This is a genomic window from Rhodanobacter sp. UC4437_H4, assembly GCF_052978425.1.
Genome location: NZ_CM129673.1, coordinates 3280010 through 3506598, shown reverse-complemented (window position 1 = coordinate 3506598; position 226589 = coordinate 3280010). Strand labels below are relative to the sequence as shown.

At 68.5% G+C, this 226589-nt stretch carries 202 protein-coding genes, 2 tRNA genes, 1 pseudogene and 1 riboswitch (2 of these 206 running past the window's edge); of the genes and pseudogenes, 77 read left to right on the top strand and 128 right to left on the bottom strand.

Annotated features, from left to right (window positions below; genetic code table 11):
- The 4 genes from ACVCL3_RS15795 to ACVCL3_RS15780 form a co-directional block, all read left to right on the top strand.
- On the top strand, window positions 1-255 hold the 3' portion of the coding sequence (locus ACVCL3_RS15795) for a hypothetical protein (protein WP_447099906.1). Its footprint begins 45 nt before the window's first position; only the last 255 of its 300 coding nucleotides appear in the window; the start codon falls outside the window, past its left edge; it ends in the stop codon at window positions 253-255.
- A 903-nt stretch (window positions 256-1158) separates the two neighbouring features.
- On the top strand, window positions 1159-2262 hold the full coding sequence (locus ACVCL3_RS15790) for a tyrosine-type recombinase/integrase (RefSeq protein WP_447099905.1): 1104 nt from the start codon (window positions 1159-1161) through the stop codon (window positions 2260-2262).
- Between the two features lie 482 nt (window positions 2263-2744).
- Window positions 2745-2966: a hypothetical protein gene (locus ACVCL3_RS15785; protein ID WP_447099904.1), complete on the top strand. Its 222-nt coding sequence runs from the start codon at window positions 2745-2747 to the stop codon at window positions 2964-2966.
- Between the two features lie 9 nt (window positions 2967-2975).
- A complete protein-coding gene (locus ACVCL3_RS15780; protein WP_447101543.1) occupies window positions 2976-4574 on the top strand; it encodes a recombinase family protein in 1599 nt (532 codons plus the stop codon).
- Here ACVCL3_RS15780 and ACVCL3_RS15775 read toward each other — a convergent pair.
- The 6 genes from ACVCL3_RS15775 to grxD all read right to left on the bottom strand — a co-directional run bounded on the left by ACVCL3_RS15775 (window position 4533) and on the right by grxD (window position 11533).
- A tRNA-Asn gene (locus ACVCL3_RS15775) sits at window positions 4533-4609 on the bottom strand. The two genes, ACVCL3_RS15780 and ACVCL3_RS15775, sit on opposite strands and share 42 nt — an antisense overlap.
- 68 nt (window positions 4610-4677) lie before the next feature.
- On the bottom strand, window positions 4678-6078 hold the full coding sequence (ppnN, locus tag ACVCL3_RS15770) for a nucleotide 5'-monophosphate nucleosidase PpnN (RefSeq protein WP_395119758.1): 1401 nt from the start codon (window positions 6076-6078) through the stop codon (window positions 4678-4680).
- A 174-nt stretch (window positions 6079-6252) separates the two neighbouring features.
- Entirely contained in the window at window positions 6253-9492 is a 3240-nt protein-coding gene (locus ACVCL3_RS15765; protein ID WP_395119759.1) for a TonB-dependent receptor, read from the bottom strand.
- Between the two features lie 270 nt (window positions 9493-9762).
- Window positions 9763-10362, bottom strand: coding sequence for a YhgN family NAAT transporter (locus ACVCL3_RS15760; RefSeq protein ID WP_395119760.1), 600 nt, complete (start codon window positions 10360-10362; stop codon window positions 9763-9765).
- Window positions 10363-10445: 83 nt separating this feature from the next.
- Window positions 10446-11213 carry an SDR family NAD(P)-dependent oxidoreductase gene (locus tag ACVCL3_RS15755; RefSeq protein ID WP_447099903.1) on the bottom strand — a complete coding sequence of 256 codons (768 nt, stop codon included), beginning with the start codon at window positions 11211-11213 and terminating at the stop codon, window positions 10446-10448.
- Entirely contained in the window at window positions 11210-11533 is a 324-nt protein-coding gene (gene grxD, locus ACVCL3_RS15750; RefSeq protein ID WP_395119762.1) for a Grx4 family monothiol glutaredoxin, read from the bottom strand. Before grxD ends, ACVCL3_RS15755 begins: the two co-directional genes overlap by 4 nt.
- A gap of 112 nt (window positions 11534-11645) precedes the next feature.
- Between grxD and sodB the strand changes: the two genes are divergently transcribed.
- Window positions 11646-12224 carry a superoxide dismutase [Fe] gene (gene sodB, locus ACVCL3_RS15745; protein WP_395119763.1) on the top strand — a complete coding sequence of 193 codons (579 nt, stop codon included), beginning with the start codon at window positions 11646-11648 and terminating at the stop codon, window positions 12222-12224.
- Window positions 12225-12357: 133 nt separating this feature from the next.
- Here the strand turns inward: sodB and ACVCL3_RS15740 are convergent, their stop codons facing one another.
- Window positions 12358-13518: a 5-(carboxyamino)imidazole ribonucleotide synthase gene (locus ACVCL3_RS15740; protein WP_447098360.1), complete on the bottom strand. Its 1161-nt coding sequence runs from the start codon at window positions 13516-13518 to the stop codon at window positions 12358-12360.
- Window positions 13515-14018 carry a 5-(carboxyamino)imidazole ribonucleotide mutase gene (gene purE / locus ACVCL3_RS15735; protein ID WP_395119765.1) on the bottom strand — a complete coding sequence of 168 codons (504 nt, stop codon included), beginning with the start codon at window positions 14016-14018 and terminating at the stop codon, window positions 13515-13517. Before purE ends, ACVCL3_RS15740 begins: the two co-directional genes overlap by 4 nt.
- A 65-nt stretch (window positions 14019-14083) precedes the next feature.
- On the opposite strand from purE, the gene ACVCL3_RS15730 reads away from it, so the two are divergent.
- From ACVCL3_RS15730 to ACVCL3_RS15715, 4 genes are all read left to right on the top strand, one after another.
- Complete coding sequence (locus tag ACVCL3_RS15730) at window positions 14084-14359, top strand: Trm112 family protein (RefSeq protein WP_447101542.1); 276 nt, start codon at window positions 14084-14086, stop codon at window positions 14357-14359.
- Window positions 14360-14475: 116 nt separating this feature from the next.
- Complete coding sequence (locus ACVCL3_RS15725; protein WP_395119766.1) at window positions 14476-16797, top strand: DUF1631 domain-containing protein; 2322 nt, start codon at window positions 14476-14478, stop codon at window positions 16795-16797.
- The gene (nadC, locus tag ACVCL3_RS15720; RefSeq protein ID WP_447099902.1) at window positions 16794-17651 is read left to right on the top strand and encodes a carboxylating nicotinate-nucleotide diphosphorylase; all 858 of its coding nucleotides are present in this window, start codon (window positions 16794-16796) and stop codon (window positions 17649-17651) included. The genes ACVCL3_RS15725 and nadC overlap by 4 nt, the downstream gene beginning before the upstream one ends.
- 42 nt (window positions 17652-17693) lie before the next feature.
- A complete protein-coding gene (locus ACVCL3_RS15715; RefSeq protein WP_395119768.1) occupies window positions 17694-18095 on the top strand; it encodes a DUF3301 domain-containing protein in 402 nt (133 codons plus the stop codon).
- A 31-nt stretch (window positions 18096-18126) separates the two neighbouring features.
- Here the strand turns inward: ACVCL3_RS15715 and ACVCL3_RS15710 are convergent, their stop codons facing one another.
- The 5 genes from ACVCL3_RS15710 to petA form a co-directional block, all read right to left on the bottom strand.
- Window positions 18127-18573 (bottom strand): ClpXP protease specificity-enhancing factor, encoded by a 447-nt coding sequence (locus tag ACVCL3_RS15710; RefSeq protein WP_395119769.1) that lies wholly within the window; start codon window positions 18571-18573, stop codon window positions 18127-18129.
- Window positions 18560-19198, bottom strand: a complete 639-nt coding sequence (locus ACVCL3_RS15705; RefSeq protein ID WP_395119770.1) for a glutathione S-transferase N-terminal domain-containing protein — start codon at window positions 19196-19198, stop codon at window positions 18560-18562. The genes ACVCL3_RS15710 and ACVCL3_RS15705 overlap by 14 nt, the downstream gene beginning before the upstream one ends.
- Window positions 19199-19266: 68 nt before the next feature.
- Window positions 19267-20034: a cytochrome c1 gene (locus tag ACVCL3_RS15700; RefSeq protein WP_447098358.1), complete on the bottom strand. Its 768-nt coding sequence runs from the start codon at window positions 20032-20034 to the stop codon at window positions 19267-19269.
- Window positions 20027-21328, bottom strand: coding sequence for a cytochrome b (locus ACVCL3_RS15695; RefSeq protein WP_447099901.1), 1302 nt, complete (start codon window positions 21326-21328; stop codon window positions 20027-20029). The genes ACVCL3_RS15700 and ACVCL3_RS15695 overlap by 8 nt, the downstream gene beginning before the upstream one ends.
- On the bottom strand, window positions 21325-21924 hold the full coding sequence (gene petA / locus ACVCL3_RS15690) for a ubiquinol-cytochrome c reductase iron-sulfur subunit (RefSeq protein ID WP_447099900.1): 600 nt from the start codon (window positions 21922-21924) through the stop codon (window positions 21325-21327). The genes ACVCL3_RS15695 and petA overlap by 4 nt, the downstream gene beginning before the upstream one ends.
- 163 nt (window positions 21925-22087) lie before the next feature.
- Between petA and ACVCL3_RS15685 the strand changes: the two genes are divergently transcribed.
- Window positions 22088-23272: a S1C family serine protease gene (locus tag ACVCL3_RS15685; protein ID WP_395119773.1), complete on the top strand. Its 1185-nt coding sequence runs from the start codon at window positions 22088-22090 to the stop codon at window positions 23270-23272.
- A 24-nt stretch (window positions 23273-23296) separates the two neighbouring features.
- Here ACVCL3_RS15685 and ACVCL3_RS15680 read toward each other — a convergent pair whose 3' ends face one another.
- Complete coding sequence (locus tag ACVCL3_RS15680) at window positions 23297-24391, bottom strand: transglycosylase SLT domain-containing protein (protein WP_447099899.1); 1095 nt, start codon at window positions 24389-24391, stop codon at window positions 23297-23299.
- A gap of 244 nt (window positions 24392-24635) precedes the next feature.
- Here ACVCL3_RS15680 and miaB point away from each other — a divergent pair, with 244 nt between their 5' ends.
- Together miaB and ACVCL3_RS15670 are read left to right on the top strand one after the other, a co-directional pair.
- Window positions 24636-25988, top strand: a complete 1353-nt coding sequence (gene miaB, locus ACVCL3_RS15675; protein WP_447099898.1) for a tRNA (N6-isopentenyl adenosine(37)-C2)-methylthiotransferase MiaB — start codon at window positions 24636-24638, stop codon at window positions 25986-25988.
- A complete protein-coding gene (locus ACVCL3_RS15670) occupies window positions 25985-26476 on the top strand; it encodes a GNAT family N-acetyltransferase (protein WP_395119776.1) in 492 nt (163 codons plus the stop codon). Before miaB ends, ACVCL3_RS15670 begins: the two co-directional genes overlap by 4 nt.
- Window positions 26477-26503: 27 nt before the next feature.
- On the opposite strand, the gene ACVCL3_RS15665 is transcribed toward ACVCL3_RS15670, so the two are convergent.
- The 4 genes from ACVCL3_RS15665 to ACVCL3_RS15650 are packed head-to-tail and all read right to left on the bottom strand — an operon-like array spanning window position 26504 to window position 30190.
- A complete protein-coding gene (locus ACVCL3_RS15665) occupies window positions 26504-27613 on the bottom strand; it encodes an ABC transporter permease (RefSeq protein ID WP_447099897.1) in 1110 nt (369 codons plus the stop codon).
- Window positions 27610-28554 carry an ATP-binding cassette domain-containing protein gene (locus tag ACVCL3_RS15660; protein ID WP_447099896.1) on the bottom strand — a complete coding sequence of 315 codons (945 nt, stop codon included), beginning with the start codon at window positions 28552-28554 and terminating at the stop codon, window positions 27610-27612. Before ACVCL3_RS15660 ends, ACVCL3_RS15665 begins: the two co-directional genes overlap by 4 nt.
- On the bottom strand, window positions 28551-29519 hold the full coding sequence (locus ACVCL3_RS15655; RefSeq protein ID WP_395119779.1) for an HlyD family secretion protein: 969 nt from the start codon (window positions 29517-29519) through the stop codon (window positions 28551-28553). The genes ACVCL3_RS15660 and ACVCL3_RS15655 overlap by 4 nt, the downstream gene beginning before the upstream one ends.
- Entirely contained in the window at window positions 29516-30190 is a 675-nt protein-coding gene (locus ACVCL3_RS15650) for a TetR/AcrR family transcriptional regulator (protein ID WP_395119780.1), read from the bottom strand. The genes ACVCL3_RS15655 and ACVCL3_RS15650 overlap by 4 nt, the downstream gene beginning before the upstream one ends.
- A 100-nt stretch (window positions 30191-30290) precedes the next feature.
- On the opposite strand from ACVCL3_RS15650, the gene ACVCL3_RS15645 reads away from it, so the two are divergent.
- The 6 genes from ACVCL3_RS15645 (at window position 30291) to ACVCL3_RS15620 (ending at window position 35674) form a co-directional block, all read left to right on the top strand.
- Window positions 30291-31295: a PhoH family protein gene (locus ACVCL3_RS15645; protein WP_447098352.1), complete on the top strand. Its 1005-nt coding sequence runs from the start codon at window positions 30291-30293 to the stop codon at window positions 31293-31295.
- 29 nt (window positions 31296-31324) lie between these two features.
- Complete coding sequence (ybeY, locus tag ACVCL3_RS15640; RefSeq protein ID WP_447098351.1) at window positions 31325-31822, top strand: rRNA maturation RNase YbeY; 498 nt, start codon at window positions 31325-31327, stop codon at window positions 31820-31822.
- A gap of 174 nt (window positions 31823-31996) precedes the next feature.
- Window positions 31997-32854, top strand: a complete 858-nt coding sequence (locus ACVCL3_RS15635; protein ID WP_395119783.1) for an HlyC/CorC family transporter — start codon at window positions 31997-31999, stop codon at window positions 32852-32854.
- A gap of 35 nt (window positions 32855-32889) precedes the next feature.
- A complete protein-coding gene (locus ACVCL3_RS15630; protein ID WP_447099895.1) occupies window positions 32890-34071 on the top strand; it encodes a lipoprotein N-acyltransferase Lnb domain-containing protein in 1182 nt (393 codons plus the stop codon).
- 45 nt (window positions 34072-34116) lie between these two features.
- Window positions 34117-35136: a magnesium and cobalt transport protein CorA gene (locus ACVCL3_RS15625; protein ID WP_395119785.1), complete on the top strand. Its 1020-nt coding sequence runs from the start codon at window positions 34117-34119 to the stop codon at window positions 35134-35136.
- Window positions 35137-35314: 178 nt separating this feature from the next.
- Window positions 35315-35674, top strand: coding sequence for a hypothetical protein (locus ACVCL3_RS15620; protein ID WP_395119786.1), 360 nt, complete (start codon window positions 35315-35317; stop codon window positions 35672-35674).
- Window positions 35675-35879: 205 nt separating this feature from the next.
- On the opposite strand, the gene ACVCL3_RS15615 is transcribed toward ACVCL3_RS15620, so the two are convergent.
- The 11 genes from ACVCL3_RS15615 to ACVCL3_RS15565 form a co-directional block, all read right to left on the bottom strand.
- Window positions 35880-36179, bottom strand: coding sequence for an STAS domain-containing protein (locus tag ACVCL3_RS15615; RefSeq protein WP_395119787.1), 300 nt, complete (start codon window positions 36177-36179; stop codon window positions 35880-35882).
- Window positions 36180-36188: 9 nt separating this feature from the next.
- Window positions 36189-37367 (bottom strand): methyl-accepting chemotaxis protein, encoded by a 1179-nt coding sequence (locus ACVCL3_RS15610; RefSeq protein ID WP_395119788.1) that lies wholly within the window; start codon window positions 37365-37367, stop codon window positions 36189-36191.
- Window positions 37368-37382: 15 nt separating this feature from the next.
- Complete coding sequence (locus tag ACVCL3_RS15605; protein ID WP_447099894.1) at window positions 37383-38474, bottom strand: protein-glutamate methylesterase/protein-glutamine glutaminase; 1092 nt, start codon at window positions 38472-38474, stop codon at window positions 37383-37385.
- A gap of 99 nt (window positions 38475-38573) precedes the next feature.
- The gene (gene cheD / locus ACVCL3_RS15600) at window positions 38574-39224 is read right to left on the bottom strand and encodes a chemoreceptor glutamine deamidase CheD (protein WP_395119790.1); all 651 of its coding nucleotides are present in this window, start codon (window positions 39222-39224) and stop codon (window positions 38574-38576) included.
- The gene (locus ACVCL3_RS15595; RefSeq protein ID WP_447099893.1) at window positions 39224-40096 is read right to left on the bottom strand and encodes a CheR family methyltransferase; all 873 of its coding nucleotides are present in this window, start codon (window positions 40094-40096) and stop codon (window positions 39224-39226) included. Before ACVCL3_RS15595 ends, cheD begins: the two co-directional genes overlap by 1 nt.
- 2 nt (window positions 40097-40098) lie before the next feature.
- Window positions 40099-41823, bottom strand: coding sequence for a methyl-accepting chemotaxis protein (locus ACVCL3_RS15590; RefSeq protein WP_395119792.1), 1725 nt, complete (start codon window positions 41821-41823; stop codon window positions 40099-40101).
- Window positions 41824-41837: 14 nt separating this feature from the next.
- Window positions 41838-42344 (bottom strand): chemotaxis protein CheW, encoded by a 507-nt coding sequence (locus ACVCL3_RS15585; protein ID WP_136257424.1) that lies wholly within the window; start codon window positions 42342-42344, stop codon window positions 41838-41840.
- Between the two features lie 190 nt (window positions 42345-42534).
- Window positions 42535-44247 (bottom strand): methyl-accepting chemotaxis protein, encoded by a 1713-nt coding sequence (locus ACVCL3_RS15580; protein ID WP_447098348.1) that lies wholly within the window; start codon window positions 44245-44247, stop codon window positions 42535-42537.
- Between the two features lie 148 nt (window positions 44248-44395).
- A complete protein-coding gene (locus ACVCL3_RS15575; RefSeq protein WP_447099892.1) occupies window positions 44396-46417 on the bottom strand; it encodes a chemotaxis protein CheA in 2022 nt (673 codons plus the stop codon).
- A gap of 10 nt (window positions 46418-46427) precedes the next feature.
- Window positions 46428-46790 carry a response regulator gene (locus ACVCL3_RS15570; protein WP_136257427.1) on the bottom strand — a complete coding sequence of 121 codons (363 nt, stop codon included), beginning with the start codon at window positions 46788-46790 and terminating at the stop codon, window positions 46428-46430.
- Window positions 46791-46804: 14 nt separating this feature from the next.
- Entirely contained in the window at window positions 46805-47413 is a 609-nt protein-coding gene (locus ACVCL3_RS15565; protein ID WP_447099891.1) for an STAS domain-containing protein, read from the bottom strand.
- On the opposite strand from ACVCL3_RS15565, the gene fliK reads away from it, so the two are divergent.
- Together fliK and ACVCL3_RS15555 are read left to right on the top strand one after the other, a co-directional pair.
- A complete protein-coding gene (fliK, locus tag ACVCL3_RS15560) occupies window positions 47406-48551 on the top strand; it encodes a flagellar hook-length control protein FliK (RefSeq protein ID WP_447099890.1) in 1146 nt (381 codons plus the stop codon). The genes ACVCL3_RS15565 and fliK overlap by 8 nt on opposite strands.
- On the top strand, window positions 48548-48799 hold the full coding sequence (locus tag ACVCL3_RS15555; RefSeq protein ID WP_447099889.1) for a flagellar biosynthesis protein: 252 nt from the start codon (window positions 48548-48550) through the stop codon (window positions 48797-48799). The genes fliK and ACVCL3_RS15555 overlap by 4 nt, the downstream gene beginning before the upstream one ends.
- Window positions 48800-49018: 219 nt before the next feature.
- On the opposite strand, the gene ACVCL3_RS15550 is transcribed toward ACVCL3_RS15555, so the two are convergent.
- From ACVCL3_RS15550 to ACVCL3_RS15335, 44 genes are all read right to left on the bottom strand, one after another.
- Window positions 49019-49372 (bottom strand): DUF2802 domain-containing protein, encoded by a 354-nt coding sequence (locus ACVCL3_RS15550; RefSeq protein WP_447098344.1) that lies wholly within the window; start codon window positions 49370-49372, stop codon window positions 49019-49021.
- On the bottom strand, window positions 49362-49838 hold the full coding sequence (locus ACVCL3_RS15545) for a chemotaxis protein CheW (RefSeq protein ID WP_447099888.1): 477 nt from the start codon (window positions 49836-49838) through the stop codon (window positions 49362-49364). The genes ACVCL3_RS15550 and ACVCL3_RS15545 overlap by 11 nt, the downstream gene beginning before the upstream one ends.
- 37 nt (window positions 49839-49875) lie before the next feature.
- Window positions 49876-50892, bottom strand: a complete 1017-nt coding sequence (gene motD, locus ACVCL3_RS15540) for a flagellar motor protein MotD (RefSeq protein WP_447099887.1) — start codon at window positions 50890-50892, stop codon at window positions 49876-49878.
- Window positions 50889-51629, bottom strand: coding sequence for a flagellar motor protein (locus tag ACVCL3_RS15535; protein ID WP_395119801.1), 741 nt, complete (start codon window positions 51627-51629; stop codon window positions 50889-50891). The genes motD and ACVCL3_RS15535 overlap by 4 nt, the downstream gene beginning before the upstream one ends.
- A 4-nt stretch (window positions 51630-51633) precedes the next feature.
- Window positions 51634-53496: a chemotaxis protein CheA gene (locus tag ACVCL3_RS15530; RefSeq protein WP_447101541.1), complete on the bottom strand. Its 1863-nt coding sequence runs from the start codon at window positions 53494-53496 to the stop codon at window positions 51634-51636.
- Window positions 53497-53509: 13 nt separating this feature from the next.
- Window positions 53510-54154, bottom strand: coding sequence for a protein phosphatase CheZ (locus tag ACVCL3_RS15525; RefSeq protein WP_395119802.1), 645 nt, complete (start codon window positions 54152-54154; stop codon window positions 53510-53512).
- The gene (cheY, locus tag ACVCL3_RS15520) at window positions 54151-54558 is read right to left on the bottom strand and encodes a chemotaxis response regulator CheY (protein WP_395119803.1); all 408 of its coding nucleotides are present in this window, start codon (window positions 54556-54558) and stop codon (window positions 54151-54153) included. Before cheY ends, ACVCL3_RS15525 begins: the two co-directional genes overlap by 4 nt.
- A 58-nt stretch (window positions 54559-54616) precedes the next feature.
- Window positions 54617-55345 carry an RNA polymerase sigma factor FliA gene (locus ACVCL3_RS15515; protein WP_395119804.1) on the bottom strand — a complete coding sequence of 243 codons (729 nt, stop codon included), beginning with the start codon at window positions 55343-55345 and terminating at the stop codon, window positions 54617-54619.
- Complete coding sequence (locus ACVCL3_RS15510) at window positions 55342-56283, bottom strand: MinD/ParA family protein (RefSeq protein ID WP_447099886.1); 942 nt, start codon at window positions 56281-56283, stop codon at window positions 55342-55344. The genes ACVCL3_RS15515 and ACVCL3_RS15510 overlap by 4 nt, the downstream gene beginning before the upstream one ends.
- Before the next feature lie 14 nt (window positions 56284-56297).
- Window positions 56298-57584, bottom strand: coding sequence for a flagellar biosynthesis protein FlhF (flhF, locus tag ACVCL3_RS15505; RefSeq protein ID WP_447098339.1), 1287 nt, complete (start codon window positions 57582-57584; stop codon window positions 56298-56300).
- Window positions 57585-57777: 193 nt separating this feature from the next.
- Window positions 57778-59871 (bottom strand): flagellar biosynthesis protein FlhA, encoded by a 2094-nt coding sequence (gene flhA, locus ACVCL3_RS15500; RefSeq protein ID WP_395119807.1) that lies wholly within the window; start codon window positions 59869-59871, stop codon window positions 57778-57780.
- 12 nt (window positions 59872-59883) lie between these two features.
- Window positions 59884-61023, bottom strand: a complete 1140-nt coding sequence (gene flhB / locus ACVCL3_RS15495; RefSeq protein WP_395119808.1) for a flagellar biosynthesis protein FlhB — start codon at window positions 61021-61023, stop codon at window positions 59884-59886.
- 4 nt (window positions 61024-61027) lie between these two features.
- Entirely contained in the window at window positions 61028-61795 is a 768-nt protein-coding gene (fliR, locus tag ACVCL3_RS15490) for a flagellar biosynthetic protein FliR (RefSeq protein WP_395119809.1), read from the bottom strand.
- On the bottom strand, window positions 61792-62061 hold the full coding sequence (gene fliQ / locus ACVCL3_RS15485) for a flagellar biosynthesis protein FliQ (RefSeq protein WP_395119810.1): 270 nt from the start codon (window positions 62059-62061) through the stop codon (window positions 61792-61794). The genes fliR and fliQ overlap by 4 nt, the downstream gene beginning before the upstream one ends.
- 967 nt (window positions 62062-63028) lie before the next feature.
- Window positions 63029-63757, bottom strand: coding sequence for a flagellar type III secretion system pore protein FliP (gene fliP / locus ACVCL3_RS15480; RefSeq protein WP_395121227.1), 729 nt, complete (start codon window positions 63755-63757; stop codon window positions 63029-63031).
- 14 nt (window positions 63758-63771) lie between these two features.
- Window positions 63772-64284: a FliO/MopB family protein gene (locus ACVCL3_RS15475; RefSeq protein WP_447107237.1), complete on the bottom strand. Its 513-nt coding sequence runs from the start codon at window positions 64282-64284 to the stop codon at window positions 63772-63774.
- 7 nt (window positions 64285-64291) lie between these two features.
- The gene (fliN, locus tag ACVCL3_RS15470) at window positions 64292-64636 is read right to left on the bottom strand and encodes a flagellar motor switch protein FliN (RefSeq protein ID WP_395119812.1); all 345 of its coding nucleotides are present in this window, start codon (window positions 64634-64636) and stop codon (window positions 64292-64294) included.
- The gene (gene fliM, locus ACVCL3_RS15465) at window positions 64633-65649 is read right to left on the bottom strand and encodes a flagellar motor switch protein FliM (RefSeq protein WP_395119813.1); all 1017 of its coding nucleotides are present in this window, start codon (window positions 65647-65649) and stop codon (window positions 64633-64635) included. The genes fliN and fliM overlap by 4 nt, the downstream gene beginning before the upstream one ends.
- A 15-nt stretch (window positions 65650-65664) precedes the next feature.
- On the bottom strand, window positions 65665-66159 hold the full coding sequence (locus ACVCL3_RS15460) for a flagellar basal body-associated FliL family protein (protein WP_395119814.1): 495 nt from the start codon (window positions 66157-66159) through the stop codon (window positions 65665-65667).
- Between the two features lie 359 nt (window positions 66160-66518).
- Window positions 66519-67679, bottom strand: a complete 1161-nt coding sequence (locus ACVCL3_RS15455; protein WP_447099885.1) for a flagellar hook-length control protein FliK — start codon at window positions 67677-67679, stop codon at window positions 66519-66521.
- An 82-nt stretch (window positions 67680-67761) separates the two neighbouring features.
- Window positions 67762-68184: a flagellar export protein FliJ gene (fliJ, locus tag ACVCL3_RS15450; protein ID WP_395119816.1), complete on the bottom strand. Its 423-nt coding sequence runs from the start codon at window positions 68182-68184 to the stop codon at window positions 67762-67764.
- A complete protein-coding gene (fliI, locus tag ACVCL3_RS15445; RefSeq protein WP_395119817.1) occupies window positions 68181-69548 on the bottom strand; it encodes a flagellar protein export ATPase FliI in 1368 nt (455 codons plus the stop codon). Before fliI ends, fliJ begins: the two co-directional genes overlap by 4 nt.
- Before the next feature lie 207 nt (window positions 69549-69755).
- The gene (locus ACVCL3_RS15440) at window positions 69756-70403 is read right to left on the bottom strand and encodes a flagellar assembly protein FliH (protein ID WP_447099884.1); all 648 of its coding nucleotides are present in this window, start codon (window positions 70401-70403) and stop codon (window positions 69756-69758) included.
- A complete protein-coding gene (fliG, locus tag ACVCL3_RS15435; RefSeq protein ID WP_447101540.1) occupies window positions 70403-71392 on the bottom strand; it encodes a flagellar motor switch protein FliG in 990 nt (329 codons plus the stop codon). The genes ACVCL3_RS15440 and fliG overlap by 1 nt, the downstream gene beginning before the upstream one ends.
- Before the next feature lie 16 nt (window positions 71393-71408).
- Window positions 71409-73115 carry a flagellar basal-body MS-ring/collar protein FliF gene (gene fliF, locus ACVCL3_RS15430; RefSeq protein WP_447099883.1) on the bottom strand — a complete coding sequence of 569 codons (1707 nt, stop codon included), beginning with the start codon at window positions 73113-73115 and terminating at the stop codon, window positions 71409-71411.
- Between the two features lie 44 nt (window positions 73116-73159).
- Entirely contained in the window at window positions 73160-73486 is a 327-nt protein-coding gene (fliE, locus tag ACVCL3_RS15425; protein WP_447099882.1) for a flagellar hook-basal body complex protein FliE, read from the bottom strand.
- Between the two features lie 172 nt (window positions 73487-73658).
- Complete coding sequence (locus ACVCL3_RS15420) at window positions 73659-75083, bottom strand: sigma-54 dependent transcriptional regulator (protein WP_447099881.1); 1425 nt, start codon at window positions 75081-75083, stop codon at window positions 73659-73661.
- Between the two features lie 387 nt (window positions 75084-75470).
- Complete coding sequence (locus ACVCL3_RS15415) at window positions 75471-76025, bottom strand: PilZ domain-containing protein (RefSeq protein WP_447099880.1); 555 nt, start codon at window positions 76023-76025, stop codon at window positions 75471-75473.
- Window positions 76026-76116: 91 nt separating this feature from the next.
- Complete coding sequence (gene fliT / locus ACVCL3_RS15410) at window positions 76117-76419, bottom strand: flagellar protein FliT (protein WP_447099879.1); 303 nt, start codon at window positions 76417-76419, stop codon at window positions 76117-76119.
- A 3-nt stretch (window positions 76420-76422) separates the two neighbouring features.
- Window positions 76423-76842, bottom strand: coding sequence for a flagellar export chaperone FliS (gene fliS / locus ACVCL3_RS15405; RefSeq protein ID WP_395119824.1), 420 nt, complete (start codon window positions 76840-76842; stop codon window positions 76423-76425).
- 15 nt (window positions 76843-76857) lie between these two features.
- Window positions 76858-78252, bottom strand: coding sequence for a flagellar filament capping protein FliD (gene fliD, locus ACVCL3_RS15400; protein ID WP_447099878.1), 1395 nt, complete (start codon window positions 78250-78252; stop codon window positions 76858-76860).
- A 65-nt stretch (window positions 78253-78317) separates the two neighbouring features.
- Window positions 78318-79754: a flagellin N-terminal helical domain-containing protein gene (locus tag ACVCL3_RS15395; RefSeq protein ID WP_447099877.1), complete on the bottom strand. Its 1437-nt coding sequence runs from the start codon at window positions 79752-79754 to the stop codon at window positions 78318-78320.
- Window positions 79755-79879: 125 nt separating this feature from the next.
- Window positions 79880-81082, bottom strand: a complete 1203-nt coding sequence (flgL, locus tag ACVCL3_RS15390; RefSeq protein WP_447099876.1) for a flagellar hook-associated protein FlgL — start codon at window positions 81080-81082, stop codon at window positions 79880-79882.
- Window positions 81083-81084: 2 nt separating this feature from the next.
- Window positions 81085-82959, bottom strand: a complete 1875-nt coding sequence (flgK, locus tag ACVCL3_RS15385; protein WP_447099875.1) for a flagellar hook-associated protein FlgK — start codon at window positions 82957-82959, stop codon at window positions 81085-81087.
- A 72-nt stretch (window positions 82960-83031) separates the two neighbouring features.
- Complete coding sequence (flgJ, locus tag ACVCL3_RS15380) at window positions 83032-84093, bottom strand: flagellar assembly peptidoglycan hydrolase FlgJ (RefSeq protein WP_447099874.1); 1062 nt, start codon at window positions 84091-84093, stop codon at window positions 83032-83034.
- A gap of 13 nt (window positions 84094-84106) precedes the next feature.
- Window positions 84107-85198 (bottom strand): flagellar basal body P-ring protein FlgI, encoded by a 1092-nt coding sequence (locus tag ACVCL3_RS15375; protein ID WP_447099873.1) that lies wholly within the window; start codon window positions 85196-85198, stop codon window positions 84107-84109.
- 143 nt (window positions 85199-85341) lie between these two features.
- Entirely contained in the window at window positions 85342-86022 is a 681-nt protein-coding gene (gene flgH, locus ACVCL3_RS15370) for a flagellar basal body L-ring protein FlgH (protein WP_447099872.1), read from the bottom strand.
- 11 nt (window positions 86023-86033) lie between these two features.
- Window positions 86034-86819 (bottom strand): flagellar basal-body rod protein FlgG, encoded by a 786-nt coding sequence (gene flgG / locus ACVCL3_RS15365; protein ID WP_447098322.1) that lies wholly within the window; start codon window positions 86817-86819, stop codon window positions 86034-86036.
- A gap of 49 nt (window positions 86820-86868) precedes the next feature.
- Window positions 86869-87609 (bottom strand): flagellar basal-body rod protein FlgF, encoded by a 741-nt coding sequence (gene flgF, locus ACVCL3_RS15360; protein ID WP_447099871.1) that lies wholly within the window; start codon window positions 87607-87609, stop codon window positions 86869-86871.
- A gap of 87 nt (window positions 87610-87696) precedes the next feature.
- Complete coding sequence (gene flgE / locus ACVCL3_RS15355) at window positions 87697-88920, bottom strand: flagellar hook protein FlgE (RefSeq protein WP_395119834.1); 1224 nt, start codon at window positions 88918-88920, stop codon at window positions 87697-87699.
- A 38-nt stretch (window positions 88921-88958) separates the two neighbouring features.
- Window positions 88959-89603: a flagellar hook assembly protein FlgD gene (locus tag ACVCL3_RS15350; RefSeq protein WP_447099870.1), complete on the bottom strand. Its 645-nt coding sequence runs from the start codon at window positions 89601-89603 to the stop codon at window positions 88959-88961.
- Window positions 89604-89649: 46 nt separating this feature from the next.
- Window positions 89650-90072, bottom strand: a complete 423-nt coding sequence (flgC, locus tag ACVCL3_RS15345) for a flagellar basal body rod protein FlgC (RefSeq protein WP_395119836.1) — start codon at window positions 90070-90072, stop codon at window positions 89650-89652.
- Window positions 90072-90473 carry a flagellar basal body rod protein FlgB gene (gene flgB, locus ACVCL3_RS15340; protein ID WP_447099869.1) on the bottom strand — a complete coding sequence of 134 codons (402 nt, stop codon included), beginning with the start codon at window positions 90471-90473 and terminating at the stop codon, window positions 90072-90074. The genes flgC and flgB overlap by 1 nt, the downstream gene beginning before the upstream one ends.
- Before the next feature lie 168 nt (window positions 90474-90641).
- Window positions 90642-91589 carry a chemotaxis protein gene (locus ACVCL3_RS15335; protein WP_395119838.1) on the bottom strand — a complete coding sequence of 316 codons (948 nt, stop codon included), beginning with the start codon at window positions 91587-91589 and terminating at the stop codon, window positions 90642-90644.
- A 208-nt stretch (window positions 91590-91797) separates the two neighbouring features.
- Here ACVCL3_RS15335 and ACVCL3_RS15330 point away from each other — a divergent pair, with 208 nt between their 5' ends.
- From ACVCL3_RS15330 to ACVCL3_RS15290, 9 genes are all read left to right on the top strand, one after another.
- A complete protein-coding gene (locus ACVCL3_RS15330) occupies window positions 91798-93102 on the top strand; it encodes a methyl-accepting chemotaxis protein (RefSeq protein WP_447099868.1) in 1305 nt (434 codons plus the stop codon).
- The gene (flgA, locus tag ACVCL3_RS15325; protein ID WP_447099867.1) at window positions 93099-93803 is read left to right on the top strand and encodes a flagellar basal body P-ring formation chaperone FlgA; all 705 of its coding nucleotides are present in this window, start codon (window positions 93099-93101) and stop codon (window positions 93801-93803) included. The genes ACVCL3_RS15330 and flgA overlap by 4 nt, the downstream gene beginning before the upstream one ends.
- A gap of 155 nt (window positions 93804-93958) precedes the next feature.
- Window positions 93959-94282 carry a flagellar biosynthesis anti-sigma factor FlgM gene (gene flgM, locus ACVCL3_RS15320; protein ID WP_395119841.1) on the top strand — a complete coding sequence of 108 codons (324 nt, stop codon included), beginning with the start codon at window positions 93959-93961 and terminating at the stop codon, window positions 94280-94282.
- Complete coding sequence (locus ACVCL3_RS15315) at window positions 94279-94725, top strand: flagella synthesis protein FlgN (protein WP_447098316.1); 447 nt, start codon at window positions 94279-94281, stop codon at window positions 94723-94725. Before flgM ends, ACVCL3_RS15315 begins: the two co-directional genes overlap by 4 nt.
- Before the next feature lie 103 nt (window positions 94726-94828).
- On the top strand, window positions 94829-96124 hold the full coding sequence (locus ACVCL3_RS15310) for an EAL and HDOD domain-containing protein (RefSeq protein WP_447099866.1): 1296 nt from the start codon (window positions 94829-94831) through the stop codon (window positions 96122-96124).
- 192 nt (window positions 96125-96316) lie between these two features.
- The gene (locus ACVCL3_RS15305; RefSeq protein ID WP_447099865.1) at window positions 96317-96595 is read left to right on the top strand and encodes an oxidative damage protection protein; all 279 of its coding nucleotides are present in this window, start codon (window positions 96317-96319) and stop codon (window positions 96593-96595) included.
- An 82-nt stretch (window positions 96596-96677) separates the two neighbouring features.
- A tRNA-Phe gene (locus tag ACVCL3_RS15300) sits at window positions 96678-96753 on the top strand.
- 365 nt (window positions 96754-97118) lie between these two features.
- Window positions 97119-97436 carry a hypothetical protein gene (locus tag ACVCL3_RS15295; protein ID WP_447099864.1) on the top strand — a complete coding sequence of 106 codons (318 nt, stop codon included), beginning with the start codon at window positions 97119-97121 and terminating at the stop codon, window positions 97434-97436.
- 65 nt (window positions 97437-97501) lie between these two features.
- Window positions 97502-97792 (top strand): 2-hydroxyacyl-CoA dehydratase, encoded by a 291-nt coding sequence (locus tag ACVCL3_RS15290; RefSeq protein ID WP_447099863.1) that lies wholly within the window; start codon window positions 97502-97504, stop codon window positions 97790-97792.
- A 253-nt stretch (window positions 97793-98045) separates the two neighbouring features.
- Here the strand turns inward: ACVCL3_RS15290 and ACVCL3_RS15285 are convergent, their stop codons facing one another.
- Window positions 98046-98762 carry a DUF3047 domain-containing protein gene (locus tag ACVCL3_RS15285; RefSeq protein WP_447099862.1) on the bottom strand — a complete coding sequence of 239 codons (717 nt, stop codon included), beginning with the start codon at window positions 98760-98762 and terminating at the stop codon, window positions 98046-98048.
- Between the two features lie 326 nt (window positions 98763-99088).
- Here ACVCL3_RS15285 and ACVCL3_RS15280 point away from each other — a divergent pair, with 326 nt between their 5' ends.
- The 3 genes from ACVCL3_RS15280 to ACVCL3_RS15270 all read left to right on the top strand — a co-directional run bounded on the left by ACVCL3_RS15280 (window position 99089) and on the right by ACVCL3_RS15270 (window position 102162).
- Window positions 99089-99481, top strand: a complete 393-nt coding sequence (locus ACVCL3_RS15280) for an HU family DNA-binding protein (protein ID WP_395119894.1) — start codon at window positions 99089-99091, stop codon at window positions 99479-99481.
- A gap of 208 nt (window positions 99482-99689) precedes the next feature.
- Complete coding sequence (locus tag ACVCL3_RS15275; protein WP_447099861.1) at window positions 99690-100124, top strand: PepSY domain-containing protein; 435 nt, start codon at window positions 99690-99692, stop codon at window positions 100122-100124.
- Between the two features lie 385 nt (window positions 100125-100509).
- Entirely contained in the window at window positions 100510-102162 is a 1653-nt protein-coding gene (locus tag ACVCL3_RS15270) for a M28 family metallopeptidase (protein ID WP_447099860.1), read from the top strand.
- A 151-nt stretch (window positions 102163-102313) separates the two neighbouring features.
- Here ACVCL3_RS15270 and ACVCL3_RS15265 read toward each other — a convergent pair whose 3' ends face one another.
- Window positions 102314-103936, bottom strand: coding sequence for an alpha-glucosidase family protein (locus tag ACVCL3_RS15265; protein WP_447099859.1), 1623 nt, complete (start codon window positions 103934-103936; stop codon window positions 102314-102316).
- A 480-nt stretch (window positions 103937-104416) separates the two neighbouring features.
- Here ACVCL3_RS15265 and ACVCL3_RS15260 point away from each other — a divergent pair, with 480 nt between their 5' ends.
- The 9 genes from ACVCL3_RS15260 to ACVCL3_RS15220 all read left to right on the top strand — a co-directional run bounded on the left by ACVCL3_RS15260 (window position 104417) and on the right by ACVCL3_RS15220 (window position 115870).
- A complete protein-coding gene (locus ACVCL3_RS15260; RefSeq protein WP_395119899.1) occupies window positions 104417-107335 on the top strand; it encodes a TonB-dependent receptor in 2919 nt (972 codons plus the stop codon).
- A 124-nt stretch (window positions 107336-107459) separates the two neighbouring features.
- On the top strand, window positions 107460-108965 hold the full coding sequence (locus ACVCL3_RS15255) for a tryptophan halogenase family protein (RefSeq protein ID WP_447099858.1): 1506 nt from the start codon (window positions 107460-107462) through the stop codon (window positions 108963-108965).
- Between the two features lie 14 nt (window positions 108966-108979).
- A complete protein-coding gene (locus ACVCL3_RS15250) occupies window positions 108980-110560 on the top strand; it encodes an alpha-amylase family glycosyl hydrolase (RefSeq protein ID WP_447099857.1) in 1581 nt (526 codons plus the stop codon).
- A 205-nt stretch (window positions 110561-110765) separates the two neighbouring features.
- Window positions 110766-113117 carry a glycoside hydrolase family 31 protein gene (locus ACVCL3_RS15245; RefSeq protein WP_447099856.1) on the top strand — a complete coding sequence of 784 codons (2352 nt, stop codon included), beginning with the start codon at window positions 110766-110768 and terminating at the stop codon, window positions 113115-113117.
- Window positions 113118-113558: 441 nt separating this feature from the next.
- Complete coding sequence (locus ACVCL3_RS15240) at window positions 113559-113807, top strand: hypothetical protein (protein ID WP_447099855.1); 249 nt, start codon at window positions 113559-113561, stop codon at window positions 113805-113807.
- Window positions 113808-113874: 67 nt separating this feature from the next.
- Window positions 113875-114219: a hypothetical protein gene (locus ACVCL3_RS15235; RefSeq protein ID WP_447099854.1), complete on the top strand. Its 345-nt coding sequence runs from the start codon at window positions 113875-113877 to the stop codon at window positions 114217-114219.
- A 67-nt stretch (window positions 114220-114286) separates the two neighbouring features.
- Window positions 114287-114667, top strand: coding sequence for a hypothetical protein (locus tag ACVCL3_RS15230; protein WP_447098299.1), 381 nt, complete (start codon window positions 114287-114289; stop codon window positions 114665-114667).
- A 54-nt stretch (window positions 114668-114721) separates the two neighbouring features.
- The gene (locus tag ACVCL3_RS15225) at window positions 114722-115234 is read left to right on the top strand and encodes a hypothetical protein (protein ID WP_447099853.1); all 513 of its coding nucleotides are present in this window, start codon (window positions 114722-114724) and stop codon (window positions 115232-115234) included.
- Window positions 115235-115525: 291 nt separating this feature from the next.
- Window positions 115526-115870, top strand: a complete 345-nt coding sequence (locus ACVCL3_RS15220) for an antibiotic biosynthesis monooxygenase (protein WP_395119908.1) — start codon at window positions 115526-115528, stop codon at window positions 115868-115870.
- 294 nt (window positions 115871-116164) lie between these two features.
- Here ACVCL3_RS15220 and ACVCL3_RS15215 read toward each other — a convergent pair whose 3' ends face one another.
- Both ACVCL3_RS15215 and ACVCL3_RS15210 read right to left on the bottom strand, forming a co-directional pair.
- Window positions 116165-117160: a hypothetical protein gene (locus tag ACVCL3_RS15215; RefSeq protein WP_447099852.1), complete on the bottom strand. Its 996-nt coding sequence runs from the start codon at window positions 117158-117160 to the stop codon at window positions 116165-116167.
- 106 nt (window positions 117161-117266) lie between these two features.
- Entirely contained in the window at window positions 117267-118502 is a 1236-nt protein-coding gene (locus tag ACVCL3_RS15210) for a S8 family serine peptidase (RefSeq protein WP_447099851.1), read from the bottom strand.
- A 127-nt stretch (window positions 118503-118629) separates the two neighbouring features.
- Here ACVCL3_RS15210 and ACVCL3_RS15205 point away from each other — a divergent pair, with 127 nt between their 5' ends.
- The 6 genes from ACVCL3_RS15205 to ACVCL3_RS15180 all read left to right on the top strand — a co-directional run bounded on the left by ACVCL3_RS15205 (window position 118630) and on the right by ACVCL3_RS15180 (window position 123408).
- Window positions 118630-119121 carry an RNA polymerase sigma factor gene (locus tag ACVCL3_RS15205; RefSeq protein ID WP_136257897.1) on the top strand — a complete coding sequence of 164 codons (492 nt, stop codon included), beginning with the start codon at window positions 118630-118632 and terminating at the stop codon, window positions 119119-119121.
- The gene (locus ACVCL3_RS15200; RefSeq protein ID WP_447099850.1) at window positions 119118-119849 is read left to right on the top strand and encodes an anti-sigma factor family protein; all 732 of its coding nucleotides are present in this window, start codon (window positions 119118-119120) and stop codon (window positions 119847-119849) included. Before ACVCL3_RS15205 ends, ACVCL3_RS15200 begins: the two co-directional genes overlap by 4 nt.
- A gap of 131 nt (window positions 119850-119980) precedes the next feature.
- Entirely contained in the window at window positions 119981-120382 is a 402-nt protein-coding gene (locus ACVCL3_RS15195) for a VOC family protein (RefSeq protein WP_136257895.1), read from the top strand.
- 155 nt (window positions 120383-120537) lie between these two features.
- Window positions 120538-121269 (top strand): ion channel, encoded by a 732-nt coding sequence (locus ACVCL3_RS15190; RefSeq protein WP_447099849.1) that lies wholly within the window; start codon window positions 120538-120540, stop codon window positions 121267-121269.
- Between the two features lie 26 nt (window positions 121270-121295).
- On the top strand, window positions 121296-121721 hold the full coding sequence (locus tag ACVCL3_RS15185; RefSeq protein ID WP_447099848.1) for a cupin domain-containing protein: 426 nt from the start codon (window positions 121296-121298) through the stop codon (window positions 121719-121721).
- 139 nt (window positions 121722-121860) lie between these two features.
- Window positions 121861-123408, top strand: a complete 1548-nt coding sequence (locus ACVCL3_RS15180; RefSeq protein ID WP_447099847.1) for a GH39 family glycosyl hydrolase — start codon at window positions 121861-121863, stop codon at window positions 123406-123408.
- A gap of 75 nt (window positions 123409-123483) precedes the next feature.
- Here ACVCL3_RS15180 and ACVCL3_RS15175 read toward each other — a convergent pair whose 3' ends face one another.
- Window positions 123484-125076, bottom strand: a complete 1593-nt coding sequence (locus ACVCL3_RS15175; RefSeq protein ID WP_447099846.1) for a tryptophan halogenase family protein — start codon at window positions 125074-125076, stop codon at window positions 123484-123486.
- Between the two features lie 141 nt (window positions 125077-125217).
- On the opposite strand from ACVCL3_RS15175, the gene ACVCL3_RS15170 reads away from it, so the two are divergent.
- Window positions 125218-127638 carry a TonB-dependent receptor gene (locus ACVCL3_RS15170; protein ID WP_447099845.1) on the top strand — a complete coding sequence of 807 codons (2421 nt, stop codon included), beginning with the start codon at window positions 125218-125220 and terminating at the stop codon, window positions 127636-127638.
- Window positions 127639-128174: 536 nt separating this feature from the next.
- Here the strand turns inward: ACVCL3_RS15170 and ACVCL3_RS15165 are convergent.
- Together ACVCL3_RS15165 and ACVCL3_RS15160 are read right to left on the bottom strand one after the other, a co-directional pair.
- Window positions 128175-130733 carry a glycoside hydrolase family 3 N-terminal domain-containing protein gene (locus ACVCL3_RS15165; protein ID WP_447099844.1) on the bottom strand — a complete coding sequence of 853 codons (2559 nt, stop codon included), beginning with the start codon at window positions 130731-130733 and terminating at the stop codon, window positions 128175-128177.
- Window positions 130734-130847: 114 nt separating this feature from the next.
- On the bottom strand, window positions 130848-131861 hold the full coding sequence (locus ACVCL3_RS15160; protein WP_395119919.1) for a LacI family DNA-binding transcriptional regulator: 1014 nt from the start codon (window positions 131859-131861) through the stop codon (window positions 130848-130850).
- A 303-nt stretch (window positions 131862-132164) separates the two neighbouring features.
- Here ACVCL3_RS15160 and ACVCL3_RS15155 point away from each other — a divergent pair, with 303 nt between their 5' ends.
- Together ACVCL3_RS15155 and ACVCL3_RS15150 are read left to right on the top strand one after the other, a co-directional pair.
- On the top strand, window positions 132165-134357 hold the full coding sequence (locus ACVCL3_RS15155; RefSeq protein ID WP_447099843.1) for a Six-hairpin glycosidase-like protein: 2193 nt from the start codon (window positions 132165-132167) through the stop codon (window positions 134355-134357).
- Entirely contained in the window at window positions 134354-135841 is a 1488-nt protein-coding gene (locus tag ACVCL3_RS15150) for an MFS transporter (protein WP_447099842.1), read from the top strand. Before ACVCL3_RS15155 ends, ACVCL3_RS15150 begins: the two co-directional genes overlap by 4 nt.
- A gap of 93 nt (window positions 135842-135934) precedes the next feature.
- On the opposite strand, the gene ribB is transcribed toward ACVCL3_RS15150, so the two are convergent.
- Together ribB and ACVCL3_RS15140 are read right to left on the bottom strand one after the other, a co-directional pair.
- A complete protein-coding gene (gene ribB / locus ACVCL3_RS15145; RefSeq protein WP_395119922.1) occupies window positions 135935-137026 on the bottom strand; it encodes a 3,4-dihydroxy-2-butanone-4-phosphate synthase in 1092 nt (363 codons plus the stop codon).
- A gap of 142 nt (window positions 137027-137168) precedes the next feature.
- On the bottom strand, window positions 137169-137810 hold the full coding sequence (locus ACVCL3_RS15140) for a riboflavin synthase (RefSeq protein WP_447099841.1): 642 nt from the start codon (window positions 137808-137810) through the stop codon (window positions 137169-137171).
- Between the two features lie 128 nt (window positions 137811-137938).
- Window positions 137939-138113, bottom strand: a riboswitch (FMN riboswitch).
- Window positions 138114-138222: 109 nt separating this feature from the next.
- Between ACVCL3_RS15140 and ACVCL3_RS15135 the strand changes: the two genes are divergently transcribed.
- Window positions 138223-139413, top strand: a complete 1191-nt coding sequence (locus tag ACVCL3_RS15135; protein ID WP_447099840.1) for a hypothetical protein — start codon at window positions 138223-138225, stop codon at window positions 139411-139413.
- Here ACVCL3_RS15135 and ACVCL3_RS15130 read toward each other — a convergent pair.
- Window positions 139400-140326: a LysR family transcriptional regulator gene (locus ACVCL3_RS15130; RefSeq protein ID WP_447099839.1), complete on the bottom strand. Its 927-nt coding sequence runs from the start codon at window positions 140324-140326 to the stop codon at window positions 139400-139402. The genes ACVCL3_RS15135 and ACVCL3_RS15130 overlap by 14 nt on opposite strands.
- 89 nt (window positions 140327-140415) lie before the next feature.
- On the opposite strand from ACVCL3_RS15130, the gene ACVCL3_RS15125 reads away from it, so the two are divergent.
- Window positions 140416-141426: a zinc-dependent alcohol dehydrogenase family protein gene (locus ACVCL3_RS15125; protein WP_447099838.1), complete on the top strand. Its 1011-nt coding sequence runs from the start codon at window positions 140416-140418 to the stop codon at window positions 141424-141426.
- A 27-nt stretch (window positions 141427-141453) separates the two neighbouring features.
- On the opposite strand, the gene ribD is transcribed toward ACVCL3_RS15125, so the two are convergent.
- From ribD to glyA, 3 genes are all read right to left on the bottom strand, one after another.
- Complete coding sequence (gene ribD, locus ACVCL3_RS15120) at window positions 141454-142545, bottom strand: bifunctional diaminohydroxyphosphoribosylaminopyrimidine deaminase/5-amino-6-(5-phosphoribosylamino)uracil reductase RibD (protein WP_447099837.1); 1092 nt, start codon at window positions 142543-142545, stop codon at window positions 141454-141456.
- A 120-nt stretch (window positions 142546-142665) separates the two neighbouring features.
- Complete coding sequence (gene nrdR / locus ACVCL3_RS15115) at window positions 142666-143175, bottom strand: transcriptional regulator NrdR (protein WP_395119928.1); 510 nt, start codon at window positions 143173-143175, stop codon at window positions 142666-142668.
- A gap of 93 nt (window positions 143176-143268) precedes the next feature.
- Window positions 143269-144522: a serine hydroxymethyltransferase gene (glyA, locus tag ACVCL3_RS15110; RefSeq protein WP_447098281.1), complete on the bottom strand. Its 1254-nt coding sequence runs from the start codon at window positions 144520-144522 to the stop codon at window positions 143269-143271.
- A gap of 169 nt (window positions 144523-144691) precedes the next feature.
- On the opposite strand from glyA, the gene ACVCL3_RS15105 reads away from it, so the two are divergent.
- From ACVCL3_RS15105 to pyrF, 5 genes are all read left to right on the top strand, one after another.
- Entirely contained in the window at window positions 144692-145687 is a 996-nt protein-coding gene (locus tag ACVCL3_RS15105; RefSeq protein ID WP_447099836.1) for an aldo/keto reductase, read from the top strand.
- 31 nt (window positions 145688-145718) lie between these two features.
- Complete coding sequence (locus ACVCL3_RS15100) at window positions 145719-146609, top strand: NmrA family NAD(P)-binding protein (RefSeq protein WP_447099835.1); 891 nt, start codon at window positions 145719-145721, stop codon at window positions 146607-146609.
- A complete protein-coding gene (locus ACVCL3_RS15095) occupies window positions 146606-147223 on the top strand; it encodes a TetR family transcriptional regulator (protein WP_447098278.1) in 618 nt (205 codons plus the stop codon). Before ACVCL3_RS15100 ends, ACVCL3_RS15095 begins: the two co-directional genes overlap by 4 nt.
- Before the next feature lie 100 nt (window positions 147224-147323).
- Window positions 147324-148991 carry an energy-dependent translational throttle protein EttA gene (ettA, locus tag ACVCL3_RS15090; protein WP_447099834.1) on the top strand — a complete coding sequence of 556 codons (1668 nt, stop codon included), beginning with the start codon at window positions 147324-147326 and terminating at the stop codon, window positions 148989-148991.
- 107 nt (window positions 148992-149098) lie between these two features.
- A complete protein-coding gene (gene pyrF, locus ACVCL3_RS15085; protein ID WP_447099833.1) occupies window positions 149099-149911 on the top strand; it encodes an orotidine-5'-phosphate decarboxylase in 813 nt (270 codons plus the stop codon).
- 68 nt (window positions 149912-149979) lie between these two features.
- On the opposite strand, the gene ACVCL3_RS15080 is transcribed toward pyrF, so the two are convergent.
- Window positions 149980-150237: a hypothetical protein gene (locus ACVCL3_RS15080; RefSeq protein ID WP_395119932.1), complete on the bottom strand. Its 258-nt coding sequence runs from the start codon at window positions 150235-150237 to the stop codon at window positions 149980-149982.
- Here ACVCL3_RS15080 and ACVCL3_RS15075 point away from each other — a divergent pair.
- On the top strand, window positions 150167-150817 hold the full coding sequence (locus ACVCL3_RS15075; protein ID WP_447099832.1) for a helix-turn-helix domain-containing protein: 651 nt from the start codon (window positions 150167-150169) through the stop codon (window positions 150815-150817). The genes ACVCL3_RS15080 and ACVCL3_RS15075 overlap by 71 nt on opposite strands.
- Here ACVCL3_RS15075 and ACVCL3_RS15070 read toward each other — a convergent pair.
- The 3 genes from ACVCL3_RS15070 to ACVCL3_RS15060 form a co-directional block, all read right to left on the bottom strand.
- A complete protein-coding gene (locus ACVCL3_RS15070) occupies window positions 150725-151093 on the bottom strand; it encodes a hypothetical protein (RefSeq protein WP_395119934.1) in 369 nt (122 codons plus the stop codon). The two genes, ACVCL3_RS15075 and ACVCL3_RS15070, sit on opposite strands and share 93 nt — an antisense overlap.
- A 138-nt stretch (window positions 151094-151231) precedes the next feature.
- Window positions 151232-151768 carry a peptide deformylase gene (gene def / locus ACVCL3_RS15065; RefSeq protein WP_395119935.1) on the bottom strand — a complete coding sequence of 179 codons (537 nt, stop codon included), beginning with the start codon at window positions 151766-151768 and terminating at the stop codon, window positions 151232-151234.
- 81 nt (window positions 151769-151849) lie between these two features.
- On the bottom strand, window positions 151850-152638 hold the full coding sequence (locus ACVCL3_RS15060; RefSeq protein WP_447099831.1) for a DUF4197 domain-containing protein: 789 nt from the start codon (window positions 152636-152638) through the stop codon (window positions 151850-151852).
- 182 nt (window positions 152639-152820) lie between these two features.
- On the opposite strand from ACVCL3_RS15060, the gene ACVCL3_RS15055 reads away from it, so the two are divergent.
- Entirely contained in the window at window positions 152821-154881 is a 2061-nt protein-coding gene (locus tag ACVCL3_RS15055; RefSeq protein WP_447099830.1) for a carbon starvation CstA family protein, read from the top strand.
- Window position 154882: 1 nt separating this feature from the next.
- Window positions 154883-155077, top strand: a complete 195-nt coding sequence (locus tag ACVCL3_RS15050) for a YbdD/YjiX family protein (protein ID WP_447099829.1) — start codon at window positions 154883-154885, stop codon at window positions 155075-155077.
- Between the two features lie 27 nt (window positions 155078-155104).
- Here ACVCL3_RS15050 and ACVCL3_RS15045 read toward each other — a convergent pair whose 3' ends face one another.
- Together ACVCL3_RS15045 and ACVCL3_RS15040 are read right to left on the bottom strand one after the other, a co-directional pair.
- Window positions 155105-155902: a class I SAM-dependent methyltransferase gene (locus tag ACVCL3_RS15045; RefSeq protein WP_447099828.1), complete on the bottom strand. Its 798-nt coding sequence runs from the start codon at window positions 155900-155902 to the stop codon at window positions 155105-155107.
- A 317-nt stretch (window positions 155903-156219) separates the two neighbouring features.
- Window positions 156220-157488: a hypothetical protein gene (locus tag ACVCL3_RS15040; RefSeq protein WP_447099827.1), complete on the bottom strand. Its 1269-nt coding sequence runs from the start codon at window positions 157486-157488 to the stop codon at window positions 156220-156222.
- 442 nt (window positions 157489-157930) lie between these two features.
- Here ACVCL3_RS15040 and ACVCL3_RS15035 point away from each other — a divergent pair, with 442 nt between their 5' ends.
- Window positions 157931-158464, top strand: a complete 534-nt coding sequence (locus ACVCL3_RS15035) for a DUF2127 domain-containing protein (protein WP_447099533.1) — start codon at window positions 157931-157933, stop codon at window positions 158462-158464.
- Here the strand turns inward: ACVCL3_RS15035 and ACVCL3_RS15030 are convergent.
- From ACVCL3_RS15030 to ACVCL3_RS15005, 6 genes are all read right to left on the bottom strand, one after another.
- Window positions 158452-159345 carry a DMT family transporter gene (locus ACVCL3_RS15030; RefSeq protein ID WP_447099826.1) on the bottom strand — a complete coding sequence of 298 codons (894 nt, stop codon included), beginning with the start codon at window positions 159343-159345 and terminating at the stop codon, window positions 158452-158454. The two genes, ACVCL3_RS15035 and ACVCL3_RS15030, sit on opposite strands and share 13 nt — an antisense overlap.
- A gap of 79 nt (window positions 159346-159424) precedes the next feature.
- Window positions 159425-160309, bottom strand: a complete 885-nt coding sequence (locus tag ACVCL3_RS15025) for a glycosyltransferase family 2 protein (protein ID WP_447099825.1) — start codon at window positions 160307-160309, stop codon at window positions 159425-159427.
- A gap of 153 nt (window positions 160310-160462) precedes the next feature.
- Entirely contained in the window at window positions 160463-161227 is a 765-nt protein-coding gene (locus ACVCL3_RS15020; protein WP_447099824.1) for a WD40 repeat domain-containing protein, read from the bottom strand.
- 28 nt (window positions 161228-161255) lie between these two features.
- Complete coding sequence (gene purL / locus ACVCL3_RS15015; RefSeq protein WP_447099823.1) at window positions 161256-165122, bottom strand: phosphoribosylformylglycinamidine synthase; 3867 nt, start codon at window positions 165120-165122, stop codon at window positions 161256-161258.
- 78 nt (window positions 165123-165200) lie between these two features.
- Window positions 165201-165974 (bottom strand): thioredoxin fold domain-containing protein, encoded by a 774-nt coding sequence (locus ACVCL3_RS15010; RefSeq protein WP_395119947.1) that lies wholly within the window; start codon window positions 165972-165974, stop codon window positions 165201-165203.
- A gap of 114 nt (window positions 165975-166088) precedes the next feature.
- A complete protein-coding gene (locus ACVCL3_RS15005; RefSeq protein ID WP_395119948.1) occupies window positions 166089-166607 on the bottom strand; it encodes an adenine phosphoribosyltransferase in 519 nt (172 codons plus the stop codon).
- A 122-nt stretch (window positions 166608-166729) separates the two neighbouring features.
- On the opposite strand from ACVCL3_RS15005, the gene ACVCL3_RS15000 reads away from it, so the two are divergent.
- Window positions 166730-167110 carry a VOC family protein gene (locus ACVCL3_RS15000; RefSeq protein WP_447099822.1) on the top strand — a complete coding sequence of 127 codons (381 nt, stop codon included), beginning with the start codon at window positions 166730-166732 and terminating at the stop codon, window positions 167108-167110.
- A 12-nt stretch (window positions 167111-167122) separates the two neighbouring features.
- Here the strand turns inward: ACVCL3_RS15000 and ACVCL3_RS14995 are convergent, their stop codons facing one another.
- From ACVCL3_RS14995 to lptF, 7 genes are all read right to left on the bottom strand, one after another.
- Complete coding sequence (locus ACVCL3_RS14995; protein WP_395119950.1) at window positions 167123-168145, bottom strand: LacI family DNA-binding transcriptional regulator; 1023 nt, start codon at window positions 168143-168145, stop codon at window positions 167123-167125.
- Between the two features lie 189 nt (window positions 168146-168334).
- A complete protein-coding gene (locus tag ACVCL3_RS14990; protein ID WP_447099821.1) occupies window positions 168335-169756 on the bottom strand; it encodes a sugar porter family MFS transporter in 1422 nt (473 codons plus the stop codon).
- A gap of 262 nt (window positions 169757-170018) precedes the next feature.
- The gene (gene recQ, locus ACVCL3_RS14985; protein WP_447099820.1) at window positions 170019-171833 is read right to left on the bottom strand and encodes a DNA helicase RecQ; all 1815 of its coding nucleotides are present in this window, start codon (window positions 171831-171833) and stop codon (window positions 170019-170021) included.
- Between the two features lie 140 nt (window positions 171834-171973).
- Complete coding sequence (locus ACVCL3_RS14980; RefSeq protein ID WP_447099819.1) at window positions 171974-173059, bottom strand: hypothetical protein; 1086 nt, start codon at window positions 173057-173059, stop codon at window positions 171974-171976.
- 41 nt (window positions 173060-173100) lie between these two features.
- Window positions 173101-174120 carry a low-specificity L-threonine aldolase gene (gene ltaE, locus ACVCL3_RS14975; RefSeq protein WP_447099818.1) on the bottom strand — a complete coding sequence of 340 codons (1020 nt, stop codon included), beginning with the start codon at window positions 174118-174120 and terminating at the stop codon, window positions 173101-173103.
- Window positions 174121-174190: 70 nt separating this feature from the next.
- Window positions 174191-175291, bottom strand: a complete 1101-nt coding sequence (lptG, locus tag ACVCL3_RS14970; protein WP_447099817.1) for an LPS export ABC transporter permease LptG — start codon at window positions 175289-175291, stop codon at window positions 174191-174193.
- Window positions 175291-176400, bottom strand: a complete 1110-nt coding sequence (gene lptF, locus ACVCL3_RS14965) for an LPS export ABC transporter permease LptF (RefSeq protein WP_395119957.1) — start codon at window positions 176398-176400, stop codon at window positions 175291-175293. The genes lptG and lptF overlap by 1 nt, the downstream gene beginning before the upstream one ends.
- A 263-nt stretch (window positions 176401-176663) precedes the next feature.
- Here lptF and ACVCL3_RS14960 point away from each other — a divergent pair, with 263 nt between their 5' ends.
- Entirely contained in the window at window positions 176664-178148 is a 1485-nt protein-coding gene (locus ACVCL3_RS14960; protein WP_447098260.1) for a leucyl aminopeptidase, read from the top strand.
- A gap of 92 nt (window positions 178149-178240) precedes the next feature.
- Window positions 178241-178663, top strand: coding sequence for a DNA polymerase III subunit chi (locus tag ACVCL3_RS14955; RefSeq protein ID WP_395119959.1), 423 nt, complete (start codon window positions 178241-178243; stop codon window positions 178661-178663).
- 106 nt (window positions 178664-178769) lie between these two features.
- Here ACVCL3_RS14955 and ACVCL3_RS14950 read toward each other — a convergent pair whose 3' ends face one another.
- The 3 genes from ACVCL3_RS14950 to ACVCL3_RS14940 form a co-directional block, all read right to left on the bottom strand.
- Window positions 178770-182318: an ATP-binding protein gene (locus ACVCL3_RS14950; protein WP_447099816.1), complete on the bottom strand. Its 3549-nt coding sequence runs from the start codon at window positions 182316-182318 to the stop codon at window positions 178770-178772.
- A gap of 139 nt (window positions 182319-182457) precedes the next feature.
- Window positions 182458-186021, bottom strand: a complete 3564-nt coding sequence (locus ACVCL3_RS14945) for a two-component regulator propeller domain-containing protein (RefSeq protein WP_447099815.1) — start codon at window positions 186019-186021, stop codon at window positions 182458-182460.
- A 95-nt stretch (window positions 186022-186116) separates the two neighbouring features.
- Window positions 186117-186668, bottom strand: coding sequence for a YdeI/OmpD-associated family protein (locus tag ACVCL3_RS14940; RefSeq protein WP_447099814.1), 552 nt, complete (start codon window positions 186666-186668; stop codon window positions 186117-186119).
- 138 nt (window positions 186669-186806) lie between these two features.
- Here ACVCL3_RS14940 and ACVCL3_RS14935 point away from each other — a divergent pair, with 138 nt between their 5' ends.
- Complete coding sequence (locus ACVCL3_RS14935) at window positions 186807-188270, top strand: GTPase (protein WP_447098256.1); 1464 nt, start codon at window positions 186807-186809, stop codon at window positions 188268-188270.
- A 109-nt stretch (window positions 188271-188379) separates the two neighbouring features.
- Here ACVCL3_RS14935 and ACVCL3_RS14930 read toward each other — a convergent pair whose 3' ends face one another.
- Window positions 188380-190182 (bottom strand): hypothetical protein, encoded by a 1803-nt coding sequence (locus ACVCL3_RS14930; protein ID WP_447099813.1) that lies wholly within the window; start codon window positions 190180-190182, stop codon window positions 188380-188382.
- Window positions 190183-190204: 22 nt separating this feature from the next.
- Complete coding sequence (locus tag ACVCL3_RS14925; RefSeq protein WP_447098254.1) at window positions 190205-191077, bottom strand: hypothetical protein; 873 nt, start codon at window positions 191075-191077, stop codon at window positions 190205-190207.
- A gap of 402 nt (window positions 191078-191479) precedes the next feature.
- Between ACVCL3_RS14925 and fusA the strand changes: the two genes are divergently transcribed.
- Window positions 191480-193522: an elongation factor G gene (fusA, locus tag ACVCL3_RS14920; RefSeq protein ID WP_447099812.1), complete on the top strand. Its 2043-nt coding sequence runs from the start codon at window positions 191480-191482 to the stop codon at window positions 193520-193522.
- Window positions 193523-193561: 39 nt separating this feature from the next.
- Window positions 193562-194455 (top strand): sel1 repeat family protein, encoded by an 894-nt coding sequence (locus ACVCL3_RS14915; protein WP_447099811.1) that lies wholly within the window; start codon window positions 193562-193564, stop codon window positions 194453-194455.
- A gap of 147 nt (window positions 194456-194602) precedes the next feature.
- On the opposite strand, the gene ACVCL3_RS14910 is transcribed toward ACVCL3_RS14915, so the two are convergent.
- The 9 genes from ACVCL3_RS14910 to ACVCL3_RS14870 all read right to left on the bottom strand — a co-directional run bounded on the left by ACVCL3_RS14910 (window position 194603) and on the right by ACVCL3_RS14870 (window position 202706).
- Window positions 194603-194980, bottom strand: a complete 378-nt coding sequence (locus ACVCL3_RS14910; RefSeq protein ID WP_447098251.1) for a hypothetical protein — start codon at window positions 194978-194980, stop codon at window positions 194603-194605.
- Window positions 194981-195046: 66 nt separating this feature from the next.
- Window positions 195047-196354 (bottom strand): DUF58 domain-containing protein, encoded by a 1308-nt coding sequence (locus ACVCL3_RS14905; RefSeq protein ID WP_447098250.1) that lies wholly within the window; start codon window positions 196352-196354, stop codon window positions 195047-195049.
- Window positions 196354-197352, bottom strand: coding sequence for an AAA family ATPase (locus ACVCL3_RS14900; protein ID WP_395119970.1), 999 nt, complete (start codon window positions 197350-197352; stop codon window positions 196354-196356). Before ACVCL3_RS14900 ends, ACVCL3_RS14905 begins: the two co-directional genes overlap by 1 nt.
- Window positions 197349-198464, bottom strand: a complete 1116-nt coding sequence (locus ACVCL3_RS14895; RefSeq protein ID WP_447099810.1) for a hypothetical protein — start codon at window positions 198462-198464, stop codon at window positions 197349-197351. Before ACVCL3_RS14895 ends, ACVCL3_RS14900 begins: the two co-directional genes overlap by 4 nt.
- Window positions 198461-199993 carry a DUF4129 domain-containing protein gene (locus tag ACVCL3_RS14890; protein WP_447099809.1) on the bottom strand — a complete coding sequence of 511 codons (1533 nt, stop codon included), beginning with the start codon at window positions 199991-199993 and terminating at the stop codon, window positions 198461-198463. Before ACVCL3_RS14890 ends, ACVCL3_RS14895 begins: the two co-directional genes overlap by 4 nt.
- Window positions 199983-200960 carry a stage II sporulation protein M gene (locus ACVCL3_RS14885; RefSeq protein ID WP_447099808.1) on the bottom strand — a complete coding sequence of 326 codons (978 nt, stop codon included), beginning with the start codon at window positions 200958-200960 and terminating at the stop codon, window positions 199983-199985. The genes ACVCL3_RS14890 and ACVCL3_RS14885 overlap by 11 nt, the downstream gene beginning before the upstream one ends.
- Complete coding sequence (locus ACVCL3_RS14880) at window positions 200957-201637, bottom strand: RDD family protein (RefSeq protein ID WP_395119974.1); 681 nt, start codon at window positions 201635-201637, stop codon at window positions 200957-200959. The genes ACVCL3_RS14885 and ACVCL3_RS14880 overlap by 4 nt, the downstream gene beginning before the upstream one ends.
- Window positions 201638-202156, bottom strand: coding sequence for an RDD family protein (locus ACVCL3_RS14875; protein WP_447099807.1), 519 nt, complete (start codon window positions 202154-202156; stop codon window positions 201638-201640).
- Window positions 202157-202238: 82 nt separating this feature from the next.
- The gene (locus ACVCL3_RS14870) at window positions 202239-202706 is read right to left on the bottom strand and encodes an SET domain-containing protein (protein ID WP_395119976.1); all 468 of its coding nucleotides are present in this window, start codon (window positions 202704-202706) and stop codon (window positions 202239-202241) included.
- Window positions 202707-202885: 179 nt separating this feature from the next.
- Here ACVCL3_RS14870 and ACVCL3_RS14865 point away from each other — a divergent pair, with 179 nt between their 5' ends.
- Both ACVCL3_RS14865 and ACVCL3_RS14860 read left to right on the top strand, forming a co-directional pair.
- Window positions 202886-203377 carry a hypothetical protein gene (locus ACVCL3_RS14865; protein ID WP_395119977.1) on the top strand — a complete coding sequence of 164 codons (492 nt, stop codon included), beginning with the start codon at window positions 202886-202888 and terminating at the stop codon, window positions 203375-203377.
- A gap of 22 nt (window positions 203378-203399) precedes the next feature.
- A complete protein-coding gene (locus ACVCL3_RS14860) occupies window positions 203400-205190 on the top strand; it encodes an acyl-CoA dehydrogenase C-terminal domain-containing protein (protein WP_447099806.1) in 1791 nt (596 codons plus the stop codon).
- Between the two features lie 152 nt (window positions 205191-205342).
- On the opposite strand, the gene ACVCL3_RS14855 is transcribed toward ACVCL3_RS14860, so the two are convergent.
- Window positions 205343-205588 (bottom strand): hypothetical protein, encoded by a 246-nt coding sequence (locus ACVCL3_RS14855; protein ID WP_395119979.1) that lies wholly within the window; start codon window positions 205586-205588, stop codon window positions 205343-205345.
- 99 nt (window positions 205589-205687) lie between these two features.
- On the opposite strand from ACVCL3_RS14855, the gene ACVCL3_RS14850 reads away from it, so the two are divergent.
- Both ACVCL3_RS14850 and ACVCL3_RS14845 read left to right on the top strand, forming a co-directional pair.
- A complete protein-coding gene (locus tag ACVCL3_RS14850; protein WP_447099805.1) occupies window positions 205688-206722 on the top strand; it encodes an Lnb N-terminal periplasmic domain-containing protein in 1035 nt (344 codons plus the stop codon).
- Window positions 206723-206944: 222 nt separating this feature from the next.
- A complete protein-coding gene (locus tag ACVCL3_RS14845) occupies window positions 206945-207544 on the top strand; it encodes an OmpA family protein (protein WP_395119981.1) in 600 nt (199 codons plus the stop codon).
- Between the two features lie 103 nt (window positions 207545-207647).
- Here ACVCL3_RS14845 and ACVCL3_RS14840 read toward each other — a convergent pair whose 3' ends face one another.
- On the bottom strand, window positions 207648-209087 hold the full coding sequence (locus tag ACVCL3_RS14840) for an RNB domain-containing ribonuclease (RefSeq protein ID WP_447099804.1): 1440 nt from the start codon (window positions 209085-209087) through the stop codon (window positions 207648-207650).
- A gap of 115 nt (window positions 209088-209202) precedes the next feature.
- On the opposite strand from ACVCL3_RS14840, the gene ACVCL3_RS14835 reads away from it, so the two are divergent.
- On the top strand, window positions 209203-209676 hold the full coding sequence (locus ACVCL3_RS14835; RefSeq protein ID WP_395119983.1) for a GNAT family N-acetyltransferase: 474 nt from the start codon (window positions 209203-209205) through the stop codon (window positions 209674-209676).
- A gap of 67 nt (window positions 209677-209743) precedes the next feature.
- On the opposite strand, the gene ACVCL3_RS14830 is transcribed toward ACVCL3_RS14835, so the two are convergent.
- On the bottom strand, window positions 209744-210517 hold the full coding sequence (locus tag ACVCL3_RS14830) for a SapC family protein (RefSeq protein ID WP_395119984.1): 774 nt from the start codon (window positions 210515-210517) through the stop codon (window positions 209744-209746).
- A gap of 230 nt (window positions 210518-210747) precedes the next feature.
- Here ACVCL3_RS14830 and ACVCL3_RS14825 point away from each other — a divergent pair, with 230 nt between their 5' ends.
- Complete coding sequence (locus ACVCL3_RS14825) at window positions 210748-211353, top strand: HNH endonuclease (RefSeq protein WP_447099803.1); 606 nt, start codon at window positions 210748-210750, stop codon at window positions 211351-211353.
- 339 nt (window positions 211354-211692) lie between these two features.
- On the opposite strand, the pseudogene ACVCL3_RS14820 reads toward ACVCL3_RS14825, so the two are convergent.
- Window positions 211693-212070 (bottom strand): annotated as a pseudogene (locus ACVCL3_RS14820) (low affinity iron permease family protein); the annotation flags it as partial.
- Window positions 212071-212210: 140 nt separating this feature from the next.
- Between ACVCL3_RS14820 and dxs the strand changes: the two are divergent.
- Together dxs and ACVCL3_RS14810 are read left to right on the top strand one after the other, a co-directional pair.
- On the top strand, window positions 212211-214100 hold the full coding sequence (dxs, locus tag ACVCL3_RS14815) for a 1-deoxy-D-xylulose-5-phosphate synthase (RefSeq protein WP_447098242.1): 1890 nt from the start codon (window positions 212211-212213) through the stop codon (window positions 214098-214100).
- A gap of 299 nt (window positions 214101-214399) precedes the next feature.
- On the top strand, window positions 214400-214900 hold the full coding sequence (locus ACVCL3_RS14810; RefSeq protein WP_447099802.1) for a hypothetical protein: 501 nt from the start codon (window positions 214400-214402) through the stop codon (window positions 214898-214900).
- A gap of 96 nt (window positions 214901-214996) precedes the next feature.
- Here ACVCL3_RS14810 and prmC read toward each other — a convergent pair whose 3' ends face one another.
- The 3 genes from prmC to ACVCL3_RS14795 form a co-directional block, all read right to left on the bottom strand.
- Window positions 214997-215827, bottom strand: a complete 831-nt coding sequence (gene prmC, locus ACVCL3_RS14805; protein ID WP_447099801.1) for a peptide chain release factor N(5)-glutamine methyltransferase — start codon at window positions 215825-215827, stop codon at window positions 214997-214999.
- Window positions 215820-219917 carry a hypothetical protein gene (locus tag ACVCL3_RS14800; protein WP_447099800.1) on the bottom strand — a complete coding sequence of 1366 codons (4098 nt, stop codon included), beginning with the start codon at window positions 219915-219917 and terminating at the stop codon, window positions 215820-215822. Before ACVCL3_RS14800 ends, prmC begins: the two co-directional genes overlap by 8 nt.
- 589 nt (window positions 219918-220506) lie before the next feature.
- Complete coding sequence (locus ACVCL3_RS14795; protein ID WP_447099799.1) at window positions 220507-223209, bottom strand: M1 family metallopeptidase; 2703 nt, start codon at window positions 223207-223209, stop codon at window positions 220507-220509.
- A 159-nt stretch (window positions 223210-223368) separates the two neighbouring features.
- Between ACVCL3_RS14795 and ACVCL3_RS14790 the strand changes: the two genes are divergently transcribed.
- Window positions 223369-224340 carry a LysR substrate-binding domain-containing protein gene (locus ACVCL3_RS14790; RefSeq protein ID WP_447099798.1) on the top strand — a complete coding sequence of 324 codons (972 nt, stop codon included), beginning with the start codon at window positions 223369-223371 and terminating at the stop codon, window positions 224338-224340.
- 184 nt (window positions 224341-224524) lie between these two features.
- The gene (locus ACVCL3_RS14785; RefSeq protein ID WP_447099797.1) at window positions 224525-225127 is read left to right on the top strand and encodes a hypothetical protein; all 603 of its coding nucleotides are present in this window, start codon (window positions 224525-224527) and stop codon (window positions 225125-225127) included.
- Between the two features lie 308 nt (window positions 225128-225435).
- On the opposite strand, the gene ACVCL3_RS14780 is transcribed toward ACVCL3_RS14785, so the two are convergent.
- Together ACVCL3_RS14780 and ACVCL3_RS14775 are read right to left on the bottom strand one after the other, a co-directional pair.
- Window positions 225436-226155: a Stf0 family sulfotransferase gene (locus ACVCL3_RS14780; protein ID WP_447101539.1), complete on the bottom strand. Its 720-nt coding sequence runs from the start codon at window positions 226153-226155 to the stop codon at window positions 225436-225438.
- Window positions 226156-226292: 137 nt separating this feature from the next.
- Window positions 226293-226589, bottom strand: the 3' end of a protein-coding gene (locus tag ACVCL3_RS14775) for a hypothetical protein (protein ID WP_447098232.1). 528 nt of this gene lie beyond the right edge of the window; only the last 297 of its 825 coding nucleotides appear in the window; the start codon falls outside the window, past its right edge; its stop codon occupies window positions 226293-226295.

Sequence of the window (226589 nt, the reverse complement as noted above, 5' to 3'; positions counted from 1 at the left end):
GGCCTGCTGGCCGCGATCGCCACGGCGGCGCTGTACTGGCGCAACCAGGGCAAGGCGGCGCAGAAGGCGGTCGACGACGCACGCCAGGCGCATGCCGACGCGCAGGCCGCGCAGCAGGTGATCCATGCCAGTGAGGTGCGCCATGAAGTCGATGCCGAGAATGCCAGGCTGCCGGATGCCCCGCCGCAACAGGTGGGCACGGCTGACCCTGCCAGCGCTGCTGGCCAGCTTCGCGATGATGGCTGGGTGCGCTGAGCGGACCGTCGTCAAGACCGACTTCTGCACGCCCTGGCGGGCGATCTACGTGGGCCGCGCGGACGTGCTGACCGATGGCACAGCCAAGGCCATTAAGGCCCACGACAAGACCGGCGTGAAGCTGGGCTGCTGGCCGGCGCCGTCGCCGGCGCCGGCGCAACCCCACGCGCCGGAGTAGGCCTGCACGTCGATGTCCACTCGCCGCCGGCATGATCCGGCGGCTTGCCATCGTCTGGCGAAGATTTGGATCTCTGAGACCCTGCGCTGCGCTTTTGTACTGCGCCATACCGAACGGCCAGGCCGCCGCCGCTGCGCCTGGCCAGACTGCCCCGCCACTCGCCTGATCTAGGCCACTGGCCGCCGTGAACGCCCCAGAACCGCACTCTCGCCGCGTTCCCCGCGCGTGGTTGGCCCTGTCTGCCCGCCGCCAACGCACCCCCGCAACCGCCGGCGCGCTAACCCTCATCGTTTCCCCCGCACCCCCAACGAGTGAAATCCGGGGCGCTCGCAGCCAAAAGGGAGGCGGGGGCAGCACCACCGGGCGTGTGATAGGCTGCGGTTATGGGTGCAAGTCATTGTTTCTCTAAGACGAACGGCTCCACGTTTTGCCTTTGGAATTACACGTTTCGTCTGTATGCTTCCACGCTTTCCCGTATTTCTTCCACAGCGACCATTCCGCGTCACACCCTCTCTTCTCTCTCTCATGTCATTGAAAAAGAAGAAGAAAGAAGGGCTGGAAGGAGTGAAGGGCGGGTCCACGGTTTGAAACATGCGTTTGAATGAGGGTTCCACGTTTTCCACGGGACCTGGACGCAAAACGTGGAATGTCGTGGAACCGTAACTGGTTGACTAAATGGATATTCGGGCACACGGTCAGCCTGGTTCCACGGAAACCGGTGTGCGATGCCCCTCCCCCCTCCCGCGCTCGATCATTTCGTCCGTCTGGTGAACGATTGGCTGGCCTGGCTGCAGCACAACAAGGGCCGCTCGCCGGCGACGGTCGACCTGTACCAGTCGGTGCTGATTCGCCTGGGGTTGTGGTGCGTCAACCCGCCCGCCGCGGAGCACCTGCGCAGCAGCACGTCGGACCCCCTGGCCGCTTCGCTCAATGACCTGGAGCGGTTCGCCGGCATGTATTGCCACAGCCTGGACATCGGCGCGCGATCGCGGCGGGTGTACGTCTCGGCATTGCGCGGCTTCTATGCCTGGGCCTATGCGCAACACCTGCTGCCGTGCAACGCCGCCGAACACCTGCCCTACCCGCGCGCCGGCCGGCCGCTGCCGCGGGCGATCACGTTGAGCAACGCCGACCTGTTGCTGCGACAGCCGGACCTGGCCACCTTCCTCGGCCTGCGCGACACCGCGATCATGGCGGTACTGATGGGCCTGGGCCTGCGCATCAGCGGCATCTGCGCGCTGAACGAATCGGCGATGGTCTGGACCGAGTACGAGGGGCGCGAAGACCTGGTGATCCGCGTGGTCGAGAAGGGTTCGAAGGAGCGCCACATGCCGGCGCCGCGCGAGGTGGCCCTACTGCTGCGCGCCTACCTTGGCCACCCGGATCTGGTCGATATCGACCGCACGCTCGAGGACGGCGATCGCGTGCTGTTCGTGACGGTGGCCAACCGCATGGTGCCGGCGTGCGATTACCGCGGCGAGGCGCGGCGCATCAGCGAGTACACCGTGCGCGACGTGCTGGCCAAGCACGGCGCCGCCGCGAAGATCCCGGCCGACCAGCTGAACCCGCATGCGCTGCGCCACCTGTACGGCACCGAGCTCGCCGAGGAAGACGCCAGCCTGTTCGCCAGCCAGGCGCTGATGGGCCACACCGACCCGAAGAGCACCGAGATCTACACCCACCTGGCCATGCGCAAGCTGCGGCGCACCGTCGACAAGTCCAACCCTCTGGGCAAGCTGCGCACTCCTGTCCTCGAGGATCTGCGCCGCATCGACGCCGCCGAGCGCCCTCCACGCGCTTCCCGCGTCCACACTGGGCCTGATAAATGAAAGACCACCGGGCAGTCCCAGACCTTACCGTGAGATATGGCGGGGCCTGCGCGATTGTTAATAACGTGTTAAGAAAACGGGCTAAGTGTTTAGGTCCGCTTAACTGCGTGGTCCCGCATAAGGCGCAGTTGGTGCGGAGGGGATCGAGTCGTATCAACGGTCACCCGTTCACCCTGTCGAACAAAGGCGCAGTTCGTCGCCCGGGATGCAGGAATGAGAACGACTCGCGACAGTCAACCGTTAAGACAAGCTGAACGGATTGCTAAGTTATGGTTAAGAATGTGTTAGGTGGGGGGTCGGCAAGGCCCTCCCGCCCCGCCAAACATGGGGGTGGGTACCAGGATGTCTGCACGAAAACCGGGGCGCGCGTTGGCGCGCCGGCGCCGCCGGCCGCGGCCGATCCGCGCCTGGCCGAGTTGCGCCGCGTAGGCCTGCCGCAGCCGTGGCCGCGCGTAGCTGCCGCGATCGGGTTTGATGCGTTCATGGCTCTATGGCAAGCGCTGGCGACAGTGGACGTTGCCGGCAGCCGCGACCGCGTGGTGATGCCGAAGCTGTCGACATACATGCGCTACCAGCGCAACCAGTTGATGCGTTCGCTGGCCGCTGAAGGCCTCGATCTGGAAGCGATCCGTCAGCACCTCACCACGATCACCAGTGACGTGCCGACCACGTCTCACATCCGCCGCATCCTCGACGAAGCCTAGACTGCCACCATGGCCGAGAAAGAAGTCACCAGCGTCAACTACGCCCGCGTCAGCGACCGCAAGCAATCGGAGCAGGACGTCTCCATCCCTACCCAGATCGAGGTCGGCGAACGCCGCGCCGCCGAGCTCGGCGCGCGCGTGCTGCGCGTGTTCACCGACGACGCGAAAAGCGCCTGGCGCGAGAAGAACCGCCCGGCCTTCGAGGCGGCGATCGACATGGCCTGCGCCATGGAAGCCACCTACTTCATCTGCTGGGACTCGGCCCGCTTCGCACGGAACAAGTACGAGGCGATGGTCAACAAGCGCCTGCTGGACGACGCCGGCGTGCAGCTGATCTACATCTCCTCACCGATCGACCGCACCAGCGACATGGGCTGGGCCATGGATGGCGTGATGGAGATCTTCAACGAGCTGCAGAGCCGCCGTATCAGCGCCGACACGCGCCGCTCGATGATGCGCAACGCGCGGCTCGGCTACTGGGTCGGTGGCCGCCCGCCGTTCGGCTACCAGTCCATCCCGGCGCCCGACAACCCGAAGCGCCGCAAGCTGGTGCCTGTGCCGGATGAGGTCGACCAGGTGCGCCAGCTGTTCGCCCTGCGCGCCAAAGGCCAGGGGGCCTTCCAGATCGCCGCCTGGCTCAATAGTCGCAGCATCCTGCGCCGCGGCAGCAAGTGGACCAAGCAGACCGTCATCAACGAGCTGCGCAACGAAGTCATGATCGGCAACATCGTGTTCGGCCGCCGCGGCAAGACCTCGCGTGGCGTGCGGGACCGGGATACCTGGATCGTGGTGCCAAGCCACGAAGCCATCATCGACCGGCCGCTATGGGACCAGGTGCAAAGCCTGATGGACGATGCCGCCGACCTCACCAAAGCCGCCGGCTCGCCGAAGTCCACGCACGCGTTCACCGGCATCCTGCGCTGCGGCAAGTGCGGATCCAGCATGCAGATCGAAACCAGCCGCGGCCGCGGCGGCAAACTGTATTTCTACTACCGCTGCCGGAAGTCGATGCAGAACCGCGAGTGCGACCCGCGGCGGATCCGCGCCGACCTGGTCGACGACTGGCTGTCGAACATCATCCTGAAGCGCGTGCTGTGCCGGCGGAACGTCGCCAGCATCGTCGAGCTGATGGAAGCCGAGGCCGGCAACTGGGCCGCTGACCACCGCAAGCGCCGCGCCGCCGTGCTGGCCAAGATCACTCGCCTGCAGGAAGCCAACAACAAGCTCTATTCCGTGCTCGAGCTGTACGGGAAGGACGCGCCAAACCTGGGCGATATGACCACCAGGCTGCGCCAGAACAACGCCCTGCAGAAGGAAGCCGAGGCCGTGCTGGCCGCCATTGACGCCGAGCAGCCGCCGGCGGCCGCGATGAGCAGCGGTGAGATCGACGAGCTGACGGGATTCCTGCGCAACCTGGTGAAGGACGATCGGAACGCTGCACGGTCCCGATCGTTCTACAACAGCTTCGTCGACAACATCACGCTGGACGGGGAAGATCTGCTGATCAGCTACAACCCGAACAGGCTGGTAAGCCCGGAGGTTGACGTGGTGCGCAGTAAGCGGAAATGGCGCCCGAAGCTGGACTCGAACCAGCGACCCCCTGATTAACAGTCAAGTGCTCTAACCAGCTGAGCTATTCGGGCGGGAGCTGCGTAGTTTGTCGACGCGGCGGCGTACTGTCAAGCCGCCGGCCGCATGATCCGCCGCCGATTCAGTGGGTGATCACGCGATAGCAAGGCACGTAGGCCGAACCGCCCGGCAACTTCATGCGGTGCTGCTGCACGAAGGCCTGCAGCAGCTGGTCCAGCGCGCGCATGATGTCGACATCGCCGTCGATGGCGAACGGCCCGTTGCGCTCGATCGCCTGCACGCCCTCTTCCTTCACGTTGCCGGCGACGATGCCGGAGAACGCCCGCCGCAAGTCGGCGGCAAGCTCGTGACGCGGGCGGCCGTGGCGGATCTGCAGCGCACCCATCGCCTCGTGCGTGGGCCGGAACGGTTGCTGGAATTCCACGGGAATCTGCAACGCCCAGTTGAAGAAGAACGCGTCCTTGGTGTCGAGCCGGTTGTGGCGCACTTTCTCCAGCCCCGTGACCATCGTGCGCGCCACTGCCTGCGGATCGTCGACGATGATCTGGTAATGCCGCGCCACCTCGTCGCCGAGGGTCAGCCGCAGGAAGCGGTCGATCTGTTCGAAATAGGCGGCCGAATGGCGCGGCCCGGTGAAGATCAGCGGGAACGGCGTGCTGGCGTTGTCCGGGTGCAGCAGGATGCCGAGCAGGTAGAGGATCTCCTCCGCCGTGCCGACGCCGCCGGGAAACACGATGATGCCGTGGCCCAGGCGCACGAACGCCTCCAGCCGCTTCTCGATGTCCGGCATGATCACCAGGTGGTTGACGATCGGGTTCGGCGACTCGGCCGCGATGATGCCCGGCTCGGTGATGCCGATGTAGCGGTTGTGCCGGCGCCGCTGCTTGGCGTGCGAGATGGTGGCGCCCTTCATCGGCCCCTTCATCGCGCCCGGGCCGCAGCCCGTGCAGATGTCCAGCCCGCGCAGGCCGAGCTGGTAGCCGACCAGCTTGGAGTAGTCGTATTCCTCGCGCGAGATCGAGTGGCCGCCCCAGCACACCACCAGGTTCGGGTCGACCTGCGGCTTCAGGATGCGGGCGTTGCGCAGGATCTCGAACACACCCTGGGTCAGGCCCGCGGAAAGATCCAGGTCGAAGCCGACCTGTTCGAGCTGGGTCGACACGTAGACGATGTCGCGCACCACCGCGACCAGCAACTCGTTGATGCCGCGGATGATCTCGCCATCGACGAACGCTTGTGCCGGTGCGTTCGAGAGCTCGATCTTCATGCCGCGGTCCTGCTGCAGCACCTGGATGTCGAAATCGGGGTATTGCTCCAGCATCGCGCGCGGATCGTCGCTGAAGTTGCCGGAAGTCAGCACCGCCAGCGCGCAGCGCCGCAGCAGCGCGTGCAGCCCCGAACCGCTGGCGCCACGCAGTCGCGCCACCTCGTGCCGCGAGAGCACGTCGAGCCCGCCGATCGGCGTGATGCGGGCGCTCACCGTGCCCGCTTTGCCGGCACGGCCGGCCTGGGAATCATTCATCCACCACTCTCCTGCCGCTGACGACGTGACTGCCTCATGCAGTGTCGTGGCGGGTTGCCAAGCATCCGCTGCGCGAATCATCGGGTCAAGACAGCACGACGCCGATGCGCTCTCCGTCGGGCGAAAAAAAACCGGCACCCTGGGGTGCCGGTTCGTTTCGGGACGATGCAGCGATCAGAACGTGTAACGCAACGTCAGCATGGCCGACCAGCGCGACACCACGCGGGTCGGGTTGGAACCGGCGTCGTAGCGGATCAGCTGCTGCGGCTGGTAATTGCCGTTCTGGTCGGTGGGCAGGTAGTAGATGTACTGGCCCTGCGCATTCACGCCGTCGTAGCCGGCCAGCGTGCGCGTGTTGAACTGGCCGTTGACGGTCTGGCCCCAGTCGCTGTCGAGCAGGTTGAGGAAGTTGTAGACGTCCAGACGCACGACGCCCTTGTTGCCCTTGAAGATGCCGGGCACTTCCTGCGAGAAGCTCATGTCGAGCTGATTCACCCAGCCGTAGTGATCGGTGTTGCGACCGGCAATCTGGCCCCGGTGACGGCTGAGGTACTTGTTGCCGGCAATGTAGTCCTGGAACTGCTGGATCAGTTCGGGCGATGCGCTGCCGTAGCTGACCTTCGCGTCGTTCACCGTCGGGATGTAGATCGGGTCCTGGTAGGTGATGCCGTCGCCGTTGGAGTCGCCGGAGAAGATCCAGCTGTACGGCAGGCCGCTGTGGCCGTTGTAGAACGCCGACACGCTGGTCTTGTAGTTGCCGAAGAACGCATGCTGCCAGGTCAGCGACGCCTTGAGCGCCTTGGGAATGTTGCGGTCGGCAGTGGCGGCCACTTCGTCGTTGACGTTTTCGCGCACCACGTACTTGTAGCCGGAGAACGCCTGCGAGCTGTTGCCCGGGTTGACCTCGGTGGCATGGCTGAAGGTGAGGCTCACGTTGCCGAACCAGCTCTCCGAGAAGGGCTTGGCCAGGGCCAGGGTCAGGCTGTCGGACTTGCCCTTGCCGGTGTTGGTGAGCAGCGTGGACTGCTGGTCGAACGCCCGGTCGCGATTGGCGGCCGCATCCTTGCTGCTGCCGCGCTCGCCCGGGGTCTTCCAGTACTGGTTGCGGCCGTCAGGCATCGTGCCGGTCGGCGCACCGATGTTGATGGCCTTGTAGAAGATCGCGTTGTCGGCCTGGATGTGCTGCAACTCCACCGAGCTGATCAGACCCCACCACGGCAGTTCGGCATCGAATGCCAGGGTGGTCTTCCACACGCTGGGCAGCTTGAAGTCGGGATCGATCGTGTCGACGACGCCCGCCGGCTGGACTTGCGTGCCGGTCGGAATGTTCTGGTGGTACGGGTCCGGGCTGAACGGCGCATCCGCCGGATCGAACGACGAATAGCTGGCCACGGTGAGGCCGTTGTTCTGGTACGGATTGGTCATCCATACCGTGGGCGGGGTGGTCTGGAACAGGCCGATGCCGCCGCGCAACTGCATCATGCGCTCGGTGTTGAAGGCGTAGTTGAACGCGAAGCGCGGCTCGACCACCTTGTTCTTGCTGCCCAGGCTGCTGTTGTTCGGGTAACCGAACGACTGCTGGAAGGCGGCGTTGTAGAACGGTGCATGGTCGGACTGCGGGATGTTCACGCGCAGGCCGTAGGTCACCGACAGGTTGTTGTTGACCTGCCAGCTGTCCTGGATGAACGGGCTGTACTGGCTGTACACCCACTGCGCCGCCACGTCGTTGAGGGTATAGCCCGGCGCGGGCTGGTACAGGAAGTACGAGTCGTAGTCGCGATTCGCGAAATTGGTCAGCCCGTAGAACGTGTAATTGCCGTGCTGGGTGCGGCCGAACAGGTTGTAGATCTGGTCGCGCTGGAAGTCGATGCCGCCCTTGATGGTGTGGTCGCCAAGGAAGTAGGTGCCGGCGATGAAGGCCGACCACTTCTTGGTGCTGATGGCATTCTCGTGGCGGTACTGATCCTCGCCGAGGTTGACCGACGGCCCCTTGTTGTCATTGCTCAGGTAGACCTTCACCTGCGGCTGGTTGATCGCGTTGCCGGCCAGCTGCTCGAACGTCTGGTAGCTGATCTTGGCTTCGGTCGAGAAGTTCTCGCTCCAGTCATCGTAGAACTGCAGCGCGGCGTTCTTGGTCAGGCTGTCCTTGCTGTACCAGTAGCTGTCCAGGCCCACTTCCTTGGAGCTGTTGCCCTGCACGATGGGCTGGTTCTCCTTGGTGTACTGGTAGGTGAAGCTGGCACGATGGTCGTTGCTGATGTTCCAGTCGATCTTGCCGAGGTAGCGCTTGTCGGTCAGGCCGACCGCACCGCCGCCCAGGCTGCCCGGCTGCAGGCCAAGCGCCTTGGCGGTGTCGATCACCTGCTGCAGGTCGCTGGGCGAGATCTTGTTGGAGGTGGACGCGCCGGTCAGCGACGGATCCAGGCCGTTGGACGAGTCCGCGCCGATACCGGTGGTCTTTTCCTGCTCGGCCGAGAAGAAGAAGAACAGCTTGTCCTTGATGATCGGGCCGCCCACGGTGACGCCGCCGGTCCAGTCGCGCTGGTAGCCGGTGTAGTCGTAACCGCGGTCGCCGTTGTCCAGCCAGCCGGCATTGCCGACCATCTTGTTGGCATTGCGATAGGCGTAATACACCGAGCCGTGAAACTCGTTGGTGCCCGACTTGGTGACCGCATTGATGTCGGCACCGACCGTGTCGGAGGTGACGTCGAAATTGGCGGTGGAGATGTTGTACTCGCCGATCGTGTCGACCGAGATCGGCGAACCCTGGTACGGCAGGCCATTGGCGTTGAGGCCGTAGGGGTCGCCCTGGGAAATGCCGTCGACGCTGATGTTGTTGAAGCGGTTCGGCAGGCCGGCCATCGAGATCGAACCGTCACCCTGGTCGGTCACGTTGATGCGCGGGTCGAGGCGCGCGATGTCGTCGATCGAACGGTTGCCCTGCGGCGTCGTCTCCAGCTCGCGCTGCGAGACGTTCATCGACAGGCCCTTGTTGTCCGCCGAGAAAATCTGGCTGAGCGCCGAGGTGGTGACCGTGACCGCGCTGAGGTCCTTGGCCTGAACCCCGGATGTGCTCATCTGCACGTTGATCGAGGATACCTGGCCCAGTTGCAGGTAGACGTTGTTCTTTTCCGCCTGCCCCATGCCCGTCTTGGACACGGTGATGTCGAACGGGCCGCCCACGCGCAGGCCCTGCGCGGTGTAGCGGCCGTCGGCGTCGGTGGTGACCGTCTTGGTGGTGCCTGACGGCTCATGCACGATCTGCACGGTGGCTCCGGCCACCGGCTGGCCGCTGGCGTCGACGATTCGTCCCGTCGCGCCGGAGGAGGTCACGTTCTGGGCGGCGGCCGGCGCGCCCGCAAGCAACGCAGCAATCGCAAACGGCAGCAATTTGGTGCGAATTCGGCTGTTCATGTCTTGTTCGTCCCTCGAGTCAACGACAAAAGAAAAGTATGTACGGAATCAAACATGCCGCGACCCGGGATGGCCCAGGCATGGTGGCGAAGCGTTTGATGGTCCTGCTTGGCTCCCGGCAGCGGTCCGCGCGGGACCGATGCGGGCGGCTGGCAGCTGTCTCCCTCTGCCAACCAATTGTTAAAAGAATTTTAACGGCATTGTATGACACTTTCATGCCAGTGGCACGTCACCCCGGCGACGGCCAACCGCCCCCGCGGGGCATGGTTTTCAGGGCATCGAACGCAGGAACGAGGCCACGCCGGACATGAACATCTGTACCGACAAGGCGATCAACAGCATGCCCATCACGCGCTCCAGCGCGGTCAGCACGCTCTCGCCCAGCCAGCGGAACAGATAGGTCGAGCTGAGCAGGATGATCGCCGTGGCCAGCCACGCCAGCAGCAGCGCGAGCACCCAATCCGCGGTGCGCCCGGGCTGGGTATTGGTGAGCAGCAGCAGCGCGGCCATCGCCGAGGGCCCGGCCACGCCCGGGATCGCCATGGGCACGATGAAGGGCTCGCCCTGCCCCGGCTTGCCGAAGATGCCGCTGCCGTCGGCCGGCGGGAACACCATGCGGATGCCGATCAGGAACAGCACGATGCCGCCGGCGACGCTGATGGAGTCGGGCTTGAGCTGCATCAGGTGCAGGAACTGCTGGCCGCCGAACAGGAACACCAGCAGCACGCCGAGCGCGATCAGCAGCTCGCGCACCATCACCCGGCGCCGGCGCCGCGGCGGCACGTCCTTGAGCAGGCTGAGGAAGATGGGAATGTTGCCCAGCGGGTCCATGATCAGGAACAACATGATGCCCGCCGACAACGTGGTCATTTGCGCTTCCATTTCGACTCCCTGCAGTCAGGTTTGCGACGTGCCCCGATCGTGGATGCGCGGCGGGAGCCTGCCCGCGAGCTCTACGAGCGAAGGTCCAGCACCGCGCCGCGTGCCGCCCGCGCCTGCGGGCCGAGCAGATAGATGGCCGCATCGGCAGTGGCGTCCGGCGTGGGCTGCTGCATGATGTCGTCGCCGAAATAGGCCAGCCGGCGCAACGCCGTGCGCATCGGCGCGGGCAGCAGCGCGTGCACGCGCAGCGAAGTCTCGTCGGTTTCCTCGTGCAGGATCGCCGCCAACCGCTCCAGCGCGGCCTTGGACACGCCGTAACCGCCCCAGTGTGCACGTCGCAGCAGGTCGGGGCTGTCCAGCACGAATACCACGGCGCTGTCGGCGGCCTCGGTCAGCAGTGGCATGCAAGCCTGGGTCAGGGCGAACGGCGCGTTGACGTTGACGTGCATCGCGCGCAGCCAGTCGTCCGGCCGCTGCATGGAAATCGGCGTGAGCCCGGCGAAACTGGCCGCGCAATGCACGATGCCGTCGAGACGGCCGAGGTCGCGCTGCAAGCCCTCGGCCAGTGCGGCGTACTCGCGCGGCGTGGCCACTTCCATGTCCAGCGGATGGATCACCGGCTCGGCCAGGCCCTCCTCGCCCATCGCGTCGTAAAGCTTCTCCAGCTGCCGCTTGCGCTTGCCGGTGATGACCACGGTGGCGCCGGCCAGCGTGGCCGCGCGCACCACCGCGCTGCCGAGCCCGCCATAGGCGCCGGTGACCAGGATCACGCGACCGGCGAGGCTGCCGGCCTCGGGCTGCCAATCGACCGGCAGGCGCGCCACGGGCAAGCCGCTCAAGAGGCGGCCCCCGCCACGTCGCTGGCCATGCGCGCGAGTTCGCCGGAGGACATCAGCTCCTCGATGATGTCGCAGCCGCCGATCAACTCGCCGTTGATGAACAGTTGAGGGAACGTCGGCCAGTTCGCGAAGTGCGGCAGCGCGGCGCGCACTTGCGGGTCGGCCAGCACGTTGACTGCGTGGAATGTCGCTCCTGCCCGAGTCAGCGCCTGCGCCGCGCGACTTGAAAAACCGCACATGGGATATTGCGGCGTGCCTTTCATGAAAAGCACGATGGGATGCTCGGCCAGCATCGCCTTGATTGGCTCGTTGATGTCCATGGTGGTGTTTCATCTTTACAATGCAGGCAAGCCGCTATTGTATCAGCCGCCCGTCGGCCGCCACCTGTTGCGCCGACATTTTCTCCCTCAGCAACATCCCAAGGAGTCGCTCATGGCCATCGAACTTCCCCCGCTTCCGTACGAAAAGAATGCATTGGAGCCGCACGTCTCCGCCGAGACGCTCGAGTACCACTACGGCAAGCACCACCAGGCCTATGTGACCAACCTCAACAAGCAGATCGAAGGCACCGAGTTCGCCGACGCGAAACTCGAGGACATCATCCGCAAGTCCTCCGGCGGCATCTTCAACAACGCCGCGCAGACCTGGAACCACACCTTCTACTGGAACTCGATGAGCCCGAACGGTGGCGGCGAACCCACCGGCAAGCTCGCCGACGCGATCAACAAGGCGTTCGGCTCGGTGGCCAAGTTCAAGGAGGAGTTCAGCAAATCCGCCGCCGGCAACTTCGGCTCCGGCTGGACCTGGCTGGTGCAGCGCCCGGATGGCTCGCTCGGCATCGTGAACACGTCCAACGCCGGTACGCCGATCACCGGCAGCGACAAGCCGCTGCTCACCGCCGACGTGTGGGAGCACGCCTACTACATCGACTACCGCAACGCGCGCCCGAAGTATCTGGAGGCGTTCTGGAACCTGGTCAACTGGGATTTCGCGGCGAAGAACCTGGCCTGATCCCACGGCTCACCGGAAAAAGGCGGCGCCAATGGCGCCGCCTTTTTCATGCCCGCTTTTGCACGAGCGCACCCTGTGCGCGATGGTTCCGGGTCACGTGACGAAAGGCTCGCGCACAGACGGGGGTGCGATCCTACCGGCCCGTCAGCGCACGCAACACGGGCGCCACCTGCGCCTCGCGCCCCAGCGCCTGCGCGACGTCGCGCAAGCGTGACGCCAGCGTGGCGGCATCGGGCGCGCACACGGTGGCATGACCGACCTTGCGCCCCTGCCGCGCCTGCTTGCCGTAGTCGTGCCAGTGGGCATCCACGCCGCGCAGCACCGGCGCGGCATCGGGCAGCTCGCCGATCCAGTTGAACATGGCCGCCATGCCGCGCACGTTGGTGTCTCCCAGCGGCAGGCCGAGCACGGCGCGCACGTGGTTCTCGAACTGGCTGGCGTGCGCTCCCTCGATCGTCCAATGGCCGGAGTTGTGCACGCGCGGGGCCATTTCGTTGCCGAGCAATTCGCCGTCGCGCACGAACAGTTCCAGCGCGAACACGCCGACGTAGCCCAGGCGTTCGGCCAGGATGCGCGCGTGCTCGCTGGCGCGCTGCTGTAGCGGGCCGAGGTCCGGCGCCGGTGCGAGGCTCATCGACAACACGCCGTCGACGTGCCAGTTGCCGGTCAGCGGCCAGGTGCGGAACTCGCCGTCGCGCCCGCGCACGGCGATCACCGACAGCTCGCGCTCGAACGGCACGAAGGCTTCCAGGATCAGCCCCAGCGTGGCCGCCTGGGCACCCAGCGCCGCCCAGGCCGCATCCGCGTCGGCCGCCGTGGCCAGCCGGAACTGGCCCTTGCCGTCGTAACCCAGGCGACGCGTCTTGAGGATGGCCGGGGCGCCGACCGCGGCCAGCGCCTGATCCAGCTGCTCGCGGGTGTCGACCGCCATGAATTCGGTGGTGGGCAGGCCGCAGGCGCGGAACAGGTTTTTCTCGGCCAGCCGGTCCTGCGCCACCGCCAGCGCCTCGGGCGCCGGGTGCACGGCGACCCGTTCGGCCAGCCAGTGCGCGGTATCGGCCGGCACGTTCTCGAAATCGAAGGTGACCACGTCCACCCGACGGGCGAACGCCTCCAGCGCGGCGCGATCGTCCCAACCGGCCACCACCAGCGGCGCCACCTGGCCGGCGCACGCATCGGCGGAGCCATCCACGACCAGGCAGTTCGCGCCCAGCGGCGCGGCGGCCACGGCCAGCATGCGGGCGAGTTGCCCGCCGCCGAGGATGCCCACCACCGGCTGCTTGCGGTCGCTCATGCCCGCGGGTCCGGCTGGGCGAGCACGGCTCGCGTCTGGCGCGCGCGCCATTGATCCAGCGCATCGGCCAGCGCGTGATCGTGCAGGGCCAGCACGGCGGCGGCCAGCAAGGCGGCATTGACCGCCCCGGCACGTCCGATCGCCAGCGTACCGACTGGAACCCCTGCCGGCATCTGCGCGATCGACAGCAGCGAGTCCATGCCGTTGAGTGCCTTCGACTGGACCGGCACGCCGAACACCGGCAGGCGGGTCTTGGCTGCCAGCATGCCCGGCAGGTGGGCGGCGCCACCGGCGCCGGCAACGACGACCTGGATGCCCCGCCCGGCCGCTTGTTCGGCGTAGCTGAACAGCAGATCCGGCGTACGGTGGGCCGAGACCACGCGAACCTCGTGTGCCACACCCAGCTCGGTCAGCACGTCGGCGGCGTGCTGCATGGTTTCCCAATCCGAATGCGAACCCATCACCACGCCCACGCGTGGTGTTTCTGTGGCTGCTGTCATGGCCGGAGTGTCCAAAAACCGTTATTGTACGGGCTTTCCCGGCCCGACACACCCGAACCCCGATGATGGACAAGCGCCTGCTCGACATCCTGTGCTGCCCCGTCAGCAAGACCCCGCTGCGATCGGTGACGCGCCCGCAACTGGAGGCGCTGAACGAGGCCATCGCCGCGGGCAAGGTCGACACGGTGGCCGGCGTGCCGGTGCGCGAGCGGGTGGCCGAGGCGCTGATCACCACCGACTGCAAGGTCATTTACCGCATCGAGGACGGCATTCCGGTGATGCTGCCGGAGGAAGGCATCGGCACCTTGCAACTGGCCGATTTCCCCACCGGCCAGGGCTAGCGCGTCGTGGCGGGCGGGAATGGGCATGACAGGCGTGCGCGAATTGGCTTATTGTCGGCCTCTGCGCAAGCCTGCAGGGTCCGGCCGTGCGTGCTACAGGTCAGGGGAACAGGGCGATGAACGAGGCCAATGAGCCAACCCGCGTAGTCAACTTGAATCAGCGCCTGGACCCGTCCAGCGAGCGCGTGGGCGAGTTGCTCAATGCCGTGCGCAGCATCGCCAACAAGCGCCTGCAGCAGTGGGTGGGCAATGCCTTCGAGCAGGTCGACGACGCCCTGTTCGACCTCGCCGAGAAGGCCGAGAACAACGCGGCGCAGATGCACTACTTCGACGGCATGCGCGAGGTGCGCAAGCGTCGCCCCGGCATCGAGCGCAACTTCCTCAACGCCATCGCGCGCAAGCTCGGCGATCTGGCGCACCCGGGCAAGGCCACCGCACCGGCGGGGCCATCCTCGCTCGGCACCGCCGAACTGACCCTCGTGGCCGAAAGCGACCTGGAAGAATCGCTGGCGATCACCAGCATGATCAGCAAGAACGACGCGCGCCTGGCGCGTGACCTGTTCGCGGTCAACCAGCGCCTGTCGGTGATCTGCGGCGGCTACAAGATCGAGGACACCAGCAACCCGGTGGCGCCGGCCACGCTGTCCCAGGCGTTCCGCGAAGCGCTGCAGGAACTCAGCGCAGACATGCGCGTCAAGCTGATCATCTACAAGCTGTTCGATCGCTACGTGCTGTCGCTGCTGGAGGAGCTGTACCAGGAGATCAACACGGAGCTGGTCCGCGCCGGCGTGTTGCCGCAGCTGCGCCACGGCCTGCTGCGCGGCGGTCAGGCCAAGGGTGGCAGCGGCACCCCGGCGGGAGCCGCGGCCACGGCGGCGGCTGCCATGGACGACGGCACCGAGATCTCCGACGACCTGCTGCATACCCTGCACGCGCTGTTCAGTGCACGCCGCGGCAACGCCGGCGGTGGCCGCATGGCCAGCGGGGGCGGCACGGCGGCGGCCGGGGGTTCGCTGCCGTCGGTCAACGAACTGCTCGGCGCACTCAGCGTGCTGCAGAGCCAGATCAGCAACAGCGGACCGGTCAACTACGACGAATCCGACGACGCCGGCGCGCTCAGCCGCGAAGTCCTGCAGCTGAAGACCCAGCTGCTGGCCCAGATCGGTGCCCTGCGCGGCGAACGACCCAGCCATGTGGCCAGCATGGACGAGGACACGATCGACCTGGTCGGCATGCTGTTCGAGTTCATCCTTGAGGACCGCAACCTGCCCGCAGCGATGCAGGTGATGCTGGCGCGGCTGCAGATTCCCTATCTCAAGGCGGCGATCCTCGACCGCAAGATGTTCTCGCACCGCCAGCACCCGGCACGCCGGTTGCTGGACAGCCTGGCCGAACAGGCCAAGAGCTGGTCGGAGGAGTCCGACCGCGACCATCGCCTGCACGAGAAGGTGAAGTCGATCGTCGACCAACTGCTGCACGATTTCGACGACGACATGGGCATCTTCGAGCGCCTGTTGACCGACCTGCAGCAGTTCCAGGACGTCAACAAGCGGCGCTCCGAGCTGGCCGAGCAGCGCGTGGCCGAATCCGCGCGTGGCCGCGAGAAGCTGGAACAGGCACGCCGCCGCGCCGCCCGCGAGATCCTCGAGCGCATCGGCAGCCAGAAGCTGCCGCCGCTGATCCACGGCGTGCTGGCGCGCGCCTGGGCCAACCACCTGGTGCTGACCCTGCTGCGCCAGGGCGAGGACTCGCCCGAGTTCAAGACCGCCTTGCGCTTCATCGACGAGTTCATCGCCAGCACCCGGCCGGCCAACGACACCACCAGTCGACAGGCCCTGCGGCAGATGCTGCCGGGTATCGAACGAGCGCTGCGCCAGGGCCTGGCCAACGTCGCTTTCCAGGAACAGGACGTCGAACGCCTGCTGGGCCAGCTGCACGCCTACTATCGCCAGCAGCTGGGCGAAACGACCGCGTCGGAAACGCCGGACGTCGCCGCCGCAGCCGAGGAGGACGTCGCGATGCTGGCGATCCCGGACAGCATCCAGCCGGTCATCGACCGCCAGACGGCACCCGCGGACATCCTGGAAGAAGAGGAAGAGCTGGCCGAGGTGCCGCCGGACAGCCCGGAGTGGTACCAGGTGCAGGCGCTGCAACCGGGCAACTGGCTGGAGTTCACGCTCGACGACGAGGCACCGGCACGCGCCAAGCTGTCGTGGATCAGCCCGATGAGCGGCCGCTACCTGTTCGTCAACCGTCGCGGCCTGAAGGTCGCCGATTACGCCCCGCGCGAGCTGGCTGGCCTGTTTGCGGACGGCAAGGCGCGCGTGCTGGCAGCCAACGCACTGTTCGATCGCGCGATGACCGCGATCGTCGGCAAGCTCAGCCAGGCCGGCGACGACACGCCCGCCAGCGGCACCGCTCCCACGGACACCGAATGACCGCCACGCCCCGTTTCGCACCGCCCGCTGCCGCCCAGATCGCCGCTGATGTCGAACGCGCCCTGACCGAGGATCTCGGCCAGGGCGATGCCACCGCCGCCCTGCTCCCGGCCGATGCGCGGGCGCAGGCCCGGCTCACCTGCCGCGACGCCGCCGTGATTGCCGGCAGCGCCTGGTTCGACGCCTGCTTCCGGCGGCTGGACCCTTCGGTGCAGATCGACTGGCGGGTAAGCGACGGCGACCAGGTCGCCCCCGGCACGCTGCTCTGCAGCCTGTCCGGACACGCCCGCTCGCTGGTTACCGCCGAACGTACGGCGCTCAACTTCCTGCAACTGCTCTCGGCCACCGCCACTACCACCGCTCGCCATGTCGCCACGGTAGCCGGCACCGCCGTGCGCGTGCTCGACACCCGCAAGACCGTGCCCGGCCTGCGCGTCGCGCAGAAATATGCCGTGCGCTGCGGCGGCGGCCACAACCAGCGCATGGGCCTGTACGACGCTATCCTGGTCAAGGAGAACCACATCATCGCCGCCGGCGGCATCGCCGCGGCGGTGTCGGCCGCGCGCCGGCTGCATCCCGACCTGCCGCTGGAAGTCGAAGTGGAGAACCTCGACGAGCTCGAACAGGCCCTGCAAGCCGGCGTGGACCGCATCATGCTCGACAACTTCGAGCTGGAGCAGATGCGCGAGGCCGTGGCGCGCACGGCCGGCCGCGTGCCGCTGGAGATTTCCGGCAACGTCGACCTGCAGACCATCGGCGACTTTGCCCGCACCGGCGTGGATTTCATCTCGGTCGGCGCACTGACCAAACACGTGCACGCGATCGACCTCTCGCTGCGCCTGCAATTGCTCTGACCCCGGCTTGCGCGGGCGCCGGTGCGCCCACACACTGGGTGCATGTCCGATTTCTCCGCCCTCGTCCTGCTGCTGGTGCTCGGCGCCGCCGTGGGGCTGTGGCTGAAGCTCAGCGTGGCGCGCGAACGCGCGGTGCGGATCGCGCGACAACAGTGCCATTTGCACGGCCTGCAATTGCTGGACGAGACGGTGGGCATGCGTGCACTGCGCCTGCGCCGGGTCAACGGCCTGCGCCGGGTCGAGCGGGGTTACGGTTTCGAAGTCAGCATCGACGGGCACGATCGCGAGCCGGGCCGGCTGTGGATGATCGGCGACGCGCTGACCGGCCTGAGCCTGCCGGTGGTCGAGCCGCTGGCAGTCGCAAGCACGCCCGAAGACGGCTTTGCAGCCTCGTCGGGGAAGGTCGTGGCATTGCGTCCGCGGCGGGCCGATCGACAGCCCTGAAACGGCAGCCGCCCGACGGGGCGGCAACGGGTTACTTCACCACGCGCAGGTGCGGCGTCGCGCGCTTGGGCTTGTCGCCCCCCTCATCGGCTGCAGGGGCGGGGCCGTCCGGCGGCGGCTCGTTCGGCGGAGTGTCGCCGCCCTCGCCTTCGGCCGGAAACATCATGCCCTGGCCGTTCTCCTGCGCATACAGAGCCAGCACGGCCTGCACCGGAATCTGGATAGCCTGGCTGACCCCGGAGAAACGCGCCTGGAAGCTGATCCATTCGTTGCCGAGGTCGAGGTTGGCCACCGCGCGGGTAGCCAGGTTGAGCACTACCTGGCCGTTCTGGATCACCTGTGGCGGCACCCGCACGCCGGCCACGCCGGCATCGACCAGCACGTAAGGGGTCAGGTTGTTGTCGGAAATCCAGTCGTAGATCGCCCGCAGCAGGTACGGGCGATTCGAGCTCATGGCGATGGCGTCATGCTTGCTCATGGACCGGCCGCATGGCCTTTTCCTCGTCGGTCATGCTGCGTGCAAAACCCTGGCTGTGGAACAGGCGCTCGCCGTAATCGACGATCGACTTGCCCTCGCGGCCCAGATCCACGCCGAGCCAGGGCAGCCGCCAGATCACCGGCGCCACCAGGCAATCGGCCAGGCTCATCTCGGGGTTGAGGAAGAACCGCGAGGCCTTGAACAGCGGCACCGTGGAGAGCAGGTGTTCGCGCAACCGCTTGCGTGCCGCATCCGCCGGACGGCCGCCTGCGCGGATCTTGTCCACCTCGGGCAACCAGTCCTTCTCGATCCGCACGGCCGCCACGCGCAGGCGCGCGCGCGATTGCGGGTCGATCGGCATCAGCGGTGGGTGCGGGTAGCGCTCGTCGATGTATTCGCACACCACCGCGGTATCGAACAACGTCAGGTCGCGGTCGATCAGGGTCGGCGTGCTGCCGTACGGGTTGAGATCGAGCAGGTCCTGCGGTGGCCGGGCGTGGTCCACCAGCACCCGTTCGTAGCTGACCCCCTTGGCGGCCAGCACCAGTCGGGCACGATGGCACTGGATGTCATCGGCCGTGGTGTACAGCGTCAATGCGTTACGCAAGCGGGGGTTTTGAACCATGCGCGATTTCCCCATCGGTGAGACAGACGCGGCGGCCCGTGGCCGCCGCGTCCGCAGTGCCTTGCGGCTCAGTGGACGTCTTTCCAGTATTCCTTCTTGAGCAGCGCCGCCAGGAAGGTGAACAGGGCCAGGAACAGCAGCACCCAGATACCGTAATGGTGGCGTTGCAGCGCCGCCGGCTCGGAGACGTATTGCAGGAAGCTGGTCAGGTCACGGGTGGCCTGCTGGAACTGCGCCGGGGTCATCTTGCCCGGGTGCGACAGCACCAGCTTCTCCACGCCCGCGGCTTCGCCATCCTTCGCCGGCTTCATCTGCGCGGTCTGCATGCCCTGCAGCTCCCACAGCGGGAACGGCATGGCGGCATTGGGCAAGGTGGTGTTGTTCCAGCCGATCGGGCTCTTCGGGTCGAGGTAGAAGGTGTTGAGGTAGGTGTAGACCCAGTCGGCGCCCTTGGCATCCACTTCCAGCGAGAGATCCGGCGGAGCCTTGCCGAACCACGTGCCGGCCAGCGCTGCCGGCATGTGCGAGACCACCGGCTCCTGGAACTTGGCGCCGGTGAAGTTGAGGTTCTTCATCACCTCGTCTTCGGTCAGGCCCAGGTCCTCGGCCATGCGCGAATAGCGCACGTACTTCAGCGAGTGGCAGCCGACGCAATAGTTGAAGAACAGCCGCGCGCCGCGTTGCAGCGAAGCCTGGTCGCGCACGTCGGCGCCGGACTTCATCAACTCGACCTTGGCGCTCTCGGCTGCGTGCGCCGGCAGCGTGCCGACGAACAGGCCGAGTGCCAGCGCGATACCGGAAAGAAAATGCTTCATCGTCGTTGGCAGCTTAGTCATGCGTGGTCACCCGATCCGGAACCGGCTTGGTCGTCTCCCAGCCGAAATAGGTATAGGCCCAGAGGAAAACGAAGAAACCGAAATACAGCAGCGTCATCAGCCGTCCGAACAGGTTCTCCCAGAACGTGAGGTCGACATTGCCGAACCACGCCGGGATGACCTCCGCCGTGACGCCTGCACCGACCGCACCGAGCCCGAAGAACGACAGCACGAAGACCGTCAGCGCCACCTTGTAGCCGGTGCCGCGGTAACGGATCGACTTGACCTTGCCGCGATCGAGCCAGGGCATCGCGAACAGCACCGCGATCGCGCTGAACATCGCCAGCACGCCCCACACGGCCGAGCCGAGGAAGGACGGAATCATGCGCACGATCGCGTAGAACGGAGTGAAGTACCACACCGGCTTGATCTCCGGCGGAGTCAGCAGGTTGTTGGCCGGGATCGCGTTGTCATGCTCCAGGAACCAGCCGCCGAACGTCGGCGCGAAGAAGATGATGAACGCGGCGATCAGCAGGAAGAAGCCCACGCCCACCAGATCCTTCACCGTGTAATACGGATGGAACGGGATGCCGTCGGCGGGCTTGAGCGCATCCCAGCGGTTGCCCTTGGGACCCTTCTTGATCTCCACGCCGTCCGGGTTGTTCGAGCCAACCTCGTGCAGCGCGGCGATGTGCAGCACCACCAGCAGCAGCAGCACCAGCGGCAGCGCGATCACGTGCAGCGCGAAGAAGCGGTTGAGCGTGGCATCGCCGGGCAGGAAGTCGCCCATGATCCACTGCTCCAGCCCCGAACCGATGTAGGGCAGCGTGCCGAACAGCGAGATGATCACCTTGGCGCCCCAGAACGACATGTTGCCCCACGGCAGCACGTAGCCCATGAAGGCCTCGGCCATCAGCACCAGGAAGATCAGCATGCCGAGCAGCCAGACCAGCTCGCGCGGCTTCTTGTACGAGCCGTACATCAGGCCGCGGAACATGTGCAGGAACACCACCACGAAGAACAGCGAGGCGCCGGTGGAGTGCATGTAGCGGATCAGCCAGCCCCACTCCACGTCACGCATGATGTACTGCACCGAGTCGAAGGCTCCCGCCGCGCTCGGGGTGTAGTTCATGGTGAGGAAGATGCCGGTGACGATCTGGTTGACCAGCACCAGCAGAGCCAGCGAACCGAAGTAGTACCAGAGGTTGAAGTTCTTCGGCGCGTAGTACTCGGTCATGTGGGCGCGGTACATCGGCATCATGCCGGGGGCGCGCTCGTTGACCCAGTCGCCGATGTTGCTGAATACCTTGCTCATGCCGCGGCCCCCTCCGGATCCACGCCGATCTGCACCGTCGTGTCGTCGACAAAATGATACGGCGGAACCTGCATGTTCTTCGGCGCCGGCACGTTCTTGTAGACGCGGCCCGCGATGTCGTAGCGCGAGTGGTGGCAGGGGCAGTAGTAGCCGCCTTTCCAGTTCGGATCGAACGGCTCGGGCTTGATCTCGCCGTAGAAGTCCGGCACGCAGCCCAGGTGGGTGCAGATGCCGACCATCACCAGCCACTCGGGCTTGATCGAGCGCGTCTCGTTCTGCGCGTACTTGGGCTGCTGCTCGACCTCGGACTTGGGATCGACCAGCAGCGGGTCTTCTTTCGGCAACTGCGCCAGCTGGGCCGGCGTGCGGTTGACGATGAAGACCGGCAGGCTGCGCCAGGCCACGATCAGCTGCTGGCCTTTCTCGATCTTCTTGAGCGACTGGGTAACCGGAGCGCCGGCGGCCTTGGCCCGCGCGCTGGGCTCCCACGACTTGATGAAGGGCACTGCCGCCGAGACGACCCCGATGCCACCCACCACTGCGGTGGTTGCGGTCAGGAATCGGCGGCGGCCGTGGTCGACGACTTCGTTCGCCATCAGGCTCTCCGGTACTTGCAAGGTCATGCCAGGACGGGGTTTCAGGCCCCGCAAAAATCGCGTTAGTGTAGCGTCAGGGGCCGCGCCGTACAATAAACCGGATGCCTGCCGGACTCTGCCCGGTGCCTCCCCCGCCACGACTCGCCGGAACGTTCTCCCCGACATGAAACATGCCGCCGGCACCCTTCTGTTCATTGCCCGCTTCGTCATCCTTGGACTGGCGCTGGCCTTCGTGATCGGCCTGTTCTGGCCCGGCAGCGGCGAGCGCCTGCGCGCGCGCCTGGGGCTCGCTCCGGCGGCGGTCGCGCCGACCCGGCACGAGCAAGCGGGCGCGGCGCCGGTATCGTACGCCGACGCCGTGGCTGCCGCGGCACCGTCGGTGGTGAACATCTATGCCAACAAGATCGTCACCGAGCAAGCGCTGCGCATGTACGACAACCCGGTGCTGCAGCAGTTGTTCGGCGGCCAGCCGACGACCTACCAGCATCGCGAGCAGACGCTGGGCTCGGGCGTGATCGTCAGCGCCCGCGGCAACGACTACGTGCTGACCAACAACCACGTGATCGCCAACGCTGCCGATATCCAGGTGCTGCTTTACGACGGCCGCATCGCCAAGGCGCGGCTGGTCGGTTCCGACCGCGAGACCGACCTGGCCGTGCTCAAGATCGACGCCAGCAACCTGCCGGTGATCCACATGGCCGACCCCAGCCAGTTGCGCCCCGGCGACGTGGTGCTGGCGATCGGCAACCCGTTCGGCCTCAACCAGACCGTGACGATGGGCATCGTCAGCGCGATCGGGCGGCAGTTGAACAGTTCCAGCGCCGAGGACTTCATCCAGACCGATGCGGCCATCAACCTGGGCAACTCCGGCGGCGCGCTGGTCAACACGCAGGGGCAGCTGGTCGGCATCAATACCCTGCTGATCGGCAAGGGTCAGGCCGCCAACGCGGAGGGCATCGGTTTCGCGATCCCGGTGGCTACCGCCACCAAGGTGCTCGATCAATTGATCACCACCGGCCACGTGGTGCGCGGCTGGCTCGGTGCCGACTACGCCTTCGTGCCGGTGGCGGCGGACAGCGGCCTGCCCGCTGCCGCGCGCGGCGCACAGGTCATCGCGGTGTACTCCGGCGGTCCGGCCGCGCAGGCGGGGATCAAGCCGCGCGACATCCTGCTGCGCATCGGCAACGACGACATCATGGGCCCGGCCGACCTGCGCCGCCGCGAGGCCACGCTCAAGCCCGGCAGCCAGGTGCAGATCTCCGGCCTGCGTGACGGCACGCCGTTCCAGGTCACGGTCACGCTGGCACAGCGCCCGCCGATGGACGGCAGTCTCTCCAGCCAGCCCTGAGCGGGTCGCCGCGACGGGCGGGCCTCAGCCCGGCCCGCGCGAAGCCAGCGGCGGATGGATCGCCGCGCCGTAACGCTTGCGCAGGGTTTCCACCCGCTCCACGTAGACCTGGGTCTCCGCATACGGCGGCACGCCCTTGTAGCGCTGCACCGCCCCCGGCCCGGCGTTGTAGGCCGCTGCGGCCAGCCGCTCGCTGCCGTCGAAATCGCGCAGCAACAGGCTCAGGTAGCGGGCGCCGCCGCGGATGTTCTGGGCGGAATTGAAGGCATCGAGCACGCCCATGTCGCTGGCGGTGCCGGGCATCAGCTGCATCAGCCCCTGGGCGCCCTTGAGCGACAGCGCACGCGGGTTGAACGCACTCTCGGCATGGATGATCGCGCGCAGAAACGCCTCGTCGACGCCGTACTCGATGCTGGCCGCGCGGATCGTGTCGGCATACGCGTCGAGGTTCAGCGCCACGCGATCCCAGCGGATCGTCGAATGCAGGTTGCAGGCCACGCAGGTGGAGATGTAGCTGAACAGCATGGTCACCGCGCGGCCCTTGCCGCCGGCGGGACGCAGGTTGGTGTATTCCACGCTGCCGTCGGCGCGCACGATGCGATAGACCGCCCCGCGCAGCACGCGGTCGCCGGCGTCGGCCACCTTGGGCGCGACCGGCGCGGCGTCGGCATGGGCTTCGCGATACTGCCACTGGCCCGGCGTGCCGGCCGCCCTGGCCGCCAGCGGCAACTTCGCCGTGCTGACCGCCGAACTGCTCACCGCGGCCAGCGACTCGCGCTCTACCCGCGCCGTCTCGCGTGTCTGTGCGGTGCTCAGCGCGCCGCCTTGCACGCGCGCCAGCGACACCGGTCGGGCGCCATCGGCCGCAAGGCTCTGCGCCGTGGTGACCACCTGGCCGCTGACCCCGGTCAACGATGCGCGCGCGACCGGCGCGGCCCGGCGCGTCGCCCTCGGGTCGGCGTAGCTGCTGATTGCGCGGCAGCCGTGATACCCCGCCCGCTCGCTGCTGTACACGGTTTCGCCGCTGCTGCCGGTGCACTGGTACAAGGTGCCGGCGCGGGCCGCCGTGGCCAACAGGCAGGCAGCCAGCAGCGCGACCCCGACAAGGATCGAACGCAAGGGGAAACCGCGAACAGGCCGATCGACGCGTCCCCCGTGACTGGCGGCACCGGACATGGGCGCAGTGTGCCGCCACGCGCGGCCAGCGCCAAGTGCGCAAGTCTCATTCCACGACCGTGGCCAGGGCGGCGCCGCAAACTCCGTGGCGGCCGCAAGTGCTTGATCTGGCAGGCACACGGGCCGCGCAGTACACTGCGCGGTTCCGCGGATCGCGCATCCGCCCTGGAATCACGGTACCCACGCGATGAGCGGCAAGCTTTTCATCAAGACCCACGGCTGCCAGATGAACGAGTACGACTCGGCCAAGATGGCCGACGTGCTGAAGGCCTCGCACGGGCTGGAGCTGACCCAGGACGAGTCAGAGGCGGACGTGATCCTGATCAACACCTGCTCGATCCGCGAAAAGGCGCAGGAAAAGGTCTTCAGCCAGCTTGGCCGCTGGAAGCAGCACAAGCAGGACGGCCGGCAGGTGGTGATTGGCGTCGGCGGCTGCGTGGCAAGTCAGGAAGGCGCGGCGATCGTCAAGCGCGCGCCGTACGTGGATCTGGTGTTCGGCCCGCAGACCCTGCACCGCCTGCCCCAGCTGATCGAGGCGCAACGCGCCACCGGCAAGCCGCAGGTGGACATCAGCTTCCCCGAGATCGAGAAGTTCGACTGCCTGCCCGAGCCGCGCGCGGAAGGCCCGACCGCCTTCGTCTCGATCATGGAAGGCTGCTCGAAATACTGCAGCTACTGCGTGGTGCCGTACACCCGCGGCACCGAGATCAGCCGTCCGTTCGACGACGTGCTGGTGGAGGTGGCCAAGCTCGCCGCCCAGGGCGTGCGCGAGGTGAACCTGCTCGGCCAGAACGTCAATGCGTACCGCGGCCCCACCTTCGACGGCGGCGTCGCCGACCTCGCCGTGCTGATCCATGCGATCGCCCAGATCGACGGCATCGGTCGCATCCGCTTCACCACCTCGCATCCGCTGGAGTTCTCCGACTCGCTGATCGAGGCCTACGCCAACGTGCCGCAGCTGGCCAACTACCTGCACCTGCCGGTGCAGGCCGGTTCCGACCGCATCCTTTCGGCGATGAAGCGCGGCTACACCGCGCTGGAGTTCAAGCAGAAGATCCGCAAGCTGCGCGCGGTGCGACCGGACATCTGCGTGTCCACCGACATCATCGTCGGCTTCCCCGGCGAGAGCGGCGAGGATTTCGAGAAGACCATGAAGCTGGTCGACGACGTCGGCTTCGACCAGAGCTTCACCTTCATCTTCTCCGCGCGCCCCGGCACGCCGGCGGCGAACCTCGCCGATGACACGCCGATGGCGGTCAAGCACGAGCGCCTCGCGCGCCTGCAGGCCGCGATCAACGCGAACGCCAGGAAGATCAACGAGGCGATGATCGGCTCCGTGCAGCGCGTGCTGGTGGAAAAGCCCAGTACCCGCAATCCGGACGAACTCAGCGGCCGCACCGAGAACATGCGCTACGTGAACTTCGCCGGCGACGCCCGCATGATCGGCCAGTTCGTCGACGTGGTGATCACCGACGCGATGAGCAATTCGCTGCGCGGGCGGGTGAAAACGGCCGACGACGCGGCCGCACTGGCGTCGTGAGCGAGCTGGTGATCCGGGAAATCGGCGCGGACGAGTTCGCTCGCGTGTGGCCGTTCTTCCAGGCGATCGCCGCTGGCGGCGAGACCTACACCTACCCGCGCGACATCAGCCTCGAACAGGCCCGCTCCATGTGGACCACGCCGCCCGCACGCTGCTTCGTGGCCGAACGCGACGGCCAGGCGCTGGGCTGTTACCGGCTGGCGCCCAACCAGATGGGGCCGGGTGACCACGTGGCCAACGGCAGCTACATGGTGGCGCCGCAAGCGCGCCGCCAGGGCGTGGCGTCAGCCTTGTGCGAGCACTCGCTGGAACAGGCGCGCCGAGCCGGCTTCCGCGCCATGCAGTTCAATGCCGTCGTCGCCAGCAATACCACCGCCGTGCGGCTGTGGCAGCGCCACGGCTTCCGCATCGTCGGCCAGGTGCCCGGTGCGTTCCGCCACGCCCAGCTCGGCCCCACCGATCTGTACGTGATGCACCGCATGCTGTGAGCGCGAGGCGGCACGCGGAGCGGCGGGTCAGTCCAGTCGCTTGCGGAAGCGCAATATCGCCAGCGCCATCATCGCCAGCGTGAACACCGCCAGCGCCAGCACGTCGAGCCACATCTCCCACAAGCCCGCGCCGCGCAGCATCACGCCACGGATCAGGCGCAGGAAATGGGTCAGCGGCAAGACTTCCGCGAGCCACTGCACCAGCTTCGGCATGCCGGCGAACGGGAACATGAAGCCCGACAGCAGGATCGACGGCAGGAACACGAAGAACGTCATCTGCATCGCCTGGAACTGCGACTGTGCACGCGTCGAGATCAGCAGGCCCAATGCAAGGTTGGCGAGGATCAGCAGGCCCGACGCCAGGTACACGTCGAGCACGCTGCCCAGGATCGGCACCGCGAACAGCCACGTGCCGAGCGCCAGGATCACGCTGGTCTGCACCAGGCCGATCGCCACGTACGGCAGCACCTTGCCGATCATGAGCTCCGAGCTGGTCAGCGGCGTGGCGATCAGCAGCTCCATGTTGCCGCGCTCGCGTTCGCGCACGATCGCGATGGCGGTGAACAGCACCATCGTCATGGTCAGGATCACGCCGATGAGCCCGGGCACGATGTTGACTGCCGAGCGCCGCTGCGGGTTGTAGAAGGCGACCATGCTGATCCGCCCGCCGACCGGCGTGCTGGTGGCCGGCGCACGCATGTCGGGTGCGGCGCTGTCGATCGGCACCTGCATCAGTTGCGCGGCGGCGGCCTGCACCGCCGTATCGCTGCCGTCGACCAGGATCTGCGCCACCGCCCGGCCGTCGATGCGGCGGCGCTCGAAATCCGGCGGCACCACGATGCCGATGCCGACCTGCCCGCGGCGGATCATCGCCATCAGCTCCTGCGGCGTGTCCGCCTGCGCCACCGGCGCCACCACGCCGGTGGCGAGCATGTCCATCACCAATGCGCGCGAACCGGCGGTGTTCGCCTGGTCGACGATGCCCGCGTCGAGTCCGCGCAGGTTGGTGTTGATCGCGTAGCCGAACAGCACCAGCTGGATCACCGGGATGCCCACCACCATCGCCAGCGTGATGCGGTCGCGGCGCAGCTGGCGCAGCTCCTTGACCACGATCGCCCACAGCCGCCGCCCGTTCATGCGGCGCGCTCCGCGTCGCGGCGCGTGGCGGCGACGAACACGTCTTCGAGATTCGGCGGCGTCGCCGTCAGCGCGGCCTGGTGCCCCGTCGTCGCCAGCGCCTTGTCCATGTCCGGCGTGGCGCCGTCGGCGTCGGTCAGCACGCGCAGGATGTTGCCGACCTGGGCCACGCCGAGCACGCCCGCCACGCCGGCGAGCGCGCGCTGGGCGGCCCGCGGGTCGTCCGTTTCGGCGGTGAAGGTGCGCCCTTCCAGTTGCGCGGTCAGCTCGCGCGGCGTGCCGTCGGCGACCAGTGCGCCGCGGTCGAGGATGGCCAACCGGTGGCAGCGCTCGGCCTCGTCCATCAGGTGGGTGGAGACCAGCAGCGTGGTGCCGGCATCGGCCAGCTCGAAGAGTTTTTCCCAGAAATCGCGGCGCGATTCCGGGTCGACCGCGCTGGTCGGCTCGTCGAGAAACAGCAATTGCGGCTCGTGCAGCACCGCACAGGCCAGCGCCAGGCGCTGCTTCTGGCCGCCACTGAGGGTGCCGGCCAGTTGCCGCTGGCGATCGCCGAAGTGGTATTGCTCGATCAGCTCGTCGACGCGGCGTTTCGTCTTCGTCTTCGGCACGCCTTGGATGGCGGCGAGGAACTCCAGGTTCTCGCGCACGCCGAGGTCCTCGAACAGCGAGAACTTCTGTGTCATGTAGCCGATGTGCGAACGCAATTCGTCGGCCTGCGCCGGAATCTTCAGGCCGAGCACCTCGATCTCGCCCTCGCTTGGCGTGAGCAAGCCGCACAGCATGCGGATGGTGGTGGACTTGCCCGAGCCGTTCGGCCCGAGGAAGCCGTAGACGCGCCGCGCCGGCACGTCGAGGTCGACGTGATCGACCGCCACCAGCTTGCCGAAGCGCCGGGTCAAACCGCGGGCGCGGATCGCCACGCCTTCGGCGCCGGCATTCATTTCGCCGGTCCGCGGAACTCGACGCGCACCGGCAGGCCGGCGGGCAGTTCCGCCGCGTCCGCACCCAGCGCGACTTCGGCGAGGTAGCTGAGCCGCGCCGCGTCGTCGCCGATCAGTGCGTAATACGGGGTGAAATCCGGTTCGCTGCGGATCATGCGCAGCTTGCCGGCATAAGGTTTTTCGCGGTCGGCCACGAACACGTCGATGGCGTCGCCGACGTGCATGCCTGCGCGCTGCTGCACCGGCACGTAGATGCGCGCGTACGGCGCGTCGCCGGCCAGCAGGATCGCCAGCGGCGCGCCGACCGGTGCCTGATCGCCCAGCCGGTACGGCAGAGCGTCGATGCGCCCGGCGCGCGGCGCCACGACGGCCAGCTTGCCCAGCAGCACCTGCTGCGCGCTCACTTGCGCCTCCGCCGCCGCGACCGCGGCTTGCGCCTGGGCGAGCTGCTCCGGACGCGTGCCGTGCAACAACTCGTCGAGCGCTGCGCGTGCGGCCGATGTCTGACCCTCGGCGTTGCCTGCCGCGGCGCGGGCGCGGTCGAGATCGGCCGCGGCCACGTAACCATTGCCTTTCAGGGACGCCAGCCGCGCGTAATAAGCCCGCGCCTCGCGTGCCTGCGCCTGCACCGCGGCCAGATTCGCGCGAGCCTTGGCGATGTCCTCGCGGCGCGGCCCGGCCTGGAGTTCGGCCAGGAGTTCGCGTTGCTGCTCCAGCTGGGCCTGGGCCGCTGCGAGCTGGGCGCGGGTATGCGCGGGGTCCAGTTGCAGCAGCGGCTGGCCCGCCCTGACCTGCTCGCCCTCGCGCACGTCGATCGCCACGATGCGCTCGGCGGCCGGCGCCGGCAGCGTGATGCGGTCGAACTCGAGCGTACCCAGCGCCTGCGGCACCCGCTTGCTGCAACCAGCGGGAACGACGAGCACCAGCGCCGCCAGCGACTGGCAGATCACGGTCGTGAACTTCATGCGGGTTCTCCACGTTTCGTCGTGCCGACGCCCTGCCCCAGCAAGGCCAGCGTGTGTTGAAGCATGGTCTCGGGGCCGAGTGACTCGGCATCGAATGCGCGTCGCCAGATCGGCGCACCGGCAGCAGGGAACAGGGTCAGGCCGACCAGCGAGACGACCAGCAGGCGTGGGTCCAGCGCCGGGTTCAGCCGTCCATTTGCCTGCGCCGCGGCGAAGCGTTGCGCCAGCAGCTGCGGCACGCCCGGCACGGCGCGGTCGAACAGTACCTCACGCAGCGCACCGCCCTCGCACAGCACTTCGCGCACCCACAGCGGCGGCAGCCAGGGATGGCTTGCCACGACGTCGCTGATCCCGCGCACGAATGCTTCGGTCAACGCGACCGGGTCACCGCCGGCGTGCTCCAGCTGCGCGCGCAGCGGCGCCAGCGCCGGCAGCAGGCGCTCGTCGATCACGGCATGCAGCAGCCGCGCCTTGTCGCCGAAGTAGTAATGCAGCATCGCCGGAGTAACGCCCGCCTCGGTGGCGATTGCCCGCAACGAGGTGGCGGCGATGCCTGTGCGCGCGAACTGCCCCAACGCCGCATCCAGCAGATGCCGGCGCAGATCCTGGTCGTCGCCGCTGGGGCGTCCGGCGCGGCGCGGCGGTTTTGCGCGTTTGCCTGAAATAGTCATGAGCCTAAATTAATTCATCGTTTAATTATTTGCAAACCCATCAGCGCCGACCGCCACCGGCATGGTCCTTCCGGCGCCTGCGCGCTACGCTCGCGCCCCTATGAGCGAACTCAACCAGCGCGACTTCACCCTCGATCCCGACGACAACGCCCGCCTCGCCAACCTGTGCGGGCCGTTCGACGAACACCTGCGCCAGATCGAGCTGCGCCTCGGCGTGGAGATCAACCACCGCGGCAGCATCTTCCAGGTGATCGGCGAGAACCCGCCGGCGCGCGCCGCCGAAAATGTGCTGCGCGCGCTGTACGCCAGCACCGCCGGCGAGGCGCTGACCGGCGCGAAGATCAACCTGCATCTGGCCGAATCGGGCATCGACGCGATCACCGAGTCGGCCGCCGAAGGCGCCCAGGAAGTGGTCATCAAGGTCAAGCGCGGCGTGATCAAGGGCCGCGGCCCGAACCAGGCGCGCTACCTGCACGCCATCGCCAGCCACGACATCAACTTCGGCGTGGGCCCGGCCGGCACCGGCAAGACCTACCTGGCCGTGGCCAGCGCGGTCGAGGCGCTGGAGGCGAACCGGGTGCAGCGGCTGATCCTGGTGCGCCCGGCGGTGGAGGCCGGCGAAAAGCTGGGCTTCCTGCCCGGCGATCTGTCACAGAAGGTCGACCCCTACCTGCGCCCGCTGTACGACGCGCTGTACGAGATGCTCGGCTTCGAGAAGGTGGCCAAGCTGATCGAGCGCAACGTGATCGAGATCGCACCGCTGGCCTACATGCGCGGACGCACCTTGAACGATTCCTACGTGATCCTCGACGAGGCGCAGAACACCACGGTCGAGCAGATGAAGATGTTCCTCACCCGGATCGGCTTCGGCACGGTGGCGGTGATCACCGGCGACGTCACCCAGGTCGACCTGCCGCGCAACACGCGCTCCGGATTGCGCCAGGCGATCGAAGTGCTGCGCGGCGTGGCCGGCATCAGCTTCACCTTCTTCACCTCGCGCGACGTGGTGCGCCATCCGCTGGTGGCCAAGATCGTGCGCGCCTACGAGGCGTTCGAGGAAGCAGGGAATGGGGAATCGGGAATAGAGAATAGGGAAAAGCACTGACTCTCAATCTCCGCTTCGGACGCCCAGACATGCCTCGCCCCGCTCTTGCCATTCCCCATTCCCTATTCCCTATTCCCACCCTTGTCCACCTCGGCTACGCCGTGCCGCGGGCCGGCCTGCCCGCACCGGCCAGCTTCCGCCGCTGGGTCGAGGCGGCCTTGCGCGGAGCCAAACGGCGCAAGCCGGCCGAGCTTTCCATCCGCATCGTCGATGCCGCAGAGGGCCGTACGCTCAACCGCGACTACCGCGGCAAGGACTACGCCACCAATGTGCTGTCGTTCCCCGCCGAGCTGCCGCCCGGCGTGGTGCTGCCGCTGATCGGGGATCTGGCGATCTGCGCGCCGGTGGTGCTGCGCGAGGCCGCCGAACAGGGCAAATTGCCGCGCGACCACTGGGCCCATCTCACGGTACACGGCGTGCTGCACCTGCTCGGCTACGACCACATCGTGGAGACCGAGGCCGAGGCCATGGAAGCGCTGGAAACACGCATCCTGGCCGGCCTCGGCATCGCCGACCCGTACACCTGAATGCTGCAGGGCGGACCCGGCCCGCCGCCATTTCGCCGTACGACGATGACGGGCCGTGCCCGCCCTGCGCGGCCCCCGGGCGATCGCGCATACCGTGCGCCCCTGCCGGGCCAGGATGGATTTTTCCGCTAGAATCAAGCTTCCGCCCGCGTCCGGGCTGATTTTCAACGAGTGATGAACGACGACCCTGGCAGTACCAGCGGCCCGGCCCACCGCACCTGGTGGGATCGACTGGGCCACCTGTTTTCCGGCGAGCCGCGCAACCGCAACGAGTTGCTTGAGGAGTTGCGCGCCGCGCAGAGCAACGGCCTGCTCTCCGTCGACACCCTCACCATGGTCGAGGGGGCGATCAAGGTCACCGAGCTGGATGTCGACGACGTCATGGTGCCGCGCGCGCAGATCGTGATGCTCGCGGCGGACTCTTCCCTGTCCGACCTGCTGGCCACCGTGGTCGAATCCGGCCACTCGCGCTTCCCCGTGCACGGCGAGGACAAGGACGAGATCCTCGGCATCCTGCTGGCCAAGGATCTGCTGAAGTACTTCGGCGCGACCGAACACTTCGACATCCGCTCGATCCTGCGCCCGGCCGTGCTGATCCCCGAGTCGATGCGGCTCAACGTGCTGCTGGAGGAGTTCCGCCTCAGCCGCAACCACATGGCGCTGGTGGTCAATGAATACGGCGGCGTCGCCGGCCTGGTGACCATCGAGGACGTGCTGGAGGAGATCGTCGGCGAGATCGACGACGAGCACGACGACGAGGAAGAACCCGAGCTGATGCACGAACAGCCCGGCGGCGACTGGCTGGTGAGCGCGCTGACCCCGATCGAGGATTTCAACGAGCAGACCGGCGCCGGCTTCCCCGACGAGGAATACGACACCGTCGGCGGCATGGTCACCGCCGAATTCGGCCACCTGCCCGAGGTCGGCGAAGAAGTCGCGATGGGCGACTACCTGTTCCACGTCACCGCGGCGGACGACCGCCGCGTGCAGCAGTTCCGCGTGGTCCGGCAACCCGGCCTGCTGGCCTCCTGATCCGGCGCATGGACCCGCTCCGCCGAATCGCCGTCATGTTGGCCCTGCTCGTGCTCGCCGCACTGGCACCGACGCACGCCGGTATCGCCGAGGCGCCCGGCACCGACCTCGAGGTGTCGCTGGTGACCTACGGCCCCGGCGACATCTACTGGGAGCGCTTCGGCCACGACGCCATCGAGATGCGCGATCGGGTCTCGGGCGAGTCGGTCAATTTCAATTACGGCGTGTTCGACTTCGAGGAAAAGAACTTTCTCCTCAACTTCGCGCGCGGCCGCATGCATTACATGATGGACGCCGAAGCCAGCGCGCCGGAGGAGGCCTACTACGCCGAAGTCGGCCGCTCGGTGACACGCCAACGGCTGGCGCTGGACGCCGACCAGGCCGCCCGCCTGCGCGACGACCTGCTGTGGAACCTGCGCCCGCAGAACGCCGTCTACGACTACGACTACTACGCCGACAACTGCACCACCCGCGTGCGCGACGCCTTCGATCGCACACTCGACGGCGCCGTGAAAAGCCAGTTGCAGGCGCGTGCGGGCGAATTCACCTATCGCCAGCAGACGGTGCGGCTGATGAGCGCGCAACCCTGGCTGATGCTGATGCTGGACCTGGGCCTGGGGCCCTACGCCGACCAGCCGTTGACGGCGTGGCAGGAGAGTTTCCTGCCCGCCGTCCTGCAAACGCAGTTGCGCCACGTGCAGATCACCGGGCCGGGCGGCGACAGCCGACCGCTGGTAAAGGACGAGCGCGTGGTGTCGCCCAACCGCCTCGTTCCGCCGCCGGCCTCGCCGCCCGACCTGCGCATGCCACTGGGCGCGGCGGGCCTGCTGCTAGGTGCGTTGCTGCTGGCCACGCGGCTGTGGTGGCCGCTCGGCCATGCCCTGCTCGGCACGCTGTTCCTGCTGCTGGCCGGTCTTGTCGGCGTGGTGTTGCTGGGCCTGTGGACGCTGACCACGCACCACTCCGCCTGGGCCAACGCCAACCTGCTGCTGTTCAATCCGCTGGCGTGGCTGCTGCTGCCCACGCTGTGGCGCACGCGTCGCGGCCTCGCCGCCTCGCGCTTCGTCGACGGCCTGATCGTGCTGCAGTTGCTGGCCATGCTCGCCGCGCTCGCGCTGCACCTGCTGCCCGGCACGGTGCAGCAGAACCAGCCGTGGCTGCTGTTCGCGCTGCCGTGCTGGCTTGCGCTGGCGTGGGGCCTGCGCCGCAACCGCTGACCCCGCGCGCGTTGCCCCGCCACGGCGGGCACGGCATCATGGGGCATGCTCCCGACCTCGCCATCGCCTGCTGCACTTGCGCCCGTTGCCGAACCGATGGTGGTCAACTGCATCGCCTACCAACGCGACGGCACGCGCCTCGGCGAAATCAGCCTGGACGCCATCAGCGACGTGCTGGCAGCGCCGGACACCTTCGTCTGGGTCGGCCTGCACGAGCCGGACGAGCCGCTGCTGGAAAAACTGCAGGAGGAGTTCTGCCTGCATGACCTGGCGATCGAGGACGCGCACACCGCCCACCAGCGCACCAAGATCGAGACCTACGGCGACTCCCTGTTCCTGGTGGTGCAGACCGCGCAGCTGATCGAGGCCGAGCTGAAGTTCGGCGAGACGCAGATCTTCCTCGGCGCGCGCTACCTGGTCACCGTGCGCCACGGTGCCTCGCTGTCGTACGCCCCGGCGCGGCGCGCCTGCGAGAACGTGCCCGAGCTGCTCGCCAACGGACCCAGCTATGGTCTCTACGGCGTGCTCGACCTGATCGTCGACAACCTGCTGCCGATCGTGCGCGACTTCCGCGAAGAGCTGGGCCTGCTCGAGCAGGACATCTTCGCCGAGACCTTCAAGCGCAGCACGGTGCACCGGCTCTACGACATGCAGCGCGACCTGATGACGCTTCGTCTGGCCGTGGCCCCGCTGCAGGACATCACCAGCCAGCTGGTGCGGCTGCACCAGGGTCTGATCCCCGACGAGCTGCGGCCCTATTTCCGCGACGTCTACGACCACGTGTTCCGCGTCAACGAATCGATCAGCGCAATGCGCGAAATGCTCACCGCCGCGATCAACGTCAACCTCTCGCTGGTCACCTTCGGCCAGAACGAGGTGATGAAGAAACTCGCCGGCTGGGCCGCCATGCTGGCCGCGCCGACCCTGCTCACCAGCTGGTACGGCATGAACTTCCAGCACATGCCCGAGCTGGGTCAGCCGTGGGCATACCCGGCGATCATCGTGGTGATGGCCGGCGTGGTGGGCGGCATCTACGCGGCCCTGAAGCGCAACAAGTGGCTGTGACGCCCGTTCGACCCCGCTGACGACCTGATCCGCGCCCGCCCGCACTGCCGCGGCGCCCCCTGCCGGGCCCTGTCCCGCCGTCCCGCTCCGGCGGCGATGGGGCGCGGGGCTAAAGATTTTCCCGCGCCGGCCGAACACGGTAGTACTCACCACAAAACCCCAGGGGATGCATCGACCCATGAAAACTCTGCTCATGACCACCGCTTTGTTGCTGGCGCCGATGGCGGTCCACGCCGAGTGCACCGTCAAGGATTTCGCCATCACCGAGTTCACCCCGTCGGCCGCCAGCGGCCTGGCCGGCAAGCTGAGCCTGCGCGGCCAACTGGTGAACAGCTGCGCCACGCCGTCGGCGGCGCAGATCCGCATCGAGCTGAAGGACGACGCGGGCAACGTCCTGCAGTCCAAGCAGGCCTGGCCGGCCGGCACCTCCAACATCACCCCGGGCCAGTCGGTGTCGTTCGACCTCGGCCGCCTGTTCCATTACGAGCGCAACATCGCCAGCTTCACCGCCAGCGTGGTGAAGGTGCGCTCCTGGTAAACCTGCCGGTTTCCATCAACAGCAAAAAAGGCTCCCTCGGGAGCCTTTTTACTGTGTGAGTCCCGTAGGAACCGGCTCGCGGGCGATGCTCTCTTGTCCGGATTGGGGATCAGCGCGGGGACTCGCAAAGGCATCGCCCGCGAGCGGGCCCCTGCGGGAAATGCCGTGGGGGGACAGGGCTCTCTTGAAGCTGATCCCTTGCCCCTCAATGCAACACAAACAGCTTGTCGAAACCCGCCACGCGCAGGGTGCCGCGCAGTTCGGTGCCGGCGTTGACGATGCGGATGTCCGCGTGGTCCGCGCCGGCGTGTTCGCGCAGCAGCAACAGCATGCCCAGCGCGGAGCTGTCCATGTGGGTGACTTCGGCCAGATCGATCAGGTAGCTGCGTGCCACGCGGCCGGCGCCGAGGCAGGCGTCGTGGAACTCGCGGTGGATGCTGAAATCGAAGCGCTCGCCCAGTTGCAGGCTGAGGCAATCGCTTTCGCTGTCGTGGTGAACAATCATGGCCAATCCTCAGAAAAGTTCGATTTCGCCGGCGTCCATGCTGCTTTGCAGGGCCGGGCCGCGCGAGCGCAGGCGCGCCTTTTCGCGTTGTACCGCGAGGCGTGAACGCACGCGTCGCGCGCGCTCGTCCAGCGCCTCGGCGTCCATCGACGCGCAGGCAAGCTCTTCGATGTCGCGGGTGCAATCGGCGGTGATTTCCTGCAGTTCCACCAGCCGCGCGCGGGTCTGCGTGATCAGCTGGCTCAGGATGTCCTCGAACTGCAGCGAGCGGATCGTGGTGGAGACGTCGCTGCCCAGGCCGCGGTTGATCTCCACCACCTGGTCGGCCACCGCGCTGGTGCGCGCGTCGCTCTCGGTGACGTGGGCCATCATCGCGTCGATGCCGCCCTTGGCCGACAGCGCCACGTTGAGATCCTGCGAGGCCATCGTGCCGACCAGGCCGCGCAGTTGCTCCATCGCTGCGCGCGCCCGTTCGACGTGGCTGCCGATCTGTTCGTTGAACTGGTTGGAGTTGCTGGCCAGGTTGCGGATCTCCCCGGCCACCACGGCAAAGCCGCGGCCGGATTCGCCCGCGCGCGCCGCCTCGATCGCGGCGTTGAGCGCCAGCAGATTGGTTTCCTCGGCGATCGTGTTGACGTTCTTCAGCAGGCCGAACACCGCATCCATCTCCTTGGCCATGCCGTCGATGCGGTAGACGATGCGCAGGCTCTCGCGCGACATCTGCACGATCATGCCGACGAAGTGCTCCAGCAGGTCGCCGGTGCGGCTGGCGAAATCCTGGATCGACACGCCGCCGTCCTGCACCTCGATGATCTGCTTGAGCAGCGACTGCTGCAGCGCGGTCTTGTTGGAGAGGCCGTCGAAGCCGCCGCCGAGTTCGGAAACGGCATCGCGCAGCAGGCCCAGGCCCTGGTGCAGTTCGCGGCTGGCGTGGCCGAGTTCGTCGACCAGCGCGCCGCGCACGTCTTCCAGCGCCTCGCGCACCGGCCCGGCATGGATGGCCGGTACCGGTTCGGCGGCCGGTTCGGCGCGGTGGCAGGTCTCCACGATCCACACCACGGTCAGCAGCACCACCAGCAGCGGCGCCAGCCAGGCCGGATGCCACAGCAGCGACAGCCCAAGCGCCAGCGCGCTGGCGGCGACGCCGGCAAGCGGGCGTCCGGCAAGAAGGGAGGGCGTGAAAGTCATGATCGAATCCCCGGATCAGGCGCGCATGGCGCCGGCTAGCGGTTGGCGCGCCAGCGCCAGCAGGCGCGGCGCGATGTGGTCCAGCGGCAGCATTTCGCCGGCGGCATCGAGTTTCCAGGCAGCACCGGGCATGCCCCACACCACCGAACTGGCCTCGTCCTGCACCAGCGTGGCGGCACCGGCCTGGCGCAGTTCCAGCAGGCCGCGGGCGCCGTCGTCGCCCATGCCGGTCAGCAGCACGGCCAGCGTGGCCGCGCCCGCGCTGGCGGCCAGCGAACGGAACAGCACGTCCACGCTGGGCTTGTGCCGGTTCACCGGCGGGCCGTCGTGCAGGCGGCAGACGTATTTCGCGCCATCCCACATCGCCAGCAGGTGGTGGCTGCCGGGGGCGATGTAGGCATGGCCGGACTGGATCGGCTGGCCATCCTGCGCCTCGCACACGCGCATCGCCGAGCAGCGATCCATGCGCGCGGCGAACGGGCCGCTGAACGCAGCCGGGATGTGCTGGGTGACCAGGATCGGCGGCGCATCCGGCGGCATCGCCTCCAGCACCACGCGCACCGCCTCGGTGCCGCCGGTGGAGGCGCCGATGGCGATGATCGGACTGCCGCCGCGGCTGCCGGCGGTCTGTGCCCGCGGCAGCACGGCGTCGGCAGACAGGCGCGGCGCCACGTCCAGCTTGCGCACCGTGGTCCGCGCGCGCGGGCGGGTGCGCGCGGCGAGCTTCACCTTGTCGCAGATCTCCTGCGCGCATTCGCCGAAGCGGCTGGCCAGGTCGTGGTCGGGCTTGGCGAAGAAATCCACCGCGCCCATTTCCAGCGCGCGCAAGGTGACGTCGGCGCCTTCCACGGTCAGCGACGACACCATCACCACCGGCATCGGCCGCAGCCGCATCAGGTTTTCCAGGAAGGTGATGCCGTCCATGCGCGGCATCTCCACGTCAAGGGTCAGCACGTCGGGGTTGAGCTGCTTGATCTTCTCGCGGGCGATCAGCGGGTCGGCGGCAGCGCCGACCACCTCGATCTCCGGATCGCAGGCAAGCATCGTCGACATCAGCTTGCGCACCAATGCGGAATCGTCGATCACCAGAACGCGCACCCTTGTCATTGCCTGCTTCTCTGCCTTGTCTTGTCGAGGGTGGTGCGAAACGAGCCGCGAGCGCGGAGGCGGAAGCAGTGCGGCCACTTCCGGCCCCCGCCGCCGCCACTAGAACAGCTCCACCTCACCCTTTATCGGATCGTTTGCCAAACGCTTGAGGTAACCGCTCTCGCCGGCCACCAGCGCCACGTCGTCGCTGCGCCGGAGCAGGCGCACGCGGGCGCGGCCGCTGTGCGGGAAGAACTGCACCTGGCGCGGGAACACGTCGCCGAGATCCGACGCCACCAGCTCCAGGTTCTCCGCCGCGATGTAGCGGCGCACGAACTCGATGTTGCGCTGGCCCACGTCGCTCATGCGCGCCAGCACGCGGCCGCCGCCGAATACCTTCACGCGCAGGTCGGCGCGCTGGCCGCCGGCCTTGAGGATCGCGTTGATCAGCTGCTCCATCGCGTCCGAGCCGTAGCGCGCCGCGCGGCCCACGGTGGAGGACCAGTTGTCGCGCTCGCCGACCGGTTCGGGCAGCATGAAATGGTTCATGCCGCCGATGCCGCGACGCACGTCGTGGATGCAGGCGGAGACGCACGAGCCCAGCACGGTGCTGAGCATTTCTTCCTGGTCGCTGACGTAGAACTCGCCGGGCAGCACCTTGACCGTCATGCAGCCCTGCGCCGGGTCCCAGAAGCGCCGCAGGTGCTCGAAGCCCGGCGGTGCCGCCGAAATCGCGGGCGCCTTGCGTCGATCGGCCAGCTGCACGTCCATCAACCGCGTTTCCGGTAGACCGTGCGGCCGATCAGTTCGAAATCCTCGCTGATGCCGTGCAGCGACTCGCTGTGGCCCAGGAACAGGTAGCCGCCGACCGGCAACAGCTCCGCGTAGCGACGGAACAGGCGCTGCTTGGTCGGCTGGTCGAAATAGATCACCACGTTGCGGCAGAAGATCGCGTCGAACGGGCCTTTCATCGGCCATTCGTGCAGCAGGTTCAACGGCTGGATGGTGACCAGCTCGCGCAGCGTCGGATGCACGCTGGCGAGGCCTTCGTACTCGCCCGAGCCGCGCAGCATCCAGCGGCGGCGATGGGCGTCGCTGATGCCGCCGAGGCGGTCCAGCGGATAGACGCCGCGGCGCGCGGTTTCCAGCGCCTGCGGCGAGAGGTCGGTGGCGAGGATCTTCGCGTCCACGCCGCTGGCGCCGTGCTGCTCGATCGCCTCGGCCAGCACCATCGCCAGCGCGTAGGGCTCCTCGCCGGTGGAGCAGCCGGCCGACCAGATGCGCAGCCGCTCGCCGCTGCGACGCTTGTCTTCCAGCCAGCGCGGCAGCAGCTCGGCAACCAGCAGGTCGTAGTGGTGCACCTCGCGGAAGAACGAGGTCACATTGGTGCTGATGACGCTGGCCAGTTCGCCCAGTTCGCTTTGCGGATCGCACTGCAGCAGCTCGCAGTAACTGCTGAAGTGCTGCAGGCCCAGCGCGCGCAGGCGGCGGAACAGCCGCCCCTGCACCAGTTGCCGCTTGTGCTCGCCCAGCGAGATGCCGCAGTGGGTGTAGACGAACTTGCGCAGGAACTCGAACTCGCTGTCGCCCAGGCGCGGACCGCCGGCGAGCTCGGCGACGGGCATGTCGACCGTCGCGTTCATGCTCAGAACTCCTTCCACGCACCAGCCGCGGCGGCGTCCGCCTCGGCCATCGCGCGTGCCGGCTGCGCCTTGCGCACGGCGGCCAATACCGCGGCAGTCTCCACCGCGGCGGCGGCCGCGACCGGCGCCTTGGCCGGCGCCGCCTGGCCGCTGTCGGCGACCTGGAAGAACGCCACCTGGCGTGCCAGTTCGTCGGCCTGCTCGTGCATCGCGCGGGCAGCGGCCGAGGCTTCCTCGACCAGCGCGGCGTTCTGCTGGGTCATCTCGTCCATCTGCATCACGGCGTTGTTGACCTGGTCGATGCCGGCAGACTGCTCATGGCTGGCCGCGGCGATCTCGGCCACGATGTCGGTGACTTTCTTCACGCTGTCGACGATCTCGGCCAGCGCCTTGCCTGACTGGTTGACCAGCTCGGAACCGGTACGCACCTTTTCCTCGCTGTCGCTGATCAGGCCCTTGATCTCCTTCGCCGCGCCGGCGCTGCGCTGGGCCAGGCTGCGCACCTCGGTGGCCACCACGGCGAAGCCGCGGCCCTGCTCGCCGGCGCGCGCCGCTTCCACCGCCGCGTTGAGCGCCAGCAGGTTGGTCTGGAAGGCGATCTCCTGGATCAGCCCCACGATGTCGCCGATCTTGCGGCTGGAGGCGTCGATCTCGGTCATCGCCGCGATCGCCTTGCCGGCCACTTCACCGCCGCGCTCGGCCTGTTCGCGCGCACCGCGGGCGAGCTGGTTGGCGTGGCTGGCGTTCTCCGCATTCTGCTTCACGGTGGAAGTCATCTCCTCCATCGACGAAGCGGTTTCCTCCAGGCTGGAGGCCTGTTCCTGCGTGCGCTGGCTGAGGTCGTCGTTGCCGCGGGCGATCTGCTGCGCGGCCGTGCTCACCGCATCCGAGCCAAGCCGCACTTCGCCCACGATCTCGCTGAGGTGCTGGTCCATGTTGCGGAAGGCGAGCAGCAGGCGACCGAACTCGTCCTTGCGGTTCACGCGTATGTCATGGCCCAGTTTGCCCTCACCGATCTGGTCGGCGATCTTCACCGCATGGTGCAAGGCACCGGTGATCGAGCGGATCAGCCGCACCGCCACGAACAGCGCCAGCAGCAGGCCGGCGATCAGCGCCGCCAGCGTGGTGGTCTGCACGAAGCGGTAGCGCTTGACCTGCGACTGGTAGATGTCACGCACTTCGTCGCTCTGCGCGGTGACCAGCTTGTCCAGTGCGTCCTGGCGCATCATCAGCAACGGGCGCAGCTGCATGTCCATCATGTCGGCGGTGCCGGTGTCGCTGGAATTGAGGCCGTCGTAGATCTCCTTCAGCGCATCGCTGTAATCCCCCGTGGTGTCGTTGTAGTCCTTGTATTTCTTGGCGACCTCCGGGCTCAGATGAATGGCGGCCAGTTGCTTGTTGACCGCCGCGATATCCTTCTGGATCTGCTCGGACTCGGCGACCTTCTGTTTCACCTGGTTGGGCTTGTCGATCGCGCCGGCGGCCTCGCCCAGCACGATGAAATTCAGCAGCGACTTGGCGCGCAGCTGGCCCATCAGGCTGGCCGGCACCATCGCCTCCTCGTAACTCGTGCGCATGCCTTCGTTCTGCCAGGACATCACGCCCAGGCCGATCGCCGCACCGGCCACCAGCATCGCGCCGAGCAGAGCGAACACGCCGATCAGGCGCGCCTTGACGGTGAGGGTGGGCACCTTGGCGAAACGTGCCAGCACTTTCTTGATCTTCATGAGCATTCCCCGATTCAGGCGGCAACTTCGACTTCGCGGACATGCGGCAACGCCGCGTCCAGGGTTTCCACGTCTTCCGGACGCATCAGCTTGTCCACGTCCAGCAGCATCACCATGCGTTCGACATGGGTGGCCAGACCTTTCAGGTAGCGGGTGTCCACGACGGCGCCCATGTCGGGCACCGGCTTGATCGCGGACGGGTCGATGTCGACCACGTCGGAAACGGCATCCACCACGATGCCGAACAACCGCTCGGCGACCGCCACGATGATCACCACCGTGCTGTCGCCATAGCTCTCGCGCTCCAGGCCGAAGCGCAGGCGCAGGTCCATGATCGGCACGATCGCGCCGCGCAGGTTGAGCACGCCGAGCAGGTGGTCGGGCGTCTGCGGGATGCGCGTCACGCGCGACCAGCCGCGGATCTCGCGCACCGACAGGATGTCGACGCCGTACTCCTCGCCCGCCAGGTTGAACGTCAGCTGCTGCACCGTCGGTGCCGCGCCATCGGTGTTCTCGTGCATGAGCCTGCTACCTCGTGATGGGCGATTGCGGTCGCCGTGCCGCCATCACCTGTGTCGGCACGGCGACAGGAAACTTGAGCGGAAAGGGGACGCGGCCGCTGCTGCCGCGCCGTGCGGAAGACGGGCGCGGTCCCGCCATCGGGCGGCCGCTGGCAGGCAAGCGCCCGTGGGAGGACCGCGAAACGGAGAATCAGAACTCGGTCCAGGCGCCGGCGGCCGCCGCGCGCCGCGGCGCCGGCTCGGCAGCACGAGCCACCGCCTTGCGCGGCAGCTCCACCACGCGTGCCGATTCCGGCGCCGCGACGGGCGCTTGCGCATCGGACGGTGCGCCGCCGAGCTGGAAGAACCTCATCTGCCGCTGCAGTTCCAGCGCCTGTTCCTGCATCGCCCGCGCGGCGGCGGCGGCTTCCTCGACCAGCGCCGCGTTCTGCTGGGTGACCTCGTCCATCTGCATCACGGCGCGGTTGACCTGGTCGATGCCGGCGGACTGCTCGTGGCTGGCCGCGGCGATCTCGGCAACGATGTCGGTGACTTTCTTGACGCTCTCCACGATGCCGGTCAGCGCCGCGCCGGACTGGTCGACCAGCGCGCTGCCGGCCTGCACCCGCTGCACGCTTTCGTTGATCAGCCCCTTGATCTCCTTCGCCGCCGCCGCGCTGCGCTGGGACAGGCTGCGCACCTCGCTGGCCACCACGGCGAAGCCGCGGCCCTGCTCGCCGGCACGCGCGGCTTCCACCGCGGCGTTGAGCGACAGCAGGTTGGTCTGGAACGCGATCTCGTCGATCAGCCCCACGATGTCGGCGATCTTGCGGCTGGAGGCATTGATCTCGTCCATCGCCGCCACCGCCTGCGCGGCCACCTCGCCGCCGCGCTCGGCCTGCTCGCGCGCGCCGCTGGCAAGCTGGTTGGCGTAGCTGGCGTTCTCGGCGTTCTGTTTCACGGTGGAGGTCATCTCCTCCATCGAGGCGGCGGTTTCCTCCAGGCTGGAGGCCTGCTCCTGCGTGCGCTGGCTGAGGTCGTCGTTGCCCTTGGCGATCTGCTGCGCTGCACTGCTCACCGCCTCCGAACCATGTTGCACTTCGCCCACGATGCCGGTCAGCCGGTCGCGCATGCGGGCCAATTCGGCCAGCAGGCTGCCGGCTGCAAACGTCTTGCCACCGTCGTCCTTGCCCAGGTCGCCGTTGGCGATGCGCGTGGCCATGGCCACCGCGAAACCCGGCTCGCCGCCGATGCTGCGACGGATGCTGCGCATCGACAGCCACACCAGCCCGATCACCAGCAATGCCAGCAATCCCGCCTTGCCCAGGTTCAGTGCGAGGGTCTGGCGGAACTGCGCATCGATGTCGTCGAAATAGGCGCCGGCGCCGAAGTGCATGCCCCACGGCTGATAGCGCTCGGAGTAGGTGACCTTGCCCACGATCTTCTTGCTGCTGGGCTTGAGCCAGTCGTAATAGGTCAGCCCGCCGCCGTCCTTCATGTCGATGGCGTGCATCGCCTGGAAGATCGGCTTGCCGTTCTGGTCGGTCATCTCGCGCACGCTGGTGCCAAGCTTGTCCAGCATCACCGGGTGCGAGGTCAACGTGTACTTGTCGTCGAATGCGAAGACGTAGCCGGCACCCTTGTTCCACTGCATGTCGTGGATCTGGGCGAGCGCGCGCTTCTGCGCCTCCGCCTCGCTGAACTCGCCCTTGCCCGCGCGCTCGTGGAACGCGGCAGCCACCGACACGGCCGACTCGATCTGGCTGCGCAACAGGCTCTGGAGCCCGTCCATCTGACCGGCGCGATTTTGCAGCGCATTCATCACGGTGAGGCCGAACAGCCCCAGCACGACCACCGACACGACCAGCACCAGCCGTGCGTTCAGGCTGAGCCGATCAAAGAAACCGCGTATCGCCGACAACATCTCGAACACCTCGAAGAGAAGGCCCGCCGGCCACCATGACCGCGCGGGGTGGCGCGCAGAGGCGCCGTAACACTCGCCGGCGAACGCATCCGGGTTCGTCGTCGCCATTCTTGAAGGACGCTTGCAGGCGCCGTCGCGGCATGCACGTTCAGGCCGCCGCCTTGCCGCGCTGCCCCAACCGCACCACGCCACACACATCCACGATCAGCGCCACCGAACCATCACTGAGGATGGTGGCGCCCGAAATGCCCTGCACGCGCTGGTAATGCGCCTCCAGCGACTTCACCACCGCCTGTTGCTGGCCGAGCAGGTCGTCCACCAGCAGGCCCACGCGGCGACCCTCTTCCTCCACCACCACCACGATGCCGCGCTCGATCTCGGTGATCGCCGCGTTGCAGCCGAACGCGCGGTGCAGGCGCATGATCGGCAGGTACTCGTTGCGGAAATGGAATACCTCGCCGCCGCCGGCGATCTTGCGCACCATCTCCGGGCGCAGCCGCAGCGACTCGACGATGGAGATCAGCGGCACGATGTAGCGCTCCTCGCCCACCGCGGTGACCAGGCCGTCGATGATGGCCAGCGTGAGCGGCAGGGCGATGGTGAACACGCTGCCCTTGCCGCTCTGGCTGCGCACGCCGACGCTGCCGCCGAGGTCGCGCACGTTGCGGCGCACGACATCCATGCCCACGCCGCGGCCGGACAGGTCGGTGGCCTGCGCGGCGGTGGAGAAGCCCGGCTGGAAGATCAGCTCGGCCACTTCGGCATCGTCCACTTCCTGGCCGGGGCGGATCAGGCCGCGCTGCTCGGCCTTGGCCACGATGGCGGCGCGGTTGAGGCCGGCGCCGTCGTCGCTGATCTGCACCACGATGTTGCCGCCTTCGTGGTAGGCGTCCAGCCGCAAGGTGCCGGTTTCGTTCTTGCCGGCGGCGCGGCGCTGCTCCGGCGATTCCAGGCCGTGGTCGATCGCATTGCGCACCAGATGCACCAGCGGATCGCCGATCTTTTCCAGCACCGTCTTGTCCAGCTCGGTGTGCTCGCCGTGCAGTTCCAGCTTCACCTGCTTGCCGAGCTTGCGCTCCAGGTCGCGCACCAGCCGCGGGAAGCGGTTGAACACCGAACCGATCGGCAGCATGCGGATGCGCATCACGCTCTCCTGCAGCTCGCGCGTGTTGCGCTCCAGCTGCAGCAGGCCCTCGCGCAGGCGTTCGAGCTGCGAGAGGTGGAAATGTTCGCCGATGTCGCTGAGCATCGACTGGGTGATCACCAGCTCGCCCATCATGTTGATCAGCGCATCGACCTTGTCGATGCCGACGCGGATCGAGCTGCCCTCGCTGCTCGCGGCCGCCGTTTCGCGAACCGGGCGCGGCGCGCTGGCGGGCGCGGGGCTGGCGACGGGAGCGGCGGGGGCGGCGACCGGTGGCGCGACGAGGGTCGGCGCGGGCGCAACAGACGCGGCGGCGATCGGCTCGATCGTCAGCTCGCAGTCGCCCTCGACCCAGTCGAACACCGCGGCCACGTCGGCGCGCGCCACGGCACCATGCAGGCGCAATTCCCAGCCCAGCCAGCACTGGCCCGGATCGAGTTCGGCCAGTTGCGTCGGCGCCGCGTCGACCACGAAGGCGCGGCACACGTCGAGCTGCCCCAGTTGCTGCAGTTCGCGGAACAGGCGCAGCGGATCGTTGCCGGTCTGCAACAGGTGCGGCAAAGCCACGAAGCGGATCGCCCAGCTGTCCACGCTCGCTGCCGCGGGGGTCGCCGCCGCCGGCGCGGGGGCCGCTTCGCCGCTGACCAGGCGCACCAGTTCGCCGCGCAGCGCCTCGCTGTCGGCGTCGGCCGCGGGCAGGCCGTGGCTGGTGTGGTCGAGCATCGCGCGCAGGCAATCCACCGAGCGCAGCAGCAGGTCGATCAGTTCGCCGTCCACGCCGCGACGTTCGCTGCGCACTTCCTCCAGCAACGATTCGGCCACGTGGGTAAACGCAGCCACCTCGGCAAAGCCGAAGGTGGCCGCGCCGCCCTTGATCGAGTGCGCGGCACGGAAGATGGTGTGCACCAGCTCATGGTCGGTCGAGCCCGAATCCAGCGCGAGCAACGCCGCTTCCATGGCGTCCAGCCCTTCCAGGCTTTCCTCGAAGAAGGTCTTGTGGAACTGGGTCAGGTCGACGGCGCCCATCGGTATTCCTTCAGCCGAGCACGCGCTTGACGGTGGCCAGCAGCTGTTCCGGGTCGAACGGCTTGACCAGCCAGCCGGTGGCGCCGGCGGCCTTGCCTTCCATTTTTTTCTCGGTGTGCGACTCGGTGGTCAGCATCAGGATCGGCACGCCCTTGTACGCATCCAGCGCGCGCAGCTGGCGCACCATCGCGATGCCATCCATCACCGGCATGTTGACGTCCGCCAGCACCAGCTCGAACGCGTTGCCGCGGGCGGCGTCCAGCGCCAGCTGGCCGTTCTCCGCTTCGGTCACCTCGTGGCCGGCGCCACGCAGGGTGAAGGCCACCATGCCCCGCATCGAGGCCGAATCGTCTACCGCGAGAATCTTTGCCATGCTGCCACCTCGTGTCAGGCCGACGTTGCCGTCGGCAGGTTCAATGACTGTTCCAGCCCGAGCAGGGCCGCGGCCTCGTGCAGGACCTCGTTGGTGCCGCGCCAGGCCAGCGCGCCGCCGTTGTGTTCCAGTTCGCGCCGGAACAGCACCAGCAACTGCAACGCCGCGGTGTCGACGCGCTCGAGCGCCTGCGCGTCGATCACGATGTCGCCGTGTTGCAGCACCTGCTGCAGTTGTTCCTTCAGCGCCATCTGCGCGGCCAGCCGGCAGTCCGCCGGCAGGCAGACCACCGCGGCCCCGTCGGCCGCCGCCGGTGGCTGCTTGTTCTTCGCTGCCCGCTTGCCGCCCATTTCGATGACTCCGTTCGCGCCGTTGTGCGCCGACGCCTGCTCTATCGGCCGCCGGGCGGTTCGCTTTAGGGAGTCTCGAATAACTGCCCTTTTGCCGTCATTTCCGCGAAAGCGGGAATGACGGCAGTCGGGGTTCTCCCGGGTTTCCCTGCCGGCGCCGGCAGGTGTCGCGCGCCCAAACGGCGCGCTCAAGTATTCCCGCAAGCGGCCGATGACCTTCGCGACCGCCGCCTTTCCCATCCGCGCCAGGCGCAGGAACTTACGCTTGAACATCCCACCGATCAGCCTTGCCGCGCTTACCTGGGCTGGTGCCGCCTCCGGCACCACCGCCCAGAGCTGGCGCATCGGCACGGTGCTGGCGGCGCGCCCGCTGGGCGTGAACCCGCAAGGCCTGCTGGTGCTGCAGATCGGCGCGCTCACGGTGGAGGCGGACGTGTCGCACAGCCAACTGCCGGCACAGTTCCAGGTGCGTGTGCTGAGCCTGGGCGCGCAGCCGCAACTGGAGGTGCTCAGCCAGGCGGCCGACCCCACTTTCCAGCGCATGCTGCGCGAACGCCTGCCGCAGCAGAACGGCTACACGCCGCTGCTTTCAACGCTCTCCGCGCTGGCCCAGCGGCCGGCGCTGCGTCAATTGCCGGCCGACGTGCGCACCGCGCTGGCGGTGCTGGAGCAGGCGCTGCGCACGCCGGCGGAAATCACCCGCGGCGACGGCCTGCGCGAGGCGATCCGGCGCAGCGGCCTGTTCTTCGAATCACGACTGCTGCAACCGCGCCCCGGCCAGCCGATGCCGCCCGCCGACGACTGGAAAGGCGCCTTGCTGCGCCTGGCCAGCCTGCTCGACCGGCGTGCGCCGGCACCGCCGCCATCGGATCGCGGCGACGCCGCGCCACCCTTGCTGCAGCGCGCACTGCAGTCGCAGCCGCGCCTGCCGCTGCCGTTGCCGGCGCTGACCGGCGATGACGACGTGGCCCAGTTGCTGCGCCGCCTGCACGGCGACGTGAAGGCCGCGCTGGCACGCATCGAAGTGGCGCAGCTCGATGCCAGCGCCCATCCCGCCTCGGCCTGGATCATCGAGGTGCCGCTGCTGGGCAAGGACGGCCACGACGTGCTGCAGATCAAGCTGGAGTTCGGCACCGACGGCGCCGAGGGCAGCAAGGGCTGGACACTGGGTTTCGCGCTGGACCTGCCCCCGCTGGGCCCGGTGCAGGGCGAGCTGCAATTGAACGAGCCGCGGCTGTCGGTGCGGCTGTGGGCCGAGCGCATCGAGACTGCGCAGAAACTGGAGCGCCAGTTCACCCCGCTGCGCCAGCGCCTGGCCGCCTGCGGCGTGCTGCTCGACCAGCTGAGCTGCCAGGTCGGCATACCCAACCCGCCGGGCAGCGGCGCCCTGCTGCTGAAGGCCACCGCATGAACGATCAGCCGCCACCGAAGCGGGTCAGCCTGCGCCTGGCCAGCGCCAGCGAGGAAACCGCGCCGATGTCGGCGCAGTCGCTGGAACTGCTGCTGGCCCGCGCCCGCGAGATGGGCGTGCCGCTGCACCACGACGCGCAGATCGCCGCCCTGCTCGCCACGCTGCGCCTGCGCGACGACATCCCCGTGCAGCTCTACGCCGCCGCCGCCTCGGTGCTGGCGACGATCTACGACGCGGCGGAAGAGTAGCCGCGTCGCCGGTCGCATGGCGGGCGGTGCCCGCCCTACGCGCGATGCTCTTCTTTGCGTGACGAAAGGTATCGCGCACGACCGAAGGAAGTCCCTTGTGGACAGGGTGCGCTCCTACAGAAACGAGGCGGATCGTAGGGCGGGCAATGCCCGCCATCGTCATATCGCGGAACGGTCGGTCGGCGGGCGGTGCCCGCCCTGCGATGTGTTCGGGCGGTGTCAGGAACCGGCCGGATGCATCTGCATTACCAGCCGCGCCTCGTCGCGCGACAAGCCGCAGCGGCTCACCAGCTGGTCGAGGTCGGCGCCTTCGCGGGCCAGTTGCTGGGCCAGCTCGTAGGACTGGCGGGTGGGCGGCGGTTGCTGCTCGGCGTGGCGGATCTGCCGTTCGACCCGGCCAAGCGCGGCAACCAGCATCGAGGTCGGCACGTCGGTGACGCCGTGGGCGGTGTCATGCACGACCTGTTCGACGCGTTGCTGCAGCTGCAACGAGTGTTGCCACAGCCGGTACAGCACGGCGCACTGGACCAGCGCCAGCACCAGCAGCACCCCCATCCCGATCTCAAGCCACATGGCCCGCTTCTCCCCCCAGTCGACACAACCGAGATACATCAAGCAGGGCCACGAATCCACCCTGCCATGACAGTACACCGGTGACCGGATCGTCGCGGCGGCTGGCGCGGCCCGGCGGCGGGGGTTCGATCTCGATGCCGTCGCTGTGCAGCAGCTCGCCGACCGCGCCCACGCGCAGGCCGACCAGGTGTTCGGCGTGGGCCAGCATCACGATGCGAACACTGGCCGGGTCGAGCGGCACATTCGCCACGCCCATGCGGCGCTGGCCATCGAGCACCGGCACGATGCGTCCGCGCAGGTGGCGCACGCCGAGCACGTCGGCGGCGGCGCCGGGCACGGGGGTGATGTCGCCGTCGCGGATCACCTCGTTCACCGCCGCCAGCGGCGCGGCATAGAGCTGCGTGCCGATGCGGAACGACAGCCAGTGCCCGGCGGCAGCGGCGGGTGCGCAGGCGGGCGCGTTCATGGGCAGGGTCCGGCAAGGTTGAACAGAGGCATGGCGCTCACCGATCCGGGCTCAGGTTGCGCGCGACCGGATGCGGCGCATCGGCCGGCACGGCGGGTGCGACCGCGGCAGGCTGCGGGTCGGCGGGATGGACGGCGATCACCGCCGGCACGACCGGCAGCAGGCCTGCCCCGCTGGCCGCAGCGGGTGCAGGCGCGGGTGCGGCAGCATTCGCGACAGGCGCCGCGGCCGGGCCGGCCAGCTCGCTCCATCGCTGCGCATCGAGCTGCTCGCGCGGCTCGCCCGTGCGCTCGTTCATCACCACCACCAGCACGCGACGGTTCTGGTTGCGGCCTTCGGCGGTGTCGTTGGTGGCCAGCGGACGCACCTCGCCCCAGCCGATGATGCCCAGCCGGTCGGGTGCCACGCCCGTCATCGCGAACAAGCGCGCCACGCTGGCCGCGCGCGCGGCGGAGAGCTCCCAGTTGGACGGATATTGCGCGGTGCTGATCGGCACGTTGTCGGTGAAGCCTTCCACGCGCAACGCGTTGGGGAAGCGGGCCAGGATGCCGGCCAGGTTCTCCAGCACGGCGTTGGCCGAGGTGGAAAGCTGTGCCACGCCGCTGGGGAACAGGATGTCGGTGCGGATCTCGATCTCCAGCCAGTTCGGCGTGTGGCGCACCACCACCAGCTTGCGGTCGATCAGCGGCTGCAGCGCCTTGCGTACCTGGTTCTCGATGTCGTGCATGCTTTGCGCGCCGCCGCGTCCCGGCGCCGGCGGGCGCAGCAGCGGCAACGGCAGCGTCACCGGGTTGCTGCGGTTGACGGAATGGCGGATCGGCACGGCCGCGGCCGGCTGGCGCTGGCCTTCCGACGCGGGCGGCGGCGCGATCACCTGGCTGTTGCCGTTGAAGGCCTGCAGCAGCGATTCGGACATCACGCGGAACTTGCCCTCGTTGACCACCGACACCGCGTACATCACCACGAAGAAGGCCAGCAGCAGGGTCATCAGATCGGCATAGGGGATCGCCCACGCCTCGTGGTTCTGGTGCTCTTCGTGGCGATGCCGCCTCACGCGACGTAACCCTGCAGGCGCGCTTCGATCTGGCGCGGGTTGTCGCCCTGGGCGATCGAGACCAGGCCTTCGACCAGGATCTCGCGCATCTGCGACTGCTTGCCCACCAGGCTCTTCAGCCTTGCGGCCATCGGCAGCATGAACAGGTTGGCCAGCGCCACGCCGTAGATCGTCGCCACGAAGGCCGCGGCGATGCCGTGGCCGAGCTTGCTCGGATCGGCCAGGTTCTGCATCACCGCCATCAGGCCCATCACCGCGCCGATGATGCCCAGCGTGGGCGAGTAGATGCCGGCGTTCTCGTAGACCTTGGCGCCGGCCAGGTCGATCGCCTCGCGCGTGTCCATGTCCACTTCCAGCACGCTGCGGATGGTATCCGGCTCACCGCCGTCGACCAGCAGTTGCAGGCCCTTGCTGACGAACGGGTCGCTCTCGGACTCGATCTGCGGCTCCAGCCCGAGCAGGCCCTGGCGGCGCGAGATTTCGCTCCAGCCCACGATGCGGCTGATCAGGTCGCGCGGCTCGTGCCGCGGCGGCCGGTAGATCAGTTTCATCATCTTGAGCGCGTGTTTCATCACCGCGCCCTGGTTCTGCACCAGCAGCGCGGCCAGCGTGCCGAAGAACACGATCACGAACGCGGCCGGGTTCCACAGCGCTTCCACGGTGGAGCCCTTGAGCACGGTGCCCATCACGATCACCACGAAGCCCAGGATGGTGCCGATGATGCTGATTCTGTCCATGCGGTCAGACTTCCTTCTGCAGCGAGGCGGAACAGCTGTCGGCCGCGGCGACCAGGCCCGCCAGGTCCATCACCAGCGCCAGCCGTCCGTCGCCGGTGACGGTGGCGCCGGCGATGCCCGAGGCGTCGGCGAACAGCGGGCCGAGCGGCTTGACGATGACGTCCTCGCGCCCGCGCACCTCGTGCACCAGGCAGCCGAGGCGCTGGTGGCCGATGTGCAGCACCACCACGTGGCGGCCGGCACCGGCATCGGTGCCCACCCAGCGCGCGAGATCGGTCAGCGGCAGCGCGCGGCCGCGGTGCTCGGCGACCAGGCGGCCATCCAGCTCGCGATCCTGGCCGTCGGCCAGTTCGAACACTTCCTGCACGTTGCCCAGCGGCAGCGCCAGCAGGCGGTCGGCCACGCGCACCATCAGCACGCGCAGCACGGCGAGGGTCAGCGGCACGGTCAGTTCCAGCTCGCTGCCGTGGCCCAGCCGCGACTGCACGCGCAAGGTGCCGCCCAGCTCGGCCACGCGGGTCTTGACCACGTCCATGCCGACGCCGCGGCCGGAGATGTCCGACACCGCCGCCGCGGTGCTGAAGCCGGGGCGGAAGATCAGTTCATAGCACTCGGCGTCGCTCAGGCGGGCGGCCTGGGCATTGTCCAGCAGGCCCTTCTCGACCGCCTTGCGGCGCAGGATGTCCGGGTCCATGCCGTGGCCGTCGTCGCTGACTGCGATGACGATGCGCTCGCCGCGCTGACTGGCGGAAAGCACGATGCGGCCCTTGCGCGGCTTGCCGTTGCGCTCGCGTTCGTCCGGCATTTCCACGCCGTGGTCCAGTGCGTTGCGCAGCAGGTGGATCAGCGGATCGGCCAGCGCTTCGACCAGGCTGCGGTCGAGGTCGGTGCCCTCGCCTTCCAGCACCAGTTCGACCTCCTTGCCGAGCTGGCGCGCGAGGTCGCGCACGATCCGCGGGAAGCGCTGGAACAGGCGTCCGACCGGCTGCATGCGCATGCCCATCGCCGCGCCCTGCAGCGCGTCGGTGACGCGATCGAGTTCGCCGGCGGTGGTGGCCAGCGATTCGTCGCCGAGGCGCGCGGCCAGGCTGAGCAGGCGGTTGCGCAGCAGCACCAGTTCGCCGGCGTGGTTGACCAGCAGGTCGAGTCGCGCGGTGTCCACCCGCACCGAGTGATCCGCCGCCGCGGCCGGACGCGCCGGGGCGGCGTTCGCCGACGGCGCGGTCGTTGCGGGCGACGGTGCAGGTGAAGGTGAAGGTGCGGCAGGCTGGCCCGGCTTGCCGTGCAGGCTGTCGAGCAGGGCCTCGAACTCGTCGTCGTCGATGCCGGCCGGCGGCGCGGCGGGAAGCGGGGCCGGCGCGACGGTACCGGGGGCGGCGGTGCCGTACAGGGTGTCCAGCAGCGCCTCGAATTCGTTGTCGTCGATGGCGCCGGCTTCGGCGGACGCCGCGGCCGGCGGCGGCGCGGCCACCGGTGCCGGCGCCGCGGCGTGCGGCGTGAGCGCCTGCAGCAGGGCCGGCGGCGGCATCGCCATCGCGCCGCCGTCGCTCACCGCGGCCATCATGTCGTTGAGCAGGTCCAGCGCCTGCAGCAGGCCGTCCATGTGGGCGGCGTCCAGCGCGACCTTGCCGTTGCGCGCCTCGTTGAGCAGATCCTCGGCGTGGTGGCACAGCACCACCATCGGCTCCAGCGCGAGGAAACCGGCGCCGCCCTTGACGGTGTGGAACGCGCGAAACACGGCGTTGAGCAGCTCGCTGTCGCGCGGCGACGTCTCCAGCGCCACCAGTTGCTCGCCGAGCCGCTGCAGCAACTCCCCGGCCTCGACCAGGAAATCCTGGCGCAGCTCGAGGTCGAATGCCGTGTCCATCGAGGCCATGTCCTCAGAATCCGAATTCGCTGAGCAGGCGGTCGGCCTCCTCCTGGCTGGAGACCTTGGCCGCGCTGGCCGGCAGGTCGCTGCCTGCCAGCGCGCCGGTCAGGCGCACCAGTTCCAGCAGGGTCGACTCGACCGAGCCGATGAAGTTGTCGACCTTCTTGATGCGTTGCCCGGTGAGGTCCTGCCACGACTGCGCCACCACCAGTTCGGCCAGCCCTTCGCGGCAGCCCTCGGCGAACATCACCGATTCGCGCGCGAGCACCGCGGAGGGCTCGTTGTCCTGCGACCACTTGAGCATTTCGGCGGCGTTGATGGTCAGCGCCTCGGCCTGCGGGCGCATGCGTTCGGCGAAGTCGATGGTGCGGTGCGCGGCGTTGGCGCTCATCTCCAGCGCGTCCTGCAGGTACTGGCGCGCGTCGGCGACGTTGCCGGGGAAACCGTCCTGCGCCAGGTCGGTGCCCAGCCGGCGCACGGCGTCGTGCAGGTCGCGCGCGAGCTGGCCCAGCGCGCGGAACATGTGCTGCTCGCGCTGGCGCACGATGGCGTCCAGCGCCTGCTCGAACTCGGCGCCGTTCGGGCTGTTCAGCAGTTCGCGCAGTTCGGTCGGCAGGTCCTTGTCCATCGCCAGGGCGGGAGCGGCGGCGTTCATGCGGCCACCCCGCCGGCGGCGATGCGCTCGAAGATCTTGGTGAGTTTTTCCTTCAGCGTGACCGCGGTGAACGGCTTGACGATGTAGCCGTTCACGCCGGCCTGGGCGGCGGCGATGATCTGGTCGCGGTTGTTCTCGGCGGTGACCATCAGCACCGGCAGGCCCTTCAGCGACGCTTCCGCGCGGATCGCCTTGAGCAGGTCGATGCCGGTCATGTTGGGCATGTTCCAGTCGGTGACCACCAGGTCGAACGGCTGGCTGCGCAGCATCGCGATCGCGTTCTCGCCGTCGTCGGCCTCCTGGATCAGCGGGTTGCTGAAACCCAGCTCCACCAGCAGGTTCCTGACGATGCGCCGCATGGTGGAGAAGTCGTCCACCACCAGGATTTTCATGTTCTTGTCCAACGCTTCTCTCCACATGGGCCGTCAGGCGGCCCCTTGGTTTTGGTCCGTCCGGCCGCGGTCAGCCGCGCCAGCCGGAAAGTCGTGCGCGCAACCGGAGCACCGCCTGCCCGTGGATCTGGCAGACGCGGGACTCGCTCACGCCGAGCACCGCGCCGATCTCCTTCAGGTTCAACTCCTGTTCGTAGTACAGCGACATCACCAGCTGCTCGCGTTCGGGCAGGCCGCTGATCGCCTCGGCCAGGTCCTCGCGCATGCCCTCGCGCTCGATGTTCTCCGACGGCCCGAGGCTGCCCTCGTCGGCCACGTCCATCACGCCGCCCTCGTCGCCGTCGTCCGACCCGGTGAGGCTGAGCAGCCGCACGCAGGCGGCATCGGCCAGCACCTGGTGGTATTCCTCGGCGCTGATGCCCAGCCGCCGCATCACCTCCTTCTCGTCCGCCTCCGCACCCGTCTCGACCTCGATCTGGCGGATCACCTCCGCCACCTCGCGGGTCTTGCGATGGACCGAGCGCGGCGCCCAGTCGGTGCGTCGCAGCTCGTCCAGCATCGCGCCACGGATGCGGATGCCCGCATACGTTTCGAAGCTCGCCCCGCGGTTCTGGGCGAAATTGCGCGACGCTTCCAGCAAACCGATCATTCCCGACTGGATCAGGTCGCCCACGTCCACGCTGGCCGGCAACCGCCCCATCAGGTGATAGGCGATCCGCCGCACCAACGGTGCATGCCGGCGTACCAGTTCGTCGGCACTTTCGCGGGAAACCTGCAGATACTCCGAAGCCACACTCATCTCGGCACCCCATCAGCCGTTGCGTTCCGGCCGCCAAAGAAGGCAATCCGGTCGAACACTGCGCGGTCCGTCTCCGCCCACTTATCGACCAGTTCCGCCAATTTCTTGAATGCCAGCGCCGAATGGCTCGACGGCCACACGTCGACGACGGCACATTGCCTGCGGATGGCCTGGCGCAGACGCTCGTCGTGCGGCACCCATCCACTGAAATCGATCACCACGTCCAGGAAGCGGTCGCTGACCCGCGCCAGCTTCTGGTGCAGCGCGCGCGCATCGCCCTCGTTGCGCACCATGTTGGCCACCATGCGGATGCGCCGCACGCCGAAATCGCGGCTGAGCACCTTGGTCAGGCCGTAGGCGTCAGTCAGCGAGGCAGGCTCGTCGCACACCACCAGGATCACGTCCGAGGCAGCGGCGGCAAACATGGTCACGTTGTCGGACAGGCCGGCGGCGGTGTCCACCAGCAGGAATTCGGGCGGGCGCGCCAGTTCGTCGAACGCGCGGATGATCGCCGCGTGCTCGCCGTTGTCGAGCTGCGCCAGCCGGCGCGCACCGGAGCCGGCCGGCACCACCTGCAGGCCGCGCGCGGCGGGCAGCAGCAGTTCCTCCAGCGTGCACTCGCCGTCGAGCAGGTGGCCGATGTGGCGCGAGGGGGTGAGCCCGAGCATCACGTCGACGTTGGCCAGGCCCATGTCGGCGTCCAGCAGCATCACCTCGCGGCCGGCGATGGACAGTGCCATCGCCAGGTTCACCGCGACCGTGCTCTTGCCCACGCCACCCTTGCCGCCGGCCACCGCGATGGTGCGGCACGGCGGGCGTGCGGGCGCGCCGTTGCCGAACAGGGTGCTGGCCTGGTGACCCGGCTGCAGCGCGGCCGGCGGGGTCGCCGGGCCGGCGGCCATGCCCAGTGTCTGTTGCAGCCCGAAGGCCTGGTCCATTGCAGGTACTCCGCTCATGCGCTGGCTACCGCCAGTCCGAACCGGTCGGCCATCAGGCTGTCGTCGGGAATGCCGGTCTTCAGCGATTGCGCCGCGCGGCACACCAGCACGCGCGCGTCGGCCACGCTGATGTCTTCCGGCACGCGCTGGCCGTCGGTGGTGTAGTCCAGTGCCAGCCGGCGCCGGATCAGCACCGACAGCGCGCCGCCCAGGTTGGGCGCTTCGTCGAGCTTGGTCAGGATGCAGGCCTGCGGCTGCAGCGGCAGGTAGGCGCGCACGGCGTCGTCCAGCGACTGTGCATGCGTGTTCGCCGCCAGCACCAGGGTGGCGCGCAGTTCATTGGCCTGGGCCAGGGTGTCCAGCTGCTGGTTGAGCCGGGGATCGTGGCTGGCCACGCCGGCGGTGTCGATCAGCACGGTGTGGCGATCGCGCAGGAGTTCCAGCACCTTGCGCAAGCTGTCGCCGTCGTAGGCCGGGTAGACGCGCACGCCGAGCAGGCGGCCGTAGTGTTCCAGCTGCGCGGCCGCGCCGATGCGGTAGTGGTCGGTGCTGACCAGGGCGACCTGGTCGGCGCCGTGGCGCATCACCGCGCGGGCGGCGAGCTTGGCGATGGTGGTGGTCTTGCCCACGCCGGTGGGACCGACCAGGGCGGTGACCATCGGCGCATCGTCGGCCAGCGCGCGGCCGCTCACCGCCAGGCGGCGGCTGAGCATGCCCAGCGGCAGGTAGCGCGCCTGCTCGGCATTGATCTGCTCGGGCAGGTCGTCGACCAGCAAACGCGCCACGTCGGGCTCGATGCCGATGCGGGTCATCTCGCGCAGCACCCGCGCGCGCAGCGGCTGGCGCCGCTCCAGGTCGTTCCAGGCGAGGCTGGACAACTGCACTTCCAGCATCTCGCGCATGCTGCCCAGCTCGTTGCGCAGGCGCGCCGTGTCCTGCGCGGCACGTTCCATCAGCGGCGCGGCCGCGGCACGCGCGGCGACCGGCGCGGCAGGCGTCGGCTCGACGCGCGGACGACGCGGCGGCGGGGGTGCCACCGCGGCACGAGGCGCGGGCGCCTCCGCGACCGGCGGCTGGCTGTTCGCCGCCGGCAACGGTGGTGGCGGTTCGGCCGGCGCGCGCGCGGCACCCTGGCGCGAAGCCTCGCGCATCAGCGCTTCGTCGTAATCCAGCGCCGCGATGATCTCGATGCCCTCGGCAATCCGCCGCGTCGACAGGATCACCGCCTCGTCGCCCTGCTCCTCGCGCACCTCGCGCATCGCCTGGCGCATGTCGGGGGCTACGTAACGTTTGATTTTCATGGGTGCTCGCTTCGCTCGCGGGAATAGGGAATGGGGAATAGGGAATCGGCAGAAGCAGCCGCGTCGCGCTCGACAGCACGCGGCCTTCGCGATTTCCCATTCCCGATTTCAGTTTCGTGTGCGCGCATTTCCTATTCCCTATTCCCTATTCCCTATTCCCTATTCCCTATTCCCTATTCCCGGCGTTGGGGCGCTAGCGCCCCAGCGCTTGTACCAATCGCACCCGACGGTTGTCGGGCACCTCGTTGTAGGCCAGTACGTGCAGGTTCTGTGCCACATGGCGGGTGAAGCGCGCGAGCCATGGCCGCAGCGGTGGCGCAACCAGCAATACCGCGGGTTCGCCGCTCATTTCCTGGCGTCGCGCGGCATCGGCCACGCTCTGCTGCAGGCGGTCCGCCAGACCCGGTTCCACCGCGGCTCCGGCCACGCCGCCGCCGCCGGAAAGCGAGCCGAGCAGGATCTGTTCGAGCTCCGGCGCCAGCGTGATCACCGGCACCTCGGTACCCAGCCCGGTGATCTCCTGCACGATCTGCCGGCCCAGCGCGACGCGCACGGCGGCGGTCAGAACGCCGGGATCCTGACTCTGCCCGGCGTGCTCCGCCAAGGATTCGACGATGCTGCGCATGTTGCGGATCGGCACCCGCTCGGCCAGCAGGTTCTGCAGCACCTTGACCACCACGCCCAGCGACAGCCGCTTGGGCACCAGGTCCTCGACCAGCTTCGGCGCGTTGGCGGCGAGCCGGTCCAGCAGTTGCTGCACGTCCTGGTGGCTGAGCAGTTCGTGCGCGTGGCCCTGCAGGATGTGCGACAGATGCGTGGCGATCACCGTGGCCGGGTCGACCACGGTATAGCCGTAGCTTTGCGCCAGCTCGCGCTGGCCGCTCTCGATCCACACCGCCTCCAGCCCGAATGCCGGGTCCTGCGTGGCGATGCCCTGCAAGGTGCCGTGCACCTGGCCCGGATTGATCGCCATCAGGCGGTCGTTGTGCACCTCGGCCTCGCCCATAGGCACGCCCATCAGGGTGATGCGGTAGGTGTTGGGGCCGAGGTCCAGGTTGTCGCGGATATGCACCGCCGGCACCAGGAAACCGAGTTCCTGCGACAGCTTGCGGCGCACCGACTTGATCCGGCCCATCAGCTCGCCGCCCTGGTGGGTGTCGACCAGCGGGATCAGCCGGTAGCCCACTTCCAGGCCCAGCGGATCGACGCTGGCCACGTCCTCCCAGCCCAGCTCCAGCCGCTCGGTCGGTGCGGCCGCCACCGGCGCCTCGGCTACCGACTCGGCCAGCCGCTCGCGCGTCTCGCGCTCGCGCTTGAACAGCAGCCAGGCGATGCCGCCGCAGATGCCGCCCAGCAGCAGGAAGGCCACGTTCGGCATGCCCGGGATCACGCCCATCACGCCCAGCACCACCGCGGCCACCGCCAGCGCGCGCGGCTGGCCGAACACCTGGCCGATCACCTGCTTGCCCATGTCCTGCGATTTGGACACGCGCGTGACGATCACCGCCGCGGCCACCGACAGCAGCAGCGCCGGCACCTGCGCCACCAGGCCATCGCCGATGGTGAGCAAGGTGTAGGTGCGCGCCGCCTCGCTGGCGGACAGGCCGTGCTGCATCACGCCGACGAAGAACCCGCCGACGATGTTGATGAACAGGATCAGGATGCCGGCGGTGGCGTCGCCGCGCACGAACTTCGAGGCGCCGTCCATCGAGCCGTAGAAGTCCGCCTCCTCGCGCACTTCCTGGCGCCGCTCGCGCGCCTGCTCCTGGGTCAACAGGCCGGCGTTGAGGTCGGCGTCGATCGCCATCTGCTTGCCGGGCATGGCGTCCAGGGTGAACCGCGCGGTCACCTCCGATACGCGGGTGGCGCCCTTGGTGATCACCACGAAGTTGATCACCACGATGATGGCGAACACCACCAGGCCCACGGCGAAATTGCCGCCGATGACGAACTCGCCGAATGCCTCGATCACCTTGCCGGCGGCGCCGGGGCCGTCGTGGCCGTGCAGCAGCACCACGCGGGTGGAGGCGATGTTGAGCGCCAGCCGCAGCAAGGTGGCCATCAGCACCACGGTGGGGAACGCGGCGAACTCCAGCGGCCGCATCACGTAGACCACCGCCAGCAAAATCACCAGCGACAAGGCGATGTTGAAGCTGAACAGGATATCCAGCAAAAACGGCGGCATCGGCAGCATCAGCATGCCCAGCATCGCCAGCACGATCACCGGCGCGCCAACACCCCGTCGCGCGAGGTGTCTGAAATTGCCCAGTACGTCTGCACCCGTCATCGTTTTGACTCGTCACGCATCGCGGTAGGGGCCCATCAGGTCAGGATCGACCTCGGGGTTGGGTGCGGCCGGCGGGCTCTCGCCCTGCGCCGCGGCTTGCTTGAGCTGGTAGACCCAGGCAAGCACCTGGGCCACCGCGACAAACAGCGAAGCGGGGATTTCGCGGCCCAGTTCAGTCGTTGCATACAAGGCGCGTGCCAACGGCGGCGCTTCCACCACCGGGATGCGGTGGCTGGCCGCCACCAGGCGGATCTGCGCGGCCAGCACGTCGACGCCCTTGGCGATCACCCGCGGCGCGCCCATGCGGCCATCGTCGTAACGCAGCGCCACCGCGAAGTGGGTGGGGTTGACCACCAGCACGTCGGCGCGGGGCAGGTCCTCCATCATGCGGCGGCGCGCCTGCGCCTGCTGCACCTGGCGGATGCGCCCCTTCATCTCGGGGTTGCCCTCGCTCTCCTTCATCTCGTCCTTGATCTCCTGCTTGGTCATGCGCAGGTTCTTGGCGTGGTCGAACTTCTGGTACAGCGCATCGATCGCACCGATCAGCGCCAGGATCACGCCGAACCACAACGCGGCACGCCCGAGCAGCCCGATCGACTGCGCGATGCCGGCCGCCACCGAGCCGCGCCCGGTGGCCTGCAGTTCGCCCTGCCAGTGCTGCAGCACCAGCGCCAGCACGCCACCGATGAACAGCAGCTTGAGTAGTGCCTTGCCCAGCTCCACCAGGCCGCGCAGCGCGAAGATCTTGCCCAGCCCCTTGATCGGGTCGAGCCGCTCGAACTTCGGTTGCAGCGCCTCGGTGCTGAAGTTCAACCCGCCCAGCAGCAGCGGCCCGGCCAGCGCGGCCAGCAAGGTGGCGATGGCCACCGGCGCGAACAGCAGCAGCGCCTCGTGCATCGCCGCGTGCAGCGCACTGCCGGCCAGCGCGTCGGTGAACAACGCATCGCGCGAGTAGCCCAGGCCCAACGCAAAGATGCGCCGCGCATGCTCCAGGCCGCTCTGCCCGCTGCCCATCAGCGCCGCCACGCCGGCCAGCACCACCAGCGCGCCGGACAGGTCGCGCGATCGCGGAACCTCGCCCTTCTCGCGCGATTCGCGAAGTTTCTTTTCTGTCGGTTGTTCGGTTTTTTCCTGGTCGCTGTCGTCGGACATGGCGTCAGCTCCCCATCAATTCGCGCATCAGCGACCAGGCATCACCCTGCAACGCCTGGAATGCGCCGGGCAGGCTGCGCAGCGACAACCACAAGGCGATGAAGCCCAGCGACACGGTGATCGGAAAGCCCACCGCAAACAGGTTCATCGACGGCGCCGCGCGGCTGATCGCGGCAAAGCCGATGTTCACCACCAGCAGCGACGTCATCGCCGGCAAGGCCACCCGCACCGCACCGGCAAACAGCTCCGTGCCGAACGCCACCACCGCATGCAACGCATTGGCGCTGACCGCCGGCGTACCCGGCGGCAAGGCATGGAAGCTGTCGGCCAGCAGCGCGATCAACTGCAAATGGCCGTCCATCACCAGGAACAGCAAGGTCACCAGCAACAGGTAGAACTGGCTCAGCACGGTGGACTGCCCGGCGCCCGGGCTGACCACCTGGGCAAAGCCCAGGCTCATGCTCTGTGCCACCAGCTCGCCGCCGAACGACACCGCCTCGAACACCAGCTTCAGCACGAAACCCACCATCGCACCGATCACCACCTGCCCCGCCAGCGTGGCCACGCCCGCGCCGCTCAATGGATCGATCGTGGTCGGCGCCAGCGGTGCCAGCACCAGCGAGAGCACCACCACCACGCCCACCCGGATGCGCGCCGGGATCACCGTGGAGCTGAACACCGGCGCCACCAGGCACAGCCCGCTGACCCGCCCCAGCGACCAGAACAGGCTGCCCAGCCACGCCGGGAGCTGCGCCAGATCCAGCGCAGTCATCTGATCGCGCCCGGCAGGCTCTCGATCAGCTGCGTGGTGAACTGCACCAGCAGGCGCAGCATCCACGGCCCCGCCACCAGCGCCACCAGCGCCATCGCGATCAGCTTGGGGATGAAGCTGAGCGTCATCTCGTTGATCTGCGTCGCCGCCTGGATCACGCCGATGAGCAGGCCCACCGCCAGCGCGGTGAGCAGCAGCGGCGCGGCCACCAGCATCGCCACGTAGAGCGCATGCTGGCCGAGTTCCATGATGGATTCGGGGGTCATGGACGGGGTCCTGCGGCGTGGTTCGCCGATGGCGCGACTCGCTTCGCCCCTGTAGGAGCGTGCTCGCGCGCGATGCTCTTGGTTCCAGCCAAGGCGAAGAGCGGCTGATCGCCTGCACCTGTAGGAGCGCACCTTGTGCGCGATGTTTTTGCCCTTGGTGGGGGTGCAATCAAAAGCAAGAGCGGTCGATCGCCTTCGGCGACCGAGTCACTTTTCTCTTGCGTGGCCAAGAGAAAAGTAACCAAAAGAGAAGGCCACCCCGCTTGGCGCTTGTTGGGCATCCTGCCCAACAAGTCCGTGAGCCGGGGCCGGGCTTTTCGACAGGGCATCCTGCCCTGGCGAAAAGGAGTCGACATCCCTGTCGACTCCCGCTGCGCGGCCTGTCGTCCCCGACTCACCGCCGCACAGGGGCCCCGGGAGAGCAGCGGGCCATCGTGGCCCGCACTCGGTGATAAAGCGGAAAAGCAAAAACCAGAGCCGGAGCCAGAGCAGATCCCAGGTTCGCCGCAGCGCTGCTCTTGATCTGGCCGTTCTGAAAAGTGCGGGCCAGGATGGCCCGCTGCTCTACCCGGGGCCCCTCTGCAGCGGCGGGCGGGCGTAGGAAAGCCCGCAGGGTGGTTCGCATGGATGCGAACCAGTTTGGCGTCAGGGCAGGATGCCCTGTCGACAAACCCCGTAGCCCGCACGCGGACCTGATGGACAGGATGTCCGTCAGGCGCGAAAGCGGGGTGGCCTTTCTCTTTGGTTACTTTCTCTTGACTCCGGGCATCCATGCCCTCCGCCCTTCGGGCCAGCTTCGCTGTTCGCGCACGCTCCTGCGTGCGCGTGGCCACGCAAAGAGAAAGTGACTCGACTGCCGCAGGCAGACGAAAGCTCTTGCCTTTGAATGCAACAAGCGCAAGAGCATCGCGCACAGGGTGCGCTCCTACAAAGTAGCCAGAGCCCACGGCGGTCGGCGAACACGCGCTCACGTGTAGAAGCTCCCCGCCAGCGTGCCCAGCAGCAGTGTCCAGCCATCCACCAGCACGAACAGCATGATCTTGAATGGCAGCGAGATGATCATCGGAGAGACCATCATCATGCCCATCGACATCAGCACGCTGGCCACCACCAGGTCGATGATGAGGAACGGGATGAACAGCAGGAAGCCCATCTGGAACGCGGTCTTCAGCTCGCTGGTGAGGAACGCCGGCATCGCCACCTTGAACGGCACGTCGGCCTTGCTGGCATAGGGTTTCTCCTTGGCCAGGCGGGTGAACAGCTGCAGGTCCGCGTCGCGGGTCTGCTCGAGCATGAAATGCTTGAACGGTGCGGAGGCCGCCGGCAGCGCCTGCTCGGCGGTGATCTGGCCATCCATGTAGGGCTTGATGCCGTCGTCGTAGGCGCGGGTGAGCACGGGCGACATCACGAACAGGGTGAGGAACAGCGCCAGCCCCAGCAGCACCTGGTTGGGCGGCGTGGACTGCGTGCCAAGCGCCTGGCGCAGGAAGCCGAGCACGATGATGATGCGGGTGAACGAGGTCATCATCAGCGCGATCGCCGGCAGCAGCGTCAGCGCCGTCATCAGCGCCAGCATCTGCAGCGACAGCGTCCAGCTCTGGCTGCCGTCGGCGGCCGGTTGCACGTTCACCAGCGGAATGCCCGGCGTGGCCGCCAGGGTGGCCAGCGGCAACAGCAGCAGCGCGCCGCCGATGATCCAGTGCCGCGCGCTCACGAGCGCACCTTCAGTCGCGCCAGCAGATCGCCGAACACGGGTTTGAGCGGCTCGTTCGATGCCGCCGGAACGATGTCGCGCGGCGCCTCGCCGTCGTAGACATGCAGGGTGCGCATGCCACCGGGGCCGGTGCCGATCAACAGCCGCTTGCCGTCGGCGTCCAGCAGCAGCAGGCGCTCGCGCGCGCCCACGGCGAACGATTCCACGCAGCGGATGCGCCGCCCGCCGCCGCCCGGCCGACGCTGCAACCGACGCGTGACCCAACCGGCGACGAGAATCATCGCGATGATCGCCACCAGGCTGACGATCACCCGCAACAGTTCGCCGCCCACGTTGATGTCGGCGGCGGGCAACGCTGCCGGCGCCAGGGCCGCGACAATCCGATTCCCGATTGACTCGCCGCATCGGCGGCTCGCCCTGCGGGCCATCGGCTGCGCCGATGTTCGCTCCGGCATCCTGCCTGCGCGATCCGGTTTCACTGTCCTGAGCCTGTCGAAGGGCGAATTCACGGCGCTGTCACCGCAACTTGCGCACGCGCTCGGCGGGGCTGATCACGTCGGTCAGGCGGATGCCGAACTTCTCGTTGATCACCACCACCTCGCCGTGCGCCACCAGGGTGCCGTTGACGAACACGTCCAGCGGCTCGCCGGCGGCGCGGTCCAGTTCCACCACCGAGCCCTGGTTGAGCTGCAGCAGGTTGCGGATGCTGATGCGGGTGCGACCGACTTCCATCGCCAGGGTCACCGGCACGTCGAGGATCATGTCGAGGTTGACGTCGCCGCCATCGGCCGCGGCCCCGTGCAGGGCATCGAATTGAACGCGCTCGCCGGCATCGGCGAAGGCATCTGCAGACTGGTTCATGAGAGGTTCTTCCGGGTGGAGGGATCGGTGGCTGCCTGTCGCTCGCGACGACCGGCCGGGACATGGAAACGCACGGCGTTGCGGCCGTTGGACTGGCCGTAGCGGCCGCGGAAAACCGGCACGTCCTCGGCATACACGGTGGTCAGCTCGGGCAGCTGCACGGGGATCACGTCGCCGGGGCGCAAGTGCAGGAACTGGCCCAGGCTCAGCTGCGCCTCCAGCAGCAGCGAGCTCACGTCGACCTCGGCGTCGAGCACTTCCTCGCGCAGCATCTCGGCGAAGCGGTCGTCGCCATCCATGCGGTCGCTCTGCACGCCGGCGTCGAGCAGGGTGCGGATCGGTTCGACCATCGCGTAGGGCATGGTCAGGTGGACTTCGCCGCCGCCGCCGTCCAGTTCGACGTGGAAGCGCGACACCACCACCGTCTCGGTGGGACTGACGATGTTGGCGAACTGCGGGTTGATCTCCGAGTTGAGGTACTCGAAGTTGAGCGCCAGCACCGGCGCCCACGCCTCGGCCATCGCGCCGAACAGTTCGGCGAGCATGATCTGGATCACGCGATTCTCGGTCGCAGTGAAGTCGCGGCCCTCGATGCGCGCGTGGAAGCGGCCGTCGCCGCCGAAGAAATTGTCGATCACGGTGAACACCAGGCGCGGCTCGAACACCACCAGCGCGTTGCCGCGCAGCGGCTTGATGCGCACCATGTTCAAGTTGCTGGGTAGCGCCAGGCCGTGCACGTACTCGGCGAACTTCACCATCTTCACGCCCAGCACCGAGACCTCGCACGTCTTGCGCAGCACGCCGAACAGCGCGGTGCGGAAGAACCGCGCGAAGCGGTCGTTGACCATCTCCAGCGTGGGCAGGCGGCCGCGCACGATGCGGTCCTGCTGGGTAAAGTCGTAGCTGATCACCGCATCCGGCGGCAGCGGTTCGTCGCTGCCGGTGGCCACCGTGCCGCCGGTGACGCCATCCATCAGCGCATCGATTTCGTCCTGGGAAAGCAGGTCGCTCATGGCCGTGGCTCCCGCCTACTGGATCACGAAGCTGGTGAAATACAGCGCGTCGATGCCCGGCCGGCCGAGCCGCTTGCCGACCACCTTGCGCACCTCGGCCAGCGCGTCGGCCTGCAGCTTCTCGCGGCCGGCGGTCTCGCTGACCGTCTCGAACTTCTGGCTGCTGAACAGCGAAACCAGCCCGTCACGCAGGATCGGGTCGACGTCCTTGGCCACCGTGATGGCCTGCTGGTCGTGCGCCATCAGGGTCACGCCCACCTGCAGGTAACGCAGCGCATCGCCATCGCGCAGGGTGACCACGAACGCCGGGTCCATCGCCAGGAAAATCTCCGGCTTGTTCGCCTCCGCCTTCGCCTGCTTGTCCGACCCGGCGCGATGCGATTGCCAGTAGTAGCCGCCGCCGGCCAGCGCGACGAGCAGCACCGCCACGATTCCGATCAGCAAGGGCGAACGCCGGCTCGGTACCAGCTCTTCGTCTTCCACTACCTCGGGTGCTTCGTCGTCGCTCATGGAGAATCTCGTGTGGGGATCGGGGCTGCCGTCGCCGGCTTGCGAGATGGAAAGCAATCCGCGTGCCATCACAAATACATGTTTTTATTCATGCATTTGCGTGGTTTTCAGGCGTGGGCGGCGCTTTCTTGACGCGTGCCGGAGCGGTGGCGCGGCGCCATCCCGACGGGGTGTCTGCGGCGCTCCTGCGAAAAATGGGCGGCGCGCCACGCTTGTTCGCGGAAGTGCAAACCGCGCGGATCGGGATTCAGGCGTAGGGCGGGCACCGCCCGCCGGCTCTCGTCGCGCCATCCCGCACCGCCATGGCGATGCGGGATGGCCAAAGCCGGCGGGCGGTGCCCGCCCTACGCGGGAGCGCTTCAGGCGAAGGCGTCGACGAGCCCGAGCTGGGTCAGCGGGACGGTCTGGCCGGGGCCGGTGACTTCGTCGATGGCGGCGATCTCGTCGCCCTGTCCGCGATGGCCGGCCTGGCCGCCGCGATCGTGCTGGCCCACGTCGGCGTGGCCGAGCGACAAGCCGTGGCGGGCGAGCATCTGGTCGAGCTGGGGCAGAGCCTGCTGCACGGCAGTGACGGCGCCGGGATGCTGGGCCTGCAACACCACGTCGACACGGTTGTGCTGCACGCTGATCTTCAGGTCGAGCGAACCCAGCTCTTCCGGATGCAGGCGGATGCGCGCCTGCTTGACGTCATGGCCGACGAACCAGGCCAGCTGCTGGCCCAGCTCCTGCGCGAAGGCGTGTGCAGGGGCCACCGGCACCGGCGCGGCAGTCGGCGCCACTGTCGCCGCGGTCTGGGTGATGACGGGCGCCGCGCCGGGGGCGGGGTCGAGTCGCACCGTTTCGCGGGTGGCGTCCGGGTCGAGCTTCAGCAGTTCGGCGGCAGGGACGGTGGTGGTCGCGGCCATGACGGCGGGGTCGACGGCAGGCGCGGCGGGCGCGGCGCTTGCTCCGGCCTGGCCGAGTGCGGCAAGCCCGGCCTGTGCGGCGGCCAGCCGTGCCGCCGTGGCGTCGACGATGCCGGTCGCGACGCTGCCGGCAGGTGCGGCGGGATGGACTGGCGCGGGAGCGATCAAGGCAAGCATCGCTTCGACCAGGGCAGTGGCGCCCGTATCGGTGTCGTCGTCCTTGCCACCGGCGGGTTCGACGGTGGCCACGTCGGCAATCGCCTTGGGCGGTGGCGGTGGCGGCGGCGCGGCGACCGGCAGCGTGGGAGCGGTGGCGTCGGCAGCCGGCGGCGGCGTGACAGCGTCGCGCGATGTATCCAGGCGAGCGGCGGCGGACGACAGCTGCGCGTCCGGCCCCTTCGGCGAGGGATCGTCGCGACGGTCGCGCCCCGGGTCCGGGCCGCGCTGCGGGCGCGCATCGTGCGCATCGCGGGCGGGGGAACCGCCCTGCCCGCGCGCGTCCTGCAGGCGCTGGTGGAACGGTGCCGTGCCCGGCGACTCCGGCGTACCCGTGTTCGCGGCCGTCTTCGCGGCGACCGTGGAAGCGGACAACGATCCGACGTGGGTGGCAGTCATGGCATGAAGGCTCCTGGCGGGACAACACGGCCGCGCGGAGACGCAGGCACGTGGCCGAGGCGGGATCGGCGGGCGCGACGCATCACGGCCGCCGGTGCTGGAAACGTTCGTCGAGCTCGGCCTGCTCGCGGCGTTCCTCGGCGCGGCGTTCGTTCTCGACGTGATGGGCGACCACGCTGTCCAGCGCGCTCTCGCGGGCGTGGCTGTGGGTCCAGTCCGCGCGCACCAGCTCCAGCTGGCGCTGCTGGCGGGCGACCTCGGCCACCTGCTGGGTGATCGCCTGGTCGATGCGCTGCACGAAGGCCTGCCGGTTGAGCATGGCGCTGACGCTGGAGGCGGCGTCGCCGCCGTTGGCGTATTCGTCGCGATAGCGATGCAGTTCGCTCAGCTGGTGTTCGGCGCGCGCCAGTTGCTGCTGCTGCGCGGCGAAACGGGCCAGCGCATCCTCGCTGCGCTGGCGGGCCTGGTCCACGGCCGGCTGCAATCGTTCGGCGCGGGAACTCATTCATGCACCTGTTCGGCCAGCGCGGCCAGGCGTTCGATGGCCTGGTCGAGGGTGATCGGTTCGTCCACTTCCTGCTGCAGGAACGCACGCAGTTGCGGCCACATCTCGATGGCCTGGTCCACCTGCGGGTCGGAGCCCTTCTGGTAGGCGCCCACCGCGATCAGGTCGCGTTGCTGGCGATAGGCGGAATAGACCTGGCGGAAGCGCTGCGCGCTGCGCATGTGCTCGCGCGTGGCGACCGCCGGCATCACGCGACTGATCGAGGCCTCGATGTCGATGGCCGGGTAATGGCCGGCTTCGGCGAGGTCGCGCGAGAGCACGATATGGCCGTCCAGGATCGCGCGCGCCGCATCGGCGATCGGGTCGTGGCGATAGTCGTCGCCCTCGGTGAGCACGGTGTAGAACGCGGTGATCGAACCCTTGCCGTCGGCATCGTTGCCGGCACGCTCGACCAGCGCCGGCATCATCGCGAACACCGACGGCGGATAACCCTTGGTCGCCGGTGGCTCGCCGATCGCCAGCGCGATCTCGCGCTGCGCCTGGGCGTAGCGGGTGAGCGAATCCATCAGCAGCAGCACGCGCTGGCCGCGGTCGCGGAACCACTCGGCGATCGCCGTGGCGTACTGCGCGCCGCGCAGGCGCTTGAGCGGCGGCGCGTCGGCGGGCGCGGCAACGATCACCGCGCGGCGGCGGCCTTCCTCGCCCAGCGTGTGTTCGACGAACTCCTTCACTTCGCGGCCGCGTTCGCCGATCAGCCCCACCACCACCACGTCGGCGTTGGTGTATTTGGTCATCATGCCGAGCAGGGTGGACTTGCCCACGCCGGAGCCGGCGAACAGGCCCAGGCGCTGGCCACGGCCGACGGTAAGCAGCGCATTGATCGCGCGCACGCCGGTGTCCAGCGGGGTGTCGATCGGCTTGCGCGCCATCGGGTTGATCGGCTCGGCCTTGAGCGCGGCCTGCTCGTCCGATTCCAGCGGACCGTGCCCGTCCAGCGGCACGCCGTCGGCGCCGATCACGCGGCCGAGCAGGCCCGCGCCCACCGGCAGGCCGCCGCTGCGCGCGCACGGGCGTACCCGCGCATTCGGCAACACGCCGTGCATGTCGCCCACCGGCATCAGCAGCAGGCGCTCGTCGGCGAAGCCGACCACTTCGGTATCCAGCGTGGCGCCGTCGGCGGTGTCGACCAGGCAACGCGCGCCCAGCGCGGCCTCGCAACCCTCGGCCTCCAGGGTGAGGCCGACCACCCGACGCAAGCTGCCCTCGACCACCAGCGTGCGCGCGGTCTCGGCGAGACTGCGCCGCCGTGCCAGCTTCTGCTGCCACGTCTGGCGGCGTGCGGCGATGGCGGATTCAGGCGTCATGGACGGGAACGAGGAGTGAGGAGTGAGTGGTGGGAAGTGAGAGGGGGTTGTCGCCATCGGATGGCGTCGGTGATCCTGCCGTCATCCCGGCGAAAGCCGGGACCCAGCGCCTTTCCGGTGCTTCGGAGACGCTGGGTTCCAGCTTTCGCTGGAACGACGAAAGGGAGTTTCCGGCGGGGTGCGGGGGGCGTTGACGGGAGACAGGACTCATGCATCGCCCTCCCCTGCTGCAACAACCTCGTCACCGGCGTCGTCGCCGAGCACGGCATCGACCACCGCGGCCAGGCGGGCATCCACCCGCGCATCCAGCCGCGAGCGCTCGCTTTCCAGGCGGCAGTCGCCGCGCGCCAGGGCGGGATCGGCGAGCAGTTGCCAGTGGCTTTCGACCGCGCCGAGGTCATGCAGCAGGGCCAGGTCGTCCGGGTGCACGTGCACGCGCAGCTCGCGGGCGGCGGCGGGCAGCGCGGTCGCGGCCTGGCGCACGGCTTGCACGATCAGCTCGGGGGAGAGTTTCAATTCGCGCACGATGACCCGGCGCGCGATCACCGTGGCCAGCCGCGCCAGTTCCTTCTCGACCTGTTCGTCGAGCGACTGCAGCGGACGGGCGACGGCGTCGCACAGCGCGGCGAGCCGGGCCAGTTGCTCGCGCACCTGCTGCTGGCCCGCGGCCAGGCCCTCGGCGTGGCCGGCGGCAAAGCCTTCGCCACGCGCCTGCTGATGCAGCGCCTCCAGCTCGCGCACGGTCGGTTGCGGGGCGGGCGGATCGGTTGCGCGACGATGCGGGTGGTCGTTGCCCACCTCCGGCAATTCCCAGCGCCGGAAATCCTGGGTCGCGCTGTGGAACACGGCGACCATCAGACGAACTCATCCCCGCCGGCGGCAAGGCTGAGCTGGCCCGCGTCGGACAGCTTGCGGGCGATGCCCAGCACTTCCTTCTGCGCCGCGTCGACTTCGCTCAATCGCACCGGCCCCTTCACCTCGAGGTCGTCGCGCATCATGTCGGCGGCGCGCTTGGACATGTTGGCGAAGATCTTTTCGCGGATCTCCGGCTCGGCGCCCTTCAACGCCGTGATCAGCGTGGCCGACGGCACTTCGCGCAGCAGCACCTGCATGCCGCGGTCGTCCAGCTCCACCAGGTCCTCGAACACGAACATCAGGTCTTCGATCTTCTCGCCCAGCGCTTCGTCCTGGCTGCGGATGGCCGACATCAGCTCGGTCTCGCGGCTGCCTTCCATCGCGTTGAGGATGTCGGCGGCAGCCTTCAGCCCGCCGACGCTGGCGGACTTGAGTTTCTTGGAGCCGCCGGAGAACTGGCGCTCCATGATTTCGTCCAGCTCGTTCAGCGCATGCGGCTGCACGCCGTCGAGCGTGGCGATGCGCATCACCGCGTCGGAACGCACGCGCGGCGGCAGGTAGCCGATCACCTCGGCGGCCTGGTCCGGTTCCAGGTGCGCCAGCACCAGCGCGATGATCTGCGGGTGCTCCTGGTTGATCATCTCGGCGATGGCGCGGCTTTCCATCCACTTGAGCGATTCCAGGCCCTTGCTGGAACGCCCGAGCAGGATGCGGTCGATCAGGCCGCCGGCCTTGGTCTCGCCCAGCGCGTTCACCAGGATCTTGCGGATGTATTCCTCGGTGCCCACGCCGAGCGAGGTCTGCCGCCCGATGTCCTCGTCTAGCTTGTCCAGCGCCTTGGTCACGTGTTCGCGGCTGACACTGGTCAGCGCGGCCATCGCGGTGCCGATGGTCTGCACGTCGCGGGCGCTGAGGTGCTTGAGCACCTCGGCGGCGTCCTGCTCGCCCAGGGTCAGCAGCAGGATCGCCGCACGCTGGGCACCGGTGATCGGCGCGTCATGTTGGTTAGTTGCCATCTTCGCTTACCCAGTTCCTCACGACCTGCGCCACTTGCCTGGAGTTTTCGCCGACCAGGCGGCGAGCCTGGCCGATGCGTTGTTCGTACTCGAGCGCGGGCGTGGCACCGGCAAGCCGCGCCGGTTGGCCATCGGCCTCCGGCTCATCGGCCACGCGTACCGAAATCTGCGGCCTCGGCGCGGGCAGCGCCTTGGCATTGGACGTGCCGCGCGTCACGCCGCGCAGCAGCGGGCGCAGCAGGCCGAACGCCACCAGCAAGGCGATCAGCACGCCGATGCCCTGCTTGATCAGATCCATCGCGCCGGGGCGCTCCCACAGCGGCGGCTCGGGCAGCGCCTCGGGCGCCACCGGCCGCTGGAACGGCTGGTTCACCACGCTGACGCTGTCGCCGCGCGCGGCGTCGAAGCCCACCGCGTTCTTGGTCAGCTCGGTGAGCCGCTCCAGTTCCTGCGCGGTGAAGGGCACGCCGGCGGAAGCCGCGGCGGCGGCGCTGCCGGCGGTGGCCGGCCCCTTGTCGGCGAGCTTGTTGTCCAGCACCACGGCCACGGTGAGCCGGGCCAGTCGTCCGGCCGGGTCGCTGATGTGGCTGATGGTGCGATCGAGTTCGAAGTTGCGCGTGGCGCTGCTGGACACGTCGCCGCTGGCCACCGTGGCGCTGGATGCGGCGGCGGACGGGTTCGCCTTGCCGGCATCGGGGTTGGCCGCGGTGGGCTGCGCCACCAGGCTGGGCGGCTGGTTGCTCAGTGCGCCGGGGATGCCGCCGCCCGCGGCACCGCCGCCGCGCCGCTCGCTGCTGGTCTGCTCGCTGCGCAGCGCCGGGTGATCGTGGCCGTAGGTTTCGGTGGCCTTTTCCGACTGGCTGAAATCGAGATCCGCATACACCTGCGCGCGCACGCGGCCGGGGCCGACCAGCGGGGTGAGCAGCTCCTCGATGCGCTGCGCGTAGGTGTTCTCGATGCGCGTGGCCATGCGCAGGCGATCGTCGCCGACGGCGGCCGGGCTGCTCGGATCGGTGGTCAGCAACTGGCCCTGCTGATCGACCACCGACACCTCCCGCGCGTCGAGCCCGGGCACGCTGGAGGCGACCAGGTGCACGATCGCGGCGACCTGGCCGGCATCGAGCTGGCGGCCGGGATAGAGCGTGACCAGCACCGAGGCGCTGGCTTCGCGGTTGTCGCGGATGAACGCCGACGGCTTGGCCATCGCCAGGTGCACGCGCGCGGCGCGCACCGACTGCAGGCCGCCGATGGTGGCGCTGAGATCGCTCTCCAGCATCTGCTGGTAGCGGGTGCGTTCGGCCAGGTCGCTCATGCCGAACGGCGAATCGGACGCCGGCATCACGCTGCTGGTGGCGCTGCCGCGCGGCAGGCCCTTGCTGGCCAGCTTCAGGCGCAGGCCGGCCAGGTCGGCGGCCGGTGCCATGATCGAGGAGCCGTCCGCACTCAACTGGAACGGCGTGTTGCCCGCCTGCAGCTCCTGCGCCACCGCGGCGGCGTCCTTCTGGTCGAGCCCGGCATACAGCAGGCCGTAGTTCGGCCCGCGCGACCACAGCACCACCGCCACGCCCAGCGCCACCGCCGCAGCGATCGCCACCAGCAGCAGCATCTGGCGCGCAGCCGGGCTGCGGGCGATCTGCTTGAAGGGGTCCGGTCGCGCCGCGTCGTTGTCGCGGGCTGCGATGGCGTTGTCGGCCATGGTGTTGCTCGTGTGGGGTAAGCGGGGTCAGCGAGGCGCCGGGATCAGACCGGCATGTTCATGATTTCCTTGTACGCATCGACCATCTTGTTGCGCACCTCGACCATCGTGCGCAGCGAGAGATCGGCCTTCTGCACCGCGATCATGGTGCGGCCCAGGTCCGCGCCCGGATCGCCGCGCTCGAAACTGGCGGCCATGCGACCGGCCTCCATCTGGCTGCGCCCCACCGCCGACACCGACTCCTTCAACACCGACGAAAAGTCCGGCTGTCCCGCCACCGGCACGGCCTTGGCCACTGCCGCCGGCGCGCGCACCTGCGCCGTCATCTGGCGCATCTGTGAAAGCAGGTTGTTGACGTCGATCGTGCTCATCGCGGTGCGTCCTCATGACGTATTCCCGACGCGTGGCGGGGTTTCGAGGTGGTGTTGCAGGAGGCGTGCCAGTGGGGGTGGGAATAGGGAATAGGGAATCGCAAGTGCAAAAGCTGCTGCGTCCGCCTTCGAGTTTTCCTATTCCCTATTCCCTATTCCCTGTTCCCTGCCCTCAGGCGGCCAGGCTGCTCTGCAGCCCGTACTTGCGCAGTTTTTCGACCAGGGTGGTGCGTTGCATGTGAAGCAGGCGGGCGGCGTGGGCGACGACGCCGCCAGTGGCGTCCAGTGCCTGGCGGATCAGGCCGACTTCGATGTCGGCCAGGTGATCCTTCAGGTCGAGGCCTTCTTCCGGCAGCAGGCGTTCGGATTCGCCGGCCGGTTGCAGCGCAATGCCGGCGATCGCGTGCTCTTCGCTCATCATCGCCAGCGCCGTGGCGCCGTGTTCGTCGCCGACCAGCGGGGCGCCGCGGTATTTCGCCGGCAGGTCGCTGCTGCGCACTTCGCCGTGCGGGAACAGGATCGCCATGCGCTCGACCAGGTTGGACAGCTCGCGCACGTTGCCCGGCCAAGCGTAGGCACGCAGCGACTGCATCGCGCCGGTGCTGAAGCGCACCACGCCCAGGCCGCGGCGCGCGCCGCGCAGGTTGAACTCGGCGATCAGGGTGGTCAGGTCGTCCAGCCGCTCGCGCAGGGACGGCAGCTCCAGCGGGAACACGCTGAGGCGGTAATAGAGATCCTCGCGGAAACGATCCTCGGCGATCGCCTGCTCCAGGTTGCGATGGGTGGCGGCGATGATCCGCACGTCGCAGTGCAGCGTCTTGTTGCCGCCGACGCGCTCGTAGGCGCGCTCCTGCAGCACGCGCAGCAGCTTCACCTGCATCGGCAGGCTCATGTCGCCGATCTCGTCGAGGAACAGGGTGCCGCCCTCGGCCATCTCGAAGCGGCCCTTGCGGGCGCTGATCGCGCCGGTGAAGGCGCCCTTCTCGTGGCCGAACAGCTCGCTTTCCAGCAGCTCGGGCGGGATCGCGCCGCAGTTGATCGCCACGAACGGCTTGCCGCGGCGCGGGGAATGTTCGTGGATCGCGCGGGCGACCATCTCCTTGCCGGTGCCCGATTCGCCCAGCACCAGCACGTTGGAGTCGAACGGCGCCACCTGGCGGATCAGCCCGTTGACCCGCACCATCGGCGCGGAGTCGCCGACGAAGCGCAGCCCGCCGGAACGCCCGCCGAGCAGACGCGCATAGACATTGCGCAGCGCCTCGGTGAGCTTCTCGTAGCTGAGCGGGAAAGCCAGCGTGGCGGTGCGGCCGGCGAACGGGGATTTCGCCGCGCCCAGCCGCTGCGCCCAGGGCGAATCTTCGGCCAGCAACACCGGAATGTGCGCGGCGCTGGCGCCGAGCAGCGCGAACTGCCGCTCGGCTTCGGCCGCGTCGTCGATGCCGCCGACGTAGACCGCGCGCCAGTCAGGGGTGGACTCGCTGGTGTCGGTGCACTGCGCGCCGTGCTGGGGGTGGTAGCCCAGGAAGTGGAGCGCCGACATCACGGCATTGACTCGCGCCGCATCGGATTCAATCACCAGGAAATCGAATTGCTGCATCTCTACTCTCCGTCTTGCATCGTTGGCGTACCCAACTTCCGGCATGGCCATTTTTTGTCACCGTCGGCAAGTCGTCGCCGGGCTGATGGACCGGTTGCAACAAGGAGGCCAGTTTCTGGCGCACGGGGCGCCGACAAAATGACGCAGATCGGCCACCCGCTCCGTGAAAATTTCCAGACCCGGTTCGAGATGTCGCATGTAAACGTTTGATGCCGAACGTTTGCGCCGGCATTCGTCTGCGATCGTGCGGGGTCGGCGGAGCTCGGCGGGGCGCAAAATCGCTGACGGCGCGTGAGGGTTTTCCTGCACGCGAGTTCTCAATAGTGTGAACTGGGTCTCGCGACGCCGACGGCGCATCCGCGCCCGCGGCGGCGGGGGTCGGCGAACTCAACCGGGAAGCTGGCGCGCTTCTGCCACTTTGCGTCGATGATGACGAAAAACGAGGCGCTCAATTGCGTCACTTTGCGCGTCGCTCAGCGAGGTGAAAGCGACGAAGGTTCGACCATCGTCGAATTGCTTTTCGCGCAGCGCCGGCAACTCCAGCGGAAGACTGCGGCAATGCTCGAAACGCAGGCCCAGCAGCACTGCGTCGCCCGGCAACGCGACGTCCGCAGCGAGCACCGCGCCACGTGCGTTGAAGCGCACCAGGCGCTGTACCGGCAGCGTGCCGGGCGGCACCAGCAGGCGGTTGACGATGTCCACCAGCGCGGTGAGCTTGGCATCCATGCGGCGCATTTCCTGCACCAGCGGATTGTCGTCGTCGGGCGTCTCGACACGGCGTTCTTCCAGCGCCGCGATCGCCGCCAGCGCATTGCCGTTGCGCTCGGCCAGCGCCAGCGCCAGCGCCTGCGGCATCGGCCAGGCCAGCGGCTCGATCGCCACGTGCAGCAGTTCCTCGACGCTGACCCGCTGCTCGAACTCGTTCCAGCTGGCGTTGTTCATCGTGCGGCTCCCGGATATCGGCTGTCGGCCTTGGCGGCAAGGCCTGCATGGCGCGGGCCATCTGCCGTGCATGATGACATCGCCGGGCGATTCAGGCCTGCGCGTAGGCTGCGATGGCCTGGGCCCGGTCACGCTCGCGCTGCCACTGGTGGGCAAGCGCATCGCGTGCCGTCACCAGCAGGGCCTGCAGTTGGCGATCGCAGGCGAGGATCTGGCCGAGCTGGGCCTGGGTGGCCGCGTCGGGGTGGTGCTGGCGATGCACCAGCGGGGCGCGCGCTTCTTCCAGCTGCAGCAGTTGCTGCCAATCTTCCGCGCGCGCGGCGGCGAGCATCGCGCGGGTAATCACCAACGCGCTGGTCAACGCCGAGTTGTCCTCGAAAGTTGACGGCGACATGGTTCAGGCGCCTGCCACGCGACCGACGGGGGCGGTTGCCGGCGACGGGCCGATCTGCACCCAGCTGTCGCGCACCTGCTGCAACAGCCGGCTGACCTCGTCGATGATGCCGGCGTCGTCGCGCAGGTTGGCCTGCAGCAGGCGCCGGCTCATGTATTCGTAGAGCGAATCGAGGCGGTCGACCAGGGTCGGATCGGCCTTGCGGTCGAGCGCATCGCGCAAGCCGCCGAGGATCTCGATGCAGCGGCTGATGGTTTCGCCCTTGGGGCCCGTCTCGCCGCGCATCATGTGCGCGCGGGCCTTGACCAGGCGCTCCAGTGCGCCATCCATCAACAACGTGATCAGGCCGTGCTTGTCGGCCGACTCCACGCCGCCGTGCGAACGAACCTGCTGGTAGGCGCCTGCGCCGTAACCGAATCCCATGATCGTCTCCTGCCCTTACTTCTTGTTGATGTTGTTCAACGCGTCGAACTGCTGCTGCAGGTAGCTGCTGGTGCTGTTGAGCTTGCTCATCAACGTGTCCAGCGCGGTGAACTGCGCCTGGTAGCGCGCGGTGAGGTCGGCCATGCGGCTGTCCAGCGTGGCTTGCTGGTCCTTCAACGCGCTCAGCTGCTGGCTGATGCTGCTGGTGCGGCCGGCCAGCGTGCCGTTGGGGCCGACCCACTGGTCGAGCTGGCCGTTCAACTGTGCGGCCAGGCCGGTATCGCCGCCGAACAGCTGGCTGGCGAGCTTGCCGCCGTCGCTCATCGCCTGGGTCAGCTTGCTGTTGTCCAGCTTCAGCGTGCCGTCCACCTGCAGCGAGATGCCCAGCGCGGCCAGCGAGGTGCCGTTGACCACACCGCCCACCAGCCGCGAGAGCGTGCTGTTGATGCCGTTGATGGTGGCGTCGCCGATCATGGCGCCGGCCGTGCCACTGGTGGCGTCGTACTTGGTGAGGTTCTGGTAGATCCCCACGAAACTGTTGTAGGTATTGACCAGGTTGCTCAGCGCGCTGCTGCCCTTGCTGGGGTCGTTGGCCACGGTCAGCGTGGTCTGGCCCGAAGCGACCAGGTTGAGGGTCAGGCCGTCGATGGCGCCGCTGACGCTGTTGCCGGCGCCGTGGCCGGCTACGCCGTCGATGCTGTACTGGGCATCCTGTGCGGCGGTGATGACGGTCAGCGCGTTGCCGCTGCCGGCGGCCGCGTCGTAGTCGAGTGCGGCCAGGCCGCCGTCGCCGCCGCTGCTGCTCACCACGAAACCGTTGGCCGCGCCGGTGCGGGTTCCGCTGAGCACCAGGTGCGCGCCGTCGGTGCCGGTGACGATGGTGGCGCTGATGCCGGGGTTGTCGCTGGCCTTGTTGATGGCGTCGCGAACCTGGGCCAGCGAGTTGTTGCTGTCGGTGAGATCCAGGCTCATCGACTGGCCATCCACCGCGAGGGTGAGCGTGCCGGTGCCCACCTTGGCGCTGCTGTCGGCGAACGCGCCGGAGGAGGCCTTGAGTGCGGTGGCCAGCTGGGTGACGTCGATCTTGTAGCTGCCGCTGACCGGGGAGCCGGAGGCCGTGGCACCGAGGACGTCGGTGTCGGCGGAGGTCACCGTGCGCGCGTTGAAGGCGCTGCCGTCGGTGATCGAGGCCAGGGCCGATTGCAGCGCGGAGAGCGCGGCGCCGATCTGGCCCAGGCTGGACAATTGGGTGTTGGCCAGGGCGGCCTGGTTGGTGATCTGGTTCTGCTGCGGCGCCTTTTTGGCGGCCACCAGCTTGTCCACCAACGTGGCGACATCCAGGCCGGAACCCACGCCCATGGAGGTAAGCAAACCCGTGGTGGGTGTGGTCGAACCTACCGTGATAGCCATGGACGTCGATTCCTGTAATGAGGGAAACGGCCGCGGGCTGTCCGCGGCCGTTCCGGGTCAAGCAGTTACTGCAGGAGCTTCAACACGCTCTGCGTAGTGGCGTTGGCCTGCGCCAGCACCGAGACGCCGGCCTGCTGCAGGATGTTGGCGCTGGACATGTTCGCGGTCTCCGCGGCGAAGTCGGCATCCTGGATCTGGCTGCGCGACGCGCTCAGGTTCTGCGAAATGGTCTGCAGGTTGGCGATGGTGGAGGTGAAGCGGTTCTGCACCGCGCCCAGGTCGCTGCGCATGGAGCTGATGGTGCCCAGCGCCGAGTCGATGCGGCTGATGGTGTCGTTGGCACCGGCCACCGACTTCACGTTGGCACTGGCCAGGTCGCCGCCAACGGCGTTCGTGGCGCTGAACCCGAGGACGCCGGTACCCTTGGCGCCGCCGACCGTGAGCGCTTCCTGCGAGGCCAGGTGCAGGACACCCGTCGTCGCGTCGGCATAGGCCGAAACACCGGCGATGCCCTTGGCGTTGATCGCGGCGGCCAGCGAAGCGGCGTCGTTGAACGTACCTTCGATGCTCACCGCCGAACCCGAACCGGCCTGCAGCGTGAATTCGTTGGCAGCCAGGGTCAGCGGGGTCGCGTCGCCGACGGCCACGGCGTCGGTACCTGCGGTGGGAGCCGCAAAGGTGGCACCGCTGGCGCCAGTGACGGTCATCGGATCGGCGCCGGCGGTCTTGGCCGTCAACTTGAACCCGTTCGCGCCGTCGGCGGCGACCGTGTACTTGTTGCTGCCACCGTCCAGAGCGGCCTGGATCGCGCTCAGCGTGGTGGTCTGGTCGGTGCTTGCGGTGACACTGACCGAATCGGAACCGATCGTGAAGGCGATCGTGCCCGTGGTCCAGTCGGCAACACCCGAGGCACTGACCGATCCGGCAGTGGCAGCGGCAGCCGCCGTCGCGACGAACACGCCCGTGGCGCTCGCGGCCGAGGCGATCTTGCCCACCTGCGACGCACCCGCGCCCTGGCTCAGGTTGACCGAAATGGTCTCGCCGACGTTGGCACCGATCTGGAACGCGGCCGAACCGAAGCTGCCGTCCAGCACGTGGCGGCCGTTGAAGGTGGTCTGCTGCGAGATACGGGTGATCTCGGCCAGGCGCTGCTGCACTTCGGCGTCGAGCGCGGCGCGGTCGGAGTCGGAGTTGGTGGCGTTGGCGGACTGCACGGCCAGCGTGCGGATGCGCTGCATGTTGTTGGTCACCTCGTTCAGCGCCGACTCGGTGGTCTGCGCCAGCGAGATGCCGTCGTTGGCATTGCTGACGGCCTGGTTCAGGCCGTTGATCTGGGTGGTGAAGCGGGTCGAGATGGCGAGGCCGGCGGCATCGTCCTTCGCGCTGTTGATGCGCATGCCCGAGGACAGGCGCTCGATCGCGGTGGCGAGTTTGCTCTGCGAGGCAGCCAGATTTTTCTGGGCATTCAGCGAGCTGATGTTGGTGTTGACGCTCATGACCATGGGAATTCTCCGAATCGAGTTGGTATGCCGACAGTGGCCGGCTCAGACAATCCGGCGGGGATTCACCATTGAATGCATCCGCCTTGTGTACTGTTTCGACTCGCCATACCAAAACTTGAGCCTTGTCAACGCAAATAATCGAAAAGTTTTGAACCCTGGATCTTGGTGAACGTCTGCTGCGCGGCCTGCAGCGCCGTGGTCTGCGCACCGAGCTGGCTGATCGCGTCGTAGTAGTTCAGATCCTGCACGTCCGACAGCGACGTCTTGTACTGCAGGGTGAGGTCGTCGTTGAGCGCGCCCTGCTGATCCAGCGCGTTCATGCGCGCGCCGACCAGGCCGCGCGTGCGCGTGATGGAGTCGAGCGCCTGGTCGAGATTGGCGAACTCGGTATTGAGCGCGTTCTGCATGTGCGCGTCGCCGCCGTTGGGCGTGCGCAGCGTCTTGATGATGTTGTCCAGCGTGGTGAATACGTCCTGCTTGCCGGAGGCACCGATGGCGAAGCTGTCGCCGACCGCGGGCGCACCGCTGAACGCGATCTGCGCACCACGGAAGGTGACGCTGCCGCCCTTGGCCGGATCGTAGCTGCCGCTGTCGAGCACGGCGCCGCCGGCATCGCGCACTTCGTACGCGTCGGCCGCGGTGAACACGATGCTGTACGCGCCACCGTCCCATGCCGACGGACTGGCCGACGGATCGCTGACGCTGCTGGCGCCGGCCACCATCGAGCCGGTGTTGGTCGCCGCGGCGCTCACCGCGAAGGTGCCGTTGCCGGTGGGGATGTCCATGAACACCGCACTGCCCGCATCGCCGGTGGCGACCTGCAGGCCGGGACCGGCGGCGACCATGCGCTGGCCGGCGTCGCCCAGGTAGCTGACCGAATCGCCGGAGACGAACGGCTGCGTGCCGGTGCGATTGCCGGCAAAGATGTACTCGCCCTGGCCGTCGGTGCTGTTGGCCTGGCCCAGCATCTGCGCGCGCAGCTGCGACAGCTCGGCGGCGATGTCGCCGCGGCTGCCGTCGGTCTGGCTGCCGTTGGCCGCCTGCAGCAGCAAGGTGCGCACGCGCTGCAGCACGTTGCCGGTGTTGGACAGGGTCTGGTCTTCCAGGCCCAGCCGCGCGTTGGCCGAGGTGATGTTGCGCTGGTACTGCGCCGAGTCGGCGATCAGGTGCGACATGTCCAACGCGCGCGCCGCGCCGACCGGATCGTCGGACGGCTGGTTGATCCGCTTGCCGGTGCTGAGCTGCGTGTTGAGATCGGACAGGTCGCTCTGCCGGCTCATCATGCTGCCGACGGACTGCTGCTGGATCCAGCTGGTGGAGACGCGCATGGTTAACTCCGCACCGCGCCGAGCAGCGCGTTGAAAATGCTGTTGGCCGTGCTGATGACCTGGGCCGAGGCCTGGTACGCCTGCTGGTAACGGACCAGGTTGGCGGCCTCCTCGTCCAGGTTCACGCCGGAGACGCTCTGCTGCGCGCCCATCGCCTGGTTGTAGACCGCGGTCTGCGTGGTCAGCTCGTCCTTGGCCAGCGCGCCGGCGCTGCCGACCTGACCGACCAGCTGGCTGTAGGCGCGACCGGTGCTGGTGACGCCGCCGTCGAGCACGCCGAGATTGGCGACCTTGCCCAGCATCAGCGCGTTGGCGTTGTCGCCCTGCGCGTTGCTGTTGGCCTTGAGGCTGAAGCTGTCGCCGGCCTGCGGCGCGCCATCGAGCTGCATGCTCCAGCCGTTGTGCACGATCGGCTGGCCGGCGGTGAAGGTCTGCGCCGGGCCGCCGTCGATGCTGTAGCTGGTGGCCGAGCTGAACACGATCGAGGAGGCGTTGAACAGCGCCGGGTCGCTGCCGTCGGCGATGCTGGCGCGTGCCGTGGCGGACTCGGTGTTGCCGGCGCCGGCGGCGACCACGAACGGCGCGGCGGCGGCGATCCGGTCGGGCTGATCGACGGTCACGGCGAAGCTGGCCGCGGCATCGCGGCTGGGCTGCACGCGGAAGCTGTCACCCGCGCTGGCGCCGCCACCGACCACCAAGCTGAGGCCCGCGGCGGTGAACGGGTCCGCACTGGTGCCGCTGCCGCCGAGCGCCACGGCATTGCCGCTGGTATCGCGCATGCTCCAGGCCGTGCCGTCGAAACTCAGCACGTATTCCTTGGCGGGCAGGGCCCCGATGTCGGTGATGCTGGCGGCGACCGTGCCGCTGCCGGTGTTGGTCGAGGCGCCCTGCACCGTCGGCCCGGCGGCGGCGAAGAACTGGCCGCCGACGTCGCCGTGCAGATCCACGCCCTGCGCATGCTGCGCGTTGAACGCGCTGGCCATCGCCTGCGCCGCGCGGCCGAGCTGGATCTGCGCCGGGTCCAGCACATTGCTGCGGAAATCCAGCAGCGCGCCCAGCGCACCGCCGCCGATGCGCCCGCTGATCACGTTGCCGCTGCCGGCGCCCACCACTTCCACGCGGGTGGCGTCGTAGACGTTGGCGGCCGTACCCAGCGCATGCGCCTCGGTGCCGGTGACCAGCGCCTGGCCGTTGCCGGCGAACACGCTGATGGTGTTGTCGTTCTGCGGCACCACGCTGATGCCCACCTCGCCGGCCAGTTTCTTGACCAACGCATCGCGCTGGTCGAGCAGGTCGGCCGGCGGCATGCCTTCGGTGGAGGAGAACGAGCGGATCTTCTCGTTGAGCTTGGCGATCGACTGCGTGTCGACATTGATCGCGTCGACGGTGTCGCCGATCTGCTGCTGGATCTGCCCGGACAGCTGGCTGAACTGCCCCGACAACGCACGGAACGTGGTCGCCAGGCCGCCGGCACGGTCCAGCAACACCTGGCGCGAGGCGGCATCCGACGGCGCATTGGCCATGTCCTGCACCGCGCCGTAGAAACCGTCCAGCGACGTCTGCAAGTTGCTGCTGCCGGCCAGCTGGTTGTTGAGCTGGGCGGTCAGGCCCGCCATCGTGCTGGCACGACCCTGGCCCGAGCTGGCCGACCACAGCGAGGCGTTGAGGAATTCGCTGTAGGCACGCTGCACCGCCACCGTATTGACGCCGGTGCCGACGTAGTAGCCCGCCTGGCCCTCGGGCAGGCGCGCGCCGAACGACACCACCTGGCGGCTGTAGCCGTCGGTGTTCACGTTGGCCACGTTGTGGCTGACCGTGCTGAGCCCGATCTGCGAGGCGAGCAGCCCGGACACGCCGGTCGAAAGCATGTCAGCCATGGAACATCCTCGACGCATGGCACACCGCCCGGATCGCGCGGTGCGTGGAAACGTTAACGGCCGGAGGGGGGATCACTTGAATGCCTCCGGCTGCTGCAGCGCCGCCAGCGCCTCGCGCATCTGCGCGCTGTTGGCGATCGCCGTGATCTTGGCCACGTATGCAGGGTCCGTCGCATACCCGCCATGCACCAACCCGCGCGCGAACGCGGCGATGTTCTCGCCCTGCCCCAGCGCCTGCTGGTAACGCGGGCTGTCGGCAATCAACTGCGCGTAGTCGGCGAACGAATCGGCCGGCGAATCGTAGGCGCGGAACGCGTCGCGCCGGCGCACCGCCACGCCGTTCTCGTACTCCAGCGTGGGCACGCTGACCTTGTCGCCATCCCAACTGCTGCCGGCCTTGATGCCGAACAGGTTGAAACTGCTGCTGCCGTCGCTGCCCTTGGGCAGGTGCTTGCCCCAGCCGGTTTCCAGCGCGGCCTGCGCCAGCAGCGCGCGCACGGAAACGCCCAGCTTCTTCGCCGCCTCGGCGGCATGCGGCGCCAGGGCGCGCACGAAGCTCACCGGGTCGCCGCCGGGAAGCCAGTGGGCGGCGGTGTCGGCCACGTCCATCGCGCCGCGGGTCATGCGGTCGACCACGTGCTGCCACGGCGAGTCGTTGTCGGCGGTCGACGGCATGCCGATCGCGCTGGCTGCGTCGTCGCCGGCAACGGGCTCGTTGCCCAGCTGCAGCAACGCGCGCACGTGCGCGTTGCGCACATCGGCGACCGGCACCGCAAAAGGCTGCCGGGGCGCCGCGGCCGCAGCCGCCTCGCCCTTGCCGCCAAGCTGGCGCACCAGCATCTTCGCGATGCCCAGGCCGTTCTTGCCGTTGGCCAGGCTCAGCGAGAGCTGCTGGTCGAACAACTGGCGATAGGAGTCGACCTGCTCGCTGCCGGCGAGGTCGCTGCCCATGCCGGCGTTCGCCTCGCGCATGGACTTGAGCATCATCTGGGTGAAGATCGCCTCGAACTGCTTCGCCACCGCCGGCAGCGCGCTCTTGCCGCCGTCGCTGCGCGCCTGCGCACGCAGTTGCTGGAAGCCGGACAGTTCGGTCCAGGTGTCCAGCGCGGGGGAAGCGGGATTCAGCGGCGTCATGGCATCACCTCGCTCAGATCACCACCAGGTCGGCATGCAGCGCGCCGGCCTGCTTCAGCGCCTGCAGGATCGAGATCAGGTCGCTGGGCGTGGCGCCGACCTGGTTCACCGCGCGCACGATGGCGTCCAGGCTCACGCCCGGACCGAACTTGAACATGTGCGCGCCTTCCTCGCTGACCTGCACGCTGCTGGACGGCACGATCGCCGTCTGGCCCTGGCTGAAGGGCGCCGGCTGGCTGACCTGCGGCTGTTCGCCGATGGTCACCTGGATCGCGCCGTGCGCCACCGCCGCGGCGGTGACGCGCACGTCCGAGCCGATGACCACGGTGCCGGTGCGCGAGTTGACGATGATCCGCGCCGGCGCATCGCCCGGCTGCACGTCGAGATTCTGGATCGCGCCCAGCCAGGCCACCTTCTGCGCCGGGTCCTGCGGGCCGCGCACCGAGACGGTGCCGCCGTCCACCGGCTGCGCGGTGCCGGCGCCATACGTGTGGTTGATCGCGGTGGCGATGCGCGTGGCGGTGGTGAAATCCGCCGTGTTGAGGTTGAGCATCAGGTCGCCGCCGCCGGCGAATGAGGAGGCCACCACGCGTTCCACCGAGGCGCCGTTGGGGATGCGTCCGCTGGCGGAAATGTTCACCTGCACGCTGGAGCCGCTCTTGCCCTGCGCGCTGATGCCGCCGACCACCACGCTGCCCTGCGCCACCGCGTAGACGTTGCCGTCGGCGCCGCGCAACGGCGCCATCAGCAGCTGGCCGCCGCGGATGCTCTTGGCGTTGCCGATCGAGGCGACTGTGACGTCGATGGTCTGGCCCGGCTTGGCGAACGGCGGCAGGTCGGCCGTCACCATCACCGCCGCGGCGTTCTTCAGCTGCGGCCGCGCATTGGCCGGCACGGTGATGCCGAACTGCTGCAGCATGTTCTCCAGGCTCTGCGTGGTGAACGGCGCCTGCGTGGTCTGGTCGCCCGAGCCGTCCAGGCCCACCACCAGGCCGTAGCCGATCAGCTGGTTGCTGCGCACACCCGCCACCTGCACCAGGTCGCGGATCTTGTCGGCGTGGACGGGGGCGACCAGTCCCAGCAAGAGCACCAGAGCGATCACCAACGAGCTCTTCACCTTTTGCGTGGCGACACCGGCGGGCAGTGCCCGCCCTACACGCTGCCCGTAGGGCGGGCACTGCCCGCCGCTTCCCGGCAGATGTGCCTCGCCAGGAGCGGAAGCGCACGACGCAATGTTCAACGCGGCCATCAGAACGGCATCCACTTGGAATTGAAGAAGCGCGACAGCCAGCCGCGCGTGTTCGCGTCGGCGAGGGTGCCGCGGCCGGTGTAGCTGATCCGTGCGTCGGCGACGCGGGTGGACGGCACCACGTTGTCCTGGCCGATGTCCTGCGGACGCACGATGCCGGCGATGCGCACCAGCTCCTGGCCCTGGTTGATGGTCAGCCACTTCTCGCCGCGCACGATCAGGTTGCCGTTGGACAGGCGCTGCGCCACGGTGACGGTGATCTGCCCGGTGAGCTGGTTGCTCTGGCTGCTCGAACCGGCGCCGTCGAAGCTGCGCTCGCCGTCCAGGCCGATGTCGGCGACCTTGCCGCCGATCGCCAGCGCATGCCCGAGCACGGTGGGCGAGGCGAGCTTGGCCTTGTCGGTCTTGCTGGTGGTGGTGGTGGCCTTCTTGCTGGCCTGGGTGCTCTCCACCAGCGCGACGGTGAGGATGTCGCCCACGCGATGCGCGCGCGGATCGGCGAACAGCTCCATGTTCTGCTGGTCGTGGTAGATCGAGCCGTCGGCGGGCGCGGCAACCATCTGCGGCGCGGGCGGCAGGGTCGGCGCCCACTGGGCGTCGTCGCGGGCACCCGGGCCGCTGGCGCAGCCGGCCAGCAGGGCCAGCGCGCACAGGGCAAGGGGGAAACGGCAGGCAAGCATCACGTCGCGCCTCAGGTCTTGTTGGTGAGGAACTGCAGCATCGAGTCGGCGGCCGACACCGCCTTGGAATTCATCTCGTAGGTGCGCTGGGTCTCGATCATGTTGACCATCTGCTCCACCACGTTGACGTTGGAGGACTCCAGTGCGCCCTGCGCCAGCGTGCCCAGGCCGTTCAGGCCGGGCTGGCCGATCTGCGGGGAACCGCTGGAGGCGGTCTCGAGATAGAGGTTGTCCCCGTTCGGCTGCAGACCGGCGGGGTTGATGAAATCGGCCAGTTGCACGGTGCCGATCTGCTGGGTGGCGGCCTGGCCGGGCAGGCTCACGCTGACCGTGCCGTCGCTGCCGATGGTGATGCTCTGCGCATTGGCCGGCACGCTCAGCGCCGGGTCCAGTGCGTAGCCATTGGCGGTGACGATCTGCCCGTTCTGGTCCATGTGCAGCGAACCGTCACGGGTGTAGGCGATGCTGCCGTCGGGCATCGTCACCTGCAGGAAACCGCGGCCCTGGATCGCCAGGTCCAGCGAGTTGCCGGTCTGTTCGATGTTGCCCTGGGTGAACAGCTTCTCGCTGCCGACCACGCGCACGCCGGTACCCAGCATCAGGCCGGACGGCGCCTGGGTCTGCTCGGTGGTCTGCCCGCCGGGCTGGCGCAGGTTCTGGTAGACCAGGTCCTGGAACGCGGCGCGCGCGCTCTTGTAGCCGGTGGTGTTGGCATTGGCGAGGTTGTTCGAGATGACGTCCATGCGCGTCTGCTGCGCATCGAGGCCGGTCTTGGCTACCCACAAGGATGAAAACATGTCGTTGGACTCCGTCTGGACGTCTGGATGTCTGTTTTGGCGAGGCCGGTCAGGTCATCTGCAGCAGGCGCGAAGCAGCCTGCGCGTTCTCGTCGGCGCTCTTGATCGAGCGGATCTGCAGCTCGTACTGGCGCGACAGCTGGATCATCTGCACCAGCGTCTGCGAAGGGTCGACGTTGCTCGACTCCAGCACGCCGGATTTCAGCGCCACCGCCGGGTCCGCCTGCGCGGTAGTGCCGTCGGCGAGGTGCATCAGGCCGTCGCTGCCCAGCACGAGCTGGTCCACCGGCGGGTTGACCAGCTTGATCCGGCCCACCGCGGCGATGGTTTCTGGCGACTGGCCCATCGGCACCACCGACACGGTGCCGTCGGCGCCGATGTTCATCTGGCTGCTCTGCGGCACGCTGATCGGGCCGCCCTCGCCCAGCACCAGGTTGCCGCGCGCGTCGGTGAGCAGGCCGTCCGGCGTCAGCCGCAGTTCGCCGGCGCGGGTGTAGCCCTCGCTGCCGTCGGCGCCCTGCACCGCGATCCAGCCGGTGCCCTGCACGGCGACGTCCAGCGTGCGGCCGGTCTCGATCTGGCCGCCCTCGCGCAGATCCACACCCAGCCCGTGCGCCACGCCGTTGACCCGCGTGGCCAGCCCCGGCCCCTGGATCACCAGCGGCTGGAACGCCGACAGCTGCGCCTTGAAACCGACCGTGTCGGCATTGGCCAGGTTGTGCGCCACCTCGGACTGCGCCCGCATCATCTGCGTGGCGCCGGTCATGGCTACGTAAAGCGAACGATCCATGGGGATTTCCTTCAGGAGTGAGTGGAGAGGAGTGAGAAGAGAGAGAAAGCCGCCTTCTCTCACTCCTCACTCCTTGTTCCTCACTCCTCAGTTGCGGATGTTGATGATGGTCTGCGTGAGCTGGTTGTCGGTGGAGATCACCTGCGCATTCGCCTGGTAGTTGCGCTGCGCCTTGATCATGTTGACCAGCTGCGCGGTGAGGTCGGCGGTGTTGGAGGCCTCCAGCGCGCCGGCCTGCACGCTGCCGAAGGTGCCGTTGCCGGCCGCGCCCATCACCGGCGTGCCGGAGTCGTACGAGGCCGCCCAGTTGGTGTTGTCGAGCTGGCGCAGGCCTTGTTCGTTGCTGAACTGGGCGATCGCCAGCTGGCCCAGCGCGGTGCTCTGGCCGTTGGAATACTTCGCCTGCACCACGCCTTCGCGCGACACGTCGATGCTGGACAGGATGCCGGTGGGATAGCCGTCCTGGTTGATCGCGCTGGCGGCGTAGGCGTTGCCGAACTGGGTGGCCTTGGTCATGTCCAGGGTCAGCTGCATCGGGTCGGCGCCCGGGCTTACCGCCGCAGCGGGGAACGCGAGCTGGCCGTTGGCAGGGGCAACCAGGCTGCCGTTGCTGCCGAAGGTCAGCGTCTGCGGCGTGCCCACCGCGGTGCCGTCGATGTAGAGGTTGGCGTTCCACACGTTGGCCGCCGCGTCCTTGACGAAATACACCACGCCGTTGTGGGTGGCGCCGAGCGAGTCGTAGGCGGTGAACGGCGTGGCCTGGTTGTAGCTGGACGGATCGTTCAGCGGGTCGAAGGCGGTGGCCGGTGGCGTGGCGTCGGAAGGCAGGTTCAAGGCCATCTGCACCGAGCTGGTGGCCTTGGCCGCGTTCTGCGCGGTGAACAGCTGCAGGTCGGTCATGGTGCTGGTGTCGAAGCCGCCGCCGGCCACCGGCGGGAACACCTGCAGGCGCTGGCCGTTGGCGTTCATCACGTAGCCGTTCTGGTCTTTCTGGAAGGCGCCGGCGCGGGTGTAGGAGTAGCCCTTGCCGTCGCGGATGGTGAAGAAGCCCTCGCCGCTCAGGGCGAAATCCAGGCTGTTGTTGGTGGTCTCCACGCTGCCGGCGGTGAACTGCTGCGCCACGTTGGTCAGCCGCACGCCGCTGCCGACCTGGCTGGAGCTCAAATTGGGGCCGGCCGCGCTGAACAGTTCGGCGAACTGCGCGCGCGAGCCCTTGAAACCGGTGGTGCCGGTGTTGGCGATGTTGTTGGCCGTGACCTCGAGATCTTTCGAGGCGGCGTTCAGACCGCTCAGTGCAATGTTGAATGCCATCGGAGCATTTCCTCGTTCGGTTGCGACCCTTGAGGTCGTCAGTTGATCTGTGCGACCTGACTCAGCAGGACCCCGCCAAAACCATCCACGTCCAGATAGGTGCCGTCGGCGCCGGTCATGCCCACGCCGGTGACCTTGCCGCTGACGTAAGTCGCCACGGCGGTATTGCCCGCCTGCGCGGCCAGCCCGTAGGTGCCCGGCGCCAGCGCCTCGCCGTTGTCGCCGATGCCGTCCCAGTGGAAGCGCACCAGCCCGGCCGCGGGCTTGCCCAGGTCGATCGTGCGCAGCACGGTGCCGCTGGCGTCGGTGATCTTGACTAACACCTGGCCGCCGCCGTCGGGCACGTTGACCGCGCCGTCCATGCCGCCCGCGGCCAGCGTGCCGGCCTCGGCGGGCACCACCACATCGCGGCCGATCATCCCGCTCGCCTGCAGGATCTGGTTGCCCTGCAGCGACTTGCCGAGATCGTCGAACGAGGCCTGCAACGCCTGCGTCGCCGAGACCTGGCTGATCTGCGCGAGCTGGCTGACCATCTGCGATGAATCCATCGGCTTGGTCGGGTCCTGGTTGCGCATCTGCTGCACCAGCAGGCTCAGGAAGTCGGCCTGGCCCAGGGTTTTCTCCTTGCCCAGGCTGGCTGCCTTCGCCGCGCTGGCGGCATTGCCGATCGCCATGTCGCTCATGCGTGGTTCCTCGTGGCGGAGTGAAGGTGATTCATGTGCTGGCGCCTCACTTGCCCAGGTCCAGGGTCTTCTGCAGCAGCTGGCGCGCCGAGTTCATCACCTCGACGTTGTTCTGGTAGGAGCGCGAAGCGGAAATCATGTTGACCAGCTCGTCGACCGGATTGACGTTGCTCGCATAGACGTAGCCGTCGGCATCGGCCAGCGGGTTGCCCGGTTCGTAGCGGCGGGGAATCGCCGCCTGGCTCTCGGTGACGCCGAGCACCTGCACGCCGTCGCCGGGCGCGTTCGGATCGCTGGCGCCCTGCTGGTTGCGGACAGTCGCGAACAGCGGCTCGCGCGAGCGGTAGGCCGCTTCGGGCGAACTGGCCACGCTGTCGGCATTGGCCAGGTTGCTGGCCACCGTGTTGAGGCGGGTCGATTGCGCGGCCATGCCGGAGCCGGCCACGCTGAAGATGGAGAACATCGACATCAGCCCTGGCCTCCGTTGATCGCCATCCGCAACATGCGGATCTGCGCGGTGATGAACGACAGGCTGGCTTGGTAATGCACGCCGTTGGCGGCGAACGCGGCCTGCTCCACCTGCGCATCGACGGTGTTGCCGTCCATGCTGGGCTGGGTCGGCACGCGGTAGGCGAGCGCCTCGGCGCTGCGCCCGGCGCCGGCGATCTGGCCCGGCGCGTCGGTTTCCAGCGTCACGCCGTTCGCCGCGTCGCTGGCCGTGGCCAGCACCTTGCGGAAATCCACGTCGCGCGCCAGGTATCCGGGCGTGTCGGCGTTGGCCAGGTTGTTGGCCAGCACTTCGGTACGGCGCTGCCACAGGTCGAGCGCCTGGGTATGGATGCCGAACAGATTGGGGGTGGACGGGTTCATCGTTTCGCTCCGCATGCACTGCTGCACGGAAGCGAAAGGCAAATTGCATGCCACGGGCCGGGAAGCCTTGCGGCAGCTCGAATTCCGCGCATGTCGCGCGGCGCCGTCAGGCAGATGCCGCGGCGAAAGACGGTTTGTTGACGCGGCCCCGGCGCCGCGTGCCCGGCGTCAGCCGGTTGCCGCCTGCGGCGCGGCGACAGGTTCGGGCAGCAACTCCATCACCGCCTGCGCCAGCTGGTCGGGGTGGAACTTCGCCACGAAGCGGTCGGCCTTGACCTCCTTCACCATGCCCTCGTTGAACATGCCGCTGAGCGAGCTGTGCAACAGCACCTTGATCCGGCGCAGTGTCGGCGCCTCGCGGATCGCGCGGGTCAGCGCATAGCCGTCCAGCCGCGGCATCTCGATGTCCGACACCACCAGTTCGATCGCCTGCGCCGGGTCGCCCGCGGCCAGCTCCAGCAGCCGCTCCAGCGCCTCGCGCCCGTCCTTGGCCACCACGCAATCGGTGCCCAGTTGCTTGAACAGGTTGACCAGCCGCCGCCGCGCGATGCCCGAATCGTCCACCACCATCACCCGCCGCGACGCCAGCGAACGATGGCTGGCCTCGCGCTGCAGCCCCGCCGACAGCTCGGCCGGCGGTGCGTCGATGCTGGCCAGCACGTGCTCCACGTCGACCACCGCCAGCAGCGCGCCATCGACCCGGGTCACCGCGTTCACCCGCGAACCGAACCCCAGCGCACTGGCCGGCGCTGCCATCGCGTCGCCCGCGCAATGCACCATGCGCTGCAGGTCGGCTACCAGGAAACCCTGCACCGAGCGGTTGAACTCGGTCACCATCAGGTGCGCCGATTCCACCTCGCGCAGCGGCGCGTAACCCAGCGCGGCAGCCAGATCGATCACCGGAATGGTCTGCCCGCGGTAATCGCAGCTGCCCGCGATCAACTCGTGCACGCCGTGCAGGCGCTCCATCGGCGGTCGGCGCAGCACCTCGCGCACCTTGAACACGTTGATGCCGAACAACTGCTGGTCGCCCAGCCGGAACAACAGCATCGCCACCCGGTTGTGCCCGGCCAGCCGCGTGTGCTGCTCCACTTTCTCCAGCAATGTGCCGGCCATGCGGCCTCCCTCGGCAAGCGCGGCCGCCACGCGACCGTCTGCTGCGCTATCGGCCGGGCATGCTCCGCCTTTAGCCGGCAAAGCCCGCCGCCAGTGGTGGGGTGATCACATCGCCGCACCCACTGGCATGCGGATTGCTTGCTCAAGCTTCGACACCTGTGGCCGATGCAGCAGCCATTCCATTCTTTTGCGAGTCGACGCCAGCACCATGAGCTTTCTTCTCAAACAGCACATTGCCGCCCTGGTGAAAGCCGCCGCCCAGGGGGACGACGCCGAGCTCGCCGTGCTGCGACACCGCCACCCGCGCACCGCCGCGGTACTGGCGCCGCTGCTGGCGCGCGCCGCCAGTCGGCCGCCGTCGGCAGTGGCGCTGCAGACCATGGAACAGCAAGGCCTCGTGCTCGGCGCCGCACAACAACTGGCGCGCGAGCAGACCGCACTGGACCAGGCCGCCGCCGAAAGCCGCGCCAGCGTCGATCGCTTGACGGATGGCAGCGCCGGGATCTCGACGGCCCTGCAGCAGTTGGGCGCCGACCTGGAGCAGGCCAGCCACGCCGGCGGCGTCGGCGCCGACGGCGTCAGCGAGCTGGACGGCCAGCTGCGCCTGCTGCGCAGCGCGCTCAGCGCAATGAACCGCAACCAGAGCAAGCTGGCCGAACAGGTCGCGCAGATACGCAAGCTGACCGGCGCCGTGCAGGAGATCGCCCATCAGACCAACCTGGTGGCGCTGAACGCCGCCATCGAGGCGGCCCGCGCCGGCGAGGCCGGGCGCGGCTTCGCGGTGGTGGCCGACGAGGTCAAGCAGCTGGCCGAGAAAACCGCGCTGACCACCACTGAAATCGAGACCGTCACCGTCTCCATCGGCGATTTCTCGCTGCAGCTCGATGGCGACGTCAACCACGGCCTGCAGCAGCTCAAGCGCGCCCAGGTCGGCGTGAGCCAGTGCAGCAACCAGCTGGGCGAAGGCAGCGCCACCCTGCGTACCGCCAGCGAACGCGTCCGCAAGCTGCAACAGGGTCACGACGCGCAACACGCGCGCGCCACCACCGCGCAGGCGGCACTGGGCGCTTCGCAGCGACGCAGCAGCGAGGCGCGGCGCCAATCCGAATCGCTCCATCGCGCTGCCCTGCTGGCGCATCGCCTGGGCCTGGACTGGCTGGAAGGCGAAAGCGGCAACGACCCGGCCAGCCTCAGCCTGACCGTGCGCGAAGCGGCCATGAACCTGCGCCAGGCGATGAGCCTGGCCCTGCTCGAACCGGCCGCGCTGGACCGGCGCTGGTTCGACACCCACGCCCTGGTCAGCGGCGTGCAGCGGCTCGCCCGGCTGCGTCGCGGCGGCGACAACGGCGCCGCGCTCGGCGATGCCGGCACCCAACTGGACGAACAGGGCCAGCGCTTCATCACCTTGCTCGGCGCCGGGCAACTCGACCAGGCCGGCGCCGTGGCACGCGAACTCGAAGCGGGCCAGGACGCCCTGCTGGCCCAGCTCGACGCCCTGCTGGCCGACGCATGACCCTGCGCGCCGCCCTCGCCGCCGTCGGGTTGGTCGCGTTGCTGGGCAGCGCCACCGCGCATGCCGCTGCCACGCAGTCGCTCGACAGCGTGCGCGCGGCAGCCGAACAGGCGATGCAAGATCGTTACAGCCGACCCGGCAGCCGCGTCGTGGTCAGCACCGAGCCGCTGGACACGCGCCTGCAACTCGACGCATGCAGCGAGCCGCTGCGCGCGCTCGTTTCCGAACAGGCACAGCCGCGCTCGCGCATGACCGTGCCGGTGCAGTGCCCGCAGCCCGGCGGCTGGATCGTGCGCGTGCCGATCCAGTTGCAGGTGTTTCGCCAGGTGCTGGTAAGCAGCCGCGCGCTGCTGCGCGGCGACGGCATCGGCGCCGCCGACGTGCACGTCGAGGAACGCGACGTGACCCGCCTCGGCTACGGCTACCTGGACAACCTCGAGCAGATCGCCGGCCGCACGCTTTCGCGCGCACTGGCGCGCGGCAGCGTGCTCAGTCCCGGCAGCCTGGGCGGGCGACGCATGGTGCGCGCGGGCGACCACGTGCAGGTGCTGGCGCAGCTCGAAGGCATCTCGGTGCGCGCCGAAGGCGTGGCGCTGGGCAGCGGCGACAACGGCGCCCGCCTGCGCGTGCGCAACGCGGCATCGGGGCGGGTGATCGACGCCATGGTCAGCGCGCCGGGCGTGGTGGTGGCCCTGCCATGAAACCGACACCCCTCATTCGAACCATGAAAATCAGTCACTTGCGCCACGGCGCGAGCGACGGTCGCGGCCCGGTCGATTTTTCGACGGGCTGCTAAAGTTTTCCGGACAGCGGCCGATTATCCAGTCACAGGGCACACTCCAGCGGGACGGGTTCAATGAACACGACGATTACCAACAACGGTTTGCCGAAGCTGCCGCAGGCCGGCAGCGGCACGGGCAGCGGCACCTCGGCCAATGCAGCCGCCGCGCCGGAGGCTTCGGTCGCGGCGCCACGCAACGCCGATCAGCTCAAGCTGACCGATTCGGCGCGGGCACTGCAGGAGGTCGCCCGGCTGGGCGACGCCTCGCCGATCGACGCCAAACGCGTCGAACAGGTGCGCCAGGCCATCGCCGACGGCAGCTACAAGATCGACGCCGGCAAGATCGCCGAACGCCTGCTGGCGATGGATCAGCAACTCGGCGGCACGGACAAGGCATGAGGCAGCCGCTGCAGCACGAACTGAACGATGCGCTCGCGTCCGTTCTGGACGAGATGCAGCAGCGTGCCGAGCAGTTGCAGACCACGCTGGAAGCCGAGCGTGCCGCGCTGGACATCGCCGACGCGGCAGCGCTGGACGCGGCGGGCAACCGCAAGCAGGCGCTGATGCAGCAACTGGAGCAACTCGACGCCGACCGTCGGCTGCTGCAGCGCCAGCAGCCGGTCAGCGACGCATCGCGCGAATCGCGCTGGGCGCAGATCCTGCAGGTGCTGCGCCACTGCCACGCGCTGAACCTGCGCAACGGCAGCCTGGTCAACCAGCGGCTGGCCCAGTTGCGCCAGGCGCTGGCCATCCTCACCGGCCACGCCGGCGAAGGCGAACTCTATGGCAGCGGCGGCGAACTGCACGGCAGCCTGCGCTCCAAATCGCTGGCCGCCGCATGAACGCGACATCCCACCCCTTCGCTGCCACCTGTCCCCGCAGGCGACACCCCCACTGACCACACGGCCGGCGCCGGCTGGCCCCGCACCGATGCGATGACCGACCATGAGCAATCTCCACGCCTCCCCCGTCGCCTCCCCGAAACACGCCAGCGCCACCGAACAGCCCCCCGCCTCGGCACTCGTTCCGCTGGCCACGCCGCTGCCGGTGCTGCGCACGCCGATGCTCGACCGCGAGCGCAACCTGTTCGCCTATGAAATCGTCTTCCACTGCGAGCCGGGTGACGAGCAGAACCTGCTGCGCAGCGTGCTCTCCACCATCACCGACGGCGCGCTGACCCGCCTGGTGCGCGGCAACCGCGCCTTCCTCAACCTGCCGGCCGAACTGCTGCCGGAGGATTCCGACGTGCTGCTGCACCAGCCGCGCCTGGGCGTGGTACTGCAGCCTTCGGTGGCCGACGACCCGGCGCTGATGAAGCGCCTGCAGCAGATGGCCGAACGTGGTTGCCAGCTGCTGCTGGAAGCCGGCGACACCGACCCGGAAAGCAGCCGCCAGCTGCAGGCGCTGCTGCAGATCGTGCAACTCGTGCGGCTGGACGCCAGCCGGCTCGCGCCCGAAGCGCTCAAGCAGCGCTCGGACTACCTGTTCGCCCGCGGCATCCGCGTGGTGATCGGCCAGGTCAACGACCACCCCACCTACGAGCACTGCCTGGAGCTGCAGGTGCAGGCGGTCCAGGGACGCTTCCTGCTGATCCCGCAGCCCGTCGCCGTGCCGGTGCTCACCGCCAACCGCATGAGCATCCTGCGCCTGATGGGCGCACTGCAGGAAAAGAACCCCGGCCCGGTGGAACTGGGCAACATCATCCGTGACGACGCCGTGCTCAGCTACAAGCTGCTGAGCTGCGTGAACTCCGCCTATTTCGCCCTGCCGCGCCAGTTGAAGTCGGTGCAGCAGGCGGCGATCTTCTTCGGCGTCACGCGCATGCGCAACTGGATCGAGACCATGTCCCTGTGCAGCATGGACGACCACCCGCCCGAACTGCTGCGCGCGGCGCTGATCCGCGCGCACATGTGCGAGAAGCTCGCCGCCGGCAACTCCTCCATCTCGCCGGAAACCGCCTTCACCGTGGGCCTGTTCTCTCTGCTGGACACACTGATGTGCGCGCCGATGGATTTCCTGCTCAGCCACCTGCGGCTGGTGCCGGAAGTGAGCGAGGCGCTGACCGACCGCAGCGGTCCCTACGGTGCGCTGCTCAAGCAGATCATCGCCTGGGAAGCCGGCGAAATGACCAGCGGCATGGCCACGCCCCAGCGCATCATGAGCATGGCCTCGATCTACCTCGGCGCCACGCAGTGGGCCGACCAGGTGTTCGCCTCCGCCAACGGCAAGCAGGCCGCCTGAGCGCGGGCATCCAGCGCCGGGGCCAGCCGGGCCCCGGCGACAAGCCCGCTTCCATCGCCGATAATGCGCCTTCGTCGCGAATGCGCCGCGTCGGCCACTGCGCTTGCCGCAGATCAGCGACGCCGGCCCGCGCGCATCGCACACTGCCCCGCCGTACCGCGCGCCGTTCGCGCGGGCGCACAGGAACGACCGATGAGCCGCACCATCCATTGCAGCAAACTCCACATCGATGCCGAAGGGCTCGACTTCGCGCCCTGGCCCGGCCCGCTCGGCCAGCGCATCTACGCCGAGATCTCCAAGCCCGCGTGGCAGCAATGGCTGGCCCACCAGACCACCCTGATCAACGAATACCGGCTCAACCCGCTCGACGCGAAATCGCGCCAGTACCTGGGCGAGCAGATGGAGAAATTCCTGTTCGGCGGCGAGGTCGACCATGCCGCTGGCTTCACCCCGCCGCCTTCCGCGTCTTGACGATTCCGCACACTTTCGGTCTAATGCACGGCTCCACGCATCAACGGCAACCCACCCGGTTGTGCTTGATCGCCAGGTTCCCGGCCGGGTAGCTCAGTTGGTAGAGCAGGGGATTGAAAATCCCCGTGTCGGCGGTTCGATTCCGTCCCCGGCCACCATGATCCAAGGGCTTGCAGCAATGCAGGCCCTTTTCGTTTTTGTCGGCACGCCGGTTGTTGTTCGCCCGCGGGTGCGCAGCACGCCGCACGGCGGTGAACCGCGCCCGGCCACACCGTCCCGCGTCCCCTCTCTCCGGCACCTGGGCAATCGGGCAATGCCTGCCCATGTCCGGCAGATATCCGGTCGATCCGCCTCGTGTCATCGACGCGCCGCCGTTGCCCGCGAGTGCGACCCGTCGTGGCCTCTGCCGGGTGGCGGGAGGACCTCATCCGGCGACGCTCGACTTGTGACGCAGTTCTCATTTGGCACGGTTTCTGCTGCTGGCATCAGTGAACCACCCCGGTTCCGTCATCGAGAAGCAGCCATGGACGAAGTCATCGATCGCACCGCGCCGAACTCGCCGGAAGAGCTGGCGATCCATTTCCTGCTGCGCCACGCTGCGTGCCGCATGGCATTGACCGAGCAGGCCGGCGAGGAAGCGCGGCTGCAGGCTTTGCAGGATGCCCGCCCCGGCCAGCCGCAGCCGACGCCCGTTGGCGAACTCGCGCCGAGCGGCGTCGCAGCCGCGGCCGAGGTGACGAAGGACGACAGCTGCGCCGCCCGTTTTTCCCGGGCATATGCCGCGGCACGTCACCGCAGCCTGTCCGCCGGCACGAGCCGGGGCACGCGCAGCGCCGCCTGAAGGCGCGAGCCGTCGGCGCGGTGGCCATGCGAAAATACGCGAACCACGCCCCGACAAGTGTCCCGATGACCTCCTCGAAATACGACTTCCGCCAGTTCCAGGAAGAACTCGCCCAACTCGAACGCAAGACCCCCGCCCCCGCCCCCACACCGGCCAAACCGCTGGGCAAGAAAGCCGCCGCCGCGCAGCGCCTGTCGGTGGCGCGCGAGGAGTTCCTGGCCCTGCGCAAACGCCACGGGCTCAGCGTGGCCGACGTGGTGGCCTTTTTCCCCGAGGAAGAAGGCATCGCCTACCTGCAGGAACTGATCGTCGCCGCGCAAGCCAAGCCGCGCCGCCGGAGCAAGCCGAAGCCGTAAGGCAAGCAACATGGATCAGGGTTCGGCGGCAGGACAGCCGGTGGGCGATGCCCGCCCTGCGCCGTCGGCTCTGCCGACACCGTTCACCCTGAGCGTAGCCGCGCAGCGGCGGAGTCTAAGGGTGGGGCTGGCGCGCGGCTTCGACTTCGCGCCTGCGGCGCTACGCCCAGCCTGAACGGTGCAGGTGCGGTAGTGCTTCAAACCGCAGGGCGCGCACTGCCCGCCTTGCACGATCGAGTCGACACTGCAAAAACTACCTGGCCGCGGGCGGTGGTGCGGCAGGCGTGAGCGTCACGTCGCCGAACCACGCCTGCGCGTGACCGCCGGTGTTGTCGGTGTCGGCGGAGAGTGCGATGCCGGTGATGCGCGGCGCGGGGCGGCCGAATGCGGCGAGGTAATCGGCGGCGAGATTGCGATCTTGCACTTGCCACTGGCCGGCGCGCGTGTTGCCGCTTTGCAGGACGATGGTGCGTATCTGCGGCGAGTACGGGCTGGGGGCGATGGTGCCGATCGGGTGGCGGTTGTCCCACACGTAGCAAAGCGCCGCGGTGGGCATCGCGTGGCCCAGGGTGCGGCGGGCCAGTTTCAATTTCATGCGCTGCAGCCAGGACAGGCTGGACAGCGGCACGTCGAAGAACACGTAAACGCGCGCGGCGAAATCGTCACCCTTCTTCTTCGACATGTCCGCCGCCGCCACGCTGTGGTCGACCTTCCAGCGCCAGTTGAGCGTGGTAGCGGCCGGCAGATCCAGCGCATGCGCGATGGCGCCGGCGGCGTGATCGGCGTCGATGCGAAACACGCTGTCGGTGCCGTCGCGCACGATCGCCATCGGCGCCATCGGACGGTGCCGCGACATGGCGTACGCCTTCCAGCCGCCGGGCAGCGCGTTGCCCGGCACGGCGCCGGAGAAGCGCAGCGTGACCGGCGTCGCCGCCCACGCGACGGGCACAAGTACAAGCACAAGCAGCATCGCCCATCGTGACCTGCGCAGGCCATGTGCGCGACGACGCGTGAGGCGTCCAGCCAGCCAGCGCGTCGCGGAGCGTTTCGTCATGGCCAAGCACCGGTGGGAAGTGTGCGGGGAGCATACCGATGCGGCGTGCCGTGGGCGTGAATGAGGGAGCGCGCAAGCCCGCCGATATGCATCGTGCGCTGCCGCATCCGCAGCGCCGCGAAAAAAAATATCGCGCGCGAGGCGCGACAGTTGCGTCAAACCCCTAAAATTTCGCTACATTGTGCGGGCCGCAAGGCCTCCGAGCCCAGAAAGCCGGGGTTTCCTACTATCGAGATCAACTAATGGCTACCAAAACCACTGCCAAGAAAGCTCCCGCCAAGGCTGCCAAGCCTGCCGCCGCCAAGTCCGCCGCGCCGGTCAAGCCGCTGGGCGAGAGCCTGTCGAAGTCCGGGCTGATTGCCCACATCGCCGCGCAGGCCAACGTCGAGGCGAAGGCGGTCAAGGCCGTGCTCGCCGGCCTGGAGTCGGCCGTGCTCGCCTCGGTGCACAAGAAGGGCGTGGGCCAGTTCACGCTGCCCGGCCTGTTCAAGATCAACGCCGTGAAGGTTGCCGCCAAGCCGAAGCGCAAGGGCAAGAACCCGTTCACCGGCGAAGAGCAGGTGTTTGCCGCCAAGCCCGCCACGGTGAAGGTGAAGGTGCGCCCGCTGAAGAAGCTGAAGGACGCCGCGCTCTGATGTGCGCACGTTGATCAACCCTGCGTTGATCAATACCGTCTGATCCACCCGCGCGCCGCCGTCCGGCACTCCACCGGGCGGCGGCGTCGCGTTTGCGGTGCGGCGCCTCACGTTGCTGAACCGTTGGCGGGGATTCACGCCCGCATTCACCGCATGTTTTCGTCGGGCACCCAAGACTCGGAGCTTTCCGCAAGCAACGAGGTGCGCCATGAAACCGACGATCCCCTCCCTGGCCCTGGCCCTGAGCATCGGCGCGCTGTCGCTCGGCGTTTTCCAGAGCGCGCTCGCGCAGCAGGCGCTGACCGAAGCGCAGGTGCGCGCCCGACTCACCGCCCAGGGCTACACCGACGTGCACGACCTCAAGTTCAAGGACGGCATGTGGAAGGCCGAGGCGGACAGCGCCGACGGCAACGACCTGGACGTGCGCGTCGACGCGAGCACCGGCCAGATCTACCCCGATGCGCAAGTCTCCACGCTGAGCAAGCACGACGTGGAAGCGGCGCTGTCGACCCAAGGCTACACCGACGTGCACGACGTGGATTACGACGACGGCATCTGGAAGGCCAAAGCCGACAACCCCGCCGGCAAGAAGGTCAAGCTGCGCATCGACGCGCACAGCGGCAAGGTGATCGGCATCGACTGAGCACAGCCGGCGCCGCGGGCATCCGCCGGGACATGGACCGGTACCGGCTTGTTGACCAGGGCAACGCTGATCAAGTATCGCCGCCGTCATGATGACTGGAGGGCCCGCAGGTGGTGTTGCGCGGCGCCGGCAAGACTGGCCGTCTTGCCAAGCCGCGCGGCATCGCCTGCGGGCCTTCCAGTCATCACCTCATCATTTCAGATTCAACACGTTGAGGCCCACCCTCTCTGTCCGCATGCCTTCGGTCCGCCGCCTCGAAAGACGGCCAGTCTGCCTTCGCCGACGGCCCTGTGGTCTGCGAACTTAAGAGGGTGGGTGACGGTGGTGATACTTGATCAGCGTTGCCCTAGTATCGGGCTTCCCTCCCCCACGTGATGGATTGCCCGTGAAGCGATTGATTCTCTCTGCGCTCATCATCGGCGCCTGTGCCGGCGCACAGGCTGCCGATGTCCCCACCTTCAGCACGCAGCGACTTTCCGACGAGGTCAAGACGCTGAGCTCCGATGCCTTCGAGGGCCGCGGTCCGGCCACGCCGGCGGAGACGCGCACGATCGACTACGTGGTCGAGCAGATGAAGGCCGCCGGCCTGCAGCCGGGCGGCGACCTCAAGGACGGCAAGCGGCTGTGGACGCAGGCCGTGCCGCTGCTGCGCAGCGAGATCATCGGCAAGCCTTCGCTCAGCCTGACCCTGGGCGACAAGAGCGAGCCGCTCACCCAGGGCGAGCAGATCGCCATCCGCGCCCCGATGAACGGCGCCAGCGCGGTCGACATCAGTCATGCGCCGCTGGTCTTCGTCGGCTACGGCGTCAAGGCGCCGGAGCGCAACTGGGACGACTTCAAGGGCGTCGACCTGCACGGCAAGATCGCCGTGGTGCTGGTCAACGATCCGGATTTCGAAACCGGCAAGGGCGACTTCGGCGGCAAGGCCATGACCTACTACGGCCGCTGGACCTACAAGTACGAGGAAGCCGCGCGGCAAGGCGCGCTGGGCCTGCTGGTGATCCACGAGACCGCACCGGCCTCCTACGGCTGGGCCACGGTGAAGAACTCCAACACCAACACCATGTTCGACATCGTGCGCGACAAGCCGGGCGACTCGCACGTGCCGCTGGAAGGCTGGATTCAGCGCGACCTGGCGGTGCAGCTGTTCAAGCACGCGGGGCTGGATTTCGACAGCGCCAAGAAGCTCGCGCAGACGCGCGCGTTCAAGCCGATCACGCTGAAGGGCGAAAGCCTGTCGGCCAGCTTCAAGGTCGACAAGAGCGTGATCACCTCGCACAACATCGTCGGCCGCGTGATCGGCTCCAGGCACCCCGACCAGACCGTGATCTACAGCGCGCACTGGGATCACCTGGGCATCGGCCAGCCCGATGCCACCGGCGACCGCATCTACAACGGCGCGGTGGACAACGCCACCGGCACCGCGGCGCTGATCGAGATGGGCCGCGCCTTCGCGCACGCGCCGCAACCGGAGCGCAGCGTGGTGTTCCTCAACGTCACCGCCGAGGAAAAGGGCCTGCTCGGCTCGGAGTACTACGCCAGCCACCCGCTGTACCCGCTGGCCACCACCGCCGGCGTGATCAACATGGACGCGCTCGACCCGCACGGCCCCACCCGCAACTTCACCATCTCCGGCAATGCCAAGCTCGGCCTGCTGGACGACCTGATCGCCGACGCGAAACAGTTCCACATGGTCTACACCCCGGACTCGCATCCGGAAGCGGGCTACTTCTTCCGTTCCGATCACTTTTCCTTCGCCAAGCGCGGCGTGCCGGCGGTGTCGTTCGGCTCGGGCAATGACCGCATCGACGGCGGCGTGAAAGCCGGCGAGGCCGCGGGCAGGGAGTACACCGCGAAGCATTACCACCAGCCGTCCGACGAATGGCAGGCGAGCTGGCCGTTCACCGGCATGGCGCGCGACCTGCAGCTGCTCTACACCGTCGGCAACCAGCTGGCGAACTCGGACCAGTGGCCGGGCTGGAGCAAGGACTCGGAGTTCCGCGCCGCACGCGAGGCCACGGCGGATCAGCGCAAGTAAGCGCCTTTACCCAACGCCGCGCCGGTCGCCGGCGCGGCGTTGTCGTGTCCGCCACCGCAGGAGCCCGCTCGCGCGCCATGCTCTTGCGGCGAGATTCGGCATGTGAAAGGCATTGCCCGCGAGCGGGCTCCTGCGCGGGGCGTGCGGCCGGTCAGGAAAGCCGCGCGAACCACGCCCCATGGCCGGGCAGGTGCAGGGCGCCACCGTGCATCGTGCCGGCTTGCAGGCCATGGCCGTCGATCGCTGACGGCTTGCCGGGCAGCGGCGGCAATGTCACCTCGCACGCCGACGCGCCAAGGTTGAACACCACCAGCACCGTGTCGCCCTGCAGCCGGCGCAGGAAGGCCAGCACCGGTTCGGGCGCATCGAGGAATTCGATGTCGCCCCAGCGCAGCGCCGGGTGTGCCTGGCGCCAGCGCATGAAGGTGCGGAAGCCGTTGAGCACGGACTGCGGGTTGCCCTGCTGTTGCGCCACGGCGCGGGCGCGATGTTCCTCGGGCACGGGCAGCCACGGCATGCCATGGCTGAAACCGGCTTGCGCGTCCTCGTCGCTCCACGGCATCGGCGTGCGGCAGCCGTCGCGGCCCTTGAACTGCGGCCAGAACGCGATGCCGTACGGATCGCGCAACGATTCGTAGGGCACGTCCGCCTCGGTAAGGCCCAGTTCCTCGCCCTGGTAGATGCACACCGAGCCGCGCAGCGAGCAGACCATTGCGGTGAACAGGTTGGCCAGCTGCGCCGAGGCATCGCCGTTGCCCCAGCGGCTGAGCACGCGTTCCACGTCGTGGTTGGAGATCGCCCAGCACGGCCAGCCCTCGGTCATCTGCGCCTCCAGCTGGCGCACCGTGCCGCGGATGTGCGCCGCGCTGAAATCCTCGGTGAGCAACTCGAAGCTGTAGCCCATGTGCAGCCGGCCGTGCATGGTGTACTCGGCCATCGTCCCCAGCGAATCCTCCGAGGAGATCTCGCCCAGCGCCGCCACGTCGGCATAGCCGTCCATCAGCGCACGCAGCTCGGCGAGGAAGCCCAGGTTCTCCGGCTGCGTGTTGTTGTAGTAGTGGTACTGGAACGCGTACGGATTGGCCGGGCTGAAGCCGCGGCCCACGCGCTGCTCGCTTGGCTTGGGCGGGTTGTCGCGCAGCTGGCGGTCGTGGAAGCAGAAGTTGATCGCGTCCAGGCGGATGCCGTCCACGCCCTTGTCCAGCCAGAAACGCACATTGTCCAGCGTGGCCGCGCGCACGTCGGGGTGGTGGAAGTTCAGGTCCGGCTGCGAGACGAGGAAGTTGTGCAGGTAGTACTGGCCGCGGCGCGGCTCCCACTGCCATGCACTGCCGCCGAACAGCGACAGCCAGTTGTTCGGCGGCGTGCCGTCGGGCCGGGCGTCGGCCCACACGTACCAGTCGGCCTTCGGGTTGTCGCGGCTCTGCCGGCTTTCGCGGAACCATGCGTGCTCGGCCGAGGTATGGCTGAGCACCTGGTCGATCATCACCTTCAACCCCAGCCCGTGCGCCTTGTGCAGCAGGCGGTCGAAATCCTCCAGCGTGCCGAACAGCGGATCGACCTCGCGGTAATCGGCGATGTCGTAGCCGAAATCCGCCATCGGCGACTTGAAGAACGGCGCCACCCAGATCGCGTCCACGCCAAGCTCGGCCACGTAGTCGAGCCGCTCGACGATGCCGGGCAGATCTCCCACCCCGTCCCCGTCGGTGTCGAGAAAGCTGCGCGGGTAGATCTGGTAGATGATGGCGCCACGCCACCACGGGGCATTGCTCATTCGCCTGTCCATGCCGTTGCCACCCGGGGCTGCAGGACACGCCGCGTGGCGAACCTGTCGGGGTTGGCGAGCAGCTTAGCGTCTGCAGACAGGCCTGCCGCGATCGTGCATACGTATTCATGGATCGCCGCTGCCGCTACGCAGCATCAGTGGCTACCACGGCGTTTGGACGTCCAAACGAACAGCGGCCGGAACCGGCGCACGCCGCGCCGCGCCTGCATTCGCGCCGCTCCGGCATCGACGCGCAGCGTCCGGCGCAGACATGCCGCTTCGACAGGCCGCGACGCCCCGGGCGAGGCCTTGCGACGCGGCGCAGCAGAATGAATACGTATGCATGAACGGCTCGCTCCGACGCAGCCGTCCTAACATCGGCCTCACGGAGTCGACCGCCGCATGTTCGACGGCAGCGGCCCGCGAGTTCCGAACAGACCATCACGATCGTCACAAGACCTGCAGTACTTACCCTGGGAGGGGACAACGGTGATACTCAAACACAACGTGCTTGCCTTGGCGCTGGCATCGGTCGGTTTCTGCGCATTCATTCCTGCCCACGCTGCCGCCCCGCGGGCCAGCAGCGCGACCGCTGCGCAGGACACCCAGGCCCAGGACGCCCAGACCCAGGATGCGACCACGACGGATACCAAGGCCGACAAGGATCGCCGCCGCTCCGCCAAGGACAACGCCAAGCAGCTGCAGGCAGTCGAGGTGAAGGGCTTCATCAGCAGTATCGAGAACTCCACCGCGCTGAAGCGCAACGCCAGCACCATCGTCGAGGCGGTGTCCGCCGAGCAGGTCGGCAAGTTGCCGGGCGTGTCCATCGCCGATGCGCTGGGTCGCCTGCCCGGCCTCGCCGTGCAGACCGTCAGCGGCCGTCCGCAGGTGCTGACCATCCACGGCCTGGGCCCGGACTTCTCCACCGCGCTGATCAACGGCGGCCAGCAGGTGTCCACCTCCAACAACCGCGACGTGCAGTTCGACCAGTACCCGTCGAGCTGGTTCGACAACGTGGTGGTGCACCTGTCGCCGTCGGCAAACCTGATCGGCCAGGGTCTCACCGGCACGGTGGACATGCATACCATCCGCCCGCTGGACAAGAACGGCCCGGAGGCGGCGATCAACGCGCGCTACATCTGGAACGGCATGTCGCAGCTCGCCGACGGCCCGGGCGTGAGCAACAAGGGTCACAACGTCAACGGCGTGTGGGTGCACCAGTTCGCCAACAACACGCTGGGCGTGACGCTGGGCGTGGACCTGGAAGACAGCCCGTCGCAGATCGAGCATCAGCAGCCGTGGGGCTACCCCACCGACGCCAACGGCAACTACGTCATCGGCGGCTCGAAGAACTACGGCATCACCGATTCGATGAAGCGCAGCGGCCTGCTCGCCACCGTGCAGTGGCGGCCGAACGAGCACTACACCGGCACCGTCGACCTCACCTTCGACGATTTCAAGGAAGTGCAGCAGGCCAAGGGCATGGAGTTCCCGCTGTTCTGGAGCTCCGCGCAGCTGCAGCCGGGCGGCACGGTGCAGGACGGTTTCATCACCAGCGCTGCGTACACCAACGTCAAGCCGGTGATCCGCAACGACTACAACCGCACCAAGGCGCGGGTCTACAACTTCAACTGGGACAACCAGTTCACCATCAACGAGAACTGGTCGATCGACGCCGACGTGAACTACTCGCGCGCCACCCGCGACGACATCAACCTGGAGAGCTACTCCGGCACCGGCTTCACGGCGGCCAACGGCGCACTCGACACGATCGGCTTCAACCAGATCGACAGCGGCCTGTTCTATTTCTTCCCGACGCTCGACTACACCCAGGGCGTCGTGCTGACCGATCCGCAAGGCTGGGGCGGCGGCAACGACGTGGTGCAGGCCGGCTTCATCAACGCGCCGCACACCGTCGACTACCTTGCCAACCTGCGCCTCGCCGCGCAGCGCAGCTTCGCCAGCGGCCCGATCGCCAGCGTGGAATTCGGCGTGGCGCACAGCACGCGCAACAAGACCTACCACATCGACCAGAGCTTCCTCACCCTGGGCGGCGGCACCATCAGCGGCGGCACCGCGGTCACCACCGCGCCGTTCAGCGGCACACCATGCAGCCCGCTGGCGTGGATGGGCGTGGCCTCGCAGCTCTGCTACAACCCGTTCAACCTGCTCGACAGCGGCACGCTGCAGAGCGTGCCGACCTTCGGCTCCTCGCTGAACCTGCCGCCGAACTGGGAAGTGCGCGAGAAGACCTTCACCCCGTTCGTGCAGTTCAACCTGGACACCTACCTCGGCGACGTCGGCCTGCGCGGCAACTTCGGCGTGCAGGCCTCGCACACCTCGCAGCGCGCCACCGGCGAGCGCGTGGCGCCGGGCAGCGCGGTCACCGGCAATGCGATCACGCTGATCCCGGTGGTGGGCAGCACCAGCTTCAACAAGTTCCTGCCCAGCGCCAACCTGATCTTCGGCCTCACCGCCAGCGATGATCTGCGCGTCAGCGCCGCACGCACCATGGCCCGCCCGCGCATGGACCAGATGAACGCCAGCATGGCGGTGAGCGGCAACATCACGCACCTGACAAGCACCGACCCGAACCAGGCCTATTTCAGCTCGTCCGGCGGCAACGCCAAGCTCAAGCCGACCATGGCCGACAACTACAACGTCAGCTACGAGCACTACTTCTCCGGCGGCAACAGCTACGAGTGCAGCTCCGCCGACCAGAAGAACTCCGACCTGTGCCGCGGCAGCGGCGGCTACGTCGCGTTGTCGGGCTACTTCATCAAGCTGAAGGATTACATCAACCCGAACGCGGCCTACCTGTACGACTTCAGCTCGTTCCTGCCGTTCGGCCTGACGCCGGATCAGCTGAGCCAGCTGGGCACCACGCTGGGCACCGTCTCCGGCCCGACCAACGACGGCCGCGGCTACGTGAAGGGCGCGCAGCTCACGCTGAACCTGCCGTTCAACCTGATCGCCCAGCCGCTGAACGGCTTCGGCGTGATCGTCACCGGCAACCGCACCAAGAGCTCGCTGGTGTACCCGGGCAACTCCGACCCGATCACCGTGCCGGGCCTGTCCAAGTGGGTCGCCAACGGCACCTTGTACTACCAGCACGAGGGCTTCGAGGCGCGCATCAGCGACAGCTACCGCTCCAGCTTCCTGGGCCGCGTGTCGGGCATCAGCGCCAGCCGCATCGAGCAGACCATCCAGGGCGGCAGCACCTACGACGCCCAGGTCAGCTACAGCTTCGACTCCGGCTCGCTGAAGGGGCTGACCCTGATCGCGCAGGGTTCCAACCTGTCCAACAAGACCTTCACCACGTTCCAGAACAACGACCCGCGCCAGGTGCTGACCTGGGAACGCTACGGCCGCATGTACGAACTGGGGGTCTCCTACAAGTTCCAGTAAGACCGAGCAGCACACCTGCTCCCCTGCGGGCCCCGTTGTGCAAGATCAACGGGGCCTTTTTTTTGACAGGCGCGGCGGCGCGGGTTACTTCAGGGCCGGACGCAAGCGGGGAAACGGCAACGGCATGAACGCAGCACCCATCCAACGCGTGGTGATCGTCGGCGGCGGCACGGCCGGCTGGATGACGGCCGCCCTGCTCGCCCGGGCGCTGGGCAAGGCGGTGCAGATCCGCCTGATCGAGTCGGACGAGATCGGCATCGTCGGCGTGGGCGAGGCCACCATCCCGCAGATCCGCCACATCAATGCGTTCCTCGGCATCGACGAGGACGACATGCTCAAGGCCACCCACGGCACGTTCAAGCTGGGTGTGCAGTTGAACAACTTCGGACGGCTCGGCGACTCCTACCTGCACGCCTTCAGCGACATCGGCCTGCCGCTGGGGCTGATCGGCTTCCATCACTACTGGTTGCGGAACCGCCGGCGCGATCCCGACAGCGACCTGTGGGCCTACTCGCTCAACACGCAGGCGGCGAACGAGCACCGCTTCGCGCGCATGGAGAAAGTCGGCGACACGCCGCTGGGCGGCATCAAGTACGCCTACCACTTCGACGCCGGCCTGTACGGCCAGTACCTGCGCAAGCGCTGCGATCCGGCCGTGGTCACGCGCACCGAAGGCAAGGTGGTGGAGGTGAAGCTGCGCGAGGGCGACGGCTTCATCGAATCGGTGCGACTGGCCAGCGGCGAGCGCATCGAAGGCGATCTGTTCATCGACTGCTCGGGCTTCCGCGGCCTGCTGATCGAAGGCGCGCTGCACACCGGCTACGAAAGCTGGCAGCACTGGCTGCCGTGCGACCGAGCGATGGCCGTGGCCTGCGCGCGCAGCGAACCGCTGTGGCCGTACACCCGCGCCACCGCGCGCAACGTCGGCTGGCAATGGCGCGTGCCGTTGCAACACCGCACCGGCAACGGCCTGGTCTACGCCAGTGCGCACCTGAGCGACGACGAGGCCGCCGCGACGCTGCTGGCGAACCTCGACGGCGAGGCGATCGGCGAGCCGTGCCCGCTGCGCTTCACCACCGGCATGCGGCGCCACGCCTGGCAACGCAACTGCGTGGCGCTGGGCCTCGCCGCCGGTTTCATGGAGCCGCTGGAATCGACCAGCATCCACCTGATCCAGTCCGGCATCAGCCGGCTGCTGGCAATGTTCCCCGACCGCCAATGCGATCCGGTGCTGGTCGACGAGTACAACCGCCAGACCCGCTTCGAATACGAAAGCATCCGCGATTTCCTGATCCTGCATTACAAGGCCACCGAGCGCGACGACACGCCGTTCTGGCGCCAGTGCGCGGCCATGGAGATTCCGCCCGGACTGGCCCGCAAGCTGACGCTGTTCCGCGGCCACGGACAGATTTTCCGCGAGCGCGAGGAACTGTTCACCGAAGTCGCCTGGCTGCAGGTGATGATCGGCCAGCGCATCGAGCCGCAGGCGTATCACCCGCTCGCCGACGCACTGGATGCGACGCAACTGGATGGCTTCCTCGGCGACATCCGCACCCTGGTCGGCCGCGCCGCCGCCAGCATGCCCGACCACGCCCGCTTCGTCGCCGACCACTGCCGCGTCGACCCCTAGAAGGAGACCTCGCCATGCCTCGATCACGCCTCGCCCTGCTCGCCTTGCTCGCCCTGCTCATCGCCGGCCCGGCAATCGCCGCCACCAGGCCGGCACCCGCGGACACGAAGCCGGCCGCCTCCGACGTGTGGTACGAAATCTTCGTGCGCAGCTGGGTCGACACCAATGGCGACGGCATCGGCGACTTGAACGGCGTCACCGCGAAACTCGATTACCTGCAATCGCTGGGCGTCAGCGGCATCTGGCTGATGCCGATCAATCCCTCGCCCAGCTACCACGGCTACGACGTCACCGACTACCGCGGCATCAACCCCGAGTACGGCACGCTGGCCGACTTCGACCGCCTGCTGGCCGAGGCGCACAAGCGCGGCATCAGGATCATCATGGACCTGGTCATCAACCACAGCAGCAGCGAGCACCCGTGGTTCAAGGCCGCGCGCGATCCGGCCAGCCCGTACCACGACTGGTACCAGTGGTCGAACAGGCACACCGATCTCGATGCGGTGAGCGCCACCGGCTCGCCTGCGTGGCACGCGCTGGGCAAGCAGCACTACCTCGGCATCTTCGTCGACCAGATGCCGGACCTGAACTTCGACAACCCGGCCGTGCGCAAGGAGATGATCGACATCGGCCGGTTCTGGTTGAAGCGCGGCGTCGACGGCTTCCGCCTCGACGCGGCCCAGCACGTCTATTACGACTTCGAGAACCAGCGCCACGACCCGAAGATCCTGGCGAAGAACCTCGCCTGGTGGAGCGAGTTCCGCCACGGCATCGACAGCGTCGATCCGCAGGCTTATGTCGTGGGCGAAGTCACCCGCGACACCGAGGCCGAGCTGGCGCCGTGGTTCAAGCCGCTCAGCGGCGTGTTCAACTTCCCGCTGGCCGTGCAGCTGATCGAAAGCGCCCGCAGCGGCCACGCCGGCAAGCTGCCCGCCCTGCTCGACGGCACCACCCGGGCCTATCACGCGGTCACCGGCAAGTACGGCGTGGACGTGCCGTTCCTGTCCAACCACGACCAGGAACGCGTGATGAGCCAGCTGCACGACAACCCGCAGCAGATGCGTATCGCCGCAGCGATGCTGCTCACGCTGCCCGGCGAGCCGTTCATCTACTACGGCGAAGAACTCGGCATGCGCGGCAAGAAGCCCGACCCCGACCTGCGCGAGCCGATGCGCTGGTATCGCGATCCGCAAGGCACCGACCAGACGCACTGGAAGGCTTTCAGTGCCGGCGACGGCCCGGACATCACCGTGCAAGCGCAGCAGGATGATCCGCACTCCCTGCTGACGCGCTATCGCGAACTGATCGGCTGGCGCCGTCACATCGGCGCCTTGCGTGATGGCGCGCTGACCACGCGCGACTTGGGCAACCCGCAATTAATCGCGTGGGAGCTGCGTGATGCGCACGGTGCGGTGCTGGTGGTGCACAACCTGTCCGGCAGCGCGCAAACCATCCGGCTCGCTGCGCACGACCTGCAACGCTATGCCGGCGTGCGCGCCCGTACCGAGGACGCGACTACGCTGGCGCAAGGTGTGCTGCACCTGCCGGCGTACGGCTCGGCGGTGCTGCAAACGGCATCGGCCAGCACCAAGTGAATCGCGAGAACCGCCACCACGGCAGGAGCCCGCTCGCGGGCGATGCTCTGGCTTTGCCGGATCCCGAACCCGCCATCCTGAGCTTGTCGAAGGACCGAATCCCGAATTCCGGCCCAAGAGCATCGCGCGCGAGCGGGCTCCTGCGGAAGGGACATGGCTCCCACTCGAACGCAAGCCTGCACCGACCCCACTGCGGAGCCCACTCATGATCCGATCGTCCGCCCTGCTCGCCGGCATCTTCGCCACGATGCTCGCGCTCGCCCCAGCCGTCCCGGCCATGGCCAAGGCACCCACCACCTCCTCGACAACGAGTGAGCGCATCGACATCCCCACCGACACCGGCAGTGTGCGCATCACCCTGCCCGCCGCCAACGTCGTGCACCTGAGCGCGCTCGTCGACGGCAAGTCGCCGGCACGTTCGATGGTGATCGACCCCGCGCTCGCATCCGCGCCGACCGGCGCCGGCGAAGCGACCACGGCGCTCACGCTCGACTCGCCGCAGGTGCGCGTGCGCTACGACCGCGCCGCGCACAGCCTGTCCATCGCCGACGCGCAGGACCACGTGCTGCTGCACATCGCCGACGTCAGCGCGCTGGCGCACGGCAAGCTCAGCCTCGGCCACGCGGCCGGCGATCCGATGTATGGCGTCAGCGGCTACGACGCCTTCACCAGCGATGTCGGCGCCGGCATGCTGCGCCAGGGCAAGCTGGAGGCCAAGGCCGGCGAGCAGGGCTGGGCCGGCGCGCCGCTGGCGTGGAGCACCGCCGGCTACGCCGTGCTGGCCGACATCGACGGCGGCCACTTCACGCTGGCGCCCGCCAGCATCGACATCGCCGCACCCGAGGCGGCGCCGCTGGATGTCTACGTGATCGTCGGCGCGCCCAAGGCGATCTTCGCCGCGGTCGCCGACTTGAGCGGCCACACGCCGCTGTTCCCGAAATGGGCGATGGGCTTCACCAACAGCCAGTGGGGCATCGACCAGAAGGAACTCCTGCAGATCGTCGACACCTACCGCGCCAGGCACATCCCGATCGACAACTTCACCCTCGATTTCGACTGGAAGGCCTGGGGCGAGGACAACTACGGCGAGTTCCGCTGGAACCCCGCCAAGTTCCCCGACGGCCCCGGCGGCGCGCTGGCGAAACAGCTGCACGCGCGCGGCATCCAGCTCACCGGCATCATGAAGCCGCGCCTCCATGTCGACACGGTGGAGGGACGTTACGCGACGGAGCACGATTTCTGGGTGCCGGGCGAGAAAGTCAGCGACGACTACTTCTCGCACAAACCGGTGAAGAACATCGACTTCGACATCCCCGCCGCGCGCACCTGGTTCGCCGAGCTGGCGATGAAGTACGGCTTCGACCAAGGCATCGTCGGCTGGTGGAACGACGAGGCCGACACCACCGGCAGCGACACCGAGTTCATGAACATGCAGCGTGCCTTGTATGAGGCACAGCGCGCGCAGAGCAAGCTGCGCGTGTGGTCGGTCAACCGCAACTTCTGGCTTGGCTCGCAGCGCTACGCCTACGGCCTCTGGTCGGGCGACATCGACACCGGCTTCGCCAGCATGGCCGGCCAGCGCGCGCGCATGCTCAGTGCGATCAACGTCGGCGCCATGCAATGGGGCATGGACGGCGGCGGCTTCAAGGGCCACCCGTCGAACGAGAACTACGCACGCTGGATCCAGTTCGGCGCGTTCACCCCGATCTTCCGCGTGCACGGCGCGTTCGACGAAAAACGCCAGCCCTGGGTCTACGGCCCCGTCGCCGAGAAAGCCGCCACCGCGGCGATCCGCCTGCGCTACGCGCTGATCCCCTACATCTACAGCTACGAGTACGCCCGCCACGTCGACGGCGTCGGCCTGGTGCGTCCGCTGCTGTTCGACTGGCCGCACGATCCGAAGGTCGCCAACGACGTCGACAGCTGGCTGTTCGGCGATTACTTGCTGGTGTCGCCGGTGGTCGAGCGAGGCCAGACCGAGAAATCCATCTATCTTCCGGCCGGCCACTGGCTCGACTGGTTCAGTGGCAAGGCCTACACGGGCGGCCAGACCATCTCGCTGGCGATCGACGCCACCCACTGGAGCGACATCCCGCTGTTCGTGCGCGCGGGCGCCATCATCCCGACCCAGCCGGTGATGGATTACGTCGGCCAGAAACCCGTCACCGAAGTCTCGATCGACGCCTTCCCCACCAACCAGCGCACGAGCTTCGACTACTACGACGACGACGGCAGCACCTACGCCTACGAACACGGCGCGTACTTCCGCCAGTCGCTTTCCCTGCAGCAACATGGCGACACCGTGACCTTCCGGACCGGCAACCCCGAAGGCAGCTTCCACCCCGCCCTGCGCACCTGGCTGCTGAAGATCCACGGCCACACCGCACAAGCCGTGCAAGTCGACGGCAAGCCGCTGGCCGCACAAGCCGACGCCGCAACCCTGCAACGCACCGACACCGCAGGCTGGGCCACCGGAAGGGATCGCTACGGTCCGGTGACGTGGGTGCGCCTGCCCGCCGGCAAGACAACGACGGTCACGCTGCACGACCGGCGATAAGCGCACAACTTCCCCGGTCACGCCCACGAAGCACGCCCCCGAACGGCCGAAGGACCGGCCAGGCGGGCATCCTGACAAACGGCCCATCGAGCTTTGCTTCCGCGGGGACGGCGGCATCTTCGGACCGCCTCGGAACATCCCGCCCCCCGTCGCGGCCGCGAACCGGCGCGCCGGAACGAAAGGCATACAGTTTCCGCCAAACCAAGCGCAGACTCTGCGCCGCCGTTACACCGTCATGCGTGCTCCGGCAATTCATGCCGGCCCGAAAGTCGCTGACAACAACGGGAGATGCCCACACCCTGCCCCGCCTGCCATGCACGCAAACCCCTGTTCCAACGCGAGAATCGTCTGCTTGTGCGAGCAGGGGCACCGCCGCATACTCTGAGCAACACCCACTTTGTTGGGTCTACTTGGCGGTTAGGCCTCATGGGGAGCATCTCGGTGGGTACCGCATTCTGGATCAAGCGCTTTTTTACCGTTCTCGTTGGCGCGTTCGTCATCATCGGCGCAGCGCAAATGCTCAAAGGCCATGATTTGTCTTACTCCGTGACTCAAGCTGCAATATGGGGCGCCATCACGGCAATCGTGTTCACGGTGGGCAGACTCTATCAATCTCGTAGAGGTCAGCACTGCGCAATCTGCAAGGACACACCAGAAATGCAGCAGGGTGATCGCGGCAGCGATGCCTGACCGTTCGTTCAAGGCGGACGGATTCGCTGCCTCTCAACTCCAGCGTTAGGCATAGGGATGCTGTCTGATGAGTACTGAGGCCATATTGGGCATTGGCGTCGCCTTGGTGATCGTGGTCGGCTTCATCGGCAAGCTCATTCCAAAGCGCATGCCGCCCTCCAAGTCCTTCAAGTGTGGTCGCTGCGGTGTACAGGCACTTCACACCAACCGCACTGCAGAGGCATGGCGCAATGGCAAGACAAAATTCTTCTGTCAGTCTTGCCACCACAAGTGGCTCCAGTCGCATCCGCCGCAAGAGCACGAGTCTTATGGTGTACGTGGTTCGTCAGGGCGGGGCTCTGGATGTCTGGGCGTCGTGGTGCTGTTTGCGCTAGTTCCAATAGGCACGTGGGCCGTCTGGGCCTATGTCTGACAGCTCGTTCAAGACGGACGGCTTCGCCGCCGCTTAACTCCAGCGTCATCGCACAGGAGAGTTCGCAATGGACACGAAGAGAATCCTTTCTGGCCTCGCCGCGGCGGCTGTATTCGGTCTCGTAGCTGGTGAGCTGATATCCTTGGCCAACTTCACCTTTAATCCCCTTCTGCAATCGATTGTTCTGGGCTTCCTCGCAACCACGATCGGTTCCTTCATAGCGCGTCGGGGTTTTGTCTTTCCCGCGCTCGGCTTGTGGTTCGTGGGCTGGCTTCTCGTCGTCTGTCTCCTCTACTTCATCGCCGCACCGGCTGGTCAGGCGTCTTTCTTGGCTATTGCTCAAATCAACCTGCTCGGCATTGTGTTGTCCGCACTGGCAGTAGTAATTGGTGTATTCGTTGGTCAGGCTCTTGCCAAGCGCGCGCAGCGCAGTGCGCCAGCTATCTAACATTTCATTCGCGGCGGACGGCTTCGCCGCCGCTCAATTCCAGCGTTAGAGCCAATGAAAGCCATCTTGCTCGCCACCATTGCAGCAATTGCGATCCAGCCTTTCGTTCTGTTTGCGTGGTTCCTTTTGCCAGTACTAATAGCTGGCGGCCATGTCTCTCCAAACGAGTTGTTCGGTATCCCTATGTTTGCTGCGGTTCTCGCCGTGCCATTCGTCGTCGTTGTTGGCGTTCCTTCGCTCCTGCTTCTTCGGCACTTCAAGTACCTGTCGTGGTGGTCTCTCGGCACAATTGGTTTGGTTGTCGCTGCGCTCCCGGTAGCCGTCTATGGTTGGTCCGAGTACGCTGGATTTTCGTCGGGAGGTAACTGGTACGGCACACCAGTAGACTTCGTTGTAAACGGTCAAAAGACTTTGTATGGCTGGCTCAGCTACGCACAAAGCGTTGTGTTCTTCGGGTTGCATGGCTTCGCGGGTGCGCTGGCGTTCTTCTTCGTTTGGCGTCGCGCGTTGGGTTCTAACCACCCATTCGGGGCGGACGGCCACGCCGCCGCTCAACCCAAGCGTTAGGGGTCATGTGGAAGATTCTCGCAGCCGCAGTTCTTCTAACCGGACTCGTCGGTTGCGGGACCTTGCGTGATCACCAAATGAACCGTTCGATGGTTCGCTCGCGCGAGGCGGCATTGGCCAAGATCGACCCTGAAGAATGTCGGGCTAAAAATTCATTCAAGCCGAAGCCGCTTCGCGGCTCGGCTCAATTCAGGCGTTGGCCGGCAGCTCGTGCCGGTTTGCCGTATCGCGTGCTTCGCCCAGCTTCGCGCCGGGTTCAACTCACGCGCAAGTCATCAGCCCGAGACTGCAATGACGTCGAGACCGTCCGCTGCCACCGACTGCTTCATCGTCCTGTATCGCTGGCGTCTGCATGCCGGCGCCGAGGACGACTTCGTGCAAGGCTGGTCCCGCATCACCGAGTTGCTTCGGTTGCGCGGTTCGCTCGGTTCTCGCCTGCATCGCGGTTCCGACGGCCTGTGGTACAGCTATGCGCAGTGGCCCAGCGCGCAGGTGCGCCGCGACATCTTTGCGCTCGGTCCTCTCGACGAGGAAGCCAGCCGCCGGATGAAGGCCGCCATCGCGGAGAGCCTTCCGGAGATCACGCTCGACACAAGGGCCGACTACCTCGATGCACTGCATCGCGAGGGCATCTGAAATGACGCGGCAGCCATGGACGGCCTGCACGCCAGCGGGATTCCTGCGGGCCTGATTCTTGCTGCAGTTTGCGCGGCACGTTCGCGAAGCGCGGCTCCGGTGCCGCCTTTCGCGTGTCAACTGGATGCATCGCGCACTCTTTCTCACCCCTGCGACGATCCTCGTCCGCTGCCTCCTGCCCGCCTGCCTTCTCGCCATCCCGGCGCGGGCCGCGATGAAGGCGGGGAGCGAACCGCGGCCTGCGGCGAACCCGGGACAGGGTTCGCGGCAGGCCGCGGAAGTTGCACTACGGACTCAGTGCTGCGCATCCGCGCTGGCACCGGCGTCGCCGTTGGCTTGTGCCGAGGCGGAGAGGCCGCCGCGGGCCGAGCCGTGGGCGTTGGCGTGGCCGCCGGCGTTGGCCGAGCCGTTGCTTTGGGCGGCCGGGCCGGCGTTGGCGTCGGTGGTGCCGTGGGCGGCGCCGGAGCCGGAGACGTCAAGCGATGCATTGCCGGCGCGGCGTGCGGCATCCGCTGCTTGGGGTAGCAGGCCCGACGACGGGGGCGTCGAGTCATTCGACGGCTGTTGCGCGGCGTCCGTGGTTACCGGGCTGGTCCGCGCCGCGTTGCCTGCGGCAGCCGCGCCGAGCGAGCCGTCCGCGCTGACCGACTGGGCGCCGTTGGCGATCGCCCTCCCGGCGGTGTCCAGGCCCGCGCTGGCCGCGGCTTCGGCGTTCGCCGGGGCGCTCTGCACGCGATCCAGCGCGTTGCGGGTTCCGCGTTTGGCCGTCGAGACGGCTGAACGCGTCGAGCCGGCGGCCTGACCGGCGGCATCTGTGGCGGCCTGGCGCGGACCGCTGGCGTCGATGGCGCCATTCACGGAAGAACCCAGTTCGCCTGCACCATTCAATACCGCGTTGCCGTTGCCGGCGGGGTTGGCGGCGACCGAGCCGGCGAGGCTGCCGGCCGCACCCGCGCCCGCCTGGCCGTTCACCTGGCGAGTGGCCTGCGCGGCGGCACCGGTGGCCGCATCGGCGGCTGCCGCGGCACGCTGGTGCGGCGCGCGACGTTCGGCGGCACGGGGGTTCACGTCGGGAGCATGGAGATTGCCCATGCCGCGGGCGGCGCCGTCGATGCGACCACCGATCTGGTCCATGGTGGTCGGCATGGAACCGCGCAAGCCACCGCCGATGCCACCACCGAGCGCGCCGCCCAGCACCTGGGCATGCACCGGTATCGCCGTGGCGAGCGCAAGCGTGCCGGCGAGCAGGCCGATGGTGACAGTCTTGTTGATGAGAGTCGTGTTGCGCATGGTAGGACCTCCTGCCAGCGGACGATCCGCGGCTTCCAAGGTCCTGTACGTCGCTGCCGGGGGAATCCTTCCGTACCTGCCAGTGACGCTTGGGCGGCGTTCAGTTTCAGGGCGACAGCAGGCCGTAACCGTAACGCGGGTCGCGACCGCGGGCGCCGAGCGGGCGCGCTTCGCCGATCAGCTGCTGCTGCACCTGGGCCGCGGCGCCGGTGCGCGGGGCTTCCAGCAGTCGCGCCGCTTTTCGCGCCACGATCGGCGCCGCGAACGAGGTGCCGCGCAGTGCGTTGCGGCCGCTGCCGACCACCCCGGACGCACAGAAATCCACCTGCTCGCCGCTGCCGGCTTCGGGCAGCACACGGTCGTGCGCGTCGACGCCGCTGACGCCGATCACGTCCGGGTACGCCGCCGGATACAGCGGTGGCGCCGCGGGGCCGTCGTTGCCCACGGCGCTGACCAGCACGTGGCCGCGGGCGATCATCGCCTGCACTGCACGCGCGAGCACCGGGTTGTCCGGACCGACCAGGCTGATGTTGATCACCGCCACGTGCTCGCGCGCCATCCACGCCAGCGCGTCCACCAGTTTCGAGGTGGCGCCGCCGACCGCATCGCCGCACCACAGGTCGGCGGCATACAGCGTGTCCGCATCGCCGGCGACGAGGCGCGCGGCGACCGCCGTGCCGTGCCGCGACGGATTCGCCGTGGTGCAGCCGTGCCGCTCGATGCGCGCGTGCGCCAGCGCGGGATCGCCGGGATCGACGCCGCCGTCGATCAGCCCCACGCGTTGCGATGGCGCAACGGACGACGGCGCCGCTGCCGTCGCGACGCGGGCCGCGTCGCCCTCGCCGGCGGGCAGGTACAGGTGCTGGTAGGTGAACGCTGCACCCGGCGCGGCTCGCTGCAGGGCGCGCAGGGCGCTGGACGTGCGGCGGTCGCGGGTGTCGTGCAGCACCACGAAGTCCAGCCCCAGCGTGGCATCCGCCGGCGTTTCGCGATCCACCACGAAACCTGCTGCCTGCACGGCATCGCGTTGCGCCGTCGACAGGCCGGTGGCGAGGAATTCGCCGCGCAGGACCGGCGCGCCGTGCGGGTCGATGTCGACGCGCCGAGGCTCCCTGCGCCGCAGCGTCTCGATCTGCACTTTTCGCGTGAGGGCGAGCGGGCCGCGCAGCAGGTCGTCGACGCTGTGCAAGGGCGCAACGGGATCCAAGCCGGGCAGACGCGCGCCGGGCAGTTGCACGTTCGGCAATCCTTGCACCGGGCCGAGCACCTGCGCCTGCGCAGGCGCCACGCCGATCGAGGCGATGGCCAGCAGCAAAACGAACACGGCGGACGGACGGCGCATGGGCATGGCCAACGGCCTCGGGAGCAACGGGGCCGGATGCTAGCATGGGTCCGCTTTACGCCCTCGAACCGCGCCGACGCGCACGAGGGATGGAATCCACCCCTCCAGACGTAATGGAAGGTGATGCGTGAATTCGAGCGACGCCGTGCGCGAAGGACTGATCCCGCTGTTGCCGCGCCTGCGCCGGCTGGCGCGGGCGCTGGCCGGCCAGGCCGCCGACGCCGACGACCTGGTGCAGATCGTGCTGGAGCGCGCGCTCGCTCGTGCCGCGCAGTGGCGGCCGGATGCCGCGCTGGATCGGTGGGTGTTCGCGATCGCACGCAATGCCTGGCGCGACGAACTGCGCGCGCGCGGCCGTTCGCAGCATCTGTTCGCGCCGGAGGAAGCCGGCGAGATGGCGGCCGACCGCGCCAGTGCGCAGCCGGCGCAGCAACTGGAACTGGCGATGGCGCTGGCGGCGCTGCCGCCGGACCATCGCGAAGTGGTGGCCCTGGTGCTGGTCGAGGGCATGTCCTACGGCGAGGCCGCCGAGCTGCTGGAGGTGCCGGTGGGCACCGTCACCAGTCGCCTGGCTCGCGCCCGCGCCACCTTGCAGGCCCACCTTGGGAAAGAAGCATGAACGCGATCGACGACGACACCTTGCAGGCTTACGTGGATGGCGAACTCGACGCCGACGCGGCCGCGCGCGTCGACGCCGCGCTGGCGCACGACGCCGTGCTCGCGCACCGCGTGCAGCAGGCGCGTGCCGTGCGCGCGCAACTGCATGCCGCGTTCGACCCGGTGCTCGACGAGCCGGTGCCGGCGCGGCTGTCCGCCTTGCTGCAGCCGCCCGCCGCGCCGGCGCTCGCCGGTGGACGTCATGCGCACGCCATGCATCGCCGCGCACCACGGCGCTGGTATGTGGGCGCCGCGCTGGCCGCGTCGGTGGCACTGCTGGCCGTGGCCCTGTGGTGGCCGCGCGCCGGCGGCGACATGCTGCGCATGCACGGCGGCCAGTCGTTTGCCGCCGGTCCGCTGGAGCAAGCGCTGAATCATGCGCTGGCAAGCGAACCGGAAGCAGATGCGCAGGTGGCGATCGGCCTGAGTTTCCGCAGCAACGACGGGCACATCTGCCGCAGCTTCGTGCTGCATCGTGCACCGGCGCGCGCCGGGCTCGCCTGCCATGGTGACGGCGGCTGGAGCGTGCCCGTGCTCACCGCGGCGCCCTCGCCCGGGGACGACGGCGAACTGCGCCAGGCCGCCAGCGACTTGCCGATCGCGGTGCGCGCCGCGATCGACGCCCGCTTGCGCGGCGAAGTCTTCGATGCGAAACAGGAGCGCGCAGCGCGCGACGCCGGCTGGCAGTAACCGTGCAGCCCATCACGCGGACTGCGCGACTGCGGCCGTCGACGGTCTTGCATCGCCGGTCCGCTGCCGTGCAGGCTAGGCAGCGCCCGACCGTCGGCCGGCCGCCACCTTCCAATGCGGAGACATACGCCATGTTCAGTCACGTGATGGTCGGCTCGAACGACATCGAACGGGCAAAGCGCTTCTATGACGCCGTGCTGGGTACGCTGGGAGCGGGCCAACCGCACCGCGACCGGACCGCCACCGGCCACGACCGCCTGTTCTATCGGCACGACGGCAACACCTTCTGCGTGAGCGAGCCGATCGACGGCGGCGCGGCAACGTTCGCCAACGGCGGCACGATCGGCTTCAAGTGCAACTCGCCCGAACAGGTGCGCGCGTTCCACGACACCGCCGTGGCCCACGGCGGCACCTCGATCGAACAGCCGCCAGGGCTGCGCGAAAGCGGCTTTGGCGCGCTGTACCTGGCCTACGTGCGCGACCCCGACGGCAACAAGCTGTGCGCGAGCCATCGCGTCAGGCGGGAGGAGTGAGAGCGGGCGAGAAGATGTCTTGTGCCGAGCCGCGCGGAGAGCCCGGAAGGCCCAGTAACGTCATCCCAGCGAACGCGGGAATCCCTGGTGCGCCCCGCAAGATCAAGACGAATTCCCGCGTTCGAACTTCCTTTCGTTGAAACGCAGGAGCACGCATGAACCAGACCGCGAACGCCCCCGACCACCACACTTCGCGCATCGCCCGGCCACGCTGGGTGGCCACGGTGATCCGCCATCCCTCGGCGATCCTCCTGCTGGTGCAGCTGGCCGGCTTGCTGCTGTATCCGTTCATCGAGCAGACGCATTCGGCGCGCGCGTTGTTCGGCGCGTTCGGTGTGGTGGTGTTGCTGCTGACGATCGCGATGGTGCAGCGCACGCGCGGACGCGGCTGGGTGAGCCTGGCGATCGCGGTGCCGGCAGTGGTATTGAACGTGATGGGCCTGACGCTGGAGCTGCCGGCGCTGCGGCCCTGGTGGGCGGCGCTGGAGGCGCTGTTCTACTTCTACGCGGCCGGCTGCCTGATCGCGTACATGCTGGCCGACCGGCGCGCCACCACCGACGAGCTGTTCGCCGCCGGGGCCACCTTCACCCTGCTGGTGTGGGCGTTCACCTATCTGTTCGTGTTGTGCCAGACCCTGCAGCCGGGCTGTTTTTCCGCGGCGGTCGACCCGCAGGCACCGCGCACGTGGACCGAGCTGCTGTTTCTGAGTTTCGCGCTGATGTCGAGCACCGGCATCGGCGACGTCATCCCGATCACCGTCCACGCGCGGGCGGTGGCAAGCCTGGAGATGTTCGTCGGCGTGATGTATCTCGCGCTGGTGGTCTCGCGGCTGATCGGGCTCACCATCGCTCCGTCGGCAGCGGGCGGCAAGCGCGGAGAATCGTGATTTTTCGACCGGATGAGGAGGTTCGCATGAACGCGCCAGACGCCACCCGCAAGCCGCTGATCACGCGACCGGCGCAGGGCCGCCGCTACGACATGGGCCGCATGCGCGCGGTATTCCATGCCGATGGCGCGCAGACTGCCGAGCGCTACTCGCTGTCGGAGTGGTGGCTGCAGCCGCGCACCGGCGGGCCGGGCAGCCATGCCCATGACGACGACCACATCTATTACGTCCTCGCCGGCACGCTCAGCGTCTGCATCGACGGCGAGTGGGCGCCGGCGCCGCGCGGCAGCTGGGTGCTGATCCCCGGTGGCACGCCGCACGATTTCGAGAATCGCGACGCCGCCGAATGCGGTTTCCTGTGCATCAACACGCCCGCCGGCTTCGAACGGAAGATGCCCGAACTGGCGGCCTGGTTTGCCGACAACCCGCTGGGCGACGCCCGGTCCGGTTGACTCGCGCCGGCCGGGCGGACGGGGCTCACTGGACGTCGCACGCCGACTGCAAGATACTGCGGCAGTCGGCACGTAAACGTTTACATCGCGCGCCCCGACCCCACCGACCCAAGCTCCGCTGACGACGAGGAATCCCCCGATGCGCCTCCCGGCCGCCTTCCGCCATTTCCTGCTCGGCCTGTGCGCCAGCGCCTTGCTGGTTGGCTCCGCCCTCGCGGCCACGCCGGCCACCGTGCAGATCCGCGTCGACGCGCAGGCCGCCGGCACGCCGTTCCCGCACTTCTGGGAAACCATGTTCGGCTCCGGCCGCGCCTCGCTGTCGCTGCGCGACGATTACCGCAAGGACCTGGACGCCGTGCGCGAGGCCACCGGCCTCAGCTACATCCGCTTCCACGGCATCTTCGACCACGACGTGGGCATGGTGAACCGCGACCCGGACGGCTCGATCCGCTACAACTTCTCCTACATCGACCAGATCTACGACGGCCTGCTCGAGCACGGCGTGAAACCGTTCATCGAGCTGGGCTTCATGCCGCCGGAGCTCACCTCCGACCCGAACGAGCTGCAGGAGTTCTGGTATCACCCCAACCGCGCGCCGCCGAAGAACTACGCCGAGTGGGACGCGATGATCACCGCCTTCGCCCGCCACCTGATCGCGCGCTACGGCATCGACGAGGTGGCCAGCTGGTACTTCGAGGTATGGAACGAGCCGAACATCGGCTTCTGGGCCGGCGAGCCGAAGCAGTCCACCTACTACACCCTGTACGACCACACCGCCCGCGCGCTGAAGGCGGTGAGCCCGCGCCTGCGCGTCGGCGGCCCGGCCACCGCACAGGGCGCGTGGGCCACGGATTTCCTGGCGCACACCAAAAAGAACAACGTGCCGGTCGATTTCCTGAGCACCCATGTCTACGGCGACGACACCGCGCAGAACGTGTTCCACAGCGACGAGCACATCCCGCGCCGCGACATGGTCTGCCGCACGGTGGACAAGGTGCACAAGGAGATCCTCGCCTCGCCCTACCCGCAGATGCCGCTGGTGTTCAGCGAGTACAACGCCAGCTACGCCAACCTGCCCAACGTCACCGACACCGTGTTCATGGGGCCGTGGATGGCCAACACGATCCGCGAGTGCGCCGGCAAGATCCAGATCATGAGCTACTGGTCGTTCTCCGACGTGTTCGAGGAACAGGGCATCGTGCGCAACCCGTTCTACGGCGGCTTCGGCCTGATCGCCGCGCGGCGCATCCCCAAGCCCGCGTTCAACGCCTTCGCCATGCTGCACAAGCTGGGCGACCGCCAGCTGAAGTCGGATTCGGATTCCGCTCTGGTGACGAAGCGCGACGACGGCACCGTGGTGCTGGCGCTGTGGAACTACGCGCCGCCGGTGGGCGACACCGCCAGCTACACGCCGGGCAAGCCCAAGGGCACGAACAAGCACTTCAGCGTCGACGTGCGCCATCTCGCCGCCGGTGCCCGCGCCACCGTGTGGCGGCTGGACGAAAACCACGGCAACGCGGTCGCCGCGTTCGACCAGATGGGCCGCCCCGACTTCCCCAGCCGCGCGCAGATCGCGGCCTTGCGCAAGGCCGGCGAGATGGCGCCGCCAGAGCGCGTCGAACTGCGCGACGGCAAGTTGCAACTCGATATCCCGCCGCAGGGATTGGTGGTCGTCGAATTGCGCTGAGGTCCGGGAACCGGGCCGCTCTCGCCAGCGGGCCTGGCGTCGCGACCCGGGCACGCGGCATGCGTGCCCGGGGCTTCAACCGCCGACCGCCACCGGCTCGCCGGCCCGGGTTTGCTGCCGCTGCGCGTACTCGCGGCACAACTGCTCGACCAGCGCCCGGTGGTCGGGCAGATCCTGCAGCGCGCGCCCTGCCACCTGCTGGATCATCGCGAACTCGCGCCGCGCTTCTTCCATCTGCGGCCAGGCGCTGCGGGCGTGCTCCAGGTCGGTCCTGAACTCCATGCCATAGAGCACGTACTGCCAGCTCGCCGGCATGAACATTTCCAGGTCGGTGACGAAGTCCAGCCGGTGCGGCGGGCGACGCCGCCACAGTTGCAGGCGATCGCGCAGCGTCTGCGGAATGCTGGCCGGGTTGGCGTTGTCGATCCAGAACGCCGAGTCACGCCGTTGCGACAGGCAGTAATGCATCTTGATGAAGTCGATGATGCGCTCGTAGCGCGCCACCATCATTTCGTTGAAGCGCCGTGCCGTGCGCTCCATGTCGTCGTGATCGGCCGGGAACAGGTGGGTCAGCATGCACACCGCCAGCTCGACCAGCGCGATGCCGGTGGATTCCAGCGGTTCCACAAAGCCGCCGGCCAGCCCGACCGCCACGCAGTTCCCGCGCCAGTGTTCCGGGCGGTAGCCGGTCTCGAACTGCAGGTGCTGGGCTTCGAGCGCATCGGCCGCCGCACCGACGTAACGGCGCGCGATCTCCTCGGCCTGTGTGGCATCCATGTGCCGGGACGAATAGACGTGGCCGATGCCGCGGCGCTTCTGCAGGCCGATGTCCCAGACCCATCCCGCCGGCTGCGCCGTGGCCCGGGTATACGGCAGGATCGGCGTGTCCGGTGCCGGATACGGCACCTGCAAGGCCACCGCGCGATCGACGAACAGCACGTCGCGGCGGCTGCGGAACGCCGATCGCATGGCGCCGCCGATCAGGCTGCCGCGCAGGCCGGTGCAATCCACGTAGAGGTCGGCCGAGAGCGCACCGAGCTCGGTGGTGACCACCTGCGCGATATTGCCCCGCTCGTCCAGCTCCGTGCGTTCGACCGTCGCCAGATGGCGCTTCACGCCCAGGCCTTGGCCGTGCTCGGCCAGGGTGGCGGCGAAGGCGGCCGCGTCGAAATGGTAGGCATGGTTCATCGGTGCCTGGTAATCGGCATCGGAGGCGTGCTTTGGTGCGCGCCCGTGATCGACCAGCCGGCTCTGCATGGTCACCGCTTCGGCGAACGGCGTGCCTTCGGGGGCGGCGCCCAGCAACCAGTAAGGCAACAGCTCGGGACTGCCCGGCCGATGGCTGGGCGTGTTGAACGGATGGAAGAAACGATCCGCGCCGGGCATGCCCGGCGGCCGCACCCAGTTGACGTACTGAATGCCCTGCTTGAACGTCGCCGTGGCGCCGACCAGGAACCGGCGTTCGTCCAGGCCGATCGCCGCCAGCGTGCCCCGGATCGAGGGAAAGGTCGCCTCGCCCACGCCGAGCAGGCGGATGTTCGGCGACTCGACCAGCTCCACCTGGACGCTGTCCGGCGCCGTGCTGTTCATCGCCTTGGCCAGGTAGCAGGCGGCCAGCCAGCCGGCCGTGCCACCCCCGACGACCAGCACCTTCTTGAGACGTGGCATGGATTTTCTCCCCTGCTGCCATGCAGCAAGCAAATTCGCGATATTCGCAGTAGCATCCGAATTGACAGCGCTGTCATATTGAAGTTGACAGCGCTATCAATCAGCCTACCGCAAGCTCACGATATTGGGGAGAGGGAGACCATGAAACTTCGCTATTCCGCGCTGTACATCGCCGTGACCGCTGTATTTGCATCGGCCGCGGTCCACGCGGCAGGCCAGCAGGCAAGCCAGCCGACGGAGAAAGCTCCCTCCGCCAGCAAGGTCAAGAACCTGGATGCCGTCCAGGTCACCGCGACCAAGCGCGAGACACCGCTGCAGAAAACCCCGGTCGCCATCACCGCGATCGGCGGCGACACGCTCGACAAGGAGCGCGTCATGACGGTGCAGGACCTGACCAAGCTCGTCCCCGGCCTGCAGGGCACCTCGCAGGGCGACCACGGCGTGGTCACGCTGACCCTGCGCGGCATCGGCAACGACAGCGCCAAGACCGAGTACGCCGACCCGGAAGTCGCCACCTTCGTCGACGGCGTGTACACCCCGCGCGCCGAGGCCGCCGCCAGCCTGCTGCTGGACATGGACAGCGTGGAAGTGCTGCGTGGCCCGCAGGGCACCCTGTGGGGCCGCAACTCCACCGCCGGCGCGATCAGCTTCAACACGGTCAAGCCCGACATCGATGGCGGCTTCTACGGCAACGGCAGCATCGGCCTGGGCAACTACAACCAGAGCGGCGTGCGCGCGGCGGTGAACCTGCCGATCAGCGGCACCTTCGCGATGCGCGTGGCCGCCGTGCACGAACAGCACGATGGCTACGTCGACTACCAGAACCCGGTGGGGCAGATCCCGACGCTGGCGCAGCAGCAGGCCAACTATCTCGCCTCCGGCGGCGATCCGGCCAATTTCCGGCCGATCGACACCAACCTGTTCGTGCAGAAGGGCCCGAAGTACAACTCCCAGGACCAGTCCGCCGCGCGCGTGAGCGCCCGCTGGCGGCCCAGCGACAGCTTCCTGTGGGATCTGTCGTACGAGTACTTCAAGGATCGCGGCACGCCGGGCATGAACCTGATGCAGCATCCGCGTGCGGGGCAGGATTTCTGGTCCGCGCTGATCGACGTGGCGCCGTACCTGGACCGCAGCTCGCACTCGGTACGCAGCCGGATGGACTGGGTCATCAACGACAACCTCGAACTGACCTACGTGGCGGGCTTCAACCGCTACTCGGGCAAGAGCGACTTCGACCAGGACGGCGGCGTCAACGTGCCGACCAGTTTCACCACCAACGGCGTGTACCAGGAAGACCGCACCAACCATTCCAACTATCTCAGCTCCAGCCACGAGTTCAACCTCAAGTCCCGCGGCGACAACACGCTGGACTGGATTCTCGGCGCGTACTACGAGCACGAGAACAACAACATCCGCTTCGACATCCCGATCATGAACGGCACCCAGCAGGGCACCGTCAGCTGGCAGGGTTCCTTCATCCAGCCGGAGGAACGGGTCACCGCCACCGCCGCCTTCGCCCAGGCCACCTGGAACATGAGCGACAGCTGGCACCTCACCGGCGGCGCGCGCTGGTCGCACGACAAGCGCGATAACCGCGGCGGCGTCAACTGGGGCTGGGCCTACGACCCGGCCTACCCGCAGCAGCCCATCTCGCCCGGCCAGCAGCCCGGCGACGTCGGCTTCGCCATCAGCCAGCACAACGACGCCACCTACAGCAAGAGCAAGCCCACCTGGCTGCTGCGCATCAACCATGACGTCGGCGCCAACAGCATGATCTACGCGAGCGTATCGACCGGCTACAAATCCGGCGGCACCCAGGACGGCGGTGCCCTGTACCAGCCCGAGACGCTGACCAACTACGAGATCGGCGCCAAGCTCGCGTTCCTCGACGGCCACCTGACCTGGAACAGCGCCGCGTATTACGAAGTGTTCAAGAACTACCAGTTGTCGGCACCGGTCACCTATCCCGATGGTTCGCACGGGCTCGGCTTCTCCAACGTCGGCGGCAAGACCAAGGTGGCCGGCTTCGAATCGGAGCTGGCCTGGCAGTCGACCAACGACCGCGCCAACCTCGTGCTGTCGGTGATCCCCGAGAAGAAGCTGGGCACGGAGAAGTACGCCGCCAGCAACGACTACTACGTGCCGACGATCTGCCCGCCGGAGTCGACCATCAGCAACAACTGCATGGACATTTCCGGCAACGACCTGCCGCACGCCCCCAACGTGTCGCTCACCGCCATCTACGAGCACGACTTCGTGCTGGGCAGCGGCGGCCGCCTGACGCCGCGGATCAGCGCGCAGTACCAGAGCGCCCAGTGGCTCAGCTGGTTCAACTTCGGCGCCGGCGACAAGCAGAAGGCCTACGCGCGCGGCGATCTCTCGCTGCGTTACACCGAGCCCGGCGACAAGTGGTACATCAACGCCTACGTGCAGAATGTCACCGACGGCAAGGTGAAGAGCAACGCGGCAGGCAGCACCCTGCTCGCCGACGGCAGCGTGGCATTCACCTCCCAGTACCTGCCGCCACGCACCTACGGCGTGCAGTTCGGGTTCTGGTTCTAAGGAGCCATTCGTTTCACCGGCGACAGGCCCCTCCCCTGCGGTCGCCACTGGATGCCCCGGCAACGGGGCATCCTTTTTTTGGCCCGTCGACGATTGCGCCGGGGCGGGCGATGCCTTCACGAAGGCAAGAGCCGGCGGGCGGTGCCCGCCCTACGCGGAGCGTCGGCAACTTCGCCCGGGTTCGGATGCGAACGGCACGTAGGGCAGGCAATGCCCGCCGCTTTCCGCCATGCCGTCACGAAGGCAAGAGCCGGCGGGCGGTGCCCGCCCTACGCGGAACCTCGGCAACTTCGCCTGGCTTCGGTTGCGAACAGCACGTAGGGCGGGCAATGCCCGCCGCTTTCTGCCATGCCGTCACAAAGGCAAGAGCCGGCGGGCGCCGCCCGCCCTACGCGGGGCGTCGGCAGCTTCGCCTGGCTTCGGTTGCGAACGGCACGTAGGGCGGGCAATGCCCGCCGCTTTCTGCCATGCCGTCACGAAGGCAAGAGCCGGGGGGGGGGCGGTGCCCGCCCTACGCGGAGCGGAACCAAATGGCGTCAATGCGCCTTGCAGGCCAGCGTCCTGTCTGCCACGGTGCCCAGCGACACTTCGGTGAGGACAATGCTTTCGCCACGGCTGCTGGTCCACTCGAATGGCCGATCCAGCTTGCCCATGTCGGCGCCCGCATCGCGGAAGCACTTCAGCGGAATGCCCACACGCAGCCACTGCCCGCGCGGCAGCGCCGCGAGTTGGGAGCCGATCGAAACCCCGGCGCCGCAGCCCTTGCCGCAGGCGACGCCGAGGGTCGTGCCGCGGGGCGACAGCGCATCGATGCGCAGGGTGGCCACCAGCATCACGTCGCCATTGGTCTGGCGATCCAGGTCCAGCGGCGAGCTGCTCGCCAGCGCGGCGGTCGCCGTGCCGGCAGCGGACCAGCTCAAGCGTCGCGCGTCTTCCTGCGCCTTGTAGTCGAGGGCGGCCACTTGCAGGCTGCCGTCGCCGGTGGCGGCAGGCGCCGACGATACGGTGTCGCTTTCGCCGTTGGCCGCCGTCAGTTGCAAGGCGAAACCGTGCGCCGCCTGGCCGCGCACGAAGTACACCCCGGCGCGCTCGTCATCCAGCGCCACGCCGGCCTGCTCCGGCAAGGTGCCCAGCTCGCGGTGATCGGCATAGCTCAGGCCATAGCCATAGGGGAATTGCGGGTGGTAATCCGGCTGCCCCACGTTGAGCGGTGTCTGGATCGCCGTGCGCGGCCACGAATAGGGCAGCTTGCCGTGGAAGTCGTAGTCGATCGAGCCGTCGCGCTTGCGCAGCAGCACGTCGGCGATGCCCTCGCCCTCGCTGCCGGGCAGCCATGCCACCACGAAAGCATCGGAGGCGTTGATCTCGCGATTCATCCACAACGGCCGGCCGGTGATGAACAGGGCCACCACCGGAACGCCCCGATCATGCAGGCGGCGCAGCAGGTCGAGGTCGTGATCGTTTCCGGGCTTGTAGGCAAGGTTGGGCAGGTCGCCCTGGAACTCGGCATAGGGATCCTCGCCGAACACCACGATGGCGGCGTCGGGCTTCTGCCTGTAACTGCCGTCGACCGACAGCACCGCCGTGCCGCCCGCGGCACGCACCTGCGCATCGATGCCGGCCCAGATCGAGGTCGCGCCAGGGAAGTTCGCGTTGGTGAGGCCGGTGCCTTGCCAGGTCAGGGTCCAGCCACCGTTCTGCTTGGAGATGTTGTCCGCGCCATCGCCGGCGACCAGGATGCGCTTGCGCGGGTCCAGCGGCAGCAGGGCGTGGTTGTTCTTCAGCAGCACCAGCGACTCGCGCACGGCGCGCCGCGCCACGGCCCGATGCGCGGCGCTGCCGATCACCTGCGCCGATGAGCGGGCCAGCGGATTTTGGCTGGGCAAGCCTTGCTTGAACATGCCCAGGCGCATCTTCACCCGCAGGATGCGGCTGACCGCGTCGTCCACGCGGCTCATCGGGATCGCGCCGGACTTCACCTCGGCCAGCGTGTTGCGGTACAGCCCCTTCCAGGAATCGGGCGCCTCCAGCATGTCCAGGCCGGCGTTGTAGGCGGCGGCGCAATCCTCGTTGGTGCAGCCGGGCACCTGGCCATGCGCGTTCCAGTCGCCCAGCACGATGCCGTCGAAACCCATGCGCTTTTTCAGCACGTCGGTGATCAGCGCCTTGTTGCCGGCCATCTTCACCCCGTTCCAGCTGGAGAAGGACACCATCACCACCTGCACGCCGGCGCGGATGGCCGGCGGATAGCCCGCGCCATGCACGTCGCGCAGCACCGCCTCGCTGACTTCCGCGTCGCCCTGGTCCTTGCCGTCCCTGGTGCCGCCGTCGCCAATGAAATGCTTGGCGGTGGCGATCACGTGATTCGCATCGAGGAACTGCGGCGTGCCGACCGCGCCCTCCAGCCCGGTCACGATCTGCGAGGCGTATGCCGCCACCAGTGTCGGGTTTTCCGAATAGCCCTCGTAGGCGCGGCCCCAGCGACTGTCGCGCGGCACGGTCAGGGTGGGGGCGAAGGTCCAGTTGATGCCGCTGGCGCGCAGCTCCCGCGCGGTGACCTTGCCGATGTCGCGCAGCAGTTCGGGATCGCGCGTGGCGCCCAGGCCCACGTTCTGCGGAAACAGCGTGCTGCCGACCAGGTTGTTGTGACCGTGCACGGCGTCGATGCCGAACAGCACGGGGATCGCGGGGCGCCCGTCGGAGCGCTCCAGCGAGGCGCGATGGAACGCGTCGGCCAGCTTCTTCCACTGCGCCGCGGTGCCGTACTCGCCACCGTCGGGGCCGGAATTGCCGCCGGCCAGGATCGAGCCGAGGCGGTACTGGCGCACGTCCTCCGGCGTCACGTACTTGATGTCGGCCTGGATCATCTGGCCGACCTTGTCCTCCACCGACATGCGATCCAGCAACGCCTTCACCCGTGCGTCCAGCGCGGGGTCGGCCGGCAACGGCGAGCTCACCCTGGGCCACAGCTGCGGATGCACGGTGGTCGAGGGGCTGACGGCATGGGCCGGCACGGCAACGAGCAAGGTGCCAGCGATCGAAACGACCACAAGACGGCAGGACAGGCCCCGGATCGGGCGAAAGGACTGTGGCACGTGAGGCTCCAGGCTGGCTCGCGCGCAAGGCGCGGAAGCCGCAGCGTGACACAATTGACAGCGCTGTCAATTTGCAGGGCAACATCGCCGCGGAGCGGGCTCGCGGCGGCCAATTCAGGCGGGGCTGGCGGTCGAGTCGCGGACTTCCAGCGAGAACGGCATCTCCACCAGCCGCCCTGGTCCGCGACCGCGCAATACTTCCAGCAATTGCAGGGCGGCGACCTTGCCCATCTCGCGGCTGGGCTGGCGAATCGTGGTCAGTGCCGGCCACAGCTGGCTGGCCAGCGGGATGTCGTCGAAGCCGCACACGGAAATGTCCTGCGGCACCTTCATGCCCCGCTCGTTGGCCACCCACATCACGCCGCTGGCCATGTCGTCATTGGCCGCGAACACCGCGGTCGGACGTTTCTTCAGCGCGAACAACTGCCGCGCCGCGGCCACCCCCGAGGCGAAGGTGAAGGCACCCTGCACCACCAGTGCCGGGTCCTCGACCAGGCCGGCGGCGGCCATCGCCTCGCGGTAGCCGGCCAGTCGCCACCTGCTGGCGCCGTGGTCGGCAATACCCGAGACGTGCGCGATCCGCCGGTGTCCAAGCGACAGCAGGTGCTCGACCATCGTGCGCGCGGCGAGTTGCTCGTCCATCGCCACGCCGATGTTGTTCTCCCGCGACACCGGCGACACGCTGGCGAACGGCACCTGGCGTTCGCGCAGGCGCTTGAGCAGCGGTGCGTAGTCGGTGATCGGCGGGGTCAGCACGATGCCGTCGGGATGATGGTCGGAGATCACCGCATCGAGCCGGCGCACGAAATCCTCGCCGCGCATGCGCAGCGGCCGCACCATCATGTTGTAGCGGTGCGCGTCGCAGGCCTCGAGCACGCCATCCTGGATCTCGGCCAGGTAGGTCGAGGCGGGATTGTCGTTGTTGTCGTACAGCATCGCCACCAGGAACGAACGATTGCCGGCCAGGCTGCGTGCCGACGACAGCGGCCGGTAATCCATCGCCTCCATCGCCTCGGTCACGCGCTTGCGCGTGGCGTCGCTGACGTTGGCCTCGTCGTTGAGCACGCGCGACACCGTCTTGGGCGAAACGCCCGCGCGGCGTGCAACGTCTTCCAGCCTTACCCGCATGCCTTGATCCAAGTGTTGCCGCGCCTGCGCTCAACTATGCGGTCAGCGCCGGCCCGTTTACAAGAACCGCCGCGACCGGCGGTCGGCAGCCGCCCGGACCCGGCGCGGCCAGGGCATGAATACGTATGCATCGGGTAGTCGTCGGCGCGCGCGGCTGCCTACCATGCCGGATGGCCGGGCCGGTTGGGTGCCGTGGATGCTGCACTCGCAACGTGCAGGCCGGGCGCGGCCGTGACATAACACCTGTCGGAGAATCCAGCACATGAGCCGCATGACCCCTCGCCACACTTCCAGGCTCTCGCCATGCTGGGCCTGATGCTGGCTGCCGCCATGGCCAGCGCGCCGCTGGAAGCGCCCGCATGGCATGACGGGCTGGACTGGCACGGCGTGCACGTGGGCATCCGGCGTGACACGCAGGACACCTACACCCTGGACTGGCCGTTCGGGCAGCGGGTGATTGCGCCGCAACCGTTCAAGGCCGATACCGCCAGTGCGCTGTTCGACGGCTTGTACGCGATGGCGCAGGACGATCTGCGCCAGGATTCGGTGAGCGCGATCCGCGACGGCGCGTTCGACCATGGCGCGCCGATTCCCTGCCACTGTTTCGAGACCGGGTTGAAGTGGCCATACGTGTGGACGCGCGACCTGTCGTACGCGATCGACCTCGGCCTGTGGCGGTTCGACCGCGCCCGCGCGCGCAACGGGCTGGAGTTCAAGCTGTCCGGCGTGCGCGAACCATCCGCGCCGCAGGGCCTGTACGTGATGCAGGACACCGGCTCGGGCGGCAGCTGGCCGATCAGCACGGATCGCGTGGTGTGGTTCCTCGCCGCGCGGCACCTGCAGGACGATGCCGCGTTCGCCGACAAGATGCGCACGGCCCTGCGCGACACCCTGGCGCAGGACCGGCAATACGCGTTCGACGCCAATTTCGGCTTGTACCGCGGCGAGACCTCGTTCCTGGACTGGCGCGAACAGACCTACCCGGCGTGGACCGCCAACGAGGTGACCTTCATCGGGCAATCGTTCGCGCTGTCGACCAACGTGCTGCACTACGAGGCGTTGCAACTGGCCGCCGCGCAGGCCGGCGCCGATCACCAGGCTACCGCCAGGAACACCTACCGCACCCAGGCCGCGGCGCTGAAGCAGGCGATCAACCTGCACTTCTGGCGCGCCGACCGCGGCATGTACATGAGCTACATCGGTGGCGACGGCACGCCGGTGGACAGCTACGACCTGCTTGGCATCTCGCTGGCGATCGCCAGCGGAGTGGCCGATGGCGAGCGCGCGCGCCAGACCCTGGAGAACTATCCGAGCTGGCCGGCCGGCAGCCCGGTGATCTGGCCCGAACGCAGCGACCAGCCGATCTATCACAACCGCGCGATCTGGCCGTTCGTCAGCGCCTACGCGCTGCGCGCCGCACGCACGGTCAACGACCCGGCGCGCATCGCCCACGAGATCACCTCGGTGATGCGCGGCGCGGCACTGGTCGGCTCCAACATGGAAAACTACGAGCTGCTGACCCAGGGCCAGCACGTGGACGAGGGCAAGCTCAGCGGCCCGGTGGTCAATTCGCCGCGCCAGCTGTGGTCGGTGGCGGCCTACCTGGACGTGGTGACCGAGGGCGTTTTCGGCGTGGAGGAAGACGGCCGCGTGCAACCGAAGCTGCCTGTCTCGCTGGTGCCGATGCTGTTCGGCGCGCGCAACGCCATCAGCCTGGACCTGCCCGGTCGCCGGATCACGCTGCAATTGCCGGCCAAGCGTGACGGCAACCTGCTGGTCGCCGATCGCATCCGCACGCAAGGCACGCATGCCACCGTGACGTTGAAGGCGATCCGGGCCGACGCACCGCCGCTGCGCATGGACGCCCCGCTGTACGCGCCGATCGCCCCGGCCGCGCCGACGCTGGCCGCCGACGGCGATCGCTGGATCGTCAACGGCGACGGGAAGCTGCAGCTCTACGTCAACGGGCGGCGCGCCGGTGCCATCGACGGCCACGGCACGCTCGCCCGCACCGAGGATCTCGCCTGCGTGCGCGCCACCCGCGTCGATGCGCATGGCCTGGAATCCCTGCCCAGCCCGGCGACCTGCGTCGGCCCGGTCGATCAGGCCGGCGGCGACTGGCCGCGCCACTGGACCGCGCCCGCCACCGGCAGCTATCGCGTGTGGGCGGATTACCGCAACGCCAACGGCCCGATCAACACCGGCGTCACCGCCGCGGTGAAATGGCTGCTCATCAACTGCGATGGCAGCGACACGCAGCGCGTGCCGCTGGTGATGCCGCACAGCGTGGCCACCCAGCCATCCACCCATGGCCGCTTCAGCGCCACCGGCAAGGCGCGCTGCACGTTCGCGCTGGAGGACGGTTTCAACATGAGCTACCTGCAGCACTTCGCGCACTACACGGGCGGTACCGGCGGCATCGACGGGCCGTTGAACCAGGCCGAGGTCGACGACCTGCACATTGCGCCGCTGGCGGACGGAACCCGTACCCCATGAGCAGGAAACCCGAACTGTCGTTCTGGCAGATCTGGAACATGTGTTTCGGCTTCCTGGGCATCCAGTTCGGCTTCGCATTGCAGAACGCCAACGTCAGCCGGATCTTCCAGACGCTCGGCGCCGAGGTGAACGACATCCCGATCCTGTGGGTGGCCGCACCGCTCACCGGGCTGATCGTGCAGCCGATCATCGGCCACTACTCCGACCGCACCTGGAACCGGCTCGGCCGTCGCCGGCCGTATTTCCTGGCCGGCGCGATCCTCGCCACGCTGGCCCTGCTGGCGATGCCGAACTCACCCACGCTGTGGGTGGCTGCGGGGCTGCTGTGGATCATGGACGCCTCGTTCAACGTGTCGATGGAGCCGTTCCGCGCCTTCGTCGGCGACCAGTTGCCGGAGCACCAGCGCCCGCGCGGCTTCTCCATGCAAAGCGTGTTCATCGGCGTGGGTGCGGTAGTGGCGTCGCTGATGCCGTGGCTGCTGACCAAGGTCGGCGTCAGCAACGTCGCCCCGGACGGCGCGATTCCGGACACGGTCAAATATGCCTTCTACGCCGGCGGCGCCCTGCTGATGGGCACGGTGCTGTGGACCGTGCTCTCCACGCGGGAGTACCCGCCCGAGCAGTTGCGCGAATTCGACGACGACGCCAGGCCCATGCCCGTGGACGCCTCCCGCGCGTGGCGGCCCGGCCTGCTGCTGATCGTCGGCGGCCTGCTGGTGTGGCTGGCCATCCGGCACTTCTCGCTCGAAAAGGAACTCTACGTGCTGGCCGGCGGCCTGCTGGTGTTCGGCGCGCTGTTCGCCTGGCTTGCCTTCAGCCGCAGCCAGGGCATGCTGCGCGAGGTGATGGGCGATCTCTACAGCATGCCGGATGCGATGCGGCGGCTCGCCATCGTGCAGTTCTTCTCGTGGTTCGCGCTGTTCGCGATGTGGATCTTCACCACCCCGGCGGTAACCGCCGTGCAGTTCGGCAGCAGCGACCCGCATTCGGTGGCCTACAACACCGGCGCCAACTGGGTCGGCGTGCTGATGGGTGCGTACAACGGCTTCGCCGCGCTGGCGGCGATCGCGATCCCGCTGCTGGTGCGCCGCATCGGCCTGCGCTGGAGCCACCTGGTCAACCTGTGGCTGGGCGGCGCGGGGCTGCTCTCGTTCCTGTTCATTCGCGACCCGGACTGGCTGCTGCTGTCGATGGTCGGGGTGGGCGTGGCGTGGGCGTCGGTCCTGTCGCTGCCCTACGCGATGCTGTCGGACAACCTGCCCGCGCAGAAGATGGGCGTGTACATGGGCATCTTCAATTTCTTCATCGTGATCCCGCAGCTGATGGCGGCCAGCGTGCTCGGCCTGCTGCTGCGGTTGTGCTTCCACGACGAGCCGATCTACGCGCTGGCGCTGGGCGGTGCCAGCCTGTTCGTGGCCGGCCTGTTCACCCTGCGCGTGCGCGAGCCCGCCATCGATGACGGAAAGCCTTCGCCCGCCCCGTAGGAGCCCGCTCGCGGGCGATGCTCTCGAAGTCGGGATATGCAAGAGCAAGAGCTATCGCCCGCGAGCGGGCTCCTGCACGGAGAGTCGGAAGGGTCAGACGTACTCGACCACCTCAAGCCCGAAGCCGCCCAGTCCCACCAGTTTGCGCGGCGTACCCAGCACGCGCAGGCGGTGCACGCCGAGGTCGGCCAGCATCTGCGCGCCGAGGCCAAGCTGGCGCCACTCCTGCTGCTGCGCATCCTCCGGCGCCTGCGCCGCCGGCTTGCCCTGCAACCGCGCGAGCAGGGCCTCCGGCGTGTCCTCGCCGGAGAGCACCAGCAGCACGCCGCGACCCTCGTCGGCGATGCGGCGCAAGGCCGAAGTGACGGTGAGGCCGAGGTCGTCGCGCTTGAGATGCAGCACGTCGGACAAGGTATTGCGCACGTGCACGCGCGAGAGCACCGGCGCGCCGTCGTCCACGGTGCCGCGCACCAGCGCGTAGTGCAGGCCGCGACGGATCACGTCGCGGTACGCCACCAGCCGGAACGGGCCGAACTCGGTCTCCACCGATTCCTCGTGTACGCGCTGCACGGTCTTTTCGGTTTCCAGCCGGTAACGGATCAGGTCGGCGATCGAGCCGATCTTCAAGCCGTGCCTGGCCGCAAAGACTTCCAATTCGGGACGACGCGCCATCGAGCCGTCTTCATGCAGCACTTCGATCAGCACCGCCGACGGCTCCAACCCGGCCAGCGCGGCCAGGTCGCAGCCGGCCTCCGTGTGGCCGGCGCGGGTCAGCACGCCGCCCGGTTGCGCGGTGAGCGGAAAGACGTGGCCGGGCTGGGCCAGGTCCTGTGGCTTCGCATCGGACTTCACCGCCACCTGGATGGTGCGCGCGCGGTCGTGCGCCGAAATGCCGGTGGTGACGCCCTCGGCCGCCTCGATCGAGACGGTGAAATTGGTGTGGTAGACCGAGGTGTTGTCGCTCACCATCGGCCGCAGCCCGAGCTGGCGCGTGCGCTGCTCGGTGAGCGTGAGGCACAGCAGGCCGCGCGCCTCGCGCACCATGAAGTTCACGTCTTCCGGCCGCACCATCTGCGCGGCCATGATCAGGTCACCCTCGTTCTCGCGGTCCTCGTCGTCGAGGATCACGACCATGCGGCCGGCGCGGATGTCTTCGAGGATTTCGGGGATGGTGTTGAAGGGCATGAGGGAAGTCCGTAGTGAATTCCTTCTCCCTGCGGGAGAAGGTGCCCCGAAGGGGCGGATGAGGGTTCGGGGCCGAGCGAAGCATCGCGCTTCGCCCGAACCCTCACCCCAACCCCTCTCCCGCAGGGAGAGGGGCTTTCAGTCAGGCGAAACCGTGTTGCTTGAGGAAGGCCTCATCCAGCCGCGGCGCCTCGCCGCTGGCCAGCAGGCGCTCGACATAGCGTGCAATCACGTCCACCTCGATGTTCACCGCATCACCCGTGCGGCGCGCGTGGAACGCGGTGTGCTCGACCGTGTGCGGGATCAGGTTGACGCCGAAGCGATGGCCGGCGACTTCGTTGACGGTGAGGCTGGTACCGTCGATGCAGACCGAGCCTTTCGCGGCGATGTAGCGCGACAGGGCGGCGGGCACTTCGAACGTCCAGCGCTGCGAGCGGCCATCGGGCGTGATCGAGACCACCCTGCCCAGCCCGTCGACATGGCCGGAGACCAGATGCCCACCGAGCCGGTCGGCCAGGCGCAGCGCCTTTTCGAGATTCACCGGATCGCCGGGCTTCAACTGGCCCAGCGACGTCAGCGACAGCGTCTCGTTGGAAACATCGGCGCTGAAGCCGCGCGCATCCAGCGTGATCGCAGTGAGACACACGCCGGAGACGGCGATCGAGTCGCCGAGCTGCACGTCGGTGAGGTCGAGGTCGGCGGTATCGACGTGCAGGCGCACGTCACCGCCGCGCGGTTCGAGTCGCGCAACGCGTCCCACGGTCTGGATGATGCCGGTGAACATCAGCACACCTCCCGGGGGGAGATGGCAAGCGAGACTGAAACGATGACAGGCATGAAACGTTCTCCGCGTCGGAAAGCGAGAACGCCCCAAGGCATGAGGCAGACGCATGGCATCGCTGCCATCCGCCTGGCCGTCTTCTTTCATCCGGACTGTGGGCCGCACCGGCGAACCGGAACAACCTGGACCGTCGGCTCCGGCATCGGACCGGATCTGCTGACCTCCCGATGCTGCCGGGAGCGCTCGCGGGCTCGTTCCGAGGAACCTACCGCCGGTGGGGAATTTCGCCCCGCCCTGAAGACGTTTGCCGATGAACCGGCCGCCGGATTCTAACACGCCCGCCATGCGCCACTCGCGCGCCAGCCGTTTGCCCGCCCGCTGCGGCATCATGTCCGTCCCTGCCAAGGAGGTTTCCATGCGCAAGCATCGACGCGGCTGGTCGACGTGGCTCGCCATCCTGCCGGCCGTGTTCTGGCTGGCCCACGCGCGCGCCGGCGAGGCGCCGGCCGACGTCTACACCGGCACGCTGGGCCGGCAGGCCATCGTGCTGCAACTCACCCCCGGCGACGACGCCGCCACGGCCGGCCGCTACTTCTACGTGCGCCACCACCGCGACATCGCCTTGTCGGGCGCGCCGGCCAGCAACGGTCACCTGCAACTGCGCGAAGGCTGGGACGCCGACGCCAACGGCCCGCGCATCGCGCTGGACCGGCAAGCCGACGGTGGCTGGCGCGGCCAATGGCAGGACGACAAGGGAACGACCCTGCCGGTCGCCCTGCACCCGGCCACGGTGGCGCCGCCCCCCGCCGATACGCCGCCCTGGCTGAAGCAGCTCCATGCGAGCGACCGCTACGACTACCTGCGCCTGGCCGGCCTCAAGCCACAGGCCGGCCAGCGCGAAACCTTCATGGGCCATGCCCTGCAGTGGTGGCGCGTGCCCGACGCCGGCATCGCGTTCTTCGAGATCCTGGACGGGTACCCGCCCGCCGAGCTTGCGCGCATAAACCAGGTGCTGATGGACCGGATGTGGCGGGAAACCGGCAGCTACTACGACTGCATGTTCAACCACTTCAACGAAGGCGATTACGAGCAGACGGTGACGCCGCGCCTGCTCACGGCGAACCTCGTCAGCGTCAGCGTGTTCACCAATTACTACTGCGGCGGCGCCCATCCGGACTTCGGCGATGCGGCGATCAACCTCGACGCGCACACCGCCTGGCCGCTGACCCTGGAAGACATCCTGTGGCTGGGCAAGGGCAAGCCGCTGCACTACGCCACGGGCGCCGACGGCAACCCCGCACCCGGCTCGGCCAGCTTCGAGGCGTGGTCGGATTACCGCGAGCAGCATCTGGCGCCCTGGCTGGCGCGGCAATGGCGGCAACTCTATCCGCAGGAGACGACGGCCACCGGCGGCGACGACGATTGCGGCTACGACGACCCCGGCGTGTGGCAGTTCGTGAGCTGGCACATGACACCGAAGGGCTTGTTCATCGGCCCCTCCTACGCTCGCGCCGCGCGCGTGTGCGAAGCCAACGACGACTGGTCGGTGCTGCCGTGGGAGACGGTGCGCCGGCATCCGGGGCGGCTCCGGCTCACCCTGCCCTGACCCCGGGCGGCGCCAGCGCCGCGACCAGGTGATCGATCAATGCCCGCAGTGCCGGCGTGCGATCCGCGCCGGGCAGCCACAGCAGGTGGATAGGGAACGAGGGCAGTCGCCAGTCGGGCAGCAGTTCGACCATGCGGCCTTCGGCGACCAGCGCGTCGGCCATGTAATCCCCCTGCAGGCCGACGCCCACGCCGGCCAGCACCGCGTCACGAATGGCCTGCGAATCGTTGCAGCTCAGCACCGGCTCGATGCGTACCGCGCGCCGCTGGCGCTGACGGGCGAACGTCCACAGTGTGCCGCGGCGGTAGCCGGTGAAGCTGATGCAACGATGCGCCTTGAGATCGGCCGGGTCGCGCAACGGCGGCGCCGAAGCCAGGTAGTCGGGCGAGGCGCAGGGAAATATGCGCATGGTGCCGGCCCGCCGCGCCACCAGTTGCACGTCGGCCAGGCGCCCCAGCCGCACGGCCAGGTCCACCTTGGCGGTGACCATGTCGACGTAGGCGTCGTCGTAGATCGCGTCGATGCGCACGCCGGGATGCTTGCGCATGAAACCGGCCAGCAGCGGGGCCATGCGGTAACGACCGAAGCTGGCTGCCAGGTGCACGCACAGGTGGCCGGCCAGTTCGCCGCCGGGCGGGTGCAGGTCGGCGGCCAGCTGGGCCATCACCGCTTCCATGCGTTGCCATTGCGCCAGCAACAGCTCGCCGCGCGCGGTCAGCGCCATGCGCCGGGTGGTGCGCAGGAACAGCCGCGCGCCGACCGCCTCCTCCAGCGCCGCGATGCGCCGGCTCAGCACCGACGGCGTGCAGCCCACCTCCAGTGCCGCGCGCGAGAAATTGAGCCGCCGCGCGGCTGCCGCGAACGCGCGCAGTTCGCGCAGGCGGGCGGGCGTGAGGTCGAAAGATTGATTCATGTGACGAACAGAAGATTGACCATTCGTGTGGATTATCACCAAACGACGGTGGCGGGACCATGGCCTCATTTCCACCACGGAGCCATCCCATGCGTGCCATCCAGCTTTCCGCCTTCGGCCTGGACCATCTCGACCCGGTTGACTTGCCCACACCGCGCCCCGGCCCGCGCGACGTGCTGGTGCGGATGGAAGCGGCCTCGCTCAATTTCCGCGACCACATGCTGGTCAATGGCGACCTCTACCGCGGCGTGCCGCTGCCGATCGTGCCGGTGTCCGACGGGGCCGGCACGGTGCAGGAAGTGGGCGGGGCGGTGACCCGCTTCAAGCCCGGCGACCGCGTCACCACGTTCTACAAGTCGCGCTGGATCGCCGGCGCCATGCGGCCGGAGTGGGAGGGCGCCGAGATCGGCGGCCCCCATCCCGGGGTGATGCGCGAGTTCGCCTGCTTCGACCAGTACTCGCTGGCACGTGCGCCGGCGCACCTCACCAGCGTGCAATCAGCCACGCTGCCGATCGCCGCACTCACTGCCTGGCAGGCGCTTGAGCTGGCTCACATCACCACCGGGCAGACCGTGCTGCTGCTGGGGACCGGCGGCGTGTCGCTGTTCGCGCTGCAGTTCGCCAAGTTGCGCGGCGCCAGGGCGATCATGCTGTCCTCCAGCGACGCCAAGCTCGAACGCGCCAAGGCGCTGGGCGCGGACGTCGGCATCAACTACGCGAAGCACCCGCAGTGGGGGGCGCTGGTACGCGAGGCCAGCGGCGGCGCCGGCGTTGAGCTGGTGGTGGAGACAATCGGCGCGGCCACGTTCGCGCAATCGCTGGAAGCGGTGCGCATGCACGGCATGATCGCCGTGCTGGGCTGGATCGGCGGCAGCGAGGCCACCTTGCCGCTGACCCCGGTGGTGCTCAAGCGCGTGCGCGTGCAGGGCATCTCGGTGGCGTCACTGGAAGCGCACGAGCAGATGGTCGCCGCCATCGAGGCCACCGGCCTGGAACCGGTGATCGACCACGTCTACGGCTTCGGCCAGCTGCGCGAGGCGTTCGAGCAACTCGTCGCCGGCCGGCATTTCGGCAAGCTCGCGATCGACTTCAGCGCCTGAAACGACGCCGGGCCGGGCACGGCGAGATCAGCGCGGGCGCAGGCGCAAGCGGATATCCGCGCCGAGCATGCGCTGGTCGACCACCTGCAACTGCCAGCGCGAGGCCATGTCGGCCAGCGGCGGCAACTGCAGCAGCGACCGCGCGCTGTCGCCCAGCAGCAAGGGCGCGACATAGAGCAGCAGTTCGTCGACCAGGCCGGCCGCGAACAGCGCACCGCACAGGGTCGGGCCGGCTTCGACGTGCACCTCGTTGCAGCCGCGTCCGGCCAGCAGGGCGAGCACGGCGGGCAGGTCGAGTCCGTGGTCTCGTGTCGCCACCGCAAGGCGTTCCGCCCGGGCAAAGCGATCGTCTGCGCACGTTGCCGCAGCGCCATGCAGGACCAGCGTCGGCGCCGCGCCGTCCAGCACATGGCTGCCGGCGGGTGTGCGCAGTTGCCGATCCAGCAGCACGCGCAGCGGCGGCATGAATTCCTCGTCCTGCGGCAACCGGACGGTGAGCCACGGATCGTCCGCCAGCACCGTGCCGCTGCCGGTGAGGATTGCCGAGCTGCGCGCGCGCCAGCGCTGCACGTCCAGGCGCGCCGCATCGCCGGTGATCCACTTCGACTCGCCACTGGCCAGTGCGGTGCGCCCGTCCAGGCTCATCGCCAGCTTCACCCGCACGAACGGGCGGCCGCGTTCGAGACGGCCGAGGAAGCCGCAGTTCAACTCGCGCGCCGGCCCGCGCAGCAGGCCGGTTTCGACCGCAACGCCGGCGGCGCGCAACTTGTCGATGCCGCGACCGGCCACCTGCGGAAACGGATCTTCCGCGGCAATCACCACCCGCGCCACACCGGCGGCCACCAGCGCATCGGCGCATGGCGGCGTACGTCCATGGTGTGCGCACGGCTCCAGGGTCACGTAGGCGGTGGCGCCCCGCGCCCGCGCGCCCGCCTCGCGCAACGCATGTACCTCCGCGTGCGGCTCGCCGGCGCGCTGATGAAAGCCGGTACCGATCACCTCGTCGCCATGCGCGATCACGCAGCCCACGCGCGGATTCGGCTGGGTGGTGTACAGGCCGCGCTCGGCCAGGCGCAGCGCGTGCGCCATGTGGAGGTGGTCAGTGCCTGAAAATGCCATGCGTCGATTGTACGGGCCCGCTGGCGGGCGATGCTCTTGGCCGGGAATCGGCCTTTCGACAAGCTCGGGACGGTGAATTGGGGAATCGGAGAAACGGGAGCATCGCCCGCCAGCGGGCTCCTACGGTTTGCGCGTACCGCCACCGAGCAGGGGAAGCTGCAGATCGGACAGGCCCGGCAGGTCGCGTTCCAGCTTCTCGATCTCCTCGCGGAACGCGTGCACGTCCTCGAACTTGCGGTAGACCGAGGCGAAACGCACGTAGGCGACCTGGTCGAGGTTCTTCAGCTCGCGCATCACCAGCTCGCCGACCTGGCGCGAAGGCACCTCGCGTTCGCCGCTGCGACGCAGGTCGTTGACGATCGCCCGCACCGCCGCGTCCACCGCATCACTGGCCACCGGCCGCTTCTGCAACGCCCGCTCGAAACTCACCCGCAACTTGCGCTCGTCGAAGGTCTCGCGCCGCTCGCCGCTCTTCACGATCGCCGGCAACTTCAGCTCGGCCGTCTCGAACGTGTTGAAGCGCTCGCCGCACTGCGGACACTCGCGCCGCCGCCGCACGGTCGAACCGTCCTCGGTCAGGCGCGAGTCGATCACGCGCGTGTCTTCGTGCTGGCAGAAGGGGCAATGCATGGGTCAGGAATGAGGGTAGAGAAGTGAGTAACGAGAGAACAGCATCAACGCCGACTTTCTCTCACCTCTCACTCCTCTTCACCCACTTCTCGCTCAGCCGTAGACCGGGAATTTGCGGCACTGCGCCGTCACCGCGTCGCGCACGCGGGCGATCACGGCGGCGTCGTTCGGGGCGTCGAGCACGTCGCAGATCCAGCCGGCCAGGGCCACGCAGTCGGCTTCCTTGTAACCGCGGGTGGTGGCGGCGGGGGTGCCTACGCGCAGGCCGGAGGTGACGAAGGGCTTTTGCGGGTCGTTCGGCACGGCGTTCTTGTTGACCGTGATGTGCGCCTTGCCCAGCGCGGCCTCGGCGTCCTTGCCGGTGATCGGCTTGCCGATCATGTCGACCAGCATCAGGTGGTTCTCGGTGCCGCCGGAGACGATCTTGTAGCCGCGTTCGATGAAGGTCTTCGCCATTGCCTTGGCGTTCTTCACCACCTGCGTCTGGTACTCCTTGAACGCCGGTTCCAGCGCTTCCTTGAACGCCACCGCCTTGGCCGCGATCACGTGCATCAGCGGGCCGCCCTGGATGCCGGGGAACACGATCGACTGCAGCTTCTTCTCGATCTCCTCGCCCGCGCCCCTGCTCACGATGATGCCGCCGCGCGGGCCGCGCAGGGTCTTGTGGGTGGTCGAGGTGACCACGTGCGCGTGCGGCAGCGGGCTCGGATAGACGCCGGCGGCGACCAGGCCGGCGACGTGGGCCATGTCGACGAAGAACAGCGCGCCGACCGAATCGGCGATCCGGCGCATGCGCGCCCAGTCGACCACCTGCGAGTAGGCGCTGAAGCCGCCGACCAGCATCTTCGGCCGGTGTTCGGTGGCCAGGCGCTGCAACTCGTCGTAGTCGATCAGGCCGTTCTCGTCGACGCCATACTGCACCGCGTTGAACAGCTTGCCGGAGATGTTGACCTTGGCGCCGTGGGTGAGATGGCCGCCATGCGCGAGCGACATGCCCAGGATGGTGTCGCCCGGCTGCAGCAGCGCCAGGTACACCGCCTGGTTCGCCTGCGAACCGGAGTGCGGCTGCACGTTGGCGTAGTCGCAGTCGAAGAGCTGCTTGAGCCGCTCGATCGCCAGCTTCTCGGCCACGTCCACGTACTCGCAGCCGCCGTAGTAGCGCTTGCCGGGATAGCCCTCGGCATACTTGTTGGTGAGCTTGGAGCCCTGCGCTTCCATCACCCGCGGGCTGGCGTAGTTTTCCGAGGCGATCAGCTCGACGTGATCTTCCTGGCGCTGGCCCTCGTGGGCGATGGCCTGGGCCAGTTCGTCGTCGTAACCGGCAATCGTGCAGTCCTTGGGGAACATTCTGGCCTCGTGAAATGGCGGGTGGGCAAGTCGGAAATTGTAGCCCCGGCCGGCATTTCCGGCCACCGACACGCCGCCGACCCGGCGCAGGATGAATATTTGAATGACAGATATTGAAATCTGTCATTCAAATATCTACTATTCCCACTCCCCCGAACCGGCACACCCCATGAAACACCGCACCCTGGGCCGCAGCGGCCCGCAGGTTTCCGCCCCCGGCCTCGGCTGCATGGGCATGTCGGACTTCTACGGCGACACTGATCGCAGCGAAAGCATCGCCACCGTGCATGCCGCGCTGGACGCCGGCGTCACCCTGCTCGACACCGGCGATTTCTACGGCATGGGCCACAACGAGCTGCTGCTTGGCGAGGCGCTGGCCGGCCGCCCGCGCGACAGCTACCAGCTCAGCGTGAAGTTCGGCGCCCAGCGCGGGCCGGACGGCGCGTGGCTCGGCTACGACGCGCGCCCGGCGGCAGTGAAGACGGCGCTGGCGTATTCGCTCAGGCGCCTGCGCACTGACTGCATCGACGTCTATCGCCCCGCGCGGCTCGATCCGAACGTGCCGATCGAGGACACCGCGGGCGCCATCGCCGAGCTGGTGCAGGCCGGCTACGTGCGCCATCTCGGCCTGTCCGAAGTTGGCGTGGAAACCATCCGCCGTGCACATGCCGTGCTGCCGGTGGCCGACCTGCAGATCGAGTACTCGCTGATCTCCCGCGGCATCGAGCAGGCGATCCTGCCGGCGTGCCGCGAGCTGGGCATCGCCGTCACCGCCTACGGCGTGTTGTCGCGCGGCCTGATCAGCGGCCACTGGGCGAAGGATCGCGGCACCGACGCGCGCGACTTCCGCCAGCACAGCCCGCGCTTCCAGGGCGACAACCTCGAACACAACCTGCAGCTGGTCGACCTGCTGCGCGGCTTGGCCGAGGCACGCGGCTGCAGCGTGGCGCAACTGGCGATCGCCTGGGTGCTGGCGCGTGGCGACGACATCGTGCCGCTCATCGGCTCGCGCACCCGCGAGCGGCTGGCCGAGGCGCTGGGGGCGCTGACCGTCACGCTGGGCGCGGACGACCTCGCCGCGATCGAGCGCGCCGTGCCATCGGATGCCGCCGCGGGCGAGCGCTACGCCGCCACCCAGATGGCGATGCTCGACAGCGAACGCTGAACCACCTTTCCGCTCGACGAGGAGATCCGACATGTACGCCATCATGGACATCACCGGCCAGGTCGGCAGCGCGGCCGCGAAATACCTGCTGGAGCGCGGCCAGCGCGTGCGCGGCATCGTGCGCGGCAAGGACAAGGCCGCGGCCCGAGCCGTGCGCGGCGTCGACCTCGCGGTCGCCGAGGGAGCGGAGGCACTGGCCGCGGCATTTGCCGGAACCGAGGGCGTGTTCGTCGCGTTGCCGGCCAGTCTCGCGCCCGGTTCCGACTTCGCCGAATCGCGCGCCATGATCGCCGCACTGGCCAGCGCCCTGCGCAAAGCCACGCCAGCGAAAGTGGTGGCGCTGTCCTCCATCGGCGCACAGCACGCGCGCGACCTGGGCTTGCTCACTCCCCTGCACCTGCTGGAGCAAGCGCTGGACGCGCTGCCCCTGCCCCGCTCCCACGTGCGCGCCGCCTGGTTCATGGAGAACCTGAGCCGGCACGTGGTGCCTGCGCAACTCGAAGGCCGTCTGGAAAGTTTCCTGTCGCCGCTCGATCGGGCGATACCGATGGTCTCCACCGACGACGTCGGCCGCACCGTCGCCAGCACGCTGGAGGAAACCTGGTTCGGTCGCCGGTTGATCGAGGTCGAAGGGCCGCGGCGCTACAGCCCGCTCGACATGGCGCAGTCGTTCGCCGCGGTGCTGGAGCACGACATCGAGACGACCGCGATACCGCGCGACCAATGGGCAACGCGCTTCGCTGACGAAGGCATGCCGGCGGACCGCATCGCCGGGCACGTCGCCATGCTGGACGGCTTCAACAGCGGCTGGATCGCGTTCGAGAAGCGCGCGACGGAACACGTCTGCGGCCGCATCCCGCTGGGTTACGTGGCGGACGAACTCGTCTGTGCCACGCTCGATGTGCTTGAATCGGCGGCATGAACGACTCCGTACTCACGCCCGAACGCATCCTCGCCGCTGCCGAAGACGTGCTGCGACGCTATGGCCCCGGCAAGGCGACCGTGGTCGACGTGGCGCAGGCGCTCGGGGTCAGCCATGGCAGCGTGTACCGGCATTTCGCCAGCAAGGCGGCGCTGCGCGAGGCGGTCCTGCAGGGCTGGCTGGCACGGTCGATGGCGCCGCTGCAGGCGATCGCCAACAGCCGCACGCCACCGCCGGCACGCCTGCGCCAGTGGTTCACCGCGCTGCGCCAGACCAAGCGCGACAACGTGCTGGGCGACCCCGAGCTGTTCGCCACCTACAGCGCGCTGGCGGCGGAGGCGGGCGACGCCATCGCCGAGCACAAGGCGCGCATGCAGCAGCAGATCGCCTCGATCCTTGCCGCCGGCGTGGCCAGCGGCGATTTCCGCCCGCTCGATCCACCCGCTGCCGCACGGGCACTGTTCGACGCCACCGCGCGCTTCCACTACCCGGGCCTCTCGCACCTGTGGGACCAGCCCGGCGAGGATGCCGCGTTCACGCAGCTGCTCGACCTGTTGCTGGCCGGCCTGGCCCCGGCGCCCGCTGCGCCACGGCGGCGCAAACCGGCGCGCTGAACGGCGTAACGCCGGCGCAAGCCGCTATAATGCGTGGTTTGTCGAATTCCCTCCCCGTGCCGGTGCTCCCGGCGGCGGGGCGCACGCCTTCGGAGGTTGCATGAGCTCGCAGTACATCTACACCATGAACGGGGTCAGCAAGATCGTCCCGCCGAAGCGCCAGATCATCAAGGACATTTCGCTCAGCTTCTTCCCCGGCGCGAAGATCGGCCTGCTCGGCGTCAACGGCGCGGGCAAGTCCACCGTGCTGCGCATCATGGCCGGCGTGGACACCGACTTCCAGGGCGAGGCGCGCGCGCAGCCCGGCACCAAGGTCGGCTATCTGGCGCAGGAGCCGGATCTGAACCCGGACAAGACCGTGCGCGAAGTGGTCGAGGAAGGCGTGGCCGAAATCCTCGATGCGCAGAAGCGGCTCGAAGAGGTCTACGCCGCCTATGCCGAAGACGGTGCCGATTTCGACGCGCTGGCCAAGGAGCAGGAGAAGCTGGAAAACCTGCTGGCCGCCAACGACGCCCACGCGCTGGAGCGCCAGCTCGAGGTGGCCGCCGACGCGCTGCGGCTGCCGCCGTGGGATGCGAAGATCGGCCCGCTCTCCGGCGGCGAGAAACGCCGCGTGGCGCTGTGCCGCCTGCTGCTGTCCAAGCCGGACATGCTGCTGCTGGACGAGCCGACCAACCACCTGGACGCCGAATCGGTGGACTGGCTGGAAAAATTCCTGCACGACTATCCCGGCACCGTGGTGGCAGTCACCCATGACCGCTACTTCCTCGACAACGCCGCCGAGTGGATCCTCGAACTCGACCGCGGCCGCGGCATTCCGTGGAAGGGCAACTACACCGAATGGCTGGAGCAGAAGGACGCCCGCCTGAAGCAGGAAGCGAACCAGGAGAAGTCGCGCCAGAAGGCGATCGCGAAGGAGCTGGAGTGGGTGCGTTCGGCCGCCAAGGGCCGCCAGTCCAAGGGCAAGGCCCGCCTGGCCCGCTTCGAGGAGCTGAACTCGGTCGACTACCAGCGCCGCAACGAGACGAACGAGATCTTCATCCCGCCGGGCGAGCGGCTGGGCCAGGAGGTGATCGAGTTCAAGAACGTCACCAAGTCGTTCGGCGACCGCGTGCTGATCGAGGACCTGTCGTTCAAGGTGCCGCCGGGCGCGATCATCGGCGTGATCGGCCCGAACGGCGCCGGCAAGTCCACCATGATGAAGATGATCATGGGCAAGGAGACGCCGGACTCGGGCGAGGTGAAGCTGGGCCACACCACCAAGCTCGCCTACGTCGACCAGTCGCGCGACGCGCTCGACCCGAAGAACAACGTGTGGCAGGAGGTGTCCGGCGGCTCGGACATCCTCACCATCGGCAACTTCGAGATCCAGTCGCGCGCCTACATCGGCCGCTTCAACTTCAAGGGCACCGACCAGCAGAAGATCGTCGGAAGCCTGTCCGGCGGCGAGCGCGGTCGCCTGCACATGGCCAAGACCCTGCTGCAGGGCGGCAACGTGCTGCTGCTCGACGAGCCGTCCAACGACCTGGACGTGGAAACCCTGCGCGCGCTGGAAGATGCCCTGCTCGAATTCCCCGGCTCGGCGATCGTGATCTCGCATGACCGCTGGTTCCTCGACCGCATCGCCACCCACATCATCGCGTTCGAGGGCGACTCGCACGTGGAGTTCTTCCCCGGCAACTACAACGAGTACGAAGCCGACAAGAAGCGCCGCCTCGGCGACGAAGGTGCGCGGCCGCACCGGGTGAAGTACAAGAAGCTGGCCTGAGAGCAGGAGTGAGTGGAGAGGAGTGAGAAAAGAGAGATAAAGCGTCGACGAACCCGCCTTCTCTCGTTTCTCACTCTTCTTCACCCGTTTCTCGAACGGAGATCCCGATGCACTTCATGCAGTCACTGCAGCAAGCCTGGACCCGCAACGACTCGCTGGTTTGCGTCGGCCTCGATCCGGAACCGACGAAATTCCCCGCGCATCTGCGTGACACGCCCGACGCGGTGTTCGATTTCTGCCGCGCCATCGTCGACGCCACCGCCGACCTGGTCTGCGCGTTCAAGCCGCAGATCGCGCATTTCGCCGCGCTGCGTGCGGAGGAAACGCTGGAGCGGCTGATCGCGCACATTCATGCGCAGCATCCCGGCGTGCCGGTGATCCTCGACGCCAAGCGCGGCGACATCGGTTCCACCGCGCAGCACTACGCCACCGAAGCATTCGAGCGCTATCGCGCCGACGCGGTGACCTTGAACCCCTATCTGGGCCGCGATTCGATCCAGCCGTTCCTCGATCGTGCCGACAAGGGCGTGATCCTGCTCTGCCGCACCTCCAACCCCGGCGGTGCGGATTTCCAGGCACTGGATTGCGGCGGGCAACCGCTCTACCTGCGCGTAGCCGAAACCATCGCCCGCGACTGGAATGCGCACGGCAACTGCGCGCTGGTGACCGGTGCCACCTGGCCCGAGGAAATCCGCCAGGTACGTGCACTGATCGGCAACATGCCATTGCTGGTGCCGGGTATCGGCGCGCAGGGCGGCGACATCGAGGCGGTGATGCACGCGGGCCGCACCCGCGAGGGCCTCGGCCTGATGATCAACTCCTCGCGCGGCATCATCTACGCCGGCTCCGGCGAGGACTTCGCCGCCGCCGCGCGCGCCGCCGCCAGCGAGCTGCGCGGGGCGATCAACCGCTGCCGCTGAGCGGCGTCACTCTCGCATCAGGATGCGAAGCGACCGGCAACCAGCGAAGAAAAACGCCGGGACGCCGGTCAGCCGGTCGCCATCTTCGCCGCCTGCAGCGCCTTCGCCTTCAGGTCGAGCGTATCGGCCGCATCCAGCAACGCCCGCGCAAAGCTGCGCACCTCGGCCGGACGCAGGGCGTACCAGCTGCCGCCGGTGCTGGCCTCGCCCACGTTGCGTCCCGCGCGCGACACACAATGCGGCCGGAAAATCACCATGCCGGTCAGCGGCTCCGAACTGATGTCCGCAGACACGATCTGCAGGTGTGTGTCGTCTTCTTTCTTCACCGAAGCTCTCCCGGACGGACAGCCGTCTTCCGGACACTTTACGCCGCCGGGCATTCAGGGATTGTTGGCCGCCCCGCCAGCGAACCGAACCGAAGGGAACCGGCGTCGACAGGCGCTGCCATATCCGGCGCGGCGTGGGCGCGCGCCGGTCGGACCGGCGCATGTGCCATGGGCGCTCCCGCAACCGATTGCCGAGCTGGCCGCACTGGCTGCGATGAGCGAACGCAGCTTCATGCGCCACTTCAAGCAGGCCACCGGCACGAGTCCGGCGCATTGGCTGATCGGTGCGCGGGTGGATCGTGCGCGCGAATTGCTGGAAAGCTCGACGCTCTCCATCGGCGCGATTGCCTTGCATTGCGGCCTCGGCAGCGCGATCACTTGCGCCATCATTTCCGGCGCAGGCTGGCGATCAGTCCGACGGCTTGTCGATCGCGCTTCGTGCAGACTCGCCGCGGCTGATCGGTCGCAGGCACCGCCCCCGCACGTTTCAGCGCACGTGCACCCAGTACACGCGGGTGCCGTTGGCACGATCCTCCGCACGGTGACCTTCGCGACCTTCCACCACGGTGCCCCAGTTTGAGCGCAGCGAACCCAGCACGATGCGGTCGATGCGCAGCTTCTCGCCGGCCTGGATGAGGAAGTTCGCCTCGATCACCATCACGCCCTCGCGCTCGAACACCAGGGTGGCGCCGCGCACCGCGCCCGCGCCCCAGCCGATGTGCAGCTCGCACGGTACCGGCGAGAACACACCGCGGTTGTCGAGGCTCCAGCCTTCGGTCTTGCCCAGCAGCGATTGCAGCTCCGGGTGGCTCCAATCGACGTTGTTGCCCGATGGGGGCTTGGCGTGATGGTTCATGAGCATAGCTCCTCGCACGCGTGGGCAGCCACCGGGAAGGCGAGGCTTCCCGGCCGGTCGGTTCCGCCATGCAGATGGCCAAAGCGTGGGCTCATGGCCTCGGTAACGGCAGGCCCGCCCGCCACTTGAGCGGCGCGTTCAGGCATCTGCTGGCGGCTGACCCGGAAACAGCACGTCGGTGTAGCCGAACTTGCTGAAATCGGTGATGCGCGAGGGGTAGAGGCGACCGATCAGGTGGTCGCATTCGTGCTGCACCACGCGCGCGTGGAAACCCTCGGCGGTGCGTTCGATGCGCTGGCCGCGCGGGTCGAGGCCCTGGTAGCGGATCAGCGAAAAACGGCTCACCGCGCCGTTCAGTCCGGGCACGGACAGGCAGCCCTCCCAGCCCACCTCCATGTCCTGCGACAACGGGGTGATCACCGGATTGAGCAGGATCGTCTGCGGCACCTCGGGGGCGTCGGGATAGCGCTCGGAATGCTCGAAGCCGAAGATCACCAGCTGCAGGTCCACGCCGATCTGCGGCGCGGCCAGGCCCACGCCGTCGGCAGCGCGCATGGTCTCGAACATGTCCTTGATCAGCATGTCGAGCTCCGCGCTGCCGAGCATCGCCGGGGGCACCGGCGGCGCGATGCGCAGCAGCCGGGGGTCACCCATCTTGAGGATCTCGTGGATCATGCCTGCCTCGCCTTCGCCATGCCGCCCATCCTGCCCGCGTCCACGTGAACGCGGCATGTGTTGCCGCGGTCGCGGCTGCCGTCAGCGGCCGAACACTTTCTTCAGCAGATCAGTGGTGCGCGCGCCGGGGTTGGTCCGGATGGATTGCTCCTGCGCGCCGATCTCGGTGAACAGGCCGTCGAGGGTCTTCGCGGTGACATAATCGTCCAGGTCCAGGTCCAGCGCCGTGCCGCCGTGCGCCGACTTGTCATGGTCGAGCGCACCCAGCAGGCCGCCCAGCGCACCGCTGCTGCTGCCGGACATGAACGCCTTGTATTTCTGGGTGACGCCGACGCTGTCGGTGGCCTTGGCGACGATCGGATGGATGCGCGCCGTCAGCGCCTCGCCGGCGACGCGGCGGAAGTAGTCGGTGGCTGCGTGGTCGCCGCCAGTGAGGATGCCGCGCGCGTCGTCGAGCGTCATCTTGCGGATGGCGTCGCCGAAAATCTCGGCCACCTGCGGCACCGCCTTTTCCGCCGCGCGGTTCATGCTCAGCTCGAACGCGTCCACCTTGGCGCCCTGGCCGAGCTGGCGCGCCAGCTTGCCGGCCTGCTCCAGCTTGCCCGGGAGCGGGATGCGCACCTTGGGCTTGTTCCAGAAACCGCCGTCGCGGCCGAGGTTGTTGATCGCGCTGGTGGTGCCCTTGGCCAGCGCCTCCTTGAGGCCGGCGGCGATGTCGCTGCTCGGCAGGTTGCTGCCCTTCGCCGGCGTGGCGTGGGTGGATTGCCTGGCCTTGTTCAACAGGTCCTTGAACTGGCTGGCGTTGGCTGCGGGGGTGCCCGCGGCGAGGAGGAATACGGCCAGGAAACTGCAATGTGCCAGGACGCGCATGACGAACTCCTCGCAATCGACAGGGCGGCCAGTGTAGCGCCGCCATGCCTCCCGCAACGAAGCCGGGCGCGCCTGCCATTCGACCAATGGCTAATGCCGGCGCGCGGCTTCCGGGATTGACCCCCGCCGCCGGCAGGACGATTCTTGCGGCATTGCCGAGGAGAACCGCCATGCAAGTCGCCGTGCGCAGATCCGGTGTCGCCAGCAAGCTGGTATGGGCCGCCGTCGCCATCATCGGTGCAACCTGCCTCGGCGTGGTGGCGCTCAGGCGCGGCGAACCGGTCAACGCGATCTGGCTGGTGGCCGCGGCCATCGCGGTGTTCTCGATCGGCTTTCGCTTCTACGGCAAGTTCGTCGAGCACTCGGTGCTGCGGCTGGACCCGACGCGCGCGCCACCCTCGGTACTGCGCAATGACGGGCTCGACTACGTGCCCACCGACAAGTGGGTGGTGTTCGGCCATCACTTCGCCGCGATCGCCGGCGCCGGCCCGCTGGTCGGCCCGGTGCTGGCCGCGCAGATGGGCTATCTGCCCGGCACCTTGTGGATCCTGTTCGGCGTGGTGTTCGCCGGCGCGGTGCAGGACTTCATGATCCTCGGCCTCTCGCTGCGCCGCGACGCCCGCTCGCTCGGCCACATGCTGCGCGAGGAACTCGGCCCGTTGCCCGGCCTGGTGGCGATGATCGGCGTGCTGGTGCTGATGATGATCGTGCTGGCGGTGCTGGCGCTGGTGGTGGTCAAGGCGCTCACGCACAGCCCGTGGGGCACCTTCACCGTGGCCTGCACCATCCCGATCGCCTTCCTGATGGGCGGCTACATGCGCTGGTTCCGGCCGGGACGCATTCTCGAAGTGTCGATCATCGGCCTGATCCTGCTGCTGCTCTCGATCTGGGCCGGCAAGTTCGTGGCGGACTCGGCCACGCTGGCGCCGCTGTTCGACATGGATGCCAAGGCGCTGGCCTGGTGGCTGATCGGCTACGGCTTCGTCGCCTCGGTGCTGCCGGTGTGGCTGCTGCTGGCGCCGCGCGATTACCTTTCCACCTTCCTCAAGATCGGCACCATCGCGCTGCTGGCGCTGGCCATCCTGATCACCGCACCGGACCTGCAGATGCCGGCGGTGACGCGTTTCATCGACGGCACCGGCCCGGTGTTCGCCGGCGACCTGTTCCCGTTCCTGTTCATCACCATCGCCTGCGGCGCGGTGTCGGGCTGGCACTCGATCATCGCCTCGGGCACCACGCCCAAGCTGCTCGCCAACGAGGGCCAGGCGCGCATGGTCGGCTACGGCGGCATGCTGATGGAGGCGTTCGTGGCGATCATGGCGCTGATCGCCGCCACCTACCTGCACCCGGGCGTGTACTTCGCGATGAACTCGCCGAGCGCGATCATCGGCAGCACGGTGCAGGACGCGGCCACCACGATCAGCCAGTGGGGCTTCGTGGTGACGCCGGAGCAGTTGCTGCAGACCGCGAAAGACATCGGCGAAAACAGCATCCTCAGCCGCGCCGGCGGCGCCCCCACGCTGGCGGTGGGCATGGCGCAGCTGCTGCACAACATCATGCCCTCCGGCGGCCTGATGGCGTTCTGGTACCACTACGCGATCCTGTTCGAGGCGCTGTTCATCCTCACCACGGTGGACGCCGGCACGCGCGTGGGCCGCTTCATGATCCAGGAGATCGCCGGCCTGATCCACAAGCCGCTGCAGGAAACCGATTCATGGGCCGGCAACCTGCTGGCCACCGCGATCTGCGTGCTCATCTGGGGCTACTTCCTGTACCAGGGTGCGGTCGACCCGCTGGGCGGCATCAACACCTTGTGGCCGCTGTTCGGCATCGCCAACCAGATGCTCGCCGCGATCGCGCTGATGCTGGCCACCGTGGTGGTGGTGAAACTCAAGCGCGAGCGCTACGTGTGGGTGCCCGGCATCCCCGCGCTGTGGCTGATCGTCTGCACGCTCACCGCCGGCTACCAGAAACTGGTCGGCCCGATAAGCTTCACCGCGGCGGCCAACAAGTACGCCGACGCCATGCAGCAGGGCCAGTTGCTGGCGCCGGCCAAGACCACCGCCGCCATGCAGCAGATCGTCACCAACAACTACGTCGACATGGTGCTCACCGGCCTGTTCATGGCGCTGGTCGTGGTGATGGTGCTGTTCTCCCTGCGCTCGCTGGTCAAGGCCTGGCGCACCAACCACCCGACCGCGCACGAGGAACCCTACGTGGCGCTGAGCAGCGTGGCCGGCTGAGATGAACGCGACGTTCCGGTCCGTGCGCAAGTGGGCGGTGCAAACCGCCCGCCTGTGCTGCGGCATCCCCGACTACGACGGCTACGTGAAGCACCTGCGCGAGCACCATCCCGAGCGCAAGGTGCCGAGCTACAGCGAGTTCTTCCGCGAGCGCCAGGAAGCGCGCTACAAGGGTGGCGGCGGGCGCTGTTGCTGAGCGTCCGCGCGGCACGGCGTGCCGGCTTCAGGGTTTGCGCGCCACGACGATCTGGCTGATCGGCATGAACTCGTCCAGCTGCTGCTTGAGCTGCGCGCCCTGCGGCATGTCCAGCAGCGCCTGCCAGGCCGCGGTCCAGTGATCGAGTACCGGATGCGCGGGGTCATGCAGCTCCACCCGGCAACCCCAGAACAGCGCCCACCAGATCGACCAGAAAAAGCCGTGCTGGGTGTGCTCCACCACCACCAGGCCAGCCTCGCCGATCCATTGCGCGAACTCGTCGCGTCCGATCACCCGCAGTGCGCCACCGGGCAGCTCGCGGTACTCCGGCGGCAACACCTTTTCCTGCAGCGTCTCCTGCAGCGCGCCGGGCACGCTGAGCAGGTAGATGGCGCCCGATGCGCCGACACGGAACAGCTCGGCCAGCACCTGACGCGGGTCGTCGACGTGCTGCAGCACCTCGGTGCAGATCACCCGCGTGGCGATGCCGTCGTCCAGCGGCAGCGGGTTCGCGTCGCTGACCAGCGCGGTCTGCGTGCCGCAGCCCTCGACGCTCAGCCGGGCGCGCACCTCGCGGATCACCTGCGGCTCGCGGTCGATGGCGTAGACGCGGGCACCGTGGCGCGCGCAGAACACGCTGTTGACCCCGGCGCCGCAGCCAACGTCCACCACCACGTCACCGGCGCCGATCGGCACGCCGCGGAACAGCTCGCCGCTGTCCTCGCGATACCAGCCGCCGAGTTTCGCGTCGCGCAGGCCGACCGCCGACGGGCCATGCGGCGCGGGCTCGTCCACGGCGGTGGAATGCTCGACGGGATGGGGCATGGCTGGCCTCCGGAACGGGTAAACGAAGAGTGGGGCACGCGCGCATCCTCCACGAACGAACCCGGTGCGCCACCCGGTCCGCGCAGTGTGGCACTGCGAAGCGTGCGAGGCATGCCGCCGGCACGCGCCGGACCGGCGACAATTCCGGCCGATCCCCCCCGCTGCCACCCGATCTCCGCCTGGCCACGGCAAGTTCTTCTGCGAGCGCAAGAAAGCGCGCTGCAAGGGCGACGGCGGGCGCTGTTGCTGGAGGAAGAACCCAGTCGGGTCCCTTGTATCGGAAACCCCGGCAGACCCGGCACCTATTCCGACTCGCGTCAGCGGAACAGAACTCCGGGCGTATCGAACGACGCCGCCCTGCGCTGGATCAACTCCGTCTTGATGACCCGCTCCAGGTCATCCGCAAACCCGCGCATGGCACTCTCGCTGCCGAAGGAGGCGGTCATGGCGTTTCTACGGGTGCCGGGCCCGCCGGCCAGCGCTTTCGCCACCACGACGCTTCCGACATACGCGTTGAACTCCTGCTCAAGCCAGCGGCACACGATCGCCGTTTCCTTGGCCTGGATATAGTCATTGGCGACGTCAATACGCGCCGATGATCGCCCCGACCATTTCGGCGACGGCGGATACAGCCCCTCGACCGCGGCGCTCCCCGGGCGCGCCATGCTCCTCGCAGTTCGTTGGTCGCGCCCGGCTTGCCGGTTGACCCAGGCTGCGGGTGCAGTGTCGTTGGCCGTGTTGGTCTCCCCACTCCAGGCAGGGTCGCCCAGACGGGACGGATGGACGAACGCACGCTGGAAAGTGAAGTGCTTGCCATGTGCCGTTGGAGTCGGTGCCTGGTACTCCGTCCCCATCAGGTCGAGCATCATCAGTCCCATCATCCAGGCACGGGCATTGCGCATCGGCTCGGCTATGAACATGACGGCAGACAGCAGCGGCAAGGCCGAGATGGTGTCAGCCGCACCAGCCGTCTGCGGGGCCGAGGCCTTCTGCGGAACCTTGCGTTTCGACTCGTCGGGGTTCATGTCGACTGTCCAGCGCGTACCCTTCGCCTGGAGTCCGCCGCCGGTTCTGGGGGCGGTTCCCTTGAGCACGCCGCGCAAGGACGCCGCGATACGCTGCGACCAGACGACGCCTTCCATGCCGGAGACCGTATTGCCTTCGTGCATGAACTTGCCGAACTCGCGATAGCTCGCACCGTCGGCCCGATTCCAGATGGTGCCGGCGCGGGCGTCGGTGCCCGAATAGCCGACGTCACACATGTAACACCCATCGGCGAAGCCGCCACTGCGTCCGTCCTTGATCTTGTGGATCAGGCGACCGGCGATGGAAAAGTACAGGTCCTGCGACCGACGGCTTGCCGCGGCCTGCCAAGCACCGGCGTAACTGCCGTACCCGCCAAGGACGTAGGGATCAGCCTGGGAGCCGCTCCCCGGAGGCGCGCTGGCACCGGCCTGCACGGCACGGGCAGCGGCATCCACCCACTCCAGCAGCGTCGAGCCGGGAATGTACAGGCTGTGCTGTTGTCGGCGTCCGGTGCTCCAGTCGGCCAGGTAGTCCACGTCGATAGCGAGATGGTCGAACATCCGTTTGTCTCCCTTTTGTCGTTCCAACAGGTGCCGGCAAGCATGCTCCGGAACTCGCATGGACTGCTCGAGTCAGAGCGGCTCCGGTCCGGGGTTGCCGGGCGCTTGTCCGTTCGTGCCGGGCTGAGTCGGCGCCGCCATGCTTCCCCCGAAGCGGCAGCCAGCGACGACCGTAGCCAATCACGACCAGCACCGACATCCGCCCGCTCAATGCAACACATCCCAAGCTCGACCGGAAAAAAGACAGGCCGACCCGAGGCGCCACGTGACCTCGGCAAGCGACCGCCCCATCGGGGGGGGTGAGCAAGTGCTACAGGGTTGGATGATCCTCGTCGGCTGTCAAGATCGCACACAGCTCCATTTCCGCGAACTCGTGCCATCACGCACAGGCGGCACCACGCCTGATCGGCGAGAATGTCTGCTGCCCATGTCTTCCCCGCCCATGCCCAACTCCGAATCCGTCGACGCAGCCACCCCCGCGGCGACCGCACGCGGCCAGCACCACGCCGGCCTGCGCGTCATCGCGATCTACGAGATCATCAAGACCGCGTGCCTGCTGCTGGTGGCGCTGGCGGCGTTCCACTTCTATCGGCAGCAGAACTTCGAGCAACTGGTGCACTGGCTGGAGCACCTGTCGCTGGCCGACAGCAACGGCCTGCGCTGGAAACTGGTGGAACTGCTGCACCAGCTCGGCCCCGGCAAGTTCGAGGCGGTGGGGCTGGTGGCGCTCGGCTACGCGGTGCTGTTCGGCATCGAGGGCGTGGGCCTGTGGCTGGGCAAGCACTGGGCCGAGTGGTTCACCGTGATCGCCACCGGTTCGCTGATCCCGCTGGAACTGTACGAGACGCTGTACCACTTCGGCTGGATCAAGCTGGCCACCCTGGTCGGCAACGTGGCGATCATCGTCTACCTGGTACGCATCGCGCTGCAGCCGGGTGTCGCCCCGCCCGCAGGGGAACGCCCTCACACCTCGTGATGCACCGCCTCGGCCGGCGGCTCATCGCGCCGCGGCAGCAGCTCCACCAGGTACATCGCCGCCAGTACCAGGCCACCGCCGGCGAGCATGCGCCAGGTCAGCGCATCGACGCCGAGCAGTACGGCGAAGGCGGCGGCGAACACCGGCTCGGTGGTCATCACGATGGCGGCACGTGCCGCCGGCAGATGCGATTGCGCCCAGGTCTGCATCACCATCGCGCCGGCGCCGGCGATCAGCGCCATGTACAGCACGACGAACCAGGCGCCGGGGTCCGGCGGCAACATCGGACCGTGCGGCAAGGTGGCCAGCGAGCAGACCCCGGCGATCGCCACCATCTGCACGGCCGACAGGCCGAACGCCTCGCCGCGGCGGGACCACTGCCCAAGCAGCACGATGTGCAGCGCGTAGCACGCCGCCGACGCCAGGGTCAGCCACACGCCCAGGTTGATCTCGAAGCCGTCGAGCGTGAGCAAGGCCAGGCCCGCGGTGGCCACGGCGATGGCCAGCCACACGCTGGCCGCGACGCGCTGGCGCAGCACCAGCAGTGCAAGGATCGGGGTGAACACCACGTACATGCCGGTGGCGAAGCCGCTGACGCTGGGCGAGATCAGCGCCAGTCCCCAGGTCTGCACCAGCTGCCCGACACCGTAGATCACGCCGAGCAGCAGGCCGCGCCGGGTCTGCAAAGCGCCGAGCCGCCACGCCTGCCGCCCGAACAGGAGCACCATCGCCAGCGCCGCCATGACGAAACGCACGGCCAGGAAATCGGCCACCGGCATGCGCCCGAGCACGTCCTTGATCAGCACGAAGGTCGAGCCCCACACCGCCGTCATCGCGATCAGGCCGAGAGTGGCGAGGATGGTCAGGGTGCGTGGGGTCATCGGCGAGGAGTGCGTGGAGAGGAGTGAGGAGTGAGAGAACGACAGCGGCGCGACGAGGCGATGTTGCCTCTGGCTTTCCTCACTTGCTTCTCGTTTTCAGCCGCCACCATTGGCCGGGGACCTGCAGCACGAAGTGCGTCCAGATGCCCAGCCACACCACCGCCGACACGAACGGGTTGCGCGCAGCCGGATCATGCTGGCGGAACCAGCGCCACATGCCGCGGTGCTTGTGCCGGCTGACGAACACCGGGCGATGGCGGCTGGAGCTGCCCTTGCCATGGGCCACGCGCACGTCGCCGGCAAGCAGCACCTGGTAGCCGATGTCGCGCACGCGGCGGCACAGATCCAGATCTTCGCAATGCAGGAAGTATTTCTCGTCGAAGCCGCCGAGGCGCTCGAACATCTGGCGAGTCAGCAGCATCAGCGCACCGGAAACCGCCTCGCACTCGATCAGCTCGGCGGGAATCTCGCCGCCGACTTCCACCGTCTCGCCGGGCCGGCCGAGCAGTGTGTTGAGCGACCGGCGCAACAGCGGATCGCGCCGCCGCGAAGCAGGGTCGGGCCGACCCTCCGCGTCGCACACCACCGCGCCGATCAGGCCGGCCTTCGGATGCGCGGCCTGCACCGCCAGCAACCGCCTGAGGTCGTCCTCGCCGATCAGGCAATCGGGGTTGAGGATCAGCAGCGCGCGGCCGCCGGCCTGCTTCGCGCCCAGGTTCACCGCCGGGCCGAAGCCGATGTTGCGATGGCTGTAGATCAGCTTGAGCCGCTCGTCGTGCTCGTACGCCCGCGCGATCGCGGGCGGCACGCCATCGTGCGAAGCGTTGTCGACCAGGATCAGTTCCAGCGGCAGCCGGCAGGCAAGCACCTGGCGCACGCAATCGCGCAGATCCGGGCCGCTGTCGGCCGCCACCACGATCACGCTGAGCGCCGGCGAGGACGAGGACGGAGGAATGGCAGGCATGTTCACCGCGCGAAGTATGCGCGGAGACGCGCAGCACGTGAACCTCCGGTTCCCCGCGCGCAGGAGCCCGCTTGCGGGCGATGCCCTTGGGCCGGGAATGGGGAATGGGGAATCGCAGAAGCAAAAGGGAAAGCATCGCCCGCGAGCGGGCTCCTACGGGGTGTGGGGAGGGTCTGGTGGTTCGTCGGCGTCGTGGCCCAGCACGGCGGCCAGCGCCAGCGGCATGGTGCCTTCGCGGCGGCTGAGCCAGGGTTGCTCGCGGTGCCAACCGCACAGTTGCCAGCCGCGCAGGCGGTGCCGTCGATCGCGCTGGCGATCCCACAGCAGTACGCCGCGCTTGCCGCTGCAGGCGACAAACCAGCGACCGGCGGGACTGAAGGCGATGCGGGTGACGCCGTCCCGCATTTCGACGCGGGTGCCATCGTCGAAACGACAGCCGCCGGGCTCGCCATGCACCGCCCCGCCGAGGGGGTCGGGCAGCTCGCCACGCGCTTCATGCCATTGCGGCGGCGACAGCTCGATGATCTCGGCCGGCGGTCCGATCGGTGCGTGGGCGAGTTCGGGCCATTCCGCGGCGGGCGGCCCGGCGGGCGCACGGCGCAAGTCCCGATCAAGCCAGGCTTCCAGCCCGGCCAGCAAGGTGTAACCGACCAGCGCGCCGAGCAGGGCCGCGCCCCAGGCGAAGGCATCGCCACCCAGGATGCGTTGCAGGGCAAACAACCAGCCCGGCAGGCCCCAGCGCAAGGCGCTCCGGATCAGCGCGGCATGCGCAGTTGCCAGCCGATGCTGCAGCAGCAAGACCGCCGCGGCGAGCGCCAGCAGGATCGGCAACCCCAACCACCACGGCAGCAACGCCAGCAGCACCACCCACAGCGCGGTGCGGCCGGCGAACATCCACGCGGGGCGACGCCGAGTCATCGCTGACGCCAGCGCCACATGCCGTCGATCAGCCGCACCACACGCGTGCGTTGCGGAACATCCGCATCCACGGCGAATCCTCGCCCCACGACTCCGGGTGCCAGCTCATCTGCACGCTGCGGAACACCCGCTCCGGGTGCGGCATCATGATCGTCACGCGCCCGGCGGCGGCGGTGAAGCCCGCCAGGCCGCCGGGCGAACCGTTGGTGTTGAGCGGGAAGTTCTCGGTCGGCTTGCCGCGGTTGTCGACGAAGCGCACCGCGCCATGCGATTTCGACGGGCTGCACGCTTGCGGAAAACTCACCCGCCCCTCGCCGTGCGCCACCGCCACCGGGATGCGCGAGCCGGCCATGCCCTGGAAGAAGATGCTGGGCGAATCGAGCACCTCCAGCGTGGCCACGCGCGACTCGTACTGCTCCGACGCATTGCGCAGGAACTTCGGCCAGTGCTGCGCGCCGGGGATGATCTCCTTCAGTTGCGACAGCATCTGGCAACCGTTGCACACGCCCAGCGCGAACTTCGTCTCGTCGGCGAAGAACGCCTCGAACTGCGCACGCAGCATGTCGTTGTAGAGGATCGACGTGGCCCAGCCGCGACCGGCGCCGAGCACGTCGCCGTAGGAGAATCCGCCGCAGGCGGCGAAGCCGCGGAAGTCGGCCAGCTTCACTCGGCCGCTGGCGAGATCGGACATGTGCACGTCGACCGCCTCGAAACCGGCGCGCGTGAACGCGGCGGCCATCTCGACCTGGCCGTTGACGCCCTGCTCGCGCAGGATCGCCACGCGCGGCCGCGGGCCCTTGGCGATGAGCGCGGCGGCAACGTCCTCGGCCGGGTCGAACGCCAGCCTGGGGCTGATGCCGGGATCGGCGTCATCCATCCGCCACTCCAGCTCGGCATCGGCGCTCTGCGGGTTGTCGCGCAGGCGCTGCATGGCGTGGCTGGTTTCGTTCCACGCCTTGTACAACTTGCTCCAGTTCCACTTGACGAAGACTTCGTCGCCGAGGAACAGCTTGATGCCGAGCTTCTCCTTCGGCCGGCCGACGCGATGGCTGATGCCGGCCAGGCCGAACTTCACCAGCAGCGACTCGAATGCCTCGCGGTTGGCCTCGGCCACCTGCACCACGGCGCCCAGTTCCTCGCTGAACAGCGCGCGCAAGGTGGCTTCGGCCCAGCCGTCGAGATGCAGCTCCAGGCCGCAGTGGCCGGCGAAGGCCATCTCCAGCAAGGTGGTGATCACGCCGCCGTCGGAGCGGTCGTGGTAGGCCAGCAGCAGGCCATTCGCATTGGCCTGCTGAACCAGTTCGAACAGCGCCTTGAGGCGCTTGGCATCGTCCAGGTTGGGCGGGATGCCGCCGGAGCGATTGAACACCTGGGTCAGCGCCGAGCAACCGAGGCGATCGCGCCCGGCACCCAGATCGATCAGCCACAGGTCGGTGGCGCCGCGGTCGAGCTTGAGTTGCGGCGTCAGCGTGCGGCGCGCGTCGCCGACGCGGGCGAAGCCGGTGATCACCAGCGACACCGGCGACACCGTGCGCTGCTCCTGCGCGCCGTCCTTCCACACCGCCTGCATCGACAGCGAATCCTTGCCGACCGGGATCGAGATCTGCAATTGCGGACACAGTTCCATGCCCACCGCCTTCACCGCGTCGAACAACGCGGCGTCCTCGCCCGGATGATTCACCGCGGCCATCCAGTTGGCCGACAGGCGCACCTCGCCGAGGCTGGCGATCGGTGCGGCAGCCAGGTTGGTGATCGCCTCGCCCACCGCCAGGCGCGCCGCGTCGGCGCTGTCGAGCACGGCCACCGGCGCGCGCTCGGCCATCGCCATCGCCTCGCCGGCATAGCCGTCGAAATCGGCGAGCGTCACCGCGCAATCGGCTACCGGCACCTGCCACGGACCGACCATCGGGTCGCGGTGGTTGAGCCCGCCGACGGTGCGGTCGCCGATCGTGATCAGGAAGCTCTTGCTGCCCACGGTGGGCAGGCGCAGCACGCGCAGCAGCGCCTCGTCCAGGTCGATGCCGGTGAGGTCGGGCAGCAGGTCCACCCGCGGCGTTACCCGCACGGCGTCGCGATGCATGCGTGGCGGCTTGCCGAACAGCACGTCCATCGGCAGGTCGATGACGGTCAGCTCGCGGCGCGGATCGGTCAGCAGCAGGCGGCGCTCGAGCGTGGCCTCGCCCACCACGGCGTACGGGCAGCGTTCGCGGATGCACATGGCCTCGAATTCGGCGAGGTTCTCCTGCGCGATGGCGAGGACGTAACGCTCCTGCGATTCGTTGCTCCACACCTGCATCGGCGACAGCGAGGGATCGTCGCAGGGAATTTTCGACAGGTCGATCACGCCGCCGACGCCGGCGTCGTTGAGCAGCTCGGGGATCGCGTTGGAGAGGCCGCCGGCGCCGACGTCGTGCACGCTGACGATCGGGTTGTGCTCGCCGCGCGCCCAGCAGGCGTCGATCACTTCCTGGCAGCGCCGCTCCATCTCGGCGTTGTCGCGCTGCACCGAGGCGAAGTCCAGCTCCGCGCTCGACGCGCCGCCGGCCACCGACGAGGCGGCGCCGCCGCCCAGCCCGATCAGCATCGCCGGCCCGCCCAGCACGATCACCGCGTGGCCGGGCTGCACCGCGCGCTTCAGCACATGGTCGGGACGCAGGTTGGCGAGGCCGCCGGCGAGCATGATCGGCTTGTCGTAGCCGCGGCGCACCCCGGCCTGGCCCGGCACTTCGCTTTCCCAGGCGCGGAAATAGCCGCCCAGGCAGGGCCGGCCGAACTCGTTGTTGAACGCGGCCGCGCCCAGCGGGCCGTCGCGCATGATCTCGAATGCGCTGGCCATGCGCGGCGGCAGCGGGCGGTCCACTTCCCACGGCTGCGGCGCGCCCGGGATGCGCAGGTCGGACACCGAGAAGCCGGTGAGCCCGGCCTTGGGCTTGCCGCCGCGGCCGGTGGCGCCCTCGTCGCGGATCTCGCCGCCGGCGCCGGTGGCCGCGCCGGGCCAGGGCGCGATCGCGGTGGGATGGTTGTGCGTCTCCACCTTGATCGCGTAGTCGATGCGCTCCTCGTGCCCGCGCCACACGCGGTCGGCGGGGTCGGCGAAGAAGCGCTTGCCCGTGCTGCCCTCGATCACCGCGGCGTTGTCGCTGTAGGCAGACAGGGTATGTGCGGGCGACTGCTGGTGGGTGTGCTTGATCATGCCGAACAGGGTCTTGTCCTGTTCCTCGCCGTCGACCGTCCAGCTGGCGTTGAACACCTTGTGCCGGCAATGCTCGGAGTTGGCCTGGGCGAACATGAAAAGTTCGGCGTCGGTGGGATCGCGACCCAGCTCGGCGTAGCGTTCGACCAGGTATTCGATCTCGTCCTCGGCCAGCGCCAGGCCCAGGCGCCGGTTCGCCGCGGCGAGCGCCGCCTGCGGATCGGCGCCCAGCGCCACGTGCACCAGGTCGCCCGGCGTGCCGGCCAGGAACAGGCCTTGCGCATCGTCCAGGCGGGCCAGCACCGATTGCGTCATCGCGTCATGCAGCACACCCATGATCGCCGCATGATCCGGCGCGCCGGGTTCGGGCAGACCGCTGAGCTGCCACGCCAGCCCGCGCTCGACGCGGCGCACGTCGAAACCCGCGCCATGCAGGATGTCGGTGGCCTTGCTCGACCACGGCGAGATCGTGCCCAGCCGCGGCACCACCCACAACGTGGCCGGCTGCGGCGCGGCGTCCTTCGCCTCCAGCACGGCCAGCAGGCGTTCGCGCAGTGTGCCCTCTGGCGCCGCGTCCATGTCGAGCACGAACACATGCCAGGCGGATTGCACGCGCACGCCCCGGTGCACGGCGTCGAGCCGTGCATTGAGTCGTTCGAGGCGGAACGGCGAGAGGGCGCTTTGCCCGTCGAATGCGATCATGCGGGAAGGGGGCGCTGTGCGGAGGAAACGCCCATTCTACCCCAATGCTGCAATACGGCATAAGCCGCCCGGGCGGGATCAACCGCCCGCTTGCAGCGCCTGCAGCAGTTGCTCCGGCGTCACGTAGCCGCCCAGCACGCTGCCGTCCGGCCCGATGATCGTGGGCGTGCCGCTCACGCCCAGCTTCACGCCCAGGTCGAATTGCTGCTTCACCGGGTTGGTACAGGTCGCCGCCGGGGGCGCGTGGCCCTTGGTGGCGGCAGTGAGCGCGGCCTTGGGGTCCTTCGCGCACCATACCGAGACCATTTCCTTGTAGGTCGGGGTGAGGTTTCCGGCGGTGGTGGTCACGCCCTCGCGCGGCCAGGCCAGGTATTCCACCGCGATGCCCGCCTTGTTGAACGCGGCGATGTGCTCGTGCAGCGCGCGGCAGAAGCCGCAGTTGACGTCGGTGAACACGGTCACCGTGTACTTCGGCTGCGCCGGCGCGAACACCAGCCGCTGCGACGCCGGCACCTTGGCCAGCGCGGCCACGCGGAACTTCGCCCAGGCATCGTCGCTGAGGTTCTCGCGGCGACTCAAGTCGACCACGTCGCCGTGCATCAGGTACTTGCCGTCGGTGCTGATGTAGACCATCTGACCCGACGCGATCACCTGGTAGAAACCCGGCAGCGGTGCCGGCTGGATCGAGTCGACCACCACCTTCGACGACAGCTTGGCGATGGCCTGCTGCACCATCTGCACCGCCGCCGGCGTGATCGTGGGGCCGACCACCGGCGCGTTCGCCGGCGCGGTGGCGGCCAGCACCTGGCCGGCCCAGGCCAGCCCACCCAACAACAGCAGCTTCTTCAACATCCGACGGCCTCGGCACGTTCAGCATCGCCCGCAGGACGCGTGCGACAACGCGGCATTCTCGCACGGCGCATGGGCCGCCTTGCCCAACTGCGGCGAAACGGCGCGTACGATGGTTCAGTAGCGCAGCAAACTGTGCAGCGGGCCACGTTCCGCCCAGCGTGCGCGTCCCGCCAAGGCGTCAAGCTCGATCACCACGCCGGCGCCGACCAGCGTCGCGCCGGCCCGCTCGATCAACTCCGCCGCCGCGCACAGCGTGCCGCCGGTGGCGAGCACGTCGTCCACCAGCAGCACGCGCTGCGCCGGCTGCAACAAGCCATCGCGGATCTCCAGCCGATCCTCGCCGTACTCCAGCCGGTAATCCACCGCCTGCACCGGCGGCGGCAACTTGCCCGGCTTGCGCAGGGGCACAAAGCCGGCCTCGAGCCGCAGCGCCAGTGCCGCACCGAAGATGAAACCGCGTGCCTCCACGCCGCCCACCACCTGCACGCCGCTGTCCCGCCACGGTGCGGCCAGCGCCTCGATGCAGCGCGCGAAACCGTCGGCGTTGGCCAGCAGCGGGCTGACGTCGCGAAACATCACCCCGGCTCGGGGGAAATCGGGCACGTCGCGAATCAGCTCGGCCAGGTCTTGCATGCACGCCTCCGGGAATCGCCATCGAGGCACCCACAGTAGCAAGCGCACCGCCGGCTCGCGCTTGACCGCAGCGCAACGGGCGCGCAAGGCTGACCGCCCTGCCGCCCGCGAAGGAGAACCCCATGCACCGCAGCCGCCTGTGCAGCCTCATGATCGACTGCCACGCCGACGACCTCGGCGAAGCCGCCCGCTTCTGGTCGCGGGCACTCGGCCGCCCCATCAAGGAAGGCGCCGATCCCGCGCAGGAGAAATACGTCGGCCTGGTCACCCATGACGACGAGCCCGTCATCGAACTGCAGAAAGTCACCCACCCCAGCCGCGTGCATCTGGACATCGAGAGCGACGACATCGAGGCCGAAGTGCACCGCCTGGAAGCCCTCGGTGCGAGGAAGGTCGAAGCGATCCGCACCTGGGTGGTGATGGAAGCCCCCACCGGTCACCGCTTCTGCGTGGTGCGGCCGCAGCGCGGGGAGATGGGGGCGCATGCGAACGAGTGGCCGTGAGCGACCGATGGCTCAGCGCAAGCTGGACTTGCGCACCATCAGCTTCACCGGCAGCACCTCGCTTTCCACCGATTCGCCGCGGATCAGGCCGAGCAGGCTGTCGACGAGGACGGCACCGGCCTGGCCGGTGTCTTGCAGCACGGTGGTCAGTGGCGGGTTGACGAAGCTGGCGGTGGCGATGTCGTCGAAGCCGGCCAGGGCGACGTCCTGCGGCACGCGCAGCCCGTGATCGCTGAGCGCGCGCATGGCGCCGATCGCGATGAGGTCGCTGGCGGCGAACACGGCATCGAAGCCGGCTTCCTGCAGGATCAGCCGGCGCATGGCCTCGTAGCCGGAGTGTTCGGTGCTCTCGGCGTTCTCCTGCAGCGCGGGGTCGACCTCGACGCCGGCGGCGGTGAGTGCGTCGACGTAGCCGTTGTAACGGCCGAAGAACTCCGGGTAATGGCTGGAGGCGTCGCCGAGGAAGGCGATGCGCCGGCAGCCGCGTTCGAGCAGGTGCTCGGCCACCTGCCGCCCGCCGTAGACGTTGTCGCTGCCGAACGACACCCCGGGCTGGTCCGGCAGCACTGCGCCCCAGCGCACGAAGCGGGTGCCCTGCGCGACGAGCTTTTCCAGCTTGTCGCGGTAGGCGAGGTAGTCGCCGTAGCCGAGCAGGATCAGCCCATCGGCCTTCTTGCTGTCGGCGAAGTCGGCGTGCCAGTCGTCGGACAGCTGCTGGAACGAGATCAGCAGGTCGTGGCCCTGCAGGGCGCAGGCGCGTGTGATCGAGCCGAGCATCGACAGGAAGAACGGGTTGATGTGCGACTCGTCGGCAGTCGGGTCCTCGAAGAACAGCAGCGCCAGCGTGCCGGTATGCATCCGGCGCAGGTTCGAGGCGTTCTTGTCGAGCTTGTAGTTGAGCTGCTCGGCGGCGGCCTGCACGCGCCGCCGGGTTTCCTCATTGACCAGCGGGCTGCCGCACAGGGCGCGCGAGACCGTGGCCTGGGACACTCCGGCCAGGTGTGCAATGTCGATCGATGTGGCCTTGCCCTTCATCCGCGACCCGATCCGTCAGCATCTCGTTCAATCGCGCGCGATGAACCGTGGCCGGGCCATCGCCGTTGCCGCATCGTAGCTGCTTTGCGCGCCGCGCGTCGTAGACCGCCCGGCGCGCTTCCACGCCGAGGCAAGCGCTGGCCGGCGGCCGCGCGCCGGTACCGCCGCTGAAGCCGTGCTCCATGATCCTCATGCCTGCATGTCCTCCAGTTCCACGCCCTTGGTCTCGCGTACCGCGCGCAACACGAACACCAGCGACAGCACGGCGAACGCCGCGTACAGGCCGTAGGCAAAGGTCAGGCCCAGTTCGGCCAGTGCCGGGAAAGTGCTGGTGATGGCGAAATTGGCCAGCCACTGCGCGGAGGCGGCCACCGCCAGCGCGGTGGCACGGATGCGGTTGGGGAACATTTCGCCGAGCAACACCCACACCACCGGCCCCCAGCTCACGCCGAAGAACACCACGTAGGCGTTCGCCGCGACCAGCGCCACCATGCCGACCGCGCCGGGCAAGGTCAGCTCGGCGCCGCTGCCGACGGCCTGCGAGAAGCACCACGCCATTATCCCGAGGGTGATCGCCATGCCGGCCGAGCCGACCACCAGCAGCGGCTTGCGCCCGATCTTGTCGACCAGCGCGATCGCCACCAGCGTGACCAGCACGTTGACGATCGAGGTGACCACGGTGATGGTGAACGAGTCGGCCTCGCTGAAGCCCACCGAGTGCCACAGGGTGGCCGAGTAGTAGAAGATCACGTTGATGCCGACGAACTGCTGGAACACCGACAACGCGATGCCGATCCAGACCACCGGCAGCAAACCCGTGCCCTTGCTGCACAAATCGCGCAGGCGCGGCTTGTGCTCCGAGCGCAGGCTGGCCTCGATGTCGCCGAGTTTCTTGTCCAGCGCCGCGGTGCTGTTCATCGACAACACCTTCTGCAGCACCACCCGCGCATCGGCCAGGCGGCCCTTGGCCACCAGGTGGCGCGGCGACTCGGGCACGCCCAGCACCAGCAGGCCGTAGATCAGCGCCGGGGTGACCGCGGCGAGGAACATCCAGCGCCACGCCGGCAGGCCCAGCCACAGCACCTCGGCTGCGCCGCCGGCCGCACCGGCCAGCCATGCATCGCTCAGCAGCGCGGCGAAGATGCCCAGCACGATCGCCAATTGCTGCATCGAGCCGAGCCGCCCACGAATCCGCGCCGGCGCCACCTCGGCGATGTAGGTCGGCGCGATCACCGAAGCCACGCCCACGCCGATGCCGCCGACCAGCCGCCACAGGACCAGATCCCACACCGCCATCGCCAGGCCCGAACCGGCGGCGGCAGCCACCAGCAGCACCGCGGCCACCTGCATCGTGCGCACGCGGCCGAAGCGGTTGGCCAGCATGCCGGCGTACCACGCCCCCAGCGCCGAACCGAGCAGCGCGCAGGACACGGTGATGCCGATCTCGCCCGCGTTCAGCCCGAAATGGGCGCGGATCGCGTCGACCGCGCCGTTGATCACCGCCGTGTCGAAACCGAACAGGAAGCCGCCCAGGGCGGCGGCAGCCGAGATCAGGATCACCCGCAGCGTGGCGTGCTGGCCCAGCCCATCTGTCGCGCTCGTCGAACTCATTGCCTTCCCCAGGTCATGACAGGTCGCCGTGCCCCCGATTCTGCGGTGCACGCATCGTGCTGTCCGGTTGAATACGTATGCAGCGCCGTCAGCCCGCCATCGCCTTGCCCCACGGGCCGGTAAACGATTACGGTCGTCCCGTGGTTGCAGTATGACAGCGCTGTCAAACACGTCCAGCATAACCCGCCCGTTTCACCCTGGGAACCACCCGGGATGACCGTCGGCGCGTGTACCGGGCGCACGCCCGCAGCCAGGCGCCGAATCACTGGGGAGAATTGATCACCGCGAGGAAATCGCGCCCATAGCGTTTGAGCTTGGACTCACCGACGCCGCTGATGGTGGCCAGTTCGTCCTCGTTGGCGGGCATCGCGCGCAGCATCGCCAGCAAGGTGGCGTCGTGGAACACCACGTAGGGCGGCACGCCCTGCTGCTTCGCCAGTTGCGTGCGCAGGGCGCGCAGCGCGTCCCAGGTGGATTGCTCGTAGGCCTCGATGCCCAGGCTGCCGCTGGCCACCCGCCTGGCTTCACGCTTGCGCCGGCTGGCACGTTCGGGGCGGGCGTCCTCGCGCAGCCGCACCGTCCGCTCGCCGCCGAGCACGGCGCGGCTGGCGGTGGTCAGGCGCAAGGTGCCGTAGCCCTCGGCGTCGGCCTCCAGCAGGCCGGCGGCGAGCAACTGGCGGAACACCGAGCGCCACTGTTTCTCGTCCATGTCGGCGCCGACGCCGAAGGTGCTCAGGCGATGGTGGTCTAGACCGAGCACGCGCTCGGTCTCCTCGCCGCGCAGCACGTCGATGACGTGGCCGGAGCCGAAGCGCTGGCCGGTGCGGTACACCGCCGACAGGGCCTTCTGCGCCACCACGGTGGCGTCCCAGGTCTTCGGCGGCGCCACGCAGTTGTCGCAATGGCCGCAGGGGCCGGGATAGGTTTCGCCGAACGCGCCCAGCAGCAGCTGGCGGCGGCAGTCGGTGGCCTCGGCGTAGGCGAGGAGCGATTCCAGCTTCTGCCGCTCGACGCGCTTGCGGTCGTCGGCCGATTCGGACTGCGCGATCATCTGGCTCATCGTCACCACGTCGGACAGGCCGTAGATCATCCACGCCTCGGCTGGCAAGCCATCGCGGCCGGCGCGGCCGGTTTCCTGATAGTAGCCCTCGATGCTGCGCGGCAGGTCCAGGTGCGCCACGAAGCGCACGTCGGGCTTGTCGATGCCCATGCCGAACGCCACCGTGGCCACCATCACCACGCCGTCCTCGCGCAGGAAGCGCTGCTGATTCTTCGAGCGCGTGACCGCGTCGAGGCCGGCGTGATACGGCAGCGCCTCGATGCCCGATTCGGCCAGCCATTGCGCGGTGTCGTCCACCTTGCGCCGACTGAGGCAGTAGACGATGCCGGACTCGCCCTCGTGCCCGAGCAGGAATTCCCCCAGCTGGCGCTTCGCGTTGTGGCGCAAGCCCACGCGATAGCCGATGTTCGGGCGATCGAAGCTGGAGATGAACTGACGGGCGTCCTGAAGCGCCAGCCGCTCGACGATCTCCTCGCGCGTGCGCGGGTCGGCGGTGGCGGTGAGCGCGATGCGCGGCACGGCGGGAAAGCGCTGCGGCAGGATCGCCAGCTCGCGATATTCGGGGCGGAAATCGTGGCCCCACTGCGACACGCAGTGCGCCTCGTCGATGGCGAACAACGCCACCTCGGTGCGTTCGAGCAGGTCGAGGAAGCGCGCCGTCAGCAGCCGCTCCGGCGCCACGTAGAGCAGGTTCAGTTGGCCGGCCAGCAGTTGCTTCTCCACCTCGCGCTGCGCGTCCGCGGCCAGGCTGGAGTTGAGATACGCCGCCGCCACGCCCGCCTCGCGCAAGGCGTCGACCTGGTCCTGCATCAGCGCGATCAGCGGCGACACCACGATCGCCGTGCCCTGCCGCAGCAGCGCGGGAATCTGGTAGCACAGCGACTTGCCGCCGCCGGTCGGCATCAGCACCAGCGCGTCGCCGCCCTCGCCCAGGTGCTCGACGATGGCTTGTTGCTGGCCCCGGAAACTGGGGTAGCCGAAGATGTTGCGCAGGATGTCGAGGGCGGCGGAATGCATTGGCCGAATGCTAGCAAATGGGGACGGCGGGGTCGGGCGCCGTCGGTGTAGGCCCGGAGCGCGCGCGGATGCCGGAAAGATCAAGCTGCGTTCGTGCGCCGTGGGTGTCGGCGTTTGCCGCACGGCCTGCGTCGCGAAGCTCACTCCATACCGCAGCCAACCCCGGCGCAACTGACCGTGTTGAAGTCGTACAGGGTCGAGTGACCGAGTTTTCCGGTGGGCCGCGGTACGCCCTTGGGCACGAAGAAGGTGGCCGAATTCGCGCCGTACAATCCGGCCGGCAAGGTGTACGCCTTCAGCACCACGTAGGCGCGGAACATCGAGGGCATGCGCGGTGCCGGGGCGCCGCCGGCAATCGGCGGCGCATCGACCGGAGCGTGCTGCCGGGCGCGTCGGGCAGCGATCCACGCCGCACCGTCGGAAGCGTCCGCTTCGCGCAGAAAACCGTCGCGCACGCCCTGCTCCAGCCCCGCCGGCCCGGCCAGCGAGCTGTTCGGCAAGCGGAACGCGGAGGCCGGCCTGGCGCTTCCATCGGTGACCAGCGCGCTGCCTGCCGGCAGCGGTGATCCGACCACCACCTCGCCGCCCTGGGCGGGATACAGCATGTCGACCGGACGGCCAAACATGCGGCGTGCGATCGGGTTGAGCTTGCCGGCATTTTTTGGCGCCACGTAGAAATATTCGCAGCGGCTCCTGTTGTCGTACGTGCTTGTCCGCACCGGCACGTCGGCGGGCAGGCCGGTGATCTCCTGCCGGTGATAGCCGCTCACCAGCACCGCCAGAATGCGCGTGCCCGGCGTCCAGCCGACGCTCCACACGGTGGGTTCGTAGGCACCCAGCATCAGTACCACCGGCGCATCCGGCTGGTTGACCGCCACTCGCATGGCAGTGGCCTCGTGCCCGCTCTGGTCGATCTGGAAATCCTGCCGACTGCCGCCGTAGGCACCGGCGGCGTAGATCCTGGTCGACGGCGGCAACTGCAGGCCGGTGAACGCGCAGCCCGCAGTGGCCGACGCGGCATCGGCAGCAAATGCGAATGGCTTGGTCGGCGCCGACACCGGCGCGGCAGGCTGCGGCGCCGGACCGCTCGCCACGATTGGCGTCCGCGCCTCAACGGAAGCGGTCGCCGCGGGCGCCTGCGCGAGGCCGGTCGAGGGGGCCTCGGGGAGACAACCGGTCATCGCCAGACAGGCCAGCGCGAGCAGCAGGGAATGCGTGTTGGTCACCGGAGAAATCCTTGTCGTGGTTGCGCGCGGGCCGCCGGCGTTCAATGCGACTTGAAGAATGCCGCAAACGCCGCCGCCGTGCGCTCGATGCCGTCGTCGTCGACGTCCAGATGCGTCACCAGCCGCAAGGTCGGCAGGTAGCCGATGCTGATGCGGATGCCGGCCCCGCGCAGATGGACGTCCAGTTCGCGCAGGCGCGTGGCCGGCACGTCGACGAAGACCATGTTGGTGTGCTGACCGAGCAGGTCGATGCCGGCGATCTCGCGCAGGCGACCGGCGAGGTAGGCCGCGCGCCGGTGGTCGTCGGCCAGCCGCGCCACGTGATGATCCAGCGCGTGCATCCCCGCCGCGGCCAGCATGCCCGCCTGGCGCCAGCCGCCGCCACAGACCTTGCGCCAGCGGCGCGCCTTGTCGATCAGCGCATGCGAGCCGAGCAGCACCGAGCCCACCGGCGCGCCCAGACCCTTGGACAGGCAGATCGAGACGGTGTCGAAATGCCGCGCGAGATCGCGCGCCGGCACGCCGCAGGCCACCGCGGCGTTGAACAGCCGCGCGCCATCCAGGTGCAGGCCCAGCCCGTGCGCGCGCGCCGTCTCGTGCGCGGCGCGCAGGTAATCCAGCGGCAGCGGGCGGCCATGCCAGGTGTTCTCCAGCGCCAGCAGGCGGGTGCGTGCGAAGTGCGGGTCGACCGGCTTGATCGCCGCCTCGATCCGCGCCAGCGGCAGGCTGCCGTCCTCGTCCTGCACGATCGGCTGCGGCTGGATCGAGCCCAGCACCGCCGCGCCGCCGCCCTCGAACTTGTAGGTGTGCGCATCCATGCCGACCAGGTACTCGTCGCCGCGCTCGCAGTGCGCCAGCAAGGCCAGCAGGTTGGACTGGGTGCCGCTGGGCACGAACAGTCCGGCATCGAAGCCGAGGTCGTCGGCCAGCCGCTGCTGCAGCGCGTTGACCGTCGGGTCCTCGCCATAGACGTCGTCACCCACCGCCGCCGCCAGCATCGCCTCGCGCATCGCCGCCGTCGGCCGCGTCACCGTATCGCTGCGCAGATCCACCCCATCCATCACACCCTCCCGCTACCGTTGCCGTTGGTTCTTGCCATTCCCTATTCCCTATTCCCCATTCCCTGCTCAATCACACCCTGCGCCTGAAATACAGCCAGGCAATGCACGCCAACAGCATCGCCGGCAGCAGGTTGGCGAGGAATGGCGGCAGGCCGTAGACGGTGCCGAAATTCACCATCGCCTGCTGCATGAAATACCAGCCGATCGCCAGCAACATGCCGATGAACAGGCGCTTTCCCAGGCCGCCGGAACGCAGTGTGCCGAACGCGAACGGCATCGCGCACAGCACCAGCACCAGCACGTTGAGCGGATACAGCGCGCGGCCCCAGAACGCCACCGCGTAGCTGCCCGGGCTCTCGCCGTTGCTCTCCAGGTAACTCATGTTGCGGCGCAGGTCGCGCATCGACAGGTATTGCGGTTGCACCACGGATTGCGCCAGCACCTGCGGGTTGAGGCTCGACGGCCACGACTCGTTGGCGGTGGTGGTGGAATGCGTGCCCTGCTCATCCAGCGTGGTGCTGCGCACGCCGTGCAGGATCCATTGGTGGCCGTCGTGCGTGGCGCTCTGCGCCAGGCGGAAGCGCTTGAGCTGACCGTCAGGCGTGAAGGTGAACACGCGCACGTCGCTCAGTTGCACCTCGCTGACCCCGTCGTGCTCCTTGAGCGAGGTGCCGCGTGCGTTGATGATGTCGTTGCCGTCGCGCGCCCACAACCCGCTGCCGTCGCCCAGGCCCAGGTTGCCCGAGCGCACGCGCAACTGCATCGCCTGCGCCTGCTGGTCGCCCCACGGCGCGACGGTTTCGCCCAGGATCACCACCCCCACGATCAGCACCGCCACCACGCCTGCCGCCGAGCCGGCGATGCGCAATCGCGACAGGCCGGCCGCGCGCAAGGCGGTGAGTTCGCCACTGCCGGCCAGGCCGCCGAGGCCGAGCAGGCCGCCGATCAGCGCGGCGTTGCCGAACATCTCGTAGGCGCGGCGCGGGAACGTCACCAGCACGTAGACCGTCGCATCGGTCACCGTGTAGCCGTGCTTGCCCACATTGCCCAGTTGGCGCAGGAACTGGGTCACCGCATCGAAGCCGGTGAGCACCAGCCACACCGTCAGCAGCGAGCCGAGCACGCTGAGCGCCACCAGCCGATCCACCCGCTTGATGCTGAACATGCCCATCACGCGGCACTCGCCGCCGTGCGCACGCGCCGCGGGGAATACTGTTTCCACAGCAACCAGCCGGCCAGCCCCAGCGCGAGCAGGTGCAGGCCCCACAGCGGCGCCTGGCTGTGCCAGTGATCCTTGCCGATCTGCGCGCGCCCCAGCGCCAGCAGCAGGTAGTAGAGATAGAACGCCAGCATCGCCAGCAGCAGCCGGCCGTACTTCGGCTCGCGCGGACTCTGCCGCGCCAGCGGCAACGCCAGCAGCACCAGCACCAGGGTCAGCGGCGCCGCATTGCTGCGCCAGGCGAACTCGGCGCGATCCTCCGGATTGTCGGACTGGAACAGCGCCCAGCTGGTCTTGGAGTGCGCGGGATCCTCATCCTCGTCGGCCTGCACGCTGGACAGCGACGTGTCGTTCTGCCGGTACTGCATCTGGCGCCAATTGTCGGCACCCAGCGGAATGTCGTATTGCCAGCCATCCTTGAAGGCGATGAAACGGCCCTCGCCGTCGCTCTCCTGGTACAGCTGGCCGCTGGCCGCGCTGACCACTTTCAGGTGGGCCCCGCCTTCCTTGCTGTTGCGCTGGGTGGCGACGAAGGTGCGGCCCAGTCGTGTGCCGTCACGGCTCAGGCTGTCGACGAAAATGATGCCGCCCTGGGCGGGCAGGCTGGTGAAGCGCCCGGCGTCGAGGCCGGCGGCGATCACCGAACGGTTGGCCGCGGCCACCAGCGCATCGCTGGTGCGTACCGCCCACGGACCCAGCCACAACGCCACCACCAGGGTGATCGCCACCAGCACCGCGGCCAGCACCGCGACCGGACGCAGCAGGCCCGCCGGACCCATGCCGGAGGACGACAGCACGTGCATCTCGCTCTCGCGGTACATGCGGCCCAGCCCCATCAGCACGCCGATGAAACTCGCCAGCGGCATCAGGTTGGTCAGGCCGTCGAGCGTGCGCAGCCCCAGCACCTGAAACATCACGCTGGCCGGAAAGCTGCCGCTGGCCACCTGCTGCAACACCTTGGCGAACGCGCTGCCGGCCACGATCACCAGCAGGACCACCACGGTGGCGGCGACGGTCTGCGCCAGCTCACGCAGGAAGTAGCGGTCGAGGATGCTCAGCATGCGATAAACTTGATGGCTTGTGCGGTGACACCCCGGGAGCGTGGGCGGCAGAAACTTCCGAGGCGAAAAATGTGGATGCGCGAGGACGGGTTTTCGACGGTTCGCCGGCCCATGGTGGTTCCATGGGTCAAGAATCGGCGGAAATACGGACCGCGCAGCCGCTTTTGCAGCCCGGAAGATTTCTGCCGCCCACGCTCCCAGGGGCGGCGAACCGCAAGTCTAGCCTGTCCGGCCACGACCGGGCCCACACGGGAACGCATCCGATGACTCTCCAGTTCAGCCTGACCAACACTGCCGCCACTGCCGTCGACAGCCCGTGCATCGTGGTCGGCGTGTACGAGCAGGCGGTGCTGGGCAACGCCGCCGAAGCGGTGGATCGCGCCACCGGCGGGTTGATCCGCCAGCAACTCGAAAGCGGCGACATCAGCGGCAAGGCCGGCAGCACCAGCGTGCTGTTCGCCCCGCCGGGCATCGCCGCCAAACGCGTGATGGTGGTCGGCCTGGGTGCGCAGAAATCGTTCGACGGCGCGCGCTTCCAGAAGATCCACATCGAAGCCGCGCGTGCGCTCGGCCGGTTGCCGTTGAACGCGGCGGTGTCCTATCTCACCGACGTGGACGTACCCGGCCGCGACGCCGCCTGGCGCGTGCGCGTGGCGGCGCTGGCCAGCGATTTCGCCGCCTACCGCTACACCGCCACCTTCAAGCCGCGCGACAAGGCCAAGCCGGCGGAACTGGCCACGCTCGCCTTCGCCGCGGGCGACGAGGCACACGCCGCGCTGGAGCAGGCCACCGCCATTGCCGAAGGCGTGCGCTTCGCACGCGAGCTGGCCAACCTGCCGCCGAACATCTGCAACCCCGCCTACATCGCTGCCCAGGCCCAGGCCTTCGCCGACCTGCACGACAAGGTCAACTGCCAGGTGCTGGACGAAGCGCAGATGGCCGAGCTGGGTTTCGGCTCGCTGCTCGCCGTGGCGCGCGGCTCGGCCAACAAGCCGCGGCTGATCGCGCTGGAATACAAGGGCGGCGATCCGGACGACAAGCCGTATGCCCTGGTCGGCAAGGGCGTCACCTTCGACTCCGGCGGCCTCAGCCTCAAGCCCGGCCCCGGCATGGAGGACATGAAGTTCGACATGGGCGGCGCCGCCGGCGTGATGGGCGCGTTCGTGGCCGCGGTGAAGATGGGCCTGAAGCGCAACCTCGTGTGCGTGGTGCCGAGCGTGGAGAACATGCCCGGCGGCGACAGCTACCGCCCCAGCGACGTGCTCACCAGCCTCTCCGGCCTCACCATCGAGGTGCTCAATACCGATGCCGAAGGCCGGCTGATCCTGTGCGATGCGCTGACCTGGACGGCGAAGACCTACCAGCCGCACACCATCGTCGACGCCGCCACCCTCACCGGCGCCTGCGTGGTCGCCCTGGGCAAGCATGCCAGCGGCCTGATGAGCAAGCACGACGACCTCGCCGCCGAGCTGCTCGCCGCCGGTGAGGAAACCCTCGACCGCGCCTGGCGCCTGCCGCTGTGGGACGACTACCAGGTGCAACTGGAATCGGGTTTCGCCGACGTCGCCAACATCGGCGGCAAGACCGCCGGCGCGATCACCGCCGGCTGTTTCCTCTCGCGCTTCACCGACGGCCAGCGCTGGGCCCACCTCGACATCGCCGGCACCGCCTGGGAAGACGGCCGCAAGGGCCTCGCCACCGGCCGCCCGGTGGCGTTGCTGGCGCAGTGGCTGCTGGATCGGGAATAGGGAATGGGGAATGGGGAATAGGAAGAGCTGGCAGCCGCAACGGCGGCGTTGCCTTTACTATTCTCCATTCCCCATTCCCCATTCCCAGCCTGATGCGCGCCGACTTCTACCTGATCGCCAACAAGCCACGCTTCATCGAGCAGCCGCTGCTGCTGGTGTGCGAGCTGGCGAAGAAGGCCTACGCGGCGCAGCAGCCGACGCTGATCCTGGCGCGCGACCACGAGCAGGCGCACGAAATCGACGAACTGCTGTGGGCGTTCGACGACGACGCGATGATCCCGCACCAGCTGGCCGGCGACGACGACGACGAATTCACCGCCGTGCTGATCGTGCCGCCCGGCGTCGACACTCCCGACCGCCCGCTGCTGATCAACCTGCGCGACCGCTGCCCCGACCAGCCGTGCGAACGGGTGCTCGAAGTGGTACCCGCCGACCCCGATGCCCGCGACGGCTCGCGCGAACGCTGGCGCGAGTACCAGCGACGCGGTTTCGAACTGCACAAGAGCGACCAGTAGGAGCCCGCTCGCGCGGCGATGCTCTGGCTCCCGCGAATGCCCGTTCCCTGTTCCCGATTTCCGGCTCGAATGCATCGCCCGCCAGCGTGCTCGCACCGCGCCGCCGTCAGGCCGGGGGCGCTTCGGCCGGCGTCGCCAGTGCACGCGCCAGTGCCGCCGCCAATTGCTCGCCGGTGACCGGCTTGCGCAGGAAGCCGTCCATGCCCGCTTCGCGGGCGCGCGCCTCGTCGCGGCCGCCGGAGCGGGCGGTGACCGCAATGATCGGCACGTGGCGGGCGTCCGGTTCGCGCTGGCGGATCAGCCGCGCGATCTGGAAGCCGTCGACGCCGGGCAGGTCCAGGTCCAGCAGCACGGCGTCGAAACTCACGTGCGCCAGTTCGGACAGTGCGGCCAGCCCGTTGACCACGTGCACCACCGCGTGGCCTTCGCGCTCCAGCAGGCCCCGGATCACCACCGCCACGATGGTGTCGTCCTCCACCAGCAGCAAGCGGTAGCTGCGGGCGGCGCGAGTCGGCGTCGGCGCTTCGACCGGCGGCTCGGCCAGCGGCAGGCGCACGCGGAAGGTGCTGCCGTGGCCCACGCGCGATTCCAGCTCGATGCTGCCGCCCATCATGTCCACCAGCTCGCGGCAGATAGCCAGGCCCAGGCCGCTGCCCGCCGCACGCTGCGGGCCGTCGGCCTGCTCGAAGCGCTGGAACAAGCGCGCCTGGCTCGCCTCGGGAATGCCCGGCCCGGTGTCGCTGATGCCGAACTGCAAACCGTCGGCGGTGCGCTGCGCGCTCAGCGAGACGCTGCCGTGCTCGGTGAACTTCAAGGCATTGTTGGCCAGATTCAGCAGAATCTGCTTGATCCGCACCGCGTCGCCGAGCAGTTGTGCCGGCAGATCGTCGGCCAGTGCCAGCTCGAAGCGGATGCCCTTGGCGTGGGCCAGGCCCTGCTCCAGCTGCGCCACGTCCTCCAGCAACTGGCGCGGGCTGAACGGTGCCGGCTCCAGCTCCAGCCGGCCGGCCTCGATGCGGGCCAGGTCGAGCGCGTCGTTGAGCAGCTTCAGCAGCATGCCGCCGGAGCGTTGCATTGCCTGCGTGTAGTCGTGCTGCTGCCGGTTCAGCGGCGTGCTCAACAGCAGCTCGGCCATGCCCATCACGCCGGTCATCGGCGTGCGTATCTCATGGCTCAGGGTGGCCAGGAACTGCGTCTTCGCCGCGCTGGCCGCCTCGGCCATCTGCCGCTGCTGCTCGGCCAGCTGGATCTTGTGGCGCTGCGCCAGGCGACGGCGCCAGGCATGCAGGATCAGAGCCACCAGCGCCGCCACCAGCAGCACGTAGATGGCCCACGCCCACCAGCGCAGCCACGGCGGCGCCTCGACCTGGATGCGCAGCGGCGTGGCCAGGTGCACCCATCGGCCATTCGCGCCCGCGGCCATCACGTCCAGCGTGTAGTCACCTGCGCCGAGGCCGCTGAAATCGCGCTCGCCGCGGCTGCCGGTGTCCACCCAGTCGCTGTCGAAGCCGTACAGCCGGAAACGGTAGCGGTTGGCAGCCGGCGCGACATAGGAGAACACCCGCGCCTCGATCGCGAGCTGGCTGTCGTGCCAGTCCATGTGCAGCGGCTGCGTGCCGATCGGCAGTACCTGGGTGGCGCCGCGGTGGCGCACCCTGGCCTGGGTGAGCGCCATCTGCGGCACGCTGGTCTGCCGGTTGCTCCGGTCCGGGTTGAACGCCACCACGCCGCCCAGGGTGGCGGCGTAGATGTAGCCGCTGGGCATCCGCGCGTAGCCGCGGAAGAACTCGCCGTTGGTCAGGCCGTCCTGCAGGCCGAACGAACGGAACGTGCCGGTGTCCGGCTCGAACCGCCACAGGCCGTCGTGGCCAAACACCCAGACCCGGCCGGCGGCATCGACGCGCAGGTCGGTGACGTTGACCGACGGCCAGCCATGCACCGCGTCGATCCGGCGGTCCGCCACGATGCCGTCGCCGCCGCGGCGGTAGTGGACCAGCCCGTCGGCATTGGCCATCCACAGTCCGTCGGCGGTGAAATCGAAGGCGTCGACGGATTGTCCTGCCGGCCCGCCCGGCACCATCACGAAGCGGCCCCGGGTCGTGTCCAGCCACATCATGCCGCCGTCGCTGGCGTACCAGAAGACGCCGTCATGCAGCGTCATCTGGCTGCCCCAGCGCACCTTGTCGCTGGAGCCGTCCATCGGCACCGGCTGGACCGCCAGCGTCTCCGGGTCGATGCGGAACAAGCCCTGGCCGAAGGTGCGCGCATACATCTGGCCATCCGGCCCGGACTCGACCTCCAGCGGCCGCTGCAGCATCGCGCCGGCCGGGTCGACCCGGTCGAGCCGCCCGTCGGTGTCGCGGTACAGCGCGCCCTGCACCACCACCCACAAGCGGTTGCTCGCGTCCTCGGTCATGCCGACCACGTCGCCGCGCAGTCCCGATATCGCGTGCTCGACCGCGCCGGTCACCGGATCGAGCCGGTCGACCCGGCCGCCGCGCTGGCCCACCCACACGTGGCGACCGTCCTTGCCGCGCGCCATCGTGGTGGCGATCGCGTCGCGCAGGCTGGACGGATCGTCCGGCGTGTGGGTGAAGCGGCTGAAGCGGTTCCAGCCCGGCCCCAGGTACGCCACGCCGCCGTCGTACAGCGCCGCCCACATGCCGCCTTCGCGGTCGACCATCAGCTGCCATACCCAGGTACCGGGCAAGTTGCCGTAGAGCACCGGCTGGTCGGCCACCGCGGTCACCGGCCCGCCCGGGCGCGCCTGCAGGAACAGGCCCTTCTGCGTGCCGACCCACAGGCGGCCGGCGGCGTCGCGCACGCTGCTCATCACGTTGGTGGCGGGAATCACGCCGGCGCCGAAGCGGCGCGCCACGCCGTCGGCGCCGACGATCCACAGGCCGTCGGTGGCGGCAAGCCGCACCTCGTCGCCGCTGCCGTCGATCCGCCACGCGTCGATGGTCCGCTGCGGCTCGGCCGACGGTATGCGGCGGATCGCGCCGTCCGTCTCGCGCACGAATACGCCGTGGCTGCTGCCGATCCACAATCGGCCGCGCCCGTCCACATACAGTGCGGCAACGGTGCCGACCGCGGCTGGCGTGGCACCAAGCTGCGGATCGACCACGTGCTCGAAGCCGCGCTCGTCCGGGTGCATGCGGTCGAGCCCGCCGGCGCTACCTATCCACAAGCTGCCGTCCGGTGTTTGCGCGATGGCCCAGACCCGGTCGCTGGACAGGCTGGCCGGGTGGGCCTGATCGTGCCCCCAGTGGCGGAAGCTGCCGCTGGCCTCGTCGTAGCGGTTCAGGCCAGCGTTGAGGCCAGCGGCCCACAGGCGTCCGCGGCGATCGACCGTCAGCGTGGCAATGCCGTTGGCGTACAGCGAGCCCGGGTCGTTCTCCGCATGCCGGAACACCTTGAAGCCGACGCCGTCGAAACGCGCCAGGCCACCCTTGGTGCCGAACCAGATCGCGCCCTTGCGATCCTGCGCCACGGCGTAGACATTGGTGCTGGGCAAGCCATCCGAGGTGTCGTAGCGGCGAAACTGCGGCGTCGGCAGCGGATCGGCCCGACTCGCGGCCGTCGGGATGGCCGGCATGCCCGCGACGGGCAGGACCAGCCCGAGGGCCAGGGTCAGCAAGGCTGCCGAAAACATTCAGGTCGTCCCCTTCGGGCTTCCATGCCGGCCAGCACCGCGTTGCATGCGAGCGACGCGCCATGGCGGCAGCCTGTCCCGTAGCGGCCATGATGCCAAAGCCTTCCTGCCAGCGCGAGCACAGGCGCCCGTCCGCGGCTCAGGCCGTAGCATCGCTCGCCGAGGCGATGACCCGGGCCAGCGCACCAGTCAGTTGTTCGCCGCTGACCGGCTTGCGCAGGAAGCCGTCCATGCCCGCTTCGCGGGCGCGCGCCTCGTCGCGGCCGCCGGAGCGGGCGGTGACCGCGATGATCGGCACGTGGCGGGCGTCGGGTTCGCGCTGGCGGATCAGCCGCGCGATCTGGAAGCCGTCGACGCCGGGCAGGTCCAGGTCCAGCAGCACGGCGTCGAAACTCACGTGCGCCAGTTCGGACAGTGCGGCCAGCCCGTTGATCACGTGCACCACGTGATGGCCTTCGCGTTCGAGCAGGCCGCGGATGACCGCCGCCACGATGGTGTCGTCTTCCACCAGCAGCAGGTGATGGCTGCCGCCGGCGGCGAGCGGTGCCGCCAGTGGCGCCGGCTCGGCCGGTTCGGCCAGCGGCAGGCGCACGCGGAAGGTGCTGCCGTGGCCCACGCGCGATTCCAGCTCGATGCTGCCGCCCATCATGTCCACCAGCTCGCGGCAGATCGCCAGGCCCAGGCCGCTGCCCGCCGCACGCTGCGGGCCGTCGGCCTGCTCGAAGCGCTGGAACAAGCGCGCCTGGCTCGCCTCGGGAATGCCCGGCCCGGTGTCGCTGACGCCGAACTGCAGACCGTCGGTGGTGCGTTCGCCGCGCAAGGTCACGTGGCCGCGTTCGGTGAACTTGAGCGCGTTGTTGGCCAGGTTCAGCAGCACCTGCTTGATGCGCACCGCATCGCCGACGACCTGTGCGGGGAGGTCATCGGCCACGTCCAGCACGAAGCGGATGCCGCGCGCGTGGGCCAGCCCCTGCTCCAGCTGCGCCACGTCCTCCAGCAACTGGCGCGGGCTGAACGGCGCCGGCTCCAGCTCCAGCCGGCCGGCCTCGATGCGGGCCAGGTCGAGCGCGTCGTTGAGCAGTTTCAGCAGCATGTCGCCGGAACGTTGCATCGCCCGGGTGTAGTCATGCTGCAGCGGATCGAGCGACGTGCTCAGCAGCAATTCGGCCATGCCCATCACGCCGGTCATCGGCGTGCGGATCTCGTGGCTCAGGGTGGCCAGGAACTGGGTCTTGGCTGCGCTGGCCGCCTCGGCCATCTGCCGCTGCTGCTCGGCCAGCTGGATCTGGTGGCGCTGCGCCAGCCGCCGGCGCCAGCCGCGCAACGCCAGCGCGACCACGGCTGCCACCAGCAACAGGTAACCCAGCCATGCCCACCAGCGCAGCCACGGCGGCGCCTGCACCGTGACCAGCAGCGGCCGCGCCTTGCCCCACTGGCCGTCGGCGCCATGGCCGTGCACTTCCAGCGTATAACTGCCGGCGCCGAGCCCGACGAACTCGCGCTGGCCCTGGTTGCCGGTGCTCACCCAGCCGCTGTCGAAACCGCCCATGTGGAAGAAGTAGCGATTCGCTGCCGGGTCCACGTAGGACGACATGCGCGCCTCCACGCGCAAGTCGCGATCGCGCCAGCCCAGGTGCACCGGCTGCTCCGGCGACAGCGCGACGGTCTTGCCGTCGCGGCGCACGCTGACCCGGGTGAGTGACAGCAGCGGCAGCGGGCCGGGCCGTTCCAGCCGCGCCAGTTCGGCCGGCTGGAACGCGGTGACGCCGCCGCTGCTGGCGGCAAGCATGGTGCCGTCGGCAGCGACCACCGCCGAGCCGTTGGTGAACTCTCCATTGCTCAGGCCCTGCGCCGCACCGAACTGGGTGAACGTGTGGGTCAGCGGGTTGAAGCGGCGCAGGCCCGGGCTGCTGAACAACCACAGCTGCCCCTGCCGATCGACCAGCATGGTGCGCAGGTCCGCGATCAGCCCCATCCGACTGATGTCGACGCTGTCGTCGCGCGTGGCGCGCCCGTCCGCCAGGCGGTAATGCTCCAACGCGGTTTCGGTGGCGATCCAGAAACCGTCGTCATCGAACGCGAAACTGTAGATCTCCCGCCGCGACACGCCCGGCACGAACGCCAGCGGCTGTCCGGGCCCTTCGCTGCGCATCAGCCCGGCCATGCTGGCGTACCAGACCGCCCCGTCGTGCGCCCGCAACTGGTCGAAGAAGCGCGCGCCGTCGGGCGCATCGGCCGGCAGCAGCGGCGTCGACGCCAGCGTGTCGGGGTCGATCGCGAACACGCCCTCGCCCCACGACGCCCCGTAGATATGGCCGTCCATGCCGGCGACCAGCGCGAGCGGCCGTTTCATGTGCGTCTGCTCGGCGCCCAGCGTCAGCAGCTTGCCGTGGTCGTAGCGGTAGATGCGCCCGGGCCCGGTGATCCACAGGCGGCCGCGCGCATCCTCCGCCAGCGAGGTGAGGTTGCCGTGCAGGCCGCGCAGCACGTGGCTGACCTCGCCGGTCGCCGTATCCAGCTTGTCGACCCAGCCGTTGTAGCCGCCCACCCACAGCTCGTGGTCGCGCCCGGTCAGCACCGACAGCGCGGCGGTGTTGGACAGGCTGTCGGCATCGTCCGGGATATGCGTGAAACGCGCGAAACCATTCCAGCTCGGCGGCAGGTACGCGATGCTGGACTGGTCGAAGGTGAACCACAGGCCGCCTTCGCGATCGCGGAAAATCTGCCACAGGCGATCGCTGGGCAGGCCGCCGGGCAACAGCGGCGCGCCGGTGATGTGCTGCAGCGGGCCCTGTTCCGATTCGAGCCAGACGCCGTCGAGGCTGCCCAGCCACAACCGCCCCTGGCTGTCGCGCACGCTGCTCAGGATGCGCGTGTTGGCCAGTTGCCGATTTGCCAGCGGCCGCGCCACGCCGTCGGCGCCGACCACCAGCAGGCCACCGCTGACCGCCACGCGGATCTCGTCGCCATCGCCCTCGATGCGCCACACCGCGCCGACGTCGCCGGCGAACGCGGGGTCGACCGCCACGCGGCGCACCTTGCCGTCGGTCGAGCGCACGTAGAGACCATGCTCACTGCCGATCCACAACCGCCCCTCGTGGTCGGCCAGCAAGGCGCGGATGGCGCCGAACGGGGCCGCCTGCCCGCTGCCGGCATCGAGCCGCACGGGTTCGAAACCGCTCTCGTCGCGGCGCATGCGGTCGAGGCCGCCCTGGGTGCCCACCCAGATCTGGCCATCGGGGGTCTGCGCGATGCTCCACACTTCGTCGTTGCTGAGGCTGTGCGGATCGTCCGCTGCGTGCACCCAGTGGCGAAAGCGCCCGCCGTCCTGGTCGTAGACGGTCAGTCCCGCCGAGACGCCGCCGGCCCAGATGCGGTCCGCCTTGTCCACGAACAGGGTGTAGATCTGGTTGCTCGGCAGCGACAGCGGATCGCCGCTGGCATGCCGGAACACCTTGAACGTGACGCCGTCGAAGCGCACCAGGCCGCCATCGGCACCGAACCACATCATGCCGCGATGATCCTGCGCCACCGCGTAGATCGAACCGCTGGGCACGCCGTCGGCCACGCCATAACGACGGAACTGCGGCGTCGCCGGCATGCTCGCGCCGGCGGCCGGCATTGTCGTGCTGGCACCGCCGGCGGCCGCGGACCCCGGCGTGGCCACCGCCAGAACCGCACCCAACATGAGCGATGCAAGCATGCGCAGATTCCCCTGATCCGCCCCATCATGCCAAATCGGGTCCGTGGCGGCGAGCATCGCGCCGGCCCGGAGCGATGCGTTTCACGCGTCGTGCGTCATTCCGCCGCGTCGGGCGCCGCCAACGCCTTGCTGTAGAAACCCGACGGATCGAAACAGCACACGCGCCGCTTGCCGGCGGCGAGCATGTCGCAGGCGGCGGCGACGCGCTGCGTGCGGGTCTTTGCCTGCTTGGCCGAGACGATCCAGTGGATCCAGTCCACGCGCGCGATCGTGGTGGTGGCGTCCCAGCCGGCGCGGGCGGCGGCGGGCGCATCGTCCAGCGCCTGGCGCAGGTCGGCCGGCAGCGCGGGTTCGGGCTCATGCTTCACCGGCGCGATCTCCAGCGCCACGGTGTCGCCCGCTTGCGCACGGACGGTCTTGAGCAGGCGGCTGTCCAGTTTCAGCCAGTGGCTCAACTGGCCATCCGGCTCCAGCGTCGCCTGGAAGCGGTGGCCGTTGATGCTGGCGTCGACCGTGGTGCGCCCGCGGCGCGGCAGCTTCTCGCTCACCGGTCGCGGCAACAGCACGAAGGCCCATGCGGCATCGTCGAGCATCGCCGGGCGCAGCACTTTCGCCGTGAAGCGGGAGGTGGTGTCGGCCTTGCTCATGTCGCATCGTCCTCGGGGAAGGGGCTTGCCGCCCGCCTGGGGCAAGGCAACGCGGGGATCGTACCGCGCATGCCATGGCGCGGCGAAAGGGCCATCGGCCATGGGCGTGTGCGGTGCGCGAGCCCCTACAATCGCCGGATGTCCCGACGCCTGCGCCTGCTGTTCGCCGCCCTGGCCATCGCCGCGCTGCTGTGGCTGCTGTTTGCCGCGGCGGAACGTTTCCTCGCGCTGGCCCAGCGCTTCCTCGCCTTGCCGGCGCCGTTGCAGTGGACGCTGGGCCTGGTGCTGGCGATCTTCGCCGCCGCCGGCCTGGCCGTGCTGTGGTGGCTGCTGCGCCCGCGCCGCCGGCGCCGACCCCTGCCGGTGCCCGACCGCGCCAGCCTGGAGCAGCGCATCGACAAGTTGCGCGAACACGGCGCCGACACCGGCGCGCTCGCCACCGAGCTGGGCGAACTCGACCAGCGCCGGCTCGGCGCGCGCCTGTACGTCGCGCTGTTCGGCGAGATCTCCACCGGCAAGTCCAGCCTGATCCGTGCGCTGGCGCCGCAGGCCACACTGGCCAGCGAGGCGCGCGGCGGCACCACGCGCGCGGTCGGTCACTACGACAGCACCTTGCCCGACGGCCGCAGCCTGGTACTCGCCGACGTACCCGGCAGCCGCGAGAGTGGCGGCGAAGCGCGCGAACGCGAGGCACGCGAAGAAGCCCTGCGCGCCCACGCGGTGATCTACCTGTGTGCCGGCGACCTCACCCGCAGCCAGGTCGACGAACTGCGCTGGCTCGCCGATTTCGGCAAGCCGCTGCTGCTGGTGTTGAACAAGGCCGACCAGTGGGGCGAGCCGGAGCTGGCGCAGCTGCTGGACAAGCTGCGCGCGCAATCGCGCGGCATCGCCAGCGCGGTGGTGGCGATCAGCGCCGGCGGCAGCGAGCGATACCAGCGCCGGCTCGCCGACGGCAGCACCGAATCGGTCGAACGCCAGCGCAAGCCGGCGATCCAACCGCTGCTGCGCGCACTCACCCGCCTCATCGCTCCCGGTGCCGAGGGACTGGAGCCGCGTCGCGAGCAGGCCGTGCTCGCCGGCCTGCACCAGCGCACCGGCACGCTGGAGGCGCAGACCCGCGCCGAAACCGCCGAGCGCATCGTGCGCCAGTACGCCCGCCGCGCGATCGTCGGTGCGATGGCGGCGGTGGCGCCAGGCAGCGACCTGGTGATCCAGGGCGTGCTCGCCACCGGGCTCACGCGGGCGCTGGCCGAGCTGTACGGCGTCGGGCTCAGCGACGTGCAGATCGAGGATTTCGTGCGCCAGGCCAGGCTGACCCTGCGCACCGGCAGCTCGATCGTGCTGGCGGTTGCCGGCAATGCACTGAAGGCGTTCCCCGGCCTGGGCACGCTGGGCGGCGGCGTGCTGCACGCGTTCGCCTACGCGCTGATCTTCGACTCGATGGGCCGCGCCCTGGCCGCCTCGCTGGCCGAGCGGCAGACGCTGGACCAGGACGATGCCGACGCGCGGCTGAAGACCCTGCTCGCCGATGCCGGCGGCACGCGCCTGAAACAACTGGCGACGTTGACGATGGACACGCTGCGCGAACCGCGCGTGGAGTAACCCGTGCTCACTGGTAGGGCGGGCACCGCCCGCCGGCTCTTGTTTCGTGTCACGGAAGGCGGCGGGCAGTGCCCGCCCTACCCCGCCGTTGCCGCTGCCGAATCCCGGCCTAATGAAACTGATCGCTCGCCGGCACCCACGAACTGGAAGCCGGGGCCGGCAATCGCACTGGCGTGGCGGGCGGCAGGTCTGATGCGCAACCCGGCGGCAACGGGCCGCCGGCGACGCGGGCGGCAGCGCATTCGGCGGCGTTGTCGAACTTCACCATCGGCGTGGAGGTCGCCGGTGCCGGCGTGCTGGCGGCCGCGGGCGGCGCCAGCGGGGCGGCAGGCGCCAGGTGCAATGGCGCATACGCGCTGGCGGCGACCGGTGCCGGCGGCGGGTCGGGGTTGCGGCAGCCGAACAGCGCGATCGGCAGCAGTGGTTTCACCGCGCACTCCACCCGCACGCCGCGCGGCAGGTGGAAGGTGTGCTTGACCGTGGTCTTTTCCACCGCGCGGCGCAGCGCGGTGTCGACCGAGCTTTCGTCCTCGGGCGTCCAGTCCTGCTCGAAGCGGGTGGGCCGGTAGCCGACGTCAGGCATGCGGTGACGCATGATTTCGGTATCGCCGCTCGGCTTCAGCTGCACGTAGTCGCCCACCGCGCCGTGCTCCCCGCCTTGCGCTGCGCCGGGTCGATCGCCGCCGAGCTTGCCCGCGGCCAGCGAGGGCGCGTGCTGGCTGCCGGTACTGGCGGCGGCACGAACCGCCGGCGCAGGTGCCGACGGCGGCGCGACGCTGGTGGCGCCGGCCGGCTCGCCGACCGTGGCGGTGTCGCTGCCTTGCGGCGAGGCCTCCGGCGCGCGGCTGACCTCGGCGGTGGCCGGCAGCGGCAGTGCGGAGGCGGCGGGCGCAGGCGTGATCGCGGCCACGGCGGTCGGTGCCTGCAACACCGGGCGCAGGGTCGCTGGCGTCATCGCCGGCGCCGGTGCGGAGCGCTGCAGGTCCACCTGGGTCGGTGCCAGCGCGCGCGGGGGCGCGACAACCTCGGCCGGCACGGCTTCGGCCAGTTGCGCGGGTTGGGTCAGCTGCGGCACCAGGCGCGGGGCGGGTGGCGCGATCGGCGTGGGGGGCGCCAGCGTTTGCGGCTGCGGACGCGGCAGTTGCGGTGGCGCTGGCGCGGGTTCCGGCGCTTCGCTGAGCGGGGCCAGCGTGGTCGGCGCCGCGACTTGCAGCGTGATCGCCGGCGGTGCGGCGACCGCAGGCACGCTCGCCTGCGGCAAGGCCAGCGCGGACGGCGGCAGGATCGGGCGATTGCCTTCGGCCTGCGGCGGATGTTGCGGCTCGGGCTGGGGCGCCGGCAGCGCGGGAGCCACCGGCGCCGGCAGGGTCAGCGCCAAGGGAGGCGCCGGCACCGCCGGTGCCGCCGGTTTGGGTAGCGGCAGCGGCGTCGGCGCCGGCAGGCTCACTGGCGGCTGCGGCGCGGCGACCGGCGCGGCTTTCGCCGGCTTCGCGGGGGTGGCGGCGGCCGTCAGCGCGACGGCATTGGCGCTCGGTTCGACGCGCGGTGCGGGATGCTGCCGACCCTGCTGGCGCGGCCCGCGCTGCTTCGGTGGCGTGCCATGCACCGGCGGCGGTGGCGGCGGTTCGGGTGGCTCGATCAGGCGCACCTGCAGCAGCGGTTCGCGCGAATGGTCCGGCAGCACGGTGGGTTCGTAGGCCGGGCCGAGCACGAACGCGAACAGGCACAGCAGATGCACCAGCAAGGTGCCGAGGAAGGCCAGCGCGCGACGCCCCCGCGACGGCGGCGGCGCGTGCCGACGCAGATGATAGACGCGGCCGCGCGTGGCCGCCGCCAGCGGCGAGTCCAGCAGGACTCGCGCGGGGTTGGCGGCACGACGGGATGGGACGGAATCCGGGGACGGCGCGGGCATGCGGCCAGTGTAGCGGGGGCCATCAGCGGCCGGCGCCGCGCGCGGCCTTGCGCTCGCGCAACTCCTCGTCCACTGCGCGGTCGGGCGTATCCACCGGGCAGCCTTGCGCCAGCGGCTTGCCGGCGCGATACATCGCGATGCAGGCCTCCACGCCGGGCGGGGTGAAACCGTGCGTGCGACCGTCGGGCGTGCTGGCCGGCGCCATGTTGAGGCGCATGTCGCCACTTTTCGCCGACGGTGGCGGCGGCGGGTCGCCACCGCAACCACCGGCGAGCATCGCCAGCGACACGGCGCAGTGGATGCGGATGCCGCCGGGCAGGTGGATCGTCGTTTTCTTCGTGGTCTTGTCCACCAGCTTCTGCAGCGCGCTGTCGACGGAGCTGCCGCCCTTGTCCCAGTCGTCCGCGAAACGGGTGGGCTTGTACTTGACCGGGCTGTCGTGACGCATGACCTGCGTATCGCCCTGCGGCATGCGTTGCACGTAGCCGGGCACGGGCGCACTGGAAACAGGCGCCGGCGGCAGCAGTGGCTGGCCATGCTCGTCGTACAACCGCAGCGGCGGGGCCTGCACCACCATGGCGCCCTTGGCCGGCGGCTCCGGCCGTGCCCGCGTCGGCGGCGGTGCGGCGGGCGGCGCGGGCGGCAAGGCCAGCGGCGGCGGCGCGTGGCTTGCCGGTGTGTCCTCGATCAGGCGGATCTGCAGGAACTGCTCGGGTGGCGCCTCCTCGTGCGGTACCGGCGGGCGCGTGCCGTACCACGCCACCAGCGCGAACAACGCATGCAACAGCAGTACCGCGGCGAGCGTCCAGCGATGCGTGGCCCGCTCGACCGGCGGCTCGTGCCAGCGATGCCGCTGCCGCGTGGCCCGCGCACGCCAGTCGCCAGCTGCGGGCACGAGCTCGCGCCGCTCGGGTTCGGGCGGCTCGGGCGTGGCTGGCTGGGGCTGCGGCGCAACGGCGATGGCGGTGCCTCGTGGAATTCGGTGGGCGGTCGCAGCATGGCCGAAGGCGATTGAACCCCGCTAGACCGGCGTGACGATCGCGTCGCCGGGGCGCGCGACACCTGGGACAGACAGCCGCCGGCGCCGCGCGGTTCCCCGCAGTGCAGCTTGACCCCACTTGCGCATGGCACAAGGCTAGGCCGATCGACGCCCCGCGCCGATCCCCCGCCATGACCGCCCTCGCCGCCGCATCGCGCAGGACGACCATGACGGCCCGCTTTTCCAGCCGCCCCGCGCGGCCTCGGGCGGTGCCGTTCATGCCACGAGGCTGCGCCCCCGCATGAGGAGGGTCACATCGTGTCCGAACTCGTCACGGAACATATCCGCAACATCGCGCTCGCCGGTCACGCCGGCGCCGGCAAGACCACGCTGTTCGAGGCCTTGCTGCATGCCGGCGGGGCGATCCAGTCCATCGGCACCGTCGAGCGCGGCAATACCGTGTCGGACACCGACGCGCAGGAACAATCGCGTGCCCATTCCATCGACAGCAGCATCGCCCAGGTCGAGCACGGCGACTGCCGCATCAACCTGATCGACACCGCCGGCTACGCCGATTTCCGCGGCGGCACGCTGTCCGCGCTGGCTGCGGTGGAGAGCGTGGCGATCGTGGTCAACGCGATCAACGGCATCGAGCACGGCACGCGCCGCATGATGATGCACGCCCACGAGCGCGGCCTGGCGCGCATGCTGGTGATCAACAAGATCGACTTCGACGGCGCCGACCTCGCCGCCCTGGTCGACGCGCTGCGCGAGGAATTCGGCAGCCAGTGCCTGCCGGTGAACCTGCCGGCGCAACGCGGCAACCGCGTGCTGGATTGCTTCTTCCACGACGACGGCGCCACCGATTTCTCCTCGCTGGCCGCGGCGCACCAGCAGATCATCGACCAGGTGGTGGAGGTCAACGAGGCACTGATGGGCCGCTACCTGGACGAGGGCGAGCAGGCGCTGGGCGCGCAGCAATTGCACGACGCCTTCGAGCAATGCCTGCGCGAAGGCCACCTGGTGCCGATCTGCTTCACCAGCGCGCGCACCGGTGCCGGGGTGAAGGAACTGCTCGACATCGCCGCGCGACTGCTGCCGAATCCGGCCGAGGGCAACCCTCCGCCCTTCGTGCGCGGCGACGGCCTGCCGCTGCGGGTGAGCGCCGACCCGCAGGCGCACGTGATCGCCGACGTGTTCAAGATCATCAACGACCCGTTCGTGGGCAAGCTGGGCGTGTTCCGCGTGTGGCAGGGCACCGTGCGGCGGGACAGCCAGTTGCTGGTCGACGACGGCCGCAAGCCGTTCAAGGTCGGCCACCTGTTCCGCCTGCAGGGCAAGAACCACGTGGAGATCGAGGCGGCGATCCCCGGCGACATCGCCGCGGTGGCCAAGGTCGAGGAAATCCACTACGACGCGGTGCTGCACGATTCGCACGACGACGATCGCATCGCGCTGGCGCCACCGCGGTTCCCCACGCCGATGGTCGGCCTGGCGCTGGAGCCGCGGCACAAGGGCCAGGAGCAGAAGCTCTCCAACGCGCTGGCGCGCCTGGCCGAGGAAGATCCCTGCTTTCGCGTCGAGCACCACAAGGAACTCAACGAGACCGTGGTGCGCGGGCTCTCCGAGCTGCACCTGAAGGTGATGCTCGAGCGCATGCGCGAACGCTACGGCGTGGAAGTGGAGACGCGCCCGCCACGCATCGCGTATCGCGAAACCATCGCCGCCCTCGCCGAAGGCCACCACCGGCACAAGAAGCAGACCGGCGGCGCCGGCCAGTTCGGCGAGGTGTTCCTGCGCATCGAGCCGCTCGATCGCGGCGCCGGCTTCGAGTTCGTCGACGCGATCAAGGGCGGCGTGATCCCCGGCCAGTTCCTGCCGGCGATCGAGAAAGGCGTGCGCCAGGCGATGGAGCGCGGCGTGGTGGCCGGCTACCCGCTGCAGGACCTGCGCGTGACCGTCTACGACGGCAAGTACCACTCGGTCGACTCCAAGGAGGTGGCCTTCATCAGCGCCGGCAAGAAAGCCTTCCTCGACGCCGTGGCCAAGGCGCATCCCGTGCTGCTGGAGCCGATCGTCAACGTCGAGGTGGCGATCCCCGAGCGCCACGTCGGCGACGTCACCGGCAGCCTCGCCGGCAAGCGCGCGCGCATCCTGGGCACCGATGCGCAGCGTGGCGGCGAGCTGGTGATCAAGGCGCAGGCCCCGCTGGCCGAACTGATCGATTACCCCACCGAACTGAAATCCATGACCGGCGGCCGTGGCCGCTACAGCCTCGACCTGAGCCACTACGAAGCCGCCCCCGCCACCGTGCAGAAGCAGTTGGGAGAGGCTTGGAAGCCGCGCGCGGAGGAGGATTGAAGTGCATCGGGTGGCCTCTTGCCGGCGCGCCACGCTACGATGCCGGAGCACTATCCAGTTCACCACCAGCCAAGGGAATTGCTGATGAAGCCACTGTTGCTCGTTCCGACATGCCTGCTGCTGGCATGCGTCTCCACCCTTTGCCTGGCGGGTCAGTCGGCCGACGGCTCCAACGCACGGCCGGCTTCGACCCATGTCGCGCCCGCGGACGCGCCACCACCGACGCCACCGCCACGGCAGACGCCTGACATCGAGCGCACCCTGCGCGCCATGGACGACGCCTCCACCCAGGGACACCCGGATCTCTTCGGCCAGTTTGCCGGCATGCGGCGCCTGTTCGAGGGCGATTACCAGGGCGCCATGAAGTACTTCCGGATCGGTTCGCGCTACGCCGACAAGATGTCCCAGCTCAGCATCGCGATGATGTATCTCAACGGCCGGGGCGTGAGGAAGGACCGGGCCAGTGCCTGCGCCTGGATCACGCTGGCCGCCGAGCGTGGCTACCCTTCCTACGTCAACGCGCGCGACCGGATCTGCGCCGCGCTGGCACCCGCACAACGCACGCAGGCGAACACGATGCTGGCCGCGTTGATGGCCGAGTTCGGCGACGCCGTGGCCAAGCCGAGGATGAAGCTGGCCCTGATCTCGGCCAGGAACTCGCTGACGGGGTCGCACCTGGGCCACGACTCCGGCGTCAAGGTCATGGGGTTGAACGCCGACAATCCGACCCGCTGCGGCGGCAACCGTCTCGTCCTCGGCGGCGTGGAGATTCCCCGCGAAGGATGCGGCAGGTACGACCCGTCGCTGCTGGACCCAAACCGTTATTTTGCCGCGCGGGACGCGCAATGGTTCGGCACGGTGACCGTCGGCAAGCTGATCAAGGCGGACCCGCCGCCGTCCACCGCACCGGGTGCAAGCGATCACTCCCACTGAGTGGGTCGCCCGAAGCCGCTCCGGTATGACTGTCACTGCCCGATGGCGCGCGCCTTTCAGCGCGCGCCTGGAGGGCAGCCCAGGTCGAACCATGCCGTCTTGGCACGCGTGACGCCGAACCCGTGAGGTTCCGCGCCAACCGGCAGCCTAGTAATCCCTGGCCCCGAGCAGCCCCACCGCGTAACCGGCCTGGCGCAGCCGCGAGGTGGCCCGGGAACTCAGCATGACCAGCACGAGCAGGCCGACCAGCGGGACGAGCATCAGCACCAGCAGCACGATGCGCCCCCAGACGGGGTAGTCCAGGCCGCGGGCGATCTTGTAGATGCCGGTCCAGGACATCCCCAGGCAGACCAGCAGGGCGAGCAAGGCGATCGGGCCGACCGCGGCGCGCAGCGCGGCGGCGAGGAAGTACAGCAGGATGGCGTAGATCACCAGCTTCTGGCCGGAAGCGACATCGTCCAGCGACGCGCTGCGCTTTTCGCGAACCTCCAGCACGGCACCGGGACTCTGGTACGGATTTTCCATGATTTCCCCCTGATCGGTTTTGAACGACATTTGCCCGGCGACAAGCGCAACGCGCCGGGATTTCCCCTACAGCCGATTCCCCCGCTTGATCGCCAGGTAGCGCTCGATCAGCGCACCGGACAGTTCGCCGCAGCTCACGTCCAGCGTGTTGATGCCTTCGCGACGCAGCGCTTCGTGGGTGCGTTCGCGATCGGCCAGATAGTGCATGGCGGCGGCGCTGCGGATGCTGCCTTCCAGTTCGTCGCCGGGGTCGGCGGCGGCGTGGTCGAGGGCCAGTTCGCGCAGGCTGACCAGCATCACCAGGTGACGCCGGGACAGCATGCTCACCGCGGCGCGCAGTTCGGCGTCGTCCTCGTCGCGCACGTTGGTGATCAGCACCACCAGCGCGCGACGTTGCTGGTGCGCCTGCAGGGCGCTGGCAGCGGCGAGGTAGTCGGTGGCCAGCGGCATCGCGTGCAGGTCGTAGCCGGCGCCGAGCAGCATGTCCATGCCGCCGCTGCCCTGTTGCGGCGGCAACCAGCGTTGCTGCTGGCCGGTGCAGGCCAGCAGGCCGACCGCATCGCCCTGGCGCAGCGCGATGCTGGCCAGTGCCAGCGAGGCGTTCAGCACGTGGTCGAAATGCACCCGGCGATCATCCTGCGCCAGCAGGCGGCGACCGCAGTCGAGCATCAGCACCACCTGCTGGTTGCGCTCGTCGCGGTACTCACGCGAGATCAGCCGGCTGCTGCGCGCGGTGGCCTTCCAGTCGATCTTGCGCAGGCTGTCGCCGACGCGGTAGTCGCGCAGCTCCTGGAACTCGGTGCCTTCGCCGCGACGCCGTTGCAGCCGCGCGCCGACGCTGCGCGAGGCAAGTTCCACGCTCAAGCCCGCCAGCTCGACCAGCGCGGCGAAGTTCGGATACACACGCACCGTCGACGCGGCGCCGAGCACGCGGCGCACCGACCAGCAACGCCACGGCGAATGCAATTGCACGTGGCAGCCGTCGAAGGCGAACTGGCCGCGTGCGTCGGGCGTGACCGCGTACTCGAGTCGCACGTCGCCGCCCGCCGGCAGCAGCAGCGTGCGCGGCATGCCGCGCACCGCCCAGCCGCCCGGATGCAGGTCGTGCAGGCGCAACTTCTGCGCGCGCCGCGTGGTGCCGCGCACGCGCAGGCCGATCCGCGCCTCCGGCCCCAGCGGCAGCACCGGCGCCAGCTCGCGCGACACCTCGGGCGACGGCATCCGGCGCAGGCGCCAACCATCGACGAGCGCCAGCAGCGCAAGCGCACCGCCGCCAGCCAGCCACGCCGCCAGCGGCAGCCAGCCGAGGCTGGCCAGCACGCCGAGCACGGTCCAGCCGAGCAGCAGCCACAGCAGCGCGGGCGCAGGCCTCATCACTGTCGCGGTGCCGGCACCTTGTGCAGCAGCGCCTTGAGCACGTCGTCGGGGCGCTGGCGTTCGAGCAGCGCCTCCGGCGCCAGCAGCAGGCGATGGCGCAAGGCCGGCAACGCCACTGCGCGCACGTCGTCCGGGGTGACGAAATCGCGGCCGTCGACCGCTGCCTGCGCGCGCGCCAGCCGCGCCAGCGCCAGGCCGCCGCGCGGACCGGCGCCGCCGATCACGCCCGGCCATTCGCGCGTGGTGCGCGCAATGCGCACCGCGTAGTCGGTGACCGCGGCATCCATGCGGATCGACGCCACCGCCCGCTGCACCGCCAGCAACTGCGCCTGGCTCAGCACCGGCTGCACCTGCGACACGTCGAGGTCGGCGGCAACCTTGCCGTCGATCACGCGCGCGACCATGCGCCGCTCGTCCTCCAGCCCCGGATAGCCGATCACCACCTTGATCAGGAAGCGGTCCAGCTGCGCCTCGGGTAGCGGGTAGGTGCCCTCCTGCTCGATCGGGTTCTGCGTGGCCACCACCATGAACGGTGCCGGCAGCGCGAAGCGACGACCCTCGATGGTCACCTGCCCCTCCTGCATCGATTCGAGCAACGCGGCCTGGGTCTTGGCCGGCGCGCGGTTGATCTCGTCGGCCAGCAGCAGGTTGGCGAATACCGGGCCGCGGCGGATCTGGAAACGTTCGGTCTTGGGGTCGTAGATCGCGTGGCCGGTGACGTCGGCCGGCATCAGGTCGGGAGTGAACTGCACGCGGCCGAAGGTGCAGCCGACCGACGCGGCCAGCGCGCGCACCAGCAGCGTCTTGCCCAGCCCGGGCACGCCCTCGATCAGCACGTGGCCGGTCGCCAGCAGCGCCAGCAACACCTGGTCGAACACCTCGGCCTGGCCGATGAAGGCGCGCCCGACCTGCTCGCGCAACGCGCGCACGTGGTCGCCGAGTTCGGCGGTGGAAGGCGGCGGCAAGGCCGGCGCGGCGAGCGTGTCGAGGGTCATGGACGATTCCTGAGTCGGGCCAGGGTGAGGATGGAAACGCGAAACGCCTGCGCGTTCGCCGGTGACTGGAAGGCCTGCGCGACGCGCGCGGCGTCCAGCGCGCTGCGCTCGGCCAGGCGCGCGTACAGCGCCTCGCCGTGCAGCATCGCGCAGGCCGGATCGCGGCGACGCAGGCGCGCCAGCACGGCCTGGCAGGCCAGCGCGTGCAGGCTGCGACCGCCGTCGCGGCGATAGATGAACTCGCCGGCGGCCTGCACGTGTTCAAGCAGGGCGCGGCGGTGCGCGGGCGGAGCCGGCAGCAATGGCCCGAGCCGTGCGCTGCGCATCGCCATCCACGCGGCCAGCAGCAACGCCAGCGCGAGCAGCGCGGGCCAGCCCTTGATCGCCATGAATTGGAGGAAGGGCGGACCGTCCAGCGCGTAGACCAGGTAGATCGTGCCGCGGCCGCGATTGGGCTGCAGCAGGTTCCAGGCAAACTCCTGCGCCGCGGCCTGCTTCAGCGCGGTGTGCGCCAGCGGGGCAAAATTGGCCAGCACGCTGACCGTGCCCTGCCCCAGCGGCATGCGCGCGTACAGATAGCCGTCGTGCGGCGTGCCGATCGCCGCGTCGAGTTTCCCGATGACGCCCGGCCGCAGCCGGAAGCGCGAGCCGCACAGGGCGGCATCGTCGCGCTTGCGGGCAGTCGCGCTGTGCAAAGCCACGCACTCGAACGACGCCGAGCGCGGATCGAGCACGCCGAGTGCATCGAACAGCGGCGTGTGCGCCACGCTGGCCGCTCCCGGCGACAGCAGCAGGTGGCCGCCGCCGCGCACCCACGCCACCAGCCGTGCCGCATCGGCGGCATCGACGCGGCCGGCATTTTCGCCCAGCAGCACCGTGTCGCCATGGCGCAACGGCAATCGCGCCGCACTCAATGTGGTCAGCGACTGCGCCGGCAGCTGCAGCTCATGCAGCATCAGTTCCAGCGCGAGGAAGCGGTTGCTGCGCGCCGCGCCGTGCGGCGGGATCGTCTCGGTGACGTCCTTGCGCTCGAAGGTGGCGAAGAACCCGGCGACCAGCAGCGCCAGCGCGGCCGCGACCAGGGCGGCGATCAGCAGCGTCTTGCGGTTCATGTCGACGCCCCGGGCTGCGCCGGCCAGCCCGCGAGCAGTTGCTCGACGGTGGCGTCGTCGGGATAGCGCCCGGCGTAGGCAGCGAACTGCCAGGTGCGCACGATCTCGATCACGCGGCGGCTGCGCTGCGGATCGTCGATGGCGCGCGCCTGGCGCAGCCAGTGCGCCTCGGTCGCATCCGCTGCGGGCGGCTGCCGCAGCTCGCGCGCGGTCTGCTCGACGCAGCCGCGATAGAGCAGCGCCAGTGCCTCGCGCCGGCGCTGTGCCTGCCACAGCGCGCGTGCCGCGCCGGCCAAGTCGGCGGGCAACGCGGCTGGCGCGTCGACGATCGACGATATCGGCGGCGACAGCGCCGGCGCGACCTCCTCATCCCGCAGCAGCCAGCGCCCGCGCCAGCGCCAGCCCAGCCAGATCAGGCCGCCCAGCACGCCGATCAGCAGCAGCCACAACAGCAGCTGGAAGAACCCGCCCAGCAAGTGTCCGAGCCAGGGGAACAGCGGATTGATCGACGTCGCGGCCGGTTCCGGCTTGTACTTGAGCTGCCAGCGCCGCACCGTGTGTTCGCCGCCGAAGCGCGGGTCGCGATAAGCCCGCGCGGCCGCTTGCGCCAAGCCCGGCTCGGGTGCCTCCGCGCGCGCGCCGAACAACGCGTCCAGGGACACGCTGGCGGGCTTGTCGACCGCCGCGGCGTGCACCTCGGCCGTCGCCTGCGCCTGCACGGGAGGTGTCCATGCGCCGAAGCACAGCAACGCAACCGCCAGCAGCGCGGTGCCCTGCAGCCGCGCGCGCAGGCGCCGGAAGGCCAGGTCGATGTCCCACGCCTCCAGTTGCGTGCGCCGGTTGAGATACAGCGCAAAGCCGCAGGCGACGTAGAGCGGTTCGATCACGCTCATCGCCAGATAGGCCACGCCGGCGCCGGCCAGCACCCACGCGGTGGGGATCACCTGCGTGTCGCCGCGCACCAGCTCGATCAGCGATTGCGGCCGCCATTCGTGCGGGATCAGCAGCAGCGCAAACAACCACACGCTGAGGAACAGCACCAGCTCGAACAGCAGGCAGAAATAGGTGAGCAGGCTGGTTTCCCCCACCAGGCGCCGACGCAGCACTTTCCAGCGTGCCGAACGCTGCGCCCGCGTGCTGCCTTCGAGCAGATCGAGCGGCAGGCGCAGCGCGCGGTTGCTGTCGATGCGCAACCAGGTCAGCGCCGCCAGCGTCCGTCGCCACGGCCAGCGCGCCTGGCCGCGCAGGGTCTGGCGCCAGCCCGGCGCCTGATCGAACACCGCCCGCGACAACACGTACAGCGGCAGCCGATCGAACAGCGGCTTCAGCCACCACATCAGCCCCCAGCCCAGCCACGGCCAGCCGAGCGCGACACCGAGCCCGTTGCACAACACGAACAGCGGCAGGGTGAAGGCGAACCACGCCGACCACACCGGCCGCGCATGCGCGCGCAACATCGCCGCGCCGAGATCCAGCGCCTCGCGCGTCACCCTGGGCCGCAACACCACGCCGATGCGTTCAAGCTCCATGCCGCACCGCCCTGCCGCCGCGCCACAGCCAAGCCAGCACCAGCACCCACAGCACGCCGGCCACGCCGAAGCGCAGCGGATCGGGCAGGCTGGCGATGGAGGACCAGTACGCCTCGATGAACGCCGCCACCAGCAGCATCGCGAATGCGCCCAGCGCCAGTTGCGCGCCGACCCAGCCGGCCGCGACCAGCGCCGGTCCGCGGCGCTGCCGGCCCGGCGCCAGCAAGGTCAGGCCCAGATGCAGGCCGGCGCCACCGGCGATCACCAGCGCGGTGAGCTCGAACGGCGAATGCCCCGCCACGAAGCGCCAGAACGGGCCGCCGTAGCCGATCGCGGTGAGATGGCCGGCGATGCCGCCGATCAGCACGCCGTTGGCGCCCAGCACGTAGACCGCACCGACGCCGAACACCAGCCCCGAGGCGAACGTGCGAAACGCGATGCCGACGTTGTTCATCACGTAGAAGCCGAACATCTGCAGATCGGTGCCGCTGCTGCGGCCGATGTGCGGATTGGCCGGGTCGTACATCTTCTCGAACTGCGCCAGCTGGGCGCTGCTGAACAGCGTGTGCGCCAGCTCCGGGCGCAGTTGCAGCAGCACCAGCAGGCACAGCGCCGGCACGTAGAACAGCACCGCCGCCAGCGCCATGCAGCGCCACTGCGCGCGGACCAGCCGCGGGAAACCGGCCAGCAGAAACATCGCCACCCGATGCCAGCGCGGCGGCGGCGGCCGGTACAGCACGCGGTGGCCATGCTGCACGAGTTGCTGCAGCCGGTCGGTCACCTCGTGGCTGTAGCCGCGGCCGCGGGCCAGCGCCAGGTGGTGGCAGATGCGCCGGTATTCGGCGGGGAAATCCAGCGCCTGCTCCTGCCGCAGCGTGCGTCGCGGCTGGCGGTCCAGCGCATGCAGCCAGGATTGCAGGCGATCCCAGGTCTTGCCGTGCAAGGCCACGAAGCGTTCCTGTTTCATGCGCGCCCCAGCAGCCAGTTCACGTGCGCCACCAGTTGCCGGATTGCCGCGGTGTCGCGCAGGCCGGTCAGCGGGGTCAGCAGGTTGGCCAGTTCCTCCTGGCGCTGCACGGTGAGCTGGCCGGCGCGCTCGGCATAGTCGACCAGCGCGGCCTGTTCGTCGGCGGACAAGGCCAGCGGCAGCGGCAGCGCGGACACCGCCGGTACCTGCTGGCCAGGCGGCAGTTCGCGCGCATGCACCACCATGGTGCCGGCCACGATGTCGCCGAGCCGGCGCGCGTGCGGATCGACCAGGGTGCTGACCAGGCCCACGCCATAGACGCCGGGCAGGATGTCCACCACGCGCAGCAGGTTGCGCACCACCGACGGCAGCCAGGTCACCGGCGTGCCGTCGGCATGCACCACGCGCAGGCCGAGCGCGCGCTTGCCCGGCGTCTGGCCGTCCATCCAGACCTCGCAGACCACCCCATACGCCCACATCAGCGCGAACAGCAGCAGCATCGCCAGGCCGTTGCCGGCCACGCCGAAGATCGACAGCGGGATCATCGCCACCAAGAAGAAGACACCGCGCAACAGCAGGTCGAGCACCCACGCCTGCGCCCGCGGCAACGCTCCGGCGGCGCGCAGGCGCAGCGAGATGCCTTCGGCGGTCTCGATCTCGCGGACGGTATCGATCATCTACACGTCGACGACGATGGTATCGGCGATCAGGTCGTGCAGGCAGCGGCGCTCGTTGCCGAAGATCAGCAGCGGATCGATCAGCGTCGCCAGCCGGCCGATGTAGGGAATCACGCCGAGCAGCGCCACCGGCAGCACGCGGATGAAGAGATAACGCAACAGGCCCATGCGACTGCCATCGGTACGCACGATGGCGATGTCCAGCATGCGCTTGCCGATGGTCTGGCCACTCCGATGCAGCATGACGCAGTTGACCACGAAGATCGCCACCAGCAGGGCGAAACCCAGCAGCAGCACGCCGATCATCGGCGCGGCCGGCTTGATCCCCTTGCCGACGCCGACTGCCATCATGGCGCCCCACAACACCGGGAGGGCCCAGACCAGGTTGATCACCCCGTCGAGCAGCGCCGCCGCCAGGCGCTTGCCGCGGCTGGCCTTGCGTTCCTCCAGGCCCTGCGCATCCCACGCGCGCACATCGTCGACCGTTGCCTCGGGCGCGGCATAAGGATTGGCTTCCATCGCATTCCCCCGTCACTGTCCATGTTGCCGCTCCCCCCGGCCGGCAACTGCGGCGAGTATAAAAGCGTTGTCCGGAACGCGGCTACCGCTTGGGCTTGAGCAACGTGCCGGTGCATTTCGGCGCGCCGCACAGGCACTGCCACAGCTTCTTCAGCCGCGCGGTGTGCGGCACGTCAAGCACGATGCCGTAGTCGTAGGTGAGCTCATCGCCGGGCTTGATGTGGCGGATCGCCTCGATCTTCACCTTGTCCCGGCGCGGGTCGCCGCTGGCGCTTTCCTCGACCACGGCGCGGCAGTTCGGCGCGCAGCTGTGGTTGATCCAGCGCGCGGTGTTGCCGCGCTGGTTGGCGTCGATCACGTACTTCTCGTTGAGCGTGAACAAGAAGGTATGCCCGGTTTCACCACCGTCCCCGTACAGCGCATCGGCCTCGTCCGGCGTGAGCAGCTTGCCCTTGTATTCGATGATCTCCTCGCCGCGGGCGATCGGCGCGGTGGCGAATACGCCGTTGCCGTGGATCGGTGAGCGGCGGGCAACGAAACGTCGTGACATGCTGCAGTATCCGGGTGGGAAGGCAAGCCGACGATGATGCCTGTTCGCGCGCCATCGCGAAACCTCGGCACCACCGCGATCCCCGGCGCGAGCCGCGACGACGGCCTGCCCGGTCGACTGGCGCGGACACCCCGATCGCGGTTAGAGTCAGGATTCAAACGATCGTTTGGAGAACTGCGATGCGTCCGTTGCGCTGGGTCGTTGCCCCGTTCCTGCTCGCCGTGCTGGCGTTTGGCCTGGCCGCCTGCGGCCCGGCGAAGAAAAGCGTGTTCCCGCCCACGGTGAGCATCCAGCAGTTGCAGGTGCTGTCCAACGGGCAGTGGCAGCTGAGCGTGCGCATCCAGAACAACAGCTACGCCGGGATGGACTTCCAGTCGCTGGACGGCCAGTTGCAGGTCGCCGCGCTGGCGCCGGTGCGCCTGCACGACACGTTCGAGCTGGCCATCCCGCAACTTGCCGGCGACGTGGTGCAGCTCAAGGTATGGCCCACCGCCGCGATGAGCCGCGCACTGGAGGCCATCGCCGACAAGGGCAGCGCCGCGTCGCTGGCCTATTCGATCAGCGGCACCGCGACCGCCAAGCCCGAGCAGGAGAGCAAGGCGCGCGCCTTCGACTTCAGCGGCAAGGACTGGATTTCGGCCGTGCCGGGCATCGCACACACCTTCCGTTAAACCGCCTGCATCAGGAGTTCCCATGACCGCTTACAAGGCCCCCCTCGACGACCTGCGCTTCGCCCTGTTCGATGTGCTGGACGCCGAGCCGGTTCTCACCTCGCTGCAGGGCGGCGAGGCGCATGGCCGCGACCTGCTCGACGCCGTGCTGGAAGAAGCCGGCCGCCTGAGCGAGCAGTTGCTGGCGCCGACCAACGCGCCGGCGGACGCCGAGGGCTGCCAGTTCGACAAGGCCACCGGCAAGGTCACCACGCCCGCCTCGTTCAAGGAGGCCTTCAGGCAGTTCGCCGAAGGCGGCTGGACCGGCCTCACCAACCCGGAGGCCTACGGCGGCCAGGCGCTGCCCGGCGTGCTCGGCACCGCCACCACCGAGATCTTCCAGTCCGGCAACCTGGCCTGGAGCCTTTACCCGCTGCTCTCCGAAGGCGCCACCCATGCGCTGGAACAGCACGGCGAGGAGTGGCAGCGCGAGCTGTACATGAAGCCGATCGTGGCCGGCCGCTGGACCGGCACCATGTGCCTGACCGAACCGCAGGCCGGCTCCGACCTGGGCCTGCTGAAGACGCGCGCGGTGCCGGGCGAGGCCGACGCCAGCGGCCGGCCGACCTGGAAAATCAGCGGCACCAAGATCTTCATCAGCGCCGGCGAGCACGACCTCACCGAGAACATCGTGCACCTGGTGCTGGCGCGCCTGCCCGACGCACCGGAAGGCAGCCGCGGCATCTCGATGTTCATCGTGCCCAAGTTCAAGGTGAACGCAGACGGTTCGCTGGGTGAGCGCAACAGCGTCGCCGCCGGCGCGATCGAGCACAAGATGGGCATCCACGCCTGCTCCACCTGCGTGATGAACTTCGACGGCGCCGAGGGCTACCTGATCGGCAAGCCGCACAAGGGCCTGATGGCGATGTTCACCATGATGAACGCGGCGCGCCTCTCGGTCGGCGTGCAGGGCCTGGCGCTGGCCGAACGCGCGTTGCAGAACAGCCTGAACTACGCGCGCGAGCGCTTGCAGTCGCGCTCGCTGTCCGGCCCGAAGTTTCCCGACAAGCCGGCCGACAACCTGCTGGTGCAGCCCGACGTGCGGCGCATGCTGCTGACCCAGCGCGCGTTCGTCGAAGGTTCGCGCGCGCTGGTGCTGTATACCGCGCTGCAGACCGACATCGAGCATCGCGCCAGCGACGAGGCGGCGCGGCAGAAGGCCGGCGAGCTGGTCGCCTTCCTGATCCCGATCGCCAAGGGCATGGTCACCGAGCTGGCGCAGGAGTGCACCAAGGAGGCGCTGCAGATCTACGGCGGCCACGGCTACATCGCCGAGAACGGCATGGAGCAGTTCGTGCGCGACGCCCGCATCATCACCCTCTACGAAGGCACCACCGGCATCCAGGCCGCCGACCTGCTGGGCCGCAAGATCCTCCAGCTGCAGGGCGTGGGCTTCAAGCACTTCCTGGAGGAGATCAGTGCGTTCTGCCAGCAGCATGCCGACACCGCATCGCTGAAGTCCTTCATCGGGCCGCTGGCAGTAGCCGCGCGCAACTGGAGCGAGCTCACCGTGGCACTGGCCCAGCGCATCCAGGGCAACCCGGAGGAACTGGGCGCGGCGGCCACCGACTACCTGTACTACTCCGGCTACGTCACCCTGGCCTACCTGTGGGCGCGCAGCGTGCTGGCGGCCGAGAATGGTACGCAGTCGGCCGCGTTCAAGCAGGCCAAGCGCGACACCGCGGCGTTCTACTTCAGCCGTCTGCTGCCCCGCACGCTCGCCCACCAGGCGGCAATCGAGGCCGGCGTGGCCAGCGTGCCGGCGATCGACTGAGCCGCAGGCACCCCCGCACGAAAGAGCCCGGCGATGCCGGGCTCTTTCGTATTCGGGGCAGTCATGGACCGAAGTTCGGCCATGTGCGGCACGTCACATGTCCCGGCGGGTCAACTTTTGCTCAAAAGTGGCAATGGCGGCCGGGCAGGTGTTCAACTGGCGCAGCTTTCGCGGAAGGTCTCGCCGCTCAGGCGCAGGTACTGCTGGACCATGGCGTCGTGGATCGGCGCGCACTGGATCAGCTCGCGGGCCAGCGCCTCCTGCGCCTCGGCCACGCCGGAGCGGGCGGCCCGTGCGGGAACGGTGGGAACGGCCCGAACGATCCGCGGCGCCGGCACATCGGCCTGTTGGCGTTCGACGTCGAGCAGATGGGAGATGTCATAGGCGATGTCGTTCATGCCCGAGGTAATGCAACAGGCTTGCCAACTCACCGCCCGCCCGGCATCGGTTTCGGGCCGCGCGTTGTTTTCCGGCCGGGGAATCGGCACGCTGGAGGAATGGATCGCGGCAGCATCGGCGGGATGATGGACAAGCTCGGCATGATCGGTCGCGTGGCCATCGTGATGGTGATGACGCCGATCGTGTTCTGTTCCGGCGCGTGGGCCGCGCTGGCGCTGTGGTATCGGCTGCCCGGCGGCCGCGCCGGGCGCGCGCTGGGCAGTGCGCTCTGGGTGATCGCGACCGGAGTGCTGTACGCCTGCGCGATCGGCGGGCGCAGCTGGCTGCCGCTGGTCGTCCATGCCGCGCTGTACGCGATGGTCCTGCTGTGGTGGGTCGCGATCAGGCCCTCCGGCGCGCGCGACTGGCGCGACGACGTTGCCCGCACGCTGACCGGCAGCGTGCACGGCGATCGCGTGGTGCTCGACAACGTGCGCCACTTCGCCTGGCGCAGCGACAACGATTACGACATCCGCTGGGAGCGCCACGAGTACGACCTGGCGCAACTGGCCAGCGCCGATGCGGTGCTGTCGCACTGGGGCAGCCGGGCGATCGCCCACGCCATGATCTCGTTCGGTTTCGACGACGGCCGCCACCTGGTGTTCTCGGTGGAGGTGCGCAAGAGCCGCGACCAGGAGTATTCCTCGGTGGGCGGCTTCTTCAAGCAGTTCGAGACGATCCTGGTCGGCGCCGAGGAAGACGACATCATCCGCGTGCGCACCAACGTGCGCAACGAGGACGTCTATCTGTATCCGCTGCAGATCGAACCGGCCACGCTGCGCGCGCTGCTGCTCTCCTACGTGCATGCGGCCAACCGGCTGGCCGCGCGGCCGGCGTTCTACAACACCTTCACCTCCAACTGCACCACCCTCGTCCATCGCATGGCGCGGCAGATCGATCCGGGCCTGCCATGGGACATGCGCCTGCTGCTGACCGGCTATCTGCCGGAGTATCTGCAAGGCATCGGCGCCCTCGATCGTCGCGTGCCGATCGGAACACTGCGCGAGCGCGCACGCATCAGCGAACGCGCCCGTGCGGCACCGGCCGGCGCCGATTTCTCGCGCGCGGTGCGCACCGTCACCGCACGCGACTGATGCGCGCGAGCCGTTCGCGTCACGACGTCGACGCGAGCCGCGCAACGCAACCCGACCTGAACGGCGCGACGCGGAATGTGCCGCTTTTACGCGTCCTTGCCGCCTCGATGGGTTAGGTTCCGGGAGGACAGCGATGGCGGCACCGTTTCGTTCGTCCTGCAGGCGCGCCGCTGTCATCAGCGCCTGCGTGCACCCCCACCCCGTACAAACCAGGAGACCCGGATGAACACGAGGATCACTCGCGTGGCCGCATTGACGGCGGGATTGCTCACCATCGGCCTGGCCGGCTGCTCGCAGTACGTCAAGCAATCCGATTTCAACACGGCCATCCAGCAGCTGCAGCAGAAGCAGACCGACCAGCAGCAGCAGATCGATGCCATCAAGCAGCAGATGCAATCGCAGTTTGCCAAGTACGACAGCCAGATCACCGCGATGCAGGGTCGCGTCAGCATCGACACGGTGGCGCACTTCGCGTTCAACAGCGCCACCCTGAGCGAGCAGGACAAGCCTGCGCTGCAGGACTTTGCCGCGACCATCGGCAAGTACCACCCCGGCGTGCTGATCACGGTTGAAGGCTTTGCCGACCCGGCCGGCTCGCGTGCCTACAACAAGAAGCTCGGCATGCAGCGCGCCGATGCGGTGCGCGATTTCCTGATCAGCAGCGGCCTGTCCGCCGATCAGGTACGTGCGGTCAGCTACGGTGAAGACAGCAACCGCCAGGTCGCCAAGGGCGCCACGCACGACCAGGGTCGCGACAACCGCCGCGTCTCGCTCACCGTCGATGCCACCGGCGCCGGCGCGGTCGCCACGACGGCCCCCTAAGCGGCGCCCGTCGATGGCCAGCAGCGCGGGTGGCCGGCACGGCCGCGCTGCTGGCGCCGTGTCACCCCCCCGGCATGCCTCGGCGCCGTCCCTCAGCGGCGTGTCAGCCTGCCAGCTCGAAACGCGTCACGCGCCGCACCGGGTCGGCCTCGACCAGGCTCACCCGGACGTCGGCGCCGAGCGTGAGGTTGCCGCTGCCGGAAACGCCGGCCTCCACCGCCGGGTTGCGCACGATCACCGTGCCCTTGGCCGGATCGCCGCGGGCGACCTCGACGATCGCACCGTCGAAAACCTCGCCCACCCGCGGCGCCAGCGCGGCGGCTTCGGCCAGGTTCAACACGGCGCTTTCGTACTGGCCCGCGCGATGGCCGGAAGTCTGCATGGTGTCCGGCAGGCCGGGCAAGGCGGCCAGTGCCCACGCCGGCACCGGCTGCTTCGCGCACAGCGCCAGGCAGACCTCGCCGGTATAGCGATCGACCAGCCGGCGCAGCGGCGCGGTGGCATGGGTGTACTGCGCGGCCAGCGCCGAATGCATCGGCTGCGCGGGCAGCGCGCCGTCGAACGCCGCGTACCCGGCCCCGCGCAGCACCGTGGTGCAGGCGGTCAGCATGGCCACGTGCACGTCGTTGGACGGGTCCAGCGAACGGATGAAGCCGGGGTAGTCCAGCCCGGACGGCCAGGCGATGCCGAGCACCCGCGCGGTGACGCGCAGCCGCGCGATGGCGTGCGGGTCGGGCGGCGGCAGCGTGCGCAACAGCCCCACTTTCGCCTGCACCATCAATTGCGCCGCGGCCATGCCGACCAGCAGCGAGATCTGCTCGTTCCAGTTCTCGATCGGCAAGCGCGCGCGGAACGCCAGCGTCCAGCGGCCGTCGACCACGTCGATCTCCTGTTCCGGCAGGGGCAGGCTCACGCCGCCGCGCGCGCGCTCGCACTGCTCGCGCAACTCGCCGATCCGGCGCAGCACCGTCCACATCGGATCGTCGCTGCCGGCGTCGATGGCCTGCTGCACGCCGGCATAGTCGAGCTGGGCGCGGCTGCGCACGCGCGCCCGGCGCACGTCGATGGCGGCGATGCGGCCGGCAGGGTCCAGGTCCACCGTCCACAACAGCGCCGGGCGCACCTGATCCGGCAACAGCGAGGCGGCATCCTCGGACAACACTTTCGGGTGCAGCGGGATCTTCGAATCCGCGCCGTACAGCGTCTCGCCGCGCCGATGCGCTTCCAGGTCCACCGGGTCGCCGGCCTGCACGAAGGCGGCGACGTCGGCGATGGCGTAATGCACGCGCCAGCCGTCGCCCTGCGCCTGCACGTGCATGGCCTGGTCGAGGTCGCGCGCACCCGGCGGGTCGATGGTGACCAGCGGCAGCTCGGTGCGGTCCAGCGCCGGCAGGCGCGGGTTCGCCGCGGCGGCCGCGGCGGCGGCTTCGACTTCGGCCGGAAACGCGGCGGGCAGGTCCAACTGTTGCCGGATCTCGTCCATGCCCTGCGCAAACACGGCACTGCCCGCGGGCTGCAGGCGGATGCGTCGCGTCGTGGTCATGGTTCCTCCGTTGATGGCTGCCGGCCGTACGCGAATATACATGCCGCCTCCGGTGGGCTTTCGTCCATGCCGGGGGCGGTGTAGAAAGCCGTCAGGCCCACCGACCCGATCGCCCATGAACGACTCGCCCCTGCTGATCCGCCTGGCTGCCGACGATGACGATTTCATCCTTGCGCTGGTGCCACGCTTCGCCGACTTCGCGCTGCCGGCGTGGCGTCGCCGCCACGAATGCGTCGAAGGCATCCGCCGGGACCTGCTGCACCATCTGGAGGACCAGCCGGCGAACAGCTTCCTGTTCGTGGCCGAGAATGGCGACGGCGAGCGGGTGGGTTTCATCCACCTGCAGCGCACCGCCGATTTTTTCAGCGGCCGCAGCAACTGCCACATCTCCGATCTCGCGGTGGCGCCGCAGCACGAAGGCAACGGCGTCGGCAAGGCCTTGCTGGCGCACGCCGAGCAGTGGGCGCGCGAGCACCAGTGCCAGCTGGTGACGCTGGCGGTGTTCCCCGGCAATGAGCGCGCCCGCGCGCTGTACGAGGCCAGCGGCTACGCGACCGACCTGATCAAGCTGGCCAAGCCGGTGCGTTGAAGGCGCGCAAACGAACAAGCCGCCCGCAGGCGGCTTGTTGCGTGCAGCAGGCGAAGCGAAGTCCTGCTCAGTTGGTGGTCTTGGCCGCCGACTCGGCCTGTTCGCGCTCGTCCAGGCGACGGGCCAGGCGGTCGATGTTGCTGAGCGACAGCAGGTGGGCGTAGATCCACGCCATCACGCCTTCGCGCAGCATCTCGTGGGCGACCTTCTCGTCCAGCGCGCGCAGCTTCTCCTCGTTGACCATGAACAGGCCGTTGAGCGTGATGCCGTGGCCGGAATCCGGCTCGCCCTTGTGCAGCTGCACGTTGCGCGCTTCCAGCAGGTCATGCTTGACCAGGTACTGCATGAAGGTGCGGGTGCGGTCGATGTTCTGCTGGAACTCGCCGAGGAAACCCACGGCGTTCTTCAGCAGCTCGGTGTCGCTGCCGTCCTCGTTGAACAGGCGCTCGCCGTCCGCCGCGTTGAAACCCTCGAAGCCCTGATCGAGGAACACCGCGAAATCGCCGCCCTCCTGCCCGGCCGGTTTCTCGGCCAGCACGAACGGGTAGCGGCGCACGAAGGCCGGCACGTAGGTGTTGGGCGCCCACTGGCCGGCGGCGTCGACGTAGAGGTTCTCGTTCTGACGCAGGCCGAGCAACGCGATCGGGCCGGCATTGGCGGCGTCGGGACCGGCGAACACGATCAGCAGGTCACGCGCGGCCAGGCCGAACTCCGCCGCGGTCAACGGCACCGAGTGCGTGTTCATGGCGAACTTCATGTTGGGCACGCCCTTGAGCCGAAGATTCTTGTGTTCGGCCCGGTTCAGCGCCACCGGGTGCTCGTAGAAAATGACTTCAGCCACGTTGATCCACCTTTGGTCCCCCGTCGCGCCGGGCCGCCACGGCGGCGGCCCTGTCGAACCCGGCGTGGGTTTCATGTCGAGCTAGGGATCATATCAGCGGGCACCGGTGCCTGCGAATCCCGCCGCGCCGGCGCCTTCGGAACGGCGGAAAAGTGTTCTATGCTGCGATCGGGCTGGCCTTGCGCCATGCCCGCTGGTTCCCTCGATGCCCCGGCGGAAGGACGAACTGCATGCTGATGGACGCTGTCAAACCGGCTGACCTGCAGGCGACGCGCGTGTTGTCGCTGGACGCCGCTGGCCGCATCCTGGACTGGATCAGCTGGCAGGACGCGGTGTGCCTGTACGTGCGCAACGTCGTCGCCTGGACCCTGGGCGATCCCTGCCTCACCGTGCACGGCGGCCACAACCGTGCGCTGGGCACGCAGAGCCTGCTGCAGTTGCACCCGATCATCGCCAGCACCGGCCACTGCCGCGAGCACGCGGTCGACCCGTCGCCGGCGCTGACCAACACCGCGCTGTTCGCGCGCGACCGGCACATCTGCATGTACTGCGGCGAGCACTTCACGCGCATGGAACTGACCCGCGACCACGTGCTGCCGATTTCCCGGCAAGGCAAGGACGAGTGGGAGAACGTGGTCAGCGCCTGCCTGTCGTGCAACCTGAAAAAGAGCAACCGCACGCCGCAGCAGGCCAACATGCCGCTGCTGGCGGTACCGTACCGGCCAAGCTGGGTGGAGCACCTGATCCTGTCCAACCGCAACATCCTCGCCGACCAGATGGAGTTCCTGGTCAGCCGGCTGCCGCGCGACCGGCGCCCGATGGCGGAATACGCCTAGGAGCGTGGGCGGTAGAAACTTTCGAGGCAAAAGTGGCTGCGCGAGTGCAGATTTTCCACGCTTCGCCGGCCCATGATGGTTCTGTAGGCCGGGAAGCGGCGGAAACATAAACCGCGCAGACGCCTTTGCAGCCCGGAAGATTTCTACCGCCCACGCTCTAGGAGACGCCAAGCCTCACTTCCGCCGCTCCGCCGCGGTGTCGGCATGGCCCTCTTCCGCGCGCGTTTCGCGGTTCTTCTCCAGTTCGCGGTCGATCTCGTCGACCTCCTCGCAGGCTTCGTCCGCCTCGTCCGCTTCCTCGGCTTCGCCCCGGGCCGGGCCGCCGTGCCTGCGCTTGCGGCCGCCGCTGGCGCGCTCGCGCCGTGCCGCCAGCTTGCGGTAGTTCTCTCGGATACGCTCCAGGGTCTCCTCGTCGAGGTCTTCCAGGTCGAGCAGGCCGTTGTGGGCCGCGGTAGTGCGGATCAGCTCGTCCAGCTTGATCTGCAGCGCCGCGCTGTCGCGGTTCTGGCTGTTCTGGATCAGGAACACCATCAGGAAGGTGATGATCGTGGTGCCGGTGTTGATCACCAACTGCCAGGTGTCGCCGAAGTGGAAGAACGGCCCGCTGGCTGCCCAAACCGCCACGATCAATACGGCCGCCAGGAAGGTCGCCGGTCGACCGGACTGGCGCGCGGTGGCTTCCGCAAAGCGGCGAAAAGCCTGCGAGACACTGGCCATGGACGGATCTCCGCAAGGGAATCTGCGCGCAGCATGCGATGCCGATTGTGTGCCGCACGTGCAGGCTGCACCGGTCGCAATCAGGCCTTGTTCACTGTTTCGCCCTTGCTCCGCCCCGCCGCTGGGCCAACAATACGAGGATGAATGACCTCAGCCATTATCCCCGCCTGGCTTCGATCGACGCGCCCGCCGACCTGCGCCGACTGCCCGACAGCGAACTGCCGCAAGTCGCCGACGAACTGCGCCAGTATCTGATCGAGGCCGTCGCCAGCTCCGGCGGCCACTTCGGCGCGGGCCTGGGCGTGGTCGAGCTGACCGTGGCCCTGCACCACGAGTTCGACACGCCGCACGACCGCCTGGTCTGGGACGTCGGCCACCAGTGCTATCCGCACAAGATTCTCACCGGCCGCCGTGACCGCATCACCACGATCAAGAAGAAGGACGGCCTGGCGCCGTTTCCGCGCCGTGAGGAAAGCGAGTACGACACCTTCGGCGTCGGCCACTCGTCCACCTCGATCTCGGCCGCGCTGGGCATGGCGATCGCCGCGCAGGCCAGCGGCGAGCAGCGCAAGGTGGTGGCCGTGATCGGCGACGGCGCGATGACCGCCGGGCTGGCGTTCGAGGCGCTCAACCACGCCGGCGACGTCGAGCCCGACCTGCTGGTGGTGTTCAACGACAACGGCATGTCGATCAGCGAGAACGTGGGCGCGCTGACCAAGATGATGGCGCGCGCGATGGCCAGCCGCCGCCTCAACGACTTGCGCGAGCGGGCCAAGCGGGCCATTCCCAAGCAGTCGTTCATGGGCCGCTGGTTCAAGCGCTGGGAGGAGCACGCCAAGGGCATGTTCGTGCCCTCGACGCTGTTCGAGGAACTCGGCTTCCACTACACCGGCCCGATCGACGGCCACAACATCCCGCAACTGCTGCAGGCGCTGCGCACGGTGAAGAACCTGCCCGGCCCGCAGCTGCTGCACGTGATCACCACCAAGGGCAAGGGCTACGCCCCGGCCGAACAGGCGCAGATCGAATACCACGCGGTCGGCCCGTTCGACCCGCTGGCCGGCGTCAAGAAGAAAACCGGCAAGGCCAAGCCGACCTACACCGACGTGTTCGGCGACTGGTTGTGCGACCAGGCCGCCGCCGACCCGCGCCTGCTCGGCATCACCCCGGCGATGCGCGAGGGTTCGGGCCTGGTGCGTTTCTCCAGGGAATACCCCGCGCGCTATTTCGACGTGGCGATCGCCGAGCAGCACGCGGTGACACTGGCCGCGGGCATGGCGTGCGAGGGAGCCAAACCCGTGGTGGCGATCTACTCCACCTTCCTGCAGCGTGCCTACGATCAGGCGATCCACGACGTGGCGCTGCAGAACCTCGACGTCACCTTCGCCATCGACCGCGCCGGCGTGGTCGGCCCGGACGGCGCCACCCACTCGGGCAGCTTCGACCTCACCTACCTGCGCTGCCTGCCGAATTTCGTGATCATGGCGCCGGCCGACGAGAACGAGTGCCGCATGATGCTCAGCACCGGCTTCAGCCACCCCGGCCCGGCGGCCATCCGCTACCCGCGCGGCACCGGCCCCGGCGTGGCGACCCACCACGAGCTGGAAACGCTGCCGATCGGCAAGGCCGAGCTGCGCCGGCGCGGCCACGGCCTCGCCCTGCTCAGCTTCGGCGCGATGCTGGCACCGGCCGCCACCATCGCCGCCGAACTCGACGCCACCCTGGTCAACATGCGCTTCATCAAGCCGCTTGACGACACCCTGATCCTGGAACTGGCCAGGACCCACGACGGCTTCGTCACCCTCGAGGACAACGCCGTCGCCGGCGGCGCCGGCTCCGCCGTGGCCGAGTGCCTGGCCGCGCATGGCATCACCCTGCCGATCCTTCATCTCGGCCTTCCAGACGTCTATCTGGAACACGGCAGCCGCGAGGAGGTGCTGAGCATGGCCGGCCTCGACCTGCCGGGCATCCGCCATGCCATCCACGCACGATTTCCGTTGATCGAGCGGCTCAGCCAGAACAGCGCCTGATTCCGGCCATCCATCCGGGTTCGCCAGCGCTCCAGGACCCGGATCACGCTCGGCCGCTTCGTGCTTCAGTTACGCTCGGAGCAGCGCAGCGACACCACGGAAGGGAACATCTTGACGGGATGGATCGACGGATCATGGCGCCAGCTGAAAGACTGGGCCAGCCGGCAAGCGGCCACGCCGCGATGAAGCGCGCCTGATCGCAACCCGTGCCGACTGCCTGCGCATCGCCATCGAACGTTCCGAGGGCATCGCCGCCGGGCAGGTTCTGCATGACCTCCGCGAACTGAGGACCCAGGCTCATGATCCAGAATTTTGTTTACGTTCTGAACAACGGCCTCAGGACCAAAGTTGGTGAGTACCTGCCTTCAGTGCCGCTGCTTCAGCAAATCAATGACCCGGAGTACCGACCAAAGGCGTACCAATGGGAGAACGATGGTCGAACGTTTACACGGCAGATTGATGGTCATGACACGCGGACTGCGCACCTCCTGCCCGACGGAGACGGCATCATCGTCCTTCAGGCACAAGCTCATTGCGGTGCCGACAACGTCATCGTTCTGGATGCTGCGAACGAACTGCTCCGACGCATCGTCAATCCTTACCGGACCTCAAAGTTCTTCATGAATGGCGACGAATTCTGGTTCTATGGCATCACCGTGCGCGGTGACGACGTCATCTTGAACATTCAGGTGCAACGCAAACTTGCAGGGAGGTCACACGATGCCGTGCCGATCTACGAGGCAAGTTACGACCCCATGACATGGGATTTGAAAAAGATCGAATGGAAACCTGCGACGTAAAATCTCTGCTTCGCGGGGCGCAGCAACAATCGCCACCGCCAGCAGCAGGTTGTGCGTTGAACCGGAGCATCGTGGACGGGGGATGCACGCCGGCCGTCATCGCCGAGCACAACGCCCGCCGCTCACCCGATCGCGCTGCTCCAGATCCTGCGCCGTGAATACTTCGGCATAGCCGGCATCGCGCACCAACACGCGCGCGGCCTCGCCCTGGTTCCAGCCGTGCTCGAACAGCAGCCAGCCGCCCGGGGCGAGATGGCCGAGGGCGCCATCGACGATGCGGCGGATGTCGTCCAGGCCGTCGCGGCCCGAGGCCAGCGCGCTGGCCGGCTCGAAGCGCAGGTCGCCGCGGGCCAGGTGTGGGTCGCCGGCCTCGATGTAGGGCGGGTTCGAGACGATCAGCTCGAAGCGCTGCCCCGCCAGCGGCGCCAGCCAGTCGCCTTGCACAAAGCTGACGTTGTCGATGCCGTGGCGCTGTGCATTGCGTCGGGCAACGGCCAGCGCCGTCGCGCTGGCATCGGTGGCGATCACCTGCGCGCGGGGATGCTCGCGCGCGACCGCCAGCGCAATCGCGCCGCTGCCGGTGCCGAGGTCGGCCACGCGGCCGCTGAAACCGGGTGGCAGGCGCTGCAGCGCCAGTTCCACCAGCAGCTCGGTTTCCGGGCGCGGGATCAGCGTCGCCGACGTGACCTCCAGATCCAGCGTCCAGAAGCCGCGATGGCCGACGAGGTAGGCCACCGGCTCGCCAGCCTCGCGACGGGAAAGCAACTTCTGATAGGACGTCTGGACGTCCATTTCAAGCGGATCGCCGGCATGCGCGAACAGCCAGCTTCGCGGCCGCTGCAGGACGTGCAGCAGCAGGAGTTCGGCCTCGGTGCGGTCGCCCAGCCGTTGCGTCGCCGCGGCCAGCGCCTCGCGCACGTCAGGCATCGCGCCCCGGCCCCGCCGCCGAAGGCGGCAGTTGCGGCGGCACCACGCCAGGCTTCGGCTCGCGCTTGCGCCAGTAGCCGCCATGCGTCCACGCGTCGAAGGCCCAGCGCAGCCAGCCGATCAGCGCATTGGCGAGCCACAGCGCCCAGACCAGCATGGCGAGCTTGTAGATCCACAACGGCAGGCTGAACACGCCGGCCAGCGGCAACGCTCCGTCGCTGCGATCGGCAAACCAGTGCAGGTTCGACCCCGACGAGTGGTTGCCGGCCACATGCATGTCCGGCAAGCCCAGCAGACCCTGCGGCACGGCGCCGACCAGCACGCACAGTGCCAGCACGGTCAAGGCCGCCAGGCCCAGCTGCAGCAGGTTGAAACGCAGGCGTTCGAGCTGCTCCGGCGCCCGCAGCCGCGCACGCAGGCCCAGGGCGATCAGCCACACCACCACCAGCGCGAACGCACTCCAGGCGAAGGCCGAGAAGCCCAGCCCCAGCAGCACCCAGTGGCGCAGGCGCAACGGCGTCGGGGCGTAACGCGCCAGCAGCCAGGCGGCGATCAACAGCACCAGCACCTGTGACCAGTACAGCACCGCCGGGCCGTCGGTGGGCCCCCACGTCCACAACACCCAGCGATCCTGCGGCAGTTGCAGGTTCAGGTCGATGTTGGCCACCGGTGCATGCAGATCCAGCGCAGGCGTGCGCACGCGCGTCGCCACGCCCAGCGGCTCACGCAGATGCACGGCGTAGTCATGCGCGCCGGGCAGCAGCGGCAGGCTCAGCTTGCCGTCACGCACCGCCAGGTTGATCGGCTGGTTGTCGCGCCGGGCATCGATCAACTCGCTGCCGGGCGGCAAGTCGATGGCATGCTCGCCGCCACGGGTGCTGCGCACGCGCAGGTCCAGCTGCAACTCGCTGGCGCGCTCGCCGGTGCGGATGGTCAGCTGCGCGCCGTCGATGGCGAGGCTGTCGCCGGCCATGGCCACCGGCTGCGTGATCGCCAGTTGCAGCTTCTCGCCCGGCAGCGGATCGAACCGCAGGCCATCGTCGCTGGCGCTGGTCGGCACGCCTTCGGCATCCACATGCCACATCGGCGCCGCGCCCACTTCCCACACCTCGGAGCGCTCGCCCAGCGGCGGTGCTTCCAGGGTGATCTTCGCGGAGCGATCGAGCTGGCTGCTCCAGCTCACCATCGATTCGCCGGCCTTGAAGGTGACGTTGATCCTGCCGTCCTTGACCAGCACGCCCTCGCCGCGCGGATGCTCGCCCGGCAGCAGCGGCAGGCTGATGCTGAAGCCGCCCTCCTGCGGCGCGATGCGCTCGACCCGGTTCAGCACGATCCAGTCCAGCCCCAGGCCGATGCTGCGGGTCAACCGCACATACGGCGGAAAGCTCTGCGCGGTCGGCAGTTGCTTGCCGTCGGCCGCCGTCTGCACACGGCGCAGGGTGACGCTGTCGCCCAGCACCCGGCCGCCATCGACGCCATCGAGCGACCAGCCCGGGTCGCTGAAGGCGATGCGTTGCGGCGCCAGCGCGAAGTGCAGCGCGGCGCTGTCCACCGCGTCCAGCCGGTAGCGCAGGCTGACGCGGTGCACGCCGCGATCCAGCCGCAGCAGCAGCTGATCATCGTCGCGCAACAGCGCCGGATCGGCCTGGCCGTCGAGGCGGACATCGACCAGCGGCATTACCTGGTCGGATGTCGGCAACGGCAGCGCCACGCTGGCTCCGGCGTGGGTTTCCAGCACGACCTCCAGCATCGCGCCATTGACCTGAAGTTGCGCCTGCGCCACCTCGGCACACTGCGGCGCGCACTTCGGCGCCTCGGTGAGCCGGCTGCGCAACTGGCTGAGCAACTGCGCATCCGGCAGCGCCTGCGCGCGTGCGCCGGTGGGCAAGAAGGCGATCGCCAGCAAGGCGGCACCGGCGATGCCTGCAGCACGCGAAGGCAGCCAGTGGTTACGCAGCGGTCGCCACAGCTTCATGGCCAATCGACCCAGCACCACCGCCAGCAAGCCGACCATCACTACGCGCAACAGGCGCACCAGCCATGCCGGTGCGATCACCAGCCGGGTGGTTTGCTGCGGCGTCACCGGCCCCGACCAGCCGAGCCGGTAGTTGTTGCCCTCGTCCCAATGCGGCGTGCCGACGCCGGCCTGGATCACGGTGCGGTTGTCCTGCTCGCTGGCCACCAGTTGGCTGGCCGTCATCCGCGAACCGGTGACAACCACGCTGGCCAGGGTGCCGGGGGCCGCCTGCACGACATTCGCGCTCATCTCGCTCACGGCCCGCGCGCCCGGTGGCGGTGGCGGAGGCGGTGCCGGCACGCCGGCCGCCATCTTGTCGGCGACGACGGCCTGCGGTGCATACGCCGCCGACACCATCCGCGGCGCGCTGCCGTGCTCCAGTTGCGGATGCAGCGCGTACTGCAATTGCGCGGCCGCGAACGGCAGCGCCCACAGCACCGCCAGCGCAAACACGGCCAGCGCGCCGCCGCGCGCAAACCCGCGCAAGCGACCTTCCGGCAGCGCGCGCAGCAACAAGGCGAGCGCCAATGCCAGCGCCAGCGTCCACAGCGGTGCCAACGCCTCGTGCTGCGCCAGCGCCAGATAGCCCGCCGCCAGCAGGGCCCACGGCCAACCGAGCAAGCGCCCGGCCAGCAACGCAACCAATGCCACCACGAACAGGTCGAGCAGGCTCCATTGCGCGGCCCAGGAATCGTTCGAGCGATCCGCACCGATCACACCGAGCAGGCGATAGCCGTGCGGCAGGTGCACGGTAGCCTCGATGCCGTCCAGCGGCAGCTGCCAACCGGAACCCGGCATCGCGCCGACTCCGGCCGGCACGCGCAGGCCGGCTGCCACGTCGATGCGGCGATCGCGCAGCTCGACACCCGCATGGCCTTTCGCATCCCTGGTGACCAGCAGCGGTTCGCCGTCTTCCGAGGCACGCTGCAACTGCCACGGCGCGGTGACGTCGAGCCGCTGGTGATGGCGAAGTTCGCCACTGAGACGATCGGCGACGCTGAAATGCCCACCGTCGAAATCCAGCCACATCTCGCGTTGCAGGTGCAGCGCGTCGCTGCGGCTGCCTTCATTGCCGCGGTTGCCCTGCTCCACGCTCAGCCCGCTGCGGTCATCCAGCGCGTAGGCCGGCAGGTTGGCCCAGTCGCCCGGCACCCCGGCCTGCGCCGCGTCGACCGCATTGCCTTCCACGCGCGTGCCGCGCAGCGCGTTGTCATCGGCGTAACTCCAGACCTCCTGCTTCGGCCACGGCGCGGGCGGCAGGGTCACGCCGACCTTCGCCAGTGGCGCGACGCTGCGCGCCAGCAGGGTCAGCGTCCACTGGCCCGGCCGCAATTGCACGCGCAGATGGCCATCGTTCTCCAGTCGCGCGGGCAGCTCGCCGCTGAGCGCAGTGGCGACGAAACCCGCGGGCAGCACCGGTCCCAGCACCTGCTCGCGCGCGCTGCCGCTGACGTTGAATTGCAGCTGCGTCTCCAGCGTAGCCGGGAGGCCATCGGCCAGGCGGCGATACACGCGCAGCGAAAGCGCATCGGCCGCGCGTTGCGCGCTGGCCGCTTCGCCCAGCGTGAGCTGCCGGCCATCGCGTTCGATTCGCGTCACCGTGGCGCCGTCGACGCGAAGCGTCACCAGCCCGATCGACTCCGGCACGCCCAGGTTGGCGGGTCGCGACGTCCATGGCAGCTCGCCCTGGATGTGATAATCGCCCGACTCCAGCCACAACATCGGTTGGCCCTGATGCTCCAGCACCGTCGCCGGCCGGTTGCCCAGGTTCACCTGCTGCGGCCAGTGGCGACTGTCCCCCGGCAGGGCCACCCAGCTCGGCGCATCCACATGCACCTCCAGGCTGAAGTGCCCGCCATCCTCGCCGGCATCGAGCGCCAGCCGCCCCGGCCAGGCGCAGCGGTAACTGTCCTCACCCGGTGCCTGGTCGGCCAGGAACGGGCAAGCGTGCCCGGGCACGTCGTGCAGCACCCAACCCTGCCAGTCACGCAACGGCGGCGGAATGTCCTGCGCCGCCAGCGGCGCGGTCAGCAGCAGACCCAGACCCAGCAAAATGCACAATCGACGAAGCATGCTGCTTTACCCCTTTAGGCCGGTCGGCGGGCACAGTGTAAGTGGAACGCGGCGAGCGGACGAAGCGGCCCGTAACTGCGCCAGCCGCGATACGCGTTCGCACATTGCGCACTCCGGATTCAACGCAGCACGGGGTGGAATGGGGTCGAGGCCCGCCCCTCCCTCACGCCTCGTCGTGCCTGCGCAGGCACGCATCGCACTTCGTCATTGCGGGCAGTGGTGGCATTGGAGGGCAGCGGGCCGCACGCAAGCCAGAAGCGGCCGATTGCTTGCAGCTGCAGGAGCGCACTTGTGCGCGATGCTCTTGCTTTCAGAGCAGAGCGGTCGATCGCCCAAGGCGATCGACCGCTCTTCGCTTTGAATTCGGCCATAAGGCATCGCGCGCAAGCGCGCTCCTGCAAGTGCGAGGGATCGATCGTTCTTGTGAGACGGGCGATGCCTGTCTTCGCAGGCATGACGGAGTGTGGGGACGAGGTGGGAGGTCTGTCGAAAGCCCGGCAGCCACGTCATATCTCTCAATCAAAAGAATGGCGCGCCGGCCAGACAACCGGCGCGCCACATGACACATGCTGAGCGAGCGTCAGCACGGTTACTGCAGGATCGCTGCAGGGTCCTGCGCCTGCTTCAGCGCCGCGCACAGTTCGATCGACTCGCCGGTCTGCGCCAGGCCGCGGGCGATGCCGGCCGCGTCGTCCACGCGCGAATCGAAGAAGGCGTGCAGGCGCGCGGACTCGGCGGTGCTGCAGCCGCCGGCAGCGGCCAGCGACGGCAGGCGGCCGCCGGCGAAGCTGCCGGTGCGCTCGAGGATCCGCGGGTAGTGCGCGGTGAACCACTGCCACATCGCATCACGCTGCGCGATGGTGTCGCGCTCGCCCATCAGCAGCATGCCCATCTCGCCTACCTTCACCGTGTCGGTCAGGGCGAAGTTGCGCACCTGTTCGGCCAGCGCCGGATCGTCGGCGCGCGACAGCCCGTCGAGGATGCCGTTGCGCAGCGCCGGGTCGCTGGTGTGGGGCAGTTCGGCGATCAGCGCGTCCACCGCGGATTTTCCGTGCGTCTGCACTGCCATGCCCAGCGCATCACCGAGCAGGTCGGGGTTGGCGGCGGCCAGGTCCAGGCGACCGTTGGCGCCGGGCTTGAGCGCCGCCTCACCCTGCTTGAGCAAGGCCGCGCGCACTTCCGGCACGCGGAAGTCGAACGCCAGCGCGTCGGCGAGCGTGCTGCGCAGCAAGGCCGCTGTATCCGTCTCGCCGGCCACGCGCTGGTAGCCGAGCTTCTGCAGCCGCGGCAGGTATGCCGCGCGAACCCAGCCGTCCACGCGTGCACGCTGCGCGTCAGTGCGCGCCGCGTGGTGCGCGATCCACGCCAGCTGGCCCAGCGGGGCGGTGGCGACGTCGGAGATCGGCGAGGCGGTCAGCGGCTTGAACGCGGCCAGCACGTCGCCGGCATCGAGATCGCCGCGACGGAAACTGGCGCTGACCGCATCGGCATACGCGAGCTGCTCGGCGTCGCTGAGCTGGCCGACCACGGCGGTCAGCCGGGCCAGTTGCGGCTTGTCGAGGCTGAAACGGTAATAGCCGTGGGCGTTCGCGTTGGGCATGACCCAGGTCGGCTTGCCGGCACCGGGCAGCGCCATCGAGCCGCTGGCCTGGTCGAGCATCTTGCACTCCACCTTGCTGGACTGCGCTTCATCCTTGCCGTTGGCGCGGGTGCCGTAACGCACGCACACCGGCACGCCCCACAGGCGCTGCGGGTCGCCCTTGCTGCCCAGCGGCAGGTAGCGATCCTGGCTCAGCCGCAGCACGGCCTGGCCGCCCTTGTATTCCAGCTTGGTGCGCACGTAGGGCACGCCGGACTGGTTGAGGAAGCTCTCGAATGCGTGCTTGAACGGCGCGCCCTTGCCCGCCGCGTCGGCGATGGCGTCGACCAGATCATCGGCGGTGGCGTTGCCGAACTTGTGATCCTGGATGTACGCGCGCATCCCCTTGCGAAAGATCTCCTCGCCCACGTAGTTCTCGAACATGCCCAGCACGCTGGCACCCTTCTGGTAGGTAATGCCGTCGAACGCGGTAGTGATGTCGCCGTTGCCGGTGATCGGCTGGCGCACGCTGCGCGCGCTGACCAGGCTGTCGCTGCCCATCGCGCGCTGGCCGCCGCGCACGCGGTCGAGATCGGCGCGGTATTCCGGATGCACCTGCATCGTCACCTTCTGCTGCATCCAGGTGGCGAACGCCTCGTTGAGCCAGATGTCGTTCCACCACTCGGTGGTGACCGTGTCTCCGGTCCACATGTGCGCCAGCTCGTGCGCGGTGACGTTGAACGAGCCGCGCACGTTGCGCGCGGGGGAATCGTTGTCGAGCAGCAGTAGCCAGTCGCGGAAGGTGACCAGGCCGGGGTTCTCCATCGCGCCGGCGGAGAAATCCGGCGCGGCCAGCAGGTCGAGCTTGTCGAACGGATAGCCGAAGCCGTAGTAGTTCTCCAGCGCGTGGATGATGCTCGGCGTTTCGGAGAGGACATGCTGCATGCGATGGCCCTCGCCTTCGGCGGCGACGCCACGCAGCTGCAGCGGCTTGGCGCGGTAAGCGGTCGGCGAAATGTCCGGGCCGGCGACGACGTCCCACGGGCCGACCGCGAAGGCCACCAGGTAGGTCGGCAGCGGCACGGTGCGGGTGAAGGTGACGGTCTTCCAGCCCTTGCCGGCGCTCTGCTCGCTGACCGGCTTGGTGTTGGCCACCACGGTCTCGTCGGCGGGCGCGGTGATGGAGATGTCGAACGGAGTCTTGAAGCCGGGCTCGTCGAAGCCGGGAAAGGCGAAGCGCGCGCTGATCGGTTCCATCTGGGTCATCGCATACGGCTTGCCCTTGGCGCTGACCTTGTACAACCCCTGCAGCTGCGCATTGAGCGGCGCGGTGTACTCGAACTTCACGCTGAGCTGCTGCGGCTGCAACACGCTGCCGAAATCCACCCGCGCCACGCCGGCCTTCGCATCCGCCGCCACGTACTTGCCCACGTGCACCGCGCCGGCAGCATCGGTGATCTCCACCCTCGACACCTTCAGGTCGGCGCCGTCCAGCCACAGGTGGTCGGAGGCCTTTTCGAGCTTCACCTCGATCGTCGTGGTGCCGGAGAAATCTGCCTGCGCAGGGTCCACCTTGAACGCCAACTGGTACGACTGCGGCACGGCCCAGCCGGGCAGTCGGCCGCTGGGCGCCTGCTCGGCGGAAGCGGCCAGGGTCGAGGCGCCACAGGCAGCGAGCGCGGTGAACAAGGCGGTCTGGACAAGGCGGCGCATGGCTTCACTCCGGGACGGACAAAGCCCCACGCTAGGGGGCGGCATGACTTTCGACCCAGTGCCAGAAGGCATGGCTGGCGGCCTGCGGCATCGTCAACGCTGATTATTTGCGTGGCGCATCATAGGTATGATCTATCTTTCGACGGACCGGGAACGACGATGAACCTGCGCGACCTGCAATACCTCGTGGCCCTGGCGGAGCACCGCCATTTCGGCCGCGCGGCGGCCGCGTGCTTCGTCAGCCAGCCCACCCTCTCCACCCAGATCAAGAAACTGGAAGAGGAACTGGGCGTGTCGCTGGTCGAGCGCACTCCGCGCAAGGTGCTGCTGACCGAGGTCGGACGCGACATCGCGATCCGCGCACGCGACGTGCTGGGCGGGGTCGAGCAGATCCGCGCGGTGGCCCGGCGCACGCTGGATCCGGAGTCCGGCACGGTGCGGCTGGGCATCTTCCCCACGCTGGGGCCGTACCTGCTGCCCCACGCGCTGCCGCTGGTGCGCAAGGCCTTCCCCCGGCTGGAGCTGCTGCTGGTCGAGGAAAAGACCGAGACCGTCCTGCGCCTGCTGCGCGAAGGCCGGCTCGATGCCGGCATCCTCGCCCTGCCCCTGCACGAGGACAGCCTGCACAGCGAGTTCCTGTTCGAGGAGCCGTTCCTGCTGGCGGTATCCGAGGCGCACCCGCTGGCGCACCAGCAGGGGCTGCTCAAGCTGCGCGACCTGTCCAACCAGAACCTGCTGCTGCTGGAAGACGGCCACTGCCTGCGCGACCAGGCGCTGGAGGTCTGCCACATGGCCGGCGCCGGCGAACACGCGGGTTTCCGCGCCACCAGCCTGGAGACCCTGCGCCAGATGGTGGCGGCCAACGTGGGCATCACCCTGCTGCCGGTAATGGCGGTGAAGCCGCCGGTGGCGCCGGTGGAGGGCCTGCACCTGATCGAGTTCAAGGGCCACGCGCCCAGCCGACGCATCGCGATGGTGTGGCGCAAGAGTTCGGCGATGGAGGCTTTCCTGGCCAGGCTCGCCGATGTGCTGCGGCAACTGCCGCCCGAGCTGCTCGATACCCGTACGGCCGCCTCGCCACCGCCGGCGGAAGCAGCGGCGGCAACAGGCGCGGCAACGACAAGGAAATAGCCGCCCGGTGCCGCGGGACGGCCCGCCGGTTTGCGTACACTGGACGCACTTGGGGAAGCTTCAAAACCAGCCGTCATCCCGGCGCAAGCCGCGATCCGGCGCATCGACACCCACGTGAAAACACGGGACTCCAGCCTGGGCTGGAATGACGTTTGTTGGGGCACTCTCGGGACCGTCCGCTTCCATGCGCAAACTTCTCATCGTCGTCGCCGCGTCGCTGCTGTTGCTGGGCGTGCTCAAGCACCGTCAGCACGCGGCGGTGCACCCCGGCCCCGGCGTGCTGGCTGCCGCGGCGCCGGTGCAGATCGACCTCGATCACGGCGCGCAACTGCAAAAGGGCGACACCACGCTCGCCACCCGCGCGCACTTCGACATCACCGCCCGCGTGCTCTCGCGCAAGGACTATCCCAGCCGCGCCGACGGCGACCTGGTGCCGGTGGACCTCGCCATGGGCTGGGGCCGCATGTCCGACAGCGCGGTGCTGGCCAACATCGACATCCGCCAGTCCGGCCGCTTCTACTACTGGCACGTCGACGAGTTCCCGATCCCCCAGCGCGAAATCGAAACCTCCAGCGCCAACATGCACATCATCCCCGCCGACGACGACGTGAAAAACCAGCTGGAACAGGTGCGCGCCGGCCAGGTCATCCACCTCGAAGGCTTCCTCGTCGACGCCACCCGGCCTGGTGGGTGGCATTGGAAGACGTCCATGACGCGCGATGACACGGGCGCGGGGGCGTGCGAGTTGATTTATGTGGAGCGGGTGGACGTGGTGCCGGCGCCGTAGGAGTGTGGCGTGCCGCCGCTCAACCTGGCCTCGCACGCCCCACTGGCCGTGCAAGGCACTGGCCCGGTTCTGGGCACGGCGATCCTGCTCGAGAGCGGGGATGTCGCACGCTTCGCCTCGGTCGGTGACCACGCCTCGTACTGCCGTATGGTCGAGAGCGCACGGCTACCAGACGGCAAGCCGTGCGCTAGAACACCATCCGAACGGCCCACGAGTACGTCGGGGACTTCTTCTTCGAGGTTTCAGTCAGGGGCGCAGCTTCCCCTCACGTTATCGCAGGGAGCGAGATTTGGGACTGGGGTCCGACGCTAATCAGGCGTTTTCTTTTCAGCAGAAATAGCCTCGTGAGATTCATCCTCAGCGAAGCGATTTCGCCAGATACGGCTAATACCATCCGTCTGCCTGAGCGTCACGGGGATATCAATGCGAGAGGTACGGTCAACCTTAATCCCCATACGCCCAAGAATGCACCCAGTGAAGGACTCGGCGTCACTCAAGAGATCCTCGTAAAAAATACGAATAGGCTCTATCTCGACGGTATCGAAGATATCTTCCCAACATCTCTTCTGTTCCCTGATCAATCGCAGACACTTTTTGATATGAAAAAAATCATAAGCAACCTCAGACACATTTGCTATTCCTCCGAACCATGTTTTTGACCTCATTGCCCTCGAATAAGAAAAAGCCTGACCCAACTCATCCCTTCTCGTCAAATATAAAACATAGTTTGGCGTAATTTCCTTAAGCAGCTCAGGGTACTTTTTTGATATCTCGAGGAAATTTGAGGTAAACATCTTCCAGCCGAATACACCATTCAAAGAAGTTCTTATAATCTTCACACTCCGCCAGTAGGATTGAACATGCCCGGACAAAACTCCTCCATCACCGCTGATCGGATAACCCAGCCTCTGGTACAGATCGGCTATCACTCCAAAGTTCAAATATTCCATCGGCGATCCGAGCAGACCGGTCTGCCATAGCTTTATCGCACAATAGGTACTTCCTGAACGAGGTAGGGTCGCTAACATGTACGTACCCAACGGCTCTCTGCCGAAGCAGTTAAAATCGAACTCGGCATCATATAACCTACGTGCCAAATGCCTTCCTTGCTTTTCCATATCTTATCCACTGATCACTCAACGATCATCGAACAAAATAGAGCTAATCAATTTCTCATGCAGCCGCTCGGATTAGATGTAAGCTTCGACGACTTGTCAAAATACTTCGAATAAACCTGGGCCGCCCAAACGTTTGCATTGACAATCTGGGCGTTAGTCAGACGCTGTGCTGCAACGCGAGCATTATCCGCATAAATTTTCTTCAGACCATCTGCTGCGCCGAGTTGAAGCAATCTGTTTGCGCGATAAAGGGTAAATGGCTTGCCAATGATGTCCATAGAGGACATAACACCCATACCGTCGTGGTCAGGGCTGTCCTTGGCCAGAAGGGCGACGGCCCGCCA

Excerpts from the sequence above, each read along its gene's own strand:
- ACVCL3_RS15020 (WP_447099824.1), bottom strand. The coding sequence starts at position 161,227 with ATGACTCGGCGTCGCCCCGCGTGGATGTTCGCCGGCCGCACCGCGCTG.
- ACVCL3_RS15140 (WP_447099841.1), bottom strand. The coding sequence starts at position 137,810 with ATGTTCACCGGCATCATCCAGACCGTGGGACGCGTTGCGCGACTCGAA.
- ACVCL3_RS15710 (WP_395119769.1), bottom strand. The coding sequence starts at position 18,573 with ATGAGCAAGCATGACGCCATCGCCATGAGCTCGAATCGCCCGTACCTG.
- ACVCL3_RS15715 (WP_395119768.1), top strand. The coding sequence starts at position 17,694 with ATGTCCGATTTCTCCGCCCTCGTCCTGCTGCTGGTGCTCGGCGCCGCC.
- sodB (WP_395119763.1), top strand. The coding sequence starts at position 11,646 with ATGGCCATCGAACTTCCCCCGCTTCCGTACGAAAAGAATGCATTGGAG.
- ACVCL3_RS15030 (WP_447099826.1), bottom strand. The coding sequence starts at position 159,345 with ATGACCCCACGCACCCTGACCATCCTCGCCACTCTCGGCCTGATCGCG.
- ACVCL3_RS14950 (WP_447099816.1), bottom strand. The coding sequence starts at position 182,318 with ATGTTTTCGGCAGCCTTGCTGACCCTGGCCCTCGGGCTGGTCCTGCCC.
- ACVCL3_RS15245 (WP_447099856.1), top strand. The coding sequence starts at position 110,766 with ATGATCCGATCGTCCGCCCTGCTCGCCGGCATCTTCGCCACGATGCTC.
- ACVCL3_RS15665 (WP_447099897.1), bottom strand. The coding sequence starts at position 27,613 with ATGAACGGGCGGCGGCTGTGGGCGATCGTGGTCAAGGAGCTGCGCCAG.
- ACVCL3_RS14930 (WP_447099813.1), bottom strand. The coding sequence starts at position 190,182 with ATGCCCGCGCCGTCCCCGGATTCCGTCCCATCCCGTCGTGCCGCCAAC.
- ettA (WP_447099834.1), top strand. The coding sequence starts at position 147,324 with ATGAGCTCGCAGTACATCTACACCATGAACGGGGTCAGCAAGATCGTC.
- nrdR (WP_395119928.1), bottom strand. The coding sequence starts at position 143,175 with ATGCATTGCCCCTTCTGCCAGCACGAAGACACGCGCGTGATCGACTCG.
- ACVCL3_RS15545 (WP_447099888.1), bottom strand. The coding sequence starts at position 49,838 with ATGAACGCGCCCGCCTGCGCACCCGCCGCTGCCGCCGGGCACTGGCTG.
- def (WP_395119935.1), bottom strand. The coding sequence starts at position 151,768 with ATGATCCACGAGATCCTCAAGATGGGTGACCCCCGGCTGCTGCGCATC.
- fliS (WP_395119824.1), bottom strand. The coding sequence starts at position 76,842 with ATGGGATTCGGTTACGGCGCAGGCGCCTACCAGCAGGTTCGTTCGCAC.
- ACVCL3_RS15765 (WP_395119759.1), bottom strand. The coding sequence starts at position 9,492 with ATGAACAGCCGAATTCGCACCAAATTGCTGCCGTTTGCGATTGCTGCG.
- cheD (WP_395119790.1), bottom strand. The coding sequence starts at position 39,224 with ATGGACGTGCAGCTGGCCGATCGACGCAAGGCGCCCGCGATTTCGGCG.
- ACVCL3_RS15725 (WP_395119766.1), top strand. The coding sequence starts at position 14,476 with ATGAACGAGGCCAATGAGCCAACCCGCGTAGTCAACTTGAATCAGCGC.
- ACVCL3_RS15635 (WP_395119783.1), top strand. The coding sequence starts at position 31,997 with ATGAACGACGACCCTGGCAGTACCAGCGGCCCGGCCCACCGCACCTGG.
- recQ (WP_447099820.1), bottom strand. The coding sequence starts at position 171,833 with ATGCATTCCGCCGCCCTCGACATCCTGCGCAACATCTTCGGCTACCCC.
- ACVCL3_RS15235 (WP_447099854.1), top strand. The coding sequence starts at position 113,875 with ATGAGTACTGAGGCCATATTGGGCATTGGCGTCGCCTTGGTGATCGTG.
- ACVCL3_RS15620 (WP_395119786.1), top strand. The coding sequence starts at position 35,315 with ATGAAAACTCTGCTCATGACCACCGCTTTGTTGCTGGCGCCGATGGCG.
- ribB (WP_395119922.1), bottom strand. The coding sequence starts at position 137,026 with ATGCCCTTCAACACCATCCCCGAAATCCTCGAAGACATCCGCGCCGGC.
- ACVCL3_RS15025 (WP_447099825.1), bottom strand. The coding sequence starts at position 160,309 with ATGCCTGCCATTCCTCCGTCCTCGTCCTCGCCGGCGCTCAGCGTGATC.
- ACVCL3_RS15460 (WP_395119814.1), bottom strand. The coding sequence starts at position 66,159 with ATGAGCGACGACGAAGCACCCGAGGTAGTGGAAGACGAAGAGCTGGTA.
- ACVCL3_RS15395 (WP_447099877.1), bottom strand. The coding sequence starts at position 79,754 with ATGGTCATGAGCGTCAACACCAACATCAGCTCGCTGAATGCCCAGAAA.
- ACVCL3_RS14990 (WP_447099821.1), bottom strand. The coding sequence starts at position 169,756 with ATGAGTTCGACGAGCGCGACAGATGGGCTGGGCCAGCACGCCACGCTG.
- ltaE (WP_447099818.1), bottom strand. The coding sequence starts at position 174,120 with ATGGATGGGGTGGATCTGCGCAGCGATACGGTGACGCGGCCGACGGCG.
- ACVCL3_RS15610 (WP_395119788.1), bottom strand. The coding sequence starts at position 37,367 with ATGACTTTCACGCCCTCCCTTCTTGCCGGACGCCCGCTTGCCGGCGTC.
- ACVCL3_RS15740 (WP_447098360.1), bottom strand. The coding sequence starts at position 13,518 with ATGAGCGACCGCAAGCAGCCGGTGGTGGGCATCCTCGGCGGCGGGCAA.
- ACVCL3_RS15285 (WP_447099862.1), bottom strand. The coding sequence starts at position 98,762 with ATGCTGCTTGTGCTTGTACTTGTGCCCGTCGCGTGGGCGGCGACGCCG.
- ACVCL3_RS14960 (WP_447098260.1), top strand. The coding sequence starts at position 176,664 with ATGACTCTCCAGTTCAGCCTGACCAACACTGCCGCCACTGCCGTCGAC.
- ACVCL3_RS15315 (WP_447098316.1), top strand. The coding sequence starts at position 94,279 with ATGAGGCAGCCGCTGCAGCACGAACTGAACGATGCGCTCGCGTCCGTT.
- flgB (WP_447099869.1), bottom strand. The coding sequence starts at position 90,473 with ATGAACCCGTCCACCCCCAATCTGTTCGGCATCCATACCCAGGCGCTC.
- ACVCL3_RS14860 (WP_447099806.1), top strand. The coding sequence starts at position 203,400 with ATGACCGCTTACAAGGCCCCCCTCGACGACCTGCGCTTCGCCCTGTTC.
- flgK (WP_447099875.1), bottom strand. The coding sequence starts at position 82,959 with ATGGCTGACATGCTTTCGACCGGCGTGTCCGGGCTGCTCGCCTCGCAG.
- ACVCL3_RS14865 (WP_395119977.1), top strand. The coding sequence starts at position 202,886 with ATGCGTCCGTTGCGCTGGGTCGTTGCCCCGTTCCTGCTCGCCGTGCTG.
- ACVCL3_RS14885 (WP_447099808.1), bottom strand. The coding sequence starts at position 200,960 with ATGAAACAGGAACGCTTCGTGGCCTTGCACGGCAAGACCTGGGATCGC.
- ACVCL3_RS15650 (WP_395119780.1), bottom strand. The coding sequence starts at position 30,190 with ATGACTATTTCAGGCAAACGCGCAAAACCGCCGCGCCGCGCCGGACGC.
- ACVCL3_RS14900 (WP_395119970.1), bottom strand. The coding sequence starts at position 197,352 with ATGACCCTCGACACGCTCGCCGCGCCGGCCTTGCCGCCGCCTTCCACC.
- fliI (WP_395119817.1), bottom strand. The coding sequence starts at position 69,548 with ATGACGCCTGAATCCGCCATCGCCGCACGCCGCCAGACGTGGCAGCAG.
- ACVCL3_RS15565 (WP_447099891.1), bottom strand. The coding sequence starts at position 47,413 with ATGTTCAAGCGTAAGTTCCTGCGCCTGGCGCGGATGGGAAAGGCGGCG.
- ACVCL3_RS15045 (WP_447099828.1), bottom strand. The coding sequence starts at position 155,902 with ATGCCCCATCCCGTCGAGCATTCCACCGCCGTGGACGAGCCCGCGCCG.
- ACVCL3_RS15550 (WP_447098344.1), bottom strand. The coding sequence starts at position 49,372 with ATGTGGCTTGAGATCGGGATGGGGGTGCTGCTGGTGCTGGCGCTGGTC.
- pyrF (WP_447099833.1), top strand. The coding sequence starts at position 149,099 with ATGCACTTCATGCAGTCACTGCAGCAAGCCTGGACCCGCAACGACTCG.
- dxs (WP_447098242.1), top strand. The coding sequence starts at position 212,211 with ATGAATGACCTCAGCCATTATCCCCGCCTGGCTTCGATCGACGCGCCC.
- nadC (WP_447099902.1), top strand. The coding sequence starts at position 16,794 with ATGACCGCCACGCCCCGTTTCGCACCGCCCGCTGCCGCCCAGATCGCC.
- ACVCL3_RS14880 (WP_395119974.1), bottom strand. The coding sequence starts at position 201,637 with ATGATCGATACCGTCCGCGAGATCGAGACCGCCGAAGGCATCTCGCTG.
- ACVCL3_RS14790 (WP_447099798.1), top strand. The coding sequence starts at position 223,369 with ATGAACCTGCGCGACCTGCAATACCTCGTGGCCCTGGCGGAGCACCGC.
- ACVCL3_RS15220 (WP_395119908.1), top strand. The coding sequence starts at position 115,526 with ATGACGTCGAGACCGTCCGCTGCCACCGACTGCTTCATCGTCCTGTAT.
- ACVCL3_RS15050 (WP_447099829.1), top strand. The coding sequence starts at position 154,883 with ATGAACGCGACGTTCCGGTCCGTGCGCAAGTGGGCGGTGCAAACCGCC.
- ACVCL3_RS14955 (WP_395119959.1), top strand. The coding sequence starts at position 178,241 with ATGCGCGCCGACTTCTACCTGATCGCCAACAAGCCACGCTTCATCGAG.
- ACVCL3_RS15000 (WP_447099822.1), top strand. The coding sequence starts at position 166,730 with ATGCACCGCAGCCGCCTGTGCAGCCTCATGATCGACTGCCACGCCGAC.
- ppnN (WP_395119758.1), bottom strand. The coding sequence starts at position 6,078 with ATGAATGATTCCCAGGCCGGCCGTGCCGGCAAAGCGGGCACGGTGAGC.
- purL (WP_447099823.1), bottom strand. The coding sequence starts at position 165,122 with ATGATCGCATTCGACGGGCAAAGCGCCCTCTCGCCGTTCCGCCTCGAA.
- flgG (WP_447098322.1), bottom strand. The coding sequence starts at position 86,819 with ATGTTTTCATCCTTGTGGGTAGCCAAGACCGGCCTCGATGCGCAGCAG.
- ACVCL3_RS14995 (WP_395119950.1), bottom strand. The coding sequence starts at position 168,145 with ATGAAGGGCAAGGCCACATCGATCGACATTGCACACCTGGCCGGAGTG.
- ACVCL3_RS15200 (WP_447099850.1), top strand. The coding sequence starts at position 119,118 with ATGAACGCGATCGACGACGACACCTTGCAGGCTTACGTGGATGGCGAA.
- ACVCL3_RS15335 (WP_395119838.1), bottom strand. The coding sequence starts at position 91,589 with ATGGCCGGCACATTGCTGGAGAAAGTGGAGCAGCACACGCGGCTGGCC.
- glyA (WP_447098281.1), bottom strand. The coding sequence starts at position 144,522 with ATGTTCCCCAAGGACTGCACGATTGCCGGTTACGACGACGAACTGGCC.
- ACVCL3_RS15005 (WP_395119948.1), bottom strand. The coding sequence starts at position 166,607 with ATGCAAGACCTGGCCGAGCTGATTCGCGACGTGCCCGATTTCCCCCGA.
- ACVCL3_RS15705 (WP_395119770.1), bottom strand. The coding sequence starts at position 19,198 with ATGGTTCAAAACCCCCGCTTGCGTAACGCATTGACGCTGTACACCACG.
- fliJ (WP_395119816.1), bottom strand. The coding sequence starts at position 68,184 with ATGAGTTCCCGCGCCGAACGATTGCAGCCGGCCGTGGACCAGGCCCGC.
- ACVCL3_RS15660 (WP_447099896.1), bottom strand. The coding sequence starts at position 28,554 with ATGAATGCCGGCGCCGAAGGCGTGGCGATCCGCGCCCGCGGTTTGACC.
- ACVCL3_RS15100 (WP_447099835.1), top strand. The coding sequence starts at position 145,719 with ATGTACGCCATCATGGACATCACCGGCCAGGTCGGCAGCGCGGCCGCG.
- ACVCL3_RS14875 (WP_447099807.1), bottom strand. The coding sequence starts at position 202,156 with ATGGAAGCCAATCCTTATGCCGCGCCCGAGGCAACGGTCGACGATGTG.
- ACVCL3_RS15700 (WP_447098358.1), bottom strand. The coding sequence starts at position 20,034 with ATGACTAAGCTGCCAACGACGATGAAGCATTTTCTTTCCGGTATCGCG.
- ACVCL3_RS15280 (WP_395119894.1), top strand. The coding sequence starts at position 99,089 with ATGGCTACCAAAACCACTGCCAAGAAAGCTCCCGCCAAGGCTGCCAAG.
- ACVCL3_RS14870 (WP_395119976.1), bottom strand. The coding sequence starts at position 202,706 with ATGTCACGACGTTTCGTTGCCCGCCGCTCACCGATCCACGGCAACGGC.
- petA (WP_447099900.1), bottom strand. The coding sequence starts at position 21,924 with ATGGCGAACGAAGTCGTCGACCACGGCCGCCGCCGATTCCTGACCGCA.
- ACVCL3_RS15035 (WP_447099533.1), top strand. The coding sequence starts at position 157,931 with ATGCCCAACTCCGAATCCGTCGACGCAGCCACCCCCGCGGCGACCGCA.
- fliR (WP_395119809.1), bottom strand. The coding sequence starts at position 61,795 with ATGACTGCGCTGGATCTGGCGCAGCTCCCGGCGTGGCTGGGCAGCCTG.
- fliE (WP_447099882.1), bottom strand. The coding sequence starts at position 73,486 with ATGAGCACGATCGACGTCAACAACCTGCTTTCACAGATGCGCCAGATG.
- ACVCL3_RS15730 (WP_447101542.1), top strand. The coding sequence starts at position 14,084 with ATGGACAAGCGCCTGCTCGACATCCTGTGCTGCCCCGTCAGCAAGACC.
- ACVCL3_RS15195 (WP_136257895.1), top strand. The coding sequence starts at position 119,981 with ATGTTCAGTCACGTGATGGTCGGCTCGAACGACATCGAACGGGCAAAG.
- fliT (WP_447099879.1), bottom strand. The coding sequence starts at position 76,419 with ATGTCGCCGTCAACTTTCGAGGACAACTCGGCGTTGACCAGCGCGTTG.
- ACVCL3_RS15515 (WP_395119804.1), bottom strand. The coding sequence starts at position 55,345 with ATGAGTGTGGCTTCGGAGTATCTGCAGGTTTCCCGCGAAAGTGCCGAC.
- flhF (WP_447098339.1), bottom strand. The coding sequence starts at position 57,584 with ATGAAAATCAAACGTTACGTAGCCCCCGACATGCGCCAGGCGATGCGC.
- ACVCL3_RS15255 (WP_447099858.1), top strand. The coding sequence starts at position 107,460 with ATGAACGCAGCACCCATCCAACGCGTGGTGATCGTCGGCGGCGGCACG.
- ACVCL3_RS15575 (WP_447099892.1), bottom strand. The coding sequence starts at position 46,417 with ATGGGCGCCGTCGACCTGACCCAGTTCCACAAGACCTTCTTCGAGGAA.
- fliF (WP_447099883.1), bottom strand. The coding sequence starts at position 73,115 with ATGGCCGACAACGCCATCGCAGCCCGCGACAACGACGCGGCGCGACCG.
- ACVCL3_RS15605 (WP_447099894.1), bottom strand. The coding sequence starts at position 38,474 with ATGACAAGGGTGCGCGTTCTGGTGATCGACGATTCCGCATTGGTGCGC.
- ACVCL3_RS15510 (WP_447099886.1), bottom strand. The coding sequence starts at position 56,283 with ATGGACCAGGCCTTCGGGCTGCAACAGACACTGGGCATGGCCGCCGGC.
- flgH (WP_447099872.1), bottom strand. The coding sequence starts at position 86,022 with ATGCTTGCCTGCCGTTTCCCCCTTGCCCTGTGCGCGCTGGCCCTGCTG.
- ACVCL3_RS15170 (WP_447099845.1), top strand. The coding sequence starts at position 125,218 with ATGAAACTTCGCTATTCCGCGCTGTACATCGCCGTGACCGCTGTATTT.
- ACVCL3_RS15570 (WP_136257427.1), bottom strand. The coding sequence starts at position 46,790 with ATGGCAAAGATTCTCGCGGTAGACGATTCGGCCTCGATGCGGGGCATG.
- fliM (WP_395119813.1), bottom strand. The coding sequence starts at position 65,649 with ATGAGCGACCTGCTTTCCCAGGACGAAATCGATGCGCTGATGGATGGC.
- ACVCL3_RS15615 (WP_395119787.1), bottom strand. The coding sequence starts at position 36,179 with ATGATTGTTCACCACGACAGCGAAAGCGATTGCCTCAGCCTGCAACTG.
- ACVCL3_RS15305 (WP_447099865.1), top strand. The coding sequence starts at position 96,317 with ATGAGCCGCACCATCCATTGCAGCAAACTCCACATCGATGCCGAAGGG.
- ACVCL3_RS14945 (WP_447099815.1), bottom strand. The coding sequence starts at position 186,021 with ATGCTTGCATCGCTCATGTTGGGTGCGGTTCTGGCGGTGGCCACGCCG.
- flgM (WP_395119841.1), top strand. The coding sequence starts at position 93,959 with ATGAACACGACGATTACCAACAACGGTTTGCCGAAGCTGCCGCAGGCC.
- ACVCL3_RS15595 (WP_447099893.1), bottom strand. The coding sequence starts at position 40,096 with ATGAACGCGACGGTCGACATGCCCGTCGCCGAGCTCGCCGGCGGTCCG.
- ACVCL3_RS15655 (WP_395119779.1), bottom strand. The coding sequence starts at position 29,519 with ATGAAGTTCACGACCGTGATCTGCCAGTCGCTGGCGGCGCTGGTGCTC.
- ACVCL3_RS15440 (WP_447099884.1), bottom strand. The coding sequence starts at position 70,403 with ATGGTCGCCGTGTTCCACAGCGCGACCCAGGATTTCCGGCGCTGGGAA.
- ACVCL3_RS15330 (WP_447099868.1), top strand. The coding sequence starts at position 91,798 with ATGAGCTTTCTTCTCAAACAGCACATTGCCGCCCTGGTGAAAGCCGCC.
- ACVCL3_RS14915 (WP_447099811.1), top strand. The coding sequence starts at position 193,562 with ATGCCGGAGCACTATCCAGTTCACCACCAGCCAAGGGAATTGCTGATG.
- ACVCL3_RS14850 (WP_447099805.1), top strand. The coding sequence starts at position 205,688 with ATGGATCGCGGCAGCATCGGCGGGATGATGGACAAGCTCGGCATGATC.
- flgA (WP_447099867.1), top strand. The coding sequence starts at position 93,099 with ATGACCCTGCGCGCCGCCCTCGCCGCCGTCGGGTTGGTCGCGTTGCTG.
- ACVCL3_RS15455 (WP_447099885.1), bottom strand. The coding sequence starts at position 67,679 with ATGACTGCCACCCACGTCGGATCGTTGTCCGCTTCCACGGTCGCCGCG.
- ACVCL3_RS15290 (WP_447099863.1), top strand. The coding sequence starts at position 97,502 with ATGACCTCCTCGAAATACGACTTCCGCCAGTTCCAGGAAGAACTCGCC.
- ACVCL3_RS15685 (WP_395119773.1), top strand. The coding sequence starts at position 22,088 with ATGAAACATGCCGCCGGCACCCTTCTGTTCATTGCCCGCTTCGTCATC.
- fliQ (WP_395119810.1), bottom strand. The coding sequence starts at position 62,061 with ATGACCCCCGAATCCATCATGGAACTCGGCCAGCATGCGCTCTACGTG.
- ACVCL3_RS15295 (WP_447099864.1), top strand. The coding sequence starts at position 97,119 with ATGGACGAAGTCATCGATCGCACCGCGCCGAACTCGCCGGAAGAGCTG.
- grxD (WP_395119762.1), bottom strand. The coding sequence starts at position 11,533 with ATGGACATCAACGAGCCAATCAAGGCGATGCTGGCCGAGCATCCCATC.
- ACVCL3_RS15095 (WP_447098278.1), top strand. The coding sequence starts at position 146,606 with ATGAACGACTCCGTACTCACGCCCGAACGCATCCTCGCCGCTGCCGAA.
- ACVCL3_RS15185 (WP_447099848.1), top strand. The coding sequence starts at position 121,296 with ATGAACGCGCCAGACGCCACCCGCAAGCCGCTGATCACGCGACCGGCG.
- ACVCL3_RS15645 (WP_447098352.1), top strand. The coding sequence starts at position 30,291 with ATGAGCGAACTCAACCAGCGCGACTTCACCCTCGATCCCGACGACAAC.
- ACVCL3_RS15760 (WP_395119760.1), bottom strand. The coding sequence starts at position 10,362 with ATGACCACGTTGTCGGCGGGCATCATGTTGTTCCTGATCATGGACCCG.
- ACVCL3_RS15265 (WP_447099859.1), bottom strand. The coding sequence starts at position 103,936 with ATGAGCAATGCCCCGTGGTGGCGTGGCGCCATCATCTACCAGATCTAC.
- ACVCL3_RS14890 (WP_447099809.1), bottom strand. The coding sequence starts at position 199,993 with ATGGAGCTTGAACGCATCGGCGTGGTGTTGCGGCCCAGGGTGACGCGC.
- lptF (WP_395119957.1), bottom strand. The coding sequence starts at position 176,400 with ATGCTGAGCATCCTCGACCGCTACTTCCTGCGTGAGCTGGCGCAGACC.
- ACVCL3_RS15155 (WP_447099843.1), top strand. The coding sequence starts at position 132,165 with ATGCTGGGCCTGATGCTGGCTGCCGCCATGGCCAGCGCGCCGCTGGAA.
- ybeY (WP_447098351.1), top strand. The coding sequence starts at position 31,325 with ATGCCTCGCCCCGCTCTTGCCATTCCCCATTCCCTATTCCCTATTCCC.
- ACVCL3_RS15310 (WP_447099866.1), top strand. The coding sequence starts at position 94,829 with ATGAGCAATCTCCACGCCTCCCCCGTCGCCTCCCCGAAACACGCCAGC.
- ACVCL3_RS15215 (WP_447099852.1), bottom strand. The coding sequence starts at position 117,160 with ATGCGCAACACGACTCTCATCAACAAGACTGTCACCATCGGCCTGCTC.
- ACVCL3_RS15190 (WP_447099849.1), top strand. The coding sequence starts at position 120,538 with ATGAACCAGACCGCGAACGCCCCCGACCACCACACTTCGCGCATCGCC.
- purE (WP_395119765.1), bottom strand. The coding sequence starts at position 14,018 with ATGACAGCAGCCACAGAAACACCACGCGTGGGCGTGGTGATGGGTTCG.
- ACVCL3_RS15070 (WP_395119934.1), bottom strand. The coding sequence starts at position 151,093 with ATGAACCATCACGCCAAGCCCCCATCGGGCAACAACGTCGATTGGAGC.
- lptG (WP_447099817.1), bottom strand. The coding sequence starts at position 175,291 with ATGGGCATGTTCAGCATCAAGCGGGTGGATCGGCTGGTGGCGCTCAGC.
- ACVCL3_RS14810 (WP_447099802.1), top strand. The coding sequence starts at position 214,400 with ATGATCCAGAATTTTGTTTACGTTCTGAACAACGGCCTCAGGACCAAA.
- ACVCL3_RS14825 (WP_447099803.1), top strand. The coding sequence starts at position 210,748 with ATGCTGATGGACGCTGTCAAACCGGCTGACCTGCAGGCGACGCGCGTG.
- ACVCL3_RS15175 (WP_447099846.1), bottom strand. The coding sequence starts at position 125,076 with ATGCCACGTCTCAAGAAGGTGCTGGTCGTCGGGGGTGGCACGGCCGGC.
- ACVCL3_RS15525 (WP_395119802.1), bottom strand. The coding sequence starts at position 54,154 with ATGAACGCCGCCGCTCCCGCCCTGGCGATGGACAAGGACCTGCCGACC.
- ACVCL3_RS15630 (WP_447099895.1), top strand. The coding sequence starts at position 32,890 with ATGTTGGCCCTGCTCGTGCTCGCCGCACTGGCACCGACGCACGCCGGT.
- ACVCL3_RS15150 (WP_447099842.1), top strand. The coding sequence starts at position 134,354 with ATGAGCAGGAAACCCGAACTGTCGTTCTGGCAGATCTGGAACATGTGT.
- ACVCL3_RS15420 (WP_447099881.1), bottom strand. The coding sequence starts at position 75,083 with ATGCAGCAATTCGATTTCCTGGTGATTGAATCCGATGCGGCGCGAGTC.
- ACVCL3_RS15250 (WP_447099857.1), top strand. The coding sequence starts at position 108,980 with ATGCCTCGATCACGCCTCGCCCTGCTCGCCTTGCTCGCCCTGCTCATC.
- flhA (WP_395119807.1), bottom strand. The coding sequence starts at position 59,871 with ATGACGGGTGCAGACGTACTGGGCAATTTCAGACACCTCGCGCGACGG.
- flgL (WP_447099876.1), bottom strand. The coding sequence starts at position 81,082 with ATGCGCGTCTCCACCAGCTGGATCCAGCAGCAGTCCGTCGGCAGCATG.
- flgF (WP_447099871.1), bottom strand. The coding sequence starts at position 87,609 with ATGGATCGTTCGCTTTACGTAGCCATGACCGGCGCCACGCAGATGATG.
- ACVCL3_RS15350 (WP_447099870.1), bottom strand. The coding sequence starts at position 89,603 with ATGAGCGACATGGCGATCGGCAATGCCGCCAGCGCGGCGAAGGCAGCC.
- ACVCL3_RS15275 (WP_447099861.1), top strand. The coding sequence starts at position 99,690 with ATGAAACCGACGATCCCCTCCCTGGCCCTGGCCCTGAGCATCGGCGCG.
- ACVCL3_RS14800 (WP_447099800.1), bottom strand. The coding sequence starts at position 219,917 with ATGCTTCGTCGATTGTGCATTTTGCTGGGTCTGGGTCTGCTGCTGACC.
- ACVCL3_RS15580 (WP_447098348.1), bottom strand. The coding sequence starts at position 44,247 with ATGTTGTCGGCGATACGCGGTTTCTTTGATCGGCTCAGCCTGAACGCA.
- ACVCL3_RS15585 (WP_136257424.1), bottom strand. The coding sequence starts at position 42,344 with ATGCACGAGAACACCGATGGCGCGGCACCGACGGTGCAGCAGCTGACG.
- ACVCL3_RS15225 (WP_447099853.1), top strand. The coding sequence starts at position 114,722 with ATGAAAGCCATCTTGCTCGCCACCATTGCAGCAATTGCGATCCAGCCT.
- ACVCL3_RS14780 (WP_447101539.1), bottom strand. The coding sequence starts at position 226,155 with ATGTTAGCGACCCTACCTCGTTCAGGAAGTACCTATTGTGCGATAAAG.
- ACVCL3_RS15780 (WP_447101543.1), top strand. The coding sequence starts at position 2,976 with ATGGCCGAGAAAGAAGTCACCAGCGTCAACTACGCCCGCGTCAGCGAC.
- ACVCL3_RS14835 (WP_395119983.1), top strand. The coding sequence starts at position 209,203 with ATGAACGACTCGCCCCTGCTGATCCGCCTGGCTGCCGACGATGACGAT.
- ACVCL3_RS14845 (WP_395119981.1), top strand. The coding sequence starts at position 206,945 with ATGAACACGAGGATCACTCGCGTGGCCGCATTGACGGCGGGATTGCTC.
- flgE (WP_395119834.1), bottom strand. The coding sequence starts at position 88,920 with ATGGCATTCAACATTGCACTGAGCGGTCTGAACGCCGCCTCGAAAGAT.
- ACVCL3_RS14785 (WP_447099797.1), top strand. The coding sequence starts at position 224,525 with ATGCGCAAACTTCTCATCGTCGTCGCCGCGTCGCTGCTGTTGCTGGGC.
- ACVCL3_RS15135 (WP_447099840.1), top strand. The coding sequence starts at position 138,223 with ATGCGCAAGCATCGACGCGGCTGGTCGACGTGGCTCGCCATCCTGCCG.
- ACVCL3_RS15695 (WP_447099901.1), bottom strand. The coding sequence starts at position 21,328 with ATGAGCAAGGTATTCAGCAACATCGGCGACTGGGTCAACGAGCGCGCC.
- ACVCL3_RS15105 (WP_447099836.1), top strand. The coding sequence starts at position 144,692 with ATGAAACACCGCACCCTGGGCCGCAGCGGCCCGCAGGTTTCCGCCCCC.
- ACVCL3_RS15160 (WP_395119919.1), bottom strand. The coding sequence starts at position 131,861 with ATGCGGGTAAGGCTGGAAGACGTTGCACGCCGCGCGGGCGTTTCGCCC.
- ACVCL3_RS15230 (WP_447098299.1), top strand. The coding sequence starts at position 114,287 with ATGGACACGAAGAGAATCCTTTCTGGCCTCGCCGCGGCGGCTGTATTC.
- fliD (WP_447099878.1), bottom strand. The coding sequence starts at position 78,252 with ATGGCTATCACGGTAGGTTCGACCACACCCACCACGGGTTTGCTTACC.
- ACVCL3_RS14905 (WP_447098250.1), bottom strand. The coding sequence starts at position 196,354 with ATGAGGCCTGCGCCCGCGCTGCTGTGGCTGCTGCTCGGCTGGACCGTG.
- ACVCL3_RS14895 (WP_447099810.1), bottom strand. The coding sequence starts at position 198,464 with ATGAACCGCAAGACGCTGCTGATCGCCGCCCTGGTCGCGGCCGCGCTG.
- ACVCL3_RS14940 (WP_447099814.1), bottom strand. The coding sequence starts at position 186,668 with ATGAGCAAGGCCGACACCACCTCCCGCTTCACGGCGAAAGTGCTGCGC.
- ACVCL3_RS14840 (WP_447099804.1), bottom strand. The coding sequence starts at position 209,087 with ATGACCACGACGCGACGCATCCGCCTGCAGCCCGCGGGCAGTGCCGTG.
- ACVCL3_RS15180 (WP_447099847.1), top strand. The coding sequence starts at position 121,861 with ATGCGCCTCCCGGCCGCCTTCCGCCATTTCCTGCTCGGCCTGTGCGCC.
- ACVCL3_RS14910 (WP_447098251.1), bottom strand. The coding sequence starts at position 194,980 with ATGGAAAATCCGTACCAGAGTCCCGGTGCCGTGCTGGAGGTTCGCGAA.
- ACVCL3_RS15010 (WP_395119947.1), bottom strand. The coding sequence starts at position 165,974 with ATGTTGAAGAAGCTGCTGTTGTTGGGTGGGCTGGCCTGGGCCGGCCAG.
- ribD (WP_447099837.1), bottom strand. The coding sequence starts at position 142,545 with ATGGCATTTTCAGGCACTGACCACCTCCACATGGCGCACGCGCTGCGC.
- fliN (WP_395119812.1), bottom strand. The coding sequence starts at position 64,636 with ATGAACCAGTCTGCAGATGCCTTCGCCGATGCCGGCGAGCGCGTTCAA.
- ACVCL3_RS14855 (WP_395119979.1), bottom strand. The coding sequence starts at position 205,588 with ATGAACGACATCGCCTATGACATCTCCCATCTGCTCGACGTCGAACGC.
- flhB (WP_395119808.1), bottom strand. The coding sequence starts at position 61,023 with ATGTCCGACGACAGCGACCAGGAAAAAACCGAACAACCGACAGAAAAG.
- ACVCL3_RS15415 (WP_447099880.1), bottom strand. The coding sequence starts at position 76,025 with ATGAACAACGCCAGCTGGAACGAGTTCGAGCAGCGGGTCAGCGTCGAG.
- prmC (WP_447099801.1), bottom strand. The coding sequence starts at position 215,827 with ATGCCTGACGTGCGCGAGGCGCTGGCCGCGGCGACGCAACGGCTGGGC.
- ACVCL3_RS14935 (WP_447098256.1), top strand. The coding sequence starts at position 186,807 with ATGTCCCGACGCCTGCGCCTGCTGTTCGCCGCCCTGGCCATCGCCGCG.
- ACVCL3_RS15125 (WP_447099838.1), top strand. The coding sequence starts at position 140,416 with ATGCGTGCCATCCAGCTTTCCGCCTTCGGCCTGGACCATCTCGACCCG.
- ACVCL3_RS15790 (WP_447099905.1), top strand. The coding sequence starts at position 1,159 with ATGCCCCTCCCCCCTCCCGCGCTCGATCATTTCGTCCGTCTGGTGAAC.
- ACVCL3_RS14795 (WP_447099799.1), bottom strand. The coding sequence starts at position 223,209 with ATGCGCCGCCTTGTCCAGACCGCCTTGTTCACCGCGCTCGCTGCCTGT.
- miaB (WP_447099898.1), top strand. The coding sequence starts at position 24,636 with ATGAGCGGCAAGCTTTTCATCAAGACCCACGGCTGCCAGATGAACGAG.
- ACVCL3_RS15625 (WP_395119785.1), top strand. The coding sequence starts at position 34,117 with ATGCTCCCGACCTCGCCATCGCCTGCTGCACTTGCGCCCGTTGCCGAA.
- ACVCL3_RS15075 (WP_447099832.1), top strand. The coding sequence starts at position 150,167 with ATGCCGGTCAGCGGCTCCGAACTGATGTCCGCAGACACGATCTGCAGG.
- ACVCL3_RS15785 (WP_447099904.1), top strand. The coding sequence starts at position 2,745 with ATGGCTCTATGGCAAGCGCTGGCGACAGTGGACGTTGCCGGCAGCCGC.
- ACVCL3_RS15130 (WP_447099839.1), bottom strand. The coding sequence starts at position 140,326 with ATGAATCAATCTTTCGACCTCACGCCCGCCCGCCTGCGCGAACTGCGC.
- ACVCL3_RS15060 (WP_447099831.1), bottom strand. The coding sequence starts at position 152,638 with ATGCGCGTCCTGGCACATTGCAGTTTCCTGGCCGTATTCCTCCTCGCC.
- ACVCL3_RS15210 (WP_447099851.1), bottom strand. The coding sequence starts at position 118,502 with ATGCGCCGTCCGTCCGCCGTGTTCGTTTTGCTGCTGGCCATCGCCTCG.
- ACVCL3_RS15535 (WP_395119801.1), bottom strand. The coding sequence starts at position 51,629 with ATGGACAGAATCAGCATCATCGGCACCATCCTGGGCTTCGTGGTGATC.
- ACVCL3_RS15555 (WP_447099889.1), top strand. The coding sequence starts at position 48,548 with ATGAACGATCAGCCGCCACCGAAGCGGGTCAGCCTGCGCCTGGCCAGC.
- flgJ (WP_447099874.1), bottom strand. The coding sequence starts at position 84,093 with ATGACGCCGCTGAATCCCGCTTCCCCCGCGCTGGACACCTGGACCGAA.
- ACVCL3_RS15530 (WP_447101541.1), bottom strand. The coding sequence starts at position 53,496 with ATGGACACGGCATTCGACCTCGAGCTGCGCCAGGATTTCCTGGTCGAG.
- flgC (WP_395119836.1), bottom strand. The coding sequence starts at position 90,072 with ATGTCGATGTTCTCCATCTTCAGCGTGGCCGGCTCCGGCATGGCCGCG.
- ACVCL3_RS15040 (WP_447099827.1), bottom strand. The coding sequence starts at position 157,488 with ATGTTCGACCATCTCGCTATCGACGTGGACTACCTGGCCGACTGGAGC.
- ACVCL3_RS15590 (WP_395119792.1), bottom strand. The coding sequence starts at position 41,823 with ATGAAGATCAAGAAAGTGCTGGCACGTTTCGCCAAGGTGCCCACCCTC.